Annotated in this window: 193 protein-coding genes, 4 tRNA genes and 3 pseudogenes (1 of these 200 running past the window's edge); 86 read left to right on the top strand and 114 right to left on the bottom strand. The window is 74.2% G+C overall.

Annotation, left to right across the window (positions count from 1 at the left end; translation table 11 throughout):
- Positions 1-386: 386 nt before the first annotated feature.
- Positions 387-908 (top strand): WD40 repeat domain-containing protein, encoded by a 522-nt coding sequence (locus tag EDD39_RS41405; RefSeq protein ID WP_244257310.1) that lies wholly within the window; start codon positions 387-389, stop codon positions 906-908.
- A 189-nt stretch (positions 909-1,097) separates the two neighbouring features.
- Here EDD39_RS41405 and mobF read toward each other — a convergent pair whose 3' ends face one another.
- Positions 1,098-6,113, bottom strand: coding sequence for a MobF family relaxase (gene mobF / locus EDD39_RS42245; protein ID WP_148089532.1), 5,016 nt, complete (start codon positions 6,111-6,113; stop codon positions 1,098-1,100).
- A gap of 443 nt (positions 6,114-6,556) precedes the next feature.
- On the opposite strand from mobF, the gene EDD39_RS26555 reads away from it, so the two are divergent.
- Positions 6,557-7,312, top strand: a complete 756-nt coding sequence (locus tag EDD39_RS26555; RefSeq protein ID WP_148089533.1) for a hypothetical protein — start codon at positions 6,557-6,559, stop codon at positions 7,310-7,312.
- A 98-nt stretch (positions 7,313-7,410) separates the two neighbouring features.
- Here EDD39_RS26555 and EDD39_RS26560 read toward each other — a convergent pair whose 3' ends face one another.
- From EDD39_RS26560 to EDD39_RS26575, 4 genes are read right to left on the bottom strand one after another with little or no spacing between them, the layout of a single operon-like run.
- The gene (locus EDD39_RS26560) at positions 7,411-7,812 is read right to left on the bottom strand and encodes an NUDIX hydrolase (protein WP_123560942.1); all 402 of its coding nucleotides are present in this window, start codon (positions 7,810-7,812) and stop codon (positions 7,411-7,413) included.
- Positions 7,805-8,455: an NUDIX hydrolase gene (locus tag EDD39_RS26565; protein WP_123560944.1), complete on the bottom strand. Its 651-nt coding sequence runs from the start codon at positions 8,453-8,455 to the stop codon at positions 7,805-7,807. Before EDD39_RS26565 ends, EDD39_RS26560 begins: the two co-directional genes overlap by 8 nt.
- A 37-nt stretch (positions 8,456-8,492) precedes the next feature.
- On the bottom strand, positions 8,493-9,035 hold the full coding sequence (locus tag EDD39_RS26570; protein WP_123560945.1) for a flavoprotein: 543 nt from the start codon (positions 9,033-9,035) through the stop codon (positions 8,493-8,495).
- Positions 9,032-10,312, bottom strand: a complete 1,281-nt coding sequence (locus EDD39_RS26575) for a helix-turn-helix domain-containing protein (RefSeq protein ID WP_123560947.1) — start codon at positions 10,310-10,312, stop codon at positions 9,032-9,034. The genes EDD39_RS26570 and EDD39_RS26575 overlap by 4 nt, the downstream gene beginning before the upstream one ends.
- 506 nt (positions 10,313-10,818) lie before the next feature.
- Between EDD39_RS26575 and EDD39_RS26580 the strand changes: the two genes are divergently transcribed.
- The 7 genes from EDD39_RS26580 (at position 10,819) to EDD39_RS26610 (ending at position 16,110) form a co-directional block, all read left to right on the top strand.
- Complete coding sequence (locus EDD39_RS26580; RefSeq protein WP_104815111.1) at positions 10,819-11,328, top strand: nucleoside-diphosphate kinase; 510 nt, start codon at positions 10,819-10,821, stop codon at positions 11,326-11,328.
- A gap of 87 nt (positions 11,329-11,415) precedes the next feature.
- Positions 11,416-11,715, top strand: a complete 300-nt coding sequence (locus EDD39_RS26585) for a hypothetical protein (RefSeq protein WP_123560949.1) — start codon at positions 11,416-11,418, stop codon at positions 11,713-11,715.
- A 153-nt stretch (positions 11,716-11,868) separates the two neighbouring features.
- Entirely contained in the window at positions 11,869-12,450 is a 582-nt protein-coding gene (locus EDD39_RS26590; RefSeq protein ID WP_123560951.1) for a hypothetical protein, read from the top strand.
- A 41-nt stretch (positions 12,451-12,491) separates the two neighbouring features.
- Positions 12,492-13,253, top strand: coding sequence for a hypothetical protein (locus tag EDD39_RS26595; protein ID WP_123563388.1), 762 nt, complete (start codon positions 12,492-12,494; stop codon positions 13,251-13,253).
- A gap of 2 nt (positions 13,254-13,255) precedes the next feature.
- Positions 13,256-14,638 carry a hypothetical protein gene (locus EDD39_RS26600; RefSeq protein WP_123560953.1) on the top strand — a complete coding sequence of 461 codons (1,383 nt, stop codon included), beginning with the start codon at positions 13,256-13,258 and terminating at the stop codon, positions 14,636-14,638.
- Between the two features lie 72 nt (positions 14,639-14,710).
- A complete protein-coding gene (locus tag EDD39_RS26605; RefSeq protein ID WP_123560955.1) occupies positions 14,711-15,451 on the top strand; it encodes a class I SAM-dependent methyltransferase in 741 nt (246 codons plus the stop codon).
- 68 nt (positions 15,452-15,519) lie between these two features.
- Positions 15,520-16,110, top strand: coding sequence for an ATP-binding protein (locus EDD39_RS26610; protein WP_123560957.1), 591 nt, complete (start codon positions 15,520-15,522; stop codon positions 16,108-16,110).
- A 222-nt stretch (positions 16,111-16,332) separates the two neighbouring features.
- Here EDD39_RS26610 and EDD39_RS26615 read toward each other — a convergent pair whose 3' ends face one another.
- The gene (locus EDD39_RS26615; protein ID WP_123560959.1) at positions 16,333-17,931 is read right to left on the bottom strand and encodes a recombinase family protein; all 1,599 of its coding nucleotides are present in this window, start codon (positions 17,929-17,931) and stop codon (positions 16,333-16,335) included.
- A 58-nt stretch (positions 17,932-17,989) separates the two neighbouring features.
- On the opposite strand from EDD39_RS26615, the pseudogene EDD39_RS26620 reads away from it, so the two are divergent.
- A pseudogene (locus EDD39_RS26620) lies at positions 17,990-18,487 on the top strand (5'-3' exonuclease); the annotation flags it as partial.
- A 38-nt stretch (positions 18,488-18,525) separates the two neighbouring features.
- Here EDD39_RS26620 and EDD39_RS26625 read toward each other — a convergent pair.
- The gene (locus EDD39_RS26625; RefSeq protein WP_123560961.1) at positions 18,526-19,494 is read right to left on the bottom strand and encodes an amidohydrolase family protein; all 969 of its coding nucleotides are present in this window, start codon (positions 19,492-19,494) and stop codon (positions 18,526-18,528) included.
- Positions 19,491-20,111, bottom strand: coding sequence for an NAD(P)-dependent oxidoreductase (locus tag EDD39_RS26630; RefSeq protein WP_123560963.1), 621 nt, complete (start codon positions 20,109-20,111; stop codon positions 19,491-19,493). Before EDD39_RS26630 ends, EDD39_RS26625 begins: the two co-directional genes overlap by 4 nt.
- Positions 20,112-20,278: 167 nt before the next feature.
- On the opposite strand from EDD39_RS26630, the gene EDD39_RS26635 reads away from it, so the two are divergent.
- Positions 20,279-20,935 (top strand): TetR/AcrR family transcriptional regulator, encoded by a 657-nt coding sequence (locus tag EDD39_RS26635; protein WP_123560965.1) that lies wholly within the window; start codon positions 20,279-20,281, stop codon positions 20,933-20,935.
- Positions 20,936-21,067: 132 nt separating this feature from the next.
- Positions 21,068-22,261 (top strand): alpha/beta hydrolase family protein, encoded by a 1,194-nt coding sequence (locus EDD39_RS26640; RefSeq protein WP_244257311.1) that lies wholly within the window; start codon positions 21,068-21,070, stop codon positions 22,259-22,261.
- An 87-nt stretch (positions 22,262-22,348) separates the two neighbouring features.
- On the opposite strand, the gene EDD39_RS26645 is transcribed toward EDD39_RS26640, so the two are convergent.
- Complete coding sequence (locus EDD39_RS26645) at positions 22,349-23,014, bottom strand: helix-turn-helix transcriptional regulator (RefSeq protein ID WP_123560967.1); 666 nt, start codon at positions 23,012-23,014, stop codon at positions 22,349-22,351.
- A 448-nt stretch (positions 23,015-23,462) separates the two neighbouring features.
- Between EDD39_RS26645 and EDD39_RS26650 the strand changes: the two genes are divergently transcribed.
- From EDD39_RS26650 to EDD39_RS26660, 3 genes are all read left to right on the top strand, one after another.
- Positions 23,463-26,360 (top strand): AfsR/SARP family transcriptional regulator, encoded by a 2,898-nt coding sequence (locus EDD39_RS26650; RefSeq protein WP_123560969.1) that lies wholly within the window; start codon positions 23,463-23,465, stop codon positions 26,358-26,360.
- Positions 26,361-27,178: 818 nt separating this feature from the next.
- On the top strand, positions 27,179-28,483 hold the full coding sequence (locus EDD39_RS26655) for a DUF6271 family protein (RefSeq protein ID WP_123560972.1): 1,305 nt from the start codon (positions 27,179-27,181) through the stop codon (positions 28,481-28,483).
- Entirely contained in the window at positions 28,480-28,983 is a 504-nt protein-coding gene (locus tag EDD39_RS26660; RefSeq protein ID WP_123560974.1) for a GNAT family N-acetyltransferase, read from the top strand. Before EDD39_RS26655 ends, EDD39_RS26660 begins: the two co-directional genes overlap by 4 nt.
- A gap of 74 nt (positions 28,984-29,057) precedes the next feature.
- Here EDD39_RS26660 and EDD39_RS26665 read toward each other — a convergent pair whose 3' ends face one another.
- From EDD39_RS26665 to EDD39_RS26680, 4 genes are read right to left on the bottom strand one after another with little or no spacing between them, the layout of a single operon-like run.
- Positions 29,058-29,765 carry a 4'-phosphopantetheinyl transferase family protein gene (locus EDD39_RS26665; protein WP_123560976.1) on the bottom strand — a complete coding sequence of 236 codons (708 nt, stop codon included), beginning with the start codon at positions 29,763-29,765 and terminating at the stop codon, positions 29,058-29,060.
- The gene (locus EDD39_RS26670) at positions 29,762-30,556 is read right to left on the bottom strand and encodes a 2-hydroxy-acid oxidase (RefSeq protein ID WP_123560978.1); all 795 of its coding nucleotides are present in this window, start codon (positions 30,554-30,556) and stop codon (positions 29,762-29,764) included. The genes EDD39_RS26665 and EDD39_RS26670 overlap by 4 nt, the downstream gene beginning before the upstream one ends.
- 4 nt (positions 30,557-30,560) lie before the next feature.
- A complete protein-coding gene (locus tag EDD39_RS26675) occupies positions 30,561-30,863 on the bottom strand; it encodes an acyl carrier protein (protein ID WP_123560980.1) in 303 nt (100 codons plus the stop codon).
- 36 nt (positions 30,864-30,899) lie between these two features.
- Positions 30,900-31,832, bottom strand: a complete 933-nt coding sequence (locus tag EDD39_RS26680) for a 3-oxoacyl-[acyl-carrier-protein] synthase III C-terminal domain-containing protein (RefSeq protein ID WP_123560983.1) — start codon at positions 31,830-31,832, stop codon at positions 30,900-30,902.
- Positions 31,833-31,930: 98 nt separating this feature from the next.
- Here EDD39_RS26680 and EDD39_RS26685 point away from each other — a divergent pair, with 98 nt between their 5' ends.
- The 4 genes from EDD39_RS26685 (at position 31,931) to EDD39_RS26700 (ending at position 35,234) form a co-directional block, all read left to right on the top strand.
- On the top strand, positions 31,931-32,248 hold the full coding sequence (locus EDD39_RS26685; RefSeq protein ID WP_148089534.1) for a hypothetical protein: 318 nt from the start codon (positions 31,931-31,933) through the stop codon (positions 32,246-32,248).
- Positions 32,245-33,405, top strand: coding sequence for a glycosyltransferase (locus tag EDD39_RS26690; protein ID WP_123560988.1), 1,161 nt, complete (start codon positions 32,245-32,247; stop codon positions 33,403-33,405). The genes EDD39_RS26685 and EDD39_RS26690 overlap by 4 nt, the downstream gene beginning before the upstream one ends.
- 86 nt (positions 33,406-33,491) lie before the next feature.
- Positions 33,492-34,445, top strand: coding sequence for an ATP-binding cassette domain-containing protein (locus EDD39_RS26695; RefSeq protein WP_123560990.1), 954 nt, complete (start codon positions 33,492-33,494; stop codon positions 34,443-34,445).
- Between the two features lie 24 nt (positions 34,446-34,469).
- Positions 34,470-35,234, top strand: a complete 765-nt coding sequence (locus EDD39_RS26700; protein ID WP_030463839.1) for an ABC transporter permease — start codon at positions 34,470-34,472, stop codon at positions 35,232-35,234.
- A gap of 157 nt (positions 35,235-35,391) precedes the next feature.
- On the opposite strand, the gene EDD39_RS26705 is transcribed toward EDD39_RS26700, so the two are convergent.
- From EDD39_RS26705 to EDD39_RS26715, 3 genes are all read right to left on the bottom strand, one after another.
- On the bottom strand, positions 35,392-36,717 hold the full coding sequence (locus tag EDD39_RS26705) for an aminotransferase-like domain-containing protein (protein WP_123560992.1): 1,326 nt from the start codon (positions 36,715-36,717) through the stop codon (positions 35,392-35,394).
- A gap of 49 nt (positions 36,718-36,766) precedes the next feature.
- Entirely contained in the window at positions 36,767-37,759 is a 993-nt protein-coding gene (locus tag EDD39_RS26710) for an alpha/beta hydrolase (RefSeq protein WP_123560994.1), read from the bottom strand.
- Positions 37,760-37,855: 96 nt separating this feature from the next.
- Positions 37,856-38,932: an alpha-hydroxy acid oxidase gene (locus EDD39_RS26715; RefSeq protein ID WP_123560996.1), complete on the bottom strand. Its 1,077-nt coding sequence runs from the start codon at positions 38,930-38,932 to the stop codon at positions 37,856-37,858.
- A gap of 173 nt (positions 38,933-39,105) precedes the next feature.
- Here EDD39_RS26715 and EDD39_RS26720 point away from each other — a divergent pair, with 173 nt between their 5' ends.
- The 12 genes from EDD39_RS26720 to EDD39_RS26775 all read left to right on the top strand — a co-directional run bounded on the left by EDD39_RS26720 (position 39,106) and on the right by EDD39_RS26775 (position 51,129).
- Positions 39,106-40,560, top strand: a complete 1,455-nt coding sequence (locus tag EDD39_RS26720; protein WP_123560998.1) for a class I adenylate-forming enzyme family protein — start codon at positions 39,106-39,108, stop codon at positions 40,558-40,560.
- A gap of 49 nt (positions 40,561-40,609) precedes the next feature.
- Positions 40,610-40,894 carry an acyl carrier protein gene (locus EDD39_RS26725; RefSeq protein WP_123561000.1) on the top strand — a complete coding sequence of 95 codons (285 nt, stop codon included), beginning with the start codon at positions 40,610-40,612 and terminating at the stop codon, positions 40,892-40,894.
- Positions 40,891-41,160 carry an acyl carrier protein gene (locus tag EDD39_RS26730; protein ID WP_208765661.1) on the top strand — a complete coding sequence of 90 codons (270 nt, stop codon included), beginning with the start codon at positions 40,891-40,893 and terminating at the stop codon, positions 41,158-41,160. Before EDD39_RS26725 ends, EDD39_RS26730 begins: the two co-directional genes overlap by 4 nt.
- Complete coding sequence (locus EDD39_RS26735) at positions 41,157-42,260, top strand: beta-ketoacyl synthase N-terminal-like domain-containing protein (RefSeq protein WP_123561002.1); 1,104 nt, start codon at positions 41,157-41,159, stop codon at positions 42,258-42,260. The genes EDD39_RS26730 and EDD39_RS26735 overlap by 4 nt, the downstream gene beginning before the upstream one ends.
- Positions 42,257-42,820 (top strand): beta-ketoacyl synthase N-terminal-like domain-containing protein, encoded by a 564-nt coding sequence (locus tag EDD39_RS26740; RefSeq protein ID WP_208765662.1) that lies wholly within the window; start codon positions 42,257-42,259, stop codon positions 42,818-42,820. Before EDD39_RS26735 ends, EDD39_RS26740 begins: the two co-directional genes overlap by 4 nt.
- Positions 42,821-42,924: 104 nt before the next feature.
- Positions 42,925-44,553, top strand: a complete 1,629-nt coding sequence (locus tag EDD39_RS26745) for a class I adenylate-forming enzyme family protein (protein ID WP_123561004.1) — start codon at positions 42,925-42,927, stop codon at positions 44,551-44,553.
- Positions 44,550-45,812 (top strand): beta-ketoacyl-[acyl-carrier-protein] synthase family protein, encoded by a 1,263-nt coding sequence (locus EDD39_RS26750; RefSeq protein WP_123561006.1) that lies wholly within the window; start codon positions 44,550-44,552, stop codon positions 45,810-45,812. Before EDD39_RS26745 ends, EDD39_RS26750 begins: the two co-directional genes overlap by 4 nt.
- A 51-nt stretch (positions 45,813-45,863) precedes the next feature.
- Positions 45,864-46,856: a 4-hydroxyphenylpyruvate dioxygenase gene (hppD, locus tag EDD39_RS26755; RefSeq protein ID WP_123561008.1), complete on the top strand. Its 993-nt coding sequence runs from the start codon at positions 45,864-45,866 to the stop codon at positions 46,854-46,856.
- A 37-nt stretch (positions 46,857-46,893) separates the two neighbouring features.
- A complete protein-coding gene (locus tag EDD39_RS26760) occupies positions 46,894-47,808 on the top strand; it encodes a phytanoyl-CoA dioxygenase family protein (protein WP_123561010.1) in 915 nt (304 codons plus the stop codon).
- Positions 47,805-48,851 carry a thiamine pyrophosphate-dependent dehydrogenase E1 component subunit alpha gene (locus EDD39_RS26765; protein ID WP_244257312.1) on the top strand — a complete coding sequence of 349 codons (1,047 nt, stop codon included), beginning with the start codon at positions 47,805-47,807 and terminating at the stop codon, positions 48,849-48,851. The genes EDD39_RS26760 and EDD39_RS26765 overlap by 4 nt, the downstream gene beginning before the upstream one ends.
- Complete coding sequence (locus tag EDD39_RS26770) at positions 48,848-49,849, top strand: alpha-ketoacid dehydrogenase subunit beta (RefSeq protein ID WP_123561012.1); 1,002 nt, start codon at positions 48,848-48,850, stop codon at positions 49,847-49,849. Before EDD39_RS26765 ends, EDD39_RS26770 begins: the two co-directional genes overlap by 4 nt.
- Positions 49,846-51,129, top strand: coding sequence for a type III PLP-dependent enzyme (locus tag EDD39_RS26775; protein ID WP_123561013.1), 1,284 nt, complete (start codon positions 49,846-49,848; stop codon positions 51,127-51,129). Before EDD39_RS26770 ends, EDD39_RS26775 begins: the two co-directional genes overlap by 4 nt.
- On the opposite strand, the gene EDD39_RS26780 is transcribed toward EDD39_RS26775, so the two are convergent.
- From EDD39_RS26780 to EDD39_RS26805, 6 genes are all read right to left on the bottom strand, one after another.
- Complete coding sequence (locus tag EDD39_RS26780) at positions 51,014-51,820, bottom strand: class I SAM-dependent methyltransferase (RefSeq protein ID WP_123561016.1); 807 nt, start codon at positions 51,818-51,820, stop codon at positions 51,014-51,016. The genes EDD39_RS26775 and EDD39_RS26780 overlap by 116 nt on opposite strands.
- Positions 51,817-52,896, bottom strand: a complete 1,080-nt coding sequence (locus EDD39_RS26785) for an aminotransferase class I/II-fold pyridoxal phosphate-dependent enzyme (protein WP_123561018.1) — start codon at positions 52,894-52,896, stop codon at positions 51,817-51,819. Before EDD39_RS26785 ends, EDD39_RS26780 begins: the two co-directional genes overlap by 4 nt.
- Positions 52,893-54,314 carry a radical SAM family protein gene (locus EDD39_RS26790; RefSeq protein WP_123561020.1) on the bottom strand — a complete coding sequence of 474 codons (1,422 nt, stop codon included), beginning with the start codon at positions 54,312-54,314 and terminating at the stop codon, positions 52,893-52,895. Before EDD39_RS26790 ends, EDD39_RS26785 begins: the two co-directional genes overlap by 4 nt.
- Before the next feature lie 141 nt (positions 54,315-54,455).
- On the bottom strand, positions 54,456-56,174 hold the full coding sequence (locus tag EDD39_RS26795) for a putative Ig domain-containing protein (protein ID WP_123561022.1): 1,719 nt from the start codon (positions 56,172-56,174) through the stop codon (positions 54,456-54,458).
- A 480-nt stretch (positions 56,175-56,654) separates the two neighbouring features.
- Positions 56,655-58,547 (bottom strand): RICIN domain-containing protein, encoded by a 1,893-nt coding sequence (locus EDD39_RS26800; protein WP_123561024.1) that lies wholly within the window; start codon positions 58,545-58,547, stop codon positions 56,655-56,657.
- 103 nt (positions 58,548-58,650) lie between these two features.
- A complete protein-coding gene (locus EDD39_RS26805) occupies positions 58,651-60,570 on the bottom strand; it encodes a discoidin domain-containing protein (protein ID WP_123561026.1) in 1,920 nt (639 codons plus the stop codon).
- A 161-nt stretch (positions 60,571-60,731) separates the two neighbouring features.
- Between EDD39_RS26805 and EDD39_RS26810 the strand changes: the two genes are divergently transcribed.
- The 3 genes from EDD39_RS26810 (at position 60,732) to EDD39_RS26820 (ending at position 63,261) form a co-directional block, all read left to right on the top strand.
- The gene (locus tag EDD39_RS26810; protein ID WP_123561028.1) at positions 60,732-61,778 is read left to right on the top strand and encodes a LacI family DNA-binding transcriptional regulator; all 1,047 of its coding nucleotides are present in this window, start codon (positions 60,732-60,734) and stop codon (positions 61,776-61,778) included.
- 147 nt (positions 61,779-61,925) lie between these two features.
- The gene (locus tag EDD39_RS26815; protein ID WP_123561030.1) at positions 61,926-62,555 is read left to right on the top strand and encodes a hypothetical protein; all 630 of its coding nucleotides are present in this window, start codon (positions 61,926-61,928) and stop codon (positions 62,553-62,555) included.
- A 58-nt stretch (positions 62,556-62,613) separates the two neighbouring features.
- Entirely contained in the window at positions 62,614-63,261 is a 648-nt protein-coding gene (locus EDD39_RS26820) for a hypothetical protein (protein WP_123561032.1), read from the top strand.
- Positions 63,262-63,445: 184 nt separating this feature from the next.
- Here EDD39_RS26820 and EDD39_RS26825 read toward each other — a convergent pair whose 3' ends face one another.
- Together EDD39_RS26825 and EDD39_RS26830 are read right to left on the bottom strand one after the other, a co-directional pair.
- A complete protein-coding gene (locus tag EDD39_RS26825) occupies positions 63,446-65,014 on the bottom strand; it encodes an FAD-dependent monooxygenase (RefSeq protein ID WP_123561034.1) in 1,569 nt (522 codons plus the stop codon).
- Between the two features lie 90 nt (positions 65,015-65,104).
- Positions 65,105-67,960: a DEAD/DEAH box helicase gene (locus tag EDD39_RS26830; protein ID WP_123563394.1), complete on the bottom strand. Its 2,856-nt coding sequence runs from the start codon at positions 67,958-67,960 to the stop codon at positions 65,105-65,107.
- Positions 67,961-68,443: 483 nt separating this feature from the next.
- On the opposite strand from EDD39_RS26830, the gene EDD39_RS26835 reads away from it, so the two are divergent.
- Positions 68,444-68,818, top strand: a complete 375-nt coding sequence (locus tag EDD39_RS26835; protein ID WP_123561036.1) for a hypothetical protein — start codon at positions 68,444-68,446, stop codon at positions 68,816-68,818.
- Between the two features lie 44 nt (positions 68,819-68,862).
- On the top strand, positions 68,863-69,192 hold the full coding sequence (locus tag EDD39_RS26840) for an ArsR/SmtB family transcription factor (protein ID WP_030915791.1): 330 nt from the start codon (positions 68,863-68,865) through the stop codon (positions 69,190-69,192).
- A 31-nt stretch (positions 69,193-69,223) separates the two neighbouring features.
- On the opposite strand, the gene EDD39_RS26845 is transcribed toward EDD39_RS26840, so the two are convergent.
- A complete protein-coding gene (locus EDD39_RS26845; protein ID WP_123561038.1) occupies positions 69,224-70,420 on the bottom strand; it encodes an aminotransferase class V-fold PLP-dependent enzyme in 1,197 nt (398 codons plus the stop codon).
- Between the two features lie 80 nt (positions 70,421-70,500).
- Here EDD39_RS26845 and EDD39_RS26850 point away from each other — a divergent pair, with 80 nt between their 5' ends.
- The 8 genes from EDD39_RS26850 (at position 70,501) to EDD39_RS26885 (ending at position 79,604) form a co-directional block, all read left to right on the top strand.
- Entirely contained in the window at positions 70,501-72,603 is a 2,103-nt protein-coding gene (locus EDD39_RS26850; protein WP_123561040.1) for a S9 family peptidase, read from the top strand.
- A gap of 87 nt (positions 72,604-72,690) precedes the next feature.
- Positions 72,691-75,024, top strand: coding sequence for an immune inhibitor A domain-containing protein (locus EDD39_RS26855; RefSeq protein ID WP_123561042.1), 2,334 nt, complete (start codon positions 72,691-72,693; stop codon positions 75,022-75,024).
- A gap of 72 nt (positions 75,025-75,096) precedes the next feature.
- Positions 75,097-75,690, top strand: coding sequence for a winged helix-turn-helix domain-containing protein (locus EDD39_RS26860; protein ID WP_123561044.1), 594 nt, complete (start codon positions 75,097-75,099; stop codon positions 75,688-75,690).
- Positions 75,687-76,976, top strand: coding sequence for an MFS transporter (locus EDD39_RS26865; RefSeq protein ID WP_123561046.1), 1,290 nt, complete (start codon positions 75,687-75,689; stop codon positions 76,974-76,976). The genes EDD39_RS26860 and EDD39_RS26865 overlap by 4 nt, the downstream gene beginning before the upstream one ends.
- Positions 76,977-77,179: 203 nt before the next feature.
- Complete coding sequence (locus EDD39_RS26870; protein ID WP_030458399.1) at positions 77,180-77,563, top strand: hypothetical protein; 384 nt, start codon at positions 77,180-77,182, stop codon at positions 77,561-77,563.
- Positions 77,563-78,669, top strand: coding sequence for a hypothetical protein (locus tag EDD39_RS39855; RefSeq protein WP_162870223.1), 1,107 nt, complete (start codon positions 77,563-77,565; stop codon positions 78,667-78,669). The genes EDD39_RS26870 and EDD39_RS39855 overlap by 1 nt, the downstream gene beginning before the upstream one ends.
- A 79-nt stretch (positions 78,670-78,748) precedes the next feature.
- Positions 78,749-79,138 (top strand): roadblock/LC7 domain-containing protein, encoded by a 390-nt coding sequence (locus tag EDD39_RS26880; RefSeq protein WP_123561048.1) that lies wholly within the window; start codon positions 78,749-78,751, stop codon positions 79,136-79,138.
- Between the two features lie 91 nt (positions 79,139-79,229).
- Positions 79,230-79,604, top strand: coding sequence for a roadblock/LC7 domain-containing protein (locus EDD39_RS26885; protein WP_123561051.1), 375 nt, complete (start codon positions 79,230-79,232; stop codon positions 79,602-79,604).
- 52 nt (positions 79,605-79,656) lie between these two features.
- Here EDD39_RS26885 and EDD39_RS26890 read toward each other — a convergent pair whose 3' ends face one another.
- From EDD39_RS26890 to EDD39_RS26915, 6 genes are all read right to left on the bottom strand, one after another.
- The gene (locus EDD39_RS26890; protein WP_123561053.1) at positions 79,657-81,462 is read right to left on the bottom strand and encodes an alpha-galactosidase; all 1,806 of its coding nucleotides are present in this window, start codon (positions 81,460-81,462) and stop codon (positions 79,657-79,659) included.
- A gap of 129 nt (positions 81,463-81,591) precedes the next feature.
- Positions 81,592-82,608, bottom strand: a complete 1,017-nt coding sequence (locus EDD39_RS26895; protein ID WP_123561055.1) for an ABC transporter ATP-binding protein — start codon at positions 82,606-82,608, stop codon at positions 81,592-81,594.
- The gene (locus tag EDD39_RS26900; RefSeq protein WP_123561057.1) at positions 82,605-83,591 is read right to left on the bottom strand and encodes an ABC transporter ATP-binding protein; all 987 of its coding nucleotides are present in this window, start codon (positions 83,589-83,591) and stop codon (positions 82,605-82,607) included. Before EDD39_RS26900 ends, EDD39_RS26895 begins: the two co-directional genes overlap by 4 nt.
- On the bottom strand, positions 83,588-84,577 hold the full coding sequence (locus tag EDD39_RS26905) for an ABC transporter permease (protein ID WP_123561059.1): 990 nt from the start codon (positions 84,575-84,577) through the stop codon (positions 83,588-83,590). Before EDD39_RS26905 ends, EDD39_RS26900 begins: the two co-directional genes overlap by 4 nt.
- Positions 84,574-85,542: an ABC transporter permease gene (locus EDD39_RS26910; RefSeq protein ID WP_123561061.1), complete on the bottom strand. Its 969-nt coding sequence runs from the start codon at positions 85,540-85,542 to the stop codon at positions 84,574-84,576. The genes EDD39_RS26905 and EDD39_RS26910 overlap by 4 nt, the downstream gene beginning before the upstream one ends.
- 17 nt (positions 85,543-85,559) lie before the next feature.
- Positions 85,560-87,293 carry an ABC transporter substrate-binding protein gene (locus tag EDD39_RS26915; protein ID WP_123561063.1) on the bottom strand — a complete coding sequence of 578 codons (1,734 nt, stop codon included), beginning with the start codon at positions 87,291-87,293 and terminating at the stop codon, positions 85,560-85,562.
- A 249-nt stretch (positions 87,294-87,542) separates the two neighbouring features.
- Here EDD39_RS26915 and EDD39_RS26920 point away from each other — a divergent pair, with 249 nt between their 5' ends.
- Complete coding sequence (locus EDD39_RS26920; RefSeq protein ID WP_123561065.1) at positions 87,543-88,988, top strand: aminopeptidase P family protein; 1,446 nt, start codon at positions 87,543-87,545, stop codon at positions 88,986-88,988.
- An 85-nt stretch (positions 88,989-89,073) separates the two neighbouring features.
- Here EDD39_RS26920 and EDD39_RS26925 read toward each other — a convergent pair whose 3' ends face one another.
- Positions 89,074-90,093, bottom strand: coding sequence for a nitronate monooxygenase (locus EDD39_RS26925; protein WP_123561068.1), 1,020 nt, complete (start codon positions 90,091-90,093; stop codon positions 89,074-89,076).
- 243 nt (positions 90,094-90,336) lie between these two features.
- On the opposite strand from EDD39_RS26925, the gene EDD39_RS26930 reads away from it, so the two are divergent.
- Positions 90,337-90,810, top strand: coding sequence for a carboxymuconolactone decarboxylase family protein (locus EDD39_RS26930; protein WP_030458387.1), 474 nt, complete (start codon positions 90,337-90,339; stop codon positions 90,808-90,810).
- A gap of 100 nt (positions 90,811-90,910) precedes the next feature.
- On the top strand, positions 90,911-91,357 hold the full coding sequence (locus tag EDD39_RS26935) for a hypothetical protein (protein WP_123561070.1): 447 nt from the start codon (positions 90,911-90,913) through the stop codon (positions 91,355-91,357).
- Positions 91,358-91,483: 126 nt separating this feature from the next.
- Here the strand turns inward: EDD39_RS26935 and EDD39_RS26940 are convergent, their stop codons facing one another.
- From EDD39_RS26940 to EDD39_RS26950, 3 genes are all read right to left on the bottom strand, one after another.
- Positions 91,484-92,383, bottom strand: coding sequence for an AraC family transcriptional regulator (locus tag EDD39_RS26940; RefSeq protein WP_123561072.1), 900 nt, complete (start codon positions 92,381-92,383; stop codon positions 91,484-91,486).
- A 159-nt stretch (positions 92,384-92,542) separates the two neighbouring features.
- Entirely contained in the window at positions 92,543-93,187 is a 645-nt protein-coding gene (locus EDD39_RS26945; RefSeq protein WP_123561073.1) for a response regulator, read from the bottom strand.
- Positions 93,184-94,476: a sensor histidine kinase gene (locus EDD39_RS26950; protein ID WP_123561075.1), complete on the bottom strand. Its 1,293-nt coding sequence runs from the start codon at positions 94,474-94,476 to the stop codon at positions 93,184-93,186. The genes EDD39_RS26945 and EDD39_RS26950 overlap by 4 nt, the downstream gene beginning before the upstream one ends.
- A 229-nt stretch (positions 94,477-94,705) precedes the next feature.
- Between EDD39_RS26950 and EDD39_RS26955 the strand changes: the two genes are divergently transcribed.
- Both EDD39_RS26955 and EDD39_RS26960 read left to right on the top strand, forming a co-directional pair.
- On the top strand, positions 94,706-95,707 hold the full coding sequence (locus EDD39_RS26955) for an FtsX-like permease family protein (protein ID WP_425269765.1): 1,002 nt from the start codon (positions 94,706-94,708) through the stop codon (positions 95,705-95,707).
- 29 nt (positions 95,708-95,736) lie between these two features.
- On the top strand, positions 95,737-96,444 hold the full coding sequence (locus tag EDD39_RS26960) for an ABC transporter ATP-binding protein (protein ID WP_123561079.1): 708 nt from the start codon (positions 95,737-95,739) through the stop codon (positions 96,442-96,444).
- Between the two features lie 85 nt (positions 96,445-96,529).
- On the opposite strand, the gene EDD39_RS26965 is transcribed toward EDD39_RS26960, so the two are convergent.
- The 24 genes from EDD39_RS26965 to arc form a co-directional block, all read right to left on the bottom strand.
- Positions 96,530-97,249, bottom strand: a complete 720-nt coding sequence (locus EDD39_RS26965; protein ID WP_123561081.1) for a GntR family transcriptional regulator — start codon at positions 97,247-97,249, stop codon at positions 96,530-96,532.
- A 192-nt stretch (positions 97,250-97,441) separates the two neighbouring features.
- The gene (locus EDD39_RS26970; RefSeq protein WP_123561083.1) at positions 97,442-98,347 is read right to left on the bottom strand and encodes an ornithine cyclodeaminase family protein; all 906 of its coding nucleotides are present in this window, start codon (positions 98,345-98,347) and stop codon (positions 97,442-97,444) included.
- Entirely contained in the window at positions 98,344-99,393 is a 1,050-nt protein-coding gene (locus tag EDD39_RS26975) for a proline racemase family protein (protein WP_123561085.1), read from the bottom strand. The genes EDD39_RS26970 and EDD39_RS26975 overlap by 4 nt, the downstream gene beginning before the upstream one ends.
- On the bottom strand, positions 99,393-100,772 hold the full coding sequence (locus EDD39_RS26980) for an aldehyde dehydrogenase family protein (protein ID WP_123561087.1): 1,380 nt from the start codon (positions 100,770-100,772) through the stop codon (positions 99,393-99,395). Before EDD39_RS26980 ends, EDD39_RS26975 begins: the two co-directional genes overlap by 1 nt.
- Positions 100,773-100,827: 55 nt before the next feature.
- A complete protein-coding gene (locus EDD39_RS26985) occupies positions 100,828-101,835 on the bottom strand; it encodes a proline racemase family protein (RefSeq protein WP_123561089.1) in 1,008 nt (335 codons plus the stop codon).
- Between the two features lie 97 nt (positions 101,836-101,932).
- A complete protein-coding gene (locus tag EDD39_RS26990) occupies positions 101,933-102,796 on the bottom strand; it encodes a dihydrodipicolinate synthase family protein (protein ID WP_244257414.1) in 864 nt (287 codons plus the stop codon).
- 540 nt (positions 102,797-103,336) lie between these two features.
- Positions 103,337-104,791: an NAD(P)/FAD-dependent oxidoreductase gene (locus EDD39_RS42250; protein ID WP_123561094.1), complete on the bottom strand. Its 1,455-nt coding sequence runs from the start codon at positions 104,789-104,791 to the stop codon at positions 103,337-103,339.
- Positions 104,772-105,080 (bottom strand): (2Fe-2S)-binding protein, encoded by a 309-nt coding sequence (locus tag EDD39_RS27000; RefSeq protein WP_030458372.1) that lies wholly within the window; start codon positions 105,078-105,080, stop codon positions 104,772-104,774. The genes EDD39_RS42250 and EDD39_RS27000 overlap by 20 nt, the downstream gene beginning before the upstream one ends.
- 46 nt (positions 105,081-105,126) lie before the next feature.
- Positions 105,127-106,284, bottom strand: a complete 1,158-nt coding sequence (locus tag EDD39_RS27005) for an NAD(P)/FAD-dependent oxidoreductase (RefSeq protein WP_123561096.1) — start codon at positions 106,282-106,284, stop codon at positions 105,127-105,129.
- A gap of 176 nt (positions 106,285-106,460) precedes the next feature.
- Positions 106,461-107,357 carry a twin-arginine translocase subunit TatC gene (tatC, locus tag EDD39_RS27010; protein ID WP_123561098.1) on the bottom strand — a complete coding sequence of 299 codons (897 nt, stop codon included), beginning with the start codon at positions 107,355-107,357 and terminating at the stop codon, positions 106,461-106,463.
- A 103-nt stretch (positions 107,358-107,460) separates the two neighbouring features.
- Positions 107,461-107,730 (bottom strand): twin-arginine translocase TatA/TatE family subunit, encoded by a 270-nt coding sequence (locus EDD39_RS27015; RefSeq protein ID WP_123561100.1) that lies wholly within the window; start codon positions 107,728-107,730, stop codon positions 107,461-107,463.
- Positions 107,731-107,871: 141 nt separating this feature from the next.
- Positions 107,872-108,027: a hypothetical protein gene (locus tag EDD39_RS39860; protein ID WP_162870220.1), complete on the bottom strand. Its 156-nt coding sequence runs from the start codon at positions 108,025-108,027 to the stop codon at positions 107,872-107,874.
- A 12-nt stretch (positions 108,028-108,039) separates the two neighbouring features.
- The gene (locus EDD39_RS27020) at positions 108,040-108,270 is read right to left on the bottom strand and encodes a CpXC domain-containing protein (protein WP_123561102.1); all 231 of its coding nucleotides are present in this window, start codon (positions 108,268-108,270) and stop codon (positions 108,040-108,042) included.
- 5 nt (positions 108,271-108,275) lie between these two features.
- Positions 108,276-109,202: a helix-turn-helix transcriptional regulator gene (locus EDD39_RS27025; RefSeq protein ID WP_162870290.1), complete on the bottom strand. Its 927-nt coding sequence runs from the start codon at positions 109,200-109,202 to the stop codon at positions 108,276-108,278.
- Positions 109,203-109,228: 26 nt separating this feature from the next.
- Positions 109,229-110,203: a helix-turn-helix transcriptional regulator gene (locus EDD39_RS27030; RefSeq protein ID WP_030458367.1), complete on the bottom strand. Its 975-nt coding sequence runs from the start codon at positions 110,201-110,203 to the stop codon at positions 109,229-109,231.
- 117 nt (positions 110,204-110,320) lie between these two features.
- The gene (locus EDD39_RS27035; protein WP_030913967.1) at positions 110,321-110,692 is read right to left on the bottom strand and encodes an FKBP-type peptidyl-prolyl cis-trans isomerase; all 372 of its coding nucleotides are present in this window, start codon (positions 110,690-110,692) and stop codon (positions 110,321-110,323) included.
- Between the two features lie 59 nt (positions 110,693-110,751).
- Positions 110,752-112,029 (bottom strand): FKBP-type peptidyl-prolyl cis-trans isomerase, encoded by a 1,278-nt coding sequence (locus EDD39_RS42255; protein WP_123561106.1) that lies wholly within the window; start codon positions 112,027-112,029, stop codon positions 110,752-110,754.
- A gap of 113 nt (positions 112,030-112,142) precedes the next feature.
- Complete coding sequence (locus EDD39_RS27045) at positions 112,143-113,141, bottom strand: FKBP-type peptidyl-prolyl cis-trans isomerase (RefSeq protein WP_123561108.1); 999 nt, start codon at positions 113,139-113,141, stop codon at positions 112,143-112,145.
- Positions 113,142-113,223: 82 nt separating this feature from the next.
- Entirely contained in the window at positions 113,224-114,585 is a 1,362-nt protein-coding gene (pafA, locus tag EDD39_RS27050) for a Pup--protein ligase (protein WP_030458364.1), read from the bottom strand.
- A gap of 97 nt (positions 114,586-114,682) precedes the next feature.
- Positions 114,683-115,435 (bottom strand): proteasome subunit alpha, encoded by a 753-nt coding sequence (gene prcA, locus EDD39_RS27055; RefSeq protein WP_123561110.1) that lies wholly within the window; start codon positions 115,433-115,435, stop codon positions 114,683-114,685.
- 32 nt (positions 115,436-115,467) lie between these two features.
- The gene (prcB, locus tag EDD39_RS27060) at positions 115,468-116,313 is read right to left on the bottom strand and encodes a proteasome subunit beta (protein WP_123561112.1); all 846 of its coding nucleotides are present in this window, start codon (positions 116,311-116,313) and stop codon (positions 115,468-115,470) included.
- Between the two features lie 178 nt (positions 116,314-116,491).
- A complete protein-coding gene (locus EDD39_RS27065; protein WP_030458361.1) occupies positions 116,492-116,710 on the bottom strand; it encodes a ubiquitin-like protein Pup in 219 nt (72 codons plus the stop codon).
- 97 nt (positions 116,711-116,807) lie between these two features.
- Positions 116,808-118,319 carry a depupylase/deamidase Dop gene (dop, locus tag EDD39_RS27070; protein ID WP_123561115.1) on the bottom strand — a complete coding sequence of 504 codons (1,512 nt, stop codon included), beginning with the start codon at positions 118,317-118,319 and terminating at the stop codon, positions 116,808-116,810.
- Positions 118,320-118,434: 115 nt separating this feature from the next.
- Positions 118,435-120,201 (bottom strand): proteasome ATPase, encoded by a 1,767-nt coding sequence (gene arc, locus EDD39_RS27075; protein ID WP_123561117.1) that lies wholly within the window; start codon positions 120,199-120,201, stop codon positions 118,435-118,437.
- Between the two features lie 227 nt (positions 120,202-120,428).
- Between arc and EDD39_RS27080 the strand changes: the two genes are divergently transcribed.
- On the top strand, positions 120,429-120,716 hold the full coding sequence (locus EDD39_RS27080; RefSeq protein ID WP_030458358.1) for a ferredoxin: 288 nt from the start codon (positions 120,429-120,431) through the stop codon (positions 120,714-120,716).
- Between the two features lie 25 nt (positions 120,717-120,741).
- Here EDD39_RS27080 and EDD39_RS27085 read toward each other — a convergent pair whose 3' ends face one another.
- The 3 genes from EDD39_RS27085 to EDD39_RS27095 all read right to left on the bottom strand — a co-directional run bounded on the left by EDD39_RS27085 (position 120,742) and on the right by EDD39_RS27095 (position 123,683).
- Complete coding sequence (locus EDD39_RS27085; RefSeq protein WP_148089535.1) at positions 120,742-121,305, bottom strand: hypothetical protein; 564 nt, start codon at positions 121,303-121,305, stop codon at positions 120,742-120,744.
- Positions 121,306-121,469: 164 nt separating this feature from the next.
- Positions 121,470-122,435 (bottom strand): tRNA (adenine-N1)-methyltransferase, encoded by a 966-nt coding sequence (locus EDD39_RS27090; protein ID WP_123561121.1) that lies wholly within the window; start codon positions 122,433-122,435, stop codon positions 121,470-121,472.
- A gap of 45 nt (positions 122,436-122,480) precedes the next feature.
- Positions 122,481-123,683, bottom strand: a complete 1,203-nt coding sequence (locus tag EDD39_RS27095) for a site-2 protease family protein (protein ID WP_123561123.1) — start codon at positions 123,681-123,683, stop codon at positions 122,481-122,483.
- Positions 123,684-123,830: 147 nt separating this feature from the next.
- On the opposite strand from EDD39_RS27095, the gene EDD39_RS27100 reads away from it, so the two are divergent.
- Positions 123,831-124,697, top strand: coding sequence for a RecB family exonuclease (locus EDD39_RS27100; protein WP_123561126.1), 867 nt, complete (start codon positions 123,831-123,833; stop codon positions 124,695-124,697).
- Complete coding sequence (locus tag EDD39_RS27105) at positions 124,698-125,369, top strand: response regulator (RefSeq protein WP_123561128.1); 672 nt, start codon at positions 124,698-124,700, stop codon at positions 125,367-125,369.
- Between the two features lie 88 nt (positions 125,370-125,457).
- On the opposite strand, the gene EDD39_RS27110 is transcribed toward EDD39_RS27105, so the two are convergent.
- The 3 genes from EDD39_RS27110 to metH form a co-directional block, all read right to left on the bottom strand.
- Positions 125,458-127,050 (bottom strand): ABC transporter substrate-binding protein, encoded by a 1,593-nt coding sequence (locus tag EDD39_RS27110; protein ID WP_123561130.1) that lies wholly within the window; start codon positions 127,048-127,050, stop codon positions 125,458-125,460.
- A 341-nt stretch (positions 127,051-127,391) separates the two neighbouring features.
- Positions 127,392-128,096, bottom strand: a complete 705-nt coding sequence (locus EDD39_RS27115; RefSeq protein ID WP_123561132.1) for an HAD family hydrolase — start codon at positions 128,094-128,096, stop codon at positions 127,392-127,394.
- Between the two features lie 334 nt (positions 128,097-128,430).
- Complete coding sequence (gene metH, locus EDD39_RS27120; protein WP_123561134.1) at positions 128,431-131,934, bottom strand: methionine synthase; 3,504 nt, start codon at positions 131,932-131,934, stop codon at positions 128,431-128,433.
- 147 nt (positions 131,935-132,081) lie between these two features.
- On the opposite strand from metH, the gene EDD39_RS27125 reads away from it, so the two are divergent.
- On the top strand, positions 132,082-133,194 hold the full coding sequence (locus EDD39_RS27125; protein WP_123561136.1) for a glycoside hydrolase family 18 protein: 1,113 nt from the start codon (positions 132,082-132,084) through the stop codon (positions 133,192-133,194).
- A 226-nt stretch (positions 133,195-133,420) separates the two neighbouring features.
- Here EDD39_RS27125 and EDD39_RS27130 read toward each other — a convergent pair whose 3' ends face one another.
- The 4 genes from EDD39_RS27130 to EDD39_RS27145 form a co-directional block, all read right to left on the bottom strand.
- Positions 133,421-134,989, bottom strand: a complete 1,569-nt coding sequence (locus tag EDD39_RS27130) for a glycoside hydrolase family 13 protein (protein ID WP_123561138.1) — start codon at positions 134,987-134,989, stop codon at positions 133,421-133,423.
- A 52-nt stretch (positions 134,990-135,041) separates the two neighbouring features.
- Entirely contained in the window at positions 135,042-135,932 is an 891-nt protein-coding gene (locus EDD39_RS27135) for a carbohydrate ABC transporter permease (RefSeq protein WP_162870224.1), read from the bottom strand.
- 2 nt (positions 135,933-135,934) lie between these two features.
- Positions 135,935-136,888, bottom strand: coding sequence for a carbohydrate ABC transporter permease (locus EDD39_RS27140; RefSeq protein ID WP_123561142.1), 954 nt, complete (start codon positions 136,886-136,888; stop codon positions 135,935-135,937).
- Positions 136,889-136,962: 74 nt separating this feature from the next.
- A complete protein-coding gene (locus EDD39_RS27145; protein WP_244257313.1) occupies positions 136,963-138,366 on the bottom strand; it encodes an ABC transporter substrate-binding protein in 1,404 nt (467 codons plus the stop codon).
- A 262-nt stretch (positions 138,367-138,628) separates the two neighbouring features.
- Here EDD39_RS27145 and EDD39_RS27150 point away from each other — a divergent pair, with 262 nt between their 5' ends.
- On the top strand, positions 138,629-139,639 hold the full coding sequence (locus EDD39_RS27150; RefSeq protein WP_123561146.1) for a LacI family DNA-binding transcriptional regulator: 1,011 nt from the start codon (positions 138,629-138,631) through the stop codon (positions 139,637-139,639).
- 85 nt (positions 139,640-139,724) lie between these two features.
- Here the strand turns inward: EDD39_RS27150 and EDD39_RS27155 are convergent, their stop codons facing one another.
- From EDD39_RS27155 to adhP, 3 genes are all read right to left on the bottom strand, one after another.
- Positions 139,725-144,023 carry a discoidin domain-containing protein gene (locus EDD39_RS27155; RefSeq protein WP_123561148.1) on the bottom strand — a complete coding sequence of 1,433 codons (4,299 nt, stop codon included), beginning with the start codon at positions 144,021-144,023 and terminating at the stop codon, positions 139,725-139,727.
- A gap of 202 nt (positions 144,024-144,225) precedes the next feature.
- Entirely contained in the window at positions 144,226-145,239 is a 1,014-nt protein-coding gene (locus EDD39_RS27160; RefSeq protein WP_123561150.1) for a LacI family DNA-binding transcriptional regulator, read from the bottom strand.
- A gap of 103 nt (positions 145,240-145,342) precedes the next feature.
- Positions 145,343-146,356, bottom strand: coding sequence for an alcohol dehydrogenase AdhP (gene adhP / locus EDD39_RS27165; RefSeq protein ID WP_123561152.1), 1,014 nt, complete (start codon positions 146,354-146,356; stop codon positions 145,343-145,345).
- 252 nt (positions 146,357-146,608) lie between these two features.
- Here adhP and EDD39_RS27170 point away from each other — a divergent pair, with 252 nt between their 5' ends.
- The gene (locus tag EDD39_RS27170; protein ID WP_123561154.1) at positions 146,609-147,064 is read left to right on the top strand and encodes a hypothetical protein; all 456 of its coding nucleotides are present in this window, start codon (positions 146,609-146,611) and stop codon (positions 147,062-147,064) included.
- A 115-nt stretch (positions 147,065-147,179) separates the two neighbouring features.
- On the top strand, positions 147,180-148,091 hold the full coding sequence (locus EDD39_RS27175) for a PAC2 family protein (RefSeq protein ID WP_123561156.1): 912 nt from the start codon (positions 147,180-147,182) through the stop codon (positions 148,089-148,091).
- A gap of 123 nt (positions 148,092-148,214) precedes the next feature.
- Here EDD39_RS27175 and mshC read toward each other — a convergent pair whose 3' ends face one another.
- The 4 genes from mshC to EDD39_RS27195 form a co-directional block, all read right to left on the bottom strand.
- A complete protein-coding gene (gene mshC, locus EDD39_RS27180; protein ID WP_123561158.1) occupies positions 148,215-149,444 on the bottom strand; it encodes a cysteine--1-D-myo-inosityl 2-amino-2-deoxy-alpha-D-glucopyranoside ligase in 1,230 nt (409 codons plus the stop codon).
- Between the two features lie 89 nt (positions 149,445-149,533).
- Positions 149,534-150,370, bottom strand: a complete 837-nt coding sequence (locus EDD39_RS27185; RefSeq protein ID WP_425269794.1) for an SCO1664 family protein — start codon at positions 150,368-150,370, stop codon at positions 149,534-149,536.
- Between the two features lie 38 nt (positions 150,371-150,408).
- Entirely contained in the window at positions 150,409-150,972 is a 564-nt protein-coding gene (locus EDD39_RS27190; RefSeq protein WP_030458325.1) for a DUF3090 domain-containing protein, read from the bottom strand.
- A gap of 184 nt (positions 150,973-151,156) precedes the next feature.
- Entirely contained in the window at positions 151,157-151,852 is a 696-nt protein-coding gene (locus tag EDD39_RS27195; protein ID WP_123561160.1) for a histidine phosphatase family protein, read from the bottom strand.
- A gap of 62 nt (positions 151,853-151,914) precedes the next feature.
- Between EDD39_RS27195 and corA the strand changes: the two genes are divergently transcribed.
- On the top strand, positions 151,915-152,904 hold the full coding sequence (gene corA / locus EDD39_RS27200) for a magnesium/cobalt transporter CorA (protein WP_162870225.1): 990 nt from the start codon (positions 151,915-151,917) through the stop codon (positions 152,902-152,904).
- Between the two features lie 317 nt (positions 152,905-153,221).
- Here corA and EDD39_RS27210 read toward each other — a convergent pair whose 3' ends face one another.
- Positions 153,222-155,399, bottom strand: coding sequence for a M4 family metallopeptidase (locus EDD39_RS27210; RefSeq protein WP_123561164.1), 2,178 nt, complete (start codon positions 155,397-155,399; stop codon positions 153,222-153,224).
- A 101-nt stretch (positions 155,400-155,500) separates the two neighbouring features.
- Here EDD39_RS27210 and EDD39_RS41435 point away from each other — a divergent pair.
- Positions 155,501-155,998: pseudogene (locus tag EDD39_RS41435) on the top strand (AAA family ATPase); the annotation flags it as partial.
- A 1,073-nt stretch (positions 155,999-157,071) separates the two neighbouring features.
- The gene (locus EDD39_RS42260) at positions 157,072-158,340 is read left to right on the top strand and encodes a helix-turn-helix domain-containing protein (protein WP_279638464.1); all 1,269 of its coding nucleotides are present in this window, start codon (positions 157,072-157,074) and stop codon (positions 158,338-158,340) included.
- A 21-nt stretch (positions 158,341-158,361) separates the two neighbouring features.
- Here EDD39_RS42260 and EDD39_RS27220 read toward each other — a convergent pair whose 3' ends face one another.
- Complete coding sequence (locus EDD39_RS27220) at positions 158,362-159,408, bottom strand: LLM class F420-dependent oxidoreductase (protein WP_123561167.1); 1,047 nt, start codon at positions 159,406-159,408, stop codon at positions 158,362-158,364.
- Positions 159,409-159,649: 241 nt separating this feature from the next.
- Between EDD39_RS27220 and EDD39_RS27225 the strand changes: the two genes are divergently transcribed.
- Both EDD39_RS27225 and EDD39_RS27230 read left to right on the top strand, forming a co-directional pair.
- Positions 159,650-160,627: an aldo/keto reductase gene (locus EDD39_RS27225; protein WP_123561169.1), complete on the top strand. Its 978-nt coding sequence runs from the start codon at positions 159,650-159,652 to the stop codon at positions 160,625-160,627.
- A 31-nt stretch (positions 160,628-160,658) separates the two neighbouring features.
- Positions 160,659-162,818 carry a helix-hairpin-helix domain-containing protein gene (locus EDD39_RS27230; RefSeq protein WP_123561171.1) on the top strand — a complete coding sequence of 720 codons (2,160 nt, stop codon included), beginning with the start codon at positions 160,659-160,661 and terminating at the stop codon, positions 162,816-162,818.
- Positions 162,819-163,249: 431 nt separating this feature from the next.
- Here EDD39_RS27230 and EDD39_RS27235 read toward each other — a convergent pair whose 3' ends face one another.
- Positions 163,250-163,855: a hypothetical protein gene (locus tag EDD39_RS27235; RefSeq protein WP_030458311.1), complete on the bottom strand. Its 606-nt coding sequence runs from the start codon at positions 163,853-163,855 to the stop codon at positions 163,250-163,252.
- Positions 163,856-164,217: 362 nt separating this feature from the next.
- On the opposite strand from EDD39_RS27235, the gene EDD39_RS27240 reads away from it, so the two are divergent.
- On the top strand, positions 164,218-164,427 hold the full coding sequence (locus EDD39_RS27240; RefSeq protein ID WP_035954087.1) for a DUF5703 family protein: 210 nt from the start codon (positions 164,218-164,220) through the stop codon (positions 164,425-164,427).
- A gap of 89 nt (positions 164,428-164,516) precedes the next feature.
- Here EDD39_RS27240 and EDD39_RS27245 read toward each other — a convergent pair whose 3' ends face one another.
- From EDD39_RS27245 to EDD39_RS27255, 3 genes are all read right to left on the bottom strand, one after another.
- Positions 164,517-165,302 carry a chaplin gene (locus EDD39_RS27245; protein ID WP_341869338.1) on the bottom strand — a complete coding sequence of 262 codons (786 nt, stop codon included), beginning with the start codon at positions 165,300-165,302 and terminating at the stop codon, positions 164,517-164,519.
- 392 nt (positions 165,303-165,694) lie between these two features.
- Positions 165,695-165,937, bottom strand: a complete 243-nt coding sequence (locus EDD39_RS27250; protein ID WP_123561176.1) for a chaplin — start codon at positions 165,935-165,937, stop codon at positions 165,695-165,697.
- A gap of 187 nt (positions 165,938-166,124) precedes the next feature.
- Complete coding sequence (locus tag EDD39_RS27255) at positions 166,125-167,447, bottom strand: M20/M25/M40 family metallo-hydrolase (RefSeq protein WP_123561178.1); 1,323 nt, start codon at positions 167,445-167,447, stop codon at positions 166,125-166,127.
- 270 nt (positions 167,448-167,717) lie between these two features.
- On the opposite strand from EDD39_RS27255, the gene EDD39_RS27260 reads away from it, so the two are divergent.
- The 3 genes from EDD39_RS27260 to EDD39_RS27270 all read left to right on the top strand — a co-directional run bounded on the left by EDD39_RS27260 (position 167,718) and on the right by EDD39_RS27270 (position 173,401).
- Positions 167,718-167,805, top strand: a tRNA-Leu gene (locus tag EDD39_RS27260).
- A gap of 248 nt (positions 167,806-168,053) precedes the next feature.
- The gene (locus EDD39_RS27265) at positions 168,054-171,662 is read left to right on the top strand and encodes a DUF4132 domain-containing protein (RefSeq protein WP_123561180.1); all 3,609 of its coding nucleotides are present in this window, start codon (positions 168,054-168,056) and stop codon (positions 171,660-171,662) included.
- Between the two features lie 86 nt (positions 171,663-171,748).
- The gene (locus EDD39_RS27270) at positions 171,749-173,401 is read left to right on the top strand and encodes a hypothetical protein (protein ID WP_123561182.1); all 1,653 of its coding nucleotides are present in this window, start codon (positions 171,749-171,751) and stop codon (positions 173,399-173,401) included.
- A 22-nt stretch (positions 173,402-173,423) separates the two neighbouring features.
- Here the strand turns inward: EDD39_RS27270 and EDD39_RS27275 are convergent, their stop codons facing one another.
- The 3 genes from EDD39_RS27275 to EDD39_RS27285 all read right to left on the bottom strand — a co-directional run bounded on the left by EDD39_RS27275 (position 173,424) and on the right by EDD39_RS27285 (position 175,354).
- Positions 173,424-173,708: a sulfurtransferase TusA family protein gene (locus tag EDD39_RS27275; protein ID WP_123561184.1), complete on the bottom strand. Its 285-nt coding sequence runs from the start codon at positions 173,706-173,708 to the stop codon at positions 173,424-173,426.
- The gene (locus tag EDD39_RS27280; RefSeq protein ID WP_123561186.1) at positions 173,705-174,964 is read right to left on the bottom strand and encodes an MFS transporter; all 1,260 of its coding nucleotides are present in this window, start codon (positions 174,962-174,964) and stop codon (positions 173,705-173,707) included. Before EDD39_RS27280 ends, EDD39_RS27275 begins: the two co-directional genes overlap by 4 nt.
- Before the next feature lie 84 nt (positions 174,965-175,048).
- Positions 175,049-175,354, bottom strand: a complete 306-nt coding sequence (locus tag EDD39_RS27285; RefSeq protein WP_123561188.1) for a hypothetical protein — start codon at positions 175,352-175,354, stop codon at positions 175,049-175,051.
- Between EDD39_RS27285 and EDD39_RS27290 the strand changes: the two are divergent.
- From EDD39_RS27290 to EDD39_RS27305, 4 genes and pseudogenes are all read left to right on the top strand, one after another.
- Positions 175,312-175,869, top strand: a pseudogene (locus tag EDD39_RS27290) (DUF3990 domain-containing protein); the annotation flags it as partial. The gene EDD39_RS27285 and the pseudogene EDD39_RS27290 sit on opposite strands and share 43 nt — an antisense overlap.
- Positions 175,866-176,186, top strand: a complete 321-nt coding sequence (locus EDD39_RS27295) for a hypothetical protein (RefSeq protein WP_123561192.1) — start codon at positions 175,866-175,868, stop codon at positions 176,184-176,186. The pseudogene EDD39_RS27290 and the gene EDD39_RS27295, both read left to right, overlap by 4 nt.
- 117 nt (positions 176,187-176,303) lie before the next feature.
- Positions 176,304-178,175: a flavin monoamine oxidase family protein gene (locus tag EDD39_RS27300; protein ID WP_123820770.1), complete on the top strand. Its 1,872-nt coding sequence runs from the start codon at positions 176,304-176,306 to the stop codon at positions 178,173-178,175.
- A gap of 135 nt (positions 178,176-178,310) precedes the next feature.
- On the top strand, positions 178,311-179,966 hold the full coding sequence (locus EDD39_RS27305) for a translation initiation factor 2 (RefSeq protein WP_123561196.1): 1,656 nt from the start codon (positions 178,311-178,313) through the stop codon (positions 179,964-179,966).
- A 105-nt stretch (positions 179,967-180,071) separates the two neighbouring features.
- On the opposite strand, the gene EDD39_RS27310 is transcribed toward EDD39_RS27305, so the two are convergent.
- From EDD39_RS27310 to EDD39_RS27325, 4 genes are all read right to left on the bottom strand, one after another.
- The gene (locus EDD39_RS27310) at positions 180,072-182,177 is read right to left on the bottom strand and encodes an ATP-binding protein (RefSeq protein WP_123561198.1); all 2,106 of its coding nucleotides are present in this window, start codon (positions 182,175-182,177) and stop codon (positions 180,072-180,074) included.
- A 58-nt stretch (positions 182,178-182,235) separates the two neighbouring features.
- Positions 182,236-183,228 (bottom strand): hypothetical protein, encoded by a 993-nt coding sequence (locus EDD39_RS39865; protein ID WP_123561200.1) that lies wholly within the window; start codon positions 183,226-183,228, stop codon positions 182,236-182,238.
- 57 nt (positions 183,229-183,285) lie between these two features.
- Positions 183,286-183,804, bottom strand: coding sequence for a SigE family RNA polymerase sigma factor (locus tag EDD39_RS27320; RefSeq protein WP_123561202.1), 519 nt, complete (start codon positions 183,802-183,804; stop codon positions 183,286-183,288).
- 171 nt (positions 183,805-183,975) lie between these two features.
- Positions 183,976-184,653, bottom strand: a complete 678-nt coding sequence (locus EDD39_RS27325; RefSeq protein ID WP_123561204.1) for an SMI1/KNR4 family protein — start codon at positions 184,651-184,653, stop codon at positions 183,976-183,978.
- A gap of 200 nt (positions 184,654-184,853) precedes the next feature.
- On the opposite strand from EDD39_RS27325, the gene EDD39_RS27330 reads away from it, so the two are divergent.
- Positions 184,854-185,630, top strand: a complete 777-nt coding sequence (locus EDD39_RS27330) for a thioesterase II family protein (protein WP_123561206.1) — start codon at positions 184,854-184,856, stop codon at positions 185,628-185,630.
- Between the two features lie 7 nt (positions 185,631-185,637).
- Here EDD39_RS27330 and EDD39_RS27335 read toward each other — a convergent pair whose 3' ends face one another.
- The 4 genes from EDD39_RS27335 to EDD39_RS27350 form a co-directional block, all read right to left on the bottom strand.
- On the bottom strand, positions 185,638-187,053 hold the full coding sequence (locus tag EDD39_RS27335; protein WP_123561208.1) for a glycoside hydrolase family 16 protein: 1,416 nt from the start codon (positions 187,051-187,053) through the stop codon (positions 185,638-185,640).
- 46 nt (positions 187,054-187,099) lie between these two features.
- Complete coding sequence (locus EDD39_RS27340; RefSeq protein ID WP_148089537.1) at positions 187,100-187,633, bottom strand: hypothetical protein; 534 nt, start codon at positions 187,631-187,633, stop codon at positions 187,100-187,102.
- 138 nt (positions 187,634-187,771) lie between these two features.
- Positions 187,772-190,078 (bottom strand): serine/threonine-protein kinase, encoded by a 2,307-nt coding sequence (locus EDD39_RS42265; RefSeq protein WP_123561212.1) that lies wholly within the window; start codon positions 190,076-190,078, stop codon positions 187,772-187,774.
- Positions 190,079-190,080: 2 nt separating this feature from the next.
- Positions 190,081-192,291, bottom strand: coding sequence for a protein kinase domain-containing protein (locus EDD39_RS27350; protein ID WP_123561214.1), 2,211 nt, complete (start codon positions 192,289-192,291; stop codon positions 190,081-190,083).
- Between the two features lie 194 nt (positions 192,292-192,485).
- Between EDD39_RS27350 and EDD39_RS39870 the strand changes: the two genes are divergently transcribed.
- On the top strand, positions 192,486-192,638 hold the full coding sequence (locus EDD39_RS39870) for a hypothetical protein (protein ID WP_162870226.1): 153 nt from the start codon (positions 192,486-192,488) through the stop codon (positions 192,636-192,638).
- Between the two features lie 148 nt (positions 192,639-192,786).
- Here the strand turns inward: EDD39_RS39870 and EDD39_RS27355 are convergent, their stop codons facing one another.
- A complete protein-coding gene (locus tag EDD39_RS27355) occupies positions 192,787-193,383 on the bottom strand; it encodes a TetR/AcrR family transcriptional regulator (RefSeq protein WP_030463111.1) in 597 nt (198 codons plus the stop codon).
- 197 nt (positions 193,384-193,580) lie between these two features.
- On the opposite strand from EDD39_RS27355, the gene EDD39_RS27360 reads away from it, so the two are divergent.
- Together EDD39_RS27360 and EDD39_RS27365 are read left to right on the top strand one after the other, a co-directional pair.
- Complete coding sequence (locus EDD39_RS27360; RefSeq protein WP_123561216.1) at positions 193,581-194,723, top strand: acyl-CoA dehydrogenase family protein; 1,143 nt, start codon at positions 193,581-193,583, stop codon at positions 194,721-194,723.
- A gap of 34 nt (positions 194,724-194,757) precedes the next feature.
- Positions 194,758-195,519 (top strand): SDR family NAD(P)-dependent oxidoreductase, encoded by a 762-nt coding sequence (locus EDD39_RS27365; RefSeq protein WP_030463109.1) that lies wholly within the window; start codon positions 194,758-194,760, stop codon positions 195,517-195,519.
- A gap of 1 nt (position 195,520) precedes the next feature.
- Here the strand turns inward: EDD39_RS27365 and EDD39_RS27370 are convergent, their stop codons facing one another.
- The 6 genes from EDD39_RS27370 to EDD39_RS27400 all read right to left on the bottom strand — a co-directional run bounded on the left by EDD39_RS27370 (position 195,521) and on the right by EDD39_RS27400 (position 199,764).
- Complete coding sequence (locus EDD39_RS27370) at positions 195,521-195,748, bottom strand: hypothetical protein (RefSeq protein WP_244257315.1); 228 nt, start codon at positions 195,746-195,748, stop codon at positions 195,521-195,523.
- Positions 195,749-196,107: 359 nt separating this feature from the next.
- A tRNA-Trp gene (locus tag EDD39_RS27380) sits at positions 196,108-196,180 on the bottom strand.
- A gap of 25 nt (positions 196,181-196,205) precedes the next feature.
- Positions 196,206-197,651 carry an SDR family NAD(P)-dependent oxidoreductase gene (locus EDD39_RS27385; protein ID WP_123561218.1) on the bottom strand — a complete coding sequence of 482 codons (1,446 nt, stop codon included), beginning with the start codon at positions 197,649-197,651 and terminating at the stop codon, positions 196,206-196,208.
- 39 nt (positions 197,652-197,690) lie between these two features.
- Positions 197,691-197,764, bottom strand: a tRNA-Gly gene (locus EDD39_RS27390).
- Positions 197,765-197,776: 12 nt separating this feature from the next.
- Positions 197,777-197,851 (bottom strand) — tRNA-Ala (locus tag EDD39_RS27395).
- Positions 197,852-198,012: 161 nt separating this feature from the next.
- Positions 198,013-199,764 carry an AMP-binding protein gene (locus EDD39_RS27400; protein ID WP_123561220.1) on the bottom strand — a complete coding sequence of 584 codons (1,752 nt, stop codon included), beginning with the start codon at positions 199,762-199,764 and terminating at the stop codon, positions 198,013-198,015.
- 324 nt (positions 199,765-200,088) lie between these two features.
- Here EDD39_RS27400 and EDD39_RS27405 point away from each other — a divergent pair, with 324 nt between their 5' ends.
- Positions 200,089-200,493 (top strand): hypothetical protein, encoded by a 405-nt coding sequence (locus EDD39_RS27405; RefSeq protein WP_123561222.1) that lies wholly within the window; start codon positions 200,089-200,091, stop codon positions 200,491-200,493.
- 31 nt (positions 200,494-200,524) lie between these two features.
- On the opposite strand, the gene EDD39_RS27410 is transcribed toward EDD39_RS27405, so the two are convergent.
- Entirely contained in the window at positions 200,525-200,890 is a 366-nt protein-coding gene (locus EDD39_RS27410) for a VOC family protein (protein ID WP_123563396.1), read from the bottom strand.
- A gap of 210 nt (positions 200,891-201,100) precedes the next feature.
- Positions 201,101-201,715, bottom strand: a complete 615-nt coding sequence (locus EDD39_RS27415) for a hypothetical protein (protein WP_123561224.1) — start codon at positions 201,713-201,715, stop codon at positions 201,101-201,103.
- A gap of 260 nt (positions 201,716-201,975) precedes the next feature.
- Between EDD39_RS27415 and EDD39_RS27420 the strand changes: the two genes are divergently transcribed.
- A complete protein-coding gene (locus tag EDD39_RS27420) occupies positions 201,976-204,048 on the top strand; it encodes a SpoIIE family protein phosphatase (RefSeq protein WP_162870227.1) in 2,073 nt (690 codons plus the stop codon).
- Between the two features lie 7 nt (positions 204,049-204,055).
- On the opposite strand, the gene murQ is transcribed toward EDD39_RS27420, so the two are convergent.
- Entirely contained in the window at positions 204,056-205,036 is a 981-nt protein-coding gene (gene murQ, locus EDD39_RS27425; protein ID WP_123563397.1) for an N-acetylmuramic acid 6-phosphate etherase, read from the bottom strand.
- Positions 205,037-205,694: 658 nt separating this feature from the next.
- On the opposite strand from murQ, the gene EDD39_RS27430 reads away from it, so the two are divergent.
- From EDD39_RS27430 to EDD39_RS27440, 3 genes are all read left to right on the top strand, one after another.
- Positions 205,695-206,660, top strand: coding sequence for a hypothetical protein (locus EDD39_RS27430; protein ID WP_123561229.1), 966 nt, complete (start codon positions 205,695-205,697; stop codon positions 206,658-206,660).
- Positions 206,661-206,780: 120 nt separating this feature from the next.
- Positions 206,781-207,758: an aldo/keto reductase gene (locus EDD39_RS27435; RefSeq protein WP_123561231.1), complete on the top strand. Its 978-nt coding sequence runs from the start codon at positions 206,781-206,783 to the stop codon at positions 207,756-207,758.
- A gap of 90 nt (positions 207,759-207,848) precedes the next feature.
- Complete coding sequence (locus EDD39_RS27440) at positions 207,849-209,447, top strand: ArnT family glycosyltransferase (protein WP_123561233.1); 1,599 nt, start codon at positions 207,849-207,851, stop codon at positions 209,445-209,447.
- Between the two features lie 12 nt (positions 209,448-209,459).
- Here EDD39_RS27440 and EDD39_RS27445 read toward each other — a convergent pair whose 3' ends face one another.
- The 7 genes from EDD39_RS27445 to EDD39_RS27475 form a co-directional block, all read right to left on the bottom strand.
- Positions 209,460-210,449: a DUF5996 family protein gene (locus EDD39_RS27445; RefSeq protein WP_123561235.1), complete on the bottom strand. Its 990-nt coding sequence runs from the start codon at positions 210,447-210,449 to the stop codon at positions 209,460-209,462.
- 210 nt (positions 210,450-210,659) lie between these two features.
- Positions 210,660-211,001: a VOC family protein gene (locus EDD39_RS27450; RefSeq protein ID WP_123561237.1), complete on the bottom strand. Its 342-nt coding sequence runs from the start codon at positions 210,999-211,001 to the stop codon at positions 210,660-210,662.
- A 93-nt stretch (positions 211,002-211,094) separates the two neighbouring features.
- Positions 211,095-212,777 carry a condensation domain-containing protein gene (locus tag EDD39_RS27455; protein ID WP_123561239.1) on the bottom strand — a complete coding sequence of 561 codons (1,683 nt, stop codon included), beginning with the start codon at positions 212,775-212,777 and terminating at the stop codon, positions 211,095-211,097.
- Between the two features lie 4 nt (positions 212,778-212,781).
- On the bottom strand, positions 212,782-213,663 hold the full coding sequence (locus EDD39_RS27460; protein WP_123561241.1) for a class-II aminoacyl-tRNA synthetase family protein: 882 nt from the start codon (positions 213,661-213,663) through the stop codon (positions 212,782-212,784).
- A gap of 126 nt (positions 213,664-213,789) precedes the next feature.
- Entirely contained in the window at positions 213,790-214,677 is an 888-nt protein-coding gene (locus tag EDD39_RS27465; protein WP_123561243.1) for a 2-hydroxy-acid oxidase, read from the bottom strand.
- 5 nt (positions 214,678-214,682) lie between these two features.
- A complete protein-coding gene (locus EDD39_RS27470; protein WP_244257316.1) occupies positions 214,683-215,084 on the bottom strand; it encodes an acyl carrier protein in 402 nt (133 codons plus the stop codon).
- A 163-nt stretch (positions 215,085-215,247) separates the two neighbouring features.
- Positions 215,248-216,180 (bottom strand): 3-oxoacyl-[acyl-carrier-protein] synthase III C-terminal domain-containing protein, encoded by a 933-nt coding sequence (locus EDD39_RS27475; protein WP_123561245.1) that lies wholly within the window; start codon positions 216,178-216,180, stop codon positions 215,248-215,250.
- A gap of 240 nt (positions 216,181-216,420) precedes the next feature.
- On the opposite strand from EDD39_RS27475, the gene EDD39_RS27480 reads away from it, so the two are divergent.
- From EDD39_RS27480 to EDD39_RS27490, 3 genes are all read left to right on the top strand, one after another.
- Positions 216,421-217,644 carry a glycosyltransferase gene (locus EDD39_RS27480; protein ID WP_123561247.1) on the top strand — a complete coding sequence of 408 codons (1,224 nt, stop codon included), beginning with the start codon at positions 216,421-216,423 and terminating at the stop codon, positions 217,642-217,644.
- 166 nt (positions 217,645-217,810) lie between these two features.
- The gene (locus EDD39_RS27485; RefSeq protein WP_208765710.1) at positions 217,811-218,767 is read left to right on the top strand and encodes an ATP-binding cassette domain-containing protein; all 957 of its coding nucleotides are present in this window, start codon (positions 217,811-217,813) and stop codon (positions 218,765-218,767) included.
- Positions 218,768-218,826: 59 nt separating this feature from the next.
- Positions 218,827-219,591, top strand: coding sequence for an ABC transporter permease (locus tag EDD39_RS27490; protein ID WP_123561251.1), 765 nt, complete (start codon positions 218,827-218,829; stop codon positions 219,589-219,591).
- An 88-nt stretch (positions 219,592-219,679) separates the two neighbouring features.
- On the opposite strand, the gene EDD39_RS27495 is transcribed toward EDD39_RS27490, so the two are convergent.
- The 4 genes from EDD39_RS27495 to EDD39_RS27510 all read right to left on the bottom strand — a co-directional run bounded on the left by EDD39_RS27495 (position 219,680) and on the right by EDD39_RS27510 (position 224,049).
- Positions 219,680-220,987 carry an aminotransferase-like domain-containing protein gene (locus EDD39_RS27495; protein ID WP_123561253.1) on the bottom strand — a complete coding sequence of 436 codons (1,308 nt, stop codon included), beginning with the start codon at positions 220,985-220,987 and terminating at the stop codon, positions 219,680-219,682.
- Positions 220,984-221,940 (bottom strand): alpha/beta hydrolase, encoded by a 957-nt coding sequence (locus EDD39_RS27500; RefSeq protein ID WP_123561255.1) that lies wholly within the window; start codon positions 221,938-221,940, stop codon positions 220,984-220,986. Before EDD39_RS27500 ends, EDD39_RS27495 begins: the two co-directional genes overlap by 4 nt.
- On the bottom strand, positions 221,940-222,863 hold the full coding sequence (locus EDD39_RS27505) for a class I SAM-dependent methyltransferase (RefSeq protein WP_123561257.1): 924 nt from the start codon (positions 222,861-222,863) through the stop codon (positions 221,940-221,942). Before EDD39_RS27505 ends, EDD39_RS27500 begins: the two co-directional genes overlap by 1 nt.
- A 79-nt stretch (positions 222,864-222,942) precedes the next feature.
- Positions 222,943-224,049, bottom strand: coding sequence for an alpha-hydroxy acid oxidase (locus EDD39_RS27510; RefSeq protein ID WP_123561259.1), 1,107 nt, complete (start codon positions 224,047-224,049; stop codon positions 222,943-222,945).
- 188 nt (positions 224,050-224,237) lie between these two features.
- Between EDD39_RS27510 and EDD39_RS27515 the strand changes: the two genes are divergently transcribed.
- The 5 genes from EDD39_RS27515 to EDD39_RS27535 all read left to right on the top strand — a co-directional run.
- Positions 224,238-225,644 carry a class I adenylate-forming enzyme family protein gene (locus tag EDD39_RS27515; RefSeq protein WP_123561261.1) on the top strand — a complete coding sequence of 469 codons (1,407 nt, stop codon included), beginning with the start codon at positions 224,238-224,240 and terminating at the stop codon, positions 225,642-225,644.
- A gap of 149 nt (positions 225,645-225,793) precedes the next feature.
- Complete coding sequence (locus EDD39_RS27520) at positions 225,794-226,063, top strand: acyl carrier protein (protein ID WP_123561263.1); 270 nt, start codon at positions 225,794-225,796, stop codon at positions 226,061-226,063.
- Positions 226,060-226,356 (top strand): acyl carrier protein, encoded by a 297-nt coding sequence (locus tag EDD39_RS27525; protein ID WP_123561265.1) that lies wholly within the window; start codon positions 226,060-226,062, stop codon positions 226,354-226,356. Before EDD39_RS27520 ends, EDD39_RS27525 begins: the two co-directional genes overlap by 4 nt.
- Positions 226,353-227,465, top strand: coding sequence for a beta-ketoacyl synthase N-terminal-like domain-containing protein (locus EDD39_RS27530; RefSeq protein ID WP_208765665.1), 1,113 nt, complete (start codon positions 226,353-226,355; stop codon positions 227,463-227,465). The genes EDD39_RS27525 and EDD39_RS27530 overlap by 4 nt, the downstream gene beginning before the upstream one ends.
- 259 nt (positions 227,466-227,724) lie before the next feature.
- Positions 227,725-227,999 carry the 5' portion of a hypothetical protein gene (locus EDD39_RS27535; RefSeq protein WP_208765666.1) on the top strand. 226 nt of this gene lie beyond the right edge of the window, so only the first 275 of its 501 coding nucleotides appear in the window; its start codon is at positions 227,725-227,727; its stop codon lies off the right edge, out of view.

Consider the following 227,999-nt stretch of genomic DNA (forward strand, 5'->3'; position numbering starts at 1 on the left):
CGAACTCGATGGCCGCACGTCGCCCGTCACCACCGGCTGGGACGGGACAGTGCGGCTGCGGGACCTGGCCACCGGCCAGCCCATCGGCGAACCCCTCACCGACCCCAGCGATGACGTGACCGCGGTGGCGTGCACCGAACTCGATGGCCGCACCGTCGCCGTCATCACTGGCTGGGACGGCACGGTGCGGCTGCGGGACCTGGCCACCGGCCAGCCCATCGGCGAACCCCTCACCGACCCCAGCGATGACGTGACCGCGGTGGCGTGCACCGTCTTCGACGGCCGCACCCTCGCCGTCACCACCGGCTGGGACGGCACGGTGCGGGTGTGGGACCCTGGCCACCGGCCGGCCCATCGGCGAACCCCTCACCGGCCACGACAACCTGGTGACCGCGGTGGCGTGCACCGTCTTCGACGGCCGCACCGTCGCCGTCACCACCGGCTGGGACAAGACGGTGCGGGTGTGGGACCTGGCCACCGGCCGGCCCATCGGCGAACCCCTCACCGGCCACACCAACCTGGTGACCGCGGTGGCGTGCACCGTCTTCGACGGCCGCACCCTCGCCGTCACCGGCAGCCGGGACCAGACTGTGCGGGTGTGGGACCTGGCCACCGGCCGACCCGTCGGCCAACCCCTCACCGGCCACACCAAATCCGTGACCGCAGTGACGTGCACCGAACTCGACGGCCACACCCTCGCCGTCACCACCAGCCACGACAACACGGTGCGGGTATGGGACCTGGCCACCCAGAAGGCTGCCGCGACCATCCCGATCGACTCACCGCGTGGCGTCGCAATCACCGGCGAGGGGGACCTCATCGTCAGTTTCCACAGCGACGTCGCCCTCTACCGGCGCCGACCCGACAAGGCAGGTTACCCACCGCATGTGGATAACCCCGGCGAATGAACAGCTGCTCACACATTAGGTGACGGGAATCCCGTCAGGTCTGACGTAGTGGGGTCGGCTGGTGGCAACGTGTACACGTCGGCCGACCTGGTCCAACTGATCGTTTCAGAATGAGATCGACTCAGGGACTTGGCAGTTGAGGGTGCGCCAGGCAGGGAGAGCCGCCTCAGCAGCAAGGCAGATAGAGGCTTAGCGAAGGCGCGGTCCCTGCTGGTCCTGCTGAACCTGCTGCAGGCGCGGTGGGAGCGGCTGCCGCTGGTCGGCAGGGGTCAGCGCCTGGCGCTGGTCGGTGGGTTCGACGCGGCGGCTCGGCACGGACCGAGCGGTACGGATAGCGGGTTGTCCGCCGCGCTGCTGGAGCTGGTCGCGGTGGGCCTGGCGTTCGGCCTGGCGGCCGGCTCGGCGACGTTCGGCGAGGGTCGGCTGGCGGCGCTCCTCCACCTGCTGCTGCTCGGGCCGGGTGGCCTCGGTGGTGAGCTGGCGACGTTCGGCGAGGACCGTGCTGACGGACTCGGCGACGTGCTGCTGGGCGAGGGCGGCGTCGTCCAGGCGCGGGCGGCCGGTGAGCCAGGTGGCACCGGTCCGGGCGGCGACGGTGCGCAGGATCTCGGTCTGCTCCGCTTCGGGCAGGGTGCGGTAGACGTCGGCGGCGAGTCGGCGCAGGGCCTGCTGGTCGTTGTCCGCGAGGGCGGGCGCCGGGGTGTTCGGGGCGGTGGCGATGCTTCGGGCGGTGATGGCGGCTTCGGTGGCCGTCCAGTAGGCGTGGTGGCCGGTTCGGCCTTCCTCGATGTAGGGGCCGGCGGGCTGGGCGGCGGTGTCGTCGGTGACGCGGTACTGGTCGCGGTAGGCGGCGACGACGGCGAGCTGCTGCTGCCAGCGGGCGCGCTGGGCGGGGTCGGTGGGGGCTTCGCCGAGGGTCCGGCTCCACTCCGGGCGGTTCTCCACGGCGCGGTCGCCGAGGGCCGAGACGCGACCCGCGATCAGCGCGGTGCTCTCGGTGAGGTACTCGTGGCGGCGCGGTTCGGCGGCGGTGGAGTGCGGGACCGGGCTGATCCACGCGGGCAGGTCGGCGCGGCCGGAGGCGGCGCGGGTGTGGGCGAGGGCCTGCTGCTGGGCGTGCTGGAGAAGTTCGGGCAGCGCGGTGCGGCCGGTCGCCGCGGTGAAAACGGTCTCCGCGGTGGTGCCGGTGTTCTCGATGGTCTTGAGGGTCCAGGCGAGGGTGCGCCACAGCTCCGCCTCGGTGCCATCGCCCTGCTGGGCGGAGGTGGCCGGAGTGTCGGCGGCGAGGTGGCGGCCGATGCGCCAGGCGAGGACCTGGCTGAGGCTGTCGGCGCCGGTGAGCGGGTACTGCTCGGCGACCCGGCGCAGCAGGACAGCGGGTTCGTGGCCGGCGGTCTCGGCGCGGCGCAGGGCGGCGGTGAGGGCTGGCCAGGTGCTCTCGTCCAGGGCGCGGGCGGCGTGCTCGTTGCCGAGGACGTCGGCGGCGAGGGCCTGGTGGCGGAGGTTCTCGGGGGTCTGCTGGTGGTGTTCGGGGATGCCGTCGGTGGCCAGGTGGGTGCGGGCGGCGCGGGTCAGGGCGGTGACCGGGTCGCTGGCGCCGGTGGTGTGGGCGGTGGCGGTGGTGAGCAGGTCGGTGGTGACGCGGCCGGTGCGCTCGGCGGCGGCGAGGGCGCCGGCGAGGTGGGGCCACTGCGGGTGGGCGGTGACTTTGTCGGCGGTGGTGCTGAGCGCGCTGGCGGCGGCGGTGGCGTAGCGGTTGAGGGTGGCGGTGGAGACGTGCGGGTGCGCGTCCAGGGCCTGGGCGGCGGCGGGCGCGATGTGCAGGGCGGCCGGCTCAAGGGTCGCGGTCTCGGGGTCGAGGCGGTGGGCGGGCAGGCCGGTGAGCTGCGCGACCAGGGCGGCGTAGCGAGTGGTGTCGGCGGTGGTGGGTGCGTTGAGGTGGGCGGGTGCGGGGCGGTCGTCGGTGATGGTGTTCAGGCGCCAGGCGAGGGCCTGGGCCGGGGAGTCCGCGGTGGTGAGGTCGCCGCGCCGGGTGGCGGCGGCGAGCAGGCGCTCGGGCTGCCAGCCGGCCGTTTCGGCACCTCGCAGGGCGCGGGTGACGGCGGTCATGGCGTCGTCGGTGGTGATCTGCTCGGCGAGGGCGGGGCCGAGCAGGCGGTGGATCAGCTGGTGGTAGTGGGGGGCGGTGAGGGTCTCGACGGCGTGCTGGTGGCGGGGCGCCAGGGTGGCCAGGGAAACCGCTTCTTCCTGGGCGCTGCGGATGGTCTCGGTGGCGGAGAGCTGGGCGCCTTCGCGGGCAAGGACGCGCTCCAGTACTTCGCGGGCGGCGAAGGAGTCGGGGTCGTTCTTGGGCTTGTCGAGCTGCTCGTCGGTGTCGAAGGGGAGGAGGTCGTGGGTGGCGGTGTAGAGGGTGGTGGTGTGGCGGGCGCGGGTGAGCTGGACGTACAGCTCCTCGCGGGTGGTGTCGTCGGTGACCAGGGGGTGGGCGGTGTCGACGGTGCCGCCCTGGGAGCGGGTGATGGTGGAGGCGTAGAGCAGCTGGACGTTGGCGGCGACGTACTCGGCGGGCAGGGTGAGGCGTCCGCGGTGCTCCAGGTGGCGGACCTTGAGGGAGCCGTCCTCGTAGCGGCGCAGGACCTGCCAGGCGTCGCCGTTCTTGACGAAGTCCGCGCCCCGGTTGGTGGTGATCTTGCGGTTGTTGTCGCGGGTGACGATCCAGTCGCCGCGGCCCGCGCGGTTGCCGTCGCGCAGCAGGACGCCGTCGGCCTCGACCTGGCCGGCGGCCACGCGGTCCTCGCGGGCGCGGGCGGACAGGGCGGTGACGTCGGTGCCGGTGCGGGCGCTGATCAGCGTCGTGCGACCGGCGAGCATGTCGCCCTTCCAGCCGTCGTAGGCGGCTTCGACCATGGCGGTGCGCGAGCCGCCGACGACCCGCTGGTTGGCGAAGTAGAAGTCCAGCCCGGTGCTGTCGCCGGTGCGGATCTTGAGGGTGGCGGCGGCCTCCGCCTTGTCGCTGAACCGGTGGAGGGTGGTGAGTTCGACGGCGCCGGCTTCGGCGGCGATCAGCCGCAGCGCGCCGCCCGCCTCGACGGAGCCGAGCTGGCGGTAGTCGCCCAGCAGGCGCACGCTCGCGCCGCGCTCGGCGGCGATGCGAACGAGGCGGTCCAGGTTGAAGGTGCCGGCCATTCCGGCCTCGTCCACCAGGACCACGTCGCCCGGGTTCAGCACGAACCCGGCCCGGCTGGCGGGCACGTCCTGGCCGCTGCCGAGCTGGGCGGCGAAGGTGCCGCCGGTGTGCTCCCAGAGGAACTTGTGCAGGTTCTCGGCGGGCTGGCCCAGGTCGCGGGCGAGGACGGCGGCGGCCGCGGCGGAGGTGGCGAGCGGGACGATGCGCCGGCCGGCCTGGTTGGCAACGTGGACGTACGCCTGCATCGCGGTGGTCTTGCCGGAGCCTGCCGGGCCGAGGCCGAGGGAGAGCAGCCGGGTCTCGGCGGCGAACGCGGTGACCAGAGCGCGCTGGCCCTCGTCCAGGGCGCGGTGGCGGGCCTCGAAACCGTCGATCGCGGCACCGACGAAGGCCCGGTTCAGGCCCTGGTTGACGGGGGTGAGGGCGGCGTCGACCAGGCGGCGCTCGGCGTCCAGGATGGCGGTGCTGGTGTAGCGGGTGGAGGCGTGCCGGACGAACACGGAGTCGCCGTTGGCGCGGCGCAGTTCCTCCGGCTCGGTGAGCAGCGCGGGGGCGTCGACGCGGACGCTGCGCGCCGGGGAGACGGCCTCGGCGACGATCGCCTCGACCAGCTGCTCGTGTTCGGCGGCGTCGGTGGTGGGGTGCTCGGAGCGGGCCAGGCGCTCGGCGTGGGCGCGCAGGTTCCACACCGTCCACACCGCGCGCTCCTCGCCGACGGCGGTGATCACGGCGGCGGCCAGGGCGGGGATCTCGACCGCCTTCGGCTCCTCCGGCCGGGCGGCCGGGGTGCTGTCGGGCACGGGGACGGCCGCCATCACGCGCCGGACGATGTCCTGGCCGTGGGCGGTGGTGACGGTGGAAGTCCAGTCGGCGCGCATCTCCTCAAGGGAGCGGGCGGCCTTCTTGCCCTCTCGGGTGTCGAGGTTGGCCTGGCGGGCGAGCTGGTGGGTCGTGCTGCGGGAGGGGTCGTGCCCGTGCTCGCGCCGGTACTCCCGCAGCAGCTGCTCGTAGCGGGCCTCGATCTCGGTGCGGCGGGAGGAGAAGTGGGTGATCGCCTCGACGGGGACGCCGACGATCTCGCGCACCGGCTGGCGCTTGGCCACCGCGTCCTCGCGGGCCTCGAAGGTCACGCCGAGGCGGGCGGTCAGCTCGGTCTCGAACCGCGAGTTGTAGAACTCGGAGGTGGCGACGGTCATCGCCAGCAGGCCGCGGGCGTCCAGCGAACGCCACTTGCCGTCCGTACCCTGGATCTTGTTGGCGACGACGACGTGGGTGTGCAGGTTGGGGTCGCCGGCCCGGGAGTCGAAGTGGTCGAACGCGACGGCGATCAGGCCCTTGGTGTCGATCTGGGCTTGGCCGGTGCTGCCGGTGCGGGTGTGCGCGGCGTTCTGCTCCAGCAGCTCCAGCGCGGCGTCGCGGGCGGCCTCGTGGGCCTCGCGGACGGCGGCGCGGACCTCCGCCCGCTCGTCCAGCGCCCACAGCACCGCAGCCGACTTCACCGGGGCGAAGACCAGGTCGAACCCGGCGACGGCGGCCCGCTGGCGGCGGGACTCCTCGTGCTGGACCTTCTTGACCTCGGCGCCGGTGGGGGTGCGCCGGGTCTCCTTCTCGATGACGGCCAGGCGCCGCTCGACGCGCTCGGCGAACGGGTCGAGGGGCTCGTACTCGGGGTACTTGCGGCCGAGGGTGGCGGCCTTGATCGCGGCGGCCTGGACGGCCTTGAGCTGGTCGTCGTCCATGTCGGCGCGCACGTTCGCGGCCAGGTGCTCGGCGATGATCCGCTCCGCGTCCGGGTGCTGGCCCAGGCCGAACAGGTGCTTCATCTGCTGCTCGGTCACGGTGGTCCCGTCGAGTCCGAGCAGGGGGGCGCCGCGGCCGAGCCAGACGCCCGCCGGGTTGCCCTTCTGGGTGTAGTACTCCTCGGCGGACTGACCCCGCTGACGCTGCACGTCGCCGCCCGCGACCTGGCGCGTCAGGTAGGTGTAGCCGTTGCCGGCGGTGAGCTTGTGGATGGTCATCAACGCGACCACCCCCAGCTTTCCGATACCCGGGCGAGGGTAGGCGCGGCAGCTATTCGAGCCGCCGTTCCACCTGCCTCACCAATTGCCATACGGGCACTTTAGCCCCGCGCAGCGGACCATGCTCAGAATATCTGCAAGAGGTGTCTGGATGGCTTCGAGCGGAGCAGATGGCGATGCCAGGCACCCTCGAATCATCACCCTGACCTGCAGATTCGATGGAATCGCGGCGACGAAGGGGCGGTTTTCCTGTCATTCATGTCTCAATATTTATCGCTACTTATCGGGGATTCTCAGTCGCGAAGACAAGGGGTTTCCGAGATGGGCTTTTGCAGCTAGAGTCACGGCCAGAAAGGGCCACTCGCTCCTTCTGATCCGACTTACCTCCGACCACTGCGGAGCAACGGATCCGATCCCCATCGACTCCCCGGGATGCCGCCCCTGTGACGAACCGTGAACCTCGTACTGCTCACGCCGACGCGCCGCTCGCGCAACTGCTCCGCTCGCGCCCCGGATATGTGCCGCCGACGGTCGGCGAGCGGGTGGTCGTCGTCGCAGACCTGCTGGCGCCCAGCCGCCATCCGCGCGCCGTAATGAACCTGCTCCGGTTTGTTGGCGACTGGCAGCCGGACCGTGTAGTTGTCATGAGCGCCCGCCAACACGGTTCGACCCACAAGGGCTCCGAATGCGCCACGAGCACCCTCGCTCGCCTGCGCGCTGTCTACTCAGGAGACATCGTCATCCAAGCCGGAGCTGGAGCTGGCAGAGACGCCCTGACAGTCGGCTCGTGTTCGTGCTGGCACCCAGTCATCTCTGATCTAGGTCTTGCGGTCACCGCCGGAATCCACCCGGTCGCACCGGGGTGGCTGAGCCTCAGCGCGACCGGCCCCGGTGTTAGCCGCTATCCGGGCGCGCTCGCCATCCTGCTCGCTCGCGGGTTCGGGCACTCCATCATCTGCAGCGGAACCAGCGGCCTCGCACTGATCGGAGAGATCCCGACCGGCGACTCGACGGCCGACACTCTCTGGGGCTTCGAGATCGGAACGCTTCGCTGCACTGCACCGTCGACAGCCTCGTCATTCCGCCCGGCGATGGGCTTCGGAGTGGTCGACTCAACGACTGGTATCGCCGAGCCCACCGCCGTCGCAATCTCGCGCAGTGGGGCATTCACGTTCGACGGGGTCACCTACGCCGCGTAGCGGCTGTCCTGCACAGCGGCGAGCTGGGCCCGGCAGCATGCGACTTACGCTCGCAGGCCGTCGGTACCAGCCCAACAGTTCCCTGTGGCGGCGTCTGACTACATGACTGCATCTAGGTACACCTGCACCGGCTCGAACAGGCCGTACGGAACGAACTCGGGGATCTGCTCGTGGGTGATCCACGCCAGCGCACCCAGCTCCTCGGTGTCGACCACCGTGGCCGTGCCGTTGACCACCTCGCAGGCGGTGTACGACATCTGCCGACCAGTCTTCGGGTGAACGCGCTCGCCGAGCGGGCGAACGGCCTTCACCGTCAGGCCGACTTCCTCGGCGGTCTCGCGGACAGCAGCTGCTTCCGGCGATTCGCCGGCCTCGACCTCACCGGCCGGGAACTGCCACGACAGCTCACCCTCCTTGACCCGCCGCTGGACCATCAGGACGCGGCCGTCCTGGACCACGATGGCGGCGGCGATGCCCGGCTTGCTAGTCTGCTCAGTCATTCCGGGGCTCCTCTAGGGCAGCCAGGATGGGCGGGAAGATCGTATCGACGGGGATGAACCGGGGCACCGTGTTTCGCGGAACCCACATCACGTCGGCGTTCTCGATCTTGTCCTGGTTCTGGGCCTCGCCCACCAGGTACTCGGCGAGGAAGTACTCGCACCACACACCGGTGGACGGGTGGAGCCGGCCGCCGAGGTCTTGGCGCACGGCGCAGTGGACGCCGGTCTCAGCCAGCGTCTCGCGGACAGCCGCCGAGGCTGGACTGCCACCCGGCTTGATCACCCCGGCCGGGAACTGCCAACGGATGCCGGCGGGCTCGTCGTCCCGGCGGCAGACGAGCAGCACGTCCCCACCGCGGACCACCACCGCGACGGCCACCCGCAAGGCCTGGGCGGTCTGGCTGCCGGTGGACTCGGTGAGCAGCAGCGCGAACCGCTTCTGCGCGGCGGGCGCCGCGGCTTCCAGGGCTTGGTCGAGGAGCTGGTGCATCTCGGTGCGCGGAACGAGTTCCGGGCTCTTGTGCCAGCTGGCCACCGTGCGGACCGCGATGCCCAGCCGGGCGGCGAACGCCTCGTTGGTGTCGCGCAGCGCCTCCTGGAGCCAGCAGGCGGATCTGCCTGTCCAGCTGACCACCACGTCCACCTGCTGCCCCTCCCCGAGCTTCGAGCTGACTGATTGGCTACGCCTTGCTCTTGGCTGCGTGCACCGGGCGCAGCAGCCGCAGCGGGGTACTCCAGTCGTACTGATCACGGCCACCGCCGGCCTTCGGCTTGTGCGGGACGTAGTCGCCGAACAGCACGCCCATGGCCTTCAGTCGCTCGACGTTGGCCGCGTAGGCCGGGTGGGCGGCCTGGGCGGAGTTGACGTACGGCTGGGCGACCACGGGGATGCCCAGGCCATACGACTCGGTGAGGATGCCGAGCAGCAGGGTGTCCGCGTGGCCGTCGGCCCACTTGTTGATCGTGTTGAACGTGGCGGGCGCGACGGCGATGGCGTCGGCCGGCGGCAGTGAGGCAGGTACGTCGGGCGTGCGCCAGGCCGAGCGAATCGGGTAGCCGGTCTGCTGCTCGATGGCGGCCTGGTCAATAAACCCCATGGCGTTCGGGGTGGCCACCACGCCGACTCGCCACCCTTCCTCTTGAGCCGCGGTGATCAGCTGACTCACGTCGTCGGCGATGCCGGAGGCGCAGACGGCGACGTACAGGAAGGGCTGGTTGCTCAAGGTCGGACTCCCAACTCGCGGCTGAACTGGCGTAGCTCGGGCAAGGCGCCGCGACGGTCGCGTACCGTCATGTCGGCCACCAGCTCCCGGATGTCCGGGCGACGCCTGATGTCCTCAGCAGCATGCCGTTCGGCGATGCGCAGGGCGCGGTAGCCCTCGGACAGTTTGCCCTGCTGGTTGAACGCCCTGGCAAGGTCCACCCACAAGGCGGCTTGTCGTTCCGGGGCTGGGATGCGGCGGCGCAGCAGTGGCCTGGCCGCCTCGACGGCGGCGCCGGTGTCGCCCAAGGCCACCGCGGCCGACACCCGGTGCAGCGCCACGTTGGTTGGGCTGAAGTTCGCCCAGGCGTCCGGGTGATCGCGGTCGACGTACCGGGCCACTTCGTCTGCCTGGTCCAGCAGCTCGGTAGTGGTGGAGCGGTCGCCGCCGGTGCTTGCAGCGGTCACCCCACGCAGCAGCATCAGGCCGAACGCGGCGAGGTCTCCGGGTTCGCGCTGGTCGTAGTGGCCGCCGAGCTGGTCGGCGGTGTGCTGGACCATCGTGACGGCCGGTGCGGTGTGGCGTTCGCGGGCCATCAGATGGGTCTGGACCCGGACGCTGGAGGCCAGGACTATCGGGTTGCCGCTGCGTTCGGCCTCGCTCATCGCCCGCCCCACCGCGAGCCAGGCGTTGCCGGTGTCGCCGAGCTTGATCAACATACTGACGGTGGTCTGGTAAGCGGTGGCGGCCATGCTGGCCAGCATCAGGCTGTCGGTCGCGTCCTGCTGAGCACGGCGAAGGTCGGTGAGCAGTGCGGGCAGCAGGGCTTCGAGTTCGGTGTAGCGGCAGCCGTAGAGCAGCCGGCGAGCCTTCGACAGCTCCTGACGAAGAGTGGCCTCGGCGAGCAGCTGCCGGTCGGCGAGGCCACTCGCCGTGGGCAGGAGGGCTTGGACCAGCTCCATGCTGGCGGTGTGAGGGCGGGCAGCTGGGACCGCGAGAGCTGCCACGCTGGCTGCCAGGAAGCCTCGACGCTGCATGTCGTCCGTCCTGAGATCCGTGCTGCTAGGGGAGACAGTCAGGCCCAGGCTTTCCAAGGGAATGTCGAGTTCCGCCGCGACGGCTCGCAAGATCCGTACGTCGTCGGTGCCGACGCCCTTCTCCAGCCGACTCAGCTTCGACTGGTGGTAGCCCAGTTTGGAAGCCACATCGTGTTGCGACCGGGCAGCGATCACCCGGGCGCGACGGATCACCGATCCGATCTGGCGTGCGTCGATGGCCGCTGGGACCGTCTCCGACATGACTCCTCCTGCCACCCTCAGTCTGCCTGGCGAGGGCCGCGCCGGCCGATCTGGATCAAGATGCTATGCACGATCTGCATAGCTCACGCAGAACATGCGACAAGGCGGACCAGCCTGCTACTTCGTGGAGTTCACTTGGCAACAGCCAGGCCATCCCCGAGAGGAGCAGCTCATGCCGCCGAACCGTCGCCCGCCGCCCGTCGGTCGGCTTGCTGCACCGCGAGTGCACCGTCGCCGCACTGTGACGGCATGGTGCGAGGCGGGCGGCAGTTCCAGACTTAGGGCCGGAGCAAGGCCCGCACCTGCACAGACAGTTGCAAGGCCAGTACTGGCTGAAGTCTAGGTCGGCACCGGTCTTCGTAGGCAGTGATCAGCAGGAACGCCGTTCGACTCCTCCGCGGGTCTGCTCGGCATACCGAAAACCGCTTCACTCTCGCAGGTAACCTCGGTGCCAGACGTGTTTGATGCACCGTCAAATCGCCACTCCGGCAAGGGAAAGGGAACAAATGACCGAGGAGACCCAGGGTCAGGTCGAGCGCACGCTTGTCCTGCTCAAGCCCGACGCGGTGGCCCGTGGTCTGTCCGGCCGGGTTCTGCAGCGGTTCGAGGACGCCGCGCTCAAGATCGTCGGCACGAAGATGAAGTGGATGGACGCCGAGTTCACCCGCAGGCACTACGCGGACTTGGAGGAGCGACTCGGTTCCGAGGTCTACAACCTGACTGCGACGTTCATGCAGCAGGGCCCGGTGATCGCCCTGGTGCTGGAGGGCTACGACGCGATCGCCACGGTGCGCAAGATCGTGGGCAGCACCTACCCGGACCAGGCGCCGGCGGGCACCATCCGCGGCGATTTCTCGCACATGAGCCGGGGCGCCAGCGTGGCCGTCGGCAAGGCGGTGGCGAACCTGATCCACGCCTCCGGCAACCGCGAGGAGGCCGCGCAGGAAGTCGACCTCTGGTTCGCCAAGGACGAGCTGTTCGACTACAAGACGCTGGCCGAGACGTACATCTACTGATTCGGCGGCCTCCTGGGCGTCACCCCGGTGACGTCGGCCAAGTTCACCACCACGAGAACGACTGGCACGACCCAAGGAGAAGCACCGATGACGAGCACGACCCGCCTGGCCTCGCCGGCCGAGCTGGAGGCGGCCTTCCAGCAGGAGTTGGCGACGGACCGCTGGGCCGCCGCCGAGACGGCGTACGCCCTGGCGCTGCGCCTGCGCGACGCCGGTGAGTGGGACACCTCGCGTGAGTGGGTGAAGCAGTGCCTCCAGCTGCTGGAGGGCTTCCCCGCCGAGACGGAGGACCAGGTGGCGACCAAGCGCACCACGGTCGGCGGCGTGCCGCTGCCGAACTACCTGCACGCGGGCGTCGTCCGCGAGCGCTTCGGCGAGCTGGCCTGACGTAAGACCTGCTGGTGGTGCGGTCAGGGGAGCAGTGACCGGCCGCACCGCCAGCACACCAACCGAATACAAGATCATCTGCATCGGCCAGGGGGTACCTCAGCGCCGGTGCGGCCCCATCCGCCATGCCCAAATCAGGAGAGGACGACCGCGATGGCCGTCGAGATCGAGATGCGCGCCCGGTTCGACAAGGACACCCACGACGCCCTGGTGGAGCGCCTCGTCCGTGACGGCGAGGACCTGGGCCAGGACAACAAGCTGATCCACTTCTTCGTGCTGCCGGACCAGCTGCTCAAGGTCACCGACAACCAGTCCGCCGACACCGCCAAGATCACGCTCAAGGACAGCAGGATCGGCCAGGGTGCCGCCTTCGGCGAGACCGAGTTCGCCATCGCCAAGGAGGACGTGGCCAAGGCCGTCCAGCTCTTCGGCGCGCTCGGCTTCGAGGACACCCGGCACGAGGCCTTCAACTTCCGCCGCAACTTCCGCTTCGGCGGCGTGGAGATCGCGGTCAAGTGGAGCGAGGCGTGGGGCTACCACGCCGAGTTCGAGGTGCTGCTGCCCGACGGCGCCTCCGACGCCGCCCGCGACGAAGCTGCCGCCCAGATCCTCGACGCCGCCGCCGAGCTGGGCATCGCCGTCATGACCGAGCAGGAGCTGGCCACGTTCACCGCCGAGTTCGAGGCCAAGGAGGCCGCGCGCAAGGCTGCTGCCCAGAACGCCGAGATCCGGTAGGGCCTCCAACCCTCAAGACCACCGAGGGGGTGGGCCGCACCATGAGCACAACCCGCACGGACAGCCTGGTCGAGCTGGCTGCCCGCAAGGAACTGCCGCTCCACCAGTTCACCGACGCCGCCACCGTCGAATGGATCAAGGCCAACCGACCGGACTTCCCGCCGGCCTGGCCGCCGCCGCTGCGCCCCACCACGCAGACCCTCATCGAGCAGGCCGCCATCCCCACCCGATGGCTCGCCGAACCCCAGCTCGCCGACTCCATCCACGGCCACCGGCACGGCCTGCGTACAGCGGTCCTCGCCGCACTGCTGGCCGACTGGTACGGCCTGAACGAATCCGCCACGGCCACCGCGGTCATCGCGGCGGCCGTCCACGACACCCAGCGCCAGCATGACAAGGACGACCAGGGCCACGGCAACCGCGCCGCGATCTGGCTGGCCGCCAACGCCGAGCTGGTCTGGACGCACTTCCGCCGCACACCCAGCCCGAGCGAGGTCATCCAGGCCGCCACCGCCGTCCGGCTGCACGAGCTGCCGTACGAGGCCTTCACCGCCGACGACCGAGCCGACCACGCTCGGGCCCAGCAGATCTGCGACCTGGTGAAGGCCGCCGACGCCCTCGACCGCTTCCGGCTGCCGAAGCGCACCTGGTGGCCGAATGCCGAGTTCGTCCGTGAGCCGGCCTTTGAGCAGCTGCTGCCACTGGCCTACGACCTGGTGGTCGTCTCCGAAGAGGCCTTCCTCTCCGGCGCGTCCAGCGTGGTCGCCGTCCGCTACGCCGTCGCCGAGAAGGGGTTGGTGTAGCCGTGGACTTCCTCGACGCCTACGAGAGCTGGGCCGACGCGCACGCCTTCTTCGGTGCCAGCCTGGTGCCGGCGATGCCCAACGCCGACGACCCGCTCGGCGTGCAGAAGGCCGCCTGGGTGGACCGGCTGTCCCTCGGCACGCCCAACGGCCAGCTGCTCCGCCGCAACGCGCTGTTCGACTCCTTGGCCAGCGGCGGCAAGCTCCACCTGCTGCACGTCACCCACGCCTTGGAGAAGATCAACCAGGACGGCGTGCTCTACCCCTCCGGCGGCTGCCTGGTCGGCAGCATCTACTGCGCGCCGCTCACCGCGACGAGCAGCGGCTTCCGCCCGCACAACCTCGGCTCCTACGTGCTCACCCGCGAAGCGCCGGCCTTCCTGGCGAAGATCGGGCGAGCGGATCACCAGCCCACCCCGCTGATCTTCGAGCTGGATCTGCCGTCGCAGGCGTACCAGGGGCTGGCCGGCGTCGACTACCTCCGCCTCGGCGCGATCCACCTGGCCATCTACACCCAGCTCGAATACCTGCTGTCGAAGACAGAGCGGCACCAACTGCGCGAGACGGTGGTCAGCCGGGTGAAGAACTCGACCGCCTTCCTGGCGTTGGCCGCCGCCATCGCCTACCAGGGTGCCACCGTCGCGCCCGCGGACTTCCTGCGGCAGCTCGACGCCACGATCCCGCGGCTGCCGATCCTCGGCTACCTGTTCTTCGAGGCGCTGTCCGAGTACGTCATGCTGCACTCGACCAGTTCACGTACGCGCCGGCTGGCCGAGCTGGGGGAGCTGAACAACTGGCTCTACAAGGAGCTGCTGTTCGCCGTGCCGGGGATGATCGGCCGGTTCGACCTCGCCAAGTTCCACGTGCCCAACCTCGCCGCCACCTTGGCCAAGGTCGACCGCACACTCGACCCGGGCGCCGCTGCCGCGTTCCTCACCGACCGCATCAGCCACCTGGTCGCCGCGCGCCTGTTCACCCCGGGTCAGGCGCCGGACCGCTGGCGCCACACCAAGTGGGAGTTCGACAGCCTCGCCGCCCAGCTCGGTCCGCTGCTCGGCCACCTGATCCACCGCGAGCTACGGACCTTCGGCCGGTCGCCGGACTTCTACTTCTACTTCGACCAGGTCAAGGCGCTCCAGGCCTGGAACTACTGGAACCACCTCGACATCCCGGTGCCCTTCAACGGCACCATCCCCAAGGGCGAGATCGGCATCAACCCGGCCTACCCGGATCTCCAGTACCGGGTCTGGCGCGCCGACGCCGACGAGGCCGGCAACCTCCACCCGACCGAGCAACTGGACCTCACCCTCACCCCGCGCCTGGTCGACCTCCGCTCCACCCTGATGCGCAACAACCAGTGGACCACGGCCCCCGCGGTCGCCTGACCACTCGGCACCGCCCAGCTGGCCAACGCCAGCCCCTCCACCGCTCACCACGCCTACGAGGAGACGTCTGCCATGCCCACGGACATTTCTGGCAATCCGTCCATCGACCTACTCGGCAAGCAGATCACCGAGCTGCTGGCCCACCCGAACATCGGCCACGGCCTCGCTCGCACGCTGCGCGCCGCCGCCAAGGAGATCGAGGTCGGCCGATACCACCGAGCCACCCAGCGCGCCTTTCCCAACGGCCCCGACGAGCAGCCGACCAAGGTCCAGATCGGCGGCGGCAGCCACCAGCTCGACGGCTTCTTCAACATCGACCTGGTGCCGCCGGCCGACTTCCTCTGGGACGTGCGCGAGGGCATCCCACTGGAGACCGGCACCGTCGAGCTGCTGTTCACCGAACACTTCCTGGAGCACATCGACTACCCGCGCTCCGCCAAGGGCTTCGCCCGCGAGGCCTTCCGCGTGCTCAGCCCCGGCGGACAGATCATCACCGGCGTGCCCGACGCCGCCCACGTGCTCAGCCGCTACCCGGCGGCACCCGTCGAAGCCGAAGAGATGATCGGACGCTGGTACGCCAAGCGCACCTGCCGCGAGGACATCAACACCTACCTCGACCTGATCAACTACGTCTTCCGCGACCAAGACGACGACCCGAGTTACACCCCGCACCTCTGGGCCTACGACGCCGAGAAGCTGAGCCAGCTGTTCACCGAGGCCGGGTTCACCACCATCGAGCCCTGGACCTTCGACGCCATCCTGGCCAACCCGAAGCGCGAGTGGGCCAGCGTCTACGTCATCGCCACCAAGTAGGAGTTCGGCCCAACCAGAGCGGTGGCCCAGCTGCAACCGGGTCACCGCCTCGCCGGGAGGCGTCCGCAATGTCGCAAGTCCCCACCGCGCACAACCACCTGCTGCTGGCCGACACCCCCAACGCGGCCGGCTGGGCAAGGCGTCACACCCGTGACGTGCTGGGCCGCTGGCAGATGCCTCCCGACCTGATCGACACCGCGCTGCTGATCGTCTCGGAGCTGATCGGCAACGCCGTCCAGCACCCGGGCGACGCCAAGCAGCCCGAGCGGCTGACCTCCGCCGAGCTGGCCAAGGTGAAGGTGATCGGCCTCAACCTCCAGCTGCGCGGCCAGGCCATGCTGGTGCAGGTCGCCGACCACGACAAGCGACCGCCCGTGCCGCAGAACGTCGACACCGACGCCGAGGGCGGACGAGGCTTGTTCCTGGTCGAACACATGAGCAGCCAGTGGGGCTACTACCACCCGCCGACCGGCGGCAAGATCGTCTGGGCCGAAGTGCGCCCGAGCAGCCCACCGAAACCGCAGCCGGCGACCGCAGAGCCTCCGCCATCCAACCGCGCAGCCCGTTCCCGACCGTTCAAGCCCATGACCAACGAACAACTCCCCATTGGCGACCCGAACTTGATGGGTCGAGTGTTGGTGGGGCTCCGCAGGATCTGATGGGCAGTCGGCGTCGGCCCTGTACGAGTTCTGGGTCTACGAGGCCATCCGCAGTCAGTAACCTTCACTCGACTCGCCCCGGCTCACTGCCATGATCCGCCCATTCGCTCGCCCAGCCCTGATGAGGACTACCCGAAAACTCTGCACTCCGCGGTCCTGGAGGGACCGGAATCGCTCCGATGCCTCCACCGGCAAGAGCGCAGAGGCACGAGCTCACCGCTCTCAGCCGGACGTGTCGACCCTCTCCGCTCGGGAGGAAGGCAGTCCGCCGTCCTCATACGGAATCGATCCACTCCGAGTGACCGCATCCCTGAGGCGTGCTGCCAGATCCTCCGGAACCTCGACCCGGGCTTGGAGGGCAGGTCCGGGCTTGACCACCAGTCTGATCCCACTGTCCAGGAGAAGCTGCCGACGCCCTGCGGTGTCCCGGGCCTGCCAAGCCGTCGCGTACGTTTCGTCGGAGTCCTCCAGAATCCACTGTGCCGGCCGCTGCGGCAGGGCTTCGAGCTCCTCTCGCCGGTGGAGCAGCGCCCGCATGCGTTCCTTCCACTCGTCCTCGTCCTCGCGACCGACAATCAGGCCTTCGTCCTTCTCCTCGCGAAGGCCCTTGATCGCCCGCTTGACCACAGCCAGATCCTCCGAGTGGTCCTCCCCCGGGATGTACCGGCGCACTGGAACGTGCCTGTCGCCGACCTTCGCGATGAAGGTCTCCTCAATCAGATCCTCCAGCTGCTGGGAGGGCTGGGACGTTCCGCAGTTCGCCCTCCCCTTCGCGCTCCCACTCGGGCAGTGGTAGTAGCTGTAGACCTTTCCACTCGACTTCTTCGGGGCGTTCTTCTGATAGAGCGGCCCGTTGCACGCGTCGCAGAACGCGACACCAAGCAATGCTGACGTGGAAAACGTCCGGGTCTTCTTCGTGGATCTGGCCGCGAGCGCCGGCTCCAGCCTGGCCCACAGCTCTCGGTCGAAGACCGGGTCGGCGATCCTGATCGGCAGCCCGTCCGCACCGCGGGTCTCCTTGCCACGGTGGAGTTTGTACCCGCGCAGCGACGGGGTCCTGAGCAGGTCGGCGACGACGCTGGTGGCCCACTCGATCCCGTCGACGCTCTTCCCCTTCGAGGTCTCGGTCTTCCCCTGAGCCCTCAAATGGCGCACCAGATTCGTCGGCTCGTTGCGGCGGTTCAGCTCCCCGGCGATCTCACGGAACGACCAGCCGGCGATGTACCACTCGGCCATCTCGCGCGCCACCCCGGCCGTGTGCGGCTCCAGGCTGAGGGTCTTTCCGCCGTCCGGGTGATCCACCACCTCATAGCCGTAGGGCGCGTATCCGCCCGGCCAGCGCACCGTCTTCCGCAAGAATCGGTGGGCACCGAGAACTCGGTCCCTCGTCCGCTTGAGCTCCATCTCCGCGAAGAGCGAGGCGAGCATCAGAAAGACCTTGCTCATCATCGCCGACATCGAGTCCTTGCCCTCGTCCCGGAAGTTCAGGACGATGCCGTCGTCCGAGAAGACGAGGATCTTGCAGTTGGCCTCAGCCCAGTGCGCCACGTCCGCGCAGTCCTTCGCCGACCGGAAGACGCGGTCCACCTTCGAGAAGATCATCGCGTCCCACAGGCTTGCCTTCTCCCCCAGCCACGGGCCGAGGTCGGGCCGGTCGAACGGGCGGACCTCGGCCGACACGTCCAGGTCCTGGAAGTAGCCGACGACCTCCCAACCCGACCGATCGGCGTAGCGTTGGCCGGTTTCCTTCTGCACCAGGTGCGAGACCTTCTCGGCCCCTTTGACCACGCTGACGCGTGCACCGACAACGGCTCTGAGCATGTCCGAATCCTCGCAGGTCAGACCCGGTTTCGCGTGTTGGGAAACTTCTGCCTCCCGCGACCGGGACCTCTTCCAACTGGTCGACGACGCCCGCGGCGTGCAGGTCGTCTACCCCGTCAAGGGCGTCGGCGCCGCCCAGCTCGTCGACGAGGCCGCCCTGCTGGAGAAGCACGGCGTCACCGGCGCCGAGTACGCCGACATGGCCGCCCTGCGCGGCGACCCGAGCGACGGCCTGCCGGGCGTGAAGGGCATCGGCGAGAAGACCGCCGCCCAACTCATCCGCGCGTACGGCGACCTGGCCGCCATCCGCGCCGCGGCGGCGGACTCCACCTCCAAGCTCACCCCGGCCCGCCGCAAGAACCTCCTCGAGGGCGCCGCCTACCTCGACGTCGCCCCCGCCGTGGTCCGCGTCGCCACCGACGTGCCCCTGCCGGAGTTCGACCCCGTTCTCCCCCGCGCGCCCCGCGACCCCGCGGCCCTCGAAGCCCTCACCACCCGTTGGGGCCTCGGCAGTTCGGTGTCCCGCCTGCTCGACACCCTCGCCGCCGCCCGCTGACGACGCGGCCGGACGGTGCCCGGGCGGCTGTTGCGCGGTCAGAGGCGCAGCAGGTTGCGGGCGTTCGTCGAGCCGATGCGGTGCTTGACCTCCCCCGGGAGGCCGGTCCGCTCCAGGGCGGCGACCGCGGCGGCGGTCTTCTCGTAGGGGTAGTCCACGGCGAAGAGCACCGCCCCGGGGCCGAGCACGTGCACCAGCGCCTCGACCGCCGCCGGGGACAGCACCCCGCTGGTGGTGGCCAGGACGTTGCTGCCGAAGTACTGCGAGGGACTGCGCAGCAGCGGGGTCGGGGGGTTGAGCGTGGCGTACCGCGAGTCGAACCGGGAGAGCTGGAAGGGCAGGAACTCCCCCGCGTGGCCGAGGATCATCCGGGCCTCCGGGTGGCGGTCGAAGACGCCGGAGAGGACGATCCGCATGGCGTGCCCGCCCGTGGTGGCCTGCCAGCTCCACAGCGCGCCGTCCATCTCCGGGTGGCCGGACAGCACGTGCCAGGAGTCCGCGGGCGGCATGCCCGGGTGCAGGTAGAGCGGCACGTCGAGTTCGGCCAGCGCGGCCCAGACCGCGTCGAAGGCGGGGTCGTCGAGGTACCTGCCCTGGACGTGGTCGTTGACCAGGGCGCCCTTGAAGCCCAGTTCCCGCACCGCGCGCCGGAGTTCGGCGACGGCGGCGGCCGGGTCCTGGAGCGGCAGCGCGGCGAAGGCGGCGAACCGGTCGGGGTGCGCGGTGACGATCGCGGCCAGCGAGTCGTTGGCGTAACCGGCGTTCGCCACCGCGCGGGCCGGGTCCGGGTCGGCCTCGATGCCGGGGACGGTCAGCGAGAGCACCTGCACGGCGATGCCGTTGGCGTCCATGTCCGGCAGCCGCAGCCCGGTGACGTCGGGCAGCCGCCGGACCACGTCGGCGACGAAGGCGGGGTCCAGGCCGGCCGGCACCGGGAACGGGGGGCGGCGCTCGGCGAGGCCGGGGATCGCGACGGCCTCCTCGATCGCGACGTAGCCCGCCCTCACGCCGCACCCGCCGTCGGGACGAGGATCGCGGCGCCGGTCGTCGGCGCCTCGGCCTCGTCCAGCATCAGCGCCGCGACGGTGGCGCGGGAGGCGTGCGGCGGCAGCAGCGGCTTGGGGTACTGCGCCAGCGGGACGTTGCGCCGGGCCGCGCTGACCTCGCCGACCCACAGGTCGGGCGCGTGGAAGACGGTGGCGCCCCCGGCCAGCACGATCGTGTCGGCCGCGCCCTTCTCCGCCAGTTCCCTGCCGACGAACAGCTTCATCACGCCGTGGTAGATCCCGCCGCCGGCGCCGGTCGAGGCTCCCGAGCCGAGCGCTCCGAGCCAGAGGGTGCGGACCGGCAGCCCCGCCACCAGCCGGGCGCCGGCCAGCAGGGTGCCCGGGCCGTCGCCCTTGCCGATGCCGAGCGCGGAGACGAGGACGTCCACGTCGGCCAGCTCCGGGAACTCCTGCGGCCTGGTCACGTCCGCCTGCCGGACCTCGACCCCGCCCCGTGCGGGCGGGGCGTACCGCTGCGGGCTGCGGACCAGGGCGACCACCTCGTGGCCCCGGTCGAGCGCCTGTTCCACGACCAGGCGGCCGACCCGCCCGGTCGCGCCGAGGACTGCGATGCGCATGGCGACTCCATAACTGAACAGGTGTTGGTGAAAGTGAGTGAACACGTGTTGGTGATGGGTGTCAAGGCCGGTCAGGGCGGGTCAGGGCGGGTCCGGGCGGGTCAGGGCGGGTCGGTGGCGCCGAAAGGTAAGGTGATCTCCCGTCGCCGACAGGGAGGATCCGGGACATGGGCGGTGAGGAGGCGCCGCGCCGCCGGCGCAACCCCCGCGGGCAGGGACAGGTGCTCAGGGCCGAGCTGATCGAGGCCGCGGCCCACCTGCTGGCCACCCTCGACCAGCCCGAGACGCTGACCCTGCGGCAGGTCGCCCGCGAGGTCGGGGTCGCGCCCGCCAGCATCTACAGCCACTTCCCCGACCTCGGATCACTGGTCCGGCACGTGCTGCGCCTGCGCTACGCGGAGCTGGCCCGCCTGATGGACGAGGCCGCGGCCCCGGCCGCCGACCCCATCGACGACCTGGTCGGCCGCTGCGCCGCCTACGTGCGCTGGGGCGTCGAGCACCCCGGCGAGTACCGCACGCTCTTCGGCGGCCGGATGCCCGCCGACCTCGCGCTGCTCCAGGACCACGGCGCCGGCGAGGCACTCCTGGGCTCCGTGATCGCCTCGCTCGCGGCCGTCCGGGAGCGCGGCGGCGAGCGGCCCGCCCCCGCCCGGCAGTGGCAGGACGGACTGCTGCTCTGGACCGGGCTGCACGGCCTGGTCGTGCTCTACAACGACCACGGCGAACTGCCCTGGCCGCCGCTGGACGCACTGGTCGCCGACCTGCTCGGCCTGCACGCCGGACGGCCCGCGGAGGAGTTCGCGACGCGCCTCGCGGCGGGCTGAACCCGGGCGGTGAGGGACCGTCACCCCTTGGCGCACCCGCACTGTCGGGGGTTCGGGGTGTAGCCGGCACCACCTTCAAGACGGATGCCTGCATGATGGATCGTCAGGGCGGGGTCGGGCAGGATCGGATCCGTGAACACCACCTCGAACCGCAGGCGCCGGATCGGCGCCGTCGCCGTCCTGGCTCTCGCCGCCTCGGTGGCCGCGACCGGCACCGGACTCGCCTTCACGACCCCGCCGTCCACCGCGCACGCGACCGCCACCACGGCCGCCGCCACGGCCGTCGCCGCGCCCGCACCGTCCTTCCGGGGCACGCTCCCCGCGCCGACCGGCCCCTACGCCGCCGGCGAGGACGTCATCCACCTCACCGACGCGAGCCGTCCCGACCCGTGGGTGCCGTCGTCCGGCCCCCGCCAACTCACCGTCACGATGCTCTACCCGGCCGTCCCCGGGACCGGGGCCCCGGCCCCTTACACGACCCTCGGCGAGGCGGCCGGCGTCCTCCAGCGCCATCAGGCGCTGGCGAGCGCCGGCGTCACCCCGCAGAACCTCGCCGGCATCACCACGCACGCCTTCGACGGCGCGCGGCCGCAGAGCGGCAAGCATCCGCTGGTGGTCCTCTCACCCGCGTACGAGGACCCGCGCTGGACGCTCACCGCGCTCGCCACCGACCTGGCCAGTCACGGCTACGTCGTCGCGCTCGTCGGCCACACCTACGAGGACAGCGGCGAGACGCTGGCGGACGGCCGGACGTCGTCGTGCGTGATCTGCGACAGCCCGGCGGGGCTCGACTTCGACGCCGTCGCCGCCGGCCGCGCGCTGGACGTGTCCTTCGTGATCGACCGGCTCACGCACGGCAACACCGCCTGGCCCCTGGCCCACCTCGTCGACAAGCACGAGATCGGCATGGCCGGGCACTCCCTCGGCGGAGCGGCGGCCGCCGCCACGATGATCGCCGACCCGCGGGTGCGGGCCGGGGTGAACATGGACGGCTCCTTCCACCCGGATCCGGCGCCCGGCCAACTCGACCGGCCGTTCCTCATGCTGGGCACGACCGCCGCCACCGACTGGGAGCACACCTGGGCCGCCCTCGGCGGCTACAAGAGGTGGCTGACGGTCGTCGGCGCCAACCACTTCAGCTTCAGCGACCTGGACCTGCTGCTCCAGGAGGCCGGGTTCCCGGCACCGCCCCTCTCCCCGGAACGCGGGATCGCGATCACCCGCGAGTACGTGACCGCGTTCTTCGACCGGACGCTGAAGGGGATCGACAGCCCGCTGCTGGACGGCCCCTCGCCGGACAACCCGGAGGTGCTCTTCCGGGACTAGGGATCAGGGATCGGGGACCGGGGAGCAGGAGGATGCCGGTGGCTGCGGCCGGTTCGGCGCAGGGGGCGAACCGGCCGCGGCGCCGGTCTAGATGTAGCCCTCGCGCAGGGCGTAGGCGACCGCGTGGGCGCGGTTGCGGAGGTGGAAGCGGGTGGTGACGGTGTGGATGATGTTCTTGATCGTCCGCTCCGAGTAGAGGAGTTTGACGGCGATCTCCCCGGTGTCCATGCCGTCGGCGACCAGGCGCAGCACGTCGACTTCGCGCGGCAGCATGCCGTGGTCGGCGGGGGCGCCGTCCGGGCCGGGGCCGTCGCCGCGCTGGCGGCCCATGCAGCCGATCAGCCGGCCGAGCAGGTCGGGGGGGAGGTCTCCGTGGCCCCGGGCGGCGGTGAGGACGGCTTGGCGCAGGCGCTCCCCCGTCACTTCGCGGCGCCACAGGATCGTGGTGACGCCGAGCGAGACGACGTTGAGCAGTTCCGGCTCCTGGATCCGGTCCAGGACCAGCACCACCCGCGTCCGTTCGGTCTTGACCAGTCGGGACAGGCCGGCCAGGGCCGTCTCGTCGAAGGTGTCGGCGACCAGCAGGGCCACGCCGGTGCCACCCTGGTGGCCGTCGTCCACCAGCGAGACCTCCGGGCACTGCCGGAGGTAGCTCACCACTCCGGCGCGGGAGAGCGGGTCCAGGGCGTGGACGGCCACCGGGATCGGTCGGGTCGTTGTCGTGGTACGGACGTCGTCGGCGTACTGCAGCACGGCGCGGGGTTCCTTTCGTTGCGCTTGACGGTGCGTCCGCCACCCCCCACAGGCGGCGGCTCGCCGTCAGAACCGGGTCGGCCGGCACCGCCCGCACGCGACGCCGTCTTTCCTCCTCCTGCGGCCCGGCTGACACCGCGGGAGTTCCCCGTGTCCGCCGAAGGATCGGCGGACACGTGCACCGGGGAACACGCTATCCGCCGCCGATCAATAAAAGATTGACGGATCCGCACCGGCGCCCGCAGCGGTACTCGGGCGGCGGCCGAACGGGTGCGGTTTGCTTTTCCGGCCCCGCTGGGAGGACGATCCCTGGCACGGCCCTTTCCGCGCGCGAGCGCGGCAGATCGAATAGGCGAGGACGCGTGACCGGAAAGCTCCCGTCGACGATTGTTCGTGCACGTTTGACCCGGCGTCGCGGCTCGGCGGGCCGGACTGCCGCCGTCCGCCGATGACGGACGGCGCGGGGCCCCGCGACGGGACGAGCCCGGATCCGGACGGCCCGGAGCAGCTGCGGCTGTGCCTGCTCGGGCCGGTGCAGGCCTGGTGCGGGGAGCGCGAGTTGGACCTCGGCTCGCCGCAACAGCGGGCGCTGCTCACCGCGTTGGCGCTGCGGGCGCGCCGGATCGTGTCCGTGGACGAGCTGCTCGACGCGCTCTGGGAGGAGCCGCCGGCCCGGGCCGCCACCGTCGTGCGCACCTACGTGTCGCGGCTGCGGCGGGTGCTGGAGCCGGACCGGGCGCACCCGGCGGTGCTGGTGTCCTCGGGCAGCGGCTACGTGCTGCGGGTCCCGGCCGAGTCGGTGGACGTCGAGGTGTTCGAGGACCGGGTCGCGGCGGCGGCCCGGGCCCGCGCGCGGGGGGACGCGGCCGGGGCGCTCGGACTGCTGCGGGAGGCCTGCGAGCTGTGGCACGGCGAGCCGCTGGCCGGGCTGCCGGGGCCGCTCGCCCAGGCGCACCGGGCCCGGCTGGTCGAGCGCCGGCTGCACGCCGTCCAGGCGTGGCTGGAGGCGGAGTTGGCGGCGGGCCGGCACGCGGACGTGATCGGCGAGCTGACCGTGTGGGTCAACCAGTACCCGCTGCTGGAGCCGGTGCGGGAGCTGCTGATGCTGGCGCTGTACCGCAGCGGGCGGCAGGCCGAGGCGCTGGGCGTGTACGCGGACGCCCGGCGGACGCTGCTGGAGCAGCTGGGCGTCGATCCGGGGCCGCGGCTGCGCGAGCTCCAGGTGGGCATCCTGTCGGGCGACCCGAAGCTGGCCGCGCCGCCCGTGCTGCCGGCGCCGGGGCCCGGGGCGGGCGGCGGTCCGGCCGGTTCCTCGCCGGTCCCGCCGGCCCAGCTGCCCGCCGACGTCTCCGACTACACCGGCCGGGACGGGCTCTGCGCGGCCCTGTGCGCGGACCTGGCCCCCGGCGGCCCGGCGATGCCGGTGGTGGGGGTCTCGGGCCTGGGCGGGGTGGGCAAGTCGGCGCTCGCGGTGCACGTCGCGCACGCGGTGGGCGGGCAGTACCCGGACGGCCAGCTGTACGTGAACCTGCGCGGGGCCGGGGCCTTACCGGCCGATCCCGGCGAGGTGCTGGCGGGTTTCCTCGGCGCGCTGGGCGTGGCCGACGCGGCGCTCCCGCAGGGGACGGCGGAGCGGGCCGCGATGTTCCGGTCCCGGGTGGCGGGCCGGCGGGTGCTGATCGTGCTGGACGACGCCCGCGACAGCCGGCAGGTCGGGCCGCTGCTGCCCGGCAGCCGTTCCTGCGCGGTGCTGGTGACCAGCCGGGCCTGGCTGTCGGGGATGCCGATGACCCGGCAGGTCGGCCTGGAGCCGCTGACCTCGGAGGAGTCGGTGCGGCTGCTCGGGGCGATCGCCGGGGAGGCGCGGGTGGCGGCCGAGCCGGCGGCGGCCCGGCGGCTGGCGGAGGCGTGCGGGTTCCTGCCGCTGGCGGTGCGGACCGCGGCCTCCCGGCTGGCGGCCCGTCCGGCCTGGGAGCTGGCGCACATGGCGGACCGGCTGGCCTCGGAGCGGCGGCGGCTGGCCGAGCTGGAGACCGGCGAGCTGGCGGTGGCCGCGTCGTTCCGGCTCAGCTACGACCAGTTGGACCCGGAGACCGCCCGGGCGTTCCGGCTGCTGTCGCTGCCGGACGGCCCGGGCGTGTCCTCGGCGGCGGCCGCGGTGCTGCTGGGGCTGCCGGAGCGGGAGGCCGAGCGGCTGGCCGAGTCGCTGACCGACCTGGGGCTGCTGTCCTGCCCGTACCCCGGCCGCTACCAGTACCACGACCTGCTGCGGCTGTTCGCGCGCGAGCTGGTCCGGGAGGTGGACGGGGAGGCCGCCGGACGGGCCGCCGTGGAGCGGCTGCTGCGGCACTACCTGGCGACGGTGGCGGGCCTGTACCGGGTGGTCCGGCCGGGCTACCCGTTCCCCGACCTGGTGGCGCCGGAGGCCGTCGGGCCGCGGTTCGACGGGCCGGCCGAGGGGCTGCGCTGGGCCCGGCAGGAGATCCCCGCCGTCCTGGCGGTGGCCGGGCAGGCCGCCCGCGAGCCGGACGGCCCGCTGGCGGTGCTCGCGGACCTGGCGCTGGTGCTGATCCAGCTGATCGACCTGGGCATGGCCGTGCCGGAGCTGTGCGACCTGGCCGGGCGGCTGGCCGGGGCCGCCCGGGCCGCCGGCCTGCCGGAGAGCGAGGCGCGGGCCCGCTACACGCTGATGTGGGCGCAGCGGGAGTTCCAGCGCACCCGGCAGGCCCGGGACGAGGCGGTCCGGGTGATCGCGCTGGCCCGGCGGACCGGGCAGGCGGTGCTGCTGCCCGGGGCGCTGGCCGCGCTGGCGCTGACCAGCCTGCCGCACTGCGGCGACGAGGAGGTCGCCGCCTGGTGCGACGAGGCCGTCGCGCTGAGCGCCGAGCTGGGCAACCGGTCCTCGCACGCCTTCGTGGAGGGGATGGCGGCGCTGGCCGACGTCGCGGTGGGCCGGCCGGAGTCGGCCCGGCGGCGGGCCGAGCGCAGCCTGGCGACGTTCCGGGAGCTCGGCGACTTCGTCGGGCAGGTCCACATGCTCTACGCCCGGGCGACGGCGCTGCACGGGATGGGCCGGTTCGAGGCGGCGTGCGCGGACTACCGGGGGGGTCTGGGCGCGTTGCGCGCGCTCGGCTCCTGGGACCGGATGCCGGGCGTGCTGGTGGGGCTGGCCGAGTCCTGCCGGGCCGCCGGGCGGCCGACCGAGGCGCTGGAGGCGGCCGAGGAGGCGCTGGCGATCGCCCGGAAGGTCGGCCTGGAGCACCGTGAGGCCGGTGCGCTGACCGCGATCGGGCACGCGCTGTTCGACCTCGGGGAGCACCACCGCGGCCGGGCCTGCCTGGCCTAGGTCCGGTCCGGTCGATCTTGTCGGATCGGCGCGCGGCGGTGGGCGCCCGGCAAGATCGGCCGGACAGGGCCCAGCGGGCGCGTCCGTCCGGTCGTGCGGTCGGTTCCGCCTCGCGCCACTCCGTTATCCAACGGAAATCTTCCCGGCAGGGTGCGCAACGACCATCACGGATTGATTTCGGACGGAACGGTAAGCGGGCGGATCGACGTTGTGGAGTTCTTTCGCCGGGGCGGGGTTGCCATTCGGCGGACTTCGGCGGCGCGGGAATTGCTTCGCGGGGCGGTCGGCGGTCCGGGGACGAATTCGGCGGGACCGTTCCCGATTCGCCGACAGGGCTCCGACGGCGGGAACCATTTCGCACCGGCGGCCGTTCGGGGCGGGCGCCGACGGCGGGGCGGGCGGGTCGGGTGCGGGACGGGCGGGTCGGGTGCGGGACGGGCGGGTCGGGTGCGGGACGGGCGGGTCGGGTGCGGAGCTGACGGCGGGTCGGTGCGGGGCGGGCGGCGGGCCGGTGCGGGGCGGGCGGCGGGCCGGCCGAGTGGCGGGGTGCGTCCGGCGGGGCCGTGCCGGGGCAGGGTCGGCTGCCCCATCGGGCAGTGTCGGCGGGTGCCGCGGGCCGCCCGGGGGCGGTGCATTGACACCCCAGTTTGGTCTAGTCCACTGTGGTGAAACCAGGTCGTCCACGGTGCCGCCGAGACCCTCCGCCCCCGCCGGCGAGCCCGGCCGGGACGGCACGGCGGGCCGGTCAGGGCACCCTCTCCCCGCTCGACCGCCGGGCGCCGCAACGAATCTGACGATCAGACGGAGATTCCCACACCATGCAACGAGTCTGCCTCGCCCTGCCCACCATGCGGGCCTGTCCCGGCACCATCGTGGACCTCGCCGAGGAGGCGGCCTACGCCGTCGAGACCTTCGGGGTCGAGGTCCACCTCCTCGTCCTGGACACCACCGTGGCCGCCGAGTTCGCCAAGAACGCGGACGCCGTGGCCGCGCTGGTGCCCGCGCCCGGCGTGTTCGTCCACCACCTCGGCAACGAGGCGCAGCACGCGTTCTTCCTCGACGTGGCGCGGCGCTCCGGCGGCACCGACCCCGGGCTGCTGCTCGACCTGATGCTGCCGCAGGACGTCGCGTACGGCTCCTGCGTCAACCGGGTCTTCCTGGGCGCGGCCGCGCTGGGCTGCACCTCGGCGCACCTGCGCAACGACGACTTCGACTACCAGGTGGTCGACGGCGCGAAGATGTTCCCGATCCACCACGAGCTGCTGTCGCTGGGCAAGCCGGCCGGCGAGGCGGCGGCCGGGGTGGCCCGCTCCGAGCTGGACCCGGCGGACGCGGACAAGCCGGTGATGCTGGTCAGCGCCGCCTTCATGGGCGAACTCAACGTGGACATCGGCGAGATCAACGAGCTGGACCCGGAGGTGTACCGGGACCTGGTGCGGCTGTGGACCCCGCGGGTGTGGACCCGCGAGCAGCAGGACGAGATGGTCGAGATCTCCTTCAAGGGCGCCGAGCACGACTCGTTCGACGCGGCCGACTCGGTGCTCGGCGTGCCGGACATCTGGGACGTCTACATGTGCAACGTCGCCATCGACCACCGGGGTTACGAGGTGCTGCCGCTGGTGCCCTCGCTGCGCACCATCGGCGCCGACTACGCGCTGCTGCACGCCCTGGTGCACGCCAAGCTGCCCGCCGTCATCCACAAGCGGCACATCGTCAACTACTACACGCCCGAGCGCCGGATCGGCGCCGGGTTCGTCTCGTACCAGCTGCGCTTCGTGAAGATGCTGCTCTCGATGCTGTACCTGTACCCGGTCTACGGGCAGATGATCGACCTGGGCACCGGGCTGTTGGACGAGCGGCACGAGTTGCGGGTGGAGCCGATCCTCGGGCTGGTGCGCAGCACCGTCGACCTGGAGCGGGACACCAACGAGACCTGCCTGGACGAGGTGGACCGCCTCTACCGCAAGCTGGGCGGCAAGTACGCCGAGCTGGCGGACGTGGTGGCCGGGCAGCGGCAGCAGCTGCTGGACGAGGCCCGGGAGGACGCCGTGCGCTGGGCGGTGCTGATCGAGAACTGGGCGCCGATGGTGGCCGCGGCCCGCGAGCGGGGGCTCGCCGGGTGAGCGGGGAGTTCCTGATCAGGCAGCTGGCCGACGGGGACTGGGACGCCGTGGTCGCGCTGGAGCACGACGCCTACGCGGCCGACGGTCTCTCCGAGGGCCGGGAGGCGCTGCAGTCCCGGGTCGCCTGCTCGCCGAAGACCTGTTACGTGCTGGAGCAGCGCGACACCGGGGCCGTCCGCGGCTACCTGCTGAGCCTGCCGTACCCGCCGCTGCGCTGCCCGGACCTCGCGGTGGCGGAGGGCGGGGCGTTCGACTCGGACAACCTGCACGTGCACGACCTGGTGCTGGCCGAGGAGTTGCGCGGCCGGGAGCTCGCCGCGGAGCTGATGGAGCACGCGCAGGCGCGGGCGGTGGAGGGCGGCTTCACGCAGGTCTCGATGGTCGCGGTGCGCGGCTCCGACATCCTGCTGCGCTTCTACGGCTACCGCGCGCACCGGGAGGTGGCCGTGCCCGCGTCCTACGGGCGGCGGGCGGTCTACATGTCGAGGCCGGTGGGCTGACGGGGCGTCGATGATGTCGGGCCCGACCGGAGTGGCTGCCGGTCGGGCCCGATGTGTTTGCGTAGCAGGGGGGTTCAGGCGGTCCAGGTGCGGTGGCGGACGGTGAAGGGGCGGTCGGTGTCGGCTGCGACCGCGGCCCGGAACGGGCCGGGCACCGGGACGTCGGCCAGCCAGAGCGGGCCGGGGCCGAGCGGGGCCGCGTCGGCCAGCCGCAGCGGGGAGGGGCCGGCCAGCGGGAGGCCGAGTCCCTGGGCGAGCCGGCCGCCGTGCACCTTGACGCAGGCTTCGCGGCGGCACCACAGGCGGGTGAAGCGGTCGGCGCCGTCGGCGGGGGTCGGGGCGTCCAGGACGAGGGCGGCGTCGGCGGCCGGGAAGTGGCGGCGGGCGATCCGCTCGCCGACGCCGGGCCGGGCCAGCTGTTCGACGTCCGCGCCGACCCGGCGTCCGACGGCGAGGGCCAGCAGCGCGAGCGCCCCCGAGCCGGACCAGTTGACCTGGAGCGGTTCGGCGGCCGGGGGGAGGGCGGGGGCGGGCTTGCCGTGCGGGCCGTAGTGCCACACCAGGTCGGCGGGCGCGAGGGCGAGCCGTTCGGCGACCAGCAGCCGGACGGCGCCCCGGGCCACGGCGAACCGCCCGCCCTCGACCGGGTCGTGGGCCCGGTCGGCCCGCTCCCGCTCCCCGGGGTCGAGCAGGCCGTACAGGTGGTGGACGACGTCCGGGGGCTGGTCGGTGGGGATGCTCCAGGCGTCGATGACGTCGGCTTCCGGCCCGGCGGCGTTCACGGCAGGGTGAGGGTGCTGAGCCGGCCCAGGCGCCGGTCGTGGTCGGCGACCAGCAGCGGGCCGTCGCCGGGGAGGCGGTCGGCGAGCAGGCTCCAGACGCCGGTGAACGGCTGTCCGGGGCGGGCCGCCCCGGCGCCTTCGGGGCTGCCGGCCAGGTCCGCGGCGAGCAGCAGCCCGGCGCCGGGCCCGAGCCGGCGGTGCTCCTCGCGGACCGCGCGCAGTGCCTGCGCGCCGTCCGGCTGGGCCTGCTGGCGGACCCGCATCCCCTCCCCCGGGGCCTCCTCGCAGACCAGCACGACGGCGCGGTGCTCGGCGGGCAGTTCGACGGGCGCGGCGGGCCGGTGGTGCAGGGCGCTCTGCTCGGCGAGCACGACCACGGCCCGCCGGCAGCCGCCGGTGCGGTGGTGGGCGGCGGCGATCCGCAGCGCGGCGAAGGCGGTGGCGCTGCCCTGGTCGCAGACGGCGAAGGCGGTCGGCTGCCCGGGGCAGTGGCGGCTGAGCCGGAGCGAGGCGGGGGCGGCGGGCCGGACGTCCGGGGAGGAGAAGGCGAGGATCAGCAGGTCCGCGGGTTCGCCCCCGGGCAGGGCCCGTTCGAGCAGGCCGGCGGCCATCTCGGCGTAGTCGTGCCCGGCGCCCTCGGCCAGCAGGTCCTCGCGCAGCGGCAGGCCGTACGGGCGGACCAGGTCGGCGGTGAAGGTGCGCAGGTCGGGGTGGAGCGAGGCGGCGGAGCGGCCGTCGATTCCGGCGGCGACCGCCCTGGTCACGCGCAGGCCGCGGGTCTCGGCGGGCATCGGGTCAGTCCTCGTCGGCGTGGTGTCCGACGACGTAGTCGGTGAGGCTGTCGACGGTGCGGACGTCGTCGATGACGAGGTGTTCGACGTCGACCTGGATGGCGAGCGTCTCCTCGATGTCCAGGACCAGTTCGACGATGCCGGAGGAGGTGAGGCCGTAGTCGTCGAAGAAGCAGGCGTTCTCCGGGATGTCGGCGAGTTCGACGCCCAGGATGCGGGGCAGGACCTCCTCGATGCCGCGCCGGATGCGCTCGCGCACCTCGGGGTCGGCCGTCGGTTCGCTCGCGGGCAGGGTGGTTTCTGACATGGGTGGACCGTCCAGGGGTGGGTGGGAGGCGGCGCGTCAGTGCCGCAGGACCATGGCCGCGAAGGTGGCGCCGATGCCGGCGGCGGCGATCAGGTAGTGGTCGCCGGGCCGGAGCGCTCCGCCGGTGGTGGCGGTGCGGAGGTTGACGAAGGCGTCGGCGGCGAAACTGTGGCCGACCGCGGCCACGTTCTCCAGGACCACCTGCTCGACAGGGTAGCCGAGTTGGCGGCAGGTCATCCGCCAGGAGGCCTGGTTGACGTTGTGCGGGAGCAGCAGCGCGATGTCGGAGAGGTCCAGACCTGCCTGGTCGAGCGCGGCCTCGACCGCCTCGGCCAGGGCGGGCTGGTACTCCCGCTGGTAGCGGACCATCAGGTCCGGGTCCTCGGCGGGTCGGCCGTAGAACTCGGGGCGCTGGCGGACCGCGTAGGAGAGCACCCGGTTGCGGTCGCCGTCGGGGCTGACCAGGCAGGCGGTCGCGGCCTCGGCGAAGATCGTGGTCTCGGGCAGCAGTTGGGCGTCCCGGGTGAAGGTCTTCTCCCCGGCCAGCACCAGGGCCAGCGCCGACGGGTCGCCGTCGTCGGCCAGCAGCCGCCCGGCCAGGTCGATGGCCAGCAGGGAGGCGGCGCAGGCCTGTTGGGTGACGGTGAACGCGTCGGCGTGGGTGAGGCCGAAGCGTTCCTGGAGCTGGTGCAGGGGGTTGAGCGGGTAGGGCACGGCGACCGGCGTGTTGCGGGCGTGCAGCAGGTACCGGATCCGGTGTTCGTTGCCGCGCAGTTCGGGCAGGGCCCGGACGGCGGCGTCCAGCAGGTCGAGCAGCGTCCCGTCCGGGTCCAGGCGCACCTGGTCCAGGCCGTGGAAGCGGCGGAAGAGTCGGAGTTGACGTGGGGTAAGGCCGATCCTGGCGCCCACGTCCTCGATCGGTTCGAGTCGCGGGGGGAGGTGGACGGCCACTGCCTCCAGTGCGGTCACCCCGGTTAGTATTCCCACGCTCCGTGGGTCGCACAAGCGATCACCGATCCGGAGCCTTCTCCCTCACCCCGTTGCCGTCGAGCCGGTGGAGCCTTCCGATGACTGATTCCCAGCCTTCCTTCGTGTACCCAGAAACCGCCTCCGGGCTGCCTTCCGGGCCGCCCGCCGCCCTGGACCCGGGGTTGCTGGCCGCGCTGGCGGAGGCCGCCGACGCTCTGCCCGATTGGGCAGAGTCGCTCGCCCCCGCGGACCGACTCGACGGCGATCTCGCCCTGGACGAGAGCGAGTTCGCGGTGCTGGACGTGCTGCTGCGGGAGCGCTTCGGCGCCGACCTGGGCGCGCTGCGGGCCGGCCTGGACGTGGCCGGACTGGCCGCGCTGACCGTCGGCGACCTGGCGGAGCTGGTGCGCCGGTGAGCCGCTTCCTGCTGGTGGTGCCCCCGCTGGCCGGGCACGTCAACCCGGCGGCCGGGATCGCGGCGGAGCTGGCCGCGCGCGGCCACCAGGTCGCCTGGACCGGCACCGAGACGATGCTGCGGCCGCTGCTCGGCCCGGACGCCCGGATCTTCGGCACCGGCAACCGGATGTTCCGGGCGATGGGCGGCCACGGCCTGGCCTCGCTGCGCTCGCTCTGGGAGGGCTTCGTCGTCCCGTACGCCAGGTTCACCCTGAAGCCGCTGGACGCGGTGGTGCGGGAGTTCCGGCCGGACGCGCTGCTGGTGGACCAGCACACCCCGGCGGGCGCGCTGGTCGCGCACCGGTACGGGCTGCCGTGGGCGACGCTGGCGCCGGGGGCGATGGAGCTGGGCCGCCCGTACCGGCACCTGCCGCGGGTCGAGGCGTGGACGGCGGGGCTGCTGGCCGGGCTGTGGGAGCGGGCCGGGCTGCCCGCCGGGGAGTTCACCGACCCGCGCCTGTCGCCGCACCTGGTGCTGGCCACCTCCGGGCGGGCGCTGCTCGGCGAGCTGCCGCCGCTGCCGCAACTCGCCGCGGTGGGGCCGGTGCTGACGGCGCGGGCGGCGGATCCGGCGTTCCCGTGGGAGCGGCTGGCGGCCGGGCGGCGCACCGTGCTGGTCACCATGGGGACGATGTCGGACACGGTCGGCGCGGACTTCCTGCACCGCACCGTCGGGGCGCTGGCGCGGCTCGGCGGGGACGGCGTGCAGGCGGTGGTCGCGGCGTCCCGCGGGGCGCTGCCGGCTGCCCTTCCGGACTCCGTCACGGTGGTCGATCGGGCACCCGTGCTGGAGTTGCTGTCCACGGGCCGCTTGGACGCGGTGCTCTGCCATGGTGGGATGAACACCGTGGTCGAGTCGCTGGCGCACGGTGTCCCCGTGCTGGCGGCGCCGATCCGCAACGACCAGCCGTTCGTGGCGCAGCGGGTCGTGGAGGCCGGGGCCGGCCTCCGGGTCCCGTTCGCCCGGGTCAGTCCGCCGGTGATCGCCGAGCGGCTCCGGCGGGTGCTCGACGAGCCCTCCCACCGGGCGGCCGCCGAGTCGATCGGTCGTCAACTGCTGTCCGGCGGCGGGGCGTTGACCGCCGCCGACCGGATGGAAGCGCTGGTCGCCCCCTGATACCGCCTCGCGCCGCCAACCCCCTTCGCCTGCAAGGGGGTTGGCCGCGCGAGCCCCCGCACCCCATCCCAGCCCGGGAGTTCTGGTTGATCGAGACCAAGGGACTTCGCAAGTCCTACCCGTCCGGAAAGCACGGCCGCACCGTCGTCGACGCCGTCCGCGGCATCGACCTGGACGTCCAGGCCGGTGAGATCTTCGGCTTCCTCGGCCCCAACGGCGCCGGGAAGACCACCACCCTGCGCATGCTCGCCACGCTCATCCGCCCGGACGGCGGCGAAGCCCTGATCGCCGGCGCCGACCTGCTGGCCGACCCGGCCGGGGTCCGCCGCCGGATCGGCTACGTCGCCCAGGGCGGCGGCACCGCCGACGCGGTCACCGGGCGGGAGGAGCTGGTCATGCAGGCCCGGATGTACGGCGCCCGCAAGGCCGAGGCCCTGCAGCAGGCCGCGGACGCCCTGAAGGCGTTCGACCTGACCGAGTTCGCCGACCGCCACTGCAGCACCTACTCCGGCGGCCAGCGCCGCCGGGTGGACATCGCCCTCGGGGTGATCCACTCCCCGAAGGTGCTGTTCCTCGACGAGCCGACGGTCGGCCTCGACCCGGCCAGCCGCGGCCAGGTGTGGGCCGAGATCAAGCGGCTGCGCACCGAGGGCATGACGGTGGTGGTGACCACCCACTACCTGGACGAGGCCGACGCGCTCTGCGACCGGGTCGCCATCGTCGACCACGGGCAGGTCGTGGTCGAGGGCACGCCCGAGGCGCTCAAGCGCGAGATCTCCGGCGACGTGGTGCTGCTCGGCCTCACCGCCGGGGACGCCGGACCCGCGGCCGACGCCCTGCGCGGGCAGCCCTCCCTGCACCGGCTGGAGCCGGGCGAGGACGGCCTGCGGCTCTACCTGGACGACGGCGCGGCGGCGATCCCGCAACTGCTGAGCGTCCTGAACGGGGCGGGCATCGTCCCCGGGACGGTGCAGCTCCAGCGGCCGAGCCTGGACGACGTGTTCCTGGCCCGCACCGGCCGCTCCATCGAACAGTCCTGACGAGAAACCCCTGGGGTCCCTTCCGTGAAGCTCGCCCGTGACACCTGGCTGGTCTTCCAGCGGCAAGTGCTGCTGATGTGGCGCACACCGATCTGGATCGTGATCGGCATCACCCAGCCGGTCTTCTACCTGCTGCTGTTCGCCCCGCTGCTGAAGCAGGTGCTGGGGCCGATGGGCGCCACCAGCTACGCCGAGGCGTACCAGATCTACGTCCCCGGCCTGCTGGCGGTGCTCTGCATCTTCGGCGGCCTCTTCACCGGCTTCAGCCTGCTCGGCGAGCTGAAGGCCGGCATCATCGAGCGCTCCCGGGTGACCCCGGTCAGCCGGCTCGCCCTGCTGCTCGGGCGGGCGCTGCGCGAGACGCTCGGCCTGCTCGTCCAGGCGGTCATCATCACCCTGGTCGCGCTGCCGTTCGGCCTGCGGGTCGACCCGGCGAGCCTGCTGCTGGCGTACGTGCTGCTCGGTCTGCTGGCGCTGATGACCTCGGCCATCTCGTACGGCATCGCCCTGGCGCTGCCCAACGACGCCGCGATGGCGCCGGTGGTGAACACCATCGCCCAGCCGATCGGCCTGCTCTCCGGGACGCTGCTGCCGATGGCGCTGGCGCCGATGTGGCTGCAGCGGGCGGCGGAGTGGAACCCCTTCTACTGGGCGGTCGAGGGCATGCGGGCGCTGTTCTCCGGGCACCCCGGGGACAGCGTGGTCTGGCAGGGGCTGCTGATCGTCGCGGTGCTGACGACCGCGGCGGTGTTCTACTCGGCCCGGCTGTTCTCGGCCCGGATCCGGTAGCCGTACCGGGGGGAGCGGGGGGAGGGGCTGCGGCCGCTCCCCCCGCCTTTTGTCGTGCGCTCGGGCCTTTCGCTGTGCGCTCGGGCCTTTCGCTGTGCGCTCGGGCCTTTTGCTGTGCGCTCGGGCCTTTGTCGTGCGCTCGGGCCTTGTCGTGCGTTCAGCTCGCGGCGGCCCGGACGAAGTCGGCCAGCCGGGCCGCTCCGGCCGCGATCCGGTCCTCGTCCAGGGCGCTGATCGACAGCCGCAGCCGGCGCTCGCCGCCGCCGGCCGGGTAGAACGGGGCCATCGGGGTCCAGAGCACCCCGTGGTCGCGGGCGCAGCGTTCCATCGCCGCCTCGTCGGCGGTGAACGGCACCTGGAGCACGGCGAAGAAGCCGCCCTCCGGCTCGTTCCAGGACACCCCGAGCCGGTCGCGTTCGGCCGCCGGGAAGTGCCGCTCCAACTCCCGCAGCAGAACGGCCAGGTTGGCCGCGTAGTGGGCGCGCGCCGGGGCGTTGGCGGCGCGCAGGCGGCAGGCGTGGCGCAGCAGCATGCCGCCGATCACGGCCTGGCTGAGCGCCGGGGTGTTGACCGTCGTCATGCTCTTCAGCTTGGCCAGCTCGTCGGCGAGCAGCGTCGTCCGGCCGTCCGGGGCGAGCACCCGCTGGTCGGCGACCACGTAGCCGAGCCGGGCGCCCGGGAAGCAGGTCTTGGCGAAGGAGCCGAGGTGGACCACCCGGGCGCGGTCCCCGTCCAGGGCCTTCAGGGTGGGGCGTCCGCCCGGCTCGCGGGTGAAGAAGCCGTACGGGTTGTCCTCGATCACCAGCAGGTCCTCTTCGGCCGCCACCTCCAGCAGCCCGGCCCGCGCCCCGACCGGCATGCTGGTGCCGGACGGGTTGGCGAAGTCCGGGACGACGTAGAGCGCGCGCGGGCGGCCGCCGGCCGCCCGGACGGCGCGGGCCGCCGCGCGCACGGCCTCCGGGTCCGGTCCGCCGGCGGGGCCCTCCGGGACGGGGACGGTCGCCAGGTCGAGCAGCCGGGCCGCGCCGGTGACGCCGACGTAGCAGGGCGAGCTGACCAGCAGCACGTCCTCGGGCGTGGCGCACAGGGCGCGCAGCACCAGCAGCATGCCCTCCTGGGCGCCGACCGTGAGCACCAGCGCCTCGGGGTCGGCGTGGATGCCCTCGTCGTTGGCGAGGGTGCGGGCGACCAGGTCGGCGACGATGCCCTTGGTCGGGCCGTACTGGAACAGCGCGGTGCGCACCGCGCTGCGGCTCAGGCCGCGCTCGGCGAGGTGGGCGAGGTAGGTGTCCAGGTAGGTGTGGACGTCCTCGGGTTCGAAGAAGCCCTCGTGCGGGCGGCCGGGGGCGAAGGAGAGCGCGTCCGGGTAGCGCTCGGTGACCTCGTTGAGGAAGGTCATCGCGTCCAGCAGCGGGTCGGCGAGGCTGGCGTGCAGGTCGCCCAGCGGGAGCGTGGCGGTGGCGGTCGTGGCGGCGGTCGTCATCGGAGGGCCTCGCGGAGTCGGGCGGCGGTGGCGGTCGTGGTGGCGGTCGTCATCGGAGGGCCTCGCGGAGTCGGGCGGCGGCGTGGTGCTGGGCGTCGCGGCCGCCGTCGAGGACGCCGGACATGGCGAAGAAGCCGTGCGGCATGCCGTCGTAGCGGCGCAGTTCGACGGGCACTCCGGCGGCGCGCAGGGCTTCGGCGTACTGCTCGCCCTCGTCGCGCAGCGGGTCGTACTCGGCGGTGAGCACGGTGGCGGGCGGCAGGCCGGCCAGCGAGGGGGCGCGCAGCGGGGAGGCCAGCGGGTCGGCGCCGTCGGCCGGGTCGGCCAGGTAGTGGCCCCAGTACCAGGCCACCGAGCGGCGGTTGAACAGCAGCGGGTCGTCGTGCTCGCGGACGGACGGGGTGTCCGCGGCGTGGTCGGTGTTCGGGTAGACCAGCAGCTGGTGGCGGATCGCTGGGCCGCCGCGTTCGCGGGCCAGCAGGGTGAGGGCGGCGGCCAGGTTGCCGCCCGCGCTGTCGCCCGCGACGGCCAACCGGGCCGGGTCGGCGCCCAGTTCGGCGGCGTGCCCGGCGATCCACTCGGCGGCGGCGGCCACGTCGTGCACGGCGGCCGGGAAGGGGTGCTCGGGGGCGAGCCGGTAGCCCGCCGCGACGGTGACGCAGCCGACGGCGTTGGTCAGGCGGCGGCAGATCGCGTCGCCGGTGTCGAGCGAACCGAGGGTCCAGCCGCCGCCGAACAGGTAGAGCAGGACGGGCAGCGGGGCGGTGGCTTCGACGTCGACGTCGACGTCGGCTTCGGCTTCGGCTTCGGCTTCGGCTTCGGCTTCGGCGGCCGGGCGGTAGACCCGCAGTGGCAGCGGGCCGCCGGGGCCCGGGACGGTGAACTCCTCGACGGAGCCGACCGGTTCCGGGTTCCCGGCGGCGGCCCGGATGTCGGCGAGGTCGGCGGCGCGGGCCTCGGCGAGGGTGCGGGTGTAGAGCGGGGGCGTACCGGCTTCGGCGCGCTGTCGGCGCAGGGCCTCGGCCTGGGGGTGCAGTGGCAAGGGAACGTTCCTGGGATCGGGCCGCCGGTCGGCGGCGGCGGGTGGTGACGGTGGATCAGGGGCGCCGGGACCGGGGCGGTGGCCGCCGGTCGGGCCCTACCGGACCACCGCGGTGGGGTCGAGGTCGGCCAGGCGGGGGCGGCCCAGCAGGGCCAGGGTGTCGTCGAGTTCGGCCTTCAGGAGGTCGAGGACGCGAACGACGCCGTTCTCGCCGTCGGCGGCCAGGCCCCACAGGATCGGGCGGCCGATCAGGACGGCCCGGGCGCCGAGGGCGACCGCCAGGGCAACATCCGTGCCCGTCCGTACCCCGCCGTCCAGGAGGACGGGCAGATCCGGCGGTGTCGCGGCGACCACTTCGGGCAGCGCCGAGAGGGTCGGCAGGGCACCGTCGAGCTGGCGGCCGCCGTGGTTGGAGACCACGACGGCGTCGACGCCGTGTTCGGCGGCGAGTCGGGCGTCCTCGGCGGTCAGGATGCCCTTGAGGACGATCGGCAGGCTGCTGCGTTCGCGCAGCCAGGCGAGGTCCGCCCAGGTCAGGGTGGGGTCGAACTGCTCCTTGGCGTGGTCGGCGATGCCCGAGCTGCCCGCGTCGGCCCGGTGGCTGGCGGCCATCAGGGACGGGTCGAGGTTGACGGCGCGGATGTGCGCGGGGACGGCGAAGCCGTTGCGGGCGTCGCGCAGGCGGCGGCCGATCCGGGGGGCGTCGACGGTGAGCACCAGGGCGCGGAAGCCGGCGGCTTCGGCGCGTTCGACCAGGGCGGCGAGGGCGTCGCGGCGGCGCAGCCAGTAGAGCTGCAGCCAGAGCGGGCCGGTGGCGGCTTCGGCGATGGATTCCAGGGTGCGGCTGGCGAAGATACCGGCGACCATGAGCGCTCCGGCGCGGCCGGCGGCGCGGGCGGTGGCGGTCTCGCCCTCGGGGTGGAACAGCTGGTGGTAGGCGACCGGGGCGATGCCGATCGGGGTGCTCAGCGGGCTGCCGAGCAGGGTGAGGCGCTGGTCGGTGGTGGAGACGTCGACCATGGTGCGCGGGCGCAGGCGGGCCTGTTCGAACTGGGCGCGGTTGGCGGCGAGGGTGCGTTCGGCGCCGCTGCCGCCCTGCACGAAGTCCCAGGTTTCGGCGGGGAGTCGGGCGCGGGCCGCGCGTTCGAAGTCCGCCGGTTCCAGTGCTTCCAAGAGTCTGCCTTTCCGGGCAGGCCGCGTGCGGGCCCGCTCCGGCCCGGCAGCGTAGGAGGCCACCCGCCCAATGGTCTAGACCTTGATTCGGCTCGAACGCCTGTGCAATCGTCAGGAAGCCGAACCGACCCCGTTCGTCGTGGACGGCGTCCTTCCAACCTCCCCTTCGTGGAGTGGCGTTGACCGGATCTTCCTCTCCCCCCGCCCAGCCCTGCGGTGCCCCGCACGACTGGGTGGACCGCTACCTGCTGGCCGGCCCCGACGACCAGGAGTGCCTGCGCTTCGGCACTCCCGTGGACCGCGCCACCCTGCGCGCCCTGGTCGCCGAGCAGGCCGGACGGCTGACCGCCGCCGGCCTGGCGCGCGGCGGCACCGCCGCGCTGCGGCTGGCGCCCTCGCTCGGCTACACCGCCGCGCTGCTGGCCTGCTGGCAACTGGGCGCCCAGGCCGTCCTGCTGGACCACCGGCTCACCGACCACGAGGTGGCGCTCGCCGTCGAACGGCTGGCGCCCCAGGTGCTGGTGGAGTCGGCGCACGGCCCCGCGGCGGCGATGCGCGGCTTCGCCGAGACCGACCCGGTGCCGGTGGCCCGGTCGGACGGCCGCCCGGCCGCGACCGGCCACGCCCTGGTGCAGCTGAGCTCGGGCTCGACCGGCCCGGCCAAGGTGATCGCCCGCACCGCCGCCGACCTGCTGCGCGAACTCGACTGCTACGCGCGGCTGGCGGCGTTCCCGAAGGCCGGGGAGCGGGTCGTCCTGCTCTCCTCGATGGTGCACGTCCTCGGCCTGGTCGGCGGGCTGCTCAACAGCCTGCACGCCCGGGTGCCGCTGACCGTGCCCGTCCGGATGACCACCGCGGGCATCCTGGCCGCGGTCGGCGAGGACGACCGGCCGACCACCGTGATCGGCGTCCCGTTCCACGCCGAGCTGCTGGCCGGTGCGGCCGCTCCCCCGCCGCTGCCGCAGCTGCGCCGGATGATCGTGGCGGGCGAGCTGGTCCGCCCCGGGCTGCCCGCCGCCTTCACCGCCCGGTACGGGGTGCCGCTGGGCACCATGTACGGGATGACCGAGCGCGGGGTGATCGCCACCGACCTGGACGGCACCCTGCACCCCGAGGCCGCGCCCGTCCACGGCACGGAGCTGCACGAGGACGGCGGCGAACTGCACATCGCGATGGCCGCCTCCCCGTACCCCGGCCTCGACGACCCGACCCGCTGGTCGGACGGCCGGCTGCACACCCGCGACGCCGGCCGGGTCGACCCGGTGACCGGCCGGGTCACCGTGCTCGGCCGGCGCGACTCCCAGGTCTCGATCGGCGGCCTCAAGGTCGACCTCAACGAGGTCGAGCACACCCTCGCCGCGCTGCCGGAGGTCCGCGAGGCCGTGGTGGTCTTCGCGGACGGCGCCATCGAGGCGTACCTGGCCACCGAGCGCGCCGACACCGACGGGGCCGCCGGGCACGCCGACGCCGACCGGGCGGACGCCGTCCGGGAGGCGCTGATCCGCGAGCTGGCCCCCTTCAAGCGGCCCCGGCAGCTCACCTTCCTCCCGGCGCTGCCCCGCACCGCCACCGGCAAGCTCGTCCGCGACACCGCCGCGCTGCGCGCCACCGCGGCCGCCGCCCCCTGATCCACCGCACCGCCCGCACCGAACCCCGACCCAGCACGAGGAGCACACCATGCAGGAGCGCATCCGCGAGTTCGTCCTCTCGACGCTCGCCGAGATGAACTACGACACCGACGGGGTCACCGGCGACACCGACCTCGGCCCGGCCGGCCTCGACCTCGAGTCGCTGGCGCTCGCCGAGCTGTCGGTCCAGGTCGAGGACGAGTTCGGGATCAAGTTCGACCTGGACGAGCTGGAGACCACCGCGCTGATGACCCTCGACCAGTTCACCGCCGACGTGGCCCGCCGGGTCGCCGCCGGCACCGCCACCGCGGCCACCGCCGGCAGCGCCGCGTGAGCACGCCCGTGCTGCCGGGCCGGGCCGAGGTCGTGCAGATGCTCGCGGCCTTCGGCGGGCGCCCCGAGAACAGCGTGCCCGAGACCCTCGGATCGCTCGAACTCACCTGGCTGACCGCCGAGTTCGAGCAGCGCTACGGCATCGAGCTGGAACTCTCGGACGAGCAGTTCGCGGCCGTCCGCACGGTGGACGACGCCGTCGCGGTGCTGCGCGCGGCCGTCCTCGCCGCCGCCCCGGCCGGGGCCGACGGGGCCGCCCGGTCATGAGTCCCAGCGCACCGCCGGCCGACCGGCCGGTGTTCACCGGCCTCGGGGTGCTCAGCGCCTTCGGCCCCGGTCTCGCCCCGCTGGCGGCCGCCGCCGCCCGGGGCGGGACCGGCTTCGCCGAGGTGACCCGCTTCGACGTCGGCCGGCGCGGCACCCGGCGGGCGGCCCTGCTGCCCGACCCGCCGCCGCTCGCCGACGCGGTGCTCGGCGCCGTCGCCGACGCCTGCCGGCAGGCCGAACTGCCTTCCGGTGCACCGCTGTTGCTCGCCCTGCACAGCGACCTGAACACCCGCGGGACGGCCGGGGAGGTGTCGGCCGGCGCCGTCGCCCTCGGCCTGGCCGGAGTGGCCCGGGTCTACACCGGCGCCTGCGTGGCGGCCGCCACCGCGGTGGCCGACGCGGCCGCCCTGGTCGGCTCCGGCCGCCACCCGCGGGTGGTGGTCGCGGCCGGGCACCTGGTGGAGCCGGGCGTCTTCGCGGCCTTCGACGCGGGCCGGGCCCTGGCCCGGGACGGCGAGCTGCGGCCGTTCAGCACCGGGCGCACCGGCACCCTGCTCGGGGACGCCGCGGTGGCCGTGGTGGTCGAGGCGGCGGACGCCGCCGCCGGGCGCGGCGCCCGTCCGCTGGCCCGGCTGGCGGGCTGGGGCCGCTCCGGGGACGCGCACCACGTGTGCCGTCCGCGGCCCGACGGCGCGGGCGTGGCCCGGGCCGTCCGGTCCGCGCTGGCCCGGGCCGGGGTCGACCCGTCCGGGGTGGACTACGTCAACGCCAACGGCACCGGTTCGCCGATGTCGGACCTGGCGGAGGCGCGGGCGCTGCGCGAGGTGTTCGGCGGCGGTCTGGACAGGCTGCCGGTGAGCTCCAGCAAGTCCGTGCACGGCCACGCCCTGGAGGCTTCCGCGCTGCTCGAACTCGCGGTCACCGTCGGGGCGTTGGGCGACGGTCGGCTCCCGGTCAACGCGGGCTGGCTGGGTCCGGACCCGGAGGTCGGGCTGGACCTGGTGCTGGGCCCCCGCGCGGACGCCCGTCCCCGCTGCGCGCTGAGCCTCAACTCGGCGTTCGGCGGCGCCAACACCGCACTCCTGGTGGCCGCCGCGTGAACCCGCTGCGCACCCTCGCCACCGTCCACTGGCCGCCCGGCGAGCCGCCGCCCCCGCTGCCCGGTTTCTCGGCCTCGACCTTCAACCCGCTGGTCGCGGCCGTCGCCGAGCGCTGCCTGGCGGCGGGCTACGGCGAGCCCGGGGAGCCGCGCCGCACCGGGCTGCTGCTCGCCAGCGCCGGGGGCGACCGCGCCACCGCGCTGGCCATCGACACCGGCGCCGCGGGGCGCCGGATGCCGCCGCTGCTGTTCTTCCAGTCCAATCCGAACGCCGTCCTCGGGCACGTCGCCGCCCGCTGGGGCCTGACCGGCCCGGTCGTCGCGATCAGCCCGCCGGAGGCCGCCGCGCCCGGTGAAGTCCCGCCGGACGCACTGGAGTTGGCCGCGCTGCTGCTGGCCGACGGCGACGCCGACCAGGTCCTGGTGATCGCCGCGGAGCAGGCCGAACCGGCCGGGCGGCCCACCGAACCGTCCGTGCGGCCCGCCGAACCGGCTGCCGGGGAACCCGGCCCGGCCTGCGGCACCGACCGGGCCACCGCCGTCCTGGTCACCGCCCCCTGAGCCGCGCGCCCCCTGAGCCTTTCCGACCCCCGTCCGTACGCGTCCCCGGACGCCGCACCGCACCCGCACGGCCAGCGCCGTGGTCCGTGGGAGGGATCCACACCGTGAGCATCCGCAGTATCCGCAGCCTCCTGGCGAACGACCCGGACGTCGGCGCCGGAAACGTGCTGACCAGCAGGATCGCCCTGGGCATCGGTCTCGACGACCCGCTGCTGACCTTCGACACCGCAGTGGACGGCCACCCCGCCGGGGCGGCGCTCACCCTGCGCGAGGCCGACCGCGCCGTCCGGGCCCGGGCCGCCGCGCTGCACGCCCTCGGCGTCGGCCCGCGGGACGTGGTGGCGGTGTACGCGAGCGCCGCCGCCGACCAGGTGCTGTCGTTCCTGGCGCTGGCCCGGCTCGGCGCGATCCCGGCGCTGCTCAACCCCGGGGTGGAGGGTGAGCGCGCGGCCCGCTACATCGCCCGGCTCGGCGCCGTCGGCCTGCTCGCCGACCCCGCGCACCGGGCCGAACTGGCCGGGCACGACCCGGCGGCCCCGGTGCTCGCCGACGCCGCCGGCCTCGGCTCCGCCGACCCGGACGCGGCGCCCGCCCCGTACCGGCACCACGCGGACGACCCGGTGGCGATCACCCACTCCTCCGGCACCACCGGGATGCCCAAGGCCGTGGTGCACTCGCACGCCAGCCTGTACGCGTCGATCCGGCACCGGGCCGCGCTGCCCCGTCCGCAGGGCATCGACCGGGTGCTCAGCGCGCTGCCCGCCGCGCACGCCGCGACCCTGATCGCGCTCAACCTGGCGCTCAGCTTCGACTCCCGGCTGCACCTGATCTCGCAGCAGACCGGCCCGGCCGTGCTGGACGCGATCGAGCGCTGGCAGCCGCAGAGCGTCTTCGGCTTCGCCACCACCTGGGCCGACCTGGCCCGGCAGGACCTCTCCGCCCGTGACCTGTCCTCGGTCGGCCTGTGGTGGAACACCGGCGACTGCGCGCACGAGGCGCACATCCGCCGCCTGGTCGCCCAGGGCTCGCGGGAGACCGCCACCCGGCAGGGCCGGGTCCGCACCGCCGGGTCGGTGTTCGTCGACGGCCTGGGCTCCTCCGAGATGGGCCACTCGCACTTCCACATCACCCACGCGCCGGGCACCGAGAAGTACGGCCGCTGCGTGGGCCGCCCGCACACCTTCGTCGACTGCGAGGTGGTCGGCCCGGACGGCGAGCCGCTCGGCCCCGGCGAGGTCGGCGAACTCGCCACCGCCTCACCGACGCTGGCGCTCGGCTACTGGAACGACTCGGTCACCACCCACCGCACCCGGCTGCGCGGCCGCTTCCTCACCGGCGACCTGATGTACCGCGACGAGGACGGCTACTACTACCACGTGGACCGGCTGGTGGACGCGGTCGACCTCGGCGGCGGTCGGCGGCTGTACACCGCGATGTCCGAGGAACGGGTGCTGGCCCGCGTCCCCGACGTGCTGGACTGCACCGTGGTCGCCTTCCGCGACGGCGACCGGGCGGTCACCGACGTGCTGCTGCTGCTCGCCGACGGCGCCGACCCGGCCGCCGACCGCACCGCCGAGGTGCTGGCCGCGCTCGACGGGCCCACCGCCGCGACCGTCCGCTCGGTCCTGGTGGTCGGCGACGAGGACCTGCCGCTCGGCCCGACCGGCAAGGTCCGCAAGGTCCTGCTGCGCGAGCGCCACCTCGCCGCGATGACCTCGGCGGCCGCCCGATGACCCGGGTCGGACGGCCGGGCGCCGTCGTCACCGGCATCGGGATGGTCACCTCGCTGGGCCGCAAGCCCGGCGAGGTGTTCGAGGCGCTGACCTCCGGGCTCAGCGGCATCACCGCCGTCCCCGAGGGCCACGTCGCGCACGGCTGGCTGCCCGCCGCCGGGATCGCCCCGCACGTCGACGGCCGCGAGGTGCTGCCGCCGACCGAGACCCGCTGCGTCGACCGCTTCGCGCTGCTGGCCCTGGCCGCCGCGGACGACGCGCTGGCCGACGCCGCCCTGGTGGTCGGCCGCGACGCCGACGCCCGCCGCACCGCCGTGGTGCTGGGCACCGGCGGCGGCGGCCTGGAGACCTACGAGCAGCAGGCGGGCCGCCGCCAGGAGCGCGGCCGCCCCGGCGTCAGCCCGTACCTGCTGCCCGGGATGCTCTCCAACATGGCGACCGCCCGGGTGGCGATCAAGCACGGCATCCGGGGCTTCAGCACCGCGATCGTGACGGCCTGCGCGGCCGGCGCCCAGGCGGTGGCCGAGGGACTGCGGCTGATCCGGGCCGGCGACGCGGACGTGGTGGTGTGCGGCGGGACGGACGCCTCGCTGCACCCGACGATCATCTCCGCCTTCGCCAACGCCCGTGCGCTGTCCCAGGGTTGGGAGGATCCGGCGCAGGCGTCCCGACCGTTCGACGCCCGCCGCAACGGCTTCGTGCTGGGCGACGGCAGCGCCGTCCTGGTCCTGGAGAGCGCCGAGCACGCGGCGGCCCGCGGCGCGAGCGGGTACGCCGAGCTGATCGGCTGGGGCTCCAGCACCGACGCCCACCACCCGACCATGCCCCGCCCCGACGGCGCGGGCGCCGCCGACGCGATGCGCGCCGCCCTCGCCAACGCCGGGCTGGACCCGTCCGACATCGGGTACGTCAACGCGCACGGCACCGGCACCAAGCTCGGCGACATCGCCGAATCGGCCGCGCTGAACGCGGTGTTCGGCGCGCACCGGCCCGCCGTCAGCTCCACCAAGGGCGCCACCGGCCACCTGCTGGGCGCGGCCGGCGCGGTGGAGGCCGCCGTCACCGCGCTGGCCGTGGCCCGCGGCCTGCTCCCGCCGACCCTCAACCTGGACGAGCCCGACCCGGCCTGCGACCTGGACCACGTCCGCGGCGCCGCCCGGCCGGTCCGGCTGCGGGCCGCGCTCAGCAACGCGTTCGCGTTCGGCGGCCACAACACCAGCCTGGTCTTCGGGCCGACGCCGACCGGCACCGCCAAGTAGGCCCCCGCGGCCCGCTCCCTCCGCCTCCGACTCCCCCTCAGGAGCCCCGTCTTGTCGATCCAGACGATCACCCACGTCGAGTACCACTGCGCGGACGCCGCGCGGACCGCCACCGAACTCCAGCGCGGCTTCGGCTTCCGGCGCGACGCCGAGCAGCCGGTGTGGAAGCCCGGGGTGCGGTCCGTCCACCTGCACCAGGGCAGCATCCGGCTGCGGCTGCACTCCAGCGAGAACACCGACCACCCGGTGGCCCGCTACGTCGAACGGCACGGCGAGGGCGTCGCCGTGCTCGCGCTCGGCTGCACCGACCCGCAGGACGCCCTGGAACGGGCCGAACGGCACGGCGCCGAGGTGCTGGACCGGGACGGCGCCCTGGTCGCCGGGTTCGGCGACACCGCGCTGCGGTTCGTCCCGCTGCCGGACGGCGCCCCGGGCCCGGTCGGCGGCGAACTGCTGGACGCCCTCGACCACGTCGCGATCTGCGTGCCCGCCGGGCAGCTCGCCGCGTCCGTCCGGTTCTGCGAGGCCGCGCTCGGCATGCAGCTGATCTTCGGCGAGTACATCGAGGTCGGCGAGCAGGCGATGGACTCCAGCGTGGTGCAGAGCCCCTCCGGGGACGTCACCTTCACCCTGATCGAGCCGGACACCGGCCGCCGGCCCGGCCAGATCGACACCTTCCTCGCCGACCACGACGGCGCGGGCGTCCAGCACCTGGCGCTGCGCACCGGCGACATCGCCACCGCCGTCCGCACCGCCCGCGCGCACGGCGTCGAGTTCCTCACCACCCCCGGCACCTACTACGACGGCCTGGCCGAGCGGCTCGGCGGCACCGCGATCCCGGTGGGGACGCTGCGCGAGCTGGACGTGCTGGTCGACCAGGACCACGGCGGCCAGCTGTTCCAGATCTTCGCCCGCTCGACCCACCCCCGGCGGACCTTCTTCCTGGAGCTGATCGAGCGCCAGGGCGCGGGCACCTTCGGCACCGCCAACATCAAGGCCCTGTACGAGGCCGTCGAGCGCCAGCGCGCCACCGCCTCCGCCTGACCCCGCCCCCGACCACCCCTCCGAGGAGGCACGCCCCGTGACCACCGTGACCGAGTTCGAGCTGACCGCGGCCGAGACCGCCCTGCTGCCCACCCCCGAGGAGGTGGCCGGCTACCGCGAGCACGGCTGGTACCTCTCCGGGAAGCTGTTCACCGACCGGGAGATCGACGCCCTCCAGGCCGCCACCGACGCCTACTACGAGGGCCACCGCGACCGCACCCTCGCCGTCCGGCCGCCGAACCTGGCCGCCTGGGAGCCCGCGCACGGGCCGGTCCAGCGGCACAACGACTACGTGCACCACGAGAGCGACGCGATCGCCGCGATCCTGCGCAAGCCGCTGGTCGGCGCCGTGGCCGCGGTGCTCGCCGGGGCCGAGGAGATCCGGATCTTCCAGTCGACCCTGATCCTCAAGCCGCCGGTGCCCGGCGAGCCCTCCAACCAGGTGCCGTGGCACTTCGACAAGCACTACTGGCACACCTCCACCTCGGAGGACATGCTGACCGCCTTCATCCCGTTCCACGACTGCGGGGTGGAGAACGGCACCATCACCATGGTCGACGGCAGCAACCGCTGGCAGGAGCTCCCCTCCCGGGAGGACGCCACCCGGCACTTCGCCCGGCGCGACCGCTCCGAACTGGAGTCGATCCTCGCCGCCAACGCCGCCCACAACGGCGCCGAGGTCCGCAAGGTCCCGGTGGTCATCCCGAAGGGGCACGTCAGCTTCCACCACTGCCGCACCTACCACGGCAGCGGCGCCAACCTGGCCGACTTCCCGCGCCGGGCGGTCTCGCTGCACCTCCAGGACGGCGCCAACGAGTACCGGCACGCCACCCGCCCGGACGGCACCGCCGCCTCCTACAACCACGACGTGCTGGTCCGCCGCACCGCCGACGGCCGCCCCGACTACGCCGACCCCGAGATCTGCCCGGTGATCTGGCGGGGATCCCGGTGACCCAGCACGACCCGGCCGCCCCGGACACCGCCGTCGGCCCGGACACGCCCGCGGCCCCGGGCACGCCCGCCGACCTGGGTACCCCCGCCGGGCGCTACCGGATGCTGCGGCTGATCCGCGGCTTCGAGGAGCTCGCCCTCGGCCTGGTGAGGTCCAAGGAGATCACCGGCGGCATCCACCCCTACATCGGGCAGGAGGCGGTGGCGGTCGGCGTCTGCGCCGCGCTGCGCCCGCAGGACCGGATCACCTCCACCCACCGGGGCCACGGCCACGTGCTCGCCAAGGGCGCGGCCCCGGACCGGCTGCTGGCCGAACTCCTGGGCCGCACGGGCGGGTTGAACCGGGGCCGGGGCGGCTCGATGCACGCCGCGGACTTCTCGCTCGGCATCCTGGGCGCCAACGGCATGGTCGGCGCGGGCGGCGCGATCGCGGTCGGCGCCGCCTGGGCCGCCCGGCAGGCCGGCGAGGACCGGGTCGCCGTCGCGTTCTTCGGCGACGGCGCGCTCAACCAGGGCGTCCTGCTGGAGTCCTTCAACCTGGCCGCGATGTGGCGGCTGCCGGTGCTGTTCGTCTGCGAGAACAACGGCTACGCCACCACGCTGCCGGCCGCCACCGCGGTCGCCGGCAGCGCCACCGGCCGGGCCGCCGCCTTCGGGATCCCCGCCGCCGAGGTGGACGGGATGGACACCGAGGCCGTCCGCGCGGCGGCCGCCGAGGCCGTCGAGCGGGCGGCGGGCGGCGGCGGCCCCGGCTTCCTCGAGTGCCGCACCTACCGCTTCGAGGGCCACCACACCATGGAACGGCTGATGAGACTGCGCTACCGCACCCCCGAGGAGGTCGCCGACTGGCGCACCCTCGACCCGCTGCCGCGCGCCGCCGCCCTCCTGCCGCCCGGCCTGGCCGGGCAGCTGGACACCTCGGTCGTCCACCAGCTGGACGCCGCACGGGAGTTCGCGCTCGGCTCCGAACACCCTTCGCCGGAAGGCGCGTTGGACCACCTGTACGCGGACGGGCTGCGCCCCAGGGCGGGGGCGTCGGCATGAGGCTCTCCTACACCAAGGCGCTCAACCGGGCGCTCACCGACGCGCTCGCCGCCGACCCGGCGGTCTGCGTGTTCGGCGAGGACATCGGCGCCGGCCTGGCCGGCCCCACCCTCAACCTGCTGGACCGGTTCGGCCCCGGCCGGATCGTCGACACCCCGCTCTCCGAGCAGGCGTTCACCTCGATGGCGATCGGCGCCGCACTGACCGGGCGGCGGCCGGTGATCGAGTTCCAGATCTCCTCGCTGCTGTTCCTGGTCTTCGAGCAACTCGTCAACCAGGCCCACAAGTTCTCGCTGATGACCGGCGGCCAGGCCAGTGTCCCGCTGACCTGCCTGGTACCGGGCTCCGGCTCCCGGGACGGCTGGGCCGGGCAGCACTCCGACCACCCGTACGGCCTGTTCGCGCACGCCGGGGTGAAGACCGTCGTCCCGGCCACCCCCACCGACGCCTACGGGCTGCTGCGCTCGGCGATCGCCGACCCGGACCCGGTGGTGGTGTTCGCCCCGGCCGCCGCCCTGCCGGTGCGGGAGACCGTCACCTGGGAGCTGGCGCCGATCCCGCTCGGCTCGGCCCGGATCCACCGCGAAGGCACCGACGTCACCGTGGTCGCCGTCGGCCACCTGGTGCACGACGCGCTGGCCGTCGCCGAGGAACTCGCCCCCGAGGTCTCGGTCGAGGTGTTCGACCCGCGCACCCTGCACCCCTTCGACTGGACCGCGCTGGCCGCCTCGCTGGAGCGCACCGGTCGGCTGGTCGTCATCGACGACTCCAACCGCAGCTGCGGCATCGGCGCCGAGATCCTCGCCACCGCCGCCGAGGAGATGCGCCTGCTCGCCCCGCCCCGGCGGATCACCCGGCCGGACGGCACCGTACTGCCGTTCGCCCCCGCGCTGGACCGCGCCCTGCAACCGCACCGCGACCAACTCCGGTACGCCATACGCCAGGTGACGAAGCATCAGCTCCACCTCCCGCCGCGCGACGAGGACCCGGCCCGGTGAACCGGCCCGCCGAGACCGGCGCCCTCACCCCCGCGCTGCGCTCCGCCCTGGCCGCGGCCACCGACGACCGGATCTTCTACGACCTGGCCGGGATCGCCGACCGCTACACCGCGCTGCGGGACGAACTGCCGGGCGTCGCCGTCCGGTTCGCCATGAAGGCCTGCCCGGTGGACGAGGTGCTGGCCCACCTGGCCGCGCTCGGCGCCGGCTTCGACGCCGCCAGCCCGCACGAGATCGCCCAGGCGCTGCGCACCGGCGTCCCGGTCGACCGGGTGCACTACGGCAACACCGTCAAGTCGGACCGGGGCATCGCCGAGGCGTACCGCCTGGGCATCCGGGACTTCGCCACCGACAGCCTCCCGGACGTCGCCGCGATCGCCGAACACGCCCCCGGCTCACGGGTGTTCTGCCGGCTCGCCACCAGTGGCGAGGGCGCGCTCTGGGGCCTGAGCCGCAAGTTCGGCTGCTCGGCGGCGGACGCCGTCCGGGTGCTGACCGCCGCCCGGGACGCCGGGCTGTCCCCCGCCGGGCTCTCGGTGCACGTCGGCTCGCAGCAGCTGACCGCCAAGGCGTGGACGGCGGCCTTCGAGCTGCTCGGCGACGTCATGGCCGAGCTCGGCCGCCTCGGCATCCGGCTCGACCACGTCAACCTCGGCGGCGGCCTACCCGCCCTCGGCTACACCGACCGGCACGGCACCGCCCTCGACCCGCCGCTCGACGAGATCTTCCGGGCCGTCCGGCAGGGCGTCGACGAGCTGCGCCACCTGCACGGCGGCGAGCTGGACTTCGTCCTGGAACCCGGCCGCCACCTGGTCGCCGACCAGGGCGCGATCCGGGCCCACGTCTACCGGCTGACCTCCCGCCGGCAGCCGGACGGCGGGCAGGAGAACTGGCTCTACCTGAGCTGCGGGAAGTTCAACGGGCTGTACGAGATGGACCAGGTGCAGTACCGGCTGCTCTTCCCGACCCACCCGGAGCAGGCCGGCGCCCCGGGCCCGGAGCGCGTGCCCGCCGTGGTGGCGGGCCCGACCTGCGACAGCGACGACACCTTCCCGCACGGGGAGGTGTCCGGCCTGGTGCCGGTGCCCCGGGCGGTGGCCTCCGGCGACCCGGTGTGGATCCTCTCCACCGGCGCGTACGCGGTCAGCTACCTCACCCAGGGCTTCAACGGCTTCGACCCGCTGCCGTACACGGTGCTCCCGGCCGGTGACGCTCAGCCGGCGGGACGGCAGAGCAGGATCTGCTTGGGCGAGTCGGCGGTGAACGGGGAGGAGTCGTAGTCCCCGTAGCGGTGCCGGACGTCGAGGCCGGCCAGGCGGCACAGCGCGAGCAGCTCCTCGGGAAGAAGCAGCGCATGCTGACCTTCTTGGTCCGGACGGTGGCGCCCTCGCGCAGGTAGTCGAGGGTGAAGTGGAGCACCTGGGTGGCGGCGTCGTAGCCGGTGGCCGCGCGCACCTCCAGCTCGGTGCCGTCCAGGTCGGTGACCGACTTGTGCCGGTAGGGCGCGTCGGGGCGGCGGGCCAGCTTGGCCGGGGAGGGGTTGAAGACGTCCAGCACCAGCGTGCCGTCCGGGCGCAGCGCGTCCCGGGCCGAGGTGAGGAAGGCGAGCACCGAGTCCAGGTCGTGCAGGTGCTGCATGGCGTTGGTGGCGGAGAAGACCAGGGCGTAGCGGCGGTCGGTGCGGATCGCCCGGCAGTCCTGTTCGAGCCACTGGACGGGCAGGTGCTCGTCGGCGGAGCGGCGGCGGGCCCGGGCCAGCATCGAGGGCGTCACGTCGAGGCCGGTGACGTCGACGCCGGCCCGGGCGATCGGCAGGGTGATCCGGCCGGTGCCGCAGGCGACCTCCAGCACCGGGCCGCCGGCCCGGACGGCCTGGTCGAGGAAGAACGGGATGTCGTGGGTGCGGGTGGCGAACTCCCGGTCGTAGAAGTCGGCGTCGTCGTAGACGGCCAGGTCCTGGAGGGGTTTCATCGGGCGGCCTCCACGGTCGAAACAGTCGGAGCGGACGGAGCAGTCGGGGCGGCCGGAGCGGACGGAGCGGTCGGGGCGAACGGGGCGGCCAGGCTGGTCAGCACGGAGCCGGGCCAGGTGCTCGCGCCGAACGCGGTGGCGGGGACGGCGAGCAGGCCGTGCTCGGCCAGCAGGGCCGGGGCCGGGATGCCGACCGGGAAGAAGTAGTTGCCCGGGCTGGTGCGGGCGGCGGCCGGAACGGCCGCGCGGACCTCGGCCGGGAGGCGGGCGAAGAGCCGTTCGGCGCGGTCGGCCAGCGCGGCGGCGACCTGCCGCGGGGTGTCCGGGTGGTCGGCCAGCAGGCTTTCGGCGAGCCGGAGTTGCTGCTGCGCGGGCGGGTCGCCCCGGAAGGCTTCGGCCGCGGCGGTGTCGTCCGGACCGAGCAGGACGATGCCGAAGCTGCGGGGGTGCAGCCAGCCCTTGGTGACCGAGTGCAGCAGGACGGCCCGGCCGGTCTCCAGCAGCCGCCGGGTGCCGGGGGCGAACGGGGTGTCCAGGTCGTAGACGGCGTCGATCAGCAGGCGGCGGTGCGCGGAGCGCTCCAGCCAGCCGGTCAGCGCGGCGCACTCGGCGTCGGTGAGGTGGCGGCCGAGCGGCTTGCTGGGGTTGGCCAGCAGCAGGTACTCGGGGCGTTCGCCGTCCGGCGGGTCCGACGGCAGGTCGGGGGCGGGCAGGGTCGGGTAGCTGCCGGGGTCGAGGCCGGCGGCGCGGGCCAGGTCGAAGTAGACCGGGTACACGTCGGCGGGCAGCCAGAGCCGGGCGCCGGTGGCGCGCAGGTGCCGGAACAGCAGTGCGAGGCCGTGCCGGACGCCGCGGCCGACCATGGCGCGGCGCGACCACGCCTCGGGCAGGTCGTAGCGGCGCAGCCAGGCGCGGGCCAGGTCGCACCGGTACACCGGGCCGTCGCCGTCGCCGGTCGGCGGTGCGGGGCGCAGCGGGGCGAGGGCCCGGTAGACGTTGGTCTCGGCGGCGTCCAGCAGGGACGGGTCGGCGGCGAGCTGCTGCTGCCGGTACGCCTGGAACTCGTCGAACCTCATGCCGGTGCGCCTTCCTCAGCGGGGCGGGCCGTCGCCGGGCGGCCCGTCACCGGGAGGGCCGTCACCGGGAGGGCCGTCACCGGGAGGGCCCCGGGCCGGAGGATCTCGCTGGCCCGGTCCTCCAGGGAGGCGTAGCAGCGGCCGTCGGCCAGGACGTTCCAGCTGCGGGCGACGCCGTGGGTGCGTTCCCAGAGCAGGCTGGGTTCGGTGTAGGCGGCGATCCGCAGCGGGCGGCCGTCCCAGCTGCCGTCGAAGACCGGGGCGCCCCAGGGCAGGCTGCTGGTCTCGGTGAAGCCGTGCCGTTCGGCGAAGCCGGTGACGACGGAGAGCGAGACCTGGTGGTCGCGGCTCCAGCGGTTGGCGGCGTGGTCGTGGTAGAGCGATTCGGTGCTGGTGGAGACGTAGAGCTCCTTGAAGCAGACCTCCTCCACGCCGTGGGCGACGGCCCAGGACAGGTAGGCGCCGACGCCCTCCTGGTCGGCGACGCCGCCGTGCTGGAGCACGCAGATCAGCCGCAGCCGCAGTCCGGGCCAGCGGTCGCGGCCCGCGCGCCAGGTGTCGGCGACCTCGGCGACCGGGGTGCGCAGCGTCATCAGCCGCTCGCTGGCGTCGTCGTCCTGGTGGTGCCGGGAGACGGCCAGCACGCTCAGTCCGGCGGCGGCCAACCCGGCCAGCCGGTCGGCCCGTTCGGCGGGGGCGAGCTTGGCCAGGGTGTGCGCGTTGCTGATCAGGACGGTCTTGGGGAAGGCGGCGGCGCAGGCGGCGACCAGGCGCAGCTGCTGGTCGAACGGGAGCAGGGTGGGTTCGCCGCCGCCGGTGATCACGGCCCGTTCGGCGCCCGCCGTGCGGCCGTGTTCCAGCCAGGCGGTGACGGTGTCCCACGGGACCCGGGCGGGCGGCTGGTCGCTGGAGATGGAGGCGGCGGAGAAGCAGAACGCGCACTTGGCCTGGCAGGCGGCGGCCACCGGCAGGACCGAGACCGAGCGCGGCCGCAGGTCGGCGTAGGCGGCCAGGTCGGGGTTGAGCCGCAGCGAGGCGGCCATCGCGTCCTCGACGGTGGTCGGGCGCAGGGTGATCCGCCCGTCCGGCTCGGCGGCGGGCTCGTGGACGGCCGCCAGCCGGATCCGGTCCCGGTGCAGTTCCGCGCCGAGGCCGGTGGCGGTGTTGGGCCGCAGCTCGGCGGGGTCGACCTCGGTCTCCAGCACCAGCAGCCGGTCGCCCGGTATCGCCAGCCGCTCCAGCAGGCGGCCCGCCTTGGCGGTGCCGATGCCCAGTTCCGCGCGGGTCAGCAGGTGGAACCGGTCCGGGAAGGTGCTCTCCGGGATGCCGGCCTTGCCGTAGGCGAGCGCGTACTTGTCGAATCCCCGGGCGAAGTTCGACAGCACGATGACGTGGAAGCGCTGGTCGGTGCGGTTCATCCCGCCATCATGCCTCCGACCGCGCCGCCCGGGGAACGGCGTTTTTCCTGCCTGCGCGGCCGCCGGGCCCGCCGCGTCCGCCGAGCCTGCCGCGGGCGCCGTTGCGGGCGCCCGCGGCGGGTGCCGGGTTCCGGCCGGACGTCAGGAGACGTTGACGTTGACGTCGTCCAGCACGAACGAGGTCTGCTTGGTGTAGTCCTCGGTGCCGGTGAACTTCAGCGTCACGCTCCGGCCCGCGTAGGCGGCCAGGTTGACGGTGCGCCGCTGGTAGCCGGCGGCCGCGTCGGTGTTGTTGTAGCCGGCCACGGTGGTGCCGTTGGCGGTGACGGTGAGGGTGTCGAAGACCGTGGTGGCGGAGGAGGCGCTGTCGATGTGCAGCCAGAAGCTGAGGTTGTAACTGCTGCAGCCCGCGGGGAGGGTGACGGTCTGGGCGAGGGTGTCGGTGTTGGCGGCGCCGTAGCCGTCGAGCCAGGCGTCGTAGCTGCCGCTGTGGGCGGGCTCGCTGGAGCTGGAGTTGATGGTGCTGCTGCCGCCGCTGTTGGTCTCGGTCCAGCCGGAGGTGGAGCCGGTCTCGAAGCCGGGGTTGGTGATCAGCTGGGCGGCGGTGCAGCCGGTGCCGCCGCCGGCCGGGTTGACCGTCCAGGTGAAGGCGGCGGTGGCGGACGGGCCGGTGGAGTCGGTGGCCTTGGCGGTGACGCTGTAGCTGCCCGCGGTGGTCGGGGTGCCGCTGATCAGGCCGGTGGTGGCGTTGACGGTCAGTCCGGCGGGCAGGCCGGTGGCCGAGTAGGCGAGGGTGCCGCCGGCGGTGTCGGTGGCGGCGAGCTGCAGGCTGGTGGCGGTGCCGGCGGTGGCGGTGCGGGTGCCGGGGTTGGTGAGCGAGACGCTGCCGGTGGTGCCGCCGCCGCTGCCCTGGGCGAGCCAAGCGGTGGCGTTCAGGGCGAGGGCGGCGTCGGTGCCGGCCGGGTCGTCCCAGCCGTTGTAGAGGGTGTTGCCGGACTGGCCGGTGCCGTCGTCGATCGGCGAGGAGTCGCCCCAGATGGCGACCCGGCCGCTGCCGAAGGCGGAGGTGGCGAAGGCGGCGCCGGTGCTGCCGCTGTAGCCGGTGCGGTAGAGCAGGCCCTTGACGTCGGGGTTGTCGGCGGGCTTGAGGGTGAAGGTGGTGCCGTTGCGGATGATCGAGCCGGTGACCTTCCCGAACGGGCCGTTGAGCACCGGGTCGGTGCTGTCGGTGATGGCGCGCGGGTTGTCGGTGGTGATGTTCAGCAGGTCGACGGAGAAGCCGAACGGGTCGGTGCTGTCGACGCTGTTGGTGGTGAGCAGGTCGTTGATGACGGCCGGGGAGTCCCAGCCGTCGTTGTTGCGGTCGCTCTGGGTGTGGTCGGAGATCAGGAACAGGCCGCCGCCGTTCTGGACGAACTTCATCACGGCGGTCTTCTCGGCGTCGCTGAGCCGGATGTTGGGCTCGGGCAGCACGAACTCGTCGAAGTTGGCGAGGTCGAGCGCGCCGCCGGTGCCGTAGGTGATGGTGTTGCCGGCCGGGAGGATCTTGAGGCTGTAGTTTCCGGTCTTCTGCAGGGCGACGCCCCAGGCGGAGATGGCGCCGGTCCAGGAGGTCTCGGTGCCGGGGTTGGCGTTCTGGGCGAGCGGGTCGGGCTGGCTGGTGGAGATGATCCAGTCCGCGTTGCCGGCGGTCTCGCCCTTGGTGTTGTCGAACAGCACCCGCTTGGGGGTGGCGGCGGCCGCGGTGGCGGTGGTCGCCGCGGCCGCGCCGGGCGACGGGACGGTCGCGGCCATGGCGGCGAGCACCAGGCCGGTCGCGGCGAGGGCGGCCGGACGGGCGGCCTTCGAAGCCCTGATCATCTGTTGATCTCCTCGTACCGTGGTTGGGGGCGTCACTGGGGTGCACTACGCGCGTAGGCACCACACGTGCAGGTGCCGGTGCACCCGGGTGCTACGCGCGTAGGTGCGCGGGACACCGTCCCATGGTGGGGTAATCGGAGCTTGAACGGAACACGTCGAGTCGGCGCGGTGTCAGCTGACGCGGAATCAACACGTCCCGGAGCGACGGGGCGCGGACGGCGGAGTGCCCGCCGCGGGTGCTCAGGCACACCTGCGACGGGCACTCCTGGGGCGGCCGGTCCACCAACCGTCCGCCCCGGCTAGGCCCTGTCCGGTCGGTCTTGTCGGATCGGCGCGCGGCGGTGGGCGCCCGGCTGGGAGTGCCGGCCCGACGCCCTCGTACTGGATGTACTTGGGTGTTGGGCCGGTGCTTCCAGGCGGGATGCCCGGCGTCGTGCGCCCGGCAAGATCGGCCGGACAGGGGCTCGGGGAGCGGCCGGGTCAGCCGGCCGCGGTGAGGCGGAAGGACTGGGCCGGGCCGCCGGTGCAGGCCCACTGCTGGAGGCGGGCGCCGTCGGCGGTGGAGACGTCGGTGACGTCCAGGCACTTGCCGCTGTTGCGGTTGACCAGCGTCCAGCTGCCGTCGGCCTGCCGGACCGGCTTGAACTGCTGGTTCGCGCCGCCGGACCACTGCCAGGTCTGGAGCTCGGCCCCGTCGGCGGTGGCCGCCCCGGTGACGTCCAGCACCTGGGCGGCCGCGGCGGCGTTGCGGTTGGTGACCCGGTAGTAGCCGCTGTCGGTGGGGGTGAACTGCCACTGCTGGTTGGCGCCGGTGCCGCAGGCCCACTGCTGGACGGCGGTGCCGTTGGCGGTGCCCCAGCCGGTGGCGTCCACGCACTTGCCGGAGTTGGCGTTGGCCAGCGCGTACCAGGCCGCGCTGTCGACCGTGCCGCCCGTGCCGCCGCCGCCGGTGGGCGCGCCGGGCCAGCTGAAGGTGGCGACCGCGCCGGCCGGGAGGTCGTAGACCAGGGAGCGGCCGCCGTCGCTGATCGAGAAGTGCTGGGAGCCGCCGGTGGCGTTGAGCACCACGGCGCCGCGCGAGCCGTCCGGGTTCAGGAAGGCGACGTCCTGCAGGCCGCCGCTGCCCTGGCTGGTGGAGCCGATCCGGTGGGCGCCCGGCCGGACGAACTTGGAGACGTGCCCGAGCACGTAGTACTCGGCGTTCTTGCGGTACGTGCCGCCGCTGACCTCCAGCACGCCGTTGCAGGTGGTGGAGCAGTTGCCGTACTGCGGGCCGCCGTTGGCGTCCAGCGCGACGTTCCACAGCACGGCGGTGCGGCCGCCGCTGCGCAGGTTGCGGATGACCAGGTTCTCGGTCTGCCACTTCAGGGTGTTGGCGAAGGTCTGCGCGGGGGTCGCCGAGTCGGTGCCGGTGCACTCGGTGAAGAACACCGCCTTTCCGGTGGCCGCCACCTGCTGCTCGGCCTCCGGCTGCCCGCCGTAGCAGTGGAACGCGGCGCCCTTGAGCCGGGCCACCGAGGCGTCCTGGGAGAGCACGCCCAGCGGGAAGGCGGTGTCGTCCCAGTTGTGGTCGTACGCGTAGAGCTCGGTGGGCAGACCGGCCGCGGTCAGCTTCGCGTCCAACACCTTGACGAAGTCGGCCTGCTGGGCGGACGTCATCCCGGTGGAGGGGTAAGTGGTCTGGAACTTCGGCTCGTTGGCCACCGTCAGGTCGCTGATCGGGGCACCGGCCGCGCCGTACGCCTGGACCGCCTTGACCAGGTAGTCGGCGAAGTCGCCGTAGTTCTCCGGCTTCAGGCTGCCGCCGTTCAGCGAGTTCGAGGTCTTCATCCAGGCGGGCGGCGACCACGGGGTGCCCATGATCCGGATGTTCGGGTTGACCGCGCGGGCCTGGGTGATCGCGGGCAGGATCTCCTGCTGGTCGCGGGCGATCGAGAACGCTCCCCTGGTGTCCTCGTACGAGTAGAACGGCAGGTGGGAGACGAAGTCGGAGGCGCCGAGCGGCTGGCGCAGGTAGTTCAGGCCGATGCCGCCGCCCGCGGTGGAGAACAGGTCGTTCATCAGGGCGGCCCGGGTGGTGGCCGACAGGCCCGCCACCAGGTGCGCGGAGGACTCGGTGAACGCGGCGCCGAAGCCGACCAGCGGCTGCTGCACGTCGGCCGCGTTGATCGAGATGTCCTGGGCCTGCGGGGAGGTGGCGGAGAACGCGACGGGCGCGGCCTGGGCCAGCCGGCTGCTGCCGTCGGCGGTGGTGATCCAGACCTGGGCGGTGGTGTCGGCGGCCCGGGCGGCCGTCCCGCCGACGGTGGCCAGGCCGGCGGCGGCCAGGGCGAGCGCCACGGCGGCGCGGGCGGAGCGGTGCGGTCCGTGCATGGGGCGGCTCCTCGGGTGGGGGTCCTGCGGTGGGGGCGGGGGTGCGGGGGGCGGTGCGCGCGGAGGGTCGGGGGCTGCGCGCGCACCGCCGGGCGGGGGCGGTTCAGCGGTAGAGGCGGACGTCCGCGAGGCTCCACCAGTTGGGGGCGGTGGCGGTGCCGGTGATCCGCAGGTAGCGGGCGCGGGTGTCGCGCGGCAGGTCGACGGTGGTCAGCTGGCCGGTGCCGGGCCCGTCCGCCAGAGGGTGCCAGCGGGTGCCGTCGTTGCTCGCCTCGATCTTCCAACTCCGGGCGTAGTCACCGAGGTTGTCGCCGCTGTCCAGGGCGATCCGGTCGAAGGCGGTGCGCCGCCCGAGGTCGAGCTGCAGGTACTGGCCGGGGGTCTGGGCCGTTCCGCCGGACCACCGGGTGGAGCCGTCCGCGTCGATCGCCGCGCGGGCGTCGGCGGCGGCCGGCCGGGCGGTGGCGGTGGCGCCGGTGAGCGGGACTTCGCGCCGGTCCGGCTTCGGCGCACCGGACTTGGGCCAGCGGAAGGTGGCCAGCGCGCCGCCGGGCAGCGTGTACGCGAAGCTCTGCCCGCCGACCGCGACCGCGAAGTCGCGCGGCGCGTCGTTCTCGTTGTGCACCACCAGCACGGTCGAACCGTCCGGGTCGGTGAACGCGACGTCGGTCAGCTGCCCGTTCCAGCCCGGCGTGCCGAAGCTGGTGCTGGCGATCCGGACGGCGCCGGGGCGGACGAACTTCGACAGGTGGCCGATCGTGTAGTACTCGGCGCCGGTGGTCACGCTGTGGTCGTCGTGCACGGTCAGCAGCGCGGTGCAGGTGCCGCAGCCGCCGTTGTGCGGGCCGTCGTGCTCGTCCAGCGCGATGTTCCAGTTGAGCACGGACCTGGCCCAGTTGCGGGTCGCGCCGACGGTCAGGTTCCGGGCGTGCCAGGTGAGCGTGCCCCGGAAGGTCTGCTCGGCGGTGTCGGTGGGCCCGTGCGAGCCGGAGCACTCGGTGAACCAGATGCCCTTGTCGGGGTGCGCGTCGTGCAGCGCGCTCTGCGCGGACGGGTCGCCCGAGTAGCAGTGGTAGGCCGTCCCGGCCAGCCACTTGGCGGCGTCGCTGTCCAGCAGCCGGTACGGGTAGTCGGTCTCCGGGTCCTCGCCGGGCGGGGTGTTCTTCACGTCGTCGGGGTGGGTGGCCCAGTTGTGGTCGTAGCCGAGGATCCTCGTGCGCGGGCTGGCCTTCTTCAGCAGCGGCCCGAGCGCCTCGACCACCTTCTCCTCCTGCTCGGCCGTCAGGTCGGTGCCCGGGTACGCGTTGGGCTTGCGGTTCTGCGGCTCGTTCTGCACCGTCAGGTAGTCGACCGGGACGCCGGCCGCCGCGTACGCCTGGACGAACTTCACCAGGTAGCGGGCGTACGCGTCGTACACCGCCGGGTCGTCCTTGAGCTTCCCCTCCAGCAGCGAGTCGCCGGTCTTCATCCAGGCGGGCGGGCTCCACGGGGTCGCCACCACCGTCAGCTCCGGGTCGAGCTGCCGGGCCCGGCGCAGCAGCGGGAGGATCTGCTGCTCGTCGTGGGCGATCGAGAAGTGCGTCAGCGCGAAGTCGCTCTGTCCGGCCGGGACGTCGTCGTAGGTGTAGTGCGCGGCGGCGGCCGTGAAGTCGGAGGAGCCGATCGGCTGGCGCACCATGCTGATGCCGATGCCCTGCGCGGGGTCGAAGAGCCGGCGCAGCGCGGCGTCCCGGTCGGCCGGGGGCAGGCCGCTCAGGACGGCGGCGGAGGAGTCGGTGATCGAGGCGCCGAAGCCGTCCATCCGCTGGAAGGTCTGCCCCGGGTCGACGGTGATGGTGGTGCGGGCGAAGGCGCCCCGCTGGAACGCCACCGACGGGCGCTGGTGCAGCAGTTCGGCGCCGTCCGGGGTGGTGACCCAGACCTCGACGCCGGCGGTGGGCCGGTGCGGGGATGCGGGGGCCGCGCCCATCAGGCCGAGGGCCAGTGCGGTGGCCGTGGCGGTGCCGAGCACGCGTCGGTACATCGGGTTCCTCTCCCCTTGCCTTCATGAAACAAAATGAAACGTTTCTGACATATCTGCGTGCGTTCAGGAAACGGCACCGGCTTTCCCGCTGTCAAGATTCCTGCACCCCTTGCAAGTTGGGAGCTGTATGATCGCTTCCATGAAACGAAACGATGAAACACATGGGTAGGCCGAAGTCGACGCGGGTCACCGTCCGGGACATCGCGGCCGCCGCCGGGGTCTCCCCCGCCACCGTCTCCCGCGTCCTGACCGGGCAGGCCGTCGTCGCCGAGGAGACCAGGGCCGCCGTCCGCACCGCGATGGAACGCCTCGGCTCCCCCGAACCCGCCGCCCCCCGGCGGACCGCCCGGCCCGGCGCCGTCTTCGTCCGCTGCCCCTACCTGCTCACCGACTACTTCGGCACCATCGTCACCGCCGTCGCCGAGGCCCTCGACCGGCACGGCCGGGAACTCATCCTCAGCGCGGGCAGCTCCGCCCAGCACAACGGGGCCCTCACCGGGCTGGCCCGCCGCCGCGACCTGGCCGGGGCCCTGCTCGTCCTCCCCGTCGAGGACAGCCCGGCCCTCGAACGACTGCGCCGCCAGGACATCCCGTTCGTCGTCATCGACCCCCGCACCCCCGTCCCCCGGGACATCGCCGCCGTCTCCGCCTCCCACTTCACCGGCGCCCGCAACCTCACCGCCCACCTGGTCGCCCTCGGCCACCGCCGGATCGGCTTCATCAACGGCCCCGAGGACTGGCTCGCCTCCACCTCCCGCCACGCCGGCCACACCGCCGCCCTCGCCGAGGCCGGCGTCCTCATCCCCCCGGACCTCGTCACCCACATCGAACCCACCAGCGACTGGGGTCACACCGCCGCCGCCCGCCTCCTCGACCTCCCCCGACCCCCCACCGCCCTGGTCGCCTTCAACGACAAGGCCGCCGTCGGAGCCCTCCGCGCCGCCCACGAACGCGGCCTCCGCGTCCCCACCGACCTCTCCATCGCCGGCTTCGACGACGACTACCTCAGCCGCACCTCCATCCCCACCCTCACCACCGTCCGCCAACCCCTCGAAGAACTCGGCGGCCTCGCCGTCAGCCTCCTCCTCCGCCTCATCGAAGGCACCGCCCTCGAAGCCCTCCACGTCGAACTCGCCACCGAACTCATCGTCCGCGACTCCACCGGCCCGGTCCCGGACGGCCGGAACAGGCGGAACGGAACGACCTGACACCCGCACGGGCCCCGACTCGACACCCGCCTGACGGTCCGTCAGGAAGCTGCGGTGTTTGGACAGCGGCGCACGGGTCACCCGATGCCGGGAGCGAACCGAAGCGGGACGGCCCCGGGCGGGTGGTCCCGGGTCAGGAGGCAGAGGATGTCCGGTGGTCTGATCGTGGCGATCGTCGTGGTCGCCCTGGTGGTGGTGCTCGGCGCGTTCGCCTTCCACCGCTACCAGCAGCAGCGTCCCAGCCTGAGCCGCCGGTTCGGGCCCGAGTACGAACGCACCGTGGCCCGGCACGACGGCGACACCGCCGCGGCCGAACGCGAGCTCGCCCAGCGGGTGGAGCGGCACCGGGAACTGACCCTCACGCCGCTGAGCGCGGCCGAACGGGCCCGGGCCGAGGAGCAGTGGGCGCAGGTGAAGGCGCGCTTCGTCGACGATCCCCGGCAGGCGCTGGCCAACGCGGAGGCCCTGCTGGCCCGGGTGGCCCGCGACCGCGGCTACCCCGACTCGGACGTGGACGCGCAGATCGACACCATCTCGGTCGACCACGGCGAGCACGTCGAGTCCTACCGGACGCTGCGCGCGCTCTCCCGGCCGGACGCCACCGGGCGGCCCTCGGCCACCGAGGAGCAGCGCGCGGCCCTGCTCCGGGCCCGGGAGCTGTTCACCGCGCTGGTCGGTGCCGGAGGCGAGTCGGAGCGCGTCCCCGCCCGCGGCACGGCGAAGACCGCGACGCCGCCCGCCCGGCGGGTGCCGGCCCAGCACGAGCGCCACGCCTGAGCCCCGACCGGGCTCCCGCCGTTCCGCCACCGCCCCACCGTTCCCCGAGGAGGACAGCATGACCACCGAGAACCCCAGCACCGACCGCGCCAACGGCACCGGCACCGGTTCCGGCGCCGCCCGCGGCCGCTTCGTCTCCGTTCCCGGCACCGGCACCGACACCGACACCACGCGGGGCCTCGACCCGGCGCCCGGCACCGCTCCCGACCCCCGCCCCGACCGCGCGGGCACCGATCCCCGCACCGACCGCACCGAGCGCGCGGGCACCGACCGCACCGACCGCACGAGCACCGACCGCAGCGACCGCACGGGCATCGAGCGCGCGGGCGGCACCGCGCACCCCGCCGACCTGACGAAGGCCGCCGAGCCCGCCCGTCCGCGCTCCACCGCCGGGAACCCGGCCGCGGCGAACGAGACCGACCTGCTCCTGCCGCCGGAACTCGCCTCCCGGCTGACCGGTCGGCTCGACCGCGCCGTGGGCAGCTTCGTGGACGACCCGGACCTGGCCGTGCAGGAGGCGGACGAGGCCCTGGACGAGACGGTGCGGGTGCTGACCGACCGCCTGCAGGAACGCCGCACGGAGCTGCGCGACGCCTGGCGGACCGACGGCGACCGGGACACCGCGGACGCCGCCTCCCGCACCGAGGACCTGCGCCTCTCCCTGCGCGCCTACCGCGACCTGCTGCACCACCTGCTCGCGGCCTGACCGGTCCGGTCCGGCCCGGCCCCGCCGACGCCGAAGGGCCCGGAAGCTCCTCTACGGAGCTTCCGGGCCCTTCGGCGTCGGATCGGCCCCCCGTTCCCGTGCCCCGACCGGGGCCGCCGCCCCTGGGCCGGCAGTTCGGCGCGGCGCGGTCAGCGCGGGGCGAAGAGGCGGCGCAGGGCGGTGGTCAGGGGAGCCGGGGCGGGGGTGGGTAGGCGCGCGGCGAGGTGGGTGTCGGGGCGAAGAGGCGGCGCAGGGCGGTGGTCAGGGGAGCCGGGGCGGGGGTGGGTAGGCGCGCGGCGAGGTGGGTGTCGGGGCGGACCAGGAGGGCCTCGCCGTCCCGGGGGGCGTAGGCCCGGCGGAAGGTGCCGCGGGGGTCGCCGAGCCAGGGCGCCCGCAGGTCGTCGGGGCGGGCGGCCGCGTCGGCGGCGAGGACCACGTGCACGTCGAGCCGGTCGTGGGCGGCGGCGCGGGCCGCGTCGGCGGCGGCGTTCAGGTCGGCGGCCCGGGTGCGGGGGCCGGCGTGCAGGAGCAGCACCGGTCGGGGCCCGTGCAGCAGTTCGTGGAGGCGGGCGGGGTAGCCGGTGAGGGGGCGTTGCAGACCGGTGCAGTCGGGGGCCCGGCCGCCGTCGCAGGAGGGGTCGGTGACGGGGCTGTCGGGGTAGGCGATCAGGAGCTGGGCCTCGCGCAGCAGGTTCGCGGTGAGGTCGCCGGGGGTCGAGCGGGCGTGCCGGACGGTGCGTCCGACCACCTCCTCCCCCACCGGGCGGCGTTCCGCGTGGTAGCTGTCGAGCAGGGTGTCGGCGGCGGGGCCGTGCACGGTGAGGGCGAGTTTCCAGGCCAGGTTGTGCGCGTCCTGGATGCCGGTGTTCATGCCCTGCGCGCCGGTGGGCGGGTGGATGTGGGCGGCGTCCCCGGCGAGCAGGACCCGGCCGGCCCGGTAGCGGGCGGCGAGCCGGTGGCTGATCCGGAAGGTGGAGGACCAGCGGAGCGCGTGCGCGGTGACGGGTCCCGGGGCGAGCCGGTCCAGGACCGCCTGCAGGTGTGGGAGGCCGGGTGCGGCGCCGTCGGGGGCGGTCGTCCTGGAGGAGATCCGGTAGCGGCGGTGCCCGGGCAGCGGAACGGCGACCAGCACGTCGCCGGGGTCGGCCCCGGTGGCGCGGACGACGTGGCCGGGCGGCAGGTCCCAGTCGAGTTCGACGTCCCCGAGCATGTACTGCTCGGGGAAGGCGTCGCCGTCGAAGGCGATCCCGGCGGCCTTGCGGACGGTGCTGTGCGCGCCGTCGCAGCCGACCACGTACCGGGCGGCCAGGGTGCGCCCGTCGTCGAGCACCGCGCGGACGTGGTCCTCGTCCTGGCGGAGGCCGGTGAGCGCGACGCCGCGCTCGACCTCGGTGCCGAGGCCGGCCAGGTGCTCGGCGAGCAGGCGTTCGGTGGTGTACTGCGGGAGCGCGGCGAACCGGTAGGGCACGTCGGCGGGCAGGTCGAGGGCGGTGCGCGGGCCGGGGGCGCGGTCGGTGAAGGTGAGTTGGCCGTGCAGCGGGAGCGCGGCGTCGAGGGCGCGGCCGACCAGACCCATCGCCTCCCAGACCTCGAAGGTCCGGGGCTGGACGCCGACGGCCTTCGGGTACGGCGGGGGCTCGGTGACCCGGTCGAGGATCCGGCAGTGCACACCGTGTCGGCGCAGTTCGGCGGCGGCGGTCAGGCCGACCGGCCCGGCGCCGACCACCAGGACGTCGACGGTCTCCTCGTGCATGGCCCGCTCCTCACGGCGTCGGCCCCTCCTCCAGGCTGCGCCGCGGCCCCCGGGCCCGGCCACTCGGGAGCGGCCGGGCCCGGCGGGGGTTCACCCCACGGAGGAGTACGCGATGATGCCGCGCCGCATGCCGTCGACCGCCTTGCGGGCGGTCTTGCGCAGGTCCGCGTTGTCACCGGCGGCGTCCTGGATCTGGCCGAGGACGTCGATGAGTTGCTTGGTCCAGCGGACGAAGTCGCCGGCGGGCATGTCGGCGTCGCGCAGGACGGCGTCGAGGTCGTGGCCGAGGGCCCAGCGGTAGGCGGTCCAGGCGAAGCCGAGGTCGGGTTCGCGCTGGCCGACGCCTTCGGCGGTGGAGATCTTGTGCTGTTCCTCCAGGTCGTCGAGCCTGCTCCAGATCCGGACCATCCTGCCGAGCGCCTCCTTGGCGCCGCCCTCGGGGACGCGCGGGGCGGTGGCGTCGTCGGACTGGCGGGCCTCGTAGACCAGCGCCGAGGCGCAGGCGGCGAGTTCGGCGGCGGCGAGGCCGTTCCAGACGCCCTCGCGGATGCACTCGGCGGCGAGCAGGTCGAGTTCGCCGTAGAGCCGGGCGAGGCGCTTGCCGTCGTCGGTGACGGTGTCCGCCCGGAGGTAGCCGAGGTCGGCGAGCAGGCCGCAGACCCGGTCGAAGGTGCGGGCGATGGTGTGGGTGCGCGAGCGCATCCGGCGTTCGAGGAGTTCGGTGTCGCGGTGCAGGCGGTGGTAGCGCTCGGACCAGCGGGCGTGGTCCTCGCGTTCGTCGCAGCCGTGGCAGGGGTGCTGGCGCAGGGCGGTGCGCAGCCGGCTGATCTCGGGGTCGTCGGCGGCGGCGGCGCGGCCCTTGCGGTGGCGCTCGGGTTCGAGGTGGCCGGCCTTGGTGCGCAGCGCGGAGGCGAGGTCGCGGCGGGACTGCGGGCTGCGCGGGTTGAAGGACTTGGGGATCCGCATCCGGTCCACGGCGGCGACGGGGTGCGGGAAGTCGATCATCGCCAGGCGCTTGACCTGCCGTTCGGCGGTGAGCACGACCGGGCGCGGGCCGTCCTGGAAGTCGGGGTGCCGGTGGTGCCCGCCGCGGCCGCTGCGGCTGTCCGGCGGCAGGCCGGGGTCGAGGACGAGCGCGAGGCCGGCGAACTTGCCGGTCGGGACGTGGATGATGTCGCCGGGCCTGAGCTGCTCGATCGCCTCGACGGCGGCGTTGCGGCGCTGCGAGGTGCCCTCGCGGGCGAGCGCGTTCTCGCGGTCCTTGAGGTCGCGGCGCAGCTGCATGTACTCGTCGAAGTCGCCGAGGTGGCAGGTCATCGACTCGCGGTAGCCCTCCAGGCCCTCCTCGTTGCGCTGCACCTGGCGGGCGATGCCGACCACCGAGCGGTCGGCCTGGAACTGCGCGAAGGAGGTCTCCAGCAGTTCGCGGGAGCGGTGCCGCCCGAACTGGCCGACCAGGTTGACGGCCATGTTGTACGAGGGGCGGAAGGAGGACTTGAGCGGGTAGGTGCGGGTGCCGGCCAGGCCTGCCAGCGCCTCCGGGTCGAGGCCGCGCTGCCAGAGCACGACGGCGTGGCCCTCGACGTCGATGCCGCGGCGGCCGGCCCGGCCGGTGAGCTGGGTGTACTCGCCGGGGGTGATGTCGGCGTGGGTCTCGCCGTTCCACTTGACCAGCTTCTCCATGACCACCGAGCGGGCGGGCATGTTGATGCCGAGGGCGAGCGTCTCGGTGGCGAAGACCGCCTTGACCAGTCCCTGGACGAACAGCTCCTCGACGACCTCCTTGAACCGGGGCAGCATGCCGGCGTGGTGGGCGGCGATGCCGCGCTCCAGGCCGTCCAGCCACTCGTAGTAGCCGAGGACGTGCAGGTCCTCGTCGGGGATGTCGCGGCAGCGCTCCTCGACGAACTGGCGGACCTTGAAGCGGTCGGCGTCCCGGTTCAGCCGCAGGCCGGAGTTGAGGCACTGCTGGACGGCGGCCTCGCAGCCGGCCCGGCTGAAGATGAAGGTGATGGCGGGCAGCAGGCCCTCGGCGTCCAGCCGGTCGATCACGTCGACCCGGTTCGGCGTCCAGACCCGGCCGGGGCGGCCGGTGGGCATCGAGCGGCCCCGGCCGCGGGCGAACCGGTCCCGGCCGCGGTCGGCCTCGGAGCGGGCCAGCCGGACGAGTTCGGGGTTGACGGCCTTGGCGGGGTTCTTCAGGCTGCCCTTGGGGCGGCCGTCCCGGTCGGGGCTGGCGAACAGGTCGTACATCCGGTTGCCGGCCATCACGTGCTGCCAGAGCGGGACGGGGCGGTGCTCGGAGACGATCACCTCGGTGCCGCCGCGGACGGTGTCCAGCCAGTCGCCGAACTCCTCGGCGTTGGAGACCGTCGCGGAGAGCGACACCAGCGTCACCGACTCGGGGAGGTGGATGATGACCTCCTCCCAGACGGCGCCGCGGAACCGGTCGGCGAGGTAGTGCACCTCGTCCATCACCACGTAGCCGAGGCCGTCGAGGGCGTTGGAGCCCGCGTACAGCATGTTGCGCAGGACCTCGGTGGTCATCACGACGATCGGCGCGTCCCCGTTGACCGAGTTGTCGCCGGTCAGCAGGCCGACCTTGGCCTGGCCGTAGCGCTTGACCAGGTCGCCGTACTTCTGGTTCGACAGCGCCTTGATCGGCGTGGTGTAGAAGCACTTGCGGCCGCCGGCCAGCGCCAGGTGGACGGCGAACTCGCCGACGATGGTCTTGCCGGAGCCGGTCGGCGCGGCGACCAGGACGCCCTTGCCGTCCTCCAGGGTGCGGCAGGCGCGGACCTGGAAGTCGTCGAGCGGGAAGTCGTACAGCTGCTGGAACCCGTGGAAGGCGGTGGCCTGTTCCTTGGCGCGCGCACGGGAGGCCGCGTAGCGCTCGGCGGGGCTGAGCTCCTCCTCGGCGGCGGGGTCGAGCTGCTCTTCGGGCATGGGCTTGCCGGGCACTGGCGTCACCTGTTCTTCCCGTGGGTGTGGCTGGACGAGAACGCAGACGGCGACGCCTGCGGCTGCGGGGCCGTGGCCCGGAGGGGCGACGGGGCGCAGCGGGTGCGTGGAGTGTGGTGATCGAGCATCTCAGCCTGAGATTACCCGTCTGGAGTGACATCAACATCAGACTTTTCCGGCACTTCGCGGAGCCGTCACCGGGAGCGTCCCGGCGCGGGCCGGGCGGTTCCCCGGGGGCGGGGGCCGGAACCGCGTCCGGGCGAACTGTTCACGTTCTGATTTGCAAATGTCTTCAAGTGGTCGGCAGTTCGGTGCTTTCCGGCCCCGTTTCGATCAGATCCGAAAGATTGCGCTCAACACCCGGCCGCAGTGCGGTCCCGTTCCTACAGTCGTGCCGATCGACCCGGCCGGTCGGCCACGGCGGCGCGCAACCGCGCACGACGGCACACGACAGCAGGAGGACAGGCGATGGCGAATCTCGAGACCTCGCTCAAGGAAGCCATGACCATCGAGGGCGCCCTGGGGGTGGCCCTGGTGGACTACGGGAGCGGCATGGCGCTCGGCACCCTCGGGGACGGCGGCGAACTCGACATGAATGTCGCCGCGGCCGCCAACACGGACCTGGTCCGTGCCAAGATGCGGGCCATGGAGATGCTCAACCTCCACGACGACGGCATCGAGGACATCCTGGTCACCCTCACCGGCCAGTACCACCTGATCCGGCCGCTCACCACCGCCGGCGGGCGCGGCCTGTTCCTGTACCTCGCGCTGAACCGCACCCGGTCCAACCTCGCCATGGCCCGGCACCAGTTGAAGCGGATCGAGGCGTCGCTGGAGGTCTGAGCGCGGGAGGGGCGGCCTGCGTGCCGCCGGAGAGGGGAGGAAGCATGCCCGTACCGCTGTACCAGGCCAAGGCCGAGTTCTTCCGGATGCTCGGCCACCCGGTGCGAATCCGGGTCCTCGAACTGCTCCAGGCCGGCCCGACGCCGGTGCGGGAGCTGCTGGCCGAGCTGGACGTCGAACCGTCCAGCCTCTCCCAGCAGCTCGCCGTCCTGCGCCGCTCCGGCCTGGTCACCTCGACCCGCGAGGGTTCGACGGTGGTGTACGCCCTGGCCGGCGCGGACGTCGCCGAGCTGCTCCGGACGGCCCGGCGGATCCTGACCGAGCTGCTCGCCGACCAGGGCATGCTGCTGGCGGAGCTGCGCGCCGCGCGCTAGTGCCGACCGACGCGGCCCCGACCCCGGCCCGTCAGCGGGTGAGCAGGCGGGCCAGGCCGTCGGCCAGCCGCCGGTACTCCTCGGGGCGGTTGTAGAGCTGGGCGCTGATCCGGAGGATGCCGCCGCCGGGCCAGGGGCGGACCGCGACCCGGGTGTCGAGGGTGCGGTGGACGGCGGTCATCAGGGCTTTCGCGGCGTGCTCCTGCTCGGCGGTGCCGGGCGGGAGCCGGACGGCGCGCATGCCGAGGCCGGGCAGGGCCGGGAGGGGCCGCAGGCCGGCCCGTTCGACCAGCAGCCGCTGTCCGTGCGCGGCCAGCCGGTCGTTGTGGTCGCGCAGCCGGTCGGCGCCGATCCGGTGGATCAGGGCGAGGCCGGCGGGGGCGGCCAGCCACGGGGTGTAGTCGAAGGTGCCGCGCCACTCGACCCGGCGGGGGAAGCCGCGGTCGTGCTCCCAGGAGAGGGTCAGCGGGCGGACCTCGGGCCGCCAGGGCCGGTCGACGGCGAGGACGGCGGCGGCGCGCGGGGCGAAGGCCCACTTGTGCAGGTTGCCGGCCCAGAAGTCGGCGCCGCCGGCCGCGCCGCCGAGGTCGACGGGCAGCGCGCCGGGGGCGTGCGCGGCGTCGACCACGGTGGTCACGCCGCGTTCGCGCAGCGCGGCGAGCAGGGCGGGGGTGGCGACGGCCCGGGCGGTGGGCGAGCTGACCAGGTCGAGGACGGCGACCCTGGTGTGCGGGGTGACGGCGGCCAGGACGCGTTCGGCGACGGCGTCCTCGTCGGGGGCGTGCGGGGAGATCCGGACCCGGCGCACCACGGCGCCGGCCTCGGCGGCGCGGCGTTCGCAGGCGCGGGTGACCGCGCCGTAGCCGTGGTCGGTGACCAGGACCTGTTCGCGGGCGCCGAGCGGGACGGAGTCCAGGGCGACGGCGACGGCTTCGGTGACGTTGGTGGTCAGGGCGAGCCGGTCGGGGTGGCCGCCGAGGGCGGCGGCGATCTCGGCGCGGGCCCGGGCGATCCGGTCGGGGGCGTCCTGGAAGAAGCCGTCGGGGTCGCGTTCGAGGGCGGCGCGCAGTTCGGCCTGCCGGCGCTGGACCGGGACGGGGACGGCGCCGTAGGAGCCGTGGTTGAGGTGGGCGGTGCCGGGGTCGAGGGTGAACAGGGTGGTGCTGCCGGGCAGTGGCGCGGGCGGGTCGGCGGCCGGAGCGGTCCGCGGGTTCCCCGGATTCTTCATGTGCACCCTCCAAATGCTGTGTGACATTTCACACTGCATACTTCTAGCCGACCGGGGCCGGGCACGGCAACCATCGGCGGGTGACTCACACCGACCCCTACCTCGCGCTGAGCGCCGCCACCGGCCGCTTCAGCTACGGCGCCCCGCGCGCCGTCACCCTGTCCGCCGACGCCGGCCGCGCCCTGTTCCTGCGCTCGACCGGCGCCACCGACCCGGTCGAACGGCTCTGGCGGTACGACCTGGCCACCGGCCGGGAGCGACTGGTCGCCGACCCGGCGGCGATCGCCCCGGGGCGCACCGGCGCGGCCGCCGAACTGCCGCCGCTGGAGCGCCGGTTGCGCGAGCGGATCCGGCTGTGGGCGCCCGGCATCGGCTCGTTCGCGGCCACCGCCGACCTGTCCCGGGCCGTCTTCGCGCTGGACGGCCGGGTCTTCCGGTGCGACACCGAGACCGGCACCAGCACCGAACTCCCGGTCGCCGGGCCCGCGTTCGACCCCCGGCCGAACGCCGACGGCTCGGTGGTGGCGTACGTGGCCGGCGGGGCGCTGCACCTGACGCCGGGCGGGCGGGTCAGCCCGGCGGACGGCGCGCTGTGGGGCGTGGCCGAGTTCGCCGCGCAGGAGGAGCTGGGCCGCACCCGGGGCCACTGGTGGGCGCCGGACGGCAGCGCCCTGCTGGCCGCCCGGGTGGACGAATCCGCCCTGCCGCTGCGGCACTTCGCCGACCCGGCGCACCCGGAGGCGGCCCCCGAGTCCTTCGCCTACCCGCAGGCCGGCGGCCCGAACGCGGACGTCCAGCTGTGGGTGCTGCGCCCGGGCGGCGCCCCGACGCGACTGCGTTGGGACACCGGCGAGTTCCCGTACCTGACGGCGGCGGGCTGGGAGGGCGGCGGCGAAATCCTGCTGACCGTCGCGGACCGGCTGCAGCAGCGCGTGCTGCTGCTGAGCGCCGACCCGGCGACCGGCGAAACCCGCGAACTGAGCCGCACCGAGGACGAGTTCTGGGTCGACCCGCTGCCCGGCACCCCGCTGCGGCTGGCCGACGGCCGGGTACTGACCTCCGCCGACACCCCGGCCGCCCGCGGGGTGGCGCTGGACGGCAAGATCCTCACCGACGAGCGCCTCCAGGTGCGCCGGGTGGTCGGCCCGCGGCCCGACGGGCGGCTGCTGGTCGAGGCGGGCGACGGCGACCCGGCCGACCAGCACGTGTTCCTGCTCGACCCGGGCACCGGGGCGCTGGAGAAGCTGACCGCGGGCGCGGGCGTGCACGCGGTGGCCGCCCACGCCGGGGACGTGCTGCTGCTCACCTCGGCCTCGCTGGACGGCGTCCGCCGCGAGCTGCGAACCGCCGCGAGCAGCACGGACTTCCCCGACCTGACGGCCGAACTCCCCTACCGTCCGCGCCCGTCGCTGTCCCGGGTGACCGAACTCGGCCTGCCCGCCGCGGTGCTGTACCCGCGCGGGCACGTGCCGGGCCGCCGGCTGCCGGTGCTGCTGGACGTGTACGGCGGCCCGGGCTTCCAGGTGATCGCCAACGAGCCGCGCCGCTGGCAGTTCAAGCAGTGGTGGGCCGACCGGGGCTTCGCCGTGGTGACGGTGGACAACCGGGGCACCCCGTTCGTCTCGCCGGACTTCACCCGGGCGGTCTTCCGCCGCTTCTCGCAGGTCGCGCTGGACGACCAGGTGGCCGCGCTGCGGGCGCTCGGCGCCGCGCACCCGGACCTGGACCTGTCCCGGGTCGGGGTGCGCGGCTGGTCGTACGGCGGGTACTTCGCGGCGCTGGCGGTGCTGCGCCGCCCGGACGTGTTCCACGCGGCCAGCGCGGGCGCCCCGCCGACCGACTTCCGGCAGTACGACACCGCGTACACCGAGCGCTACCTGGGCCTGCCGCAGGACAACCCGGAGGGGTACGCGGCGGACTGCCTGCTCGGCGACGCGCCGGGGCTGCGCCGGCCGCTGCTGCTCGTCCACGGCCTGGCGGACGACAACGTGCACCCCTCGCACACCCTGCGGCTGTCCGAGGCGCTGACCCGGGCGGGGCGGGCGCACACCGTGCTGCCGCTGCCGGGGGTGAGCCACATGCTGCCGGACGGGGCGCTGGAGCGGGTCGCGGTGCAGGAACTGGCCTTCTTCCGCGAAAAGTTGGGCCCGGGCCGGGAGGCGGGCGCACCCCCTTCCCCGTAGTGGATGACATGTGAAATATTACCGGCCATCCGTTTACCCACCCTTGAGAGAGGACCGGGTCACTTGCGCAGACTTCCCACAGCCCTCATGGCTGCGCTGACCACCGGTGCGATAGCACTGACCGCCACCCCCGCGTTCGCCCGGCCCCACGGACCCGCCGCCGAGTTGACGGCCCAGCAGGCCGCGGACGGCCGGGAGGCGCCGCCCTCCCCGCTGCCGCCGCAGGAGAAGGCCCGGCAGGCCCTGCAGACGCAGGCCCTGGCCCAGGTCAACCAGGGCGGGGTCGCCAAGAACGGCAGGTCCGCGCCGGCCAAGGTGAAGATCGGCAACGACTACGTCCAACTGGCCAGGCAGCGCACCGACAAGGTGTTCGTGATCCTGGCCCAGTTCGGCGACCGGGTCGACGACACCACCCAGTACAACGGGCAGCCCCGCTACGGCGGCACCCCCGGCCCGCGGCACAACGCCGTCCCGCAGCCGGACGGGAGCGACACCCACACCTACTGGGAGCACGACTTCAGCCGCGACTACTACCGGAAGATGTTCTTCGACGACACGCCCGGCGCGAACTCGATGCGCAACTTCTACCGCACCCAGTCCTCGGGCCGGTACGACCTCCAGGGCACCGTCTCCGACTGGGTGACGCTGCCGTGGAACGAGGCCCGCTACGGCTCCAACAAGGGCCCGCAGGGCGGCGGCGGCTGGACCCAGGCCCAGGAGTTCGTCCGGGACGCCACCACGGCGTGGTACGAGGGCGAGCTCGCCAAGGGCCGCACCGCGGCCGACGTCGGGGCGGAACTCGCCCAGTACGACACCCAGGACCGCTACGACTACGACAAGGACGGGAACTTCGACGAGCCGGACGGCTACCTCGACAACGTGATCGTGGTGCACGCCGGCGTCGACGAGACCTGGGGCGGCGGCGCCCAGGGCGCCGACGCCCTGTGGGCGCACCGCAGTTGGACCTTCCCCGACCCGACCGGACAGACCGGCCCGGCGGGCAACCGGATCGGCGGCGCCCCGGTCGGCGACACCGGCCTGTACGTCTACGACTACGTCCAGGCGGGCGAGAACAGCGGCGTGGGCCTGTTCTCGCACGAGTTCGGCCACAACCTCGGCCTGCCCGACCTGTACCCGACCACCGGCGGCGACAACTCGGTCGGCTTCTGGTCGCTGATGTCCTCCGCCTCCTACCTGGGCCGGGGCCGGAACACCACCGGCGAGTACCCGGGCGACCTGGACGCCTGGAGCAAGCTGCAACTGGGCTGGCTCGACTACGACGAGGCCCGGGCGGCGACCCGCTCCAGCCACGCCCTGGGCGTCAGCGGCTACCACACCGACCAGGCGCAGGCCGTCCTGGTGCACCTGCCGCCGGGCAGCACCACCACCACGCTGGCCGACCCGTACGAGGGCGGCCGGCAGTGGTGGAGCGACACCGGCGACAACCTGGACGCCGCGCTCTCCCGCACCGTCGACCTGACCGGCGCCACCGGCTCGGCCGCGCTGGACGCGGCCGCCTGGTGGGACACCGAGCAGGACTACGACTTCTTCACGATCGAGGGCTCGGCCGACGGCGGCCGGACCTGGACGCCGCTGCACGGTACCGCCGACGGGCAGCCGATCGGCGACACCCCCGCGCTGACCCCAGGCCTGAGCGGCAGCTCCGGCGGCTGGCGGCAGCTGCACGTCCCGCTCGACGCCTACCTCGGCAAGAGCGTGCAGGTGCGCTTCCACGTCACCTCCGACACCAACACCCACGGCAAGGGCGTGCTGGTCGACGCGGTGCGGCTGACCGCCGACGGCGCGGTGCTGCTGAGCGACGGCGCGGAGGGCGGCGGGGCCGCGGGCTGGGCGCAGGTCGGCTTCACGGTGGTCCGGGGCAGGGACGCCGTCCAGCAGCACCCGCGGGCGTACCTGGTGGAGAACCGCCGCTACGCCGGCTACGGCGCCTTCCTGAGGACCGGCCCGTACAACTTCGGCTACTCGGGCGTGCCGGGCAAGGCCGACGTGATCGACACCTACCCGTACCAGGAGGGCGTCCTGGTCTGGCTGTGGGACACCGGCTACGGCGACAACAACACCGCCGACCACCCGGGCGGCGGCCTGATCCTGCCGGTGGACGCGCACCCGAAGGCGCTGCGGTTCGCGGACGGGACGGTCACCAACGGGCGGTCGCAGCCGTACGACGCGGTCTTCTCGCTGAAGCCGACCACCGGGTTCACCCTGCACAGGGCGGGCGCGGCGACCAAGGTGCCGTCCGAGCCCGCGGTGCCCGCGTTCGACGACCACTCCGGGGTGTACACCGATCCGGCGCTCCCGCAGCTCGGGGTGAAGGTGCCGGACACCGGCACCCGGATCGAGGTGGTCCGGGAGACCCAGGGCGGCCGGCTCACCACGGTCCGGGTCGGCCCGGCCGCCTGACCGGGGCCCGGTCCGCGGGACACCGCAGGCCGGCGGCTTGTAAAGAGTTCTTTCTAAAGCTAGCTTTAGAACATGAGCGAACAGCCGCCGGCCATCCGGCTCACCGACCCGCGCGCCCTGCGCGCCTACGCCCATCCCACCCGGATGGCACTGGTCGGCCTGCTCCGCCTGCACGGGCCGCTGACCGCGACCCGGGCGGCGGAGCTGCTCGGCACCGAATCGGTGGCGAGCTGCTCCTTCCACCTGCGCCAGCTCGCCAAGTACGGGCTGGTGGAGGAGGCCGGCGGCGGACGCGGCCGGGAGAAGCCCTGGCGGGCGACCGCCGCCTTCACCAGCTGGGACGCCTCCCCCGCCGACCCGGAGCAGGCCGCCGCCACCGAGGCCCTGCAACGGGCCGTGCTGGACGGCTACTTCGCCCGCGCCACCGGCTGGCTGCTGCACCGCGGCACCGACGCCCCCGAGTGGCGCGAGGCCGCCTCCTTCGGCGACAGCGCCGTCCTGGTCACCGCCGCGGAACTCGCCGAACTCACCGCGCGCATCGAGGAGTTGACCCGCCCCTACACGGAGCGGCTGGGCCGCCCCGGCCCGCCCCCCGAGGGCGCCCGGGCCGTCCAGCTGATCCAGCTCGCCGTCCCCACCGACACCCCGGAGGGCACGGCGCCGTGAGCCTCCTCGACACCCGCCCGGCCGCCGCCGTCCGCCGCCGGATACCCGCGCTGCTCCACGAACCGGCCTTCCGCCGCTACTGGACCGGCCAGACCGTCTCCTCGCTCGGCGACCAGATCACCCTGCTGGTCGTCCCGCTGATCGCGGTCTCCACCCTGCACGCCACCGCCGCCCAGATGGGCTACCTGACCGCCGCCGGCTACCTGCCCTACCTGCTGCTCTCGCTGCACGCGGGCGGCTGGGCCGACCGCTACGGGCGCCGCCGCCGCATGATGATCGCCACCGACCTGGGCCGCGCCGCCGTCCTGCTGACCGTCCCGCTCGCCCACGCGGCCGGGGTGCTGACGCTGACCCAGCTGTACGCGGTGGTGCTCACCGTCGGCGCGCTGTCGGTGTTCTTCAACGTCTGCAACCCGCCGCTGTTCGTCGCCCTGGTGCCCGCCGAGCAGTACCTCAGCGGCAACGCGCTGATCAACGGCAGCCGGGCCGCCACCTACGTGGCCGGCCCCGGCCTCGGCGGCCTGCTGGTCCAACTCCTGGCCGCCCCGCTGGCGCTGGTGGTCGACGCGGCCTCCTTCCTGGTCTCCGCGCTGTTCCTGCGGAAGATCGACCCGGCCGAACCGCCGCGCGCCGAGAAGGAGCACAGCGGCGCCGCGGAGGGCCTGCGCTGGATCCGGCAGGACGCGGTGGTCCGGGCCTCGCTGCTCGGCACCGCCACCGTCAACCTGTTCACCTTCGTCATCGGCGCGCTGTTCGTCCTCTACGCCACCCGGGAACTCCACTTCAGCGCCGGCCTGCTGGGCGCGGTGATGGGCGCCGCCGCCGTCGGCACCCTGCTCGGCGCGGCCCTCACCGGACGGCTCGCCGCCCGGATCGGCATCGGGCCCGCGTTCCTGCTCGGCCTGGTGCTCTTCCCCGCCCCGCTGCTGCTGGTCCCGCTCGCGGGCGGCTCGGTCGCCGCCTCCGCGGCCCTGCTGTTCGGCGCCGAGTTCCTCTCCGGCGTGGGCGTGATGATCCTGGACATCTCGGCCGGCACCATCTTCGCCGCCTGCATCCCCGACGCCCTGCGCTCCCGGGTCTTCGGCGCCTACCAGGCCGTCAACTACGGCGTCCGCCCGCTGGGTTCGCTGCTCGGCGGCCTGCTCGGCAGCACCATCGGCCTGCGCCCGGCACTGTGGACCGCCGCCGTCGGCGCGGTCTGCTCCGGCCTGTGGGTGCTGTTCTCGCCGATCCCGCGGATGCGCGAACTCCCCGTCCGGACGCCGGAGGAGGAGCCGGAGAGCTGAACCTCCCGCGCCACGCCGTCTTCACCGGGACGCTTCAAAATCCGCGAACCATAGCGCATTCGTGCATATGCCCGAGGGATATGGCGGAAAGTCTCGCCCTCCCGTGGCAGCGCCGGTAGCGTTGCGTCCCGGTCAGACTACCGCAGGTGAAGGCGGTGACGGCGACGCACCGTGCCCCGCACGGTGGGGAGGGAACGCGGTACGTGCCCGGGATCGAGGAGTGCCTTGCGGAAGCCATGGGGATCACCGGCGCGCTGGGGGTCAGCCTGGTCGACTGGACCAACGGCCTGGCCATAGGCACCGCCGGTCTCGGCCCCGACGGCGACCACGAGGTCGGCGCCGCGGACGCCACCGAGCTCGCCCGGGCCGTCACCCAGACCCCGTCGTTCGCCGACCCGGACAGCGGCGCCCCGCCCGCCGAGGACGTCATCGTCACCTCGGCGGGCAACTACCACCTGCTGCGCTTCGTCCCCGCGGCCTTCGACGCCAACGTCTTCCTCTACCTGCGGCTGGACCGGGACCTCGCCAACCTGGCGATGGCCCGGCTCCGGCTGGCCGCCATCGCCGACCGGCTGGTGCTCTCCTGATGCGGCCCACCGACACCCTCGCTCCCGCACCGGCCCTCGCCCCCGCACCGGCCCCGGAGCCGCCACCGGCCGTGCCGCCCATGCCGACGGTGCCGCCGCTGCTGGTCGCCTCGCCGGTCTCGGTGCACCGACTGGTGCCCGCCGCCGGGCAGTTCGGCCCCGCCGCCGAGGTCCCCGGCCCGTACCTGACCGCGCTGCCCCCGGCCGCCGCGCCCACGACGCCCCCGGCGCCCCGGCCGCGGGCCCACGCCGCGCCGCTGCCGCGCCGCCGGCGCTCCAGCTGCGCGCCCGCCACCACCTTCGAGGCCGCGCTGACCGACCTCGCCGCGGAGGGCTCCACCGGCGCCCTGCACGGCCCGGACGGCGCGGTGCACCTGTCCGGCGGCCTGGTGGTGCACGCCGAGGCGCCGGGCGCGGCGACCGTCGGCCACCTGCTGACCGGGGCCGGGCGGATCACCGTGCGGGAGTGGGAGGACAGCCTGCTGCTGGGGGCCGGACGGCTCGCCGAGTACCTGCTGGGCAGCGGCCTGGCCGGGGCGGGCGAGCTCGAACTCGCCCGGCTGGCCGCCACCCTGGACGGCGCGCAGGACGCGCTGGCCCAGCACGGCGGCGAGCTGCGCTTCGACCCGGCCGCGCGGCCGGTGTTCGCCCTGGCCCGCCCGCTCTCGGTGCTGGAGCTGCGCGGCGCGATCGGCCGCCGCCGCTCGCTGCTGGACGGCTGCTGGCCGTCCGCCGAGCTGGACCGGGCGCCGCTGCTGGCCACCGGCGCCGCCCCGACCCGCCGCACCGCGGTGCCGCACCGCCGCCGGCAGTCGCTGCTGGCCGCGGCCGACGGCACCCGCACCGCGCCCGAGCTGGCCCGGCTGCTGGGGCGCTCCACCTACGGCACGCTGCTGGACGTCCGGCAGCTGGCCGCCGCGGGGCTGCTCGCCGTCCCGCGGCCGGCCGCCGTCCCCGACCCGCCCCCGGCCGCGGTGTCCCCGGCCGCCGTGCCGCCGGCCGCGCCACCGGACGTGCTGCTGCCGCCCGGTCCGCGCTCCTACGACTCCGCGGACCCGGAGGTGGGCCTGCTGCTCCGACTACGCGCTGCCCTGGAGGCCCTGTGACCGCCCCGCCCGCCCGCCCCGTCCCGCCGACCGAGTCATGAAGCGGACCTTTCGACAACTGACCGCGAGGAGGATCCCCGTGCTGCCGGAGGCCGAGGTGCAGGCCGAGCTCCAGGGCCTGCGGGCGCGGGTCCCGCACCTGACCGGTTCGCTGGTGGCGACCATCGACGGCCTGGTGGTGGCGCACGACGCGGCCGCGCTGGAGCCGGAGGGCGTGGCAGCGCTGACCGCGGCGGCGCTGGGCGTCGGCTCCCGGCTGACCGAGGCGACCGGGCAGGGCGCCTTCCGGGAGCTGATCGCCCGCGGCGAGCGCGGCTACACCGCGACGTACGCGGCCGGCGCGTACACGGTGCTGACCCTGCTGGCCGGTCCGCAGGCCAACGTGGGCCGGCTGCACCTGGAGGCCCGCCGGGCCGGGGCGCGGATAGCCGCGCTGGCCGACACCGACCTCGACCGGACGCCCTCCTGACCCCTGACGCTCATCTCACCCTGCGGTACACCCGTCGCTCCAAAGAACTGACGGGCCGTCAATTCCTTTCACGGAAGAGGTACTTGGAAAAATGGCTGCTGTGGAAACCGCACTCAAGGACATCATGGGCTCGATCGAGGGCACCATCGGCGTCGCCCTGGTCGACTACAACAGCGGGATGGCGCTGGGCACCGTCGGCGGCGGGTCGGACCTGGACCTGAACGTCGCGGCCGCGGGCAACACCGACGTGGTGCGGGCCAAGCTGCGCGCGATGGAGCTGCTCAACCTGAACGAGGCGATCGAGGACATCCTGATCAGCCTGTCCACCCAGTACCACCTGATCCGGCCGCTGACCTCGCGCACCGGCAAGGGCCTGTTCCTGTACCTGGCGCTGGACCGGAACCGGGCCAACCTGGCGATGGCCCGGCACCAGTTGAAGAAGGTCGAGGCCGAGCTGGAGGTGTGACGCGCCCTCAGCGTCCTCAGCGTCCTCAGCGCCCTCCGCGCTCTCAGCGCTCTCAGCGCTCTCCGCGCCGCAGGGTGAGCAGGCCCCCGGTCGGGACGCGGACGGACAGCTCCGTCCCGCCGACCGGGGTCCGGGCCCGGGCGACCGTGCCGCCCAGGCAGTCCTGCACCAGCAGGTCGACGGGGCCGGGCGGGCGGTCGAAGTCGATCCGCACCAGGGTGTCCTGGTCGGCGTTGGCGACCAGCAGCAGCTCCCACTCGCCGTCGGCCCGCAGCGGCAGCGGCGCGTACCGGCCGAAGGCGAGCCGGGCGCCGTTGCGGGCCTCGATCAGCGGGTAGGCCAACTCGGGCCGGTGCGGGCGCAGTTCGCCGCGCTGGAGCAGCTCGCGGTGCTCCTTCATGACGCTCAGCCAGAACGCCAGGGCGGTCAGCTGGTCGGCGTGCTGGGCGGCGAGGTCGACGGAGACCTGGGCGGTGGCGAACAGCACCGACTGGAGCAGGACGGCGATCCGTTCGGGGCGCTCCTGCGGGTGCCAGGTCAGCGGGTCGGCGTGCACGGCGAGCGGCCCGGCGGTGAGCCGCAGGTCGGCGGTGCGGACCCGGTTCTCGACCGCGCCCAGCGGGCAGTCGGTGGCCCGGACCATGGTGGCGTAGGGCCACAGGCCGGGGCCGACGTAGTCCTGGCGGTGCTCGACCAGCACGTCGGGGCGGGCGGCCCGCAGCCGGGCGTCGAGTGCGGCCAGCAGTCTCCGCACGCCCTCCGCGACGGTGGCGCAGTCCGCTTCCGGGGAGCCGGTGCGGGGCGCGGCGCCGGGTACCGGTCCGCGGGCGAAGGTGTCGACGAAGTCGAGCTTGAGGCCGTCGACGCCGTGCCGTTCGACGGCGGCGGCGAGCCGTTCGACCTGGTGGGCGCGGACGGTGGCGCTGCGCGGGTCGAGCAGGAAGGTCTCCAGTTGCGGCAGGTGGGCGAGGGTGTGCCCGGCCAGCCGCTCCGCGGCGGCGCTGCGGTCGCCGACGAACGGGACGGCGTGCCAGAGCAGGTAGGCGAGGCCGAGGTCCTGGATCCGGCGGACGTGTCCGGCGAAGTCGGGGAAGTCGTGCGGGGCGGGCTGCCAGTCGCCGGTGGTGGCGTAGGAGCGGGTGCGTTCGTCGGTCTGCCAGCCGTCGTCGACGATCAGCGTGCGGAAGCCGAGCGGGGCGGCGAGTTCGGCGAGCCGTTCGACGTCGGCGGCGGTCATCGCCAGGTGCAGTGCGTACCAGGTGCAGAACACCGGCTCGAAGGCGGCGTCGGGGACGGTCCGGGCGGGGGCGAGGGCGGCCCACCAGGCGGCGCACTCCCGTACGGTGTCGGCGAAGTGGCGTCCGCTCAGGTCGAGGCGCAGGGCGAGGTGCGGGCCGTCCTGTTCGACCCACCAGCTGTAGCGGCCGGTCTCCTCGACGGCGCCCTCGCCGATGGTGACGGGGCGGACGGGTTCGCCGACCGCGAAGGTGCACAGGGCGGCGTCGCCGGGGCCGACCAGGCTGCCGACGGGGGCGCCCTTGGGCAGCGAGGCTTCCCGGGGAGGGGCCCAACTCGGGGGCAGCCAGCGGGTGTTGGTGTCGGGCGTCCAGTAGCCGGTGGCGCCGGTGCAGGGCAGCTGCCACTCGATCCGCAGTCGGGTGTCCGGGGCGTCGGCGGCCGCCTCGACCAGCAGCACGCCGGGGGACGGCAGTTCGGTGACGGTGACGGCCGGGGCGGTGCCGCTGCCGACGGCGGTGACCCGCAGGACGAGCGGCCCGGCGCCGACGGTGCGGGAGGTCTCGGTGCGGCCGGACGGCGGTGCGGAGCCGTCCCAGGACAGCGCGGCGTTTCCTTCCACGGGGCGGTGGTTCCTTTCACGGGGCACGGGGGTGGGCCCGCCCCGGCCGGCCGCGGAAGCGGTCGGCCGACCGGTCGGGGCGGGGGCTCGGGTGCGGCGGGGGCTCGGGTGCGGCGGGCCGCGGCGGGGCTACGCCTCGGGGAAGTGGCAGGCGGCCTGGCGTCCCGGGGTGGTGAGGGTGAGCAGGGGCGCTTCGGTCCGGCAGACGGCCCGGGCCTTGGGGCAGCGGGGGTGGAAGGTGCAGCCGCCGGGCGGGTTGGCGGGGCTGGGCGGGTCGCCGAGCAGGACGATGCGCTCGCGGGTGCGTTCGGCGACCGGGTCGGGCAGCGGGACGGCGGAGAGCAGCGCCTTGGTGTAGGGGTGCGCGGGGTGGTCGTAGACCTGCTGCTTGTCGCCGATCTCGACGATCCGGCCGAGGTACATGACGGCGACCCGGTGGCTGATGTGCTTGACCACGGCGAGGTCGTGCGCGATGAACACGTAGGCGACGCCGAGTTCGCGCTGGAGGCGTTCCATCAGGCCGACGATCTGGGCCTGGATGGAGACGTCGAGCGCGGAGACGGGTTCGTCGGCGACGACGAGTTCGGGGCGGGTGGCGAGGGCGCGGGCGATGCCGATCCGCTGGGCCTGGCCGCCGGAGAACTGGTGCGGGTAGCGCTCCAGGTGTTCGGGGGCGAGGCCGACCAGCTGGACCAGGTCGCGGACCTCGGACCGGATCTTCGCCTTGGTCGCGCCCTGGGCGCGCAGCGGGGCGGCGATGATCTGCTGGACGGTCTGCCGCGGGTTGAGCGAGGCGAACGGGTCCTGGAAGATCATCTGGAACCGGCTGCGCAGCGGCCGCAGCCGGTGCTGCGGGGCCGTGGTGATGTCCTGGCCGCGGAAGCCGATCCGGCCGGCGGTCGGGTCGAGCAGGCGGACCAGCATCCGTCCGGTGGTGGACTTGCCGCAGCCGGACTCGCCGACCAGGCCGAGCGTCTCGCCGGGGCGGACGTCGAAGCTGACGCCGTCGACGGCGCGGACGCCGGGGCGGCGGCGCAGGGTGCCGCGCGGGCCGGGGAAGGTCATGCCGAGGTCGCGGACGGTGAGCAGCGCTTCGGGCGCGCCGGGGTCCGCGGCGTCGGCGACAGGGGCGGTCTCGGTGGTCATGCGGTCACCTCGTCGTGGACGCACGCGCTGCGGTGGCCGGCGGCGACGGTGCGCAGCGGTGGGCGGTCGCCGGTGCAGCGCTGGTCGGGCTCGGCCGCGTAGCGGGCGCAGCGCGGGTGGAAGGCGCAGCCGGGGGGCGGGGCGAGCAGGGAGGGCGGGCTGCCGGGGATGGAGCGCAGGGGGGTGCCGTCCTCGGCGTCGAGGCGGGGCAGCGAGTCGAGCAGGCCGCGGGTGTAGGGGTGTCTGGGGGTGGTGAAGAGGGTGTCGGCGGGGGCCTGTTCGGCGGCGGATCCGCCGTACATGACGAGGACGTCGTCGGCGACCCGGGCGATCACGCCGAGGTCGTGGGTGATCAGGACGATGCCGAGGCCGCGTTCGGCCTGCAGGCGCATCAGGAGTTCGAGGACCTGGGCCTGGACGGTGACGTCCAGTGCCGTGGTCGGTTCGTCGGCGATGACCAGGTCGGGTTCGCAGGACAGCGCGAGGGCGATCATGGCGCGTTGGCGCATGCCGCCGGAGAACTGGTGCGGGTGTTCGCCGGCCCGGCGGGCGGGTTCGGGGATGCCGACGTCGCCGAGGACGTCGACGGCGCGGACGAGGGCGGCCCGGCGGCTGCCGCCGAAGTGGGCGCGGTGGGCTTCGGCGATCTGGTCGCCGACGGTGAAGTAGGGGTGCAGGGCGGTGAGGGCGTCCTGGAAGACCATCGCCATCCGGCGGCCGCGCAGGGCGCGCAGCCGTTCCTCGGGGGCGCCGATGAGTTCGGTGCCGTCGAGCCTGGCGGAGCCGGTGACGGTGGCGCCGCGGTGCAGTCCCATGACGGCGAGCGAGGTGACGGACTTGCCGGAGCCGGATTCGCCGACGATGCCGAGGGTGCGGCCGCGTTCGACGGTGAAGTCGACGCCCTTGACGGCCCGGACGGTGCCTTCCTCGGTGGCAAACTCGACGGCGAGGTCGCGTACTTCGAGCAGTGGACGGGTGGTCATGACAGCCTCGCCCTCGGGTCGATCCAGGCGTAGACGAGGTCCACGACCAGGTTGGAGCTGATGATGAAGAAGGAGGCGAGCAGCGTGATGCCCATGATCACCGGCTGGTCGGCCTTGTTGAGCGAGTCGGCGAAGAGCTTGCCGACGCCGGGGAGGCTGAACAGCGACTCGGTGATGAGGGCGCCGGCCAGCAGCCCGCCGAGGTCCATGCCGAGCATGGTGGCGACGGGGGTGAGGGCGGGGCGCAGGCCGTGCTTGCCGACCACGCGGCGTTCGGGCAGTCCCTTGGCGCGGGCGGTGCGGACGTACGGTTCGGCCATCGTCTCGATGACGGAGTTGCGGGTCATCCGGGCGTAGAGGGCGGCGTTGAGCAGGGCGAGGGTGGTCCAGGGCAGGATCAGGTTGGTGACCCAGCCGGCGGGGTCCTCGCCGAACGCGATGTAGCGGGGGTAGGGCAGCAGTCCGGCGACGGTGACGACCAGGTAGAGCAGGATCATCGCGGTGAAGTAGACCGGCAGGGCGGCGATGCCGATGGTGCCGACCATCAGGGTGCGGTCGAGCCAGCTGCCGCGGCGCAGCGCGGAGAGCACGCCGGCGCCGATGCCGAGGAGCAGCCAGAGGGCGGCGGCGCCGAGGGCGAGCGAGACGCTGGTGGGGAGCCGGTCCATCATCAGGTCCCAGACGGGCTGGGCGGATTGGAAGGAGTAGCCGAAGCAGGGGAAGCCGCACTGGACGGCGTACTGGCCGGTGCCGTAGGAGCGGCCGGCGAAGATCGCGGTGACGTAGTGCCAGAACTGGACGACCAGCGGGTCCGCGAGGCCGAGTTGCTGCCGGACGAGGGCGATCCGGTCGGCGGAGCAGTCCTTGCCGCAGAACTGGGCGGCGGGGTCGCTGGGCAGCAGGTAGAAGACGGCGAAGGTGAGGGCGCAGACCGCGAGCAGGGTGGCGGCCATGGCGAGCAGGCGGCGGAGCAGGAATCCGGTCACGTCCGGCTGCCCTTCGGGTCGAGGGCGTCCCGCAGGGCGTCGCCGACCAGGGTGAAGGCCAGGACCACCAGGAACAGGCAGGCGCTGGGCAGGATGAAGAACATCGGGTCGACCTTGTAGTAGAGCACCGCGTCGGAGATCATCTGGCCCCAGGAGGGCGTGGGCGGGCGGATGCCGACGCCGAGGAAGGTCAGGGCCGCCTCGGTGCCGATCAGGCCGGGGATGGCGAGGGTGACGTAGACGATGACGGTGCCGGTGAGGTTGGGCAGGATCTCGCCGAACAGGACGCGGCGGTGGGTGGTGCCGCTGGCGCGGGCGGCCTCGACGTACTCGCGGTGTTTGAGCGAGAGGGTCTGGCCGCGCACGACGCGGGCGATGTAGGGCCAGGAGAAGACCGACATGACGCCGATGAGCAGCACCACCCGGTTGACGTCCCGGGCCACCGAGAGCAGCGCGATCATGAAGATCAGGCTGGGGAAGGACATCATGATGTCCATGAACCGGCTGATCACGGCGTCGGTGCGGCCGCCGAAGTAGCCGGCGGTGATGCCCAGGACGGTGCCGATCAGGGTGATCAGCAGGGCGGAGACGCAGGCGACCAGCAGGCTGATCTGGGCGCCGTACAGGAGTCGGGCGAAGACGTCGCGGCCGAGCAGCGGTTCGACGCCGAGCCAGTGCCGGGCGCTGACGCCGCCGAGCGGGCCGCGGGGCAGGCCGCCGAGGTAGGGGTCGACGGCGCCCTTGTCGACGGTGTCGGGGCCGGTGCCGCTGACGGCGGTGAGCAGCGGGGCGAGCAGGGCGGCCAGCACGAAGAAGGCGATGATGGCGGCGCCGGCCTGGGCGGTGCGCCGGCGGCGCACCCGGTGCAGGGCGAGGGTCCAGGGGGAGGCGGGGGCGGCGGGGGCCTCGGGGGTGTCCGGGGCTCCCGCGGCCCCGGCCGGGGCCGGGGCGGGCGGGGTGGTCATCCGGGTCGGCTCCCCTGCTACTTGACGGACTTGAGGCCGATGACCGCGTAGTCGATCTGGCCGGACCAGATCGGCGAGCCGAAGGCGCCGGCGATGTTGGAGCCGACCAGCAGCGGCTTCTTCTGCCAGACCAGCGGGACGGCGGGCGAGGCGTCCATGATCCTGGCGTCCAGGTCGAGCCAGGCGGCGTTGGCCTTCTGCAGGTCGTCCATGGCGGCGATCCGGTCGAGTTCGGCGTTGACCCCGGGGTCGTTGAACCGGGTCATGTTGCCGTTGTTGCCCTTGTCCTTGACCAGGCGGCCGTCGTAGATCATCGGCAGGAAGGTGGCGGCCGACGGGTAGTCGGGGCACCAGCCGAGCTGGGTGAGGCCGGGCTGCTTGTCCTTGTCGCCGACGATGGAGTTGACGGCGGTGGGGTCGACGGTGGTGATGGTGACGTTGACGCCGGCCCGCTTGAGGGCGGCCTGGAGGGCTTCGGCCTGCTGCTTGCCGCCGGTGGAGGTGACCAGTTCGGTGTCGAAGCCGTTGGGGAGGCCGGCGTCGGCGAGCAGCTGCTTGGCCTTGTCGGGGTCGCCGGCGGGCTTGATCATGAAGTGGTCGACGGGGGCGCCGCTGGTGAGGGCGGGCGGCAGGTAGGTGGTGGCGATCTCGTTGAATGCGGGGCCGCCCATCGCGGCGGTGAAGGACTCCTTGTCGACCGCGTACTGCATGGCCCGGCGCACCTGGGCGTTGTCGAACGGCGCCTTGGTGGTGTTCATCTCGAGCATGGTGGTGCAGCCGCCGCTCTCGCTGATCAGGCGGCTCTTGACCTCGGGGTTGGTGAGCACCTCGGAGATCTTCGCGGGGGTCAGGTCGACGTAGGAGACGGCGTTCTTGTCGTCGCCCTGGTCGGCGATCAGCCGGTCGGCGATGCCGGTGCCCTTGAGGGTCTGGTCGACGACGATCCTGTCGGGGTACGCCTTGCGCACCGGGTCGGTGGCGGCGTCCCACTCGGTGTTGCGGACCAGCACCATGCGCTTGCCGCGGTCGTAGCTCTCGATCTTGTACGGGCCGGAGGAGACCGGGTGGTTGGAGTAGTTGGCGCCGGTCTCCTTGGCCTTGGGGACGGGCGAGAAGGTCGGCAGCGAGACGGTGTAGCCGAACTCGGCGACCGGGCGCTTGAGGTGGAAGACGATGGTCTTCGCGTCCGGGACCTCGATCGCCTCCGGGCCCAGCCGCTGGCCGCCGAGCGGGCCCTGGTAGCCGGCGGGGGCGTTCAGGTAGCGCACCGCGTAGTCGGGGCCGCCGGGGAGTTCGGGGGAGAACGAGCGCTCGACGTTGTACTTGATGTCGTCGGCGACGATCGGGGTGCCGTCCTCGTACTTGAGGCCGTCCTTCAGGTGGAAGGTCCAGGTCCTGGCGTTGTCGCTGGGGGTGCCGAGATCGGTGGCCAGGTCGGCCTCGAGCTTGAGGCCGTCGGCGCCGGGGGCGGCCTTGAAGGTGGTGAGGGTGCGGTAGAGCATCCGGACGCCCACGTCCATGACCGGCATGGTCCAGTTGCGGGCCGGGTCGAGCTGGTCGAAGTCCTGGTTCGACAGGATGGTGAGGGTGCCGCCCTTCACCGGCGTCCCGCCGATGATGCCGTTGCCCTGGGTGGTCACGCCCGCCTGGTCGCCGCCGCCTCCGCTGTTGCTGCTGCTGCACGCACCGAGGCCGAGGGCGAGGGATGCCGCGATGGCCGCCGCGAGGGCGACGTGGGAACGCCTGTTCATGTGCAACTCCGGGAATGGGGGCCGGTCTGCCGTTCAACGGGGGATCTGTGCCGCCCGGGGTCTGGCCCGCTCTGAGGTGTGACCCGTAACATAGTAATGTGAAATTGCACTGCGCAATGAGGCGGCCGGACCGTTACCGAGCCGTGTCATTGCCACCCGCGGAGCAGGGCAAGTCCCCACTCCGCCAGCCGAGTTGCCCCCTTCACCTCCCTCCCCCACCCCCTACCCAGCTCGGAGGAGCCCCCGACGATGACCGACCAGCCCGCCCTGAACACCGGCAGCCACGACCTCCCCGTCACCCCCGCCCTGGCCGCCTACATGGCCGGCCAGTGGGCCGCCACCCCGCTGCCCGCCGAGGAGCGCGTCCCCGGCTACCCGTACTTCCCGGCCCGCCGCGCCAAGCTCGCCGCCGCCTTCCCCGGCGAGCGGCTGCTCGTCCCCGCCGGGCAGTTGAAGGTCCGCAGCAACGACTGCGACCACCGCTTCCGCCCGCACAGCGCCTACGCCCACCTCACCGGTCTGACCGGCGAGGAGCAGGTCGGCCACGTCCTGGTGATCGAACCCGACGGCGAACCCGTCCTCCACCTGCGCCCCCGCTCCGACCGCGCCGCCGGCTCCGCCGAGTTCTACCGCGACCGCCGCTACGGCGAGTTCTGGGTCGGCCGCCGCGCCGACCTCGGCGAAGCCGCCCGCCTCACCGGCCTGCGCACCGCCCACCTCGACGACCTGCCCAAGCTCCTCACCGGCTCCACCCCCACCCGGGTGCTCTCCGGCGTCGACCCGGCGCTCGACGCCCTGACCGGCCGCCCGTCCGCCGCCCACACCCTGGCCGACGGCCAACTCGCCTCCGCGCTCGCCGAGTTGCGCCTGATCAAGGACCCCTGGGAGGTCGAACAGCTCCAGCTCTCCGTCGACCACACCACCGCCGGCTTCGCCGACGTCGTCCGCGCCCTGCCCGCCGCGCTCCGCCACCACCGCGGCGAACGCCGGCTCGAGGGCGCCTTCAACGCCCGCGCCCGCGCCGAGGGCAACGGCACCGGCTACGAGACCATCGTCGCCTCCGGCGCCCACGCCTGCGTCCTGCACTGGATCCGCAACGACGGCCGGCTGAACCCCTCCGACCTGCTGCTGCTCGACGCCGGCGTGGAGACCGACACCCTCTACACCGCCGACATCACCCGCACCCTCCCGCTCTCCGGCACCTTCACCCCCGCCCAACGCGACCTCTACGACCTCGTCCTGGCCGCCCAGGACGCCGCCATCGCCACCCTCCGCCCCGGCGCCTCCTTCCGCGACTTCCACCGGGCCGGCATGCGCGTCATCGCCGAGGGCCTCGCCTCCTGGGGCCTGCTCCCCGTCTCCGCCGAGGAAGCCCTGCACGAGGACTCCGGCCTCTACCGCCGCTACACCCTCTGCGGCAGCGGCCACATGCTCGGCCTCGACGTGCACGACTGCGCGAAGGCTCGCGCCGAGACCTACCTGGACGGCGTCCTGGAGGAAGGCATGGTCCTCACCGTCGAACCCGGCCTCTACCTCCAGCCCGACGACCTCACCCTCCCCGCCGAACTCCGCGGCATCGGCATCCGCATCGAGGACGACCTCGTCATCACCCCCGACGGCGCCCGCCTGATGTCCGCCGCCCTCCCCCGCGAAGCCCCCGCCCTCGAATCCTGGATGGCCACCCTGCTGAGCTGACCGCCCCCGCCCCGGACGCGCACCGACAGGGGCGCGGGGGCCGCGCGGCCGGATCGCCGCACGGCCCCCGCGCCCCGGCTCCCCCTCACCCCTCGCGCAGCGCGTCCTGCCACAACTCCCGCGTCACGTCCGCCGCCCGGCCCGCCCGGGCCTTGCGGTGGGCCGTCCCCGCCCACAGGTGCATCGCCGCCAGGTCCTCCCGGCGCCCCGCGGCAGCCCTGAGCGGCTGGGTGAGGTGGTGCACCTCCGGGTACGCCGCCGGCGCGTGACCGTCGTGCCGGTCGATGAACGCGTTGCGCAGCCCGCGCGCCGGCCGCCCGGTGAAGGCCCGGGTGACGGTGGTGCCCTCCAGTTCGACCAGGGCCCTGCGGTGCGCGGCGGACGCCCCCGACTCCTCGGTGCGCAGGTACGCGGTGCCGAGCTGCACGGCCACCGCCCCGGCCCGGAGCGCCGCGGCGATCGCCGCCCCGTCCCCGAGCCCGCCCGCGGCGATCAGCGGCAGCGGCGTCACCTCCCGCACCGCGGCCAGCAGTTCGAGCAGCGGCAGCGTCCCCGGCCGGTCCTCGATGCGGTGCGTACCGCGGTGCCCGCCCGCCTCCGGGCCCTGGACGGTGAGCGCGTCGAAGCCCAGCGCGGTCGCCGCCCGGGCCTCCTCCGGACTCGTGACCGTCCCCACCTGCCGGATCCCCGCCGCCCGGACGGCGGCCGCCTCGGCCGGCTCGGGCAGCCCGAAGGTGTACGACACCCACTCCACCGGCTCCCGCAGCAGCGCCTCGATCTTGGCGTCCCAGTCGTCCCGGTCCGGCGCGATCGAGACCGGCAGCTCCACACCCCACTGCAACGCCTCGGGCAGCAGCCGCTCCCGGTACGCCGCCACCGGCCCCGGCACCGCGGCCGGCCCCGGCACGAACAAGTTCACGCCGACCGGACCGCCCGTCAACTCCCGCAGCGCCCCGATCTGTTGAAGCATCCCCACCGCACTCCGGTAACCCGCCGCCAGGAACCCGAACCCCCCGGCCCCACCCACCGCCGCCACCAACTCCGGCGTCCCCGCCCCACCCGCCATCGGCGCAGCCACCAACGGCACCGCCCAGCCGAACTCCATCCCGCACTCCCTCACCACACCACCGACCCCCGCCCGACCACACCCTACGCCGCCCGCCCGGCCCTTCACTCGCACCTCACTCGCACGCCCGTCACGCCGCCGCCCCCGGTTGCACGCTGGAACGCCGCTCCGCCGGTAGCGTGACGGGCGTCACACCCGGTGGCCGTCACATCGGGGGTGGCGGCGGGGTCAGAGCTTCGTCAGCGCCCGCCACGCAAGCACGCACGACAAGGAGCCACCACCGTGGACGCACGTCTCAACTACTTCGGCAACCAGCTCGGCGCGAAGTTCCTGAAGTACATCAACTCGGCCGGCCACGCCCTGGGCCTGTCCTCGCTGCCGGCGGCGACCCAGGAGCTGGTGAAGATCCGCGCCAGCCAGATCAACGGCTGCGGTTTCTGCACCGACATGCACACCAAGGACGCCGCGCACGCCGGGGAGACCCAGCTGCGGCTCAACCTGGTCGCCGCCTGGCGCGAGGCCACCGTCTTCACCGAGGCCGAGCGGGCCGCGCTGGAGCTCACCGAGCAGGGCACCCGGATCGCGGACGCCGCGGGCGGGGTCTCCGACGCGGCCTGGGCGGCGGCGGCCGAGCACTACGACGAGGAGCAGCTGACCGCCCTGGTCAGCCTGATCGCCCTGATCAACACGTACAACCGGATCAACGTGATCGTCCGCCAGCCCGCGGGCGACTACGTCCCCGGCCAGTACGCCTGACCCACCCCGCCCCGGGGGGCGGGCGTCCGCCCCGGACACCCGCCCCCGGCCGGCCCCGCCCCCCTCCGCGCTGTCGGACGGCGCTGCCACAATCCCCGGCATGACCCGGTGCGACTACTTCTCCGCCCCCGACGACGCCACCGCCGTCGCCGTCCTCGACGCCCCCGGCGGGCCGGACGGGGCGGGTCTCGACACGGTGCCGCTGAAGGGCGTCGACCCGGTGGTGGTGATCGCCCGCCTGGAGGCCGTCCTGACCGGCTGCACCTACGAGGAGGCCCACGCCCGGCCCCGCTCGGGCCGGCTGCTCTCCGACCCGCAGCACGACGAGGCGTTCGTCGTCAGCCTGACCGGCACCCTGGCCGAGGCCCTCGCCGCCCTCCCGCCCGACCGCCTCCTCCCCGCCGCCACCGCCTGGTCCGCGACGGAGGAACTCCGCCTCGACGGCGTCACCCCCGACACCGCCGCCGACGCCCTGCACGCCCTGTCCGCCCTCGCCCACCGCGCCCGCACCGACGGCCGCCACCTGTACTGCCGGTGGTCGCTCTGACCTCCCCTCAGTCCGGTACTCCGGTTGCCGCGGCCCGCCCCGGCCGCCGCCGCCCGCCGGACGGTCCGCCTCCCCCGCCCGGGTGACCGGGTGACCGCGGGCCGGGGCCGGGGCCGGGGCCCGGCGTCAGCCGGTCGTCCGCGTCACCGGGATCCACAGCTGCGCGGACGACTCCCCGGGGGCGTCCGGCGCGGGCCGGACCCGCAGGATCTCCGGGCCGGGCCGGTACTCGTAGGGGTTGGAGGGGATCCACCGGGCGGCCACCTCCGCCCACATCTGCTGGAGCGCCTGCGGGAACGGCCCGGTGTTCTCGAACACCGCCCAGCTGCCCGCGGGGCACTCCAGCACGTCGAGGTCGGCGGGCAGCCGTCCGGCGTCCGCCCCGCTGACCACCGCGTGGTAGTAGTCGAGCAGGCTGCCCTCCGCGAAGCCGCCCGGTCCGTCGGAGCCCTCCTCGGGCAGCCGGACGGTCGCCGAGAGCAGGCCCTGCGGTTCCTGGTCGGACAGTTCGGTGATCCGCCGCACGGTGTCCGCCGGGATGCCCCGGATGTGTTCGGCGATGTGCGGGTTGACCCCTTCGTAGATCAACGGGACCCGGGCCTTCCTGCCCACGACCCGGAACGCTTCCTTCTCCACGATGCGGTACCGCATGGTGGTGCTCCCTTCGACGACGAGACGGAAGGAGAGCCGGGGCTGTGCGTTCAGCACCGCGCCGGAGCGCCGGGCCTCCCCGGGCCCGACCCCGTGCTGGGCCCGGAACGCCCGGGCGAACGCCTCGCCGGAGCCGTAGCCGTACCGGACGGCGACGTCCAGCAGTGACGGTTCCCCGGCCAGTACCTCGGCCGCCGCGACGGTCAGCCGCCGGCGCCGCACGTACTCGGACAGCGGCATCCCGGCCAGCGACGAGAACAGCCGCCGGAAGTGGTACTCCGACGTGGCGGTGATCCGGGCCAGTTCGGCCACCTCCAACCGCCGGTCGAGGTGCTCCTCGACGTGGTCCATCGCCTGGTTCAACCGCTCCAGCAACCCCGCTCCCCTTCCCTTTTCCTTGTCCTCGACCCTAGGGAGGGGCACCTGCCCCGCACCCGACATTCCCTGCCCGCTCCTATCGGGTCGCCCGGCTCACCGCCCCGCAGCGCAAGCCGACCACACCTACCACCCCCCACCCCCGCCGGATCACTCCGCTCACCGCCCCGCAGGACGGATCAACCCGGCCGCGAGGCCCGCGGCGATGGCGGAGGTCCGGGAGTCGACGCCGAGCTTGTCGTAGATGTGGACCAGGTGGGTCTTGACGGTGGCTTCGCTGATGAACAGGCGCTTGGAGATCTGCCGGTTCGGCAGGCCCTCGGCGAGGAGTTGGAGGATCTCCGCCTCGCGCGGGGAGAGCGAGGGGCGGCCGGCCCGGACCCGGCCGAGGAGGCGGGCGGCGACGGGCGGGGCGAGGACGGTCTCGCCGCGGGCGGTGGCCTGGATCGCGGCGGCGAGGTCCTCGGGCGGGGCGTCCTTGAGCAGGTAGCCGGTGGCGCCGGCCTCGACGGCGGCGAGGATGTCGGCGTCGGTGGAGTAGGTGGTGAGCACCAGGACGGCGGGCGGGTCGGGCAGCGCGGTGATCCGGCGGGTGGCTTCGACGCCGTGCATGCCGGTGCCCATCTGGAGGTCCATCAGGACGACGTCGGGGCGCCGGTCGGCGGGCAGCCCGGCGAGCAGGTCGAGTGCGGCGGCGCCGTCCGCGGCCTCGCCGACGGCGGTGACCTCGGGCAGCTCGTCGACCATGGCGCGCAGCCCGCGCCGGACCACGGGGTGGTCGTCCACCACCAGGACCCGGATCACCGCCGCACCCCCGCGAGCGTGAACCGCCGCCCGGCGACCCGCAGCGCACCACCGGGAAGCCGCCCGCCGGCCGCCGCCTCCCCGGCCGCTTCCGCCGCAGCGGCCGTCGGCGGGTCGACGGCGCGCAGCGGGAGCGTCGCGGCGACGGCGGTGCCCTCGCCGGGCGCGGATTCGACGGTGAGGGTGCCGCCGAGGGCGGCGATGCGTTCGTGCATGCCGTGCAGGCCGAAGGAGTCGGGGGCGGGTGCGGTGGCCGGGTCGAAGCCGGTGCCGTCGTCGTAGACGTCGAGGGTGACGGCGTCGTCGAGGTAGCCGAGGGTGACGGCGATGTGCGGGGCGGCGGCGTGCCGGACGGCGTTGGCGAGGGCTTCCTGGGTGAGGCGCAGCAGCGCGACCTCGGCCTCGACGGGCAGCGGGTACGGGTCGCCGTCGCGGTGGAAGGCGGCGTCGGCGCCGTCGGCGAGGCGGCGCAGCGCGTCGGGGAGGGTGGTGCCGTCGAGGGCGGGCGGGGTGAGGGCGTGGACGAAGCGGCGGGCCTCGGCGAGGTTGGCGGAGGCGGTGCGCTCGATCTCCTCCAGCAGCGGCGCGGCGTCGGGGGCGCTGCCGGCCTCGCGGGCCAGCAGCACGATGCCGGCCAGGCCCTGGGCGAGGGTGTCGTGGATCTCCCGGGCCAGGCGCTGGCGTTCGGCGAGGCGGCCGGCTTCGCGCTGGCTGGCGGCGAGTTCGTCGCGGGTGCGGACCAGGTCGTCGATGAGCTGCTGGCGGGCCCGGCTCTCCCGGTAGAGGGCGGCGTAGCCGTGGGCGGTGAGCAGGGCGACGGCGAGTCCGGCCAGCGGGCCGAGGACCTTGGCGGTGGTGAGTCCGCCGGGGGTGGTGGTCTGGGCGGCGACGACGGCGGCGGTGAGGGCCAGGACGGCGGGCAGCGCGAGGCGCGGCGGCAGGACGTGCAGGCAGACGAAGTACAGCGGGAAGGCGAGGTAGCTGAACTCGGGGTGCTGGAGGGTGAGTCCGATCCACAGGGCGGCGACGGCGAGCAGCCAGCCCGCGCCGAGGGCGCGCGAGGTGCGGACCGGCCGCAGCACGCCGCCGGCCGCGTAGCAGGCGGCGAGCGCCCCGGCGGTGGCCCAGCCGCCGGGGCCGAGCGCGCCGTCGGCGGCGGCCCGGGCCAGCAGGACGGCGAGCAGGGCGAGGAACAGCCCGTGCACGGCGAGGTTGGCCAGCCGCAGCGCGGGGGTGGGGCCGGTCGGGGAGCGGTGCGCGTCGGTGGTCGGGGTTTCGGTACGGGGCACGCTGTCCGAGGGTACGGGGCGGTGGCGGCGGCGGGCGGTGGCGCGGCATCAACCGTTCGATGGATTTCCGGCTGCACCTCTCGACGGGTGCGCACTCCGTCCGTCTCCCCGATGGCAGCGGGGCCGGTGCGGGCGAGTCTGGGGTGGTCTGCTCCGGTGTCCCTCCGAAAGGTCTCCCGTGTTCGTCGCTTTGCGTGACATCCGTTTCGCCCGTGGGCGGTTCGCCCTGATGGGAGCGGTGGTCACCCTGATCACGACCCTGGTGGTGTTCCTGTACGGCCTGACCGGCGGCCTGGCCTCGGCGGCGTCCTCGACGATCGCCGAACTCCCGGCGGACGGCGTGGTGTTCGGTGCGCCGGCGGGTGCGCAGGCGGAGGTGTCGTTCGCGTCCAGCACGGTCTCGCCGGCCCAGCGGGACGCGGTGGCGGCGGCGGGGGCGGGGGCGGTGCACCCGCTGGGGGTGGCGATGTCGCGGTTGACGGCGGGCGGCGGCGCGGCCTCGGTGAGCGTGCTGGGCACCGACCCGGAGCTGCTGCCGCCGCTGGTGCGGGGCGCGGCCCCGGCGGACGGCCAGCTCGCGGTCGGCACCGGCCTGGCCGCCGAGTACCACCTCTCCCCCGGCAGCCGGGTGAGCGTCGGCGCGCAGGAGTTGACGGTCTCGGCGGTCACCGCCGAGCGTTCGCTCTCGCACGCCCCGAGCGTGTGGACCACCCCGGAGACCTGGCAGCGGGTCTCCGGCCAGCACCAGCCCACCGCGCTCGCGGTCCGCGGCACCCCGCACGGCCTGCCCGCCGACCTGCGGGCGGTGTCGCTGGGCGACGCGCTGTCCGGCATCAACGGGTACGCGGCCGAGCAGGGCAGCCTGCAGCTGATCCAGGGCTTCCTGTTCGCGGTGAGCGCCCTGGTGGTGGGCGCGTTCTTCACGGTGTGGACGGTGCAGCGCCGCCCGGACATCGCGGTGCTGAAGGCGGTCGGCGCGTCCAGCGGCTACCTGGTGCGCGACGCGCTGGCCCAGGCGGCGGCCGTGCTGCTGGCGGGCGCGCTGCTGGGCGGGGCGCTGGGCGCGGCCGGCGGGGCGTTCGCGTCGGCCGCGGTGCCGTTCGACGTGGGCGTCCTGACCGTCGCCGTGCCGGTCGGCGCGATGGTGCTGCTGGGCCTGCTGGGCGCGGCCCTCGCGGTGCGCCGGATCACCGCGGTCGACCCGCTGGCGGCGCTGGGCGCCAACCGATGACCACCCACCCCACCCCGGAAGGCCCTGCCATGACCACCACCCCGACCGCCGGAACCGACCTGCGCACCGGCCTCGCGCTGCGCGGCGTGACGCTCGGCTATCCGGACGGCGAGAGCCGGCTGATCGCCCTGGACGAGGTCGAACTGGCCGTCGCTCCAGGCGAGTTCACCGCCATCGCGGGGCCGTCCGGCTCCGGCAAGTCCAGCCTGCTGGCGGTCGCGGCGACGCTGCTGCGCCCGGACCGCGGCGAGGTGCTGGTCGACGGCGTGGACGCGGGCGCGCTGGACGAGCGCGAGCGCACCGCGCTGCGCCGCGAGCGCCTGGGGATCGTCTTCCAGCAGTCGAACCTGCTGGCCTCGCTGACCGCCGTCGAGCAGCTGCTGGTCCTGGAGTCGGTGCGCGGCCGCCGCCCGGCCCGGGCCCGCACCCGGGCCGAGGAGCTGCTGGAGTCGGTCGGCCTGGCGGGCGCCAAGCAGCGCCGCCGCCCGCACCAGCTGTCGGGCGGCGAGCGCCAGCGGGTGAACATCGCCCGCGCCCTGTTCGGCAGCCCGTCCGTCCTGCTGGTGGACGAGCCGACCTCGGCCCTGGACCACGAGCGCGGCGCCCAGGTGGTCGACCTGCTCGCCGAGGTGACCCGCACCCACCGCACCGCCACCGTGATGGTCACCCACGACCGCGAGCTGCTGGGCCGCGCCGACCGCGTCCTGACCATGCAGGACGGCCGCCTGCGCGCCTGACCGCCCGGCCCGCCGAGCACCCGGCCCGCCGAGCACCCGGCCCGCTGACCGCCCGCTGTCGACCAGCTGACGGTCCGTCGGGTCGTCAGCGGGCCGGCAGCCGCAGCGCGCTCTCCGGCTCGGCGGGCCCGTCGGCGGGCTTGCCGCCGGCCGCCCACAGGTGGCGGATGTGGCCGAGGTGCCGGGTCATGCAGGCTTCGGCGGCGGCGGCGTCGCCGGTCAGCAGCACGTCCAGCAGTTCCAGGTGCTCCTCGGCGGAGCTGACCAGTTCGCCCTGCTGGTCGAGCCGGTTGAGGCCGTACAGCCGGGAGCGCTTGCGCAGGTCGCCGACGGTCTCGACCAGGCGGGCGTTGCCGGCCAGCGCGAGCAGGTCGAGGTGGAACTGGCGGTCGGCCTCCAGGTAGCCGATCAGGTCGTGCTTGCGGGCGGCCTCGACGATCGCCGCGGCCTGCGGGCGCAGCGCCTCTAGCTGTTCGGCGGTGGCGGTCCGGGCGACCTGGCCGACGGTGGGGACCTCGATCAGCGCGCGGATCTCGGTGAACTCGTCGAGGTCCCGGTCGGAGAGCTCGGTGACCCGGAAGCCCTTGTTGCGGACGGCCTCGACCAGGCCCTCGCGGGCCAGGTCGAGCATCGCCTCGCGGACGGGGGTGGCGGAGACCCCGAAGTCGGCGGCCAGCGTCGGGGCGGAGTAGACCACCCCGGGGCGCAGCTCACCGGAGATGAGTGCCGCACGCAGGGCGTGGGCGACCTGGTCGCGCAGCCGCTCCTGGACGGAGATGAGGTTGCGGGGCTTGAGGTCGGCCATGGTGTTCCTCCGGAGGTTCAAACAGGGCCCCATTGTACAATGTCACGTTGCGGAGAGTGAATGCCCTGCGTGCGGCTGTCGCTGTCCGTGTCCCCGGGTCCCAGCCTTCCGTCCCCGTGCCCGGACCCCGACCCGGACCCCGACCCGGCCTCGGCCCCGCGTCCCCGTCCCCCGGACCCCCGTCGCGGCGCCCTACCTCCCGGCCGACGCGTACTGCGCCGCCGCCACCGCCAGATCCTGCCACGCCATCCCGACGCTCTTGAAGAACCTGGGACGATCATGGCGGACGGCGGCCCGGCCCGTGACCAGTTCCGCCAGATTCGCCATCCGCTCCGCCCCGGCCCCCGCCAGCAGCAGGTCCCCGGCCTCGCGCAGCGCGACCTCCCGGGCCTCCACGAACAGGTCGGCCCGCGCCACCAGCCTGGCGTCCACCTCGCGGGCGTCCGGCTCGTGCGAGCCGACCGCCGCGACCACCGCCCGGTCCGGCACCAGGCGGCCGTCGAACAGCGGGGTGCGGGCGGTCGTGCAGCACACCACCACGTCCGCCCCCGCCACCGCCTCCGGACCGCCGACGGCCGCCGCCAGGCCCAGCCCGGCCGCGTACGCCGCCACCTCGGCGGCCGGGCCCGGCCGCCGCGCCACCACGGTGGCCCGTTCCAGAGCGGGCAGCACGGCCCGCAGCGCCGCCAGGTGCCCGACCGCCTGCGGCCCGGCACCGAACACCACCAGTTCCCGGGCGTCCGGCGCCGCCAGCGCCCGCACCGCCAGCGCGGTCACCGCGGGCGTCCGCAGCGCGGTCAGCGCGGCCCCGTCCAGCAGTGCCAGCGGCTGCAGCGTCGGCCCGTCCAGCAGCAGGTAGGACCCGGTGATCCGGGGCAGTCCGACCGCCGGGTTCCCGGGCGCCACCCCCGCGACCTTCACCCCCGCGAAGCCCCCGGCCGCCGCGGGCATCAGCAGCAGCTCCCCCGCCGGCACCGCCACCCCGACCCGCGCCGGGCACCCCTCCACGTCCAGCCCGCCCAGCAGCACCCGTTCCAGCGCCGCCACCGCCTCGGCCGGTCCGAGCGTCAGCGGCAGCTGCGCGAGGCCGCCGGTCACAGCAGGAACCCCGGGCCCAGGGTGTCCTCGGGGTCGAGGACGAAGCGGTGCTCGCCGGTGCGGTGGGCGGTGCCGGTGACCTCGGTGACGGTGCCGTCGGCCCGCGGGGCGCGGACCCGGCCGGTGAAGACGGTGCCGATGACCGAGTCGTGGCGCAGCGTGCGGCCGGGGTCGATGGCGCCCTCGGCGGCGAGCAGGGCGAGCCGGGCGGAGGTGCCGGAGCCGCACGGGGAGCGGTCGATCTGGCCGTCGGCGAAGACGGTGACGTTGCGCTGGTGCGGGCCGGACGGCGTGTCGGGCAGCTCGTCGTACAGGATGACGCCGTAGACGCCGTCGCGGTGCCCGGCGAGCGCCCGGTGGCCCTCCAGCGCGGTGCGGACCTCCCGTCCGGCGGCGGTGAGTTCGGCGAGCTCGTCGGGGACGACGGACAGGCCGAGCGCGGCGGCGGGCAGCGAGGCGTAGACCGCCCCGGAGTCCGCCAGGTCGACCCGGAGCGTCCCGCGCGGGGTGGCCAGCTCGACCCCGCGGGCCAGCACCCGGGTCGGCACGTTGCGGAAGGTGACCGCGGTGGTGCGGCCGCCGCTGCGGTGCACGGTGGCGCCGACCCGGCCGGAGGGGACGTCGATGCGGACCAGGGCGGTGCCGTCGTCGGGGGCGGCGACCAGGCCGGTGTCCACGGCCCACGCGCCGAGCGCCATGGTGCCGTGGCCGCAGGCGGTCGAGTAGCCGTCCTTGTGCCAGAACAGCACGCCGAGGTGCGCCTCGTCGTCGTCCGGCGGCACCACGAACCCGCCGTACATGCCGGCGTGCCCGCGCGGCTCCCGGGTCAGCAGGCGGCGCACGTCGTCCAGCGCGCTCGGCCGCGGCGCGGTGGCCCGGCCGCCCGCGCCGATGGCGATCGAGCGGCGTTCGGCGACGGTGTCGCCGGGCACCGGCGGCAGGCCCGCGACGACGATCCGGAACGGCTCGCCCGCGGTGTGGTAGTCGACGGTGGAGACCAGGTTGATCAGCTCCCCGCCCCGGCGGGCGGTGGGGTGACGGTCCATCAGCACTCCCCGGCGGGCAGCACGCTGACGGTGCGCGCGGCGGTGTAGAAGTCGAGCGCGGCCCGGCCCTGCTCGCGGGCGCCGTACGAGGCGCCCTTGGCGCCGCCGAACGGCAGGTGGAAGTCGACGCCGCTGGAGGGCGCGTTGATCCGGATCATGCCCGCGTCCAGCCGGTCCGCGGCGGCCAGCGCCACGTCCAGGCTGCGCGAGTGGACGGAGGCGGACAGGCTGTGCCGGGTGTCGTTGGCCAGCGCGAGCGCCGCGTCCAGGTCGGCGGCGGGCAGCAGCACGGCGAGCGGGCCGAAGAACTCCTCGGTCAGCAGCGGGTGCCCGGCGGGGACGTTCTCCAGCAGGGTCGGCTCCAGGAACCAGCCGGCCCGGTCGGCCCGCGCGCCGCCGGCCAGCACGGTGGCGCCGCCCGCCCGGGCGGTGTCGATCGCCCCGGTCAGCCGTTCCAGCGCCGGCCCGCCGATCACCGGGCCGCAGACGGTGGCCGGGGCGGCCGGGTCGGCGGCGGGCGTCTGCCCGAGGGCCTTGGCGAGGGCCTCGGCGAGCGGCTCGTAGGCGTCGCCGACGGCGATCACCCGGCTGGTCGCGGTGCACTTCTGGCCCGCGTAGCCGGCGATGGCGTTCGCCAGGTGCGCGGCGGCCTGCGCGATGTCGGCGTCCGGCAGCACCAGGGCGGCGTTCAGGCCGCCCATCTCGGCCTGCACCGGGATGCCGCGCCCGCTCGCCCCGGCGACCACCGAGCGGCCGACCCCGGTCGAGCCGGTGAACGAGACGACGTCCGCGCCGTCGATCAGCGCCGTCCCCGCCTCGGCGCCGCCCGGCACCACCGTGAGCACGCCCTCGGGCAGGCCCGCGAGTTCGGCCAGCCGCAGCGCGCAGGCCACCGCCTCCGAGGACGGCTTGAGCACCACCGCGTTGCCGACGGCCAGCGCGGGCGCGGCCTTCCAGGTCGGGATCGCCAGCGGGAAGTTCCACGGCGTGATCAGCCCGGCCACCCCGTACGGGCGGCGGCGGGTCAGCAGCAGGCCCGGCCCGGCGGCGGGCTCGTGCACCTCCCCGGCGGGGGCGAACGGCGCCTGCGCGTAGTAGCGCCAGATCGCCGCCGTCCGGGCCACCTCGCCGCGCGCCTCGGCCACCGGCTTGCCGACCTCGCGCACCGCCAGCGCGACCAGTTCCTCGGCCGCCGCCTCGATCGCCGCCGCGGCCCGGCCCAGCGCCAGCGAACGCCCGGCCGCCCCCAGCGCCCACCACCCGCGCTGCGCCTCCCGGGCCCCCGCGATCGCCGCCGCGACCTCGGCGGTCCCCGCCGCCGGCACCGAGGCGACCAGGTCGTCGGGGTCGGCGGGGTTGTACGAGTCGATGGTGCTCATGCTCAAGGGCCTTTCACAGAGGGATGGTTGACGGGTCCGGGGCGGTCCGGCGGCGCTACAGCAGGAAGCCCGCCGGGAACGGGTCCGTCGGGTCGAGGAAGTACTGCGCGGTGCCGGTCACCCAGGCCCGGCCGGTGACGGTGGGGACGACGGCGGGCAGTCCGGCGACGGTGGTCTCCTCGACCAGGCGGCCGGTGAAGGTCGTCCCGATGAAGGAGTCGTTGCGGAACTCGGCGCCGACCGCCAGCTCGCCGCGCGCGTGCAGCTGCGCCATCCGCGCCGAGGTGCCCGTCCCGCAGGGCGAGCGGTCGAACCAGCCGGGGTGGATGGCCATCGCGTGCCGGGAGTGCACCGCGTCCGAGCCGGGCGCGAGCAGCTGGACGTGGTGGCAGCCGTGGATGGACGGGTCCTCGGGGTGCACCGGCCGGTGCGCGTCCGAGGCGTTGACGGCGTCCATCATGGCCAGCCCGGCGGCCAGGATCTCGTCCTTGCGCCCGCGTTCGAACGGCAGGCCGAACTGCTCCAGCGGCAGGATCGCGTAGTAGTTGCCGCCGTACGCGAGGTCGTAGGTGACCGTCCCGTACCCGGGCACCTCCAGCTTCCGCTCCAGCGCGACCGCGTACGAGGGCACGTTGCGGATGGTGACGCCGACCGCCGCGCCGTCCTGCACCGCGACCTCGGCGACCACCAGCCCGGCGGGGGTGTCCAGCCGCACCGTGGTGACGGGTTCGACCACCGGCACCATGCCGGTCTCCACCAGCACGGTGGCCACGCCGATGGTGCCGTGGCCGCACATCGGCAGCAGCCCGGAGACCTCGATGTACAGCACCCCGAAGTCGGCGTCCGGCCGGGTCGGCGGCTGCAGGATCGCGCCGCTCATCGCGGAGTGGCCGCGCGGTTCGCACATCAGCAGCGTGCGGAACGCGTCGAGGTGCTGCTGGAAGTGGGTGCGCCGTTCGGCCATGGTGGCGCCGGGGACGGTGCCGAACCCCCCGGTGATCACCCGGGTGGGCATGCCCTCGGTGTGCGAGTCGACGGCGTGGAAGACGTGACGGGTCCGCATCGCGGTGCTCTCTCCAGTCGGCTGACAACGGGTCCTGGCCTGCGGCGGTCCGGGCCGGATCCCCCCGGGTCCGGCCCGGACCGCCGTGCGGCGACGGCTACTTGTGGCCCTCGGCGAGCGCCTTCCCGGTCGCGGCGCGCACCGCGGCCTCGATCTCCGGGACGAGCGGCAGGCGCGGGGCGCGGGTCGGGCCGCCGGGGCGGCCGGCGATGTCCATCGAGAGCTTGATCGACTGGACGAACTCGGTCTTGGAGTCCCAGCGCAGCAGCGGGTGCAGCGACCTGTAGAGCGGCACGGCGGTGGCCAGGTCGCCGGAGACGGCGGCGTGGTACAGCTCGGCGCAGGTCGCGGGCAGCGCGTTCGGGTAACCCGCGATCCAGCCGACCGCGCCCGCGACCGCCAGCTCCAGCAGCACGTCGTCGGCCCCGATCAGCAGGTCCAGCCCGGGCGCCAGCTCACCGATCTCGTACGCCCGGCGGACGTCGCCGGAGAACTCCTTGACCGCCACGATCGAGCCGTCCGCGTGCAGTTGGGCGAGCAGCGCGGGCACCAGGTCGACCTTGGTGTCGATCGGGTTGTTGTACGCGACGACCGGCACCCCGACCCGCGCCACCTCGGCGTAGTGGGCCCGCACCGCGGCCTGGTCGGCCCGGTAGGCGTTCGGCGGGAGCAGCAGCACCGACCCGGCCCCCGCCTCGGCGGCCTGCTCGGCCCAGCGCCGCGACTCGGCACTGCCGTAGGCGGCCACCCCGGGCATCACCCGGGCCCCGTCACCGGCCGCCTCGACCGCGGTCGTGACGACCTTGGCGCGCTCCTCGGGCGTCAGGGTCTGGTACTCGCCGAGGGAGCCGTTGGGGACGACGCCGTCGCAGCCGTTGTCGATCAGCCAGCGGACGTGCTCGGCGTAGGCGTCGTAGTCCACCGTGAGGTCGTCACGGAAGGGCAGGGTGGTGGCGACCATGATGCCGCGCCAGGGACGGGCGGGGTCGTGCGGGGTGCGGGTCACGGGGATCTCCCTTGATATGATGTGTGACATTTTACAAGTGGGCGACGCGGCTCCACAAGGGGACCCGCCGCCCGAGTCGATCCGGCACCCGCCTCCCGACGGGCCGACCGAAAACCTTCCCGGCCCCGGCCCGCCAACAGGCGGGCCCGGAGCCCGACTTACCCACCGAAGACGGCAACCCGCCCCGCCCCCGGCACCGGCCGCGCACTGCCGACCGGCCTGCCGAGCCACCCGGCCCCGGCCCCCGCCGGAGAGGCCCCCGGCACCGACCCGGCCAGCCGACCAAAGCGCCCGACTCGGCCCCGCGCCGGGGACAACCCCGACACCAGCCCTTCCCGACCGCCCCGACCGCCCCGACCGAAGCAGCCCGATCCCGGCCCCGCGCCGGAAGGACCGGCCCCCGCCGCCGACCGGCCGAAGCGCCCGGCCCCGCACCGACGACGGCAACCGCCCTCCCCGGCACCGGCCCGACTCGGCCGCCCCGGCCGCCGCCCGCTAGTCCGGCCCCGGCCCCGGCTGCTCCACCGACCGCACCGGCTCCGCCAGTTGCGCCAGCGGCACCGGGCAGGACAGCGGCCGGCTGTCCGGCCGCCCCGCCGCACCGCCGCCACCGGACAGGCAGGCCACCGCGGGCCCGCACATCCGGCCCTGGCACCAGCCCATGCCGGCCCGGGTGAGCAGCTTGACCGTCCGGGCGTCCCCGGCGCCGAGTTCCGCGACGGCCGCCCGGATCTCCCGGGCCGGGACCTCCTCGCACCGGCAGACGTCGGTGTCGTCGGTGACCCAGCCGGTCCAGTCCGGCCCGGGCGCGTGCGCGGCGGCCATCAGCGCGGCGAACGCGCGCCGCCGCCGCCGGACGGCCACCTCCCGTCCCCCGTCCGGGCGTCCGGCGACCGCCCGGGCGGCCAGCACGCCTTCGGCCAGCGCCAGGTCCGCGCCGCCGACCCCGCAGGTCTCCCCCGCCGCCCACAGCCCGGGCACGCTGGTGCGCTGCCGGGCGTCGACCTTCAGGGCGACCGCGCCGTCCGGCCCGGTGACCGTCTCGGCGCCCAGCTCGGCGGCCAGTTCGATCTGCGGCACCAGCCCGTGCCCGATCGCCACCGCGTCGCAGGCGATCCGCCGTTCGCTGCCGGGCACCGGTTTCCAGCGGGCGTCGAGCCGGGCGACCGTGACGGCGGTGACCCGGTCGGTGCCGTGCGCCTCGACCACCGCGCTGCTCCGGCGCAGCCGCACCCCGTGGCGCAGCAGCCGTGCCCCGTGCGCGGTGCCCTCGGCGAGCTTGCCGGGGTTGCCGGTCAGGACCGGCAGCCCGCGGGCGTAGCCGAGGTACGAGGTGGCCTCGACGATCGCGGGGACCTCCGCCCCGGCCGCGACCAGCGAGGAGGCGGCGGCCAGCAGCAGCGGGCCGCTGCCGGCCACCACGATCCGGCGGCCGGGCAGCACCAGGGAGGACTTGAGCATCGCCTGCGCGCCGCCCGCGGTGACCACGCCGGGCAGCGTCCAGCCGGGGAAGGGCAGGTGCCGCTCGTAGGCGCCGGTGGCCAGCAGGGCGGCGCGGGCCAGGACGGTGGCCCGGTCGCCGGCCCCGGGGCCGCGGGTGGCGTGCAGGCGCCAGGGCCGCCGCTCGTCGCCGGGGACGCCCGCCTCGGCCGCCCACACGTGGTGGCCCGGCAGGTGGTCGACCAGCGGCGAGGCCGCCAGCCGCGCGCGCAGCCGGGCGAACGCCGTCCAGCCGTGGTGCAGCTTCTCCGGCCGGGCCGCGCCGAGCTCCGGTGCGGGGTGCCGGTAGTACTGGCCGCCGGGGCGGCTCCCGGCGTCCAGCAGCGCGACCCGCAGGCCGAGTGCGGCGGCGGTGTCGGCGGCGGCCAGTCCGGCGGGGCCGGCGCCGATCACCGCGAGGTCGTACACGCCCGCGCGGCCGGCGCCCGGCTCAGACTTCGAGGTCGGCATGGCCGTGCCCCTCCTGGGTGGTGACGGTGTCGCCGGGTTCGGCGGGCAGCAGGCACAGGCGCTGGTTGGGGCGGCCGTTGACGGTGGCCAGGCAGTCGAAGCACTGGCCGATCCCGCAGAACGCGCCGCGCGGGCGCCCCCCGTTCCGGGTGGTGCGCCAGGCGAGCACGCCGTCGGCCCACAGCGCGGCGGCCAGCGTCTGCCCGGGCAGCGCGGGCACCGGCCGGCCGTCGAACAGGATGGTGCGGGCGGGTCCGGGTTCGGCGCCCACCAGGTCGAGCGGGTCCACGGCTACTCCTCTCCTCCACGACGTGTGCGGCACCGCACCGGTCCTCTCAACGCCCGCCCTCCCCGTCCCCGAACCGCTCCGGCCGGAACGGCGTCAGGTCCGGCCCGGGGTCGGCCCCGGTGAGCTGGCGGCTGATCAGCAGCCCGGTGGCGGGCGCCAGCCCGATGCCCGCGCCCTCGTGCCCGCAGGCGTGGTAGAGCCCGGGCACCCGGGCGTCGCGGCCGAGGGCGGGCAGGTGGTCGGGCAGGTAGGGGCGGAAGCCGCGGTAGCAGCGCTGCACCTGGACGGTGCGCAGCACCGGGAAGAGCGCGGCGGCCTGGGCGGCGAGCCGGTGCAGCACCTCGGGGGCGAGGGTGCGGTCGAAGCCGACCCGTTCGCGGCTGGCGCCGATCAGCACCGGCCCGGCGGGGGTGCCCTCGACCACGGCGGAGGACTGCAGGTCGGCCGAGCCGGAGGCGACGTCGGCGACGTAGTCGGCGGCGTAGACCTTGTGCCGGACGATCCGCGGCAGCGGTTCGGTGACCAGCACGAAGCCGCGCCGGGGCAGCACCGGCAGCCGGACCCCGGCCAGCGCGGCGAGTTCGCCGCCCCAGGTGCCGGCGGCGTTGACCACGGCGGGCGCGGCGATCTCGCGGCGTCCGGTGACCACGCCGGTGACGGCGCCGCCGGGGCCGCGCAGCAGTGCGGTGACGGCCTCGCCGAGGTACCGGTCGGCGCCGGCGGCGCGCAGCAGGTGGGCGGCGGCCAGGGCGGGCTGCACCTGGGCGTCCTGCGGGTACAGGTAGCCGCCGGGCAGGTCCTCGGCCAGGTGCGGTTCGAGGTCGCGCAGTTCGTCGGCGGCGACCGGGACGGCCTCGACGCCGGCGGCGCGCTGGGCGGCGGCGAAGCCGTGCAGCAGGTCGAGTCCGGCGGGGGCGGTGGCGACCACCAGGCCGCCCTTGGGCTCGTACTCGACGCGGTCGCCGAGTTCGGCGGCGAGTTCGCGCCACAGGCCGGCGGAGAGCAGGGCGAGGTCGAGTTCCGGGCCGGGTTCCTTGTCGGAGACCAGCAGGTTGCCCTCGCCGGCGCCGGTGGTCCCGCCGGCCACCGGCCCGCGGTCCACCACGGCGACCTTCAGGCCGGACCGGGCGGCGTAGTAGGCGCAGGCGGCGCCGACCACGCCGGCCCCGACCACCACGACGTCGTAGGGGTTTCGCTTGAGCACCTCAGTAATATGTCACATGGTTCGAACCCCGGGCAAGCACCCCACCAGCACCGATCACCCCCCACCAGAAAACCCGGAAGGCCGGAAGCTTCGGAAGCCCGGAAGCCCCGGAACGCCGGACGGCCCCGGACCACAGGGTCCGGGGCCGTCCACCGCCTCGACGGGCAGTCGGCTCATCAGGTGATGTCGTCGTCGATCTGGTCGCGGCGCGCGGCCGGGACCGGCGCCGGGGCCTCCACCGCCTCGACCCCGCCGACCGACTCGGCGTCCGCCACGCCCTCGACCGTCAGGTCGACGTGCGAGGCCTCCTCGTCGCTCAGCCCGGCGTCGGGGTTGCGGGCGGCCTTGCGCTTGTCGTTGAGCAGCGCGACCCCGGCCGCCAGGAAGTACAGCGCCCAGATCGGCGCGGCCAGCGCCAGCATCGACAGCGGGTCGGTGGACGGGGTGGCGAAGGCCGCGAACACCGTGATGCCCATGACCATGGCGCGCCACCAGCCGAGCAGCCGCTTGCCGCTGAGCACCCCGACCAGGTTCAGCATCACCAGGAACAGCGGCAGTTCGAAGCCCGCGCCGAACACCAGCACCATGCGGGTGATCAGGTCCAGGTAGGTCTCCACCGGCACGATCGACTTGACGCCGTCCGCGGTGAAGCTGATCAGCATCTCCGCGGTCAGCGGCATCACCACGTACGCGAGCACCGCGCCGGCCAGGAACAGCGGGGTGCCGACCAGCAGGAACGTCACCGAGTAGCGCTTCTCGTGCTGGTGCAGGCCCGGCGAGACGAACTTCCACAGCTGGTACAGCCAGACCGGGGTGGCGGCCACCGCGCCGGCCGTGAGGCTGACCTTCAGCATCACGGTGAACGGGGTGGTCAGGCCGATGTTGGAGATCTCCGCGCAGTGCTTCAGCCCGTCCGGCAGCGTGCCGTCCGGGTTGCAGGCGGGCAGCGGCTTGATCAGGAAGTCCAGCAGGGCCTTGTGGTAGAACGCCGCGACGATCGTGAAGACGATGATCGCCAGCAGCGACTTGACCAGCCGGTTGCGCAGTTCGCGGAGATGGTCGGCGAGCGCCATCCGCCCCTCAGGGTCCTTGGCCGCCTTGGTCGTCTTGCTCAACCCGGTCCTCGAATCGTGCGCTCGTCGTAGTCGGAGTGGTGCGGGAGCCCGACGTGAGTGTTCAGGCGGCCCGGTCGGTGCGGGACGCGCCCGGGGCGGCCTTGACCACCCGGTCCGGTTCGGCGGCGGGCCGCGCGGCCGGGGCGGGGGCGGGGGCGGCCGACGCCTGCCGGCCGGAGTCGAACTCCCGGCGCAGCGCCTTGCCCTCGCTCTTGAGGATCCGCAGCGACCGGCCCAGCGCCCGCGCCGCGTCCGGCAGCCGCTTGCCGCCGAACAGCAGCACCGCGAACACCGTGATCAGCAGCAACGAGCCGGGCGAAAGGAGACGCATCTCCGGAGCACCGCCTTCCTTGTCCGGGAGGTCCGGGAGGTCCGGGAGGCAGGGCTCCCCCTCTGCGGGCGATGGTAGCCGCTCGGAGTGTCGCCGCGGGAACCCGGTACCCAACGATCGGGTACCGGTCCTCCCCCGCTCTCAGCCGCCCTCGCCCGCCCGCTGCAGCGCGCCGACCGCGCCCTCCACCTCGCGGGCCAGCGCCCGGACGTCCAGCCACAGCCGCAGCGCGAGCACGCCGAGCACCAGCAGGCCCGCGGTGGAGAGCAGGACGGCCCCGACCAGGGTCCAGTTCACGTGCGGGCCTTCCTATCCGTCCATCGGCAGCAGCCGCATGGCGTGCACGCCGGCCTCGGTGAGCGCGGCGACGATCTTCTCCCCGGCGATCTTGCGGACGACCGCTCCGCAGGCCGGGCAGGTGAAGCTGTAGAAGGTGCGCTCCTTGCTGGCGCCGAGCGCCAACCGGAACTCGGGGGCCGGGAGTTCGACCTTCTCCCGGCACTGCGAGCAGTACACCTTGAATCTGGTGCCGTCGGCCACGTGGTTCAGACCTGTCCGTCCCGGTAGTGCTCCAGCGCGGCCAGCGCGGCGGTGCGGGCCTGTTCGGCGAGCCGGGCGGGGGCGGTGATCCGGCCGTCCCGGCCCAGCCGCAGGGCCAGGGTGCGCAGGCCGGACGGCTCCGCGGAGCGCAGGGTGATCCGCAGGCCGCCGTCGGGGAGTTCCTCGGCGCTGTCGTGGGTGTAGTACTCGGCGACCCAGCGGCCGCCGGGGCCGACCTCGACCACCACCTCCGGGTCGTCGGCGGTGGGGGCGACCAGCCCGGCGGACAGGTCGCGGGGCTGCAGGCGGGGCGGGTTGGCGGGCTCGTCGAGCACCTTGATCTCGGCGATCCGGTCGAGCCGGAAGGTGCGCCGGTCCTCGGAGGTGCGGCACCAGCCCTCGAGGTAGGTGTGGCCCTCGGTGACCAGCCGGATCGGGTCGACCTCGCGCTCGGTCAGCTCACCGCGGCCGTGCGACCAGTAGCGCAGCCAGATCAGCCGGCCCTCGCTGAGCGCGCGGTCGATGTCGGCGAAGACGGTGCCCTCGGCCTCGAAGGTGACGCCGACCCGGGCCGCGGACTCGGCGCTCTCGCCGGCCGCGTCCTCGATCTTGGCGACGGCCCGGGTGAGCGCCTGCCGGTCGCGCTCGCGCAGCCCGGGCAGCCCGGCCACCGCGCGGGCGGCGACCAGCAGCGCGGTGGCCTCGTCGGCGGCCAGCCGCAGCGGCTGGGCGACGTCGTCCACGTTGTGCCACCAGATCCGCTCGCCGTCGGTGTCGATGTCGAGCAGGTCGCCGCCGCGGAAGGAGGTGCCGCACATCGGCAGCACGTTGAGGTCGCCGATCAGTTCCCGCTCGGTGATCCCGAACGCCCGTGCCACCTCGGCCACTTCGGCCCCGGGCCGCTCGCGCAGGTAGGTGACCAGCGACAGCATCCGGCGCGTCTGGTCGATCGCATTGCTCACTGGGAAACCTCCGCGAGGCCGGCGACGGCGCGCAGCCGGTCGATGACGTCGGCCCGCAGGTCCTCGGGGCCGATCACGATGACGTCGGGGCCGTACTCGGCCAGATCGGCGCCCAGGCCGTTGCCGTACGGGATGTCCAGCTCGTCCCAGTCGGCGTCCACCGGCCGGGTCTCCAGGGCGCGCTGGCGCACCGGGTAGGCGGCGCCGGAGCGCACCTTGACGGTGGCGACCGCGGTGGCGCCCTCGCCGGCGAACCGGGCGACCACGGCCCGGACGTCCACGTGCTCGGGCACCTCGCCGGTGAACGCGCCGGCCCGGGAGCGGACCTTGCCGGTGATCCGGGAGAGCCGGAACACCCGGGCCGAGCCGCGGTCGCGGTCGTAGCCGGCCAGGTACCAGTGGCCGCGCCAGCACTCCAGCGCCCAGGGCTCCACCGAGCGCGGCCCGGCGGTGGCGGCGCCGGCCTTGCGGTAGTCGAAGGTGACCGGGCGGCGGTCCCGGGCGGCGGTGAGCAGCGGCTCGAACGCGGCCTCCCGGCCGGGGATCCGCGGCTCCAGCGCGCCGTGCTCGCGCTCCTCGGCGAACGGGACGCCGGCCGCGCGCAGCTTCTGCAGCGCGCCGCTGGCGGCGCCGGACATCTTGGCCTGCTGCCAGACCCGGGCGGCCAGCGCCAGCGCGGCGGCCTCCTCCGCGTCCAGCGCGATCTCCGGGAGGCGGTTGCGGTCGCGGCGGGCGAGGTAGCCGACCTCGCCGTCGAGCGCGTTCTCGTCCACGTCGATGATCAGGCCGAGTTCCCGCAGGTCGTCCTTGTCGCGCTCGAACATCCGGTTGAAGGCGTCCTCGGAGCCCTGCTGCCAGGCCTCCCGGTACGCCTCGACGGACTCGCGCAGCTCTTTCTTGGAGAGCGGACGCCGGGTGTTCATCAGGCACAGGGCTAGGTTCATCAGCCGCTCTGCCTTGGCGATCGCCATCGCTGACCCTTCCTCCGATCGGGGGTGACCTGCCTGACCGTACCGGTACGGGCACGTTCAGAGAAAGCCGCACCCCCGGCTCCTGGCGGAACCGGGGGTGCGCGGGTGCGTCCGAGGTCAGACGCCCAGCAGGTCCACCACGAAGATCAGGGTGGAGCCGGCCGGGATGAGCGGGCTCGGCGACTGGTTGCCGTACGCCAGGTGCGGCGGGATGACCAGCTCGCGGCGGCCGCCGACGCGCATGCCCTCGACGCCCTGGTCCCAGCCCTTGATGACCCGGCCGCCGCCCAGCGGGAAGCGGAAGGTCTGGCCGCGGTTCCAGGAGGCGTCGAACTCCTCGCCGGAGGCGAAGGTGACACCCACGTAGTGGACCTCGACGACCGCGCCGGCCTTGGCCTCGGCGCCGTCGCCGACCACGATGTCGCGGATCTGGAGCTCGGTCGGGGCGTCGCCGCCCGGGAAGTCGATCTCCGGCTTGGTCAGGCTCACGATTGCTCTTCTCGTTCGGTTGCGTGAACGGGACTCATCCTAGGCGCACCCGGGGTGCGTCAGCCGTCGCTGCCGCCGACCCCGGCGTCCAGGATGTCGACCACGAACACCAGGGTGGAGTTGGCCGGGATGCTCTCGCTGGCCTGGTCCTTGTAGCCCAGCGAGGCGGGGATGACCAGTTCGACCCGGCTGCCGATGTTCTGGCCGACGATGCCCTTGTCCCAGCCCTCGATGACGCTGCCGGCGCCGGTGGTGAAGGTGAACGCCTGCCCGCGGTCGAGCGAGGAGTCGAACTTCTTGCCGTCCTTGTACAGCGCGCCGGTGTACTGGACCAGCACCTTCTCGCCGGACTCGATCTTGCGGCCCTTGCCCTGGATCAGGACGTGGCTCTTCAGCTCGGTCGGGTCGGCCGCGCCCTTGACCGGGGTGATCTCGGCGGGCTTGGTGCCGTTGTCCTTGACCTGCGGGAAGTCCGCGGGCGGCGCGGTCACGTCACCGGAGAGCACCGCGCCCGGGGCGGTGGCCTGCCGGATGTCCAGCACGAAGACCAGGCTGTCGGTGCCGGCGATGCCCAGCTGGGTGTTGCCCTGCGCGCCGAACGCGGCCCCGGGCGGGGCGACCACCATCAGCCGGCTGCCGGCCTTGTGGCCCTCGACGGCGTTGTCCAGCGCGGGGATCAGCGACCCGCCGCCGGCCTGGTACAGCTGCGGCTTGCCGTTCTGCTCCCCGTACGAGCCGGGGATCTCCTTGCCGGTCTGCCAGTCCATCGCCGTGTAGTCGACGGAGACCCAGTTGCCCTTCTCGACCTTCGCGCCGCTGCCCGCGGACAGCTCCTTGACCACGAACGTCCCGTCCGGGGCGTCCTTGGGCAGCGTGATGGTCGCCTTGGAGCCGAAGTCTCCGGCGACCGTCGGCAGCACCTTGGCGCTGTCCTTGATCGGCGGCACCGGCGCCTGGGTCGGGGCCGAGGCGCTGGGGCTGGCCGAGGCCGAGTCCGCCTTCGCGGTCGGCTTGCTGTCGTCCTTGTTGACGTAGTACATCGTCACCCCGGACGCGACCAGCAGCACCGCCAGGACCGAGCCCAGGATCACCCCGAGCCGGCCCACCCCGCCCGGGTCCTCGTCGTAACCCGCCTCGGAGAGCGGCACCTTGCGCTGGTTGGACGCGAAGACCTGCGGTGCCTGCTCGGTCTTGGCATCGGGACTGGCGGGGGCGGTGGGCGGGGCCCAGCCCGCCTGGGTCAGCATCTCGGCGGGGACGACGATCGACTCGCGGTCCACCGAAGGCTTGTTCCCGGTGTTGTCGGCCTCGCCCGGGCTCGACGCTTTCTCAGACATGACTCCCCATTCGACTCGCCCGACGACGCGTGTACCACTGGTGCGGGGCAGCAGTATGTCAGGTCGGCATGAGAGCGGGTCAGCCCGGTCCGCGCCCCGCTGTCAGGCGGTTCTCAGACGGCTTCCAGGATGTCGATCACGAACACCAGCGTGGAGTTCGCCGGGATCGCCCCGCTGGCCTGGTCGCCGTAGCCCAGCGACGGCGGGACGACCAGCAGCACCCGGCTGCCGACGTTTTTGCCGACCAGCCCCTGGTCCCAGCCCTTGATCAGGCTGCCGGTGCCGACCTGCAGGGCCTGCGCGCCGCCGTGGTTCCACGAGGAGTCGAACTGCTTGCCGTCCGACCAGGTCACGCCGGTGTACTGGACCACCAGGGTCTGCCCGCTCTTCACCTCCGGGCCGGTGCCCTTGACCAGCACGTACTGCTGCAGGTCGGTGGGCGGCTGCTGGCCGGAGGGGACGGTGATGGTCGGCGCGGCCTTGCCGTTGTCCTTCACCTGCGGGGCGCCTGCGGGCGGCTGGGTGAGGTCGCCGGGGACGGTGGTGTCCTGCGGCACCGCGCTCATCACGTCCAGCACGAACACCACGGTGTCGTCCTTGCCGACGCCCAGCGCGCTGGAGCCCTGGCTGCCGAACCCGGCGGCCGGCGGGGCCACCACCAGCACCCGGCTGCCGGTCTTCTTCCCCACCACGCTCTGGTCGAAGGCGGGCACCAGCTGCCCGCTGCCCGGCTGGTAGAGCTGCGGCTTGCCGCCGGAGTCGTAGGAGCTGGACAGGTCCTTGCCGCTGGTCCAGTCCTTGACCGTGTAGTTGACGGTCACCCAGTCGTTCTTGTTGACCACCGCCCCGGAGCCCTCGCTCACGGTGCTCACCACGAACTGCCCGGACGGCTGCTGCCCGGCGGGCAGCGTGATCGTCGCCTTCGAGCCGAACTCGCCGGAGACCTCCGGCATCGGCGAGGCGGACGCCACCGGGCTCGGCACCTGCGCCGCGGACGCCGAGGAGGCCGCCGGCGTCGTCGCGGCGGACTTGCCGGAGCCGCCCGAACTGCTGCACCCGGCGAGCAGCGCGACGGTCAGGGGAACGGTGAGCAGGCAGGCGGTTCGACGCATGGCGTCAGCCTATGACCCGATTCGTCCGGTCCGTCGGAGGCGCTCGGCGCGCCCCCGACGGACCGTCACCGGGCCGGCCCGGTCACATCCCGGCGATCAGCTTCTCCACCCGCTCGTCCACCGAGCGGAACGGGTCCTTGCACAGCACGGTGCGCTGCGCCTGGTCGTTCAGCTTGAGGTGCACCCAGTCGACGGTGAAGTCGCGGCGCTGCTCCTGGGCGCGGCGGATGAAGTCGCCGCGCAGCCGGGCCCGGGTGGTCTGCGGGGGCACCGACTTGCCCTGGAAGGTCAGCAGGTCGGTCGTGACCCGCTGGGCCTGGCCGTTCTTCTGCAGCAGGTAGAACAGGCCGCGGCGGCGGTGGATGTCGTGGTAGGCGAGGTCGATCTGGGCGACCCGCGGGTTGGACATGGTCATCTGGTGCTTGGCCCGGTACTTCTCGATCAGCTGGTACTTCATGATCCAGTCGATCTCGGTGCCGACCTTGGCCAGGTCCTCGCTGCGCACCGCCTCCAGGGTGCGGCCCCACAGGTCCAGCACCCGGGCCACGGTGCCCTCGTTGAGGCCCTTGCGGTCGGCGAACTCCAGCGCCTTGGTGTAGTACTCCTCCTGGATCTCCAGGGCGGAGGCCTCCCGGCCGTTGGCGAGCCGGACCTGGTGGGTGCCGGTCAGGTCGTGGCTGACCTCGCGGATCGCCCGGATCGGGTTCTCCAGCGTGAGGTCGCGCATCACCACGCCGGCCTCGATCAGCCGCAGCACCAGGTCGGTGGCGCCGACCTTGAGCAGCGTGGTGGTCTCCGACATGTTGGAGTCGCCGACGATGACGTGCAGCCGCCGGTAGCGCTCGGCGTCGGCGTGCGGCTCGTCCCGGGTGTTGATGATCGGCCGGGAGCGGGTGGTCGCCGAGCTGACGCCTTCCCAGATGTGCTCGGCACGCTGGCTGACGCAGTAGACCGCGCCGCGCGGGGTCTGCAGCACCTTGCCGGCGCCGCAGATCAACTGCCGGGTGACCAGGAACGGGATCAGCACGTCCGCCAGCCGGGAGAACTCGCCGTGCCGGGCCACCAGGTAGTTCTCGTGGCAGCCGTAGGAGTTCCCGGCCGAGTCGGTGTTGTTCTTGAACAGGTAGACGTCGCCGGCGATGCCCTCCTCGTGCAGCCGCCGCTCGGCGTCCACCAGCAGCCCCTCGAGGATCCGCTCGCCGGACTTGTCGTGGGTGACCAGCTCGGTGACGTCGTCGCACTCGGGGGTCGCGTACTCGGGGTGGGAGCCGACGTCGAGGTAGAGGCGGGCGCCGTTCTTCAGGAAGACGTTGCTGCTGCGGCCCCAGGAGACGACCCGGCGGAAGAGGTAGCGGGCCACCTCGTCCGGCGACAGCCGGCGCTGGCCGCGGAAGGTGCAGGTGACGCCGTACTCGTTCTCGATCCCGAAAATTCGACGGTCCATGTGCGACTCTTCTCTGTTCGAAGCTCGGTGGAACCCCTCGGTGGCGGTCGGTGGACCGTCGGGCGGCCCGCTGCCGGCAGCGGGCCGCCCGGTTCGGTCATTCGGTGTCGGCGCCCTCGTCGTTGCCGTCCTCGGCGGCGGCCGACTCGTCGCCGCTGAGCAGCCGGGCCAGCTGGCCGCCCAGGATGCGCTTGAACTTCCGCTGCTGGGGGCGCTTGCGGTCCAGTACGGCGACCTCCAGCTGCTCCGGCGTCATGGTGCGGGGGCTGCCGCCGTTGGGGTCGCGGGCCAGGCCGTCGACCGCCAGCTTGAGCGCCTCGGCCAGGCTCAGCCCGGCCCGGTGGCGCTGGCCGAGGTAGCTGCCGATGGAGTCGGCGTTGCCGCCGACCACCACGGCGTTCTTCTCGTCCACCACCGAGCCGTCGGGGGTGAGCCGGTAGATCTGGTCGTCGGCGTCGGTGCGGCCGACCTCGGCGACGATCAGCTCGACCTCGTAGGGCTTCTCCCCGACCGAGGAGAAGATGGTGCCCAGGGTCTGGGCGTAGACGTTGGCCAGGCCGCGGGCGGTGACGTCGGCCCGGTCGTAGGAGTAGCCGCGCAGGTCGGCGTAGCGGACGCCGCCGATCCGCAGGTTCTCGAACTCGTTGTAGCGGCCGACCGCGGCGAAGGCGATCTTGTCGTAGATCTCGGAGACCTTGTGCAGGGCCCGTGAGGTGTTCTCCGCGACGAACACGATGCCGTCGGCGTAGGTGAGCACGACCACGCTGCGGCCGCGGGCGATGCCCTTGCGGGCGTACTCCGCGCGGTCCGCCATGGCCTGCTGGGGCGAGACGTAGAACGGCGTCGACACCGCCGGTCTCCCTTCGGTGATGTGAGGCGGACTCAGAGGAGCGGGGCCTGCGGCCCGTTGGGGTGCTCGCGGCGCTGGTCGGTGATGGAGACCGCGATCTCGGAGACCTCGTCCTCGGTGAGCCGGCGGAAGCCGTCCTCGGTGATCAGCGTGACGATCGGGAAGATCTTGCGGGCCAGGTCGGGGCCGCCGGTCGCGGAGTCGTCGTCGGCGGCGTCGTACAGCGCCTGGACGGCGAGGGTGGCGGCCTGCTCGCCGGTGAGGCCGTCCCGGTAGAGCTTCTTCATCGAACCGCGGGCGAACACCGAGCCCGAGCCGGTGGCGGCGAAGCCGGCCCGCTCCTCGGAGCGGCCGCCGGTGACGTCGTAGGTGAAGATCCGGCCCCGGCCGAGGTCGAGGTCGTAGCCGGCGAAGACCGGGACGACCGCGAGGCCCTGCATGGCCATCGCCAGGTTGGAGCGGATCATCGTGGTGAGCCGGTTGGCCTTGCCCTCGAAGGAGAGCACGGTGCCCTCGATCTTCTCGTAGTGCTCCAGCTCCAGCTGGAACAGCCGGACCATCTCGACCGCCAGGCCGGCCGTGCCGGCGATGCCGACGGCGCTGTACTCGTCCGCCGGGAAGACCTTCTCGATGTCCCGCTGGGCGATGACGTTGCCCATGGTGGCGCGGCGGTCGCCGGCCAGCACCACGCCGCCGTCGAAGACCGCGGAGACGATGGTGGTGCCGTGCGGCGCCTCGACGGTCATCCCCTCTGGGAGGGGGCGCCGGCCGGGGAGCAGCTGCGGCGCGTGGCTGTCGAGGAAGTCGAGGAACGAGGAGGAGCCGGGGGTGAGGAAGGCGGCCGGCAGACGCCCGGTGCCACTGAGGTTGGCTTCCACACGTGTCCTTCCGGATCGAAGATCGAAAGTTGCTTGGTGCCCCGGACCCTACCCGCTTCCGGGGCCGGTTCCACGCGCTGCGCGCAGGGGTTTGCGGGAACACGAGGCCGCAGGCGCGCTCAGGGCACACCTGCGGCGCTCGTGGTGCTGTTTTCGGTGGCGGAGGGGGTTTCCCCTCTCACTCACCGCCCTTCTGCACGAATCCCCGCACGAAATCCTCGGCGTTGGATTCCAGTACCTCGTCGATTTCGTCGAGTACCGAGTCGACGTCGTCGCTGAGCTTTTCCTGGCGCTCCTTGAGCTCGTCCGAAGCCTGCGTTTCCGCGGCCTGCTCCTCGACCTCCTCGGAGGAGCGGTTGGCCCGCTGCTGGCCGCCGCCGGTGTCCTTCTCCGCCATTTCCCTCACCCCGCTCGTTCGGTGTTCTCGTTCAACGCTGGCTGCTCACCGGAATGATTCCCCGTCCGGGAAACGTTCACCCCCGGTGATCGAAAAGTTACCCGCCGGAGAGGACGCGCACCAGGTCCTCGGCGGTGCGGCACCGGTCCAGCAGGTCCTTCACGTGCGCCCGGGTGCCGCGCAGCGGCTCCATGGTCGGGACGCGCTGGAGGCTGTCGTGGCCGGGCAGGTCGAAGATGACGGAGTCCCAGGAGGCCGCGGCCACGTGGTCGGCGTACTGCTCCAGGCAGCGGCCGCGGAAGTAGGCCCGGGTGTCGTCGGGGGGCTGGGTGACGGCCCGGCGGACGTCCTCCTCGGTGAACAGCCGGTCGAACCGCCCGCGCGCCTCCAGCCGGTTGTACAGGCCCTTGTCGGCCCGCACGTCGCTGTACTGGAGGTCGACCAGCTGGAGCCGGGGGCTGTCCCACTGCAGGGCGTCGCGCTGCCGGTAGCCCTCCAGGATCTCCTTCTTGGCGATCCAGTCGAGCTGCCGGGACAGGCTCATCGGGTCCCGCTCCAGGCGGCCCAGCACGTCCTCCCAGCGGGCCAGCACGTCCATGGTCTGGTCGTCGGCGTCCTGCCCGTAGCGGTCCTCGACGTACTTGCGGGCCAGCTCGCAGTACTCCAGCTGGAGCTGGACGGCGGTCAGCTTGCGGCCGCTGCGCAGCTGGACCAGCTGCTTGAGGTCGGGGTCGTGGGAGACCCGGTGCAGGGTGCGCACCGGCTGGTCGACGGCGAGGTCGACGGCGATGAAGCCGTCCTCGATCATCGACAGGACCAGCGCGGTGGTGCCGAGCTTGAGGTAGGTGGAGATCTCGGAGAGGTTGGCGTCGCCGATGATGACGTGCAGCCGGCGGTACTTCTCGGCGTCGGCGTGCGGCTCGTCCCGGGTGTTGATGATGGGGCGCTTGAGGGTGGTCTCCAGGCCGACCTCGACCTCGAAGTAGTCGGCGCGCTGGCTGATCTGGAAGCCGTGCCCGCCGCCCTCCTGCCCGATGCCCACCCGGCCGGCCCCGCACACCACCTGGCGGGAGACGAAGAACGGGGTGAGGTGGCGGACGATGTCGGCGAACGGGGTGGCCCGCCGCATCAGGTAGTTCTCGTGGGTGCCGTAGGAGGCGCCCTTGTTGTCGGTGTTGTTCTTGTAGAGCAGGATCCGCTGCCCGTTGGGCAGTTCCAGGGCGCGCTCGGCCGCCTCCGCCATGATCCGCTCGCCGGCCTTGTCCCAGAGCACCGCGTCGCGCGGGTTGGTGACCTCGGGCGAGGAGTACTCGGGGTGCGCGTGGTCGACGTAGAACCGGGCGCCGTTGGTGAGGATGACGTTGGCCAGGCCGATGTCCTCGTCGGTGAGCTGGCTGGCGTCCGCCACGTCCCGGGCCAGGTCGAAGCCCCGGGCGTCGCGCAGCGGATTCTCCTCCTCGAAGTCCCAGCGGGCGCGGCGCGCCCGGTGCATCGCCGCGGCGTACGCGTTGACGATCTGGGACGAGGTGAGCATGGCGTTGGCGTTCGGGTGGCCGGGCACGGAGATGCCGTACTCGGTCTCGATCCCCATCACGCGCCGTACGGTCATGCGGCCCTCCTGACCTGTGGGTACTGCTGGGTGCTGCTCGGTACTGCCGGTGCAGACGCGCCGTCCGGCTGCGGTGCCCTGCCGAGCGCCGCAGCCGGACGGGATGGTGCGCGTGCTACAGGTACTGCCCGGTGTTGGCGACGGTGTCGATGGAGCGGCCGGACTCGGCGCCCTGCTTGCCGGTGACGAGGGTGCGGATGAAGACGATCCGCTCGCCCTTCTTGCCGGAGATGCGGGCCCAGTCGTCCGGGTTGGTGGTGTTGGGCAGGTCCTCGTTCTCCTTGAACTCGTCCACGCAGGCGGCGAGCAGGTGGGAGACGCGCAGACCGCGCTGGCCGTGGTCGAGGTAGTCCTTGATGGCCATCTTCTTCGCCCGGTCGACGATGTTCTGGATCATCGCGCCGGAGTTGAAGTCCTTGAAGTACAGGACCTCCTTGTCACCGTTGGCGTAGGTGACCTCCAGGAAGCGGTTCTCCTCGGTCTCCGAGTACATCCGCTCGACCACCGACTGGATCATGGCGGCGACGGTGACCGAGACCGAGCCGTCGTGCTCCTTGAGGTCGTCCGGGTGGAACGGCAGGGTGTCCCTGAGGTACTTGGAGAAGATGTCCCTGGCCGCCTCGGCGTCCGGCCGCTCGATCTTGATCTTGACGTCCAGGCGGCCGGGCCGCAGGATCGCCGGGTCGATCATGTCCTCGCGGTTGGAGGCGCCGATGACGATGACGTTCTCCAGGCCCTCCACGCCGTCGATCTCGGCGAGCAGCTGCGGGACGATGGTGTTCTCCACGTCCGAGCTGACGCCGGAGCCGCGGGTGCGGAACAGCGACTCCATCTCGTCGAAGAAGACGATGACGGGCGTGCCCTCGCTCGCCTTCTCCCGGGCCCGCTGGAAGACCAGGCGGATCTGCCGCTCGGTCTCGCCGACGTACTTGTTGAGCAGCTCGGGGCCCTTGATGTTCAGGAAGTAGCTCTTGCCCTGCGGCCGGCCGGTCACCTCGGCGACCTTCTTGGCCAGCGAGTTGGCCACCGCCTTGGCGATCAGCGTCTTGCCGCAGCCGGGCGGGCCGTAGAGCAGGACGCCCTTGGGCGGCCGGAGCTCGTACTCCTTGAACAGGTCCGCGTGCAGGTACGGGAGCTCGACCGCGTCCCGGATCTGCTCGATCTGGCCGGCCAGGCCGCCGATCTGCCGGTAGTCGATGTCCGGGACCTCCTCGAGGACAAGCTCCTCGACCTCGGCCTTCGGCACCACCTCGTACACGTAGCCGGAGCGGGGCTCCAGCAGCAGCGCGTCGCCCGCCCTGATCGTGACGCCGTGCAGCGGTTCGGCGAGCCGGACCACCCGCTCCTCGTCGGTGTGGCCGACGACCAGCGCGCGGTCGCCGCCCTCCAGCACCTCCTTGAGCGTGACGATCTCGCCGATCCGCTCGAACGCCATCGCCTCGACGACGTTCAGCGCCTCGTTGAGCATCACCTCCTGGCCGCGGCGCAGCTCGTCCAGCTCGACGCCGGGGCTGACGTTGACCCGGAGCTTGCGGCCGCCGGTGAAGATGTCGGCGGTGCCGTCCTCGTTCTTCTCGAGGAAGGTGCCGAATCCGGCCGGCGGCTGCGCGAGCCGGTCGACCTCCTCCTTGAGGGCCACGATCTGGTCGCGGGCCTCGCGGAGCGTGGAGACGAGCCGCTCGTTCTGGGCGGTCACGCCGGCCAAGCTGGTCTGGAGCTCGACGATCCGCTCCTCAAGAACCCTTGAGCTGCGCGGAGAATCGGCGAGCCTGCGCCGCAGGACGGCGATCTCCTGCTCGAGGTACGAGACCTGTGCGGCCTCGTCGGACCCCCGTGCGGGCCTGCCGGCGCTGCGGTCGTAGTCGTCATCGTGGGCTGCCACGGTCCTCACCTCCTCCTGGGGGAGCTGGACGACCCAAACCTACCTGGCACCAGGGTCATGTAAACCCCTAGATCAGAAAGATGGATCGGGCGTGTCCGATGTCCGCCCCGCTCGCTTCCCCTCTGGTACAGGAGATGCCCACCGCTCAACGGTTCAAAGCAGCGCGGATGTATCGTGACAGGAATGTCCCCGAATGCGGGGCGACGAGCGCAGAAACGGCAGGGGCAATGGCGGGCACGGGCGAGGCACTCGAAGTCTGGATCGACCAGGATCTGTGCACCGGCGACGGCATCTGCGCGCAGTACGCGCCCGAGGTCTTCGAGCTCGACATCGACGGACTGGCCTATGTGAAGGGCGAGGACGACGAACTGCGCCAGCAGCCGGGCCAGAGCGTGCCGGTGCCGCTGACGCTCCTTCAGGACGTGGTGGACTCGGTCAAGGACTGCCCCGGCGACTGCATCCACGTCCGCCGCGCGGCGGACGGCGTCGAGGTCTACGGGCCGGACGCCGAGTAGCGCCGGGGCGGCCGCCGAGGGGCCGTCAGGCGCCCTGCACGGAGCTCTTGGTCTCGGTCTTCGTCCACGCCCCGCCGGAGCGCTTCCAGGTCAGCTCGACCTCCAGGTCGGGCGAGAAGCGCGGCACGTCCGGCGAGGAGTAGCCGCGGGCCCGGCCGCGGATCGACCCGTCGCTGCGGATCGCCAGTTCGGTGACGGTCAGGCCCTCGCCGTCCGGCAGCAGGGCGACCGGCGTGCCGTCCGCGCCGACCAGGAACACGCCGTCCGGCGGGGTGCCCATGTCGGCCTGGCAGTGCGCGGCGGCGACGGTCAGCGGCTTCCCGTCCAGCACCGCGGAGGTCTTCAGGCTCACCGCGACCGGGAACGGCCCGCACTCCAGCGGCAGCCTCACCTTGCTCAGGTCCGCCTCAGGGGCCGGTTCGGGGGCCGGCGCCGCGACCGGGTCGCCGGCCGGCTGACCGGCCGTCACCGCCCCGGTCGCCGAGGTCGCCCCCAGCGCCCCGCCCACCACCGCGGCGCAGCCCGCCGCGACCAGCACCCAGTGCTTCAACCCCGAGCGCGCGTGCCCGGGTATCCGACGCTCCGTCACCACGAGACTCCCCTTTCCGGTCCGCGCATCCTTCCACACCGGCCCGGGGTTCGAGCAGCCCGGGGGCGCGGGGCGGGAGGCGCCGAACGGAAGGATCGCGGCGGACGGCAATGGCTTGCCGTCCGCCGCGATCCCTTCTGCGGGTGCGCCTACTGCCGCTCTCCCTAGGGGAGTTCCCGCGCGTCGTGCGAGGCGGCCTCGCGCTGCGCCTTGCGGATCGCGGCGCGCTCGGCGAGCGTCAGTTCGCTCTCCGGGCCGGTCTCGTAGTCCTCGCCGTAGGAGCCCTTGGCGGGGCGGCGGCGGCGCAGCGGGGGCTCGACGCCGTCGGCGAGGCGGCGGGCGGTGAGCAGGAAGCCGGTGTGGCCGATCATCCGGTGGTCCGGGCGGACGGCCAGGCCCTCGAGGTGCCAGGTGCGGACCATGGTCTCCCAGGCCTGCGGCTCGGTGAAGGTGCCGTGCTCGCGCAGCGCCTCGACGGTGCGCGACATCTGGGTGGTGGTGGCCACGTAGCAGCAGATCAGGCCGCCGGGGACGAGCGCCTTGGAGGCGACGTCCAGGCACTCCCAGGGGGCGAGCATGTCGAGGATGACGCGGTCGACGTCGGTCTCGACCAGGTTGTCCTGGAGGTCGCCGACGGTGAGCTTCCAGGCCGGGTGCGGGCCGCCGAAGTAGCGCTCGACGTTGCCCTTGGCGATGTCGGCGAAGTCCTGCCGGCGCTCGTAGGAGGCGAGCGAGCCGGTGTCGCCGACGGCGCGCAGCAGGTAGGTGGAGAGGGCGCCGGAGCCGACGCCCGCCTCGACCACCCGCGCGCCGGCGAAGATGTCGGCCATGGCCAGGATCTGCCCCGCGTCCTTGGGGTAGATCACGGCCGCGCCGCGCGGCATGGACAGGACGTAGTCGGGGAGCAGGGGGCGCAGCGCGAGGTACGGGACGTTGCCCGTCGTGCGGACGACCGTGCCCTCGGGAGCGCCGATCAGCTCGTCGTGCGGGAACATACCCTTGTGGGTGTGGAACTGGTTCCCGGCCTGGAGCGTGAACGTGTAGTGGCGGCCCTTGGGGTCGGTCAGCTGGACCTGGTCCCCGACCTTGAAGGGCCCGCGTCGGCGGGCGGCACCGGTCGGTTCGGACATGGGGGCCATCCTACGGGAGCCGGAGGGCTGCCCCCGACCACATGATCAGTTCGCGCCCGCGGCCCGGCCCTGGAGCGCGGCGGTGAGCTTGCGCTCCAGGTCGGTGAGGGAGAGCACGCCGTAGACCGTGCCGTCCGGGCGGACCACCAGGTACTCGGTGGCGGGGGCGCGGCGCAGCGTGTCGAGGATCTGCTCGCCGGCCAGGTCGACGGGGACGGTGAGGCCGGGTTCGAGGTCGCGGGAGACGGCGGTGACGGCGACCCAGGGGCGGCGGTGCTCGGGGACGGCGCTGACCGCGGACTCCTTGACCACGGCGATCGGCTCGCCGCGGCCGTCGACCACCACGATCGCCCCGGCGTGCGCCTCGCGGGCCCGGCGCATGGCCTCGCCGAGCGGGGTGTCGGCGGGGACGTCGATGCTGCGGCGGGCCATCTCGCGGACCTTGAGCCGGGGCAGCACCTCCTTGAGGCGGGCGTTGCGCAGCGAGTTGCCGGCGCCCTGCCAGATGATGAAGCCGAGGACGGCGGCGAGCACGCCGTCGACCATGGCCTCGGTGGTGGAGCGCTCGATGTCCTGGGAGGAGCTGAAGATCGGCAGGCCGAGGACGACGGCGACGGCCAGGGCGCGGCCGACCCAGACGGCGGCCAGGGTGCCCTTCATCGGGTTGCCGGTGAGGGCCCAGACGACGGCGCGCAGCATCCGGCCGCCGTCCAGCGGGAGGCCGGGCAGCAGGTTGAAGGCGGCGACGACCAGGTTGGAGACCATCAGTCCGGCGAGCAGCACGCCGGGGACGGTGGCGGGTTCGACGGCGCGCAGGCCGAGCCAGAAGGCGCCGCCGAGCAGCAGCGAGAGCAGCGGGCCGACGAAGGCGAGCCAGAACTCGCGCCAGGGCCGGTCGGCCTCCTTCTCGATCTCGGAGACGCCGCCGAGGAACTGGAGCTGGATCCGGCGCACGCCGAGCTTGTAGCGCAGCCCGACGACGGTGTGGGCGAGTTCGTGGACCAGGACGGAGCCGTAGAAGGCGACGGCGAAGGAGAAGGCCAGCAGGTAGCGGGTGGCTCCGAGGTCGGGCAGGACGTCGGCGAGGCGGCTGCCGAAGATCCAGGTGATCAGGGCGGCGACCAGGAACCAGGACGGGGTGACGTAGACGGGCACGCCGAACGGACGGCCCATCAGGATGCCGCCGCGCGGCTGGTCGTCGGGCTTCGGCTTCGGCCTCTCCGGTGCCCGCCCCTCGGTGTCGTTCACCGTGCTCCTCTCTAGCCGTCCGCTGGTGCCCCGTACGCTACGTGATCTCCGGCCCGGAACGGCGCTGGCCCCGCTCTCCCCCTTGCTCTTACCCAGCTCTTCGACCCGTTCGCCCCTGCTGCCGGTCCGGTGCAATAGGGTCGTGGCATGCAGCAGACCGACCCCCCGCCCGTTCCGCGTCCGGCCGCCCGGCCGACCGGGCTGTCGCCGTCCCGGGCGGGCGACTTCATGACCTGCCCGCTGCTGTACCGGCTGCGGGTGATCGACCGGTTGCCGGAGCCGCCGAGCGCGGCCGCGACCCGGGGGACGCTGGTGCACGCCGTGCTGGAGCGGCTGTTCGACCACCCGGCGGCCGAGCGCACGCCGGAGCGGGCGCTCGGGCTGCTGGGCCCGCAGTGGGAGCGGTTGCTGGGGGAACGGCCGGAGCTGGCGGAACTGTTCCCGGGCGAGCCGGAGAAGTTGGCGGACTGGCTGGCGGACGCCGAGAAGCTGGTGCGCCGCTGGTTCCGGCTGGAGGACCCGACCCGGCTGCACCCGGTGGAGCGGGAGCTGTACGTGGAGACCGCGCTGGCCTCGGGGCTGCTGCTGCGCGGGTACATCGACCGGGTGGACGTCGCGCCGTCCGGCGAGGTGCGGCTGGTGGACTACAAGACCGGCCGGGCGCCCTCGCGGGACTTCGAGGGCAAGGCGATGTTCCAGATGAAGTTCTACGCGCTGGTGGTGTGGCGGTGGAAGGGCGTGGTCCCCAAGCGCCTGCAGCTGGTGTACCTGGGCGGCGGCGGGGACGTGGTGACGTACGACCCGGACGAGGCCGACCTGCTCGCGGTGGAGCGCAAGCTGGAGGCGCTGTGGGAGGCGATCTCGGCGGCGGTGGCCACCGGTGACTTCCCGGCGACCCGCAACCGGCTGTGCGACTGGTGCGACCACCAGGCGTCCTGCCCGGAGTTCGGCGGCACTCCCCCGCCGTACCCGCTGCCCCTGGCTACTGAGACCATTCCTGGCAAGGAGTCGTAGGTGACGATCCGTGTGCTGCTGGTGGACGACCAGCCGCTGCTGCGTACCGGTTTCCGGATGATCCTGGAGGCGGAGTCCGACCTGGTGGTGGTCGGCGAGGCGGGCGACGGGCAGCAGGCGCTGGACCAGGTCCGCGCGCTGCAGCCGGACGTGGTGCTGATGGACATCCGGATGCCGCGGATGGACGGCGTGGAGGCGACCCGGCGGATCTCCGGGCCGGACCGGGACGGCCCGGCGAAGGTGCTGGTGCTGACCACCTTCGACCTGGACGAGTACGTGGTGGAGGCGCTGCGCGCGGGCGCCAGCGGCTTCCTGCTGAAGGACGTGCCGGCCGAGGAGCTGGTGCAGGCGATCCGGGTGGTGGCGGACGGCGCGGCGATGCTGGCCCCGTCGGTGACCCGCCGGCTGCTGGACATGTACGCCACCAAGCTGCCCTCCGGCGACGAGGCGCCGCCGCAGGCGCTGACGGTGCTGACCGAGCGCGAGGTGGAGGTGCTGCGGCTGGTGGCGCGCGGGCTGTCGAACGCGGAGATCGCCGCCGAGCTGTTCGTCTCGGAGACCACGGTGAAGACGCACGTGGGCCACGTGCTGACCAAGCTGCAGCTGCGCGACCGGGTGCAGGCGGCGGTGTACGCGTACGAGAGCGGCCTGGTGCGCCCGGGCGCGCTGTAGTCCGTCCGACGCCGGAGAACGCCGAACGGCCCGTCACCCCCTCGGGGGCGGCGGGCCGTTCGGCTGCGCTCGGTGCTCCGGCGGATCGTTACTTCGCGGTGCGGCCGATCTCCCAGAACCGGAACACGCCGGTGTTGTCCACGGTGGAGTCCACGCCGGTGATGGCGGGCTGGTACACGTAGAAGGACTTGTTCTGGAACAGCGGGACCATCGGGACGGCGTCGGCCAGGATCTTCTGGATCTGGTCGTAGGCGCCGCCGCCGGAGCGGTCGGTGAGCTTGATGGAGTCCGGCACCAGCTTGTCGCTGATCTGCGGGTTGTCCCAACCGTTGTGGTAGGCGCCGCCGTTGACCACCAGCGGGCTGATGTAGTCGTCCGCGTCGGCGTAGTCGGGGGTCCAGCCGACGGTGTACGCCTGGTAGCTGCCGTTCTTCCAGCCGGCCTGGTAGGCGGTCCAGTCGGCCTCCTGCTGGACGGTGACCTGGAACAGGCCGCCGTTCTCCAGCTGCTGCTTGACCGACTCCAGTTCGGCGGCGCCGGCCCGGGCCCGGGACCAGGTCAGGGTGAGCTTGACCGGGGTGGCGACGTGCGCGTTGGCGAGGATCCGCTTGGCCTTGGCCGGGTCGGGCTCGCCGTACTTGTCGAAGAAGGCGGTGGTGTGGCCGGCGATGCCCGCCGGGACGACCGAGTACAGCGGCTGCACGGTGCCCGCGTACACGTCGTGGGCGAGCGCCTTGCGGTCGACCAGCTGGGCGGCGGCCTGCCGGACGGCCTGGTTGCCGCCGGTCTCGTCCTTGGTGTTGAAGACCAGGTAGCGGGTGTCGCCGGAGGCGCCCTCGGCGACCCGGAGCTTGCCGGTGCCGGCCAGGTCGTCGCTCTTGATCTGGGCGGCCGCGGCCGGGTCGAGGCTGTTGTCGGTGAGGTCGACCTCGCCGCTGTCCAGGGCGGACTTCAGCTGCTCGGGCTTGTCGAAGTAGCGCACCGTGAACTTGCTGTTCAGCAGGTTGGCGGTGCCCTGGTAGTTCGGGTTGGCGCTGAGCGCGATCCTGCTGGGCGCCTTGCCGTTCATCTCGACCGAGTCGATCTTGTACGGGCCGGAGCCGACCAGCGAGCCGTTGCCGAGCAGCTTGTCGGCCGGGAACACCTGGTGGTCGACGATCGCGCCGGCCGCCGAGGCCAGCTTGGCCGGGAGCACCGCGTCGGGGCTCTCCAGGTGGAAGGTCACGTCGCGGTCGCCGGAGGTCTCCACCGAGGCGATGGTGGACAGCAGCGGGCCGGGGCCGGACGGGTCGGCGATCTTCTTGACCCGGTCGACGGAGAACTTGACGTCCGCGGCGGTCAGCGGGTGCCCGTTGGAGAACTTCAGGCCGCTGCGCAGCTTGCAGGTGTAGGTGAGCGCGTCGGAGCCGGTGAACTGGCAGGACTCGGCGGCGTCGGGCTGCGGCTCGGTCGCGCCGGCCGGGAAGCTCAGCAGCGACTGGAAGGCGTTGTTGAGGACCAGCCAGGAGCCCGCGTCGTAGGCGCCGGCCGGGTCGAGCACGCTGGTCACGCTGGTGGTGCCCATGGTGATCGCCGTGCTGCCGCCACCGCCGGCGACCTTCTCGACGGAGGCGCAGCCCGCGGCCGTGGTGGCGACGAGAGCGGCACAGCTGAGCACGGCCAGGCGGTTGGGCGTCGTCATGCGGGGTGGTCTTCCTCACTGCGTGCGGCCGGCTGTCGCCGGTGCCCGCCGCCCGGCGCCGGGGTGGGGCGGGGCCGCGGGTCTGCTGCGGCCGCGGGCCCGTTCTCCCGGGTTTCCGGTGGTGGGCGGCGCGGCACGGGGACTGAACGGGAGTTAGCGTGCCACATCGCTTCCGGTCGCTCACCGAGGGTTCGAACGGTGGTCGCGCGGGGTTCGGACGATCTTGTCCGGGCAGCCGACGAGTTGTCAGCCAATGCCCGTTTTCACCCGCGGCGGCGGACACGTTCCGCATACCACCGGACGCGGAACGAAACCGGCAAAGGCCGCGGGGGAGACGAACCTCACACCCGGGCACCGGCCAGGGTGCGCAGCAGGCCGAGGTCGACCTGCTCCAGCGAGGGCAGCACCAGGCGGCCCGGGGCGGGCTCGATCGCGGCGATGGAGGGGACGGCGATGACCGGGCAGCCGGCCGCCTCGGCGGCGGCGACGCCGGTGGGGGTGTCCTCGACGACCACGCAGCGGGCCGGTTCGGCGCCCAGCCGGGCGGCGGCGGTCAGGTAGGGATCGGGGTGCGGCTTGGTGCGGGCGACCTCGTCGCCGGCCACCGTGAAGGCGAAGTGCTGGGCGCCCAGGCTGCGCAGCACGATGTCGATGATGTGCCGGTGCGAGGCGGAGACCAGCGCGGCCGGGACGCCGTGCGCGGCCAGCGTGTTGAGCAGCCGCTCGGCGCCGGGCATCAGCGGGACGCCGCCGGCCAGCAGGTCGACGAAGCGCTGGTTGATCAGGACGGTCAGCTCGGCCGGGCTGAGGGTGACCGCGGTGCGGGTGATCAGGTAGTCGATCACCCGGCTCATCGGGCCGCCGACCACGTGGGTGCGGTCCTCGGCGGTGAGCCGGTGGCCGAGTTCGGCGAACAGGTCGACCTCGGCCTGCCACCAGAAGTCCTCGGTGTCGACCAGGGTGCCGTCCATGTCGAGCAGGACGGCCTGCAGGCCGCTGTCCTCGCCGTCTCCGCCGATGCGGACCGGGGTCGAGACCGTCGTCATGCGCGCCGTCCTTCCGGGTGGGTGGCCGGGCGCGGACGCGTCCGGGGATGGCACGGGCCGGCCCGCCAGGCCTCGCCCGGCCGGTCTTGTCGGATCAGCGCGCGGCGTCGGGCGCCCGGCTGGGAGTGCCGGCGGAACGCCCTCGTACTGGGTGTACTTGGGTGTTTCGCCGGTGCTTCCAGCCGGGATGCCCGACGCCGCGCGCTGATCCGACAAGACCGGCCGGGCGAGGCCCAGCTGCGGACCGGCCCGTTCAGGATCATCAAGGATACGCCCGCCCGGTCGGATTGCACCGGACGGCGGTGCGGCGAACGGATGATCCCCGGTTGAAGACTTACCGCGCGTTGAAGTACTTGGCCTCGGGGTGGTGCAGCACGATGGCGTCGGTGGACTGCTCGGGGTGCAGCTGGTACTCCTCGGAGAGGATCACGCCGACCCGCTCGGGCTTGAGCAGCTCGGCGATCTTGGCCCGGTCCGACAGCTCGGGGCAGGCGCCGTAGCCGAGCGAGAAGCGGGCGCCGCGGTACTTGAGCGCGAACATGTCCCGGACGTCCTGCGGGTCCTCGTCGCCGAAGCCCAGCTCGTAGCGGACCCGGGCGTGCCAGAACTCGGCCAGAGCCTCGGCCAGTTGGACGGACAGGCCGTGCAGTTCGAGGTAGTCGCGGTAGGAGTTGCCGGCGAACAGCTCGTTGGCGGCCTCGGAGATCCGGTTGCCCATGGTGACCACCTGCAGGCCGACCACGTCGCGCTCGCCGGACTCCTCCGGGCGGAAGAAGTCGGCCAGGCACAGGCGGCGGCCGCGGCGCTGGCGCGGGAAGGTGAAGCGGGTCAGCTCGGAGCCGTCCTCGCGGTACAGGATCAGGTCGTCGCCCTTGGAGTTGGCCGGGTAGTAGCCGTAGACCACGGCGGGCTCCAGCCAGCCCTCGGTCTGCAGGCGGTCCAGCCAGCCGCGCAGCCGCGGGCGGCCCTCGGTCTCCACCAGCTCCTCGTAGCTCGGACCGCCGCTGCGCCCGCCCTTGAGGCCCCACTGGCCCTTGAACAGGGCGTCCTCGTCCAGCCAGGAGGCGTAGTCCTGGAACGGGACGCCCTTGATGATCCGGTCGCCCCAGAACGGCGGGGTCGGGACCGGGTTGTCGACGGACACGTCGGAGCGGATCTGGCCGAGGTTGGCCTCCTCCGGCTCCTCGACCTCGACCCGGGCGTGCCGGCGCTTGCGCAGCTCGGGCAGGGCGGCGCCGGGGACGCCGCGCTTGATGCCGATCAGCGCGTCCATCAGGCGCAGGCCCTCGAAGGCGTCCCGGGCGTAGCGGACCTCGCCGTCGTAGATCTCGTGCAGGTCCTGCTCGACGTAGGCGCGGGTGAGGGCGGCGCCGCCGAGGATCACCGGGTAGTCGGCGGCCAGCGCGCGCTGGTTGAGCTCCTCCAGGTTCTCCTTCATGATCACCGTGGACTTGACCAGCAGGCCGGACATGCCGATCACGTCGGCCTTGTGCTGCTGGGCGGCCTCCAGGATCGCCGAGACCGGCTGCTTGATGCCCAGGTTGACCACGTTGTAGCCGTTGTTGGACAGGATGATGTCGACCAGGTTCTTGCCGATGTCGTGCACGTCGCCCTTGACGGTGGCCAGCACGATGGTGCCCTTGCCCTCGCTGTCGGCCTTCTCCATGTGCGGTTCGAGGTGCGCGACGGCGGCCTTCATCACCTCGGCGGACTGCAGCACGAACGGCAGCTGCATCTCGCCGGAGCCGAACAGCTCGCCGACCACCTTCATGCCGGACAGCAGCGTGTCGTTGATGATCTCCAGCGCGGGGCGCTCGGTCAGCGCGGCGTCCAGGTCGGCCTCCAGGCCGTTGCGTTCGCCGTCGATGATCCGGCGCTGCAGGCGCTCCTCGAGCGGGAGGGCGGCCAGCTCCTCGGCCTTGGACGCGGCGGAGGAGGCCGCGGAGACGCCCTCGAACAGCTGGAGCAGCTTCTGCAGCGGGTCGTAGCCCTCGGCGCGGCGGTCGTAGACCAGGTCGAGGGCGGTCTGCCGGCGGTCCTCCGGGATCCGGTTCATCGGGAGGATCTTGGCGGCGTGCACGATCGCCGAGTCCAGGCCGGCCTCCACGCACTCGTGCAGGAACACCGAGTTGACCACCTGGCGGGCGGCCGGGTTGAGGCCGAAGGAGATGTTCGACAGGCCGAGGGTGGTCTGCACGTCCGGGCGGCGGCGCTTGAGCTCGCGGATCGCCTCGATGGTCTCGATGCCGTCGCGGCGGGACTCCTCCTGGCCGGTGGCCAGGGTGAAGGTCAGGCAGTCGACCAGGATCGAGCCCTCGTCGATGCCGTACTCGCCGGTGAGCTGGTCGATCAGGCGCTCGGCGATGGCGACCTTGGTCTCGGCGGTGCGGGCCTGGCCCTCCTCGTCGATGGTCAGCGCGATCAGGCCGGCGCCGTGCTCGCGGGCCAGCGCGGCGATCTTCCCGAACCGGGTGTCGGGGCCGTCGCCGTCCTCGTAGTTGACCGAGTTGAGCACCGCGCGGCCGCCGAGCATCTCCAGGCCGGCCTTGAGCACCGGCGGCTCGGTGGAGTCCAGCACGATCGGCAGGGTGGAGGCGGTGGCCAGCCGGCCGGCGATCTCCCGCATGTCGGCGACGCCGTCGCGGCCGACGTAGTCGACGCACAGGTCGAGCAGGTGGGCGCCCTCGCGGATCTGCTCGCGGGCGATCTCCACGCAGGTCTGCCAGTCCGCGGCGAGCATCGCCTCGCGGAACTTCTTCGAGCCGTTGGCGTTGGTGCGCTCGCCGATCGCCAGGTAGGAGGTGTCCTGCCGGAACGGCACCGCCTGGTACAGCGAGGCCGCGGACGCCTCCGGCCGCGGGTTGCGCGCCGTGATCGGCAGGCCCTGGACCCGTTCGACCACCTGCCGCAGGTGCTCGGGGGTGGTGCCGCAGCAGCCGCCGACCAGGGCCAGGCCGTAGTCGCGGACGAAGCCCTCGTGCGCGTCGGCGAGCTCCTCGGGGCTGAGCGGGTAGTGCGAGCCGTCCTTGGTGAGCACCGGCAGGCCGGCGTTCGGCATGCAGGAGAGGCCGACCTTGGCGTTCTTCGCCAGGTAGCGCAGGTGCTCGCTGTACTCCTCGGGGCCGGTGGCGCAGTTCAGGCCGATGAAGTCGATGCCCAGCGGTTCGAGCGCGGTCAGCGCCGCGCCGATCTCCGAGCCCAGCAGCATGGTGCCGGTGGTCTCCACGGTGACCTGGGCGAGGATCGGCAGGCTCACGCCCGCCTCGGCCAGGGCCGCCTGGCAGCCCAGCACGGACGCCTTGGTCTGCAGCAGGTCCTGGCTGGTCTCGATCAGCAGCGCGTCGACGCCGCCCGCGATCAGGCCGGCCGCGTTCTGCCGGAAGCCCTCGCGGACCACCTCGAAGGTGGTGTGGCCGAGCGTCGGCAGCTTGGTGCCGGGGCCCATCGAGCCGAGCACCCAGCGGGTGCGGCCGTCCTTCGCGGTGAAGGTGTCGGCCACCTCGCGGGCGAGCCGGGCGCCCGCCTCGGACAGCTCGAAGATCCGCTCGGGGACGTCGTACTCGCTCAGCGCCCAGTGGTTGGCGCCGAAGGTGTTGGTCTCCACGCAGTCCACGCCGACCGCGAAGTACGCCTCGTGCACCGAGCGCACGATGTCGGGGCGGGTGACGTTCAGGACCTCGTTGCAGCCCTCGAGCTGCTGGAAGTCCTCCATCGTCGGCTCCTGCGCCTGGAGCATGGTGCCCATCGCCCCGTCGGCCACCACGACTCGGGTGGCGAGGGCCTCGCGCAGGGCGTCGGCGCGGTCCTGCTGGGCGGACGTGGGTACAACGGTGGCCATGTGGCTGCTCCCTGAGTGCGACGGCTGTCGGCTATGCGGCCCCACCTGGACCGGGGACGCACCCGGCCAGGGTATCGGTCCCACCGGGGCGGAGCGGAACCCGTTCCGCATCCTGGGCGTCCTTGTCCACCGGAAGGGAGCACGATCATGCCCACTTCGGAGGAACAGAGCCGGTGGCAGCGCGCCGCGCACGCCCTACGAGCGTCCGAATGGCGGACACTCCCGGGCCGGGCGCGCCGCCGCTGGCGCGGGCGGACCCGCTGGAGCCGGCGCCGCCGCGTCCTCACCGTGCTCACCGCGGCGCTCGTCCTGCTGGTGGTGCCGGTGCTCGGCGCCGCGGCCGCACTGCGCTGGGAGTACGCCGGCGAACCGGCCGCGGACGCCCGCACCCGCGGCAAGGACGCCATCTGGCTCGGCCACGCCTGGGTCGACGGGCGGCGCACCCCGGAGGAGCTGACCTCGCTCGCCGCGAAGGTGCGCAGCACCGGCATCCACGACCTGTACGTGCACACCGGGCCGCTGGAGCACGACGGCTCGCTCGACCCGGCGCTGGCGCCCGGCGCGGCGGACTTCCTGGCCCGGGCGCACGCGGCGATGCCCGGGGTGCGGATCCAGTCCTGGCTGGGGGACGTGGTCGCCCCCGAGAAGGTCGGCCTGCACCTGGACCGCGCCGACGTCCGGGACCGGATCACCGCCTCCGCGCAGCAGGTCCTCGACCTGGGCTTCGACGGCGTCCACTTCGACCTGGAGCCCGTGCACTCCGGCTCGGCCGGGTTCCTCGCCCTGCTCGACCAGGTGCACGCGCTGACCGCCGCCCGCTCGGTGCCGCTGTCCATCGCCGCCCCGCAGATCGATCCCGTCCCCGGGCTGGGCCGGGTCACCTTCGCGCTCAGCGACCACGGCAAGTACTGGTCGGCCGGGTACTTCGCGGCGGCGGCCCGGCGGGTCGACCAGGTCGCGGTGATGTCGTACGACACCTCGATGCCGGTCGAGTCGCTGTACGGCGGCTACGTCGCCCGGCAGACCTCGCTGGCCCTCGCCAACACCCCGCCCGGCGTCGACCTGCTGATGGGCCTGCCCGCGTACTGGGCGGACACGCCCACGCACCGGGGCGACGCCGAGACGGTCCGCGCGGCGGTCCGCGGGGCCCGGCTGGGCCTCGGCGCGGGCGGACGGCAGAACTTCGGGCTCGCGCTGTACGTGGACTTCGCGGCGACGCCGGACCACTGGGCGGCGTACCGGGACGGCTGGTGCAACTAGGTTGCGGAAGCAGGGGCGCGGGGAACTGCGCGCGGCGGAGGAGCACGTCAGCGAGGTCGCGGGATAGTGCAAGGCACTGTCCTGCGAAGCGATCTGGCTGTGGGTGCTCGGTTGGCCGCGCAGTTCCCCGCGCCCCTGTCGGTGCGCTCTCTGGGCGGTGCGTTCTCTGGTCGGTGCGCTCTCTGTCGGTGCGTTCTCTGGTCGGTGTGCTTTCTGTCGGTGCGCTCTAGCGGAGCCAGGCGGCGGTGTCGGGGGGGAGGTGGCCGTCCGTCAGGGGGCCGGAGGTGAGGAGGGGTTCGCCGTCGAGCGGGAGCGGCGAGGGGGAGAGGTTGACCAGGCAGCGGATGTCGCCGCGGTGGAAGGCGAGGACGTTCTCGGGGGCGTCCTCGTCCCAGTGGAAGGGGCCGCCGAGTTCGTGGCGGAGCCGGAAGGCCCGGCGGTAGAGGGTCAGCATGGAGGCCGGGTCCTCGCCCTGGGCCTCGGCGGTGAGGGCGGCCCAGTCGAGCGGTTGCGGCAGCCAGGGGGCCTTGCCGTCCCGGGTGAAGCCGTACGGCGGGTGGGCGCCCTCCCAGGGCAGCGGGACGCGGCAGCCGTCGCGGCCGGGGTCGGTGCCGCCCGAGCGGAAGTGCATCGGGTCCTGGAGGGTGTCCAGCGGCAGGTCCTCGACCTCGGGCAGGCCCAGTTCCTCGCCCTGGTAGAGGTAGAGGGCTCCGGGCAGGGCCAGGGTGAGCAGGGCGGCGGCCCGGGCGCGGCGGCGGCCGAGTGCCAGGTCGGTGGGGGTGCCGAAGGTCTTGGTGGCGAACTGGAAGCGGGTGTCCTCGCGGCCGTACCGGGTGACGGTGCGGGTGACGTCGTGGTTGGCCAGGACCCAGGTGGCGGGGGCGCCGACGGGGGCGTGCGCGGCGAGCGTGGTGTCGATGGACTCGCGCAGTGCGGCGGCGTCCCAGGGGCGGGCCAGGAAGTCGAAGTTGAACGCGGTGTGCATCTCGTCCGGGCGCAGGTAGCGGGCGAAGCGTTCGGCGTCGGAAACCCAGATCTCGCCGATCAGGACGCGCGGCGGGCTGTAGGAGTCGGCGACGGCGCGCCAGCTGCGGTAGATGTCGTGCAGGTCGTCGCGGTCGACGTAGGGGTGCGGGCGGCCGGGTTCGACGTCGGCGAGGTCGGGGTCCTTGGTGAGCAGGCCGGCGGAGTCGATGCGGACGCCGGCGGCGCCGCGGTCGAACCAGAACGCGAGGATGTCGAGGTGTTCCTGCCGGACCGCGGGGTGGTCCCAGTTGAGGTCGGGCTGGGCGGCGGCGAACAGGTGCAGGTACCACTGGCCGTCGGGGAGGCGGGTCCAGGGGCAGCCGCCGAACTCGGACTTCCAGTCATTGGGCGGGAGTTCGCCGTCGGCGCCGCGGCCGGGCCGGAAGTGGAAGAGGTCGCGTTCGGGGCTGCCGATGCCGGCGGCCAGCGCGGCCCGGAACCACGGGTGCTGGTCGGACACGTGGTTGGGGACGATGTCGACGATCGTCCGCAGGCCCAGGGCGGCGGCCTCCTCGATGAGCTGCTCGGCCTCGGCGAGGGTGCCGAAGAGGGGGTCCACGCCCCGGTAGTCGGCCACGTCGTAGCCGCCGTCGGCCATCGGGGAGGGGTACCAGGGATTGAACCAGATGGCGTCCACGCCGAGTTCGGCGAGGTACGGCAGTTTCGCGCGCACTCCGGCGAGATCCCCGATGCCGTCGCCGTTGCCGTCGGCGAAACTGCGCGGGTACACCTGGTAGATCGCCGCGTTCCGCCACCACTGCTCTGACACGGTCAGGGTTTCCTTTCAGAAGGTTGTCGGTCCGGGGGTCGTCGGGCGGGGCTCAGCCCTTGAGGCTGCCCGCGGTGAGACCGGCCATGATGTTGCGTTGGAAGACCAGGAACAGGGCGATGGTCGGGATCGAGGCCAGGAACAGGCCGGCGATCAGGGTGTTCTGCGGCATCGAGGTGGCCGCGGTGTTGACGCCGACGTTGAGCGTCTCGTGCTCGGGCACGGTGATCAGCGGCCACAGGAAGTCCTTCCAGACCGCGACCAGGCCGAAGATCGACACCACGCCGAGGATCGGCCGGGACAGCGGCAGGACCACCGACCAGAGCGTGCGCAGCGGTCCGGCGCCGTCGATGGCGGCGGCGTCCAGCAGCTCGTTCGGGATGGAGTCGAAGAACCGCTTGAGCAGGAAGACGTTGAACGCGTTGGCCACGGTGGGGAGCCAGATCACCCACGGGGTGTTCATCAGGTTCCAGTGCACCAGCGGCAGGTCGAGCACCGTCAGGTACTGCGGGATCACCAGGGCGGCGGCCGGGATCATCATCGAGGCCAGCATCATGCCGAGGATCACGTTGCCGAGGACCGGGCGCAGTTTGGACAGCGAGTAGGCGGCGGCGACGCAGAAGGTCAGCTGGAGCAGCAGGGCGCCGCCCGCGTAGACGACGGTGTTCAGCAGCAGCTGGGCCATCCCGAGCCGGTCCCAGGCCTCGGTGAAGGCGTGGGTGCTGGGGTGGGAGGGGATGATCGTGGGCGGGGTCTGGACGAGTTCCTGGGAGGACTTGAAGCCGCCGGTGGCCATCCAGTAGAGCGGGCCGACGAAGACCAGGGTGGCGATGGCCAGGGTCAGCACCAGGACGGTCCAGTAGGCGCGGCGGCCGCCCGGCTGGTTCAGCCGGACCGGGGAGATCAGGGTGCGGGTGGCGCTGCTTCGGACGGTCTTGCTCATCGTCACTCCTCCCCGCCCCGGCGCTCCAGCCACAGGTAGACGGCGGAGAAGGCGCCCAGTACCAGCAGCAGGACGACGCCCAGTGCGGCCGCGGTGTTGAACTTGTCGAAATTGAACGCGTAGTTGTAGAGCATGTAGACCACGGTGGTGGTCGAGCCCTGGGGGCCGCCGCCGGTGAGGACGAAGGACTCGGTGAACATCTGCATGGTGGCGACGACCTGCAGCATCAGCATCAGCGAGAGGATCAGCCGGGTCTGCGGGATGGTGACGTGCCAGATCCGGCGCAGCACGCCGGCGCCGTCGAGTTCGGCGGCCTCGTAGAGCTCGCCGGGGATGCTCTGCAGGGCGGCCAGGTAGACCAGGGTGGCGCTGCCCATGTTGGCCCAGGTGGAGACGAGGACCAGGGAGAGCATCGCGGTGTCCGGCGAGGTCAGCCAGGACGAGGTGGGCAGGTGCAGGAACTCCAGGATCTGGTTGAACAGGCCGTAGCCGGGGTCCATGAAGTACTTGAACAGCAGGATGCCCGCGACCGGGGGCAGCATCACGGGCAGGTAGACCAGGATCCGCAGGTAGCCCTGGGCGTGCCGGAACTCGTTGACCACCAGGGCGGTGACGAAGGGGGCGAAGAAGCCGAAGAACAGGGCGATGCCGGTGAACTCGAAGGTGTTCTTCCAGGCCGGCCAGAACTCCGGGTCGGCGAAGATCTGCCGGAAGTTGTCGAACCCCACCCAGTGGGTCTCGCCGTAGCGGACCTTCTGGAAGGACATGACGATCTCACGGACCATCGGGTACCAGGTGAACAGCGCGAAGCAGAGCAGTGCGCCGATCAGGAAGGCGTGGGCCCGCAGGTTGCGGGCGACCGCCCGGCGCAGTGCGCCCGGCGTCCGGCCGGGGTTGCGGTCGCGGCTGCGGACCGCTTCGGCGTCGGGGCGACCGCGGGTCAGTGCGGTGGTCATGGTGGTGACTCCTCGTCAGGTGGCCGGCCACCGGCCGGGCCGCGGGAGGCTGCGGCCCGGCCGGTGGCGCGGGGTCACTGGTTGGCCAGGATCTGGTTGGCCTGGGACTCGGCGGTGGCGAGCACGCTGTCGAGGTTCGCGTTGGCGTCGGTCATCGCGGCCGACATCGCGGTGTCGAGGATCTTGTAGAGCTGCTGCGCGGCCGGGGGCTCGGTGACGGACTTGGTGGGGTTCTTGACGTACGGGTCGTAGTTGCTCAGCGGCAGGTTGCCGTTGGTCTTCAGCGACTCGGTGATGGCCTGGATCTGCGCCGACTCGGCGGACCAGAAGTAGGGCTGCGGGACGGCGATCGCCACCGGGTCCTTGCTGCTGCCGGCCAGGGTCTTGGCGCGGGCGAAGTTGAACTGGCCGGAGTCCGGGGTCTGGTACTGGAAGTTGATCCAGGCGATCTCGGCCTTGATCTGGTTCGGGGTCTGGCCCTTCTTGATGTAGTAGAGGTCGCCGCCGCCGAGGCTGTTGCCGGGGCCGGTGGCGCCGGGCATCGGGCCGAGGCCGTACGCCTTGGCGTCGGCGCCGAGGACCTCGATCAGGTGCTTGACGACGTCGGGGGCGCCCAGGAACATGCCGACCTTGCCGGTGGCCAGCGGCGGGAAGGCGTCGGCCCACTGGGTGACCGGGGTGGCGCCGATGCTCTGGTCGGTGAAGCGCATGTCGTGCAGGCGCTTGAGGACCTGCTTGCCCTCGGCCGAGTTGAACGCGGCCTTCTTGCCGTCGTCGGTGACCATCTTGCCGCCGAGGCTGTAGAGCTCGGAGGTGAAGTGCCAGCCGCCGGTGTTGCCGCCGGAGTAGTCCTCGTAGCCGCTGATGCCGTTGCCGAGCGCGGCGATCTTCTTCGCGGCGGCCTGCACCTCGTCCCAGGTGGTCGGCGGCTTGTCGGGGTCGAGGCCGGCCTGCTTGAACAGGTCGCGGTTGTAGATCAGGCCGGTGGTGTAGTAGTTGATCGGCAGGGCGTAGACCTTGCCGTCCACCGTCATGTTGTCCTTGACGGACGGCAGCATCGAGGAGAAGCCGGGCAGCGTCTCGTCGTTGACGTACTTGGTGATGTCCTGGGCGTCGCCCGAGTTGAGGGTGGCGTCGCGGTCGGTGAAGTAGGCGTGGAACGCGCCGGTCTCGTTGTGCGCCTTGTACTGCGCGGTCTGCTGGGCCGGGACCTCGCACTGGCCGACGTACGGCTTGGCGTTGATGGTGACGTTCGGGTACTTCGTCTTGAACAGTGCCAGGTCGTCGGCGTAGTTGGCCTTGCCGGCCGCCTGGTCCGCGCCCGGGGCGCAGTCGATGGAGATGGTGACGGTCGCGTTCGGGTCGAGCGGCTTGCCGTCCGCCACCCCGGCGGCGGCGTCCGTCTTGCTGTCGGAGGAGCCGCTGCTGCACGCGGCGGTGGTCAGCAGCATGCCCGCGGCGAGGGCGACAGCCGCCATCCTGCTCGATCTGTTCAGCTTCATGCGTGTACCCCATGGGTGGGAGAGGTTTCGGAAGAGGCCGGGACGAAAACCGACGTGTGAGGAACGTAGGTCCTTGAACCACTTCACGCAAGAGGTTGACGAGAAAGTGAAAAGTTACGACTGAGCATCGACGGGTGGATGCCGCCCCGGATGCCGCCCCGCGCCGGGCAGAACCCGGCCTCGACCTGCTTGCAGACATCCTTGCCGCTTCTTGCTTGATTCTGTTCTACTTTTGCGCATGAAGAGCAAGCTCTCCGTGGTGGCGCGGCATGTCGGAGTCAGTGAGGCCACGGTCAGCCGGGTCCTGAACGGCAGACCCGGCGTCGGCACCGCCACCCGGCTCGCCGTCCTCACCGCGCTGGACGTCCTGGGCTACGAGCGGCCGAGCCGGCTGCGCGGCGAACGCGCCCGGCTGATCGGCCTGGTGCTGCCAGAGCTGCAGAACCCGATCTTCCCGGCACTGGCCGAGGTGGTCGGCGGCGCGCTCGCCCAGCGCGGCTTCACCCCGCTGCTGTGCACCCGCACCGCGGGCCTGGGCGAGGCCAGCCACGTCGGCGTGCTGCTCGACCAGCACGTCTCCGGGGTGGTCTTCGCCGGCGGGCACTGCGCCCAGGCCGACGCCTCGCACGAGCACTTCGCGCAGCTGCGCGAGCGCGGCGTCCCGGTGGTGCTGCTGAACGCCTCGGTGGAGGAGCTGGGCTTCCCGCAGGTCGCCACCGACGACGCCGTCGCGGTGGCCCAGGCGTTCGCCCACCTGGACACCCTGGGGCACCGCCGGATCGGGCTGCTGGTGGGGCCGGAGGACCACGTGCCGTCCCGCCGCAAGCTCGCCGCCTTCACCCGCCAGTATGCGCTGCGCGGCCGCGAGCCGCGCCCGGAGTGGGTGGCGCACACCATGTTCGGCCTGGAGGGCGGCCACGCCGCCGCCGAGCGGCTGCTGGAGGCCGGGGTGACCGGTGTCGTCTGCGCCAGCGACCCGCTGGCCCTGGGGGTGGTGCGGGCCGCCCGGCGGGCCGGGCTGGACGTCCCCGGCGACCTGTCGGTGATCGGCTTCGACGACTCGGCATTCCTCAACTGCACCCGGCCGCCGCTGACCACCGTCCGGCAGCCGATCGAGGCGATCGGCCGGGCCGCGGTCTCGCTGCTGGTCGGGCGGATCGACGGCGCCCCCGCGGCCCCGGGCGAGCTGCTGTTCGAGCCCGAGCTGGTGGTGCGGGGCTCCACCGGCCCGGCCCCGTCGGCGCCCTGAGCCCGGCGCGGCAGGGGCCGCCCGGGCACGCCGGAACGGGCGGGCGTCCTCGACCGGACGCCCGCCCGTCCCGCTCGCGGGGGTGTTACGGGTTGACGGTGATGTGCATCGTCGAGGTGGTGTTCTGGGTGTCCTTGTAGTTGTTGCTCAGGGTCAGGTGGTTGAAGGTGACGTCACCGACCGCCGGGCCCTGGCCCGACTCCGGCATCTCGTTGGCCCACAGGCCGTAGCCGGACTTGGCGTCGAAGGCGTCGCCGCTCTTCTGCGCCCCGGTGATGGACACGTTGGTGAAGACCGTGTCCTTGATCGGGTTCTGCGGCTGACCGCCCACGTAGTTGGTCTGGAACATGATGCCGCTGTAGGTGGGGTCGACGATGTCCACGTCGCTCACCCGGATGCCCTGGAACACCTTCGAGGCGGAGAACACCCAGATCGCCGGGAAGACCTGCTGGCCCCAGAAGTGGCCGCCGGCCCGCACGAGCGAGATGTTCTGCAGGTTGGTCGGGTCCGTCCCGAAGCCGTTCATCGGGTAGCCGAAGTCCAGCGAGGAGATGGTGATGCCCGAGTAGCAGAGGGTGTCCGCGATGTAGATGTTGCGGAAGGTGTTGGCGTAGCCGCCGTACACCGCCACGCCCGCCGCGCGCCAGGTCAGGATCGAGGTGAGGTTCTGGAAGACGTTGTTCTTCTCGTCCGCGCCGCCCGCGTCGATCGCGGAGAACAGCGCGAAGGAGTCGTCACCGGTGGCCCGGGCCTCGTTGTTGGAGACCAGGTTGTCGGTCGAGCCGTTGGTCATGTTGATGCCGTCGGCGAAGGTGTCCCGGATCCGCGAGTTGGTGATCGTCATGAAGTCCGTGTTGGCGCCCCAGTACATGCAGACCATGTGCTCGGTCCAGATGTTGTCGATCGTGATGTTCGCGACGTTGGAGAAGTCGAACACCTTGCCGGGGCCGTCGATCCGCGAGGTGTAGTTGCCGAAGTAGGCGAACCCGCTGAAGGTCGAGCCGTTGGCGGTGGACTCGGCCCGGAAGCCGACGTCGGTGTTGGACTGGCTGGTCGGGGCGTAGAACCGGGTGAACCAGGGGCCCGCGCCGATCACCTTCACCGGCTTGCCGTAGACCTGGAACTTGCTGGCGGTCTGGTAGTCGCCGGCGGGCAGGTAGACGCCGACCAGGGTGCCGGTGGTGTCCATCCGGACCTTGTCCAGGGCGTTCTGCACGTCCTGGTGCGAGAAGCCGGCCGGGACGACGTACTTGGCCGGGTCCGGGTTGGCGACCTGGGTGGCCTGCTCCAGGCTGACGAAGTCGATCGCGTACTGCGAGGTGTTCGCCGAGTCCTTCTGCAGCTTGATCTTGTGCCCGGCCGGGACGGTGGTGCCCAGCAGGACGTTGGCCTCGTCGTAGATGTGCCGCGGGCTGCCCGCGCTCGGGCCGTTGCCCGGGGCGGTCTCGGAGCCGTACAGCCAGGCGTACTTGGAGGTCAGGTCGATCGACTTGAGGAAGGTGCCGTCCACGTAGACGTTCAGGGTGGCGTTGGTGCCGTCGCCGCCCGCCGCGTCCGGGATGGAGAACCGGGTGACCAGGGTGTTGGTCGCGGCCTTGGTGGTGAACTCCACCGAGGAGCCGGTGGTGTTCAGCGTGACGGCCTTGCGGCCGGACGCCTCGCCCGCCACGTCGCCGATGGTCCGGTTGGGGCCGACCACCTGGGCGCCGCCGCCGAGCACGCCGTCCTCGGCCTCGTAGTTGTCGAACGGCATGTTGGCGCCGCGGCCGACGTAGAGGGACTGGGTGGAGGTGTTGTTGGCCTGCTTGACGGGCAGCTCGTTGCCGTCCGTCGCGATGACCGTCTTGATGGTGTAGCGGCCGTTGGCGGCGGTCCAACTGCCCAGCGAGACCGGGCTGCCGGTGGCGCCGGGCGCCAGGGTGCCGCTGTACGCGCCGGTCAGGGTCTTCAGCACGGTGCCGGTGGTGGCGTCCGCGACGGTGACCGTGATGCCGTGGCTGCCGGCGGAACTGGCCACCGTGCCCTGGTTCTTGACCGCGACGGTGAAGTTCACCGCGCTGCCGTCGGCGGGGTTGGAGGGCGACCAGGTCGAGGGGGCGGCGACCAGGTCGGAGGAGGCCACCTGGCTGACGGTGAGCGGGCTCGCGGCGGTGAACGAGTTGTTGGTCTCGTCCTGCTCGATGACCTTGTTGTCCTCGTCGACCTTCGCGGTCAGCTGGTAGCTGCCCGCGTTCTGCGCCGGGATCTGCGCGGTCACGGTGGTGGAGGCACCGGCCGCGAGGGCGCCGACGGCGGCCGTGCCGACCTTGGTGGTGCCGAGGTAGAAGTTGACCGAGGTGGCACCGGAGGGGTTGGTGCCCGCGTTCTTCACCACGGCCGACAGGGTCGGGGTGTCGGTCTCCACCGGGGCGGCCGGGTTGCTGCTCACCGAGCTGACGGCCAGGTCCGGGTTGGGGGCCGGGACGCCGATCACCTGGAACTCGGCGGCCTGGCCGCCGGTGGAGCCGGAGTTGGCGGTGATCTTCAGCTGGACGTCGGCGACGGTCGCCGACACCGGGATGGTGACGGTGTTGCCGCTCGCCGGGTCGAAGGTGTAGCTCTGCGCCGGGACGAGGGTGCTGAAGCCGCTCGCGCTCTGCTCGCGGCCGTCCACCTCGATGGTCTGGGTGCGGGCGCCCCACGCCGAGGCCGGGTTGAGCTTGACCACCACCGCGCTGGTGGTGGCGTTGGCGCCCAGCTTCACCCCGAGGGTGTTCGGGTAGCTGCCCGCGGCGGCTTCCCAGTAGGTGGAGGTGTCGTTGTCGTTGGCGTTGGTCGCCACGAAGGTGAAGGTGGAGGAGGAGGCCGAGATCGGCTTGCCCGCCGCCAGGTTGGTGCCCGTCCCGCCGCCGGTGCCGGTGCGCACCACCGTGTTGGAGGCCGCGGAGGTGTTGCCCGCCGCGTCCTTGGCCTTCACGTAGTAGGAGACGGTCGCGGTGTCCGGCTGGCTGTCGGTGTACGTCAGGGTGGTGCCGGAGACGCTGCCGCGCAGCGCGCCGTTGGCGTACACGTCGTAGCCGGTGACGCCCACGTTGTCGCTGGAGGCCGCCCAGGTCAGCTTGACCTGCCCGGAGCCGGCCGCGGCGTACGCCAGGCTGCCGGGCGCGCTGGGCGCTTGGGTGTCGCCGGACTGGCCGGTGCGGGTGACGGTGTTGGAGGCCGCGGACTGGTTGCCCGCCGCGTCCTTCGCCTTGACGTAGTAGGAGACGGTCGCGCTGTCGGCGCGGCTGTCGGTGTACGTCAGGGTGGTGCCGGGGACCGAGGTGAGCAGCGTGCCGTTGGCGTACACGTCGTAGCCGGTGACGCCGGTGTTGTCGGTGGCGGCGTTCCAGGTCAGCTTGATCTGGCCGGCGGCGGGCGAGGTGTAGGCGAGGCCGGACGGGGCGGTGGGGGCCTGGGTGTCGCCGGTGGTCGGGCCGTACGCCTCGAACTCGGAGAGCTGGCCGGCCGGCCACGCGGTGTTGGCGGTGAAGGTCAGCCGCAGGTACCGGGTGGTGGTGGTCGACAGGTTGACGGTGACCGCGTTGCCGGCGGCCGGGTCGAACACGTAGCCGGCCGAGGCGACCAGGTCGGTGAAGTTGCTGCCGTCGGTGGAGCCCTGGACCTTGAGCGTCTCGGTCCGCTTGTCCCAGCCGGCCGGCAGCTTCAGCACCAGCTTGTTGACCGGGACGGCGGAGCCCAGGTCGCCCTGGATCCACTGCGGGAAGGCGTTGTTGGCGCTCTCCCAGTAGCTGGCCTGGTCGCCGTCGCCGACGTTGGCCGGCCCGTAGTTCTGCGAGGTGCCGCTGGCGGTGAAGGTGCGCCCGGCCAGCAGGTTCGCCGAGGCGGAGGTGGTGCCGTAGACCTCGAACTCGGAGATCTGGGCGGCCTGCCAGCCGGTGTTGGCGGTGACGTTGACCCGCACGTAGCGGGCGGTGGTGGCGCCGAAGGAGATCGTCGCCTTGTCGCCGGAGGCCGGGTCGAAGGTGTAGTTCGCCGAGGCGGTGACGGTGGAGAAGTTGGTGCCGTCGGTGGAGCCGAGCACGCTGAGCGTCTCGGTCCGGGCGCCCCAGGAGCCGGGGACCTTCAGCACCACCGTGTCGATGGAGGCCGCCGAGCCCAGGTCGACCTGGACCCACTGCGCGGAGGCGATGCCGTTGGACTCCCAGTAGCTGTCCTGGCTGCCGTCGTTGACGTTGCCGGCCGTGTAGCTGCCGTTGGCGCTGGAGGCGGTGACGGTCTTGCCGAGGGCCAGGTTGGGCCCTCCGGCCGCCTGTGCCGCCGGGAGCAGGGGCCCGGCGAGCAGGAGCATTCCCAGCGTGGCCGACGACGCCGTCAGCCGCGTGGTTATGCGCTTCGATCTCATGACATCCCTTCACAAGGTCGAGAAGATGACAATCTTCTGTCCATCTTTTGCGTGATGGCAGCCAAGAGTTACAGCGGCGCTACGAGCATGTCAACGGATCGGCGCAAGCGTGCGCATACGAAAAGCGGGCGGGCACCGAAGTGCCCGCCCGCTCGGCGGTCTCGTCCTACTGCCCCGTCAGGGGCCCGCTACCCGCTGCCGGTCAGCTCCGCTCGCGAGCCGGCGCGGTCGACCCGCGCACCACCAGCTCCGGCTCGAACAGCAGCTCGTCGTGGGTGACCCGGACCCCGGCGATCTCGCCGACCAGCAGGTCCACCACCGCGCGGCCCATCGCCTCGATCGGCTGCCGGACGGTGGTCAGCGGCGGGTCGGTGCACATCATGAACGAGGAGTCGTCGTAGCCGACCACCGACACGTCGTCCGGCACCGCGAGCCCGGCCCGGCGCACCGCGCGGACCGCGCCCAGCGCCAGCGGGTCGCTCGCGCAGACCACGCCGGTGACGCCCTGGCGCAGCAGCCGGGTGGTGGCCGCCTGGCCGCCCTCCAGGCTGAACAGCGCCCGCTCCACGTGCTCGTCCGGCAGTTCGAGGCCCAGCTTGGCCACCACCGCCCGGGCCGCGGCCAGCTTGCGCTGCGAGGGCATGTGGTCCAGCGGGCCGAGCACCAGGCCGATCCTGGTGTGCCCCAGCTGCCGCAGGTGGCCGAAGGCCTGCTCGACCGCCACCGCGTCGTCGCAGGAGACCCGGGGGAAGTCCAGGTGCTCGATCGCGGCGTTCAGCAGCACGGTCGGCAGGCTGCGCTCGGCCAGCCGCTGGTAGTGGTCGTGCGGGGCGTCGCCCTGGGCGTAGAGGCCGCCGAAGAACACCACGCCGGAGACGTGCTGCTCGAGCAGCAGGTCGACGTAGTCGGCCTCGGAGACCCCGCCCGCGGTCTGGGTGCACAGCACCGGCGTGAAGCCCTGGCCGGCCAGCGCGCCGCCCACCGCCTCGGCGAACGCCGGGAAGATCGGGTTGCCCAGCTCCGGCAGGACGAGCCCGATCAGCCGGGCCCGCTCCCCGCGCAACTGGGTGGGCCGCTCGTAACCGAGCACGTCGAGGGCGGTGAGCACGGCCGCCCTGGTCGCTTCGGAGACACCGGGCTTCTCGTTCAGCACCCGGCTGACGGTCGCCTCGCTGACCCCGACCTTCTTCGCCACCTCGGCAAGTCGTCGTGTCATGGGTGGAGTGTACGACAGAAAACGCAAGCCGCTTGCGTGGATTTGCAGAAGAGGACGGAACCGACCGGTTCCGTCCTCCGTCCGCGGCCCGTGGCTTGCGGGGTCAGCGCAGGTCGAACACCAGCCGGGCCGAGACCTTCCCCGCGAGCACCTCCTCGAAGCAGGCGTTCACGTCCTCCAGCTTGCGGGTCTCCCGGATCACCTTCGTCCGGCCCAGCCGGTGCAGCCGGAACACCTCGGCCAGGTCCTGCCGGGTGCCGACGATCGAGCCGATCACCTTCGTCCCGTTCAGCACGGTGTCGAAGACCGGCAGGGTCAGTTCGCCCTCCGCGGGCAGCGCGACCAGGGCGAGGGTGCCGCCGCGGCGCAGCGCGTCGTAGGCGGCCCGGAACGAGGCGTTGGAGACGGCCAGCGAGACCGCCGCGTCGGCGCCGCCGAGCTTGTGCACCTCGTGCGCCACGTCCTGGGTGCGGGCGTCGATCACGTGGTCGGCGCCGAGCTCCTTCGCCAGCTCCAGCTTGTCGTCGGTGATGTCGACGGCGACCGTCTCGGCGCCGAAGATTCGGGCGTACTGCAGCGCCAGGTGGCCGAGGCCGCCGATTCCGGAGATCAGCACCCGGGAGCCGGGGCGGGCGCCGGCCAGCTTGACCGCCTTGTAGGTGGTGACGCCCGCGCAGGACAGCGGGGCGGCGTCCATCGGGTCCACCCCGTCCGGCACCGGGACGACGTAGTCGCCGTGCGCCAGCGCGTACTGGGCGTACGCGCCGTCCACCGAGTAGCCGGAGTTGTGCTGGCTGGGGCAGAGCGTCTCCCAGCCGGTCACGCAGTAGTCGCACCGGCCGCAGGCGTCGGCCAGCCACGGGATCGCCACCCGCTCGCCGACCTGGACGTGCCGGACGTCCGCGCCGGCCGCCTCCACGATGCCGACGCCCTCGTGGCCGGGCACGAACGGCGGGGTCGGCTTGACCGGCCAGTCGCCGTGCGCGGCGTGGATGTCGGTGTGGCACAGGCCGGAGCACTCGATCCGCACCAGCACCTGGTGCGGGGCCGGGGCGGGCACCTCGCGCTCCTCGATCTGCAACGGCTCGGTGAAGTCCCGGACGACGGCTGCCTTCATGTCCTGCTCTCCTCGCGGTGCTGGGTCATTCCCATGGCTTGCGACAATTCGGGGCACATCCCCGCACCCAGCCTGCTGGCTCCCCGTCCGCCCGGCCAACGGACGCGCCGCAGCCGCGGCGGCCGGGCCCCGCCGGAGGGCGTCCGGAGCTGACGGACCATCACGGAAGGTTCGACGAAAACCCGTCACGCCAGGGCGGGTTGGGCGGTTAGCCTGCCCCACGGACCACCGCACGGGTACGGAGGAAGACCCATGACGCGCAGCCTCGCGCGCACCGCCGCCAGCGCCCTCGCGCTGCTCACCACCGGGCTGCTGCCGGCCGGCTGCGGGCCCGCCGAGAACGCCGGGGCCGCGCCGCCCGGCCCCGGTGCCAGCCCCTCCCCCGCCCGGGCCGCCCGGGCCTGCCTGCGCAACCCGCACGACCCGCACCCCGGCGACCCGGGCGGGGGCGGCGGCACCGGCGTCGTGGTCGGCGACCGCGTCTACCGCACCGACTCCGGCGGCGGCGCCGGGACCCGCTGCGACGGGAAGGGCGAGCGCCCGCCCCGGTACGAGGTGGACAAGGTCTTCGTCCGCCAGACCCTGATCGGCACCGCCAAGCCCAAGGCGACCTGCCCCGGGGAGGCCGCCGCCAGCTTCACCCCGCCCAACCCGCCGGGCACGCTCGCCCCGGACCCGACCACCGCCTGCGCCGAACCGGTGGGCTGACACCACTACGCTGGGCACTTCGACCGGCCCGCGGCGGCATTCAATGCCCGTAGGCTGGGCAGTAAGGGACAACGGGGGCGGCAGTGCCCCCGCCACTGACGGAGGGAGATGCCGGGTGATCGAGCTGGAAGACCTTCCCGAGTTGATCGACCCGGTGATGATCTGCGCCTTCGAAGGCTGGAACGACGCCGGCGACGCGGCCTCCGCCGCGCTCGGGCACCTCGACGAGACCTGGGGCGGCAAGGTGTTCGCCGCGCTCGACGCCGAGGACTACTACGACTTCCAGGTCAACCGGCCCACCATCTGGCTCGACGGCGGGGTCCGCCGGATCACCTGGCCCACCACCCGGCTCTCGGTGGTCCGGGTGACGGAGCCGAAGCCACGGGACCTGGTGCTCGTCCGCGGCATCGAGCCCAGCATGCGCTGGCGCTCGTACTGCAACGAACTGCTGGGCTTCGCCCACGAGTTGGGCGTCGAGCTGGTGGTGGTCCTGGGCGCGCTGCTGGGCGACACCCCGCACACCCGCCCGGTGCCGGTCTCCGGCGTCACCTCGGACCCGGCGGTGGCCCGCTCGCTCGACCTGGAGGAGAGCCGGTACGAGGGCCCGACGGGCATCGTCGGCGTCCTCCAGGAGGCCTGCGCGCACGCCGGGGTGCCCGCGGTGACGTTCTGGGCCGCCGTCCCGCACTACGTCTCCCAGCCGCCCAACCCCAAGGCCACCCTCGCCCTGATCAACAAGGTCGAGGACCTGCTCGACCTGCGCATCCCGCCGGGCGAGCTCGGCGACGACGCCCGGGCCTGGCAGCTGGGGGTCGACCAGCTCGCCGCGGAGGACTCCGAAGTCGCGGAGTACGTCCAGCAGTTGGAGGAGGCGCAGGACACCGCGGAGCTGCCGGAGGCGTCCGGGGACGCGATCGCCCGGGAGTTCGAGCGGTACCTGCGGCGGCGTGACAACCAGGGGCCGAAGGGCGAGAAGCCGATCACCGGTCACGCGACCGAGCGGCCGAAGGACGACGACGAGGAGTAGGCGCTCCACGCACAGCGAGATCGGCCCCGGGAGAGTGGTGACTCTCCCGGGGCCGATCTCGTTGTGGGTGCCGGGTTGCTCGCGCCTTTCCCCGCGCCCCTGGCGGGGCGCGGGGAAAGGGTGTCAGAGGGCGACGCCGAGCAGGGCGTCCACGGTGCGGGAGACCAGGCCGGGGGCGCCGGTGTCCTCGCCGCCCTCGGCGTGGGCGGTGGCGGCCCAGCGGTCGACGGCCGCGAGGGCCGCGGGGGCGTCGAGGTCGTCGGCGAGGGCCGCGCGGACCTCGGCGAGCAGGGCCTCGGCGGGCGGGCCGTCGGGGCGGGAGACGGCGGAGCGCCAGGTGGCGAGGCGGGTGAGGGCGGCGTCGAGGTCGGCGGCCGTCCACTCCCAGTCGCTGCGGTAGTGGTGGGCGAGCAGGGCGAGCCGGATCGCGGCGGGGTCGATGCCGTCGCGGCGCAGGGCCGAGACGAAGACCAGGTTGCCGCGGGACTTGGACATCTTGTGGCCGTCCAGGCCGACCATGCCGGCGTGCACGTACGCGCGGGCGTAGGGGTGCTCGCCGAGGGCGACCTGGGCGTGGGCGGCGCCCATCTCGTGGTGCGGGAAGGACAGGTCGCTGCCGCCGCCCTGGATGTCGAAGTCCATGCCGAGGAACTGCAGCGCGATGGCCACGCACTCGATGTGCCAGCCGGGGCGGCCGCGGCCGAGTTCGGTCTCCCAGGCGGGTTCGCCGGGGCGGGCGGAGAGCCAGAGCAGGGCGTCCAGCGGGTTCTTCTTGCCGGGGCGCTCGGGGTCGCCGCCGCGCTCGGCGAAGACCGGGAGCATCTGCTCGCGGGTGAGGCCGGAGACCTCGCCGAAGCGCGGGTCGGCGTCGACCGAGAAGTAGACGTCGCCGTCGACCTCGTAGGCGGCGCCGGAGGCGAGCAGGCGCTGCACCAGCGGGACGATCCACGGGATGGACTCGACGGCGCCGATGTAGTGCGCGGGCGGGAGCATCCGCAGCGCGGTCATGTCCTCGCGGAACAGCGCGGTCTCGCGCTCGGCGAGCGCGGTCCAGTCCTGGCCGGTGGCCGCGGCCCGCTCGATCAGCGGGTCGTCGACGTCGGTGACGTTCTGGACGTAGAGGACGTCGTGGCCGGCGTCCTTCCAGACCCGCTGCACCAGGTCGAAGGTGTTGTAGGTGGCGGCGTGGCCCAGGTGGGTCGCATCGTAGGGGGTGATGCCGCAGACGTAGAGCCGGGCGATCGGGCCGGTGGGCACGACCTCTCGGACACTGCTGGTGGCGGTGTCGTGAATGCGCAGGGGAAGCCCCTGACCGGGAAGGGCGGGAACCTCGGAGGCGGGCCAGGCATGCATGGCACCGACTCTAACCTTGCGATCATTTGAAAGACCAACCTATGGACGCGATCGGCCGGAATCCGTTCGTCCTCGGTTTCGGATCGGTATCAGACCGGCGGCCAGGGAATAGAAGGCCACTCCGCCGACGGCAGCGGATGCCGTCCGGCGGTCCGCAGCGCGGCGGTCCGGGCCTTCAGCGCGGCGAGCTCACCGGGCGTCAGGTGCGGGCGCAGCCGCTCGCCGAGCGGTCCGTCGAGGTCGGCGGCGAGCGCGGCCAGCACCTCGAGCGCCTCGGCGGTGAGCGGCTGCTCGGCCCAGCCCCAGAGCAGGGTGCGCAGCTTCGGGTCGGTGTGGAAGGTGACGCCGTGGTCGATGGCGTAGATCCGGCCGTCGGCGGCGGGCAGCCAGTGGCCGCCCTTGCGGTCGGCGTTGTTGAGGACGGCGTCCAGCACGGCGAGGCGGCGCAGCCGGGCGTCGTCGCGGTGCACCAGCCAGGCCTGGCGGCCGCCGCCGACCTCGGCCCGGACGACCGGGAGCCAGCCGTCCCGGACGCCGTCCAGGGGCTGCAGGTCGAGCAGTTCGGGTGCCTGCGGGTCGGGTTCGATCCACAGCTGCACCATGCCGGGCCCGGCCGGGCCGTCGCGCAGCACGGTGGGCGGGACGAGGTGCCAGCCGGTGGCGGCGGAGACCTCGTGCGCGGCGGTCTCCCGGCCGGCCAGGGTGCCGTCGGGGAAGTCCCACAGCGGGCGCTCCCCCGCGACCGGCTTGTAGACGCACGGGGCGGTGACGCCGTCCAGGGTGGCGGTGCAGTACAGGACGGCGTTGGAGGCGTCGGTGACCCGGCCGTGCACGGCCAGGGCGCCCGTGCGCAGCAGGGTGAGCGCGGTGGCGGGGTCGGCGGCCAGGGCGGCGCTGGTGGCCGGGTCGGTGCCGGGGGCCTCCACCTGTTCCACCTGCTCCCCCGTCCCTTCCGGTTGCTCGCTCAGCGCCGGTAGCCGTTCGCGCGCGGGCACAGGTGGCCCTCCGGGTCGAGCGGCAGGTTGCAGAACGGGCAGGGCTTGCGGCCGGCCGCGACCAGGTCCAGGGCGCGCTTGGCGAACACCCGGGCCATCGCGCCGCTGAGCCGGACCCGCAGCAGGTCGGGGCCGTTCTCGTCGTCGAAGACCTCGGCCTCGTTCTCCTCCTCGGACTCCTCGACGTACGCCTGCGCCTCGACCACCAGGCACTCGTCCCGGGCGTCCCAGGCCAGCGCCATCGTGCCGACCCGGAACTCCTGTTCCAGCGGCAGGTCGAGCGGGGCGGTGTCGAGCAGTTCGACGGGGGCGACGGCCGGGATCGCGGCCTCGCCGCCGCTGCGCCGCAGCGCCTCGTCGAGGACCTCCTCGACGCGCTCGGCGAGCGCGGCGACCTGGGTCTTCTCCAGCAGGACGCTGGTGATCCGGCCGCGCGAGGACGCCTGCAGGTAGAACGCGCGGGCGCCGGGCTGGCCGACGGTGCCGGCCACGAACCGCTCGGGCTGGTCGAAGAAGTGGACCTGACGGGACACGCTGTTCGCTCCGGAAGGGGTTGCGGTCTTCTCGATCTCACCCTACGGCCAAACGGGCCGTGAGCGGCACGCGGGGCGGGCGGTTTCCGCGTGCGGTCGGGCAGTTGTGCGCGGGCGCGGCGCCCGGGCGCCGGGTGCCGGGACGCTCAGGCGGTGCCGGGACGCTCAGGCGGTGCCGGGACGCTCAGGCGGTGCCGGTCTCGCCGCCGACCACCGCGTCGTCGCCGGCCGAGTGCCCGTGCGGGCGCGGGGCCAGCGCGGCGAGCGAGCCGGTGTCGCCCAGGCGCAGCAGGTAGGGGCGGTGGGGGGTGTAGCGGATCGCGGTGACCGAGCAGGGCTCGACCGAGATCCGCTGGAAGTGGTCGAGGTGCAGGCCGAGGGCGTCGGCGACGATCGCCTTGATCACGTCGCCGTGGGTGGCGACGGCCCAGAGCGCGTCCGGCCCGTGGTCGACGGCGACCTTGTCGTTCCACTCGCGCACCGCGTCGACGGTGCGGTGGCTGAGCGCGCGCAGCGACTCGCCGCCGGGGAAGGCGGCGGCCGAGGCGTGGTCCTGGACGGTGCGCCAGAGCGGCTCGTCGGCGAGCTCGGACAGCGGGCGGCCGGTCCACTCGCCGTAGTGGCACTCGCCGAGCCGCTCGTCCAGCGCGGGGGCGGCCAGTTCGGGGCGGGCGGCGAGCAGCGGCTCCAGGGTCTGCCGGCAGCGCTCCAGCGGGCTGCTGACCAGGCGGGCGATCGGCAGCCCGGCGAGCCGCTCGGGCAGCGCGGCGGCCTGGGCCCGCCCGGTGTCGTCCAGGTCGACTCCGGGCGTCCATCCGGCGAGGATCCCGGCGGAGTTGGCGGTGGACCGGCCGTGGCGGACGAGCAGCAGGGTGGGCATACCTGAAGGGTACGGGGTCCGCCCCTCCCCGCGGGCGGCCCCGGTCGGTCACAATGGCGGGCATGATCGTGGACTGCGGCACCTACCGGGACGGCAAGCGCACCGAGGGCCCCGAGGACTTCTCGGACGCCCTCGCGGAGGTCCGCGCGGCCGGGGACGGGTTCCTGTGGATCGGCCTGGCGGACCCCACCGCGGCGGAGTTCGACCACGTCGCCGAGGAGTTCGGCCTGCACCCGCTGGCGGTCGAGGACGCGGTGACGGCGCACCAGCGCCCGAAGGTCGACATCTACCAGGACTCGGTGTTCACCGTCCTGAAGACCGCCGCCTACCACCAGCAGGACGAGACCGTCTCGATCGGCGAGCTGATGATCTTCCTGGGCGACTCGTACGTGATGACCGTCCGGCACGGCCCGGAGAGCCCGCTCAAGCAGCTGCGGGCCAAGCTCGAGGAGCAGCCCGAACTGCTCGCGCACGGGCCCGCCGCGGTGCTGTACGCGATCTGCGACCTGGTGGTCGACCAGTACCTCGACGTGGCCACCGAGCTGCAGACCGACCTGGACGAGTTGGAGGAGGAGATCTTCTCCCCCGGGCGCTCGCGCGGCGCCGCCGAGCGGATCTACGGCTTCAAGCGGCAGGTGGTGGGCTTCCGCAAGGCCACCTTCCCGCTGATGGAGCCCGCGCTGCGGCTGACCCGGGCCGGCGCCGACGTGCAGGTGCCGTTCGTCGCCGACGGGCTGCGCCCGTACTTCCGGGACGTGGCGGACCACCTGGCCAAGGTCAACGAGGTGGTGGAGAGCCTGGACCGGCTGCTGTCCGACATCCTCTCCGCCAACCTCGCGCAGGTCAGCGTGCAGCAGAACGACGACATGCGGAAGATCTCCGCGTGGGCCGCGCTGGCCGCCGTCCCGACCATGATCGCCGGCATCTACGGGATGAACTTCGAGCACATGCCGGAACTGCGCCAGCCCTGGGGCTACCCCGTCGCCCTCGGCCTGATGGCGGGCGTCTGCGTCGGCCTGCACCGGCTCTTCAAGCGCGCGGGCTGGCTGTAGTCCCGTCCCGGCCCGTCCTCCTCCCTCCGCCCGGCCCGGCCGGTCTCCGCCCGCTCCCGGGGCGGCAGCGCCCCGTCCGCCGGGCTCGCCCGGAGCGCGGCCGGGGAAGGGGCCCGGCTGCGCACCGCGGGCCTCGCCGCCGCCCGGTCGGCCGACTGACCGGCACCGCCCGACGCGCGGCGGCCCCGTGGCCGGGCCCCGCCCCAGGAGGGTCCGGCCACGGGCTGCCGCCTCCGTTGCCACCCCGCGCGAACGCGGCAGTCCTGCGGCCGGAGCCGTCCCGCGACGGGTCCGGCCGCAGGAGTGTGCGGGACCGGTCAGCCGATGGCGACGTCGTCGACGAGGAAGACGGTCGCCAGGTAGGCGTCCTCGGTGCCGGCGAACTCCAGCTTCACGCTCCGGCCCTTGTAGGCGGACAGGTCGACGGTCTTCTGGACGTACCCGGCCGAGGCGTTGGCGTTGGAGTAGGTGGCCAGCGTGGTGCCGTTGACGTTGACCTTGAGGGTGTCGTAGGCGGTGGCACCGCTCTCCTGGGTGCTGACCTTCAGCCAGAAGGTGAGCCTGGGGCTGCCGGTGGCGGGCACCGCGATGTTCGACTGGGACAGGGACTCGATCGCGGAGGTGCCGTAGCCCATCATCCAGGCGTACCAGGAGCCGCCGTGCGCGGCCTGGAGGGTGGAGTTGGTGATGTCGTTGTCGCTCTGGGTCCAGCCGGCGGTGCCCTGCTCGAAGCTCCCGTTGGTCAGCGCGTTGCCCGGGTTGGGGTTGCCGGTGGACGACGGGGACGGGGACGGGGCGGGGCTGGTGGAGGTGGAGGGCGACGGGGAGGGGCTGCCGGTGCCCGGGTCGGGCAGGGCGGTGCCGACGCTGACGGCGGCCCACGCCTTGGAGACGAGGTACCGCTCCTGGGAGTTGGCGCCGTACAGGTCGGCGGCGGCCTGGAGGGTCGCGGTGCGGGCCGAGGAGTAGGTGGTGGTGGAGGTCATGTAGGTGGTGAGCGCCCGGTACCAGACGGCTGCGGCCTTGTCCCGGCCGATGCCGGAGAAGGTGTCGTTGTCGCAGGTGGTGCCGTTGTGCGGGAGGCCGCCGATGGTCTTGGCGCCGGTGCCCTCGGCGGCCAGGTAGAAGAAGTGGTTGGCAATGCCGGAGGAGTAGTGCACGTCCACCGAGCCCGCGTTGGAGCTGTAGCAGGACAGCGAGTTGCCGTCGACGGCGGGGTTGTCCATCCGGCGCATGTAGCCGCCGGGCATGTTGAGCTTCTCGCCGATGTAGTAGTCGCCGGGGTCGGAGCTGTTGTTGGCGTAGAACTCGACCATGGTGCCGAAGATGTCGCTGGTGGCCTCGTTGAGGCCGCCGCTCTCGCCGGAGTAGTTGAGGTTGGCGGTGGCGGCGGTGACGCCGTGGCTCATCTCGTGGCCGGCCACGTCGAGCGCGGTGACGGGGGTGTTGCCGTTCTGCGAGGAGCCGTCGCCGAAGGACATGCAGAAGCAGGAGTCGTCGTAGAACGCGTTCAGCAGGCTGCTGTCCACGTGCACGTAGGCAGGCGCGCCGCGGCCGTCGTTGCGGATGCCGGAGCGGTTGAACGCGCTCTGGTAGAAGTCCCAGGTCTTGGCCAGGCCGTAGGAGGCATCGACGGCGGCGCTCTCCCGGCTCGAAGTCGATCCGGTGCCCCAGGAGTTGGTGGTCCTGCTGAAGGTGCGGGCGTTCTGCTTCGGGTTGGACTGCGGGCTGTTGTACGAGTCGTAGACGATCGTGCCGCCGTGGGAGGCGTCGGTGAGGGTGTAGCCGCTGCCGGACTGGGTGGTCTCGATGGAGACCTGGCCGACGGTGACGCCGTTGCCGGTGCCGGTGACGCCCTGGTGCAGTTCGTACTGGTCGAGCGGCGCGCCGCTGCCCGCGTCGACGATCACCGCCTCCCGGGAGGCGGGGCCGCTCTCGCCCTCGCCGGTGACGGTCGAGCGGTACGCGAGGACGGGGACCTTGCCGACCGCGTACACCACCAGGGTGCTGCTGTCCGCGGCGTCGCTCCTGGCGTTCCTGACGTGCTTGGCGTGCCGGGCGGCCGCGGCCGAGGCGTCGGCCGCACTCAGCTTCGGCGTCACCCCCGCCACCTTGATCGCGCCCTGGTGGGCCTGGTCGGAGCCGGTGGCCTTGCCGTTCTTCGCGTAGTGGACGACCAGGTCGCCGCCGATGACGGGCAGGCCGCGGTAGGTGCGGTCGTAGCGCACGTGCCGGGCGCCGTCGGTGTCGACCAGCACGTCCTTGGCCGTCAGGCGCTCGTCGGGGCCGAAGCCGAGCGACGCGGCGACGGCGGCGGCCTCCCGGTCGGCGGTGCGCAGCGCCTCGGTGCGCGCGTCGGCGCTCATCGCCCGGAACCCGGCGCCGGGTCGGGCGGTGGAGCTGGCGGCCGCGGTGGACTGGGTGGCCGCCACGGTCACGGTGCCCAGGGTGAGGGCCGCCGCCACGGCGGCCGCGAGGGCGTTCTTGCGGGACATCGCATTCCTCCCGCCGAGCTGGGGTTGAGGGGGAGAGGGCCGCGGGACGTCGTCGGGGGGTGGGGGGCGCCCGGCGGCCGGATGACAGCTCGACTGTGGCGATGAGGCTAGGGAAGGCCGGGGGCCGCCCACATCAGGGCAATCCCTTGACCTGGACCGCAGCGGCGCCGGGGGCGCACCATGGCCCGGTGCCAGACTCTGCGACGCGGGTGAGTGAGCTTCAGGGGGCGGCCGGCGCCGTGGTGCCGGTGGTGCCGGTGGTGCCGGACGACGTGCCCGGCACCCGCCGGGTGGTGCTGTTCGGGCCGCCCGGCATCGGCAAGACCACCGCCGCCGGCGTCCTGGGGCGGCGGCTGGGCCTGCCCGTGCTGCGGCTGGCCCCGGGCCCGCAGGACGCCCGCGTCCCCTACGCCGGGCTGCTGGAACTCGCCCTCGCCGCCCAACCGCTGCCCGCCGCCCGGGAACTGGCGGCGGGTCTGGACGGGGCCGCCGGCGACCCGGACGGTGCCGGGGCCTCGCTGCGGCTGCGCCGGCTGACCGCCGCCCTGTTGCGGGACGCGCCGCCCATGACGCTGGTGGTGGACAACGCCCAGTGGCTGGACCCGGCCAGCGCGGCCGTGCTGCGCTGGGCCCTGCGCCTGGCGCCGGACCTGCCCGTCATCGCCGCCGAGCGCACCTGGCGGCCGGAGGCCGGCGGCCACTGGAGCGGCGAGGACGCGCACCCGGTGCGGGTACCGGCCCTGACGGACCGCCAGGTCGCGGCGCTGCTGGCGCCGCACCGGCCGACCCTGCGCGAGGTCGCCCGGATCCGCACCGCCGGCGGCGGGAACCCCGCCCTGGTCCTGGCCCTGGCCGAGGACCTCGACCGCGCCGCCGACCCGTCGGCCGCCCGGGGCGCCGAGGACGGCCCGGCGCTGCCCCCGGCGGCCCGCCGGCTGGTGGGCGAGTGGCTGGGCACCGTGTCGGAGGAGGTCCGGGAACTGCTGACGCTCGCCGCGCTCGACGACCGCCCCGACCGCACGCTGCTCGCCCGGCTCGCCGGCCCGGCCGCCGGGGCCCTCCTGGCCGAGGCCGAGGCCGCCGGACTCCTCGACACCGACCGGCCCGACGGGCAGGTGCGCTTCACCGCCTCCGCGATCGGCACCGAACTCACCACCCGGCTCCCGGAGACCGCCCGCCGGCTCCTGCACGCGCGCCTGGCCGAGGCCAGCCACGACGGCCTCCGCCGCGACCGGCACACCGCGCTGGCCTCGGACGCCGTCGACCCGCGCACCGCCGCCCGCGCCGCCCGGGCCGCCGGGAGCGCCCGGCTGCGCGGCGAGCACGCCCTGGCCGCCGAACTCTCCCTGCTCGCCGCCCAGCGCACCCCGCGCGAGGACACCGGCCTGCTCACCGAACGGGCCCTGACCGCCGCCCGCGACGCCGCGCACTACGGGGACCTCCCCCGCGGCCGGGTCGCCGCCCGCTTCGTCCTGGAGCACGACACCGGCCCCGCCCGGCGCGTCGACACCCTCATCGCCCTGATCGACGCGAGCGGACAGCACCTGGACGACGCGGACCACCTGTTCGCCGACGCCCTCCACGCGGCCGCCGGACGCCCGGACCTGACCTCGCGGGTGCTGATCCGCCAGGCCGTCTGGGCCAACGTCAGCGAGGGCGACCCCCACCGGGCGTGCGTCCTGGCCGAACAGGCCGCCGCCCTCGCCCTGTCCGCCGGCGACAGCGCCACCGGCGCCCTGGCCCTGACCATGCAGGCCCGCGTCCAACGGATCCTCGGCCACCCCGGGAGCGAGGCCACGCTCGGGCACGCCCTGTCCCTGCCGCGCACCGCCGCCGTCCCCGTCAACGGCGCACCCCAGCACCTCGCCGCCCGGCACGCCCTCTTCGACGACCTCCCCGACCGGGCCCGCGCCCTGCTGCTGCCGCTGCTCGTCGAAGCCGAACGGACCCCGGACGCCGAAGCCACCGTCGACGTCCTGCGCAGCCTCGCCGAGGCCGAACTGCGCGCCGGACGCTGCGCCCGGGCCCTCGATCACGCGCACCGCGCCCAGGCCCTGACCGACCGCACCGCCCTGTCACCCGCCCCCGCCTGCTACACCTCCGCCCTCGCCGAGGGCGCCGGCCGGAGCACCGGCACCGCCCTGGAGCACGCCCGCCGCGGCATCGACGCCGCCCGGCACGAGGACAACAAGGTCTTCCTCTCCCGCAACCTCTACGCCCTCGGGCACCTGCTGCTCGCCACCGGCCGGCCCAAGGAGGCCCTGGAAGCCCTGGCGGAGGTCCGCGACCTGGAACGGCAGCAGCAGGTCCGCGACCCCTCCGTGCTGCGCTGGCACGCCGACCTGGCCGAAGCCCTGGTCGCCGTCGGCCGCCTCGACGAGGCCGACGACCTGCTGGCCGACACCCACCGCACCGCGACCGGCCTCGGCCGGGCCTCGGTCCTCCCCGCCCTGGCCCGCACCCGGGCCCTCCTGGACGCCGCCCGCGGCGACTACGACGCCGCCGCCCGGCGCCTCACCGGCGCGGCCGACCGCCTCCGCCACCTCCCGCTCGAACGCGGCCGCACCCTGCTGGCCCTCAGCCACACCGAACGCCGCGGCCGCCGCCGGGCCGCCGCCCGCGCCGCGGCCCGCAGCGCCGCCGACCTCTTCACCGCCCACCGGGCCCACCCCTGGGCCGACGCCGCCGCCCGCGCCCTGCACCGGCTGGAGCCCGGCCCCCGGAGGACGGCGCCCTCCCCCGCCTCACCTCGGCCGAGGAGCGCTGCGCCCGCCTCGCCGCGGCGGGCGCGAGCAACCGCGACATCGCCGCCGACCTCACCGTCAGCGTCAAGACCGTCGAGGCGACCCTCACCCGCGTCTACCGGAAACTCGACCTGCACTCGCGCGTCCAGCTCGCCCGCGCCCTCGCCCCGGCCGGCGACCGACCGGTCGGCGGCTGACCGGTCGGCGGCGGGCGCGGCTCAGGCCAGGCCGGCGCGTTCCAGGGCGTCGACGCCGGTGCGCAGGGCGGTGATGCGCTCGTCGAGGGTCCAGCCGGACGGGGCGAGGGTGAGGGTGGTGACGCCGGCGGCGGCGTACGCCTGCATGCGGTCGGCGATCCGGGCGGTGTCGCCGAGCAGGGCGGTGGCGTCGATGAAGTCGTGCGGGACGGCGGCCGCGGCGGCGGCCTTGTCGCGGGCCAGGTAGTGGGTCTGGACCTCGTCGGCGGCCTGCTCGAAGCCCATCCGGCGGGCCAGCTGGCTGTAGAAGTTCTTCTCCTTGCTGCCCATGCCGCCGAGGTAGAGGGCGGTGTAGTCGCGCAGGGTGTCGGCGGCGGCCCGGACGTCGTCGCCGACGACGATGTTCACGGTGGGGCAGAGGTCGAAGCCGTCCAGGGTGAGCCCGGCCTTGGCGCGGCCGGCGGCGAGGGCGTCGACGGAGAGCGCGGCCTGCTCTGGGGAGAAGAACAGGCCGAGCCAGCCGTCGGCGATCTCGCCGGTGAGTTCGAGGTTCTTCGGGCCCATCGAGGCGATGTACAGCGGCAGGTGCTCGCGGACGGGGTGGACGGTGAGCTTGAGCGGCTTGCCGGGGCCGCCGGGCAGCGGGAGGGTCCAGTTGGCGCCCTCGTGCACCAGGCGCTCGCGGGACATCGCCTTGCGGATGATCTCCACGTACTCGCGGGTGCGGGCCAGCGGCTTGTCGAACTTGACGCCGTACCAGCCCTCGGAGACCTGCGGGCCGGAGACGCCGAGGCCGAGCCGGAAGCGGCCGCCGGAGAGGGTGTCGAGGGTGGCGGCGGTCATCGCGGTCATGGTGGGGGTGCGGGCCGGGATCTGGAAGATCGCCGAGCCGACGTCGATCCGCTCGGTCCTCGCGGCGACGTAGGACAGGACGGTGGCGGCGTCCGAGCCGTAGGCCTCGGCGGCCCAGCAGACGGAGTAGCCGAGGCGGTCGGCCTCCTGGGCGACCGCGATGTTGTCGGCGTCCAGGCCGAGTCCCCAGTAGCCGAGGTTGATCCCGAGTCGCATGTGCCCAAGCCTTCCAGTCGGGTGGTGCGGGTGAGCGTAGCCGCCCCGCCGGACGCCATGCTACTGACCGGTAGTAGCGGTCGGGCCGCACCGGGCGCGGACGACGGCGCGGACGGCGGCGCGGCGCGCGGACACGTCGGCCGAGCGGGTCGTCCCGGGCCCCGGGGGGTTTCGCCGCTACCCTCACACCACGTGGGGGCACCGCCCCCGACCTGCACGATCGGGCTTGACGGAGGGCGCGATGGAACAGCGACAGCTCGGCCGGACCGGCCTGCGGGTCTCCCGGCTCGGCCTGGGCACCCTCACCTGGGGCCGGGACACCGACGAGCACGAGGCCGCCGAGCAGTTGAAGGCGTTCGTGGACGCGGGCGGCACCCTGGTCGACACCGCCGACGTGTACGCGGACGGCGGCGCCGAGTACCTGCTGTCCCGGCTGACCGACGGCCTGGTCCCGCGCTCCGAACTGGTGATCGCCACCAAGGCGGGCGCGCTGCCCGGCTCGCGCCGCCCCGACGCCTCCCGCGGCCACCTGCTGAACGCCCTGGACGCCTCGCTGCGCCGCCTGAACACCGACCACGTCGACCTGTGGCAGGTGCACGCGCACGACCCGGCCACCCCCACCGAGGAGACCCTGCACGCGCTCGACCTGGCGGTCGCCTCCGGCCGGGCCCGGTACGTCGGTGTCTGCCAGTACAGCGGCTGGCAGCTGGCCAAGTCCGCGGCCCGGCAGCACGCGGTGCCCGGCCGCACCCCGCTGGCCTCCGTCCAGCTCGAGTACTCGCTGCTGCAGCGCGGCATCGAGCGCGAGGCGCTGCCCGCCGCGCTGGACGCCGGGGTCGGCCTGCTGGCCTGCTCGCCGCTCGGCCGGGGCGTGCTGACCGGCAAGTACCGGCACGGCGTGCCGCCCGAGTCGCGCGGCACCGCCCCGCACCCCGCCGGGTCGGTGCAGCCGTACCTGGGCGAGGCGTCCCGGCGGATCGTGGACGCGCTGGCCACCGCCGCCGACGGGCTCGCCTCCACCCCGCTGAAGGTGGCGCTCGCCTGGGTCCGCGACCGCCCGGGCGTGTCGGCCACCCTGCTGGGCGCCCGCACCTCCGCCCAGCTGCAGTCCTCGCTGTCGGTCGAGGCCCTTACGCTTCCGGGTGAGATCCGCGCTGCGCTGGACGACGTGTCGGCCCCGGTGCACCGCTACCCGGACCAGGGCTGGACGGAGCTGTAGCCGCCCCGCCCGTCGAAGGAGCCTTTCCGCGATGACCACCCCCGAGGAGGGCCCGGCCGCGAGCCGGGCCGAGGGCCGCGCCGAGCGCCCGGCCGAGAGCCCGGCAGCGCCGACGGGCGCCCCGGACACCCCGGACGGCGGCGCCGGGCGGCCCGCCGACGCGCCGCTCAGCGGCGAGCAGCGCGCCGCCGCGGTGGCCGCGCTGGCCAAGGCGATCGGCGCGATCAACGCGAACGACATCGTCGCCCCGCCCCGCCCCCCGCGCGAGGTCGACCTGGCGACCCCGGAGGAGCCCTCCGAAGCGGCGTCCGACGACCCGTCGGGCGGGCCGGAGCCGAAGTCCGAGTCCGAGCCGAAGTCCGAGCCGGTCGAGGACGCCGTCGAGCAGCCCGCGCCGGCCGGGGAGTCCGCGCCCGCCGAGCGCCCCGTCCGCCGGCCGGCCGCGCCCGCCGGGCGACCCGACGTCCCGCTCGACGACGCGCAGCGCAGGGCCGCGCTGGCCGCCGTCGGCGAGGTGCTGGCGGCCGGCGGTGCGCCCGCCGAGCTGGCCGGGCCGGCGCTCGCCGAGTTCGGCGAGGGTGCGGCCGAGCAGCTGCGGGAGGACCCGTGGGCGGTGCTCGCGCTGCCCGGGGTCCGTCCCGAGCACGCCGACGGCTTCGCCAAGGCGCTGCTCGGCCCGGCCGCCCAGCCGGGCGACCCGCGCCGCGCGCAGGCGCTGGTGGCCTGGCTGCTGGAGCAGGCCGCGCTGCGCGGGCACTCGGCGCAGGAGCTCGGCGAGGTCGCCGGGGCGCTGCGCGCCCAGCGCGTGCCGGACCCGGAGGCCGCGCTGCAGGCGGTGCTGGAGGACGGGCGGGTGATGCCGTTCCAGGAGGAGCTGCCGCTGCCGCCCGGCAGCCACGACGAGGACGAGGAGCCGCCGGTCCGCACCATGCTGGCGCTGGAGCGGCTGGCGCTGGCGGAGGAGAGCCTCGGCGAGGGCCTGGTCCGGCTGCTGTCCACCGTCGAGGACGGCCCGGGTCCGGACGCCTGGGAGGAGGCCGCGGCGGCGGCGCCGCGCTCCGCGCAGGAGCTGGTCCGGGCGGTGTCCGCGTCCGGGCTGGTGCTGCACACCGGCGGCGAGGCGGCCCGGGCCGAGCCGGCCGCGCTGCTGCACGCGGCGGCCGGGCTGGGCCTGCGGGTGTGGGCGGTCGTCTGGGCCGGCCAGGGGCGGGACGCGCTGGCGGCGCTGCTGCCCGAGGGCTCCCCCGCCGCCGGGCGGATCGGCACCCTGCACGAGCTGCTGTACGGCGCGGACGTGCCGCGCGCGCTGGACGGCACCCTCGAACTGGACGTGCTGGTGGTGCTGGACGCCCCGCTGCTGGACGTGGAGACCGCGGCGACGCTGCTGGAGGCGATGGCGGACGGCGCCCGGCTGGTGCTGTCCGGGGATCCGGGCGGCCTGTGGTCGGCCGGTCCGGGCCGGTTCTTCGCCGACCTGCTGACCGCCCGGGCGTGCCCCGCGGTGGCGTCCCGGACGCCGGACTTCGGGCCGATCGGCGAGCTGGTGTCCGGGGTCGGGGTCGGCGAGCTGCAGCCGGTGGACGCCCCGGACAAGGAGGTGGTGATCCTCACCGCGCAGGACGGCGGGGAGGCGGTGCACCGGGCCGTCCAGCTGCTGACCGACTCGATCCCGCGGGCGCTGTCCGTGCCGCCCGAGCAGACGGTGCTGCTGACCCCGGGCCACGGCGGCCCGGCCGGCACCCGGGCGCTGAACGCGGCGGCCAAGGCCCGGCTGAATCCCGGCCCCGGCCGGTTCGGCGGCTTCGACCCGGGTGACCGGGTGGTGCACTCCCCCGCGCTGGGCGTCAACCTGCCCGGGCGGGTGCTGGACGGCGACGCGAGCGGCCTGCACGTGGAGCTGGCGGACGGCGGCCGGATCACGCTGTCCCCGGCGCAGGCCGGGAAGCTGCGGCACGGCTGGGCGGTGACCGCGCACCAGGCGGTCGGGCGGCGCTGGCCCGCGGTGGTCGTGGTGCTGCCGCCGGAGGCGGCCGGGCAGCTGACCAGGCAGTGGGTGTACTCGGCGTTCGGCCGCGCGGAGCGGCACCTGTCGGTGGTGCACGCGGCGGGCCCGGCGCTGGCCCAGGCGGTCGCCGAGCGGCCCGCAGCGGACCGCACCACCCGGCTGCGGTCGGTCCTGACCGCGCAGTGAACGCGCTGCGGGCGCGGTGGCGGGGCGAGGCCCCGGCCGCCGCGCCCGCAGGGCGGTGTACCCGCTGCCGCCGGGCCGACCGTTCGGCGGGGTCAGGTGGGAGGGAGAGCCGCCGCAATCCCCCCGGGGCGCCTCGTCGTTGAGCCGCTCGTCCGCTTCCCCCGCCGCAGCCCGGCAGCAGTCCCCCGTGCGACGTACGACCGCACCGGTAGCCGGGTGCCGGCGCTCCGCTCCCCCCGGACCGGAGCCCCGGAACGCGTCTCCGTCGCTGCCCGAACGCTAGCCGAGATCCGGTCCGTTCGGGCAAGAATCAAGAAGGCCGGGCGATCTTCCGAGACCGGGCCCCGGAAAGGGCACCGGAACGGGAACGGCCCCCGCCCGCCGGGCGGCCGGACGGGGCCGGGGCCTGGCGAGCGGGGGCCGGGGGTTGCTCAGAGCTCGTCGAGCTCGTCGTCGTAGACCTCGCTGACGTCGAAGCGGCAGATCAGCAGCTCCGGGTCGGCGCCGTCGAACGGTTCGGGCAGCCACTCGCCGGGGTCGGCGGGTTCGGCGGCCGACACCCAGAGCGTGGAGTCGCCCTCCTCCAGGCCGAACTCCTCGGCCCGGGCGGCGATCTCGTCCGGCTCGTACTCGCCGAACAGCACGCCGAGCGCCGCCGTCACCTCGCCCTCGGCGCCCGCGCCCGGCGGGAGCGACTCGTCGACCCGTTCGGCCTGGGCGCGCAGCCGCTTCGGGTCGGCGATCAGGTAGTCCCGGCGGATCAGCACGCTGATCGCCTCGGGGTGCTCGGGGCCCTGGTAGCCGGACCCGGCGTCGTCGCCGGGGATCTCGAAGGGGGTGACCTCGTCGTAGACCTCGTACAGGATCTGGTCGTAGGCGATGGCTGCCGCCGCGAGCTCCTCGTAGGCGTGGACGACGACCGGATCGCCGGGTTCGGTGGAGCTGGAGACGGCCTGCAGGTGGCGGTCGATGGCGGCCTTGACCGCCTCTGCGGCGGCCCGTACCTCGGTGATGGTCAGCTGCGCGGCATCAGACATGGTGCAGACGCTATCCCCACCCGGCGACGACACGCACAGCGGTTGTCATCTACAGCCGGGAAAACCGGGCAAGTTCACCCCCGATGTCCGTTCCGGGCGGTTCTGCGCCCGCCGCCGCGCGCCATTTCCCGCCCGCCGGACCGCCGACCGGACCGCCGACCGGAGCGCCCACCGGGCGTGTGCGGGGCGCATCGGTGCGGCCCGGGGCGGGTATCCCTTCCGGTACCGGAAAACTGATTGACGATCAGCTCCGGCCGGGACGAGGCTCGGACCGTCCGCCCGGGCGGGCCGACCCGGACCGGCCACCTTTCGGCGACGCGCCGTAGGCTTGCAGGCAGCACAGCAGCGGAGGAGACGCCTTGATCCCTACCAAAACGGTCCGGCTTCCGGAGTACGAGTACCAGTCGCTCCGCCTGCCCCGCGGCACCACCCGGAACGCCGCGCGCCAACTGCTCACCGAGCACGCCGAGTACGGGAATTGGGAGCTCGACCGGCTCCGGCTGTTCCCCGACGGCAGCCGGACGGTGCGGCTGAAGCGGCGGATCATCCGGCAGGTCCGTTCCAGCTGGTAGGAGGCGTGCCCGCGCCCGGGCGCCCCGCCGCCGGCCTGTGAGCCGTGGCGGGGCGCCCGGGCGCGGGCGTCAGGGGCGGGCGGGCGCCGTCAGCGGCGGGCCAGCGAGCGCGAGCGGCGGTAGAGCACGCCGCCGCCGAGCAGCAGCGCGAGGCCGGCCGGGGCGATGACCTCCAGGCCGGAGACACCGGTGGAGGCCAGGGCCTGCTCCGCGACGGGGGCGGCGGCCCGGGCCTGGACCACGGGGGCGACCGGCGCCGGGGTGACGGACTGGTCGCCGCCGGGGCCGCCGGTGCGGTCGGTTCCCGGGGGGCCGGGCGGGGTGCTGTGCTCGCCGCCGGTCTGCTCGGGCGGGCAGTCGCAGTCGTGGCCGGGCGGGGTGACCGGCGGCGGGGTGACGGGCGGCTGGTGCGCGGTGGACACGTTCGCGCAGTTGTTGCCGTACGCCGGGTTGCCGAGGCCCACCACGTTGACCGAGTTGCCGCAGGCGTCGACCGGCGCGCTGATCGGGACCTGGACGTTGTTGCCGGAGGCGACGCCGGGCGAGTTGCTGCTCGTCCCGCCGGCACCGGAGCCCGCGGTGCCCGAGCCCGCGGTGCCCGAGCCGGACCGGTCGCCGGTGCCGGTGTGGCTGCCGCTCCCGGTGCTGCCCGCGCTGCGGCCGGTGTGGCTGACGTTGGAGCAGTCGTTGCCGTACGCCGGGTTGAGCAGGCCGATCACGTTGATCGTGTTGCCGCAGGCGTTCACGGGGAGCTCCACGGGCACCTGCACCGCGTTCCCGGAGCCCACGCCGGGCGAGTTGGCCGCCACGCCGTGCGCATCGGCGGCCGCGTGGGCGTAGCCCGCGGTCGAGGCCAGCACGCTGCCGGTGGCCATGGCCGTGAGAAGGCCTTTCCTGGCGACCTGTCGCATTGACTCCCCTTGGTTTCTCGTTCGGTGGTCCGATCCGGTTCCGGGCCGCCGCCGGGCCGGTTCCCCGGCGGATTTCCGGCGGCTCCGGAGTTCCGGTCGGTCCGATAGTCGGAATTGCCTGCCGCGAAGGCGGCGGCACTACTTCAACGACCCTTAACGGTGAAGGTTGAGCCATCTGCAGTCACTTCATCCGATCGGGTGAGCTCTCCCTTTCTCCGGGAACCGCACCGTTCACCCGTCCGGGGCCGACGCCCGCCTCCCCGACCCCGGACGCGCGTCCGCCCCCGCGCGACACAGGGGTCGCGCGGGGGCGGGAACTCGGGGTCGGCGGCCCGCCGGTCCTCGGCGGGACCCGCTCAGACGTTCTGGCAGGCGTTGCCGAACGCGGGGTTGAGCAGGCCGATCACGCTGATCGTGTTGCCGCAGACGTTCACCGGGACGTGCACCGGGATCTGGATCAGGTTCCCGGAGAGCACGCCCGGGGAGGCGACCGCGGCACCGTCCGCGCCCGCACCGCCGTGCGCCGAGGCGACGCCGGCGCCCGCGAGCACCAGGCCACCGGTGGCGGCGACAACGGCAGCGATCTTCTTGGCCTTCATCTGAACTGCTCCTCCTGGTCGTTTCCAGCCCGTTCCCCCGGGCTGCACACGGAAGAACGAAGCCTCCGCGGCCGGGACACGGGGCCGGATCCGCATTCACCCGTTGAAGTGATCAAGCGAACAGGTGATCGCCATTTCGGATGCTCGAAAGCTCTGATGCTGGACCGATTAACCGCACTTCCCCGGCTCAGGCCAGGTCGATGAACCGGTCCAGCACCCGGACGCCGAACTTCAGGCCGTCCACCGGCACCCGCTCGTCCACGCCGTGGAACATCCCGGCGAAGTCCAGGTCCGGCGGGAGCTGCAGCGGCGCGAAGCCGAAGCAGCGGATGCCCAGGTCCTGGAAGGACTTGGCGTCGGTGCCGCCGGACAGGCAGTAGGGGACGGCCCGGGCGATCGGGTCCTCGGCGCGCAGCGCGGTCTGCATCGCCTCGACCAGGGCGCCGTCGAAGCTGGTCTCGATCGCCTTGTCGTGGTGCAGGCTCTCGCGCTTGACGCGCGGGCCGAGGACGCTGTCCAGCTCGGCCAGGAACTCCTCCTCGTAGCCGGGCAGGAAGCGGCCGTCCACGTGCGCGGTGGCCTGGCCGGGGATGACGTTCACCTTGTAGCCGGCGCCGAGCATGGTCGGCTGGGCGGTGTTGCGCAGGGTGGTGCCGATCATCTTGGCGATGCCGCCGAGCACCCGGAGCGTCTCGTCCATGTCCTCCGGGTCGAGGCGCACGCCCAGCGCGTCCGAGAGCTCGTCCAGGAAGGCCCGGACGGTCTTGGTGATCCGCAGCGGGAACTGGTGCCGGCCGAGCCGGGCCACCGCCTCGCACAGCTCGGTGATCGCGTTGTCGTCGTTCTCCATCGAGCCGTGGCCGGCCCGGCCCTCGACGGTCAGGCGCATCCAGTGCATGCCCTTCTCCGCCGTCTCCACCAGGTACAGCCGGGCCTGGTCGTTGACGGTGAAGGAGAAGCCGCCGACCTCGCCGATCGCCTCGGTGACGCCCTCGAACAGCTCGGGGTGCCGGTCCACCAGGAACCGGGCGCCGTACGTGCCGCCGGCCTCCTCGTCGGCGAGGAACGCCAGCACCAGGTCGCGCGGGGGCTTGCGGCCGGTGCGCAGCCGGTCGCGGACCACCGCGAGGGTCATCGCGTCCATGTCCTTCATGTCGACGGCGCCGCGGCCCCACACGCAGCCGTCGGTGATCTCGCCGGAGAACGGGTGCACCGTCCAGTCGTCGGCGTTGGCCGGGACCACGTCGGTGTGCCCGTGGATCAGCAGGCCCGGCCGGGAGCGGTCCTCGCCCTCGATCCGCACCACCGTGGAGGCCCGGCCCTTGGCCGACTCGAAGATCTGCGGCTCCAGCCCGAACTCGGCGAGCTGCTCGGCCACGTACTCGGCGGCCTTCCGCTCTCCCGGGCCGGAGCCGTCCCCGTAGTTGCTGGTGTCGATCCGGATCAGGTCCCGGCAGATCTCGGCGACCTCCGACTCGGCCGTCACCGCGCGCTCGATGCCCACGCTCATCGCTCCCACCTCGTGTCTGCCCGCCCCGGCGCGGCTGCGGCCCGCGCCGCCCCGACCCCGGCCGGGGACCGCGGGCGCCGTCCCGTCATCCTCCCCCACCACCCGTCCGGCCCCAAGGGCATATCTCCCCGACACTCCTGACCGACGTCCGCGCCGCCCCGCATTCGAAGCCCCGCCCACCCCGCCGCCCCCGGGTTTTGGGTCTGGCAGTCGATCTTTGCTACTGTTGTCCATGTCAGCGCGGGGAACGCCCCGCGAGGACGACACCCGGTCCGGGTGGCGGAATGGCAGACGCGCTAGCTTGAGGTGCTAGTGCCCTTTATCGGGCGTGGGGGTTCAAGTCCCCCCTCGGACACCAGAAGTGAGACCCCTGTTGATCAGGGGTCTTTCTGCTTTTCCGGGCGGGGTGCGGTGGCGGGGTGGCCACCGGGGCGATCGGTGGGTGCTCGAACGGCTGGTGCCGGTCGTTGACGCGTCCTGGTCGATATCTCCCCCTCCGCTCGGGGCCGGGGCGTCCCCGGCTCCGGTGCGTGCGTCGGTGTCGGGGGGCGTCGCTAGGGTGCCGGGTGTCGATCATCGGATGGTCAGGGCACGGAGGAGTGGGCTGTGCGGCGCTGGGAGCTCGTCGGGGACGGTTCTGCGAAGTTCTGGGAGGCGGCCGTCGAGGACACGGCGGTGCGGGTGCGCTACGGCCGCCTCGGCACCGAGGGGCGCGAGCAGCTGAAGGAACTGGCCTCCGCCGGGGCCGCGCTGGCGCACTTCGCCAAGCAGGTCGCGGAGAAGGAGCGCAAGGGGTACGCGGAGGTCGGGGGCACGGGGGCCACCGGGGAGGCGCCGGTCGGGGGCGGCGAGGCCGCGGGGGGCGGCGAGGTGCGTGAACTGCCGGACGAGGACGCCTTCGTGATGCCCGCGGCCTGGTGGAAGGCGGTGCTGCCGCGCCGCGCGGGCCGGATCCCGGAGGTGGTGTGGCCCGGGCCGGAGGCGCTGGAGCGGGAGCGGCGGCGGATCGACGGCCGGCGGCAGTGGGTGGAGCGGGTGCTGGACGCCCCGGCCTCCGACCCGGAGCTGGTGCGGGCCGCGCGCGCCTACCTGGACGGTGCGCCGGACGTGCTGGGCGCGGCCGCGGTGGCGAGCATCGTGCCGGCCCCGTGGCAGGCCGACGCGGAGGAGAAGGCGCTGTTCGCCGACGTCTGGACGGCCCGGCACGGGCTGCCCTTCGCGGTGCGCGCGGTGCTGGAGAAGCACACCGTGGAGACCAACTACCTGCAGTCCGGGTCGGACATCTCGAACATCTCGCTGCGGCGGCGGGTCGGCCCCCTGCCCTCCTACGGGCGGGACGAACGCACGGTGGAGAACCGGCTGCGCGCGCTGCTCGCCGCCGCCCCGGAGCCGGAGTACCGGGCGGCCCTGGCGGCCGCCGCCGAGCACCGGGGCACGCCCCGGCAGCGGGCGCTCGCCTGCTACCTCGCCCCGGGCGTGCCCGGCTGGATGGCGCAGTGCCTGGCGGACGTGCCGGGCTACGGCGACGAGCGGGCGGGGCTGCAGGTGCTGCTGCTGCACGCACTGGACGACCCGGCGCAGGTGGAGCCGATGGCCGCCGACCTCCAACGGATGTGGCGCGCCTGGCAGGTGACGCTGGTGGCGACGCTCGCCGAGAGCGTCGGCACGGCCTTCGTCCCGCTGCTGCGCGAGGCGCTCGAGCAGGCGCACGACGCGACCGAGGCCAGGGAGCTCGCCGCCGTGCTGGTGCAGTTGCCGACCGACGCGGCGTTCCGGCTGCTGCTGGCCGGGGTGGAGGACAAGCACGTCCGTCCGGCGCTGCAGGAGGCCGCGCAGCGGTACCCGGTGCGGGCGGTGCGGCTGCTGGCCGAGGCGGCGGCGCGGGACGGCCGGGCCGCCGCGACGGCCCGGACGCTGCTCGACACCCACGTCCGACTGCACCGGGAGCTGCTGCCGCAGATCCTGCCGCGGCTCGACGCCGCGGCGGCCGCGCTGGTCGCGGAGCTGGACGGCGCCCGCCCGCAGGCACCCGAGGCCGCGCCGGAGGCGCTGCCGCCGCTGCTGGCCGCGCCGCCGTGGACGCGGCCGCGCGCCCGGCGCAAGGCGCGGGTCATCGAGGGCCTGCGGCCGGACGAGGGCGTGGAGCTGGCCTGGCGGGCCGGTGAGCGGGAGGGCTGGGCCCGGATCGAGTTCGCCGGGTGGCAGTACCCGGCGGACACCGACTGGGCCGCCGAGGCGAGGACGGCGCTGGAGGGCCACAACCTCTGGTACCCGGCCCGGCTGCTGGTGCAGGGCCCCGCGGGGGTGCTCGCCCCGGCGGTCGCCGAGTGGCGGCCCGCCGACCTGTGGTACGGGTCGGAGTACCTGCCGCCGGTGGTCGCCAAGTACGGCCCGGCCGCGCTGCCGATGGCGCTGCACGCCGCCCGGGCCAAGCCCGGCGTGCTCTCCTCGCTGCTGCTGCCGTTCCGCGAGGTGCGGGCGGCCCGGCTGCTGGCGGACGGCCTGGTGCGGCTCAGGTCGGTGCACGCGACGGCCCGCTCGTGGTTCGCCCGGCACGGGGTGGCGGGCGCGCTGCTGCTGGTCCCGGACGCGGTCGGCCCGGCCGGGCGGGGGCGGGCGGCGGCCGAGCAGGCGCTGCGGCTGGTCGCGTCCTCCTGCGGTGACGAGGCGCTGTCGGCCGCGGTGGCCGACCGCTACGGCGCCCCGGCGGCGGAGGTGGTCGCCGAGGTGCTGGCCGCCGATCCGCTGGAGACCGCGCTGCCGGCCCGGATGCCGGTGCTGCCGGTCTGGGCGGATCCCGCCGTCCTGCCCCAACTGCTGCTGCGCGCACCGGCGGAGGGGGCGGGGACGGCGCTGCCCGCGGAGGCGGTGCGGCACGTGCTGACCATGCTGGCGCTGTCCAAGCCCGGCGTGCCGTACCCGGGGCTGTCCGTGGTGGCCGAGAGCTGCCGGGCGGACGGGACGGCCGCGTTCGGGTGGGCGCTGTTCGAACAGTGGCTGCAGGCCGGGATGCCCGCGAAGGAGAGCTGGGTGCTGCACGCGCTGGGGGTGCTGGGCGACGACACGACGGTGCGCCGGCTGACTCCGGTGCTGCGCGACTGGCCGGGGCAGGGCGCGCACCAGCGGGCCGTGGAGGGCCTGGACGTGCTGGCCGCGATCGGCACCGACCTGGCGCTGCTGCACCTGCACGGGATCTCGCAGCGGGTGAAGTTCAAGGCGCTCAAGGCCCGCGCGCAGGAGAAGATCGCCGAGGTCGCGGAGGGCCTGGGGCTGACCGCCGAGCAGCTCGCGGACCGGCTGGTGCCCGACCTCGGCCTCGGCCCGGACGGCACCACGGTGATCGACTACGGTCCGCGCCGGTTCACGGTCGGCTTCGACGAGCAGCTGCGCCCGTTCGTGCTGGACGGCGACGGCAAGCGGCGCAAGGACCTGCCGGCGCCGGGTACCAAGGACGACCAGGAGCTGGCCCCGGCCGAGCGCAAGCGGTTCGCCGCGTTGAAGAAGGACGTACGGACCGTCGCGGCCGACCAGATCCGCCGGCTGGAGGCCGCGATGGTGGCCCGGCGCTCGTGGAGCGCCGGGGAGTTCGGCTCGCTGTTCGTCGAGCACCCGCTGGTGTGGCACCTGGCGCGCCGGCTGGTCTGGACGGCCGACGGCACCGCGTTCCGGGTCGCCGAGGACCGCACCCTCGCCGACGCGGCCGACGAGCCCTTCGTGCTGCCCGCGGACGCGACGGTCCGGCTGGCCCACCCGCTGCTGCTGGGCGAGGAGGCGGTGGCGGTGTGGTCGGAGCTGTTCGCCGACTACGAGGTCCTCCAGCCGTTCCCGCAACTCGGCCGCCCCGTACGCCGGTTCACCCCCGAGGAGGCGGCCGCCAACCGGCTGCACCGCTTCGAGGGCTGCACGGTGCCGGTCGGCCGGCTGCTCGGCCTGACCAAGCGCGGCTGGGAGCGCGGCGCGCCGCAGGACGCCGGGGTCGAGCGCTGGTTCTCCAAGCGGCTGGCCGACGGCTGCCACCTGGTGATCCAGCTCGACGAGGGCATCGCGGTGGGTCTGGTGGACGAGTTCCCCGACCAGACCTTCCGGACGGTCTGGCTGGACTCCTCGCCCGGCGACCACTGGGGCAGCCGCGACTACCCGCTGCGCTACGGCGGCCTGGACCCGATCGCCGCCTCCGAGCTGCTCGCCGAACTCGAGGAGGTCACCGCCGGCTGACCCGCCCCGGGTCACGTTCCCGGCACGGCGCGAGCCGAGACGCTGCCGTGGCCTGGGCGTGACACGGGGTCGGAACACTCGTGTCCATGCGGAACGACGGGGGGCGGGTGCTGCGCTGGGCGGGGCACCCGGGGACGTTGCTGGCGGTCGCCGTGCTGGCGTTCAACGACCGGGTGGGCAAGCGGGCCTGGCCCGGGGCGGTGACCGGCAAGGTCAGTGACGCGGCCTGGATGCTGGTCGTCCCGCCGGTGCTGGCGCTGGTGGCGTCGGCGGTGCCGCGGCTGCGCGGGCGGCCGGCGGCGCTGCTCGGGGTGGCGCTGACGGCGGTGACCTTCGCGGTGGCCAAGTCCTCCGCCGCCGGGGCGGAGCTGGCCTCCGCGGGCTGGTCGGCGCTGACCGGCGTCCCGAGCCGGACGGTCGCCGACCCGGGCGACCTGCTGGCCCTGCCGGTGCTGGCGCTGTCCTGGTGGCTGTGGCGGCGCAGCGCCCGCCCCCGGCCGCTGCGGCGGGTGCTGGCAATGGTCGGGACGCCGCTGGCGGCCGCGGCGATGGTGGCGACCACGCCGGTGCCGCAGACCGCGCCGCGGCTGTGGAGCCAGGACGGCCGGCCGATGGTGTACGACGGCGTCTGGTGGACCACCCGCGACGGCGGCCTGACCTGGCAGGCCGTCCCCTACGGCAAGAAGCACCCCGCTCCGCCCGCCGTCACCCCCGACCCGGCGGCCGGACAGTGCCTGCCCGCGCCGGACCGGCTGTGCTTCCGGCTGCGCGGCTACGGGCTGCCGGTCGAGGCCAGCCGGGACGGCGGCCGGACCTGGCAGCCGGAGTACACCCCGCCGCTGCGGCTGACGCCGGTCGACGGGTACGGGTACTGGTACGGCGGCGGGACGGACGCGGACCCGGTCCCGGATCGGGAACAGGCTCCGGATCCGGACGCTTCAACGGGCACGAGCACTTCCACCGGGACGGAGGCTTCGGCGGGGCGGGGCGGGCTGGTGGTGGCGGACGTCCCGGGCGGGCACACGGTGATCGTGAACTATCCGCTGCGCGGGCTGCAGGTCCGGGACGTGGACGGCCGGTGGCACGGGGTGGAGCTGCCACCGCAGTCCGACTCGGCCCGGGCGGGCGGGTACGAGCTGGTCGGGGTGCCGTTCATGTGCCTGGTGGTGGCCCTGGTCGCGGGCTGGGCGGCGGTCTTCACCGGTCTGGGCGCGTACCGGCTGCGGCTCGACCGCGCGTCCGGGCCGCCGTACCTGCCGTGGTGGCTGGTGTTCCGTCAGGCGGTGCCGTTCGGCTGGCTGGTGGCGGCGCTGGTCTTCGGCGGGGGCCGGGTGCCCTGGACGGCCTGGCTGGTGCCGGCCGCGGTGGTGGCGCTGGTGGTTCCGTGCTGGCGGCGTCCGCTGCCCGCCCGGCCGATGAGCGGCGGGAGCACGGCGGGGGTGTTCGCGGTGGGGGTGGGGGTGCTCGGCGTGACGTCCCTCGGCCTGCTCGGGTCGCTCGGCTCCCGGTTCTCCTGGCAGGGGTACTGCGGCCAGGCGCTGCTGTGGGCCGTGCTCGGCAGCGGGCTCACCGCGGTCGTCGGCGCCTCGTCGCGCCCGTCGCTCCCGCCGCGCTACCCGCTGCCGGTGCCCGCCCCGCCGCCCGCGCCGTCCCCGCTGACGCTGCGTCCGCCGTCGGTGCTGCCCGCTCCCCCGCCGGGCGGGCCGGGGTCCAAGCCGGTGCGGCGGCTGGGGCGTTGAGGTGGCGGGCGGGCGGCCGGGGTCAGTCGGCCGGCTGCCGGTGCCAGGGGGCGTCCGGGCGGGTGGGGGCCGGGGTGGCGGTCAGGCGCAGGGCGTACGTCCCGGGGGCGGGTTCGCCGAGGTAGTGGTGGCCGGTGAGGTGGCACCAGGCGGGGAGGTCGAGCGGGGCGGCCGGGTCGGTGGCGAGGACGTGCACGAGGGTGCCGGCGGGGGCGTCGGCGACGGCGGCGCGCAGGCGCAGCAGCAGGGTGACGCAGAGCAGTCCGCGGCCGTCGACGGTGCGGTCCGGGAGGTGACGGCGCGTCATCGGCGGGTCCGGGTGGCGGTGGTGGCGAGGGCCGGGAGGATCACGAGGGCGAGCAGGCCGCCGCCGAGGGCGAGGACGGGGTAGCCGGCCAGGTCGACGACGGCACCGGAGGCGAGGCCGCCGGTGGTGCCGGAGACGGCGATGGCGACGTCGACGGCGCCCTGGGTCCTGGCGCGGGTGGCGAGCGGGGCGGCGTCGGTGATGATCGCGGTGCCGGAGACCAGGCCGAAGTTCCAGCCGAGTCCGAGCAGGGCCAGGGCGAGGGCGAGCAGGGCGACCGAGTCGGCGGGGGCGAGGGCGGCGACGAGTCCGGCGGCGAGCAGGGTGAGGCCGGCGGCGGCGCCGACGAGCAGCGGCCCGCGCCGGTCGACCAGGCGCCCGGTGAGCGGGGAGGGCAGGTACATCGCGGCCACGTGCAGGGCGATGACCAGGCCGGACGCGGCGGTGCCGTGGCCGTGGTCGTGCATGTGGACGGGCGTCATCGTCATCACGGCGACCATCACCAGCTGGGTGACCACCATGACCTGCGCGCCGAGCAGCACCCGGTTGCGGATCCGGGCGGCGGCGGCCGGGTCGGCGGGGACGTCCGCGGTGGTGGCGGGGCCGTCGGTGGCGGTGGCGCGGGCCAGCAGCAGCGGGTCGGGGCGCAGCCGGGCGGCGAGGACGAGGGCCGCGGCGGCGTAGGCGGCTCCGGCCAGCAGGAACGGTCCGGCGAGGCGGGGCAGGCCGAGCGCGGCGGCGAGGTCGCCGGTGGGGGCGGCCAGGTTGGGGCCGAGGACGCCGCCGAGGGTGGTGGCGACCAGCACGGTGGAGACGGCGCGGGCCCGGTGGCCGGGGGCGGCGAGGTCGGCTCCGGCGTAGCGGGCCTGGAGGTTGGTGGCGGTCCCGGCGCCGTACACGAAGAGCGCGGCGAACAGCAGGACGGGGCTGTCCAGGGCGGCCGCGGCGATGACGCCGACACTGCCGACGGCCCCGGTCGCGTACCCGGCGGCGAGGCCGGGGCGGCGGCCGCGGGCGGCGGATATTCGGCTGACCGCGATCGCGGCGACGGCGCTGCCCGCGGTGAACAGGGCGCTGGGCAGCCCGGCCAGCCCGGTGCTGCCGAGCATCTCCTGGGCGAGCAGCGCGCCGACGGTGATGCCTGCGGCGAGGCCCGCGCCGCTGAGCACCTGCGAGACGACCAGCACCCGCAGGATGCGCCGCTGCACGGCGGGGTCGACGACCGGTTCGGCGGGCGGGGCGGCGGCGCGACTCACGGGCTCTCCTCGGTTTTCCACATTTCCATGGATAAGGCTATCAATCCGCTCCCCAGTCTCGTGAGCAGGAGCGGGCAGGGGCGATCAGGAGGACATCTCAAGATGACGGGTCCCGACCAGGTGCGAATGCCAAAGGTCGGGCAAAGTCCTCCCGATGTCGAAGCACGGGGGGTGCTGATGGGCGTCGTTCTGCCCGACGAACTGGCCTGGGTCCTGGATCTGATCGGGGTCAACTGGCCGAACGTGGACGAAGACGACTACCGCGAAATGGCGGACGCCGTAAGGCAGTTCGCCGAGGAGATCGACCAGCACCGGGGCGACCTCGAACAGGCCGTCGCGGAGATGGCGGGCGAGAACGCCGGCCTCGCACTGGATGCCTTCCAGGCGCACTGGGGTACAACGTCTTCCGCTACTACGACCCCGTCACCGCCCGCTACCTCACCCCCGACCCCCTCGGCCTCGGCGGCGGCCACGGCACCAACGGCGTGGGCGCCAGCAGCATCGAACGCCTGGGCATCAACCCGCGCTTCGGGAATCCCCCGCGAGCGATGGACTTCGGCCACGGCGGCTTCTACGTCACCAACGACCGCGACCAGGACCACCGGTGGGCCAGACGGCATGGCGAGGAAGCGGACTCCGGCGGCCCCGCGGTGATGCACTTCCAGATCTCCCGCTCCGAACTGGAGCGGTTGAACGGAAAGCGGTTCGGCAACGACGACGAGGTGATCGATTTCATCACCCGCCACCGCAACGACCGCAACGACAGCCCGATGCTGCTCAACCTCAGGCAATGGCGGAGGGAAGGTGCCCCGATGGACCTCGGCGGCCACCAGATAGCCTTCTACCAGCAGCAGGGTGTCGACCTGCTGAGCAACGGATACGCCGGAAGGGACCGTCGGCGATGAGGGAGTTCCGCCTGGAAGCGGACGAGCAGATGCAGGAGTTCTTCTCCGAAGTCGCCGACGTGATCCAGAGCTTCGGGGCCTCCCGCGCCGAGGCCGTGGCCCGGGTCAATCGCGCCTGGGGTGGACGGAAGATCGCCCCCTACCCCGACCTGCTCTGCCACGAGGATCCGGAGTACTGGGCGTACGGCCTCTACTACGACGACGCCGACGGCGACGAGGTGCCGTACTGGGACCCGAGCGCCGACCGGAGCACCTGGACCGTCGTCCCGCCCCCGCCGGACGGCGACCCCGCTTGGACGCTGCCCCGGGAGAGGTGAGGCGGGCGGGGGGGCGTGCGCCGGGGCGTGCTTCGAGCGCCCCCGTGGGGGTGACGGCAGGTCGTTCGTGGGCGGAGTTCGCGTGTCGGGCGGGTGGGCGCTGCCAGGGTGTGGCGGGTGATCTCTCGACGTGGATTGTTCCTGGCCTCCGGCGGTGCGATGACCGCCGCCGCCCTGGCCGGCCCCGGCACCGCCCCCTCCCGTGCCGCCGGTGCGGCCGCCCCGCCACCCGACCCGGCGCGGCAGGAGGCGGCCCTGACCATGGCGCGCCGCATCCTGCTGACCGACGCCGACCACCGCGACCTGACGCTCGACTACCTGAAGCTGTTGACGGGCCGTCAGCGGCTGCGTCCGGTCGCGCCGCGCGACGTGCTGGTGGTGGGTGCGGGCGTGGCGGGCATGGTGTGCGCGCGGCTGCTGCTGGCGGCCGGGCACAAGGTGCGGGTGCTGGAGGCGAACCGGAGCCGGGTCGGCGGCCGGGTGAAGACCTTCCGCGGCGACCTGTGGCAGGACTCCCGGCTGCACGCGGAGGCGGGCGCGATGCGCATCCCGTCCAGCCACGTGCTGACCCTGGCGCTGGCCGACCACCTGAAGGTGCCACGCCGCCCGTTCCACCTGGTGGACGTCCCGCCGCAGCCCGACCTGGTCTCCGGGGACGCCCGGGTGGTGTACCGGTCGTGGACGGGCGAGGAGTTCGCGACCGGCGGCGCGCCCGCGTACACCGCGCCGAAGGGCCTCGGCGGCCGGCTGGTGCACGTGAACGGACAGACCGTCAGCAAGGCGGCGTACGCGGCCGACCCGGGCCCGGTGAACAAGAGCTTCGGCTGGGACAGCACCCAGACCGCCGGCGCCGCCTTCGACCGCGCCCTGGACACCGCCCGCGCGTACACCATGGTGAAGAACGGCGACGGCTCGTGGAGCGACAAGCCGATCGAGCAGCGGGTGACCGGCATGGCGCAGCTGCTGTACGACCTGGACGGCTACTCGCTGCTGCGCTACCTGCAGGAGAGCGAGGGCTGGAGCGACGCCCAGGTGCAGGCGGTGGGCACGCTGGAGAACCTGACCAGCCGGCTGTCGTACGGCTTCCTGCACTCGGTGTTCGACGCCTCCGACATCAACCCGGCGGTCACCTACTTCGAGTTCAGCGCGGGCACCGACGCGCTGACCGAGGCGCTCGCCAAGGACCTGCCGATCGAGCGCGGCAAGGTCGCCACCCGGGTGCGGTTCGGCGACGGCGGGGTGACGGTGCTCGCCGAGCCGGAGAGCGGCCCCGAGGACGAGGCGTGCGAGGGCGCGATCGGCGGCGACCGGTGCGAGTACCGGGCGGACGCGGTGGTGCTGGCGGTGCCGTACGCGGCGCTGCGGCACGTCGACTTCGACCCGATCCTGCCCTACGGCAAGCGCCGGGCGATCGCCGAGCTCAAGCACGACACCGCGCACAAGGTGCTGGTGGAGTTCACCGAGCGCTGGTGGGAGTGGGACGAGGACACCTGGAAGGCGAAGCTGGGCGCCGACTACCGGCCCGCCCCGCACGGGGACGCGGTGGCGGCGGTCGGCGGCGGCTGCGTCTCGGACGAGGCCAGCCGGTTCGTCTACTTCCCCTCCCACCCGAGCGACGACGGCGCGCCCGGCGGCATCGTGCTGGCCGCCTACAACTGGGCCGAGGACGCGCTGCGCTTCGACGCGCTGACCCCCGCCGACCGGCACACCGAGGCGCTCGACCACCTGGCGGGCCTGTTCGGCGAGCGGATCCGCCGCTACGCCACCGACCGGCACGTCTCGCAGTCCTGGCTGCGCAACCGCTGGGCGCTCGGCGAGGCCGTGATCGAGACCCCCGGCCAGCTGCTCAGCCTCGGCCCGCACGTCCCCGCCCCGGTCGACGGCCGGCTGTTCTTCGCGGGCGACCACTGCCAGCCGCGCTACCACGCCTGGATCTCCGGTGCGATCGCCTCCGGCGTGGAGGCGGCCCTCCAGCTCACGGCCGGCTGACGGGACCGACCGGGCCGCCCGGCGACCCGGGCCGGCGGACGGTCCGCCGACCGGGTCGCCGGGCGGCGGGGACTGACGCGCGGTCAGTTCCCGGTCCGGCGGGCGGACCTGCGAGAACGCCGATAGCATCGGCACATGCCTGACGCCGGCCGGAACCAGAGGCCCTCGGTGCTGCTGGCGTTCCGCTCGGCGGTGGCACTGAACCGGCTGCTGGACGTGCTGCCGGTGTTCGGGGGCGATCCGCGGATCGACCGCTGGTTCACCCAGGTGCCCGGCTCCCGGTTCGGGCTGGACGCGCTGGCCGCGCTGGACCGCTCCGGCGCCCGGGTGATGGACTTCGAACAGGCCCGGCACGAGCGTTTCGACCTGATCCTGTCCACCAGCCCCAAGGGCGCGCTGACCAGCCTGTCCGGCCGGGTCCGGGCGCTGCTGCCGCACGGCGCGGGGTTCAACAAGGCGTTCGGCACCGAGGGTTCGCCCAGCCTGCCGTCCGGCCTGGACCCCGCGTTCCTGCTCTCCGAGGGCGAACCGTGGGCCGACCTGCACGGCCTCGGCCACCACGAGCAGCTGGCCCGGCTCACCGAGTACTGCCCGCCCGCCGCCGCCCGCGCCGTCGTGGTCGGCGACCCCACCCTGGACCGGATGCGGGAGTCCACCGGCCGCCGGGAGACCTACCGGGAACGGCTCGGCGTCGGCGACCGGACCCTGCTGGCGGTGCTCACCACCCACGGCGGGGAGAGCCTGCTGGCCCGCCGCCACGGCCTGCCGCTGGAACTCGCCCTCCACCTGCCCGTCGACGACTACCGGGTGGCCCTGGTCGTGCACCCCAACGAGGTCAGCGAACGCGGCCCGCACAACCTCGCCGAGCAGCTCCGCCCCGCCCTGCAGGCCGGACTGCTGCTGCCCTCCTCCGCCCAGGAGTGGGCGTCCGTCCTGGTCGCCGCCGACGCCGTGCTCACCGACCACGGCTCCACCGCCCTGTACGCGGCCGCGCTCGGCCGCACCGTCGTCCTGGACGGCTACGACGGCGGGTCGGAGCTGATCCCCGGCTCGCCGATGGCCCGGCTGCTCGCCGTCGCCCCGCGCTTCACCGGGGTCGCCGCGCTGCCGGACCTGCTGCGCGACGGCCCCGGCCCCGGCCCGGACCCGGCGGAGTTCGCCACCGCGGCCTTCGCCCACCCCGGCCGGGCGCTGCCGCTGCTGCGCGCCGAGCTGTACCGGCTGCTCGGCCTCGCCCCGCCGCGGACCCCGCTGACGCCCGAACTGCTGCCCGACCCGGCGCCCGCCCGCTCCCCGGCCCCGGCGCTGGCGGTGCGCGCCGAGGTCGACGGGCGGCGGGTGCGGGTGGAGCGCTTCCCGGTCGCCACCGAACTGCCGGTCCACCACCGCTCCGCCCGGCACGGCGCCGCGGGCCTCGCCGAGCAGCGCAGCGCGGAGGTGCTCTGGCGGCACCCCGGCACCGGCCGCTGGACGGCGGCCGGCTGGGCCGCGCACGTCCTGGACGAACTCCCGGGCTGCCGGGTCGCCGCCGCCCTGCTCTCCCCCGAACGCTGCCTGCTGGTGCACCGCCGCCACGGCCCGTTCGCCCTGCGGGTGCGCCCGCACCGCGCGGCCGGCCGGGTCCGCCGGATCGACCCGGCGGCGGCGGTCTCCGCCGTGTACGCCTGGCTGGTCGCCCGGCCGGACTCCGCCGGGGACCTCCCGCTGGAACTCGACTGCACCGTCGGCCCGGTGACGGTCCGGCTGGAACTGGGACCGGCCGCCCACGGCGAGTGGGACGTCGAGTTCTGAGCCGGGCGGGGGCTCCGGGCCGGTCAGCGGATGCTCGTGACGTACCACTGCCTGGGCGTCGCGCCGTCGGGGAAGGTGAGGTGCGCTTCCTCGACCGGCCGGACCTCAGCCCTTCTCGGCGCGGAGGGCGGCGGCGCGGGAGCGGTGGCGGGCGGCGGTGGTGGGGTGTCCGGTGGCGTCGGCGAGTTCGGCGAGTTCGGTGCGGATCCGGGCCTCGTCGTAGCTGGAGCCGCGGGTGGTGGCGGCGGTCAGGGCCTCGGTCAGCAGGGGTTCGGCTTCTTCGTGGCGGCCGAGTTGCCGCAGGGCGCGGGCCAGGCCGAAGGAGGTGCGGGCGGTCATGCGTTCGCGGCCGGGCAGGGCGGCGAACTCGGTGCGGGCCGCGGCGAAGAGGTCGGCGGCGGCCGGGTCGGCGGCGGCGGTGGCGGTCTTGGCGAGCTGGTAGGTCTGCAGGGCGGCGCCGTACGCGTTGCCGATCCCCTGCTGGATCTGCCGGGCGGCGGTGAAGTCGGCGCGGGCGGCGGCGAAGTCGCGGTGGGCGGCTTCGTCCTCGCCCCGGGCCGCGGCGGCTTCGCCCCGGGCGAGGGCGAACTGGCCGCGGAAGTCGATCGCGGAGCCGGCCAGCCGGCGGTGCTCGTGGCCGTCGTCGAGCAGGGTGGCCAGCGCGCAGGCCTGTTCGACGGCGGCGGCGGCCTCGTCGAAGCAGCCCTGTTCCCACAGCGGGCGGGCCAGCAGGTCGCGGGTGCGGACCCGGGCGGGCAGGTGGCCGGTGCGGTCGGCGGCGACGACGGCGGTGCGGAAGGCGTCGGTGGCGTCGGCGTGCCGGGGGTGGTCGAGGAAGTGCGTCCAGAGCGATTCGGCGAGGGCGACGGCGTCCTCGTCGCGGCCGCTGTCGTGGGCGAGGCCGACGGCCCCGTACAGGGCGTGCCGGTTGGCTTCCATCCAGCGCAGCGCGTCGGCCTTGGCGGGGCCGAGGTCGGCGTCGGGGACGCCGGGCAGCGGCGGGAGTTCGGCCTGGACGGTGGCGCGGGGGCCGGCGGTGAGCAGGTCGGCGCGGGCGCACTGGCGGCGCAGCCAGTGCAGCAGGCGGGCCCGGGCGGCGGCGCGTCCGGTGCCGTCGGGGTCGGCGGTGTGGCCGGTCCGGCGGGCGTGGCCGCGGACCAGGGCGTGCTGGCGGTAGCCGCCGTCGTGGTGGTCGAGCAGGCCGGCGGTGCGGAGTTCGGCGAGGGCGTCCTCGGTGTCGAGCAGGTCGCGGCCGAGCAGGGCGGCGGCGGTCGGCAGGACCGCGAACGGGCCGGGGCACTCGGGCAGGAGGTGGTACAACCGGGCGGCGTCGGGGCCGAGTTCGGCGAGGGCGGTGTCCCAGACGGCCTCCACGGGGGCGCTCCCCCGCCGGTGCAGGTCGGCGGTGAGGCGGTCGGCGAGCTCGGCCAGGCTGCGGTGCGGGTGCTTGCGGGCGAGTCCGCCGGCCACCTCGGCGGCCTTCGGCAGTCCGTCGCAGAGGGCGGCGAGGGCCTCGACGGCGGCGGGGTCAGCGGCGGCGTGCCGGTCGCCGAGGAGCAGGCGCAGCAGGTCGGCGGTGTGCTCGGGGCCGAGCGGGGCGAGGGCGAGTTCCTCGGCGGCGGGGCCGAGGTCGTACAGCGGGCCGTGGCTGGCGGTCAGCACCAGGCTGCGGGCGGAGGCGGGCAGCAGCGGTTCGACCTCGGCGGCGGTGCGGGCGTTGTCGACCACCAGCAGCAGGCGCTTGCCGCGGGTGCGGTCCCAGAACTGGCGGACCAGGCCGCGGAAGTCGCGGCGCAGCCACTCCCGTTCGACGCCGAGCGAGGACAGCAGGTCGGTCAGGACGGCGGCCAGGTCGGGGACGCCCTCGCGCCGGTACTCGTCCAGGTCGAGGTAGTGGGCGCCGTCCGGGTAGCGGTCGGCCAGCTGGTGGCCGGCCCGGACGCACAGCGCGGTCTTGCCGACGCCGCCGAGGCCGCTGACGGCGAGGATCCGGGGGCGGGTGCCTTCCCCGGCCGGGACGGCGGCGGCGGTGATCCGGTGCTGTTCCTCCGTCCGGTCGACGAAGTGCGCCTTCTCGGGCGGGAGTTCGAAGGAGGGGTGGTGGACCAGCGTCCTCGCCTCGTGGATGTGGACGGCGCCAATCTCATGGGCCTGCACCAGGTGCCCCACCGCGGCCTGCCCGCCGACCACGTTGTGCGTCTGCTCGCTCACCCGGCCAACCCTACGCGTTCGCGGGGCTCCTGATCGGTGATCGGGCGAGTCGCGGCGGTCAGCCGTGGAGGTAGGGCGTCCAGATCGGGCTCTCGGTGACGGAGCGCCAGAAGGTCAGGTCGAGCGGGGGGCGGTAGCGGCCGGAGCGGATGGGGTCGCCCTTGCTGCTGACGGTGCCGGAGTACTCGGTGAAGTCGAGGATGGTGCCGTCGGGGCGCCAGATCACCACCCGGTAGCCGAACAGGCCGGGGACCTGGGCGTCGTTCACCGCGACCATCTCCCAGCTGCCGTCGGGCCGGTAGCCGGAGAGGCAGCCCTGCTCGTCGTTGTCGGAGGTGCCGCTGTTGGTGCCGCACCGGAAGGGTGCCAGGTCGGGGTCGGGGCTGGCGCCGCCCGCGGGGAAGGGCACCTTGGAGTGGTGCAGCGACAGTTCGAGCGCGACCGGGCCGGCCTCGTCGGTGTAGTCCAGGTGGACGGTGGAGCCCTCCCCCGGACGGTCGGTCCTGAAGACCGCGCCCTGGGTGAAGCGGTTGCGGTAGGTGGGCATCAGCTTTTCGAGGTCCTTCAGCACGGAGTACGTGGTGAAGTCGACGGGGCTGCCAGTGGCGGAGCCGGTGCGGCTGGCGGCGGCGCTGCCGAGCTGGGGGGCGGCGGGCAGCGGGAACTGCTGCCAGCGGTCGCCGGCGGCGGAGGGGTCCGGTGAGGAGCTCAGGTCCGGGTCGGGGCTCCGGGAGGGGGTGGTGGGGGCGGTGGGGGTGGTGGGGGCGGTCGGGGTGGCGGGGGACGCGGAGAGCGGGCGGGTGCGGTCGGCGGGGCCGACGTTCGCGCCGGTCCTCGGTCCGGCGGAGATCAGCGGGAGTCCGGCGTTCGCCCCGGCGAAGGCGATGGCGGCGACGGTCAGGACCGTTCCGGCGATCCGCAGCCGCCGGGCCACCTGGCGGCGGCGGCCGCGGCGGCCGCTCTCGGCGACGATCACCGAGACGGGCACGCTCAGGTCCTTGACGCAGGTCTCCATCATGGCGGAGAGCTCAGGGTCCGGGTCCGGGTCCAAGGTTCCGATGCCTTCCGTGACTGGCAGGTGGGTGGTGCGGCGGGGTGGTGCGCGGTGTCAGTCCTGGAGCAGCAGGGCCCGGTCGGGGCCGAGGATGGTGCGCAGGCGGGCCATCGAGCGGGAGTTGAGGCTCTTCACCGCGCTGACGGTGATGCCCATGGCCTCGGCGGTCTCCTCCAGGCTGTAGTCCTCCAGGTAGCGGAGCACCACGGCGGCCCGGTTGCGGGGCGGCAGTTGGCCGAGTGCGGCGATCAGGGTGAGCCGCAGGGCCGCCGCGCTGCCCTCGTGCGCGCCGATCGACGGCTCCTCGGGGAACTCGGCGACCACGAGTTCGCTGGAGCGGCGCAGCCGCCGGTGGGAGAGGTAGCAGCGCAGCAGCACCTTGCGGGCGTACGCGTCGATGCCCGCTTCGCCGTCGCCGCGCCGCAGCCGCCCCCAGACCGGGTAGAGCTTGGACAGCGCGGTCTGCACCAGGTCCTGCGCCTGGTGCCAGTCACCGCACATCAGGTACGCCAAGTGGAACAGGCGGCGCGCCCGGCTGGCCGCGAACTCGTCGAAGCCGAGCCCCTCGGTCATGTGGTCCCCCGGATGGAAAGCGTTTCGTCGACGTCCTGAAGACACGCGGCGGGCGGTGCGGTCCGTCGCACCCGGAAGGTGAAGACTCCGTAACGATGATCGCCGGCGGTGCGACGGGGGGTCGGCCCGGCTGCCCGGCGGGCGGGTCCGGGGGTGCCGGCGGCCGGCGGGTCATTCGACGGTGAGCTTGATCCGGCTGCCGTCGGGCAGGTCGCGGGTGGCGTGGGCGAGGGGGCCGCGCAGGCGCATCGCGGTGGCGGCGTCCTCGGGGCGCAGGTTGTCGTGGGTGTAGCCGCCGCCGAGCACGAAGGGCTGCCGGGGGACCAGGCGCCGGTCGACCGGGAGCGGGCCGTTGGCCTGCATGTAGGCGTGGGCGAAGGAGTGCGCGCCGTTGACGTCGGGGTCGGCGAGCAGCCAGGCGGCCCAGTCCTCCAGGCTGTCGCCGAGGTCGTCGGTGGCGGCGGTCTCGGGGTCGAAGGAGACCACCCGGGCGCCGTCGACGATGCCGAACTGGACGCCGAACAGGTCCTGGCCGAAGCAGAACACCGCGTCGGCGAGGCCCTGGTAGCCGGACTTCCAGGTGTCCGCGCCGTTCCAGTCGAGCAGTTCGGGGCCGAGGCCCTCGTCGCCGACGCGGTAGACCTGGATGCCGCCGTTGAAGGCGAAGAAGCCGTTCATCCGGCCGAGCAGCGCGGCGAGTTCGGCGAGCGGGCCGCGGTCGGTGCCGAGGTCGAGCTCGACCCGCGGGCCCATCGGGCCGCGGGCGAGGTCGAGCAGCCGCTCCAGCGCGGAGTGCGGAGCCTCCGGTTCGTCCGGGGTGCCTGCGGTGGCGGTGTCCGTGGTGCTCATGGTGCGGTCTCCGTGTCCGTTCCCCGTGGATGCGCCGGCCGGGGCGGTGGTCGCGGACCGGCCGGTCCGACGATACCGGGGGCGGGCCAAGACCATTGACCGGCACAGGCGTTCGATTCCGGTCGCGGTCCGGCGTGGTGCACCATGGGAGCCGACGGCCGATCATGACGAGCCGATCGCGACGAAGGGAACTCCACCGCATGAGTGCGGACGACTGGCTGCGCCGCTACCACCCCGGGGAGCCCGGGACGCCCCGGCTGGTGTGCTTCCCGCACGCGGGCGGGACGGCCAACTACTGGCACCCGCTGTCCGCGGCGCTCCGGGGCCGGGTCGAGGTGACGGCCGTGCAGTACCCGGGCCGGCAGGACCGGTGCGGGCAGCCGCCGGTCGGCGACCTGCACGAGCTCGCCGACCGGGCCGCGGCGGCGCTGCTGCCGTCCTGGCTGCCCGAGCCGCCCGCGCTGCTCGGGCACAGCATGGGCGCGGTGCTCGCCTACGAGACGGCCCGGCGGCTGGCCGACGCGACCGGGCGGGGGCCGCGCCTGCTGGTGGTGTCCGGGCGCCGGGCGCCGCACGTGGTCCGGGCGGAGTCCGGGCTGCACGAGGCGTCCGACGACGAACTGGTCGACCACCTGGCCTCGTTGGGCGGGACGCTGGAGGCCGTGCTGGCGGACCCGGAACTGCGGGCGCTGTTCCTGCCGCCGCTGCGCGCCGACTACCGGGCGGTGGAGACCTACCGCCACCGGCCCGGCCCGCCGCTGGCCTGTCCGGTGACGGTGCTGATCGGCGAGTCGGACCCGCAGGTCACCCCGGACGAGGCGGTGGCCTGGTCGGTGCACACCACCGGCCCGCTGGAGGTGCGCGGCTACCCGGGCGGGCACTTCTTCCTGGCCGAGCAGCGGCAGGCGGTCACCGCCCTGCTCGCCGAGCGCCTGGCCGCCGCCCCCGGTTCCGGCTCCGGCCCCGGGGGCGCCTGACGGCCCGTCAGGCCCGGGGCCGCCACACCCGCAGGTAGTCGGCGGCGGTGGAGATCGGGTTGCCGTCGGCCGGTGCCGGGTGCCAGGAGCCCGCGCAGATCGACAGGTTGAGGATCAGGTAGGCGCTCCAGTCGGGCCCGGTGCCGGTGTGGTCGGAGAACACCAGCTTGTGGTTGACGTACCAGTCGTTGTTGTGGGCCCCGTAGTGGACGCCGATGCTGACCCAGGCGCCGGGGTGGATCGCGTCGGCGTCGGTGTAGTAGGTGCCGGCGCTGTTGATCCGGTTGGAGAGCTCCAGCAGGTTGGGGTTGTCGGGGTGGTACTCGAAGGAGTCGATCTCGTTGCCGCCGTCCTTCCAGGTCCACAGCGCGGGCCAGGCACCGGTGCCGCCGGGCAGTTGGATCCGGACCTCCGCGTAGTCGCCGGGCCGGACCTGGAAGCCCTGCTGGGTGTACTCGGTGGTGAGCAGGCCGGTGTCCCAGGACTGCCGGCCGTTCTCCAGCCGGTTGGCGCCGGGGGTGGCGGTGAAGGTGTTGGCGCCGCCCTTGGTGCTGAGCGCGTCGGCCTGGAGCCAGTCGAGCTTGTCGTCGTCCGGGTTGTGGTTGCCGTACCGGTAGGCGCTGGTGCTGGTGTCGTGCCAGGTGGTGCCGATCGCCGGCGGGTTGGTGAAGTCCTCGTCGAGGACGAGCTGTCCGGCCGGGATCGGCGGGGTGGGCGGGACGACGGAGCCGCTGACGGTGAGCGTCCGGCTCGGCAGGTTGTGGTACTCGCTGCCGGTCCGGTACCAGCCGAACTCGGTGTACGTCCCGGCGGGGAAACTGCGGGCGGCGGTGGTGAGCGTGTAGCCCTGCGGGCAGATCCGCACGTCGGTGGCGGTGCCGGGGAAGTCCAGGTTCTGCTGGTCGGCGTCCCGGACGCCGACGCCGACCTCGTCGGCGGTGAGGCAGGCGGTGGAGTCGAGGGCGAGGGTCGCGGTGACGGGGGTGTCGGCGACGGCCCGGGCCGGGACCAGGGCGACCTGCCGGACGGTGGGCGCGGCCACCGTCAGGGTCCGGCCGGGCAGGTCGTAGTACGTCGAGCCGATCCGGTAGAAGCCGAACTCGGTGTACGTCCCGGCGGGGAAGCTGCGGGTGCCGGTGGTCAGGCTGTACCCGCCGGGGCAGATCCGGGTGCGGCCGGCCGAGCCGGGGAAGTCCAGGTTCTGCTGGTCGGCGTCCCGGACGCCGACGCCGATCTCGTCGACGGTGAGGCAGCCGGAGGGCGAGCCGACCGAGAGCGTCGCCGCGACCGGTGTGTCGGGCAGGGCGCTGACGGGGGTGAGGCTGCGCTGCTGGATCCGCGGGGCGGCGGCGGCCGGGGCGGCGGGCAGCAGCGGGACGACGAGCAGCAGCGACAGCAGTGCTACGCGGCGGGGCAGGGACACGGAGCTCCGATCGGCGGACGAGGGGGCTGGCAGGAGGGGCGCGGGGCTACTGGACGTCGATGGCGAACGCCCGGCTCGGGACGGTCCGGGTCGGCCGGTCCGGGTCCTGGACGGAGACCGCGCCGCCGGAGAGCCGCTCGCCGGGGCGCACGTCGTCGGCGATCCGCAGCGGGAGCAGCACCGTGGCGGTCCGGCGCAGCGCCAGGCCCTTGCGGAAGTCGCAGGTCAACTCCCGTCGCGCGTCGTCGTACCGGCAGCTGTCCGGGAAGGCCCGGCCCTCCACGGTGACGTGCTCGGGCAGCTTCACCGTGGCGTGGAAGTGGTCGCCGACCTCGTTCGGGCCGAGGTTGGCCACCAGGGCGCGCACCACGGTGAGGCCGTGCGCCCGGGTGCGGTCCACCGAGACGTTCACCACCTGCAGGCCGTCCTCGCTGCCCGGGGCCCGCTGCTCGTCCGCGCTCGCCGCCGGGCGGCCGCCGAGCGGCACCGCCCCGGAGGCCACCGCGGCCGTTCCGGTCCCGGCTGCGCACAACGCGGCCGCGAGGCCGATCCGCCACCACCCGCGCCGACCGATGCCCACCGTCCAGCCACCTCCCGCCGTCGTCGTCAACTCCCGGCAGGATCGGCCGTCCTGGCGGGTGCGGGCGCGGCGGCGCACCGCCGCGCGGGCCCGAGAACCCGTGCGGCGGACAATGGTCGGACTATCGGCCGAATTTCCCTACGGCGCCTTGCCGGTGGCGGCGACCGCGGTCAGGCCTTGTTCGGTGGGGCCGTAGACGCGGCCGCCGCCGGCCCACAGCGGGATGTCCAGTGAGGTCGGGGAGGCGGTGAACTGGTAGGACCAGCGGGCGTTGCCGGTGGCCGGGTCGAGCGCCCAGACCTTGCCCTGCGCCCAGACGTAGAGGGTGTCGTCGGCGAACAGCGCGGCCAGGTTGGTGAGCAGCACCCCGGCGGGCAGCTTCCCGGCCCAGCGCACCGCGCCGGTCCCGGCGTCCAGGGCCTGGACCCGCAGGCTGACGGTGGCGTAGTCGGCGGCCACCGCGTACACCGTCCTCCCGTCGGTGCCGGTCACCGCCGACTGGTAGCTGAGCGGTGCGGCGGACTTCCACGCCACCGAGCCGTCCGCCGGGTCGAGGGCGTAGACCCGGTCGGAGAGGTGGATCAGGCGGCCGCCGGCCGAGGTGTGCGGGCCGTCGGTGGCGGACTGGGTGAGGGCCGAGGTGGAGAGGGCGTTGCCGGGGGCGGGCTGCGTCCAGGCGGTGCTGCCGTCGTTCGCGGTGTCGATGCCCTGGAGGGTGACCTTGCCCGCCGACATGTCGGTGAGCCGCAGCAGCAGCCGGGTGCCGGTGGAGGGGACGGCGAGGCGGCTGCTGCTCAGGGCGCCGCTGCGGATCCGCTGCTCCCAGCGGGTCTTCCGGGTGGCCGGGTCGACGGCCCACAGCAGTTGGTCCTGTCCGCCGCCGTTCGGGGCGGGGACGACGCCCTGCACGTAGAGGGTGCCGTCGAGCAGGCCGCAGACGCTGCCGGCGCCGCTCAGCATGTCGGTGCCGGAGCGGGGGATCGCCCAGGCGGTCTCGCCGGTGGCCAGGTCGACGGCCTGGAGCGCGGTCTTGATGTCGTACTTGGCGGTGCCGTTCTGGTACCAGCCGAGGTAGTAGCCCTTGCCGTCGGCCGCCAGGGCCGGGCCCAGGGTCAGGACGGGGAAGGTGCCGGGGGCGGTGCGGGGGGCCCAGCGGGCCTTGCCGTCGAGGTCGAAGCCCTGCATGTTCTTGGCGCTGACGGTGAGCAGCGTGCTGCCGTCGCCGAGGAGTTGGGTGATCGGGTCGGCCAGCGGGGTGGTCCACAGCGGGGTGGCCAGGGCGGCGGTGTCCAACTGGCGTTCGGGGTCGGTGAGGTCGTGGGTCGGCGCGGCGCCGGGGGCCTTGCCGCCGCCGTCCTTCCCGGTGGGCCGGTCGTCGCCGAGGGTGAGGTACAGCGCGGTGCCGCCGCCGGCCAGGGCCAGGGCGCCGCCCGCCAGGCCGTACAGCAGGGTGCGCCGGGCGGGCCGGGGCGGGCCCGCGGGGAGCGGCACGGTGGGCGGCAGCGGGGGCGGGGGCGGCGGGAGCAGCGGCGGCCGGTCGGCCGGGGCGGGGACGGCGGCGGGGGGCAGGGCGGGGGCGAGGACGGCGGCGGAGCGTTCGATCGCGGCGACCAGTTCGGGGTGCAGCCAGGTGCCGGGGCCGTGCGGGGCCAGGCCCAGGGCGGCGATGAGCTGGCGGGGGGTGGGCCGGTCGGCGGGGTCCTTGGCGAGGCAGGCGGCGATCAGCAGGCGCAGCCCGGCGGGCACGCCGCCGAGGTCGGGCTCCTCGGCGGCGACCCGGCGGACCACTTCGAGCGGGTGGCCGGGGCCGAAGGGTCCGGCGCCGGTGGCGGCGTGCACCAGGGTGGAGCCGAGCGAGAACACGTCGGCGGCGGGCCCGGCCGGCCGGGCCAGGGCCTGTTCGGGCGACAGGTAGGCGGGGGTGCCCAGGACGGTGCCCTGCGCGGTGAGGGCGCTGTCGTCGGCGGCCCGGGCGATGCCGAAGTCGATGACGTGCGGGCCGTCGAGGGCGAGCAGCACGTTGCTGGGTTTGAGGTCGCGGTGGGTGAGTCCGGCGGCGTGGATGGCGGCGAGTTCCTCGGCGACGCCCGCGGCGAGGATCCGCAGCGCCGGTTCGGGGAACGGGCCGACCAGCCGGACCGCCTCGTCGAGCGGCACCCCGGGCACGTACGAGGTGGCCAGCCAGGGCAGCGGGGCGTCGGGGTCGGCGTCCACCACGGGTGCGGTGAACGCGGAGGAGGCGGTGCGGGCGGCGGCCACCTCGTGCCGGAAGCGGTCCCGGAAGCGCCGGTCGTCGGCGAGTTCGGGCCGGATCAGCTTGACCGCGACGGCCCGCCCGCCGGCCGAGCGGCCCAGGTAGACCGAGCCCATGCCGCCGGAGCCGAGCCGGCCGAGCAGCGTGTACGGGCCGACCTGGCGGGGGTCGGCGGCTTCGAGCGGGCGCATCGTCAGGTTCCTTTGGCGGAGAGGGCCGTGAGGGTTCCGGGGTTCTGGTCGGCGACGCACAGCCGGCCGCCTCCGGCGGTCCAGGTGAGCTTGCCGGGGTCGGCGCCCTTGAGCCCGGAGTACTTCCAGCGGGCCCGCCCGGTGGCCGGGTCGAGGGCCCAGAGCACCGCGTCGGGGCCCATCCGGTACAGGGTGTCGTCGGCGTACAGCAGGTCGGCGCCGGTCGTCCCGGTACCGGTGCCGTCCTTGGGCAGCGGGGTGCGGTAGCGCGCCGTGCCGTTCTTCAGGTCGAGGGCGCCGACCGACTGGCCGCCGTCGCCGTCGCTCCACAGGCAGTACGCCCGGGTGCTGTCGGGGCCGTGGGCGAAGGCGTTGCCGCGCAGGGCGGGGCCGGCCAGGTGCGGGCTGGTCCAGACGGGTTTGCCGGTGCCGGGGTCGAGTCCGGTGAGGGTGCCGTCCTTGTCGGGGGCGGCGAAGTACCCGGCGCCCGCGGTGATGCCGAAGGACTGCAGGGCGGCCTGCCAGAGCAGTCCGCCCTTGCCGTCGAGGGCCTTGAGCCGGTCGGCGCTGGAGACCAGCAGCCGGTCGTCGTCGGGCAGCAGGGCGGCTTCGAGCAGCAGGGCGTCGTCGGTGTGGTACCAGGCGCTGCGCCGGCCGGCCAGGTCGACGGCCCACACGTAGCTGCCGGTGCGCCCCTGGCTCTGGCCGACGCCGAGCACGTAGGCGGTGCCGCGGCGGACGCCCGCGAAGCGGAACACCGCGCCGGTCGCGTCCTTGCCCGGGTCGGTCCGCCAGTCGATCCGGCCGTCGGCGGGGTCGAGGGCGAGCAGGACGCTGCCCAGGCCGCCGCCGCTGGTGCTGCCGCTGGCGGCCAGCAGGATCCGGCCGCCGTCGTGGCCCGCGACGGGGCGGATCTGGGTGGCGTCGAGGCCGAAGACGGCGCCTGCGGCGCTGCTGTCCAGGGTCCACCCGGCCTTGCCCGCGCCGTCGACGGCCCAGACCTGCTGGGGCGTGATGCCGACCACCGCGCCGTCCAGCGACAGGAGTTGGACGCACGGCAGGGTGACGTCGCGGTTCTGCCAGACGGCTTTCGCCTCGGGCACCGCGGCGCCGTCCGGGCGGTGCGGCGGCCGGTCGGCCGGGTCGGCGCGCTTGCGGCTGAGCAGGGCGTAGGCGGTGCCGCCCGCGCCCGCGGCGAGGACGGCCCCGCCGAGGGCGAGCAGGGCGCGGCGGCGGGGGCGGTGCGGGTCCGGGCCGAGCGGGACGGTGGGGGGGTCGGCGGGCGGCTGCGGCGGTTCGGCGGGCGGCGCGGGCGGTACGGGCGGCACGGGTGTCGCGGTGAGCACGGCGCGGACGGCGCGCACCTCGGTGGCGACGGCGAGCGGCAGCCAGCCGTCGGGGTCGGCGGGGTGCCCGGCCTGGGCGACGTGCGCGACCAGTTGACGGGGCGTCGGGCGGTGCGCGGGGTCCTTGGCCAGGCAGGCGGCGACCAGGGTGCGCAGGTCGGCGGGGAGTTCGCCGAGGTCGGGCTCGGTGTTGACGATCCGGAACAGCACGGCCGCCCCGGCGCCCTCGCCGAACAGGGGCCGGCCGAGAGCGGCGTAGGCGAGGGTCGCGCCGAGCGAGAAGACGTCGCTGGAGGGCTTGAGCGGCCGGCCGAGCGCCTGCTCGGGGGACATGTAGGCGGCGGAGCCGATCACCGATCCGGTGGTGGTCAGGCCGCCGCCGTCGGCGGAACGGGAGATGCCGAAGTCGATGACGTGCGGGCCGTCGAGGGCGAGCAGCACGTTGCCGGGCTTCAGGTCGCGGTGGATCAGCCCGGCCCGGTGCACCTCGCCGAGCGCCTCGGCGAGACCGGCGGCCAGCGTCCGGACCGTCGCCGCGGGCAGCGGGCCGTGCCGGTCGACGGCCTGCCGCAGCGGCAGGCCCGGCACGAACGCGGTGGCCATCCACGGGACGGCCGCCTCGCTGTCCGCGTCCACCACCGGTGCGGTGAACGCCCCGGAGACCCGCCGGGCCGCGGCCACCTCGTGCCGGAACCGCTGCCGGAAGTCCTCGTCCTCGGCCAGCTCCAGGCGCACCACCTTCACCGCGACGGCCCGCCCGCCGGCCGACCGCCCCAGGTACACCGCCCCCATGCCACCGGACCCGAGCCGTCCCGCCAACGCGTACGGCCCGACCTGTCGCGGGTCGCCCCCGTCGAGTGGCTGCACCCGGCTGCCCCCTTGTTCCGTCTCCCCCGTTGCAAGGCGACATTGTGGAGGCGCGGACGGACCCCTGCGGGCGATCACACCGAATCCCCACGATCACCACGCCTCCCGCGTACACTCCGGGGCCGGCCCGGAGCAGTGGGTGTTCTGCCGGGAGGGCCTGTCGGGCGGGTGGGGGCGGGCGGCACACTGGGGGGATGGAACCCGTTGAGTCCGAGGGCGGCGAGCCCGCCTGCTTCCTGCACCTGGTCTGCGAGGAGTGCGGCAGGGTCCGTGAGAACGGGCGCTGTCCGCGCTGCGATCCGCCGGCCGCTCCGGTGCCCGGCTCCCCCGCCCGGCAGGAGGACTGACGCCTCGCCGGGGTCGGGGTCGCTCGGGCAGGGGGCGCAGCCGTCCGCTCGTCCGGAGGTCGTCGACCGCGCCGGGGCCGGTCGGGCCGGGACCGAAGGCGCTCCCGGCGTGTCACGGCCCGGCGACAGCGTTCCCCGGGGGCCGGGTTCAGCGCAGCAGGCCGTGCAGCAGGAGTTCGGCCAGGTGCCCGTACGCCTCGGCGTCGGCCAGGCCGGTGGCTTCGGCGACCTGGCGCTGCTGGATGCGCACCATGACGGAGCTGATCACGTCGGCGGCGAAGGCGACGTGGGTCTCGCGGAAGGCGCCGGCCGCGACGCCGTCCTCGATCAGGCGCTGGATCTGGCGGGCGGCGGCCCGGGTGTTGCGGCCGTAGACCTCGGCGGCGGGTTCGAAGGCGGCCAGGTCGTCGAAGAAGCGGGCGGAGCCGGGGGCGAGTTCGGCGGAGACGGCGCGCAGGTAGGCGGCCAGTCGGGCGGCCGGGTCGGTCTCGGCGGCCAGGGCGGCGCCGACCCGGGTGGTGGCTTCGCGGAAGAAGTGCACCACGGCGGCGCGGACCAGTTGCTCCTTGGAGCCGGCCAGCCCGTACAGGGTGCGCTTGGAGCAGTGCAGGCGGGCGGCGAGGTCGTCCAGGGTGAACCGGGCGAAGCCCTCGGCCACGAACAGCGCCACCAGTTCCTCGAAGAGCTCACTGCGGCGGGCGGCGCCCCGTCCGGTGGGCCGGTCTGCGGCTGCGCTGTCGATCACCCGGCCAGTATGACAGTCGCCCCCGCCCGCCCGGCCGGTTCCGCCCGGCCCTGGTGGATCCCGAGCGGCGGCCCGCCCCTCCGTCCGGGCGTCCGCCGTCCGGGCACCCGCCGTCCGGGGTCTGCCCGGGCCGGGTCCTGCTGCGCTACGCTAACCGGTACTGACGTACCGCTTTGCGTACCGCTTGGAGCCGGAACATGGCCGTGGATCGCTTGCTGCCCACCGAGGAAGCCGCGGACCTGATCGCGTTGACCCGCGATCTCGCCGACAGGGAACTCGCGACCAAGGTCGCCTCCCACGAGAAGGAGGAGCGCTACCCGGAAGGGCTGTTCGCGCTGCTCGGGCAGGCCGGGCTGCTGGGCCTGCCCTACCCGGAGGAGTTCGGCGGCGGCGGCCAGCCGTACGAGGTGTACCTGCAGGTGCTGGAGGAACTGGCGTCCCGCTGGGCGGCCGTCGCGGTGGCCACCAGCGTGCACACCCTGGCCTGCCACCCGCTGACCGCGTACGGCACGCCCGAGCAGCAGGAGCGCTGGCTGCCCCGGATGCTGGCGGGCGAGATGGTGGGCGGCTACAGCCTCTCGGAGCCGCACGCGGGCTCGGACGCGGCGGCGCTGAGCTGCAGGGCCGAGCCGGTGGAGAAGGGGTACCGGATCACCGGCACCAAGGCGTGGATCACCCACGGCGGCAAGGCCGACTTCTACGCGCTGTTCGCCCGCACCGCGCCCGGCCCGCACGGGGTGTCGTGCTTCCTGGCGCCCGGGCAGGCGGAGGGCCTGGCCTTCGGCCCGCCGGAGGAGAAGATGGGCCTGAACGCGGTGCCCACCACCGCCGCGTACTGGGACGGTGCGGTGCTGGAGCGCGAACGGCTGATCGGCGCCGAGGGCCAGGGCCTGCCGATCGCGTTCTCCGCCCTCGACTCGGGCCGGCTCGGCATCGCGGCCTGCGCCACCGGCCTGGCCCAGGCCGCGCTGGACCACGCCGTCGCGTACGCCAACGAGCGCACCACCTTCGGCCGCCGGATCGTCGACCACCAGGGCCTGGGCTTCCTGCTCGCCGACATGGCCGCCGCCGTCGACTCGGCCCGCGCCACCTACCTGGACGCGGCCCGCCGCCGCGACCTGGGCCGCCCGTTCAGCCGGCAGGCCAGCGTCGCCAAGCTGATCGCCACCGACGCCGCGATGAAGGTCACCACGGACGCGGTGCAGGTGCTCGGCGGCTACGGCTACACCCGGGACTTCCCGGTCGAGCGGTACATGCGCGAGGCGAAGATCATGCAGATCTTCGAGGGCACCAACCAGATCCAGCGCCTGGTGATCAGCCGCCAGTTCGCCACCCGCTGACACCGACCCGCCTTCTCGGAAAGGACGTTCCACCATGCAGCTGTCCAACGCCGCCGCCCTGGTCACCGGCGCCGCCTCCGGCCTGGGCGCGGCCACCGCCGCCCACCTGGCCTCGCTCGGCGCCACCGTCTACGGCCTCGACCTGCCCAAGGCCGTCGAGTCCGCCCCCGCGCAGCCCGCCGGCGTCACCCTGCTCGGGGCGGACGTCACCGAGGAGCAGCCGGTCCGCGAGGCGCTGGAGCGGATCGCCGCCGACGGCCGCCCGCTGCGGCTGGCGGTCAGCTGCGCGGGCATCGCCCCGTCCGCGCGGGTGGTCGGCCGGCGCGGCCCGCACGACCTGGACCTGTTCCGCGGCGTGCTGAACGTCAACCTGGTCGGCACCTTCAACGTGATGCGGCTGGCCGCGGAGGCGATGTCCGGGCAGGAGCCGGACGGGGCCGGTCAGCGCGGGCTGGTCGTCAACACCGCCTCGATCGCCGCCTTCGAGGGCCAGGTCGGGCAGATCGCCTACGCCGCGTCCAAGGCGGGCGTGGCCGGGATGACCATCACCGCGGCCCGCGACCTGGCCCAGTACGGCATCCGGGTGGTCACCATCGCCCCCGGCATCGTCGACACCCCGATGATGGCGGGCTTCTCCGAGGAGGTCCGCTCCGGCCTGGCCGCGACCGTCACCTTCCCGCAGCGGCTGGCCCGCCCCGAGGAGTACGCCAAGCTGGTCGCCATGATCGCCGACCACGACTACCTGAACGGCGAGACCATCCGGATGGACGGCGCGCTGCGGATGGCCGCCCGCTGACTCACCCCTCCGCGGCGGCGGTGCGGTGCACGCTGCGCACCGCCGCCGCGTCCGGGACGAGGGCGTCGGCGACCAACCGGGCTCCCTGCGGGCCGAGTTGCTGCTTGCACAGGTCGAGCCGGCCGTTCGGCAGGGCGGTGCCGGCCGGGAAGTCGATCCGCCGGTCGGTGCCGGTGCCGGTGCGCAACCAGGCCAGCAGCGGGGCGAGTTCAGCGGCCGGGCGGGGCACGACCGACGGGACTGCGGCGAACTCCTGGACCGTTCCCGCTCCTTGCGGCTCTCGTGCCGGCCCTGCCGGTGGTGCTGCCCGAAGGGCCCTGGCCGGGGCTCCTCCCCGGGGGCGGGACCGACCGGATTCGAACCGGCGCCCTCCGGCTAGGGCCCGTCTTCAAACCCCCGTCGCAACCCTGCGGCGTCTGGTGCGTGCTCTCGGCGTGCCGGGTGGAAGGCCTCGTACTGGAGTACTTGGCCTTTCGCCCGGTGCGGCGAGAGGGCGTGCCAGGCGTCGTGGGGCAGGCGGGGGTTTGAAGACGGGCCCTAGGCCGGCCGGTGCATCTGCCGCTGTGCTACGGCCCCACCCCGGGGTGACGGACCCGGTCGGATTCGAACCGACGTCCTCCGGTTCTGGAGACCGGTGCGCCTGCCTCTGCGCTACGGGTCCGTCGCGGTGATGCTAGGGGCTGAGCTCACCACTCCGCCACCCGATAGTCCTTCAGGAAGACGCCCACGGACGGCTCCCCGGCCTCGCCGCGGACGATCGGGTCGTAGACCCGGGCGGCGCCGTCCACGATGTCCAGCGGGGTGCGGAAGCCGCGGCCGGCCAGCCGGGACTTCTTGGGTGCCGGGTTCTCGTCGGTGATCCAGCCGGTGTCGACCGCGCACATGTAGACGCCGCGGGTGGCGAGTTCGTCGGCGCTGGTGCGGGTGAGCATGTTGAGCGCGGCCTTGGCCATGTTGGTGTGCGGGTGGCCGGGCATCTTGTTGCGGACCGCGAAACGGCCTTCCACGGCCGTCACGTTGACGATGTAGCGGCGCGGGTGCGGGGACGCCTCCAGCAGGGGCAGCAGCCGGTCGCAGAGCAGGGCCGGGGCGAGCGCGTTGACCAGCTGGGTCTCCAGCACCTCGGCCGGGTCGAGGCTGCCGAGCGTCGCCGACCAGGAGTTGCGCGGCGCGGTGTCGGGCAGCAGCCCGGCTTCGTCGACGGCCGCGGTGTCGACCCCGGCGGGCAGCAACGTGCCCGGGGCGGTGGCGAGTTCGGCGGCGGGCCAGGCGGCGGTGAGCGCGGGCGCCGGGCGGAACCCGGGCGCGTGGGCGACCTGCGCGGGCCCGGTGCCGAACTCGGCTCCGGGCTCGGTGCCGGGCTCGGTGCCGGACTCGGGCAGTGCGGCCCGCTCCCCCGCGGCCAGCAGCGCGTACGACTCGGGCGGGCGGCGCAGGGTCTGCGCGGCGTTGTTCACCAGGATGTCCAACGGCCGCCCCTCGGTGCGCAGTTGCTCGCACAGGCCGAGCACCTGGCGCGGGTCGCGCAGGTCGATGCCGACGATCCGCAGCCGGTGCAGCCAGCCCGCGCTGCCCTCGGCGGCCCGGAAGCGGCGCAGCGTGTCGTGCGGGAAGCGGCTGGTGACGACGAGTTCGGCGCCGTCGCGGAGCATCATCAGGGCCAGCTGGAAGCCGATCTTGACCCGGCCGCCGGTGAGCAGCACCCGCCGCCCGGCCAGGTCGGTGCCGAGCGCGCGGCGGGCGGTGTTGTCCTGCGCGCAGTCGGGGCACAGCCGGTGGTAGAAGCCGTCGACCTGCCGGTAGGGCTGCTTGCAGACGTAGCAGCGCTGGGGGCGGGCGAGTTCGCCGACCGGGGCGGGCCCGGCGGCGGGCAGCGGGGCGTCCTCGCGGCGGGCGGTGCCGCCGGTGGCGGTGGCGCCGACCAGCGCGGCGTCGGCCCGGGCGGTCTCGGTGCGGCGGGCGCGGCGGCGGGTGTGCCGGCCGTCGCGGACGAAGGACTCGGCGCCGCGCTCGGCCCGCAGCCGTACCGGGTGGTCGGCGGGCAGCAGCCACAGCCGTCCCAACGTCCGCTCGAAGGCGGCGAGTTCGGCCTCGTCCGGCTCCTCCGGGGGGCTCGGCGGGGGCGTGCTCATCGGGCGGTCCTCCGGGGTGGCGGTACGGGGGCGGCGACGTGGGCCCGGCCGGATTCGAACCGGCGTGCTCCGCATTGGCAGTGCGGCGCGTCGGCCTCTGCGCTACGGGGCCCGTCGTGCGGGCCTCCCGGGGGCCGGATTCGAACCGGCGTGATCCGCCATGCGATAGCGGCGCGTCTGCCTCTGCGCTCACGCCCGGGAGGTGCCGGTGATCCTAACGGCGCCCCGGAGGCGGGCGGAAACCCTTTTCCGCCCGCCCCTCCGCCACGACCCCCCTTTCACCGCCCCCGCCCCCGCCCCCGGCTTTACCCGCCCCCGTACCCGTCCTCGTCCTCGGCCTTACCCGCCCCCGTACCCGTCCTCAGCCCTGGCGCAGCTCCGGGAAGTCGGTGTCCCAGTACTCGTCCGGGTTGCGGTCCTCGCCGCGCTGCGCCTCGTGGGTGCGCAGTTCGACCCGGCGGATCTTGCCGGAGATTGTCTTCGGCAGGTCGCCGAACTCCAGGCGGCGGATCCGCTTGTAGGCGCTGAGCTTCTCCCGGGTGAACTTCAGGATGTCCCGGGCCAGTTCGGGGCTCGGCTCGCGCCCCTCGACCAGCAGCACGTACGCCTTGGGGACGGCCAGCCGCAGCGGGTCGGGCGAGGGGACGACGGCGGCCTCGGCGACGGCGGGGTGCTCGATCAGGACGCTCTCCAGCTCGAACGGGGAGATCCGGTAGTCGCTGGCCTTGAAGACGTCGTCGGCGCGGCCGACGTAGGTGATGTAGCCGTCGGCGTCCCGGGCGGCGACGTCGCCGGTGTGGTAGTAGCCGTCGCGCATGGCGTCGGCGGTGCGTTCGGCGTCGCCCCGGTAGCCGCGCATCAGGCCGAGCGGGCGGCGGGCCAGTTCGAGGCTGAGCTCGCCCTCGTCGGCGGGCTTGCCGTCCGCGTCGAGCAGGGCGACGTGGTAGCCGGGCAGCGGGCGTCCCATCGAGCCGGGCTTGACGGGCCGGCCGGGGCTGTTGCCGATCTGGCAGGTGGTCTCGGTCTGGCCGAAGCCGTCGCGGATGGTCAACCCCCAGGCGGCGCGGACCTGTTCGATCACCTCGGGGTTCAACGGTTCGCCGGCGCCGACGAGTTCGCGCAGCTCGGTGCGGTGCGCGGCCAGGTCGGCCTGGATCAGCATCCGCCACACGGTGGGCGGCGCGCACAGCGTGGTGACCTTGCAGCGGGCGATCACGTCGAGCAGCTGCTGGGCGTCGAAGCGGCCGTAGTTGAAGACCAGGACGGTCGCCCCGGCGTTCCACGGCGCGAACAGGTTGCTCCAGGCGTGCTTGGCCCAGCCGGGCGAGGAGATGTTGAGGTGCACGTCGCCGGGGCGCAGGCCGATCCAGTACATGGTGGACAGGTGGCCGACCGGGTACGAGGCGTGGGTGTGCTCGACCAGCTTGGGCTTGGAGGTGGTGCCGGAGGTGAAGTACAGCAGCAGCGGGTCGGCGGCGAGCGTGACGCCCTCGGGGGTGAACTCCTCGGCGGCGGTGTCGACCTGCGCGTAGTCCTGCCAGCCCTCGGGGGCGGGGCCGCCGACGGCGATCCGCAGCGGCGCGCCGGGCAGTCCGGCGAACCGGTCGGCGACCTCGGCGGCGGCGATCACGGCGCGCACCTCGCCGCGCTCCAGCCGGTCGGCGAGGTCCTCGGCGGACAGCAGCAGGGTCGCCGGGATCAGCACCACGCCCAGCTTGATCGCGCCGAGCATCACCTCCCACAGCTCGCTGACGTTGCCGAGCATCACCAGCACCCGGTCGCCGCGGCCCAGGCCGAGCCCGCGCAGGTGGTTGGCGACCCGGTCGGAGCGCCGGGCCAGCTCGTCGAAGCTGTGCACCCGCTCGGTGCCGTCCGGCTCGACCACCCACAGCGCGGGCCGGTCGTTGCCGCGCGCCATCGGGTCGAAGTGGTCCAGCGCCCAGTTGAACTCCCCGAGCTCCGGCCAGGCGAACTCCCGGTACGCCGCCTCGTAGTCCTCCGCGTACCGCCACAGCACCTCGCGCGCGGCCCGGAAGTTCGCCGCCGACTCGGCCGCGCCGGGCAGCGCGCCGTCCTGCCGCTCGTGGTGCTGGACGTTCTCGGCAGGGCCCATGGCCTGACTCCTCTGTCTCTCGGTACCGACGGCCCCCATGTTTCCCCAGGCCACGGGCGTCCGGTACCCCTGCCGGGGGAGAAGTTTCCACCCGGGTAACGAATGGCTCCCCGCCCGTACCGTACGGCTCCCGGTGATCGGCAACCAGCCGCCACGTCCGGCCCCGGCCGGTCGGACCGGCCGGACGGACCTGCCAATCGGACCGGCCGGACGGACCTGCCAATCGGACCGGCCGGGCGGACCGGCCGGACGGACCGGCCCACTAGGGTGTGGCCCCACGGACCCGGCAGGGCGCCGGAGCGTCCGGAGTCAGAGGGGAACGGCATGCGGAACCGTGCCATCCGGATCGGCACCGAGGACGCCCGGGTGGAGCTCACCTACCTCGGCGACGGCGAGTGGCGGGTGACCGCCGACTGCGCGTCCGCGCTGCGCGCCGACTTCACCACCGCCCTGGGCGACCCGGAGGTCCGGGACTTCACCGCGCGGGTCCTGGCCGGCCTGCGGGCGCCGCACGACCGGGTGTTCGACGGCCGGCTGACCGGGGGCCGCAACAACCCGCTCCACCTCACGATCGAACGCCACGGGCCGTCCCGGCTGCTCCTGCTCGCCGTCCTCACCCCGAACGGCGACGACGAGACCTGCCCGCTGCGGATGGAGTCCGGCCCGGTGGACGCGGCGGAACTCGAGGCCGCCTTCGCCGGCCTGCACCGGTCGGTCACCGGCGGCTGACGCCCCGGCCGCCGGGCGCCGGGCGGCGGGTTCACCAGCGCGGTGCGGGGCCGTCGGGTTGCAGGAACTCCAGCCGGTTGCCGGAGTTGTCGCAGGCGTAGAACCGGCGGTGGCCGGGGAAGGCGCCGTCCCAGGTCACTTCGACACCGGCGGCGGTGAGCCGGGCGGCGAGGCCGTCGAGGTCCGCCACCCGGATGCCCGGGTGGGCCCTGCGGGCCGCCCGGAAGTCCTCTTCCACGCCCAGGTGGATCTCCAGGTCGTCGGCGCGCACCCACAGGCCGCCGCGCGCGGCCAGCACCGGGGGCTTGACCAGTTCGGTCATGCCGAGGACCCCGACGTAGAAGGCGCGGCACGCCTCCTCGCTGCCGGGCGGGATCGAGAGCTGCACGTGGTGCAGCCCGAAGCCGGTGCCGGTCGGGCAGGCCCGACCGTAGTCCTGCTCCGGGGCGGCCGGTCGGTTCACGGGGTCCTCCGAGGTCCGTTGCTCCGCGACGGGGGTCCACGAGGTCCACGACCCACCGGACCTCCGGCCCCATTCTGGGCACCGGGGCGACGGTGATCAAGGGCCCGGCGTCCGCTTTCCGGACGGACGGCCGGACCCGGCGACTCAGGTGCTGCCGTTCCGGTCCGCCGGCTCGCACCAGGCGGCGACGAGGGCCCGGAAGTCCGGGAAGCGGCTGCCCGGAACGGTTTCGCCGCTGACCGTCTCGCCGTTGAGCCAGCAGATGTCGTAGCTGCCGGTCTCGGTGTCGAGCAGGCAGCACACTCCGCCGGCGGCGGCGGTGAGGTCGGTGAACACCTTCCTGACGCTGGCGGATCGCTCGAACATCCGGCTCATGTCCGAGGTGGCTGCTGTGAACTCCAGTGCCGTGAAGCCCGGGTACCACCGGGGCGAGAACCGTACGGTCAGGTAGACGTACCCGACCGGCGTCCTTCCCCGCTCGTCGATCCCGCGGTCGTCGCGGAGGTGGAACTCGCGCACCGCGTCGTCGATGCCGATCATCAGCGAGGTGTCCAGGTCGAGCGTGCCACCTGCGGAACAGTCGACCGGTTCGCTCCGGAAGTGCGAGGTGAACGGTACGGTCAGCCGCTCGCCGCCCGGCAGCGTGATCGGAAGCGGCGGCACGTGGCGGCCCCCGGGTGCGAGTTCGACCAGCCGGGCCAGTGCCAGGGCGACGTTCTGCGGGGGCACGATGACCTCGTAGCCGTAGTCCAGTCCCATGTCCGCCTCACCTCCCCTGCCCCGGACAGGCATCCTTCCACCGCAGGGACCGGTCGGCCCAACTGTTTTCCGGGCGGCTGCAACGGCTGCAGCGGCTGTACCGACCGCGCCGGCCTCTCGCGCGCGGCGGGAACGGGCTCCGGGGGCGGGGGTCGGGAGCTGCGGGGTTTTCCGGCGTGGCGGTTTGAGGCGGTCGGGTCGGGCGGCGATGCTGGGAAGGACGGCCTGGTGGTTGCTGCTCCGAGAGGGGATGGACGGACATGGCGACTCGGGTGACGGGCCGGGCGGCGACCGCGACGGTCGACGGCGGCGGGGTGGTGACCGGCTGGTCGGTGGCGGCCGAGCGGTTGACGGGGTTCGGGGCGGGCCGGGTGCTGGGGCGGCCGGCGGTCGAGCTGTTGGCGGGCGAGGCGCCGGTGGCCTTGCTGCGGGCGGTGGTTCGGCACGAGCCGTTCACCGGGATGCTGCGGCTGTGCCGGTCCGAGGAGGAGCCGGTGGCGGTCGAGTTGGGCGCGGTGCCGGTGCGGACGGCGCGCGGCGAGCCGGCCTGGGTGGTGTCCGCCCAGCCGCTGCGTCCGGCGGCGGCCGGGTCGGCCGGGCCCGGGCCGGTGGGGCCCGCGTTGGCGGCAGGCTCCGTGGAGGAGCGGGCCAGGCGGCGGCTGGCGCTGCTCGGCGAGGCCGCGCTGCGGATCGGCTCGACGCTGGAAGTGGAGCGCACCGCGCAGGAGTTGGCGGAGGTGGCGGTCGGCGGTTTCGCCGATTTCGTCGGGGTCGACCTGCTGGATTCGGTGTTCGGGGGCGGTCCGCCGTCGAGCGCGGGGCTGGTGTTCTACCGGGTCGCCCAGCGGTCGGTGCTGCCGGGCTGTCCGGAGTCCGCGGTCGTGGCGGGGCGCGGGGACGTGATCGTCCCGGATTCGCCGATGGCCCGGGTGCTCGCCGCGGGCCGCCCGCTGCGTTCGGACTACCGGGATCCGGAGATCCGGTCGTGGATCACCCAGGAGCCCGAACGGGAGCGCCGGGCCGAGGAGTTCGGCATCCACTCGGCGCTGCTGGTGCCGTTGACCGCGCGCGGGGTGACGCTGGGCGTGGCGATCTTCCTGCGGCACCGTTCGCCGGAGCCGTTCGACGAGGACGACCTGCTGCTGGCCGCCGAGTTGACGGCGCGCGCCGCGCTGTCCATCGACAACGCCCGCCAGTACACCCAGCAGCGGGACACCGCACTGGCGTTGCAGCGTTCGCTGCTGCCCAGCCGGACGCCCCGGCAGGCCGCGGTCGAGGTCGCCTTCCGGTACCTGCCCGCGGGCGGCCGGGAGGGCGTCGGCGGCGACTGGTTCGACGTGATCCCGCTGTCCGGCGCCCGGGTGGCCCTGGTGGTGGGCGACGTGGTCGGCCACGGCGTGCCCGCGTCGGCGGCGATGGGGCGGCTGCGGACGGCGGTGCGCACCCTCGCCGACATCGACATGCCGCCGGACGAACTCCTCACCCACCTGGACGACTTGGTGCTCCGGGTCGACCTGGACGAGCTCCCCGAGGGCGGCACCGCCTGGGCGGGCAGCAGCGTCGGCGCGACCTGCCTGTACGCGGTGTACGACCCGGTCACCCGGACCTGTTCGCTGGCCCGGGCCGGGCACCCCGGCCCGGCCCTGGTCGGTCCGGACGGCACCGTGCTGTTCCCCGAGCTCCCGGCCGGGCCGCCACTCGGACTCGGCGGACTCCCGTTCGAGGCCGTCGAGTTGGAGGTCCCGGAGGGGAGCGTGCTGGCCCTGTACACCGACGGGCTGCTGCGCGCCTCCGAACTGCGCGGCGACCCCGGGCTCGGCCTGGACCGGCTCGGCTCGGCGCTCACCGCGCCCGCCGACTCCCTGGAGGACCTGTGCGACCAGGTGCTGTCGGCGACCCTCGGCCCGGACGCCCCGTCCGACGACGTGGCCCTGCTGCTGGCCCGCACCCGGTCCCTGCACACCCAGGACGTCGCCGACTGGGCGTTGCGCCACGACCCGTCCGAGGTGGCCCGGGCCCGCAAGCTGGCGGCCGCGAAGCTCACCGAGTGGGGGCTCGAAGAGGCGTCCTTCGTCACCGAGTTGGTGGTCAGCGAGCTGATCACCAACGCCGTCCGCTACGGCCTGCCGCCGATCGGGCTGCGGCTGATCCGGGACGGTTCGCTGCTGATCTGCGAGGTCTCCGACGGCAGCAGCACCGCCCCGCACCTGCGCCGGGCCCACAACGACGACGAGGGCGGCCGCGGCCTGCTGCTGGTGGCCCAGCTCTGCCGCAACTGGGGCACCCGGCACACCCCGCGCGGCAAGACCATCTGGGCCGAGCAGGAGTTCTGACGTATCGTCAGCTTTCTTCTTCAGTACGGGAGTTGGCGATGGCGTCGCGCAGCCGTCCGCCGTGGCGGGCCAGCAGGTCGGCCGCGCGGGGTGCGTCCACGTCCGCGAGCAGCAGCAGGATCGCGTCCTTGACCCGTCCGCCGGTGGCGGTCAGCGCGGCGTCCACGGCGGCGGGTTCGGCCCCGGTGGCGAGGGCGACGATCCGGCGGGCCCGGGCCCGCAGCTTGTCGTTGCTCGCCCGGAGGTCGACCATCAGGTCCCCGTAGGTCTTGCCGAGCCGGATCATGGTGATCGTCGAGATCATGTTGAGCACCAGCTTCTGCGCCGTCCCGGCCTTCAACCGGGTGGAGCCGGCCAGCAGTTCGGGCCCGGTGACCACCTCGATCCGGTGCTCGGCGGCGGCCCCCAGCGCGGAGCCCCGGTTGCCGGCCAGCGCGACGGTGAGCGCCCCGAGCGCCCGGGCGTGCTCGACGGCGGCCAGCGCGTACGGGGTGCGGCCGGAGGCGGAGACGCCGACCACGGTGTCGGCGGCGCCCAGGCCCAGCGCGTCCAGGTCGGCGACGGCGGCGGCCCGGTCGTCCTCGGCGCCCTCGACGGCGGCGGTGACCGCGCCGGGGCCGCCCGCGATCAGCCCGACCACCTGCCCGGGCGCGGTGTCGAACGTCGGCGGGCACTCCCCCGCGTCCAGCACGCCCAGCCGCCCGGCCGTCCCCGCCCCGGCGTACACCAACCGCCCGCCGCGCCGCATCCGTTCGGCGATCGCGTCCACGGCCGCCGTGATCGCGGGCAGTTCCTCCGCGACCGCCTCCGGCACCGTCCGGTCCTCGGCGTTCATCAGCCGGGCCAGTTCCGCCGTCGGCAGCAGGTCGATCCCGGCGCCCCCGTCCCGCCGCGCCTCGGTCACCAGCCGGTCCAGCCCGTCGGGTGCGCCCGGTGCGCCCCATCCCTCCGGCTCGTCGGGCTCGTCGGGCAGGGGCTGCTGCGTCATCGGGGTGTCGGCCACGGGCCCCACCCTAAGCGCCTCGGGCAGGCCCAGGGCGGGGCGGCCCAGCAGGGCGGTCAGGGCGTGGCGCTGGCGGGCGGTGAGGTCGGGGACGAAGACGGCAGCCGCGGCGGCCGTCCGTTCGCAGAGCCGGGCCACCTCGCGGGCCTTGCCGCCGCTCAGCAGGGTCCGCTCCGAGTGCGGCAGCCCCATCTTCCGCGCGCCGCCCGCCGAGACGCCCCGCCGCTGCACCACCCGGGCCACCACGCGGGCGCCCCGGGCGGTCAGCGCGGCGGCCGCGGCGTCCATCAGCGCCTCGAAGTCCCGCTGCTTGGCGGAGAAGTGCCCGACCAGCACCACCTCGGCCCCCGCCACCACGAACCCGCCCCGCGGCACACCCCCGTCCCCGGTCCACCCCCGCCGGGGCGGCCGCCGATCAGGTCTACTGGGCCGGTGCACGGGGCCCAGGCTACGGGCCCGCCGCGGCGGGGGCGGGGGCCGACCGGGGTCGCGGTGCGAACGGGCTTGCGGGAGGCGGGGGTTGTTCTCCGGCAGTTGACCCCGGTTTGGTGGCCTCGTTGCCGCCGGGGTGGATACGCTGCGGGTGGGTGCGGGACCGGCGGGACCGGGATGGCGGGCCGGGCCTTTCGACTCGGGGGTTCTCATGGCGCGGCGCGTCGTCCGTGCGGTGGTGCTGTTGGCCGTCGCGGTGTTGTTCCCGGCGCTGTCCGCCGTCGGGGCGGCCTCGGCCGACCCGGGTGGCGGCCAGGGGGCCGGGCCCGGGAACGGGTACCTGGTGACCGGGATCTCCGGGGTGCCGTCGCGGGTGGCGGGCGGGGGCGGGTTCACGGCGGTCGTCACGGTCGCCTCGACGTCGCACTACCGGCTGCTGGTGGACTCGCTGTTCCTGCGGGTGTCCGACCTGGACGACCCGTCCGGGCCGCAGGACGGCGTCTCGGTCGAGTGGCAGGACCCGGCCACCGGTGACTGGCGGCCCTCCGACACGCACAGCGGGACGGGGTGGGGCCTGGCACTGGCCCGGCCGTTCACCGTCGAGCCGCGCGGGACGCTGACCTTCCAGGCCCGGATCGGGCTGGACTCCGAACTGCCCGGCGGCCGGTACGCGGTGGGGACGAACGGAGTGGCCGGCTACCGGCTGGTCGACGCCGCGGGCCGCGACGCGGGCCTGCTGGAGGGGCGCAGCCAGCCGCAGGCGGTGTTCCGCTACGCGGGTCCGCCGCCTTCCCCTTCGTCTTCCCCTTCCCCGTCGCCCTCGCCCTCGCCCTCGCCGTCCGCGGCCGTGTCCGCAGCCCCGAGCGTTTCGGCGTCCGCCCCGGTGTCGCCCGATCCGGTGGTGGCGGCGCTGCCGTCCCCGGCGGGGTCGTCGGCCGGTGCCGACGGGGGGACGCCGTCGCCCGCCGCCGGCTCGGACGCGCCCGTTCCGGCCGGTTCACCGGCCGCGCTCTCCGCGCCGGTGGGCCCGGGCGAGGGCGCGGGGGCCGGGGACGTGGACGCTGCGGGGCGGCGGCCGGTCGGGGTGACGCTGGTGCTGGGGCTGGTGTCGATCGCGGCCGGTTTCGGGCTGGGCGCGGTCTCGTTGCTGTTCCGGCGCCAGGACGTCCACCGGTAGGGACCCGCCACCGGCCGGGCCCGAACCGTCCGGTTTGGCGGGAGCCCCGGCCGGGCGTAGGCTGCGAACCGGGCCGAACCGAACCGTTCGGTTCTGGATCCTGCGCACTGGAGGCTTCTCATGCAGCAACGGACACTCGGCAGCCGGGGCCTGACCGTCTCCGCGATCGGCTACGGCGCGATGGGCCTGACCATGGCGTACGGGCCGGGCGACGAGCAGGCCGGTGTCGCGGCGCTGCGGCGGGCGTACGAGCTGGGCGTGACCTTCTTCGACACCGCGGAGCTGTACAACTGGGGCACCGGCTCGAACGAGGAGCTGGTGGGCCGGGCGGTGCGGGGCTTCCGCGACGAGGTGGTGCTGGCCACCAAGTTCGGCTTCGCCCGCACCGGGCGGGGCTTCGGCTTCGACAGCCGCCCGGAGAACATCCGCAAGGTCGCCGAGAACAGCCTGCGCGCCCTGGGCACCGACCGGCTGGACGTGTTCTACCAGCACCGGGTGGACCCGGCCGTCCCGATCGAGGAGGTGGCCGGCACCGTCAAGGAGTTGATCGAGGCGGGCAAGGTCGGCCACTTCGGGCTGAGCGAGGCGGGCCCGGAGACGATCCGGCGCGCGCACGCCGTCCAGCCGGTGTCGGTCCTGCAGACCGAGTACTCGCTGTTCGAACGGGACGTCGAGCAGCTCTTCCCGACCCTGGACGAGCTGGGCATCGGCTTCGTCGCGTACTCGCCGCTCGGCCGCGGCTTCCTCACCGGCGCCACCAGGCCGGCCGGCCAGTACGACCCGAGCGACATGCGCAACCACGACCCGCGCTGGCAGCCCGGCGCCTACGAGCAGAACCTGGCCGCGGTGGCCCGCCTGCGCGAACTCGCCACCGAGAAGGGCGCCACCCTCCCCCAGCTCGCCCTGGCCTGGCTGCTCGCCCGCGGCGAGCACATCGTCCCGATCCCCGGCACCCGCAGCGCCACCCGGATGTCCGAGAACGCCCGCGCCGCCTGGCTCACCCTCGACGCCGACGACCTCGCCGCGATCGACGCCGTCCTCCCCACCGGCGGCTCCGGCGCCCGCTACCAGGAGGGCAGCCTCCCCGCCTGGACCTGACCGTCCCGCCCCTTCCCCCGCACCGACCCTGACGCGGCATCAGGGTTCTCCCCGATGGGCGGGGCGGGCGGGCTCTGCCACACTCGCGCCATGGGCATTCGGGGGAACGCGCCCGCCGGTGGCGGCGCCGTGCGGGCCGGGGGCCCGGCGGCCGGCCTGCCGCGCTTCGCGGTCGGGCCGGTGCTGGGGATCGCGGCCGCGGTGGTGGCGGTACAGGCCGCCCTGGCGGGGCGGTACGGGTTCCACCGGGACGAGCTGTACTTCCTGGCGGCGGGGCGGCACTTGGCGTGGGGGTACGTCGACCAGCCGCCGCTGACCCCGCTGTTGGCGCGGCTGTCCACGGCGGTGTTCGGCACCGGTCCGGCCGGGCTGCGGGCGGCCGCGGTGCTGCTGTGCGGAGCGACGGTGGCGCTGGTCGCCTTCGCCGCACGGGAGTTGGGGGCGCGGCGGGCCGGGCAGGTGCTGGCGGCGGCCGGGGCGGCGGTGTCGGCGATGGTGCTGGCGCTCGGGCACATGCTGAGCACGGCGAGCTTCGACCTGTTCGTCTGGACGGTGCTCGGCGTGCTGGTGCTGCGCCTGCTGCGCACCGGCGACCGGCGCTGGTGGCCGGTGATCGGCGCGGTGACCGGGGTCGCGCTGCTGAACAAGGACCTGGTGCTGCTGCTGGCCGTCGCGCTGCTGCCCGCGATCGCCCTCGCCGGGCCGGGTCCGGGCGACGACGGGCCCGGGCCGCGGGCGGTGCTGCGCGGCTGGTGGCTGCCGGCCGGGGCGCTGTCGGCGCTGCTGGTGGCGGCGCCGAACCTGTACTGGGAGGCGGTGCACGGCTGGCCGCAGCTCACCGTCGCCTCGGGCATCAGCAACCAGGACGGCCTGACCAACCGGCTGACCTTCGTCCCGATGCAGCTGGTCTACCTCTCCCCCGTGCTGGTCCCGATCTGGCTGGCCGGGTTCCGCCGCCTGCGCGACGACGAACGGGTGCGCTGGGCCCGGCCGTTGGGGTACGCGTACCTGGTGCTGTGCGGGCTGGTGCTGCTGCTCGGCGGGAAGCCGTACTACGCGCTGCCGCCGCTGCTGCTGGTGCTGGCGGCCGGGTGCGAGCCCGTCGCGGAGCGGCGGTGGGAACGCCCGCGGGGGGACGGCGGCGGCCGGGGCGGCGGGACGCGGCGCGAACGGGTCCGGCTGGTGGGGCTGCTGCTGGTCGCGGCGCTGGTCAACTCGCTGATCACGCTGCCGGTGCTGCCCGCCGGCCGGCTGGCGGCCGTCTCCTGGATCTACCCGGAGTCGGCCGAACAGGTGGGCTGGCCCGAACTGGTGGCGGCGGTCGGCGCGGGGTGGGCGCAGGTCCCGCCGGAGCAGCGCGGGCGGGCGGTGGTGTTCGCCGCCGACTACGGCGAGGCGGGGGCGCTGGTGCACTACGGCGACCGCTACGGCCTGCCCGCCGCGTACTCGGGCCACATGTCCTTCTACGACTGGGGCCCGCCGCCGGACTCCGCGACCGGCCCGGTCCTGCTGGTCCACCCGGCGCCGTACCCGCAGGTCGAACGGGCCTTCACCGGCTGCCGGCAGGTCGCCGAGGTGGACAACGGCCGGGGCGTGGCCAACGAGGAGCAGCACGCGCCGGTGCTGCTCTGCACCGGGACGGCCGCCCCGTGGTCCCGGCTGTGGCCCCGGCTGCGGCACTTCTACTGATCGGCCCTGCCGTCAGCGCTCCCGGTCCGCAGCCGTCTCCGCGCCCGTGTCCGTCTCCGTGCCCGTCTCCGGGAGCCTGCGCAGTTCGGTGTCGGTGATGCCGCCGGGGCACTCGCGGTCCCGTCCCCAGCCGGCCAGGTCGGCACCGGCCCGGTAGGCGGACTCGAGGAACTCCAGGGCGGTGGCCCACGGGTCGGTGGCGGCGCGCACCTCGTCGTACGTCAGCAGGGCGAGGTGGCTGCCCCGGTTCGGGGTCCAGCGGGCGGCGGCGGGGTGCAGCGGGCGGGTGTCGAGGCCGGCCGGTTCGGGGGCGGTGTAGGAGTAGAAGGCGGGGGCGGGGACGTTGTCGTCGCCGAACCAGAAGCCGGCGCTGATGACCTCGCGGGAGTACGCCTCGCGGGTGACCGGGTCGGCGGCGGGCTGGGGGACCTCGCGGTCGGAGAAGCGGGTGACGGCGAGGTCGAAGGTGTGCCAGAAGTGGTGGACGGGGCTGGTCTTGCCGGCGTACCCGGCGGCGTACTCCTCGAGCAGCAGGGCGACCTGGCTGAGGACGTGCCAGTAGGTGGTGACGGCGGCCGGGTCGTAGCTGCGGTGCTCGTGGTCGTCGGCGAACGGGCGGTGCGCGTCGGGCAGGTCGTAGGGGTAGGGGTGGTCGGGGAGCACGTCGATGTCGAGGTGGACCAGGGCGCGCAGGGTGTCGCGGTAGAAGTCGGCGACGGAGCGGCCGGTGAGCGGGAAGGAGTCCTCGGCGCCGTCGAGGGTGCGCACGTACAGGCGGTGGTCGGTGAAGTCGAAGTCGACGGTGAACGCGTCGCCGCCGCGGGTCGGGCCGGTGGGGCGGGTGGTGATGCCGCGTCCGGTCAGGTGGAAGGGGACGTTCCACCAGTGGTTGCGGCGGGCGCTGCCGGCCAGCCGGATCTTGCCGACGACCTGGGCGAAACGGTGCAGTGTCTCCTTGGTGTCCCGCCACGACTCCAGCGGCAGGGGCGGGAACAGCTCCATGGTGCACTCCGGCATGAGGGGAAGGGGGGACCGCTGCCCATCCTCACCGCCCCCGCCCCGCCCCCGACGCTACGACGCGCCCGGACCGGAACCCGACTGCTCCGTCCGGGCGGCCCCGGGCGCGGTGGTGGGGGTGCGGGCCGGGGTCGGTGGTGGTCTTCAACCCGGCCCGGCCCCGGGTGACTTCGCCGGTGCGGGTGGCGGTGCTCCTCAGTGGACGCAGAACTCGTTGCCGGCCGGGTCCTGCAGCACCGTCCAGGTGAGGCCGGGGATGCTGTGGTGGCCGACGACGCTCGCGCCCAGGGCGACCAGCCGTTCCACCTCTGCGGACAGGCCCGTGCCGGAGGGGGCGGCGAAGTCGACGTGGACGCGGTTCTTGCCCTGGCGTTCTTCGGCCACGCGCTGGAAGCCCAGGGCCACGGGCTGCGCCTTGACGATGACGAAGTCGCCGTGGTCCTCGGCGATCTCGCCTCCCAGTGCGGTGGCCCACCACCGGGCCAGTTCCTGCGGTTCCGCGCAATCCACCGTGATCATCACTGCTGCGAGACTCATGATCGCCACCCTAGCCGCGGCCACCGACGGTCATAGGCGTCGGCCGTTCGCGGGACTGCCGCCGGCCCGCTCGGGCGGCCGCGGTCGGCGCGTTCACCGCAGGTCCCGGTCGCGGCCGGTGCCGGTGCCGTGCGGGAGGACGTAGCGCTGGGGGGCCATGGCGGTGTCGTGGCCGGGGAGGGCGGCCATGACGGCGGTGTGGGCCCGGGTGGGGGTGAGGGGGGTGGGGCCGGGGTCGATGGTGGCGATCAACTCGTCGTTTTCCCAGGTGACTTCGATGTCGCGGGCGGCGGGGAGGGCGGTGCGGAGCAGGTCGGCGACGGCGTCCAGGTCGATCCAGTTGGTGCCGACCTGCTGCCAGCGGGCCTTGTCGCGGCGGGCGGTGGGCAGGCCGCTGAGGGGGGCGATCTCGCTATCGGGGCCGAGGGTGACGTTGCGGGTGCCGGCGAGGTCGAGCAGGCGGAGCAGGGCGTGGGCGAAGAGTTCGGTCTCTTCGCGGTCGAGGACGTCGGGGTGGGTGTGCAGGGTGAACTCGAGGCAGCCGGCGGTGCGCCAGATGTTGAGCATCAGCCGGGTGGGGGTGGGTTCGGCGGGGTACCAGGCGAGGTCGGGTTCGGTGGGCGGGAGCGGGCGGGCGGCGGCGATCTCGGCGGGGACGGTGGCGCTGAGGTCGTTGACCACGACGTGCCGGGCGAACCGGGCGCCGCGGCGGACGGCGACGTCCTCGATGAGCTGCCAGATCCGTTCGGCGTCGAAGGTGGCGTGCCAGTAGCCGGAGAGGGCGTGGGCCTGGGTGCGGGCGATCAGGGTGTCCAGGTCGGGGCAGTCGGTGTCGACGGCGAGCAGGGCGTCCTGGGCGAGGGTGCCGATGTGGTCGGCGAGGCCGGGGCGGTGGCGGTTGGCGGAGAGGGCGGCCATCACCACGGTGGAGCGGGCCGCCCGGTGGGCGGCGAGGACGGCGTAACAGGCCAGCAGGACGGCCGAGTTGGAGGCGCCGGTGCGGGCGGCGGCGCGTTCCAGGGCGGCGGCGCCGGCGGTGGAGCGGACGCCGAGGGTGGGCAGCAGGGTGTCGTTGGGGCCGATCCGGTCGTCGGCGAACACCGAGGTGGGCCGGTCGGCGAGGATGTGCTCCCAGTGCCGCAGGGCGGCCTTGGTGCGGCGCTGCCCGGAGGCGGACTGCTCCTGTTCGGCGACTTCGACGGGGGTGGGCGCGGTGGGCGGGGGCAGGGTGCCGCCGGCGGCCAGGGTCAGCCACTCCTGGAAGAGCAACCCGGTGGCGACGCCGTCGAGTTGGGCGTGGCAGATGACCACGGCGAGCAGCACGGGCGCGTCGTCCCGGGTGAGCAAGGCGAACCGGAGCGGGAACTCGGCGGCCAGGTCGAACGCCTGCCGCCGCCCGTCCCAGCAGTACGCCTCGGCCCGGGCGGCCGGGTCCTCGCCGTCCGCGAGCGGGATCACCCGGACGGTGAACTCGCCTGCGGCGCGGACGCGCTGGCGTTCGGGGTGGCGGTCGGCCGGGCCGGGGAAGACGGTGCGCAGCGCGGCGTGCCGCTCGGCGAGGGTGCGCAACGCGTCGAGGCAGGCCGGGAGTTCGGCGCCGGGCGGGACGCTCCAGGTGGCCTGCTTGTTCATGTGCGAGGGTTCGTCGTGGCGCAGGCAGCGGATCATGTTGTCCTGGCCGAGGGTGAGCGGGCCCTCGGCCTCGGGCGCGGTGGAGCGGTAGTGCAGGGTGAGGGTGGTGTGCTCCGGGGTGTTCCCGGCTGGTGCGGCTGACACGGTGTCAGTCTCCGTTCAGGGCGGTGCCGAGGTGCGGGGGCCAGTCGACGGGGCGGGGGCCGTGGGCGTGCAGCAGGGCGAGGGCGATCCGGTCGAGGCCGAAGGCGGTGCAGGCGGTGTGGCCGGTGGTGCCGTCGGCGGTGAAGTCGAAGGCTTCGCCGAAGTGGTCCTTGTGGATGTTGGCGGAGGCGATGGCCTGGGGCAGGCCGTCGGCCACCGGGACGCGCAGTTCGAACTTCAGCTCCTGGGCGCGCTGGGCGGCTTGGTAGAGCTTGCGGCCGCCGCCGAAGAACGGGTCGTCGGCGAGTTCGACCGAGGGCTTCAGGCCGAGGCCCTCCAGCCAGTCGGCGACCCGCTGCAGCCAGTGCTCGCGCCACTCCTGGCAGTGCGCGGGGGTGCCGGCGGTGACGAGTTCGGCCATCCGGAAGCTGCGCAGCCGGCCGGGTTCGGCGGTGGCCTCCTGCCGGAAGCACTGCGCCTCGACGCTGTAGCGGACGGGCGCGGCGAGGTCCTGCCCGGTCAGGGTGGCGTAGACGGGGTAGCAGGCGGCGGGCAGCAGGACCAGGTCGGTGATCTCCTGCCTGGCGTGCCAGGGGCCGGACTCGGCGATCAGCGGGGCGAGGGCGCGCCATTCGGAGGCGCTGCCGGTGTAGCTGTGCACGGTGCCGAGCAGGTGCGGGAAGGAGGCTGCGAAGCCGGCCCGTTCGATGGTGGCGCGGGAGATCACCGGCGGGACGACCAGCCGTTCGAAGGGCTCGTCGGCGGCCAGCCGGGCGATCGACTCGCGCAGCGCGCCGAGCAGCTTCTCGTAGGCGGCGGGCTGGAGTTGGACGCCGGGCGCGGCGGTGGGCAGCGGGGTGGCGTCGTCGGGGTGGCGGGTGCTCATGGCTCTGCCTCGGTCAGGGTCGGGGCCGGTGGTCGGCGGCGGCAGCGGGGAGGGCGCGGGGCGGGGCGGGCGCGGGGTGGCGGGGGAACGGCGGCGGGCCCGCCTCCGGGCCCGGTCGGGCGTCGGTCACGGGGCGGGTTCCGCGGGTGCCCAGTGGGCGAGGTCGAGGCGGCCGGTCTCCGGTTCGTGGTCGGCGAGCGCGAGGGGGAGGCCGGCCAGTCCGGGGTCGGCGAGGGCCGCACCGAGGGCGGCCCAGCCGCCGGTGTACGGGTTGCCGGGGCGGGCGGTGCGGGTCCGCGGGCCGGGCGGCGGCGTGGCGGCGGCCAGGCCGGGGCCGAGCAGCAGCACCGTGTCGGCGGGCAGTTCGGCGCACAACTCTTTGAGTGCACCGTCGACTTGACGGTCCGTCAGTTTCGGTGTGCTGTGCAGTTCCCGCAGTGCGCGGCCGGGCGTCCCGGCCTCCGGGTCCGCCTCCCAGAGCAGGGCGGCGGCGGAGTGCCGGTCGGGGAGCCGGGCGGGCCGGTGCGGGCGGTGGTGCAGGTCGGCCTGTTCGACGGCGATCAGCAGGGCGCGCCGGGCCCCGGCGGTGCGGGCGTACGCGTCGGCGATCCGCAGCGCGCTGAACGCGGCGCCGGCGCCCTCGTCGCAGAGCGCGAAGGACAGCGGCTCGCCCGGGCAGACCCCGGCGAGGTGCAGGGCCACGGCCTGTCCGGGGCGGACGTCGGGCGTGGCGTACACCAGCAGCAGCAGGTCGACCGGGCGGGCCGGGTCGGTCAGGGCGTCGATGGCGCGTTCGGCCAGCGCGGCGTACGACTGCCCGCGGGCCCCGGCCAGCGCGTCCTCGTCGAGCTGCACCCCGTACGGGCGGGACAGGTCGGCGGTGAAGGTGCGCAGGTCGGGGTCGGCGGCGAGCGGGGAGTGGCCGGGCAGGTCGAGGGCGTGGGCGGCGGTCAGGCGCAGCGGGGAGGCGGCGCGCGACAGGGTGGTGGCGGGGAGCGGTCCGCGGACGCGCACGGTCGTCAGTCCTCGGCGATGACGTGTCCGGCGACGAAGCCCGCCAGGGTGCCGACCGAGCGCAGGTCGTCCTGGTCGATGCCCTCGACGTCGATCTGCACGTCGAGGTGGTCCTCGAGTTCGAGGATGAGTTCCAGGGTGCCGGCGGAGGTCAGGCCGACCTCGTCGAACAGGCAGGCGTTCTCGCCGATCTCGGGCAGGTCGCGCTTGAGCACCCGGGGCAGCAGCTGCAGGATCCCGTCGAGGGCGCGGCCGCGCAGCTCGGGGTCCACGTCGGCGGCGGTTCCGGTGGCGTCCGGGGTGTCGGCGAGGGCTGCCGCGCCGGTGGTGTCCGGAGCGTCGGCGAGGGCTACCGCGCCGGTGGTGGCGTTTTCGGGCAGGGCGAGGTCGGTGGCGGAGTCGGTCATGGCGATCCCCTGATCTGGCCGGCACTCCGGCGGCGTGGCCGGGTGCGGGCGGGTGGACTGGGTGGCGTGGGCGCGCGGCGGCGCGGGCACGGCGGTGCGGGCGCGGCGCAGCCGGGCCCCGGCGGACGTCCGGCCGCCCCCGGTGTGCGGAGGGCGGGACGGGTCAGTGCTGGAGCACCATGGCGGCGAAGGTCGCGCCGATCCCGGACGCGGCGACCAGGTAGCGGTCGCCGCGGCGGAGCAGGCCGCGGGTGGTGGCGGTGTGGTGGTTGAGCAGGATGTCGGCGGCGAAGCTGTGCCCCACCGCCGGGACGTTGTCCAGCACCACGCGGTCGGGCGGGTACCCGGTCCGGCGGCAGATCCGTTTCCAGGAGATCTGGTTGACGTTGTGCGGCAGCAGCAGCCGGATCGAGTCCCAGCTCTCGCCGGCCTCCTCCAGTGCGGCTTCCATCACGGCCGTCATCAGTTCCGGGTAGCTGCGCTGGTACTCCAGCATCAGCTCCGGGTCCTCGGCGAGCCGCCCGTCGAACTCGCCGTGCTGGTCGACCGCGTAGGACAGCACGCGGTCGCGTTCGCCTCCGGCCCGCACCAGGCAGGCCGCCGCCCCTTCGCCGAACAGGGCGGTGTCCGGGACGATGCGGGCGTCCCGGGTGAAGGTCTTCTCGCCCGCCAGGATCAGCGCCGTCGCCGCGGGGTCCGGGTCTGCCGCCAGCAGCCGGCCGGCCACGTCCAGGGCCAGCAGCGAGCCGGCGCAGGCGTGGTGGGTGATGGTGAGGGCACGGGCGTGCGTCAGCCCCAGACGGCCGAGCGCGTCGTGCAGCGGGTTGTGCGGGTAGGGTGCCGCGATCGGCAGGCTGCGCGCGTGCAGCACGTACTTCACGCGGTGTTCGTTGCCGCGCAGCGGGGCCAGGGCCTTCGCTGCGGCGGTGAGCAGGTCGGTCAGGTCTCCGTCGGGGTCCACCCTGACCTGGTCCAGGCCGTGGAACCGGCGGAACAAGCTGATCTGACGTCCTGTCAGTCCCAGGCGCTCCCCGACCAGTTCGATCGGTTCGGCGACGGGCGGCAGGTGGACGGCGACTGCCTCCAGAGCGGTCACGCGGGCTAGTATTCCGTCGCCTCACCGGCCCGCACAAGAGATCGCCGACGCTTCCTTCCCGGGATCCCCCTGTGGTCTGTACCACTCCTCCCTCGTTTGCATACGACTCGTACGGGATTTCCGCCGGTGCCGCCCGAACCCCCGCCGGTTCCGGCCCGTCCGGGGCCGGTTGACGACCCGTCGCGCCCCGTCCGCGCGCACCGGCTCCGCTTCCGTTTCCGCCTCTGAGGAGAACCGCCGATGTCCGCTCCCGCCGTTCCGCTGCGCCTGCTGATCGTGGTGCCCCCGCTGGCCGGGCACCTGCTGCCGGCCCGGGCGCTGGCCCTGGCCTGGGCCGCGCGCGGGCACGAGGTGTCCTGGGTGGGGCCGGAGCCGGCGCTGCGGCCGGTGCTCGGGCCGGACGCGGTGGTGCATCCGACCGGCGCCCGGCTGTTCCGCGAGCAGGCGGTGGGCGGGGCGGCGGCGGTGCGCTCGCTCTGGGAGGGCTTCGTGGTGCCGCACACCCGGTTCACCCTGGGCACGGTGCGGCGGGCCGTCGCGCAGTGGCGGCCGGACGTGGTGCTGGTCGACCAGCACAGCCCGGCGGGCGCGCTGGCCGCGCACGGCGCGGGCGTGCCGTGGGCGAGCTTCGCGCCGTCCTCGCTGGAGATCGGCGACCCGCTGGACGGCGTTCCGTCGGAGGAAGGCGGCGGCAGCGACAACGGCGGCGGCGGGCTGGCCGGTTGGCGGGACGGGGTGCTGCGCGGCCTGTGGGAGCGGGCCGGGCTGCCCGCCGGGCAGTACACCGATCCGCGCTTCTCCCCCGGCCTGGTGGTCGCCACCGGCAGCGCCGCCCTGCTCGGCCTGGACGCCGCGGCCGTCCCGGCGGCGTACGCACTGGTCGGCCCGCTGCTCGCGGAGCGGCCCGAACCGCCGTTCCCGTGGGAGCGGTTGGACCCGGCGCGGCGCCGGGTGCTGGTCACCATGGGGACGCTGTCCGCCGAGGTGGCGGGCGGTTTCCTGGACCGGACGGCGGCCGCGCTGGCCGAACTCCCGGACGTGCAGGCGGTGGTGGCCGCCCCCGGGGAGGCCGTGCTGCCGCCGGGCGCGATCGGGTGCGCGCGCGTTCCGGTGCTGGAACTGCTTGAGCGCGGGGCGGTGGACGCCGTACTGTGCCACGGCGGGATGAACACCGTCGGCGAATCCCTCGTCCACGGCAGGCCGTTGGTCCTCGCCCCGATCCGGCACGACCAGCCGGTGACCGCCGGACGGCTGGCCGCACTGGGTGCGGCCGTCCGGGTCGACTTCGCCACCGCCACCTCCGACCAGCTGCGTGCGGCGCTGCGCGCCGTCCTCGACCGGCCCGGGTACCGGGACGCGGCCGCGCTGCTGGGCCGTCAACTGCGGTCCGGCGGCGGTGCGGTGGCGGCCGCCGAGCGGCTGGAGCGGTTCGCGCGCGCACCGCACCGGACCGGCCCCGCCTGATGGTCCAGACCATTGTCGGCGGGCCGGGTCGGGCCCTAGGGTCTGCTCCGGCGTCCCCCCGCCCCTCCCCCGAAGCTCTTCCGAGCACCCGACCGCACCCGTCCGCACCCGTCCGCACGCGTGCACACCCATTCGCACCCACCGACCACAGGAGTCCGGGTTGATCGTGACCAAGGGGCTGCGCAAGTCCTTCCAGCCCCGCCGCGGCGCCGCCGCCGTCGACGCGGTGCGCGGCATCGACCTGAACGTCGCGGAGGGCGAGATCTACGGCCTCCTCGGCCCGAACGGCGCAGGCAAGACCACCACGCTGCGCATGCTCGCCACCCTGCTCGTCCCCGACGGCGGCGCGGCCACCGTGGCCGGCGCCGACCTGCGCGCCGAGCCCGGCGAGGTCCGCCGCCGGATCGGCTACGTCGCCCAGGGCGGCGGCACCACCGACCAGGCCACCGCCCGCGAGGAACTCGTCCTGCAGGCCCGGATGTACGGCATCCGCAAGGCCGAGGCCGTCCGGCGCGCCGAACAGGGCCTGGCCGCCTTCGGCCTGACCGAGTTCGGCGACCGGGTCTGCAAGACGTACTCGGGCGGCCAGCGCCGCCGCCTCGACCTGGCGCTCGGCGTCGTCCACCGCCCCGGCGTGCTGTTCCTGGACGAGCCGACCGTCGGGCTCGACCCGCGCAGCCGCGCCCAGGTATGGGCCGAGGTCCGCCGCCTGCGCGAGCAGGGCATGACGGTGCTGCTGACCACCCACTACCTGGACGAGGCCGACGCCCTGTGCGACCGGATCGGCATCGTCGACAACGGCGGCATCGTCACCGAGGGCACCCCCGAGGAACTCAAGCGGAAGATCTCCGGCGACTCCGTCACCATCGGCCTGCCCGAGGCCGGGGCCACCGACCGCGCCGAGCGCGAGCTGGCCGAACTCCCCTGCGTGCAGCGTCTGGAGGCACTGCCGGACGGGGACGGGCTGCGCCTGCACGTGGACTCCGCGGCCACCGCGATCCCGCAGCTGCTGCGCACCCTGGCCGCGGCCGGCCTGGAGCCGGAGCACGTCCAGTTGCAGCGCCCCAGCCTGGACGACGTGTTCCTGGCCCTGACCGGCCGCGCGCTGGTCCACAGCGGCTGACCCCCCGCCCCCCCTTTTTTCCCACTTCCTCTTTCCGGTACCGAAGCCCCGAGGTCCCCGTGAAGCTCGCCCGCGACACCTGGCTGGTCTACCAGCGCCAACTCCTCCTGATGGCCCGCTCCCCCGTGTGGATCGCCGTCGGACTGCTCCAACCCCTGTGCTACCTGCTGCTGTTCGCCCCGCTGCTGACCTCCGCGCTGGCCGCGTCCGGCGCGCACAGCACCGCCGACGCCTACCGGATCTACGTGCCCGGGCTGCTGTCCGCGCTGGCCCTGATGGGCGGCCTGTTCACCGGTTTCACCCTGCTGGGCGAGCTGCACGCGGGCGTCATCGAGCGGTCCCGGGTGACGCCGGTCAGCCGGGTCGCCCTGCTGCTGGGCCGGGCGCTGCGGGAGACCACGGCGCTGCTGATCCAGTCGGTGCTGATCGCCGTGCTGGCGATCCCGTTCGGCCTGACCGTGGGCCTGGCCGACCTGCTGCTGGCGCTGGCGATGCTGGCGCTGATGGCCCTGATGGCCTCCTCGGTCTCCTACGGGCTGGCCCTGCTGGTGCCCACCGACGCGGCGCTGGGCCCGGTGGTCAACACCATCGCGCAGCCGCTGGCGCTGCTCTCCGGAACCCTGCTGCCGATCGCGCTGGCCCCGGTCTGGCTGCGCACCGCCGCGTCCTGGAACCCCTGCTACTGGGCGGTGGAGGGCATGCGCGCCCTGTTCGCCGGGCACCTGGACGCCCCCGAGGTGTGGCGCGGCCTGCTGCTGACGGCGCTGCTGATGGCCGTCGCGGTGGCCTGGTCGGCGCGGCTGTTCGCCCAGCGGATCCGCTGACGGCCGAGCGCACGGCTGAGCGGGGCCCGGCGGCCGGTGTGCCGGGCCCCGCTCAGCCGTGCGCTCAGCCGTGCGTTCGGCCGTGCGCTCAGCCGCCTTCCGGCAGCCGCTCCTTGACGAAGGCGGCCAACCGCCTCACCCCGTCCGCGATCCGGTCCGGCGCCAGGTAGGAGCAGGAGAGCCGCAGTTGGTGTTCGCCGCCCCCTCCGGGGTGGAAGCCGTCCATCGGCGTCCACAGCACGCCGTGCTTGCGGGCGCACGCGTCGAGGGCCCGGGCGTCGGCCCGGAACGGCACCGTGACGACGGCGAAGAAGCCGCCGTCGGGGTGGTTCCAGGAGACGCCGGGGACGTCCCGGAAGGCCGTCTCCAGCTCGGCCAGCAGGGTGTCCATGTTGCGGGCGTAGAAGCGCCGGGCGGGCTCGTTGGCGTCCCGCAGGCGCAGTCCGCCGTCCAGCAGCATGCCGCCGATGACGGCCTGGGCGAGGGCCGAGGTGTTGACGGTGGTCATGCTCTTGAGCTTGGCGAGCTCGTCGGCGAGCAGGTCCTCGCGGCCGTCCGGTGCGGCCACCCGCTGGTCGGCGACCACGTAGCCGACCCGGGCGCCGGGGAAGCAGGTCTTGGCGAAGGAGCCGAGGTAGACCACGTTGCCGCGGTCGCCGTCCAGGGCCTTGAGGGTGGGGCGGGGGTCGGCGGTGCGGCCGAAGAAGCCGTACGGGTTGTCCTCGATCAGCAGGACGCCGGTCTCCTCGGCCACCGCCAGCAGCCGGTGGCGGGCCGGTTCGTCCAGGCTGGCGCCGCTGGGGTTGGCGAAGTCGGGGACGACGTAGCAGGCCCGGGGGCGTTTCCCGGCGGCGCGCAGCTCGCGGACGGCCGCGGCCAGCGCCTCGGGGTCGAGTCCGCCGTCGCGCCCGGCCTCCGGGACGGGGTGCACGGTGAGGTCGAGCAGCCGGGCGGCGCCGGTGACGCCGACGTAGCAGGGCGCGGAGACCAGCAGCACGTCGTCCGGCCCGGCGCACAGGGCGCGCAGCACCAGCAGCATGCCCTCCTGGGCGCCGACGGTGACCACCAGCGCCTCGGGGTCGACGTCGATGCCTTCGTCGGCGGCCAGGGCGCGGGCGATCAGCGGGGCGATCAGGCCCTTGGTGCGCCCGTACTGGAACACCTCCTGGCGGACCTGGCTCTCCGTCAGGCCGCGTTCCTCGCGCAGGTGGCGCAGGTAGGTGTCCAGGTGCTTCGGGATGTCGCCCGGGTCGAAGAACTCCTCGTGCGGGCGGCCGGGGGCGAAGGAGACCGCCTCGGGGTAGCGGCCGGTGACCTCGTTGAGGAAGGTCATCGCGTCCAGCAGCGGATCGGCCAGCGAGCCGTGCAGGTCGGCGAGGTGCAGCACCCGGGTCACCGCTGCTGCTCCGCGGCCCGGTAGGCGGCCAGCAGCCGTTCGGCGGCGAAGAGTTGGGCCGCCCGGCCGTCGTCCAGCACGCCGGGCATGGCGAAGAAGCCGTGCGGCATGCCGTCGTAGCGGCGCAGTTCGACCGGGACGCCCGCGGCGCGCAGGGCTTCGGCGTACTCCTCGCCCTCCTCGCGCAGCGGGTCGTACTCGGCGGTGAGCACGGTGGCGGGCGGCAGGCCGGCCAGCGAGGGGGCGCGCAGCGGGGAGGCCAGCGGGTCGGCGGCGTCGGCCGGGTCGGCCAGGTAGTGGTCCCAGTACCAGGCGACCGAGTGCCGGTTGAACAGCGCCGGGTCGTCGTCCGTCCCGGGGGGCGGGACGCGATGGTCGGTGTTGGGGTAGACCAGCAGCTGGTGCAGGATCGCGGGGCCGCCGCGTTCGCGGGCCAGCAGGGTGAGGGCGGCGGCCAGGTTGCCGCCCGCGCTGTCGCCGCCGACCGCGATCCGGGCCGGGTCGAGGCCCAACTCGGGTGCGTGGCGGGCGATCCAGTCGAGGGCGGCCCAGCAGTCGTGGACGGCGGCGGGGAAGCGGTGCTCGGGGGCGTGCCGGTAGCCGACGGCGAGCACGTCGGCGCCGGTGGCGTTGGCCAGGGCGCGGCAGACCGGGTCGCCGGTGTCGAGGGAGCCGAGCGCCCAGCCGCCGCCGTACAGGTAGAGCAGGGCGGGGCCGGGGGCGGCGTCCGCCGGGCGGGGGGCGGGCCGGTAGTGGCGCAGGGCGAGCGGGCCGCCGGGGCCGTCGACGGTGAACTCCTCGACGTGGTGGACTTCTTCGCCCGCTCCGGTGGCGGCCCGCAGGTCGGCGAGGTCGGCGGCGCGGGCCTCGGCGAGGCTGCGGGTGTACAGCGGCGGGGTGCCGGTGGCGGCGCGGCGGGCCCGCATCGCCTCGGCCTGGGGGTGCAGCGGCATCAGTGCGGTCCTCCGGGGGCGGCGTCGGGGGCGACGGCCTCCAGGTAGATCGACTCGTCCTTGCGGAAGGCGGTGTCGAGGGCGGCGACGTCCGGTCGGGCGCCGGTCTGGAACTCCCGTCGTACGACGGTGAACGCGCCGTAACCGGCGCGGTCCAGAACGTACCGCAGTTCGGCTTCGTCGTAGATCCAGCGGTGGCCGAAATGGTAGAAGATCTGGTTCAGCATGAAGGCCCGGCGCTCCGGCATCGGCGGCCCGACCCGCATGGTGCGCAGGCGGCGGCGGTGGCGGCGGAAGAACTGCTCGCGGTCGTCGAGGTAGCCGGTGACGTACTTGGCGAGGTCCGGGGTGGTGATCCGGAGCAGGCCGCCGGGGCGCAGGACGCGGCGCACCTCCGCCAGCCAGGCGACGGCGGTGCCGAGCGGGACGTGCTCGATCAGGTGCTCGGCGTACACCCAGTCGACGCTGCGGTCGGCGAACGGGAGCGGCCGGCCGATGTCGAGGCGGGTGTACAGGCTGCTGCCGTCGATCCGGTAGACCGGGCCGGGGCGGGTGGCGGCGACGGCGCCCTCGGCGTCCGCGTCGGCGTCAGCGTCCGCGTGGGTGTCGGCGTCGGTGTGCAGGCCGACCAGGTCGGTGCCGAGGCCCTGCGGGTGGCGGGTGCGGAACGCGGCGAACTCGATGCCGGTGACGCCGAGCTCGCGGAAGTCCTGGTGGGTGTGCGGCGGTTCGGGGCGGACCAGCTCGATCGAGGTGCACCGGGCGAGGTCGTCGGTGAACGCGTCGGTGCGGGCCTCCAGGCCGTCGGGGTCCTCCCAGTCCCAGTCCGCGAACAGCTCCGCGGCGGGCGCGGTGACGGTGGCCGGGGGCGCTGAAAGGTTCACGGCGGGGGTGCCGGGGGCGGGGGATTCGGTGTGCGTCACGGGGGTTCTTCCGTTCTCTTCCACTTGCTTTGTCGATGCTCCGTCACGGCCCCTATATATAAGGAGAAGCGACGCGCGCTCAGCGGTACGTCCGCGGGCCCTGCGGCCGGGGCGCGAGGGCGCCGCGGTCGAGGTCCGCGAGGGTGGGCCGGCCGGCCAGCACCATGGTGTCGAGCAGTTCCTCGCGCAGCAGGTCGAGCACCGCCCGGGCGCCGTCCGCGCCGCCGTGCGCCAGGCCCCACAGCACGGGCCGCCCGATCAGGGCGGCGCGGGCGCCGAGGGCCAGCGCCTTGGCGAGGTCGGCGCCGTGCCGCAGGCCGCCGTCGACCAGCACCGGGAGGTCGGCCGGGACGGCGGCGACCACCTCGGCCAGGGCGTCCGGCGCGGGCGGGGTGCCGTCGAGCTGACGGCCGCCGTGGTTGGAGACCACCAGGCCGTCCACGCCGTGCTCGACGGCGAGCCGGGCGTCCTCGGCGGTGAGCACGCCCTTGAGCAGCAGCGGCAGCGTGGTGCGCCGCCGCAGCCAGGCCAGGTCGGCCCAGGTGACCGTCGGGTCGAACTGCTGCCGGGAGTGCTCCTCGATGCCGGAGCGGCCCGCTTCGGCCCGTCCGGCGCTGCTGGTGAGCCGGGCCGCCAGGTTGGCGGCGGTCATGCCGGGCGGCAGCGCGAAGGCGTTGCGCAGGTCACGCAGCCGGCGGCCGACCTTGGGCGCGTCGACGGTGAGCACCAGCGCCCGGTAGCCGGCCGCCTCGGCCCGCCGGACCAGTGCGGCCAGCGCCTCGCGGTCGCGCAGCCAGTACAGCTGGAGCCAGCGCGTCCCGTCGGGCGCCGCCTCGGCGATCGCCTCCAGGGTGCGCCCGGCGAAGATGCTGGCGACCAGCAGCGCCCCGGCCGCGGCGGCGGCCCGGGCGGTGGCGCACTCGGCGTCGGGGTGGGCGAGCCCGTGGTAGGCCATCGGGGCGACGCCGTACGGGGCGGCCAGCCGGTCACCGAACAGCTCGGTGCGGCAGTCGGGGGCCGAGACGTCCACCAGGACGCGCGGGCGCAGCAGGTGCTGCTGCCAGGCGTCCCGGTTGGCCCGGGCGGTCCACTCGGATCCGGCCGCGCCGTCGAAGAAGTCCCAGATCACAGCGGGCAGTCGGGCCTTGGCCAGTGCGCCGTGCTCCGCCAGGGTGAGCGGAACCATCGCGTCCGAACCTCCTGATGAACCGTCAACTCGTGCGAAAACGAGGGACAGCGTAGGGGGCGACCAGCCACTGGTATAGACCTTGACCCTTGATGCGCTCCCGTGCAAAGGTCGGCACCGACGGGGGTTCCACACTGAAGCATCACAACTTCCGAACCTTGCTTCCCACACGAGCGCGTGGAGTTGCGTTGACGCTTACCCCAACCCCGGTGCGCGGCGGCACGGTTGCCGCGGACTGGGTGGACGAGCAGTTACTCGCCGGACCGGACGGCGAACCGTGCCTGCGCTTCGGCGCTCCGGTGAACAGGGGCACCCTGCGGGCCCTGGTGACCGAACGGCAGCGGCAGTTGGCCGCCGCCGGGCTCGGCGAACACGGGACGGCGGCACTGCGGATGCCGCCGTCGGCGGAGTTCGTCGCGGTCCTGCTGGCCGTCTGGCGCTCCGGCGCCCGGGCGGTCCTGCTGGACCACCGGCTGACCGCCGTCGAGGTGGACCGCGCGGTGGACCGGCTGCACCCCCGGGTGCTGGTCGAACTCGCCGACGACCGGCCGCGGTTCACGCCGCTGCCGGACGCCGACGAGGCTCCGGCCGAGCACGCCCTGGTGCAGCTCAGCTCGGGCTCGACCGGCCCGTCCAAGGTGATCGCCCGGACGGCCGCCGACCTGCTGCGCGAACTCGACTGCTACGCGCGGCTGCCGGAGTTCCCGACCCGCGGCGAGCGCACCGTGCTGCTGTCCTCGACGGTGCACGTGCTCGGCCTGGTCGGCGGGCTGCTGCACGCCCTGCACGCGGGCGTGGAGCTGGTGGTGCCGCAGCGGGCGACCCCGACCGGCATCCTGGCCGCGATCGCCGAGGGCGGTGCCCCGACCACCGTGATCGGGGTGCCGTTCCACGCCGAACTGCTGGCCGCGGTCGCCGCGCCGCCCGAACTGCCGCAGCTGCGGCGGATGGTGGTGGCAGGCGAACTCGTCCGCCCGCAGCTGCCCGCCGCGTTCCGCGCCCGCTACGGGGTGCCGCTGGGCACCATGTACGGGATGACCGAGACCGGCGTGATCGCCACCGACCTGAGCGGCCGCCACCATCCCGCGGTGGCGCCCGTCCACGGGATGCGGCTGTCCCTGGCCGGCGGCGAACTGCACATCGCCCGGGAACACTCCCCGTACCTGGGGCCGACCGACCCTACCCGCTGGTCGGACGGCCTGCTGCACACCCGCGACGCCGCGCTGATCGAGGACGGCACCGGCCTGGTGACCGTGCTCGGGCGGCGCGACTCACAGATTTCCATCGGCGGCCTCAAGGTCGACCTGAACGAGGTCGAGCAGGCCCTCACCGGGCTCCCCGGTGTGGTCGAGGCCGTGGTGCTGTTCGCCGACGGCGCGATCGAGGCGTACGCCGCGACCGCCGAGGGCGTCACCTCCGCGCCGTCCGAACGGGGCGGCCCCGCCGAGCAGTTGCGCGAACTGCTGGGCAAGGAGCTGGCGGGCTACAAGCTGCCCCGCCGGCTGCACCTGATGCCGCGGCTCCCCCGGACCGCCACCGGGAAGCTGCTGCGGGACGTCGCCGCCCTGCGCCGACAGGCCGACGCCGCCCGCTGATCCACCCCTCTCTCCCTTTCCGCCCCTTCCGTTCCGGTGCGGTGCGCCCGGCCCGGTGGACGGCTCCAGACACCGTCCGCCCGGCCGTCGGCGCGCCCTGCCCGGAACCGCCCCTTCCTTCCCCTCCCGATTGCGCTGGAGATCCTTCCATGCAGGAACAGATCCGCTCGTTCGTCCTGACCACGCTGGCCGCGATGAACTACGACGTCTCGGACGTCACTTCGGAGACCGACCTCGGCCCGGCCGGCCTCGACCTGGAGTCGCTGGCGCTGGCCGACCTCGCGGTGCAGGTCGAGGAGGAGTTCGGCATCCGCTTCGAACTGGACGACATGGAGTCCACCGCCCTGATGACCATCGACGAGTTCAGCGCCGAGGTCGCCGCCCGGATCGCCAAGTCCGCGGTGGGCACCGCCCGATGAGCACCGACGCCAGAACCCGCTTCGACCGGGCCGAGGCCCTGGCCATGCTCGCCCGCTACGGCGACCGCGCCCCCGAGCAGGTCGACGAGCACCTGGGCTCGCTGGAACTGACCTGGCTGATCGCCGAGGCCGAGCAGACCTACGGCGTGCAGGTCGACCTGGACGACGAGCACCTGGACGCCATCCGCACCGTGGACGACGCGGTGGCCGCGCTCGGCGCCCAGCTCGCCGCGGTCCGAGGCGGGGCGGGAGTCACCGCGGCCCAGGACGGTGCGGGAGTCGCCGCGCCATGACCCCGACCGCACTCCGGAACGGCCCGCCCCGGCGCGCCGTCCTGGTCGGCGGCATAGGGGTGCGGTCGGCGTTCGGCGCCGGGCTCGACGCCCTGACCGACGGCGTGCTCGCCGGGCGGGCCGCCTTCGCCCCGGTGCAGCGCTTCCGCACCACCGCGCACCGCGCGGACCGGGCCGCCACCGGACCGGGCTCGCCCCGGCTGGCCGACCAGCTGGTCGCGGTGCTCGCCGAGGCGGGCGCGCTCTCCGGCCCGGCCGGACCCGAACAGCCTTGCGCAGAAGAGGAGTTGCTACTCGCCCTGCACGGCGACCGGCGGGCCGGACCGGTCGCCGCCGAGGTCGCCGAACGGACCGGGCTGCGGCCCCGGGTCTACACGGGGGCGTGCGTCGCCGCGTCCACCGCGGTCGCCGACGCGGCCGCACTGATCGCCTCCGGGCGGCGCGAACGCGTGCTGGTCGCGGCCGGGTACCTGGTCGAGCCGGACACCTTCGCGGTGTTCGACGCCGGCCGGGCGCTGGCCGGGGACGGCGCCGTCCGCCCGTTCAGCCTGGGCCGCAAGGGCATGCTGCTCGGCGACGCGGCGGTCGCCGTGGTGCTGGAGTCCGCACCGGCCCTGCGCCGGCGCGGCGGCCGCGCGCTGGCCCGGATCGCCGGGTGGGCCCGGACCGGGGACGCCTTCCACGTCTGCCGCCCGCACCCCGACGGCACCGGCCTGGCCCGGGCGGTGCACGACGCGCTCGCCCGGGCGGGCGCCGGACCGGACGCGGTCGGCTACGTCAACGCCAACGGCGCGGGCTCCAAGCTCGGCGACCTGGCCGAGGCCGCCGCGCTGCGCGCCGTCTTCCCGTCCGGCACCCCGCCGGTCAGCTCCACCAAGTCCGTGCACGGCCACGCCCTGGAGGCTTCCGCCCTGCTCGAACTCGCCGCCACCGTCGGCACGTTGCGCGCCGGATCGCTCCCCGTGAACGCCGGCTGGCAGGCCCCGGACCCCGACTGCCCGCTGGACCTGGTGCTGGACCGCCCCCGCCCGGCGTCCCCCGCCCTGGCCCTCACCGTCAACGCCGCGTTCGGCGGCGCCAACACCGCCCTCCTGGTGGCCCCCGCCTGACCTCGCCCCCCGGCAACCGGTCCCGGCGGCCCCGTCCGCCCCGTCTCCTCCCGTTCCCCCGTCTCCTCCCGTTCCCCGTCCGGCTCTCCCGGCCCGCACTCCTGGTGGCACCCGCATGACCGCCCCGAGACCCGCCCCCGTCCTCGCTCCCGACCATTCGCCTCCGCATCCGCACCTGCATCCGACACCGCAGGCACCGCAGGCACTGCAGGCACCGCAGGCACTGCAGGCACTGCAGGCACCGCAGGCTGCGCCGACGGTGCCCCGCGTGCTCGCCGGGCCGCTGCGGGTGCTGGCCGCCGCCCGCTGGCCGGACGGGCCGGAGGACGAACTGCCCGCCATCGCAGGGTTCGTGGAGTCCGCGTTCAGCCCGCTGGTGGCCGAGGTCGCCGAGCGCTGCCTGCGGGCCCGCTACGGTGCGCCGCCCGCCGTCGGGGCGCCGCGCACCGCGCTGCTGCTGGCCAGTCCGAGCGGCGACACCGGTACGGCGGACGCGCTGGCCCGGGCCACCGCTGCCGGGCAGCGGGTCGCCCC

The sequence above is a fragment of the Kitasatospora cineracea genome, from assembly GCF_003751605.1.
Classification (GTDB): domain Bacteria; phylum Actinomycetota; class Actinomycetes; order Streptomycetales; family Streptomycetaceae; genus Kitasatospora; species Kitasatospora cineracea.

Excerpts from the sequence above, each read along its gene's own strand:
- EDD39_RS26985 (WP_123561089.1), bottom strand. The coding sequence starts at position 101,835 with ATGCGGACCCGTCACGTCTTCCACGCCGTCGACTCGCACACCGAGGGC.
- EDD39_RS26845 (WP_123561038.1), bottom strand. The coding sequence starts at position 70,420 with ATGAAGAATCCGGGGAACCCGCGGACCGCTCCGGCCGCCGACCCGCCC.
- EDD39_RS26605 (WP_123560955.1), top strand. The coding sequence starts at position 14,711 with ATGCCCACGGACATTTCTGGCAATCCGTCCATCGACCTACTCGGCAAG.
- EDD39_RS27170 (WP_123561154.1), top strand. The coding sequence starts at position 146,609 with ATGACGCGCAGCCTCGCGCGCACCGCCGCCAGCGCCCTCGCGCTGCTC.
- EDD39_RS26785 (WP_123561018.1), bottom strand. The coding sequence starts at position 52,896 with ATGAGGTTCGACGAGTTCCAGGCGTACCGGCAGCAGCAGCTCGCCGCC.
- EDD39_RS26655 (WP_123560972.1), top strand. The coding sequence starts at position 27,179 with ATGCAACGAGTCTGCCTCGCCCTGCCCACCATGCGGGCCTGTCCCGGC.
- EDD39_RS27480 (WP_123561247.1), top strand. The coding sequence starts at position 216,421 with ATGTCCGCTCCCGCCGTTCCGCTGCGCCTGCTGATCGTGGTGCCCCCG.
- EDD39_RS26885 (WP_123561051.1), top strand. The coding sequence starts at position 79,230 with ATGGCTGCTGTGGAAACCGCACTCAAGGACATCATGGGCTCGATCGAG.
- EDD39_RS27365 (WP_030463109.1), top strand. The coding sequence starts at position 194,758 with ATGCAGCTGTCCAACGCCGCCGCCCTGGTCACCGGCGCCGCCTCCGGC.
- EDD39_RS26935 (WP_123561070.1), top strand. The coding sequence starts at position 90,911 with ATGACCCGGTGCGACTACTTCTCCGCCCCCGACGACGCCACCGCCGTC.
- EDD39_RS42250 (WP_123561094.1), bottom strand. The coding sequence starts at position 104,791 with ATGCCGACCTCGAAGTCTGAGCCGGGCGCCGGCCGCGCGGGCGTGTAC.
- EDD39_RS26990 (WP_244257414.1), bottom strand. The coding sequence starts at position 102,796 with ATGGTCGCCACCACCCTGCCCTTCCGTGACGACCTCACGGTGGACTAC.
- EDD39_RS27150 (WP_123561146.1), top strand. The coding sequence starts at position 138,629 with ATGAAGAGCAAGCTCTCCGTGGTGGCGCGGCATGTCGGAGTCAGTGAG.
- EDD39_RS27525 (WP_123561265.1), top strand. The coding sequence starts at position 226,060 with ATGAGCACCGACGCCAGAACCCGCTTCGACCGGGCCGAGGCCCTGGCC.
- EDD39_RS26805 (WP_123561026.1), bottom strand. The coding sequence starts at position 60,570 with ATGTACCGACGCGTGCTCGGCACCGCCACGGCCACCGCACTGGCCCTC.
- EDD39_RS26825 (WP_123561034.1), bottom strand. The coding sequence starts at position 65,014 with ATGCACGAGGAGACCGTCGACGTCCTGGTGGTCGGCGCCGGGCCGGTC.
- EDD39_RS27500 (WP_123561255.1), bottom strand. The coding sequence starts at position 221,940 with ATGCCGCTGCACCCCCAGGCCGAGGCGATGCGGGCCCGCCGCGCCGCC.
- EDD39_RS27125 (WP_123561136.1), top strand. The coding sequence starts at position 132,082 with ATGCCCACTTCGGAGGAACAGAGCCGGTGGCAGCGCGCCGCGCACGCC.
- EDD39_RS27430 (WP_123561229.1), top strand. The coding sequence starts at position 205,695 with ATGGCGCGGCGCGTCGTCCGTGCGGTGGTGCTGTTGGCCGTCGCGGTG.
- EDD39_RS27325 (WP_123561204.1), bottom strand. The coding sequence starts at position 184,653 with ATGAGCACCACGGACACCGCCACCGCAGGCACCCCGGACGAACCGGAG.
- EDD39_RS26705 (WP_123560992.1), bottom strand. The coding sequence starts at position 36,717 with ATGACGACCGCCGCCACGACCGCCACCGCCACGCTCCCGCTGGGCGAC.
- EDD39_RS27090 (WP_123561121.1), bottom strand. The coding sequence starts at position 122,435 with ATGTCCGAACCGACCGGTGCCGCCCGCCGACGCGGGCCCTTCAAGGTC.
- mobF (WP_148089532.1), bottom strand. The coding sequence starts at position 6,113 with ATGACCATCCACAAGCTCACCGCCGGCAACGGCTACACCTACCTGACG.
- EDD39_RS26790 (WP_123561020.1), bottom strand. The coding sequence starts at position 54,314 with ATGAACCGCACCGACCAGCGCTTCCACGTCATCGTGCTGTCGAACTTC.
- EDD39_RS26560 (WP_123560942.1), bottom strand. The coding sequence starts at position 7,812 with ATGACTGAGCAGACTAGCAAGCCGGGCATCGCCGCCGCCATCGTGGTC.
- mshC (WP_123561158.1), bottom strand. The coding sequence starts at position 149,444 with ATGCATGCCTGGCCCGCCTCCGAGGTTCCCGCCCTTCCCGGTCAGGGG.
- EDD39_RS26925 (WP_123561068.1), bottom strand. The coding sequence starts at position 90,093 with ATGGAGTTCGGCTGGGCGGTGCCGTTGGTGGCTGCGCCGATGGCGGGT.
- EDD39_RS27230 (WP_123561171.1), top strand. The coding sequence starts at position 160,659 with ATGACCACCCCCGAGGAGGGCCCGGCCGCGAGCCGGGCCGAGGGCCGC.
- EDD39_RS26910 (WP_123561061.1), bottom strand. The coding sequence starts at position 85,542 with ATGACCACCCCGCCCGCCCCGGCCCCGGCCGGGGCCGCGGGAGCCCCG.
- EDD39_RS26575 (WP_123560947.1), bottom strand. The coding sequence starts at position 10,312 with ATGTCGGAGACGGTCCCAGCGGCCATCGACGCACGCCAGATCGGATCG.
- EDD39_RS26965 (WP_123561081.1), bottom strand. The coding sequence starts at position 97,249 with ATGGCCGACCTCAAGCCCCGCAACCTCATCTCCGTCCAGGAGCGGCTG.
- EDD39_RS27445 (WP_123561235.1), bottom strand. The coding sequence starts at position 210,449 with ATGGAGCTGTTCCCGCCCCTGCCGCTGGAGTCGTGGCGGGACACCAAG.
- EDD39_RS39870 (WP_162870226.1), top strand. The coding sequence starts at position 192,486 with ATGGAACCCGTTGAGTCCGAGGGCGGCGAGCCCGCCTGCTTCCTGCAC.
- EDD39_RS27470 (WP_244257316.1), bottom strand. The coding sequence starts at position 215,084 with ATGACCGACTCCGCCACCGACCTCGCCCTGCCCGAAAACGCCACCACC.
- EDD39_RS27160 (WP_123561150.1), bottom strand. The coding sequence starts at position 145,239 with ATGACACGACGACTTGCCGAGGTGGCGAAGAAGGTCGGGGTCAGCGAG.
- EDD39_RS27360 (WP_123561216.1), top strand. The coding sequence starts at position 193,581 with ATGGCCGTGGATCGCTTGCTGCCCACCGAGGAAGCCGCGGACCTGATC.
- EDD39_RS27210 (WP_123561164.1), bottom strand. The coding sequence starts at position 155,399 with ATGTCCCGCAAGAACGCCCTCGCGGCCGCCGTGGCGGCGGCCCTCACC.
- EDD39_RS26590 (WP_123560951.1), top strand. The coding sequence starts at position 11,869 with ATGGCCGTCGAGATCGAGATGCGCGCCCGGTTCGACAAGGACACCCAC.
- EDD39_RS26735 (WP_123561002.1), top strand. The coding sequence starts at position 41,157 with ATGAGTCCCAGCGCACCGCCGGCCGACCGGCCGGTGTTCACCGGCCTC.
- EDD39_RS26920 (WP_123561065.1), top strand. The coding sequence starts at position 87,543 with ATGACCGACCAGCCCGCCCTGAACACCGGCAGCCACGACCTCCCCGTC.
- corA (WP_162870225.1), top strand. The coding sequence starts at position 151,915 with ATGATCGTGGACTGCGGCACCTACCGGGACGGCAAGCGCACCGAGGGC.
- EDD39_RS27145 (WP_244257313.1), bottom strand. The coding sequence starts at position 138,366 with ATGGCGGCTGTCGCCCTCGCCGCGGGCATGCTGCTGACCACCGCCGCG.
- EDD39_RS26795 (WP_123561022.1), bottom strand. The coding sequence starts at position 56,174 with ATGATCAGGGCTTCGAAGGCCGCCCGTCCGGCCGCCCTCGCCGCGACC.
- EDD39_RS42255 (WP_123561106.1), bottom strand. The coding sequence starts at position 112,029 with ATGTCTGAGAAAGCGTCGAGCCCGGGCGAGGCCGACAACACCGGGAAC.
- EDD39_RS26960 (WP_123561079.1), top strand. The coding sequence starts at position 95,737 with ATGACCACCACCCCGACCGCCGGAACCGACCTGCGCACCGGCCTCGCG.
- EDD39_RS27460 (WP_123561241.1), bottom strand. The coding sequence starts at position 213,663 with ATGAGCACCCGCCACCCCGACGACGCCACCCCGCTGCCCACCGCCGCG.
- EDD39_RS26585 (WP_123560949.1), top strand. The coding sequence starts at position 11,416 with ATGACGAGCACGACCCGCCTGGCCTCGCCGGCCGAGCTGGAGGCGGCC.
- EDD39_RS27330 (WP_123561206.1), top strand. The coding sequence starts at position 184,854 with ATGAGTGCGGACGACTGGCTGCGCCGCTACCACCCCGGGGAGCCCGGG.
- EDD39_RS26780 (WP_123561016.1), bottom strand. The coding sequence starts at position 51,820 with ATGAAACCCCTCCAGGACCTGGCCGTCTACGACGACGCCGACTTCTAC.
- EDD39_RS27245 (WP_341869338.1), bottom strand. The coding sequence starts at position 165,302 with ATGGCCACCGGCAGCGTGCTGGCCTCGACCGCGGGCTACGCCCACGCG.
- EDD39_RS26835 (WP_123561036.1), top strand. The coding sequence starts at position 68,444 with ATGGCGAATCTCGAGACCTCGCTCAAGGAAGCCATGACCATCGAGGGC.
- EDD39_RS26800 (WP_123561024.1), bottom strand. The coding sequence starts at position 58,547 with ATGCACGGACCGCACCGCTCCGCCCGCGCCGCCGTGGCGCTCGCCCTG.
- EDD39_RS26915 (WP_123561063.1), bottom strand. The coding sequence starts at position 87,293 with ATGAACAGGCGTTCCCACGTCGCCCTCGCGGCGGCCATCGCGGCATCC.
- EDD39_RS27400 (WP_123561220.1), bottom strand. The coding sequence starts at position 199,764 with ATGGGCCCTGCCGAGAACGTCCAGCACCACGAGCGGCAGGACGGCGCG.
- EDD39_RS27420 (WP_162870227.1), top strand. The coding sequence starts at position 201,976 with ATGGCGACTCGGGTGACGGGCCGGGCGGCGACCGCGACGGTCGACGGC.
- EDD39_RS26820 (WP_123561032.1), top strand. The coding sequence starts at position 62,614 with ATGACCACCGAGAACCCCAGCACCGACCGCGCCAACGGCACCGGCACC.
- EDD39_RS26630 (WP_123560963.1), bottom strand. The coding sequence starts at position 20,111 with ATGCGCATCGCAGTCCTCGGCGCGACCGGGCGGGTCGGCCGCCTGGTC.
- murQ (WP_123563397.1), bottom strand. The coding sequence starts at position 205,036 with ATGACGCAGCAGCCCCTGCCCGACGAGCCCGACGAGCCGGAGGGATGG.
- EDD39_RS26635 (WP_123560965.1), top strand. The coding sequence starts at position 20,279 with ATGGGCGGTGAGGAGGCGCCGCGCCGCCGGCGCAACCCCCGCGGGCAG.
- EDD39_RS26770 (WP_123561012.1), top strand. The coding sequence starts at position 48,848 with ATGAGGCTCTCCTACACCAAGGCGCTCAACCGGGCGCTCACCGACGCG.
- EDD39_RS26580 (WP_104815111.1), top strand. The coding sequence starts at position 10,819 with ATGACCGAGGAGACCCAGGGTCAGGTCGAGCGCACGCTTGTCCTGCTC.
- EDD39_RS27140 (WP_123561142.1), bottom strand. The coding sequence starts at position 136,888 with ATGACCACCGCACTGACCCGCGGTCGCCCCGACGCCGAAGCGGTCCGC.
- EDD39_RS27520 (WP_123561263.1), top strand. The coding sequence starts at position 225,794 with ATGCAGGAACAGATCCGCTCGTTCGTCCTGACCACGCTGGCCGCGATG.
- EDD39_RS27305 (WP_123561196.1), top strand. The coding sequence starts at position 178,311 with ATGCCTGACGCCGGCCGGAACCAGAGGCCCTCGGTGCTGCTGGCGTTC.
- EDD39_RS27270 (WP_123561182.1), top strand. The coding sequence starts at position 171,749 with ATGCGGAACGACGGGGGGCGGGTGCTGCGCTGGGCGGGGCACCCGGGG.
- EDD39_RS27405 (WP_123561222.1), top strand. The coding sequence starts at position 200,089 with ATGCGGAACCGTGCCATCCGGATCGGCACCGAGGACGCCCGGGTGGAG.
- EDD39_RS27015 (WP_123561100.1), bottom strand. The coding sequence starts at position 107,730 with ATGCGTCTCCTTTCGCCCGGCTCGTTGCTGCTGATCACGGTGTTCGCG.
- EDD39_RS27435 (WP_123561231.1), top strand. The coding sequence starts at position 206,781 with ATGCAGCAACGGACACTCGGCAGCCGGGGCCTGACCGTCTCCGCGATC.
- EDD39_RS26750 (WP_123561006.1), top strand. The coding sequence starts at position 44,550 with ATGACCCGGGTCGGACGGCCGGGCGCCGTCGTCACCGGCATCGGGATG.
- EDD39_RS42265 (WP_123561212.1), bottom strand. The coding sequence starts at position 190,078 with ATGCGCCCGCTCGAAGCCGCCGACCCCCGCCAGGTCGGCCCGTACACG.
- EDD39_RS26595 (WP_123563388.1), top strand. The coding sequence starts at position 12,492 with ATGAGCACAACCCGCACGGACAGCCTGGTCGAGCTGGCTGCCCGCAAG.
- EDD39_RS27115 (WP_123561132.1), bottom strand. The coding sequence starts at position 128,096 with ATGACGACGGTCTCGACCCCGGTCCGCATCGGCGGAGACGGCGAGGAC.
- EDD39_RS27065 (WP_030458361.1), bottom strand. The coding sequence starts at position 116,710 with ATGGCGGAGAAGGACACCGGCGGCGGCCAGCAGCGGGCCAACCGCTCC.
- EDD39_RS26610 (WP_123560957.1), top strand. The coding sequence starts at position 15,520 with ATGTCGCAAGTCCCCACCGCGCACAACCACCTGCTGCTGGCCGACACC.
- EDD39_RS27100 (WP_123561126.1), top strand. The coding sequence starts at position 123,831 with ATGCAGCAGACCGACCCCCCGCCCGTTCCGCGTCCGGCCGCCCGGCCG.
- EDD39_RS27530 (WP_208765665.1), top strand. The coding sequence starts at position 226,353 with ATGACCCCGACCGCACTCCGGAACGGCCCGCCCCGGCGCGCCGTCCTG.
- EDD39_RS27295 (WP_123561192.1), top strand. The coding sequence starts at position 175,866 with ATGAGGGAGTTCCGCCTGGAAGCGGACGAGCAGATGCAGGAGTTCTTC.
- EDD39_RS27440 (WP_123561233.1), top strand. The coding sequence starts at position 207,849 with ATGGGCATTCGGGGGAACGCGCCCGCCGGTGGCGGCGCCGTGCGGGCC.
- EDD39_RS27225 (WP_123561169.1), top strand. The coding sequence starts at position 159,650 with ATGGAACAGCGACAGCTCGGCCGGACCGGCCTGCGGGTCTCCCGGCTC.
- EDD39_RS27045 (WP_123561108.1), bottom strand. The coding sequence starts at position 113,141 with ATGCGTCGAACCGCCTGCCTGCTCACCGTTCCCCTGACCGTCGCGCTG.
- EDD39_RS27250 (WP_123561176.1), bottom strand. The coding sequence starts at position 165,937 with ATGAAGGCCAAGAAGATCGCTGCCGTTGTCGCCGCCACCGGTGGCCTG.
- EDD39_RS26860 (WP_123561044.1), top strand. The coding sequence starts at position 75,097 with ATGAGCGAACAGCCGCCGGCCATCCGGCTCACCGACCCGCGCGCCCTG.
- dop (WP_123561115.1), bottom strand. The coding sequence starts at position 118,319 with ATGACCGTACGGCGCGTGATGGGGATCGAGACCGAGTACGGCATCTCC.
- EDD39_RS26615 (WP_123560959.1), bottom strand. The coding sequence starts at position 17,931 with ATGCTCAGAGCCGTTGTCGGTGCACGCGTCAGCGTGGTCAAAGGGGCC.
- EDD39_RS27255 (WP_123561178.1), bottom strand. The coding sequence starts at position 167,447 with ATGAGCGTGGGCATCGAGCGCGCGGTGACGGCCGAGTCGGAGGTCGCC.
- EDD39_RS27275 (WP_123561184.1), bottom strand. The coding sequence starts at position 173,708 with ATGACGCGCCGTCACCTCCCGGACCGCACCGTCGACGGCCGCGGACTG.
- EDD39_RS26685 (WP_148089534.1), top strand. The coding sequence starts at position 31,931 with ATGACTGATTCCCAGCCTTCCTTCGTGTACCCAGAAACCGCCTCCGGG.
- EDD39_RS27135 (WP_162870224.1), bottom strand. The coding sequence starts at position 135,932 with ATGAGCAAGACCGTCCGAAGCAGCGCCACCCGCACCCTGATCTCCCCG.
- EDD39_RS27510 (WP_123561259.1), bottom strand. The coding sequence starts at position 224,049 with ATGGTTCCGCTCACCCTGGCGGAGCACGGCGCACTGGCCAAGGCCCGA.
- adhP (WP_123561152.1), bottom strand. The coding sequence starts at position 146,356 with ATGAAGGCAGCCGTCGTCCGGGACTTCACCGAGCCGTTGCAGATCGAG.
- EDD39_RS27235 (WP_030458311.1), bottom strand. The coding sequence starts at position 163,855 with ATGTCTGATGCCGCGCAGCTGACCATCACCGAGGTACGGGCCGCCGCA.
- EDD39_RS27030 (WP_030458367.1), bottom strand. The coding sequence starts at position 110,203 with ATGGCGATCGCCAAGGCAGAGCGGCTGATGAACCTAGCCCTGTGCCTG.
- EDD39_RS27080 (WP_030458358.1), top strand. The coding sequence starts at position 120,429 with ATGGCGGGCACGGGCGAGGCACTCGAAGTCTGGATCGACCAGGATCTG.
- EDD39_RS26815 (WP_123561030.1), top strand. The coding sequence starts at position 61,926 with ATGTCCGGTGGTCTGATCGTGGCGATCGTCGTGGTCGCCCTGGTGGTG.
- EDD39_RS27385 (WP_123561218.1), bottom strand. The coding sequence starts at position 197,651 with ATGAGCACGCCCCCGCCGAGCCCCCCGGAGGAGCCGGACGAGGCCGAA.
- EDD39_RS27110 (WP_123561130.1), bottom strand. The coding sequence starts at position 127,050 with ATGACGACGCCCAACCGCCTGGCCGTGCTCAGCTGTGCCGCTCTCGTC.
- EDD39_RS26895 (WP_123561055.1), bottom strand. The coding sequence starts at position 82,608 with ATGACCACCGAGACCGCCCCTGTCGCCGACGCCGCGGACCCCGGCGCG.
- EDD39_RS26810 (WP_123561028.1), top strand. The coding sequence starts at position 60,732 with ATGGGTAGGCCGAAGTCGACGCGGGTCACCGTCCGGGACATCGCGGCC.
- EDD39_RS26830 (WP_123563394.1), bottom strand. The coding sequence starts at position 67,960 with ATGCCCGAAGAGCAGCTCGACCCCGCCGCCGAGGAGGAGCTCAGCCCC.
- EDD39_RS26675 (WP_123560980.1), bottom strand. The coding sequence starts at position 30,863 with ATGTCAGAAACCACCCTGCCCGCGAGCGAACCGACGGCCGACCCCGAG.
- EDD39_RS27195 (WP_123561160.1), bottom strand. The coding sequence starts at position 151,852 with ATGCCCACCCTGCTGCTCGTCCGCCACGGCCGGTCCACCGCCAACTCC.
- EDD39_RS27320 (WP_123561202.1), bottom strand. The coding sequence starts at position 183,804 with ATGACCGAGGGGCTCGGCTTCGACGAGTTCGCGGCCAGCCGGGCGCGC.
- EDD39_RS27220 (WP_123561167.1), bottom strand. The coding sequence starts at position 159,408 with ATGCGACTCGGGATCAACCTCGGCTACTGGGGACTCGGCCTGGACGCC.
- EDD39_RS39855 (WP_162870223.1), top strand. The coding sequence starts at position 77,563 with ATGCGGCCCACCGACACCCTCGCTCCCGCACCGGCCCTCGCCCCCGCA.
- EDD39_RS27155 (WP_123561148.1), bottom strand. The coding sequence starts at position 144,023 with ATGAGATCGAAGCGCATAACCACGCGGCTGACGGCGTCGTCGGCCACG.
- metH (WP_123561134.1), bottom strand. The coding sequence starts at position 131,934 with ATGGCCACCGTTGTACCCACGTCCGCCCAGCAGGACCGCGCCGACGCC.
- EDD39_RS26670 (WP_123560978.1), bottom strand. The coding sequence starts at position 30,556 with ATGCCCGCCGAGACCCGCGGCCTGCGCGTGACCAGGGCGGTCGCCGCC.
- EDD39_RS26840 (WP_030915791.1), top strand. The coding sequence starts at position 68,863 with ATGCCCGTACCGCTGTACCAGGCCAAGGCCGAGTTCTTCCGGATGCTC.
- EDD39_RS27415 (WP_123561224.1), bottom strand. The coding sequence starts at position 201,715 with ATGGGACTGGACTACGGCTACGAGGTCATCGTGCCCCCGCAGAACGTC.
- EDD39_RS26975 (WP_123561085.1), bottom strand. The coding sequence starts at position 99,393 with ATGGACCGTCACCCCACCGCCCGCCGGGGCGGGGAGCTGATCAACCTG.
- EDD39_RS26855 (WP_123561042.1), top strand. The coding sequence starts at position 72,691 with ATGGCTGCGCTGACCACCGGTGCGATAGCACTGACCGCCACCCCCGCG.
- EDD39_RS26955 (WP_425269765.1), top strand. The coding sequence starts at position 94,706 with ATGGGAGCGGTGGTCACCCTGATCACGACCCTGGTGGTGTTCCTGTAC.
- pafA (WP_030458364.1), bottom strand. The coding sequence starts at position 114,585 with ATGGACCGTCGAATTTTCGGGATCGAGAACGAGTACGGCGTCACCTGC.
- EDD39_RS27450 (WP_123561237.1), bottom strand. The coding sequence starts at position 211,001 with ATGAGTCTCGCAGCAGTGATGATCACGGTGGATTGCGCGGAACCGCAG.
- EDD39_RS27025 (WP_162870290.1), bottom strand. The coding sequence starts at position 109,202 with ATGCTGTCGCTGGTCACCTACCTGCGCGAGCGGCCCGGGGCCGAAGTG.
- EDD39_RS26900 (WP_123561057.1), bottom strand. The coding sequence starts at position 83,591 with ATGACCACCCGTCCACTGCTCGAAGTACGCGACCTCGCCGTCGAGTTT.
- EDD39_RS26725 (WP_123561000.1), top strand. The coding sequence starts at position 40,610 with ATGCAGGAGCGCATCCGCGAGTTCGTCCTCTCGACGCTCGCCGAGATG.
- tatC (WP_123561098.1), bottom strand. The coding sequence starts at position 107,357 with ATGGCGCTCGCCGACCATCTCCGCGAACTGCGCAACCGGCTGGTCAAG.
- EDD39_RS26980 (WP_123561087.1), bottom strand. The coding sequence starts at position 100,772 with ATGAGCACCATCGACTCGTACAACCCCGCCGACCCCGACGACCTGGTC.
- EDD39_RS26650 (WP_123560969.1), top strand. The coding sequence starts at position 23,463 with ATGACGGACGGCGCGGGGCCCCGCGACGGGACGAGCCCGGATCCGGAC.